The 230,686-nt window shown below is 37.8% G+C and carries 176 protein-coding genes, 1 tRNA gene and 4 pseudogenes (1 of these 181 cut by a window edge); 109 read left to right on the top strand and 72 right to left on the bottom strand.

Translation table 11 applies throughout. The features are described from left to right. The 3 genes in view from dxs to E4T88_RS14815 are tightly spaced (at most 15 nt apart) and all read left to right on the top strand, a layout consistent with a single transcriptional unit that may run on beyond the window. Positions 1 to 478 carry the 3' end of a 1-deoxy-D-xylulose-5-phosphate synthase gene (gene dxs / locus E4T88_RS14825; protein ID WP_135106771.1) on the top strand. The gene continues 1,469 nt to the left of window position 1, outside the view, so 478 of the gene's 1,947 nt are visible here — the last part of the coding sequence; the start codon falls outside the window, past its left edge; its stop codon occupies positions 476 to 478. Between the two features lie 6 nt (positions 479 to 484). Beyond that, on the top strand, positions 485 to 1,822 hold the full coding sequence (gene trkA, locus E4T88_RS14820) for a Trk system potassium transporter TrkA (protein ID WP_135106769.1): 1,338 nt from the start codon (positions 485 to 487) through the stop codon (positions 1,820 to 1,822). A 15-nt stretch (positions 1,823 to 1,837) separates the two neighbouring features. Beyond that, entirely contained in the window at positions 1,838 to 3,295 is a 1,458-nt protein-coding gene (locus E4T88_RS14815; protein WP_135106767.1) for a TrkH family potassium uptake protein, read from the top strand. Positions 3,296 to 3,298: 3 nt separating this feature from the next. Here the strand turns inward: E4T88_RS14815 and E4T88_RS14810 are convergent, their stop codons facing one another. The 3 genes from E4T88_RS14810 to E4T88_RS14800 are packed head-to-tail and all read right to left on the bottom strand — an operon-like array spanning position 3,299 to position 5,723. Then, positions 3,299 to 4,060 carry an ABC transporter permease gene (locus E4T88_RS14810; protein ID WP_135106765.1) on the bottom strand — a complete coding sequence of 254 codons (762 nt, stop codon included), beginning with the start codon at positions 4,058 to 4,060 and terminating at the stop codon, positions 3,299 to 3,301. Continuing rightward, positions 4,060 to 4,779 (bottom strand): ABC transporter ATP-binding protein, encoded by a 720-nt coding sequence (locus E4T88_RS14805; RefSeq protein ID WP_135106763.1) that lies wholly within the window; start codon positions 4,777 to 4,779, stop codon positions 4,060 to 4,062. Before E4T88_RS14805 ends, E4T88_RS14810 begins: the two co-directional genes overlap by 1 nt. Positions 4,780 to 4,784: 5 nt before the next feature. Next, positions 4,785 to 5,723 carry an ABC transporter substrate-binding protein gene (locus tag E4T88_RS14800; RefSeq protein ID WP_135106761.1) on the bottom strand — a complete coding sequence of 313 codons (939 nt, stop codon included), beginning with the start codon at positions 5,721 to 5,723 and terminating at the stop codon, positions 4,785 to 4,787. 379 nt (positions 5,724 to 6,102) lie between these two features. Between E4T88_RS14800 and hisS the strand changes: the two genes are divergently transcribed. From hisS to E4T88_RS14725, 15 genes are all read left to right on the top strand, one after another. Then, on the top strand, positions 6,103 to 7,461 hold the full coding sequence (gene hisS, locus E4T88_RS14795) for a histidine--tRNA ligase (protein WP_135106759.1): 1,359 nt from the start codon (positions 6,103 to 6,105) through the stop codon (positions 7,459 to 7,461). A gap of 243 nt (positions 7,462 to 7,704) precedes the next feature. After that, the gene (locus E4T88_RS14790) at positions 7,705 to 8,166 is read left to right on the top strand and encodes a division/cell wall cluster transcriptional repressor MraZ (RefSeq protein WP_135106757.1); all 462 of its coding nucleotides are present in this window, start codon (positions 7,705 to 7,707) and stop codon (positions 8,164 to 8,166) included. 2 nt (positions 8,167 to 8,168) lie between these two features. Next, positions 8,169 to 9,080 (top strand): 16S rRNA (cytosine(1402)-N(4))-methyltransferase RsmH, encoded by a 912-nt coding sequence (gene rsmH, locus E4T88_RS14785; RefSeq protein ID WP_135106755.1) that lies wholly within the window; start codon positions 8,169 to 8,171, stop codon positions 9,078 to 9,080. A gap of 1 nt (position 9,081) precedes the next feature. After that, positions 9,082 to 9,411: an FtsL-like putative cell division protein gene (locus tag E4T88_RS14780; protein ID WP_006841453.1), complete on the top strand. Its 330-nt coding sequence runs from the start codon at positions 9,082 to 9,084 to the stop codon at positions 9,409 to 9,411. Between the two features lie 20 nt (positions 9,412 to 9,431). Then, positions 9,432 to 11,633, top strand: a complete 2,202-nt coding sequence (locus E4T88_RS14775; protein ID WP_135106754.1) for a penicillin-binding protein — start codon at positions 9,432 to 9,434, stop codon at positions 11,631 to 11,633. 16 nt (positions 11,634 to 11,649) lie between these two features. Next, the gene (locus E4T88_RS14770) at positions 11,650 to 13,101 is read left to right on the top strand and encodes a UDP-N-acetylmuramoyl-L-alanyl-D-glutamate--2,6-diaminopimelate ligase (protein WP_135106752.1); all 1,452 of its coding nucleotides are present in this window, start codon (positions 11,650 to 11,652) and stop codon (positions 13,099 to 13,101) included. Between the two features lie 22 nt (positions 13,102 to 13,123). Next, complete coding sequence (gene mraY, locus E4T88_RS14765) at positions 13,124 to 14,386, top strand: phospho-N-acetylmuramoyl-pentapeptide-transferase (RefSeq protein ID WP_135106750.1); 1,263 nt, start codon at positions 13,124 to 13,126, stop codon at positions 14,384 to 14,386. Positions 14,387 to 14,392: 6 nt separating this feature from the next. Next, entirely contained in the window at positions 14,393 to 15,730 is a 1,338-nt protein-coding gene (gene murD, locus E4T88_RS14760) for a UDP-N-acetylmuramoyl-L-alanine--D-glutamate ligase (RefSeq protein ID WP_185146750.1), read from the top strand. A gap of 6 nt (positions 15,731 to 15,736) precedes the next feature. Next, positions 15,737 to 16,978 carry an FtsW/RodA/SpoVE family cell cycle protein gene (locus E4T88_RS14755; RefSeq protein WP_135106748.1) on the top strand — a complete coding sequence of 414 codons (1,242 nt, stop codon included), beginning with the start codon at positions 15,737 to 15,739 and terminating at the stop codon, positions 16,976 to 16,978. Then, the gene (gene murG / locus E4T88_RS14750) at positions 16,975 to 18,078 is read left to right on the top strand and encodes an undecaprenyldiphospho-muramoylpentapeptide beta-N-acetylglucosaminyltransferase (protein WP_135106746.1); all 1,104 of its coding nucleotides are present in this window, start codon (positions 16,975 to 16,977) and stop codon (positions 18,076 to 18,078) included. Before E4T88_RS14755 ends, murG begins: the two co-directional genes overlap by 4 nt. Positions 18,079 to 18,087: 9 nt before the next feature. Beyond that, entirely contained in the window at positions 18,088 to 19,455 is a 1,368-nt protein-coding gene (murC, locus tag E4T88_RS14745) for a UDP-N-acetylmuramate--L-alanine ligase (RefSeq protein ID WP_135106744.1), read from the top strand. After that, the gene (locus E4T88_RS14740; protein ID WP_006841461.1) at positions 19,452 to 20,189 is read left to right on the top strand and encodes a cell division protein FtsQ/DivIB; all 738 of its coding nucleotides are present in this window, start codon (positions 19,452 to 19,454) and stop codon (positions 20,187 to 20,189) included. Before murC ends, E4T88_RS14740 begins: the two co-directional genes overlap by 4 nt. 58 nt (positions 20,190 to 20,247) lie before the next feature. Then, positions 20,248 to 21,576: a cell division protein FtsA gene (gene ftsA / locus E4T88_RS14735; RefSeq protein ID WP_135106742.1), complete on the top strand. Its 1,329-nt coding sequence runs from the start codon at positions 20,248 to 20,250 to the stop codon at positions 21,574 to 21,576. Positions 21,577 to 21,621: 45 nt separating this feature from the next. After that, complete coding sequence (gene ftsZ / locus E4T88_RS14730; protein ID WP_135106740.1) at positions 21,622 to 22,911, top strand: cell division protein FtsZ; 1,290 nt, start codon at positions 21,622 to 21,624, stop codon at positions 22,909 to 22,911. A gap of 20 nt (positions 22,912 to 22,931) precedes the next feature. Beyond that, a complete protein-coding gene (locus tag E4T88_RS14725; RefSeq protein ID WP_135106738.1) occupies positions 22,932 to 23,384 on the top strand; it encodes a GatB/YqeY domain-containing protein in 453 nt (150 codons plus the stop codon). 63 nt (positions 23,385 to 23,447) lie between these two features. On the opposite strand, the gene E4T88_RS14720 is transcribed toward E4T88_RS14725, so the two are convergent. The 8 genes from E4T88_RS14720 to E4T88_RS14685 form a co-directional block, all read right to left on the bottom strand. Continuing rightward, positions 23,448 to 24,119: a YiiX family permuted papain-like enzyme gene (locus E4T88_RS14720; RefSeq protein ID WP_135106736.1), complete on the bottom strand. Its 672-nt coding sequence runs from the start codon at positions 24,117 to 24,119 to the stop codon at positions 23,448 to 23,450. 18 nt (positions 24,120 to 24,137) lie between these two features. Further along, complete coding sequence (gene mutL, locus E4T88_RS14715) at positions 24,138 to 25,970, bottom strand: DNA mismatch repair endonuclease MutL (RefSeq protein WP_135106734.1); 1,833 nt, start codon at positions 25,968 to 25,970, stop codon at positions 24,138 to 24,140. A gap of 13 nt (positions 25,971 to 25,983) precedes the next feature. Continuing rightward, on the bottom strand, positions 25,984 to 27,759 hold the full coding sequence (locus E4T88_RS14710) for an OstA-like protein (RefSeq protein ID WP_135106906.1): 1,776 nt from the start codon (positions 27,757 to 27,759) through the stop codon (positions 25,984 to 25,986). A gap of 105 nt (positions 27,760 to 27,864) precedes the next feature. Further along, on the bottom strand, positions 27,865 to 29,250 hold the full coding sequence (locus tag E4T88_RS14705) for a peptidylprolyl isomerase (RefSeq protein ID WP_185146749.1): 1,386 nt from the start codon (positions 29,248 to 29,250) through the stop codon (positions 27,865 to 27,867). A gap of 80 nt (positions 29,251 to 29,330) precedes the next feature. After that, positions 29,331 to 30,197 carry a peptidylprolyl isomerase gene (locus E4T88_RS14700; protein ID WP_135106732.1) on the bottom strand — a complete coding sequence of 289 codons (867 nt, stop codon included), beginning with the start codon at positions 30,195 to 30,197 and terminating at the stop codon, positions 29,331 to 29,333. Next, positions 30,194 to 32,215: a peptidylprolyl isomerase gene (locus E4T88_RS14695; protein ID WP_135106730.1), complete on the bottom strand. Its 2,022-nt coding sequence runs from the start codon at positions 32,213 to 32,215 to the stop codon at positions 30,194 to 30,196. The genes E4T88_RS14700 and E4T88_RS14695 overlap by 4 nt, the downstream gene beginning before the upstream one ends. Before the next feature lie 223 nt (positions 32,216 to 32,438). Further along, the gene (gene guaB / locus E4T88_RS14690) at positions 32,439 to 33,914 is read right to left on the bottom strand and encodes an IMP dehydrogenase (RefSeq protein ID WP_135106728.1); all 1,476 of its coding nucleotides are present in this window, start codon (positions 33,912 to 33,914) and stop codon (positions 32,439 to 32,441) included. Between the two features lie 204 nt (positions 33,915 to 34,118). After that, positions 34,119 to 37,034 carry a calcium-translocating P-type ATPase, PMCA-type gene (locus E4T88_RS14685; protein WP_135106726.1) on the bottom strand — a complete coding sequence of 972 codons (2,916 nt, stop codon included), beginning with the start codon at positions 37,032 to 37,034 and terminating at the stop codon, positions 34,119 to 34,121. A 404-nt stretch (positions 37,035 to 37,438) separates the two neighbouring features. Here E4T88_RS14685 and E4T88_RS14680 point away from each other — a divergent pair, with 404 nt between their 5' ends. Beyond that, positions 37,439 to 38,014 (top strand): 5'-methylthioadenosine/S-adenosylhomocysteine nucleosidase family protein, encoded by a 576-nt coding sequence (locus E4T88_RS14680; protein ID WP_135106724.1) that lies wholly within the window; start codon positions 37,439 to 37,441, stop codon positions 38,012 to 38,014. 67 nt (positions 38,015 to 38,081) lie between these two features. Here E4T88_RS14680 and E4T88_RS18015 read toward each other — a convergent pair whose 3' ends face one another. Next, positions 38,082 to 38,237, bottom strand: a complete 156-nt coding sequence (locus E4T88_RS18015; RefSeq protein WP_167755468.1) for a hypothetical protein — start codon at positions 38,235 to 38,237, stop codon at positions 38,082 to 38,084. Positions 38,238 to 38,392: 155 nt separating this feature from the next. On the opposite strand from E4T88_RS18015, the gene E4T88_RS14675 reads away from it, so the two are divergent. Further along, on the top strand, positions 38,393 to 39,283 hold the full coding sequence (locus E4T88_RS14675) for a bile acid:sodium symporter family protein (protein ID WP_135106722.1): 891 nt from the start codon (positions 38,393 to 38,395) through the stop codon (positions 39,281 to 39,283). Positions 39,284 to 39,292: 9 nt separating this feature from the next. On the opposite strand, the gene E4T88_RS14670 is transcribed toward E4T88_RS14675, so the two are convergent. The 6 genes from E4T88_RS14670 to kdsB form a co-directional block, all read right to left on the bottom strand. Continuing rightward, on the bottom strand, positions 39,293 to 40,036 hold the full coding sequence (locus E4T88_RS14670) for an NUDIX hydrolase (protein ID WP_228093949.1): 744 nt from the start codon (positions 40,034 to 40,036) through the stop codon (positions 39,293 to 39,295). Between the two features lie 597 nt (positions 40,037 to 40,633). Further along, the gene (locus tag E4T88_RS14665; RefSeq protein ID WP_135106718.1) at positions 40,634 to 41,107 is read right to left on the bottom strand and encodes a GtrA family protein; all 474 of its coding nucleotides are present in this window, start codon (positions 41,105 to 41,107) and stop codon (positions 40,634 to 40,636) included. Positions 41,108 to 41,135: 28 nt separating this feature from the next. Then, on the bottom strand, positions 41,136 to 42,905 hold the full coding sequence (locus tag E4T88_RS14660) for an ArnT family glycosyltransferase (RefSeq protein ID WP_135106716.1): 1,770 nt from the start codon (positions 42,903 to 42,905) through the stop codon (positions 41,136 to 41,138). A gap of 204 nt (positions 42,906 to 43,109) precedes the next feature. Continuing rightward, complete coding sequence (locus tag E4T88_RS14655; protein WP_135106714.1) at positions 43,110 to 47,357, bottom strand: acyl-CoA dehydratase activase; 4,248 nt, start codon at positions 47,355 to 47,357, stop codon at positions 43,110 to 43,112. A gap of 2 nt (positions 47,358 to 47,359) precedes the next feature. Then, positions 47,360 to 48,013 carry a TetR/AcrR family transcriptional regulator gene (locus E4T88_RS14650; RefSeq protein ID WP_135106712.1) on the bottom strand — a complete coding sequence of 218 codons (654 nt, stop codon included), beginning with the start codon at positions 48,011 to 48,013 and terminating at the stop codon, positions 47,360 to 47,362. Positions 48,014 to 48,115: 102 nt separating this feature from the next. Next, a complete protein-coding gene (kdsB, locus tag E4T88_RS14645; protein ID WP_135106710.1) occupies positions 48,116 to 48,859 on the bottom strand; it encodes a 3-deoxy-manno-octulosonate cytidylyltransferase in 744 nt (247 codons plus the stop codon). 97 nt (positions 48,860 to 48,956) lie between these two features. Between kdsB and E4T88_RS14640 the strand changes: the two genes are divergently transcribed. Continuing rightward, positions 48,957 to 49,328 (top strand): 2-amino-4-hydroxy-6-hydroxymethyldihydropteridine diphosphokinase, encoded by a 372-nt coding sequence (locus E4T88_RS14640; protein ID WP_135106708.1) that lies wholly within the window; start codon positions 48,957 to 48,959, stop codon positions 49,326 to 49,328. Between the two features lie 144 nt (positions 49,329 to 49,472). Then, positions 49,473 to 51,608, top strand: a complete 2,136-nt coding sequence (locus E4T88_RS14635; protein ID WP_135106706.1) for a GH92 family glycosyl hydrolase — start codon at positions 49,473 to 49,475, stop codon at positions 51,606 to 51,608. Positions 51,609 to 51,650: 42 nt separating this feature from the next. Here E4T88_RS14635 and E4T88_RS14630 read toward each other — a convergent pair whose 3' ends face one another. From E4T88_RS14630 to E4T88_RS14610, 5 genes are all read right to left on the bottom strand, one after another. Then, on the bottom strand, positions 51,651 to 52,514 hold the full coding sequence (locus E4T88_RS14630) for a beta-1,6-N-acetylglucosaminyltransferase (RefSeq protein ID WP_135106704.1): 864 nt from the start codon (positions 52,512 to 52,514) through the stop codon (positions 51,651 to 51,653). A 90-nt stretch (positions 52,515 to 52,604) separates the two neighbouring features. After that, positions 52,605 to 53,747 carry a porin gene (locus tag E4T88_RS14625; RefSeq protein ID WP_135106702.1) on the bottom strand — a complete coding sequence of 381 codons (1,143 nt, stop codon included), beginning with the start codon at positions 53,745 to 53,747 and terminating at the stop codon, positions 52,605 to 52,607. Positions 53,748 to 53,846: 99 nt separating this feature from the next. After that, positions 53,847 to 54,500, bottom strand: coding sequence for a SanA/YdcF family protein (locus E4T88_RS14620; protein WP_135106700.1), 654 nt, complete (start codon positions 54,498 to 54,500; stop codon positions 53,847 to 53,849). Further along, positions 54,500 to 55,366 (bottom strand): nucleoside phosphorylase, encoded by an 867-nt coding sequence (locus tag E4T88_RS14615; protein ID WP_135106698.1) that lies wholly within the window; start codon positions 55,364 to 55,366, stop codon positions 54,500 to 54,502. Before E4T88_RS14615 ends, E4T88_RS14620 begins: the two co-directional genes overlap by 1 nt. A 254-nt stretch (positions 55,367 to 55,620) precedes the next feature. Next, positions 55,621 to 55,968 carry an MGMT family protein gene (locus tag E4T88_RS14610; RefSeq protein ID WP_135106696.1) on the bottom strand — a complete coding sequence of 116 codons (348 nt, stop codon included), beginning with the start codon at positions 55,966 to 55,968 and terminating at the stop codon, positions 55,621 to 55,623. A gap of 142 nt (positions 55,969 to 56,110) precedes the next feature. Between E4T88_RS14610 and E4T88_RS14605 the strand changes: the two genes are divergently transcribed. Continuing rightward, positions 56,111 to 56,938, top strand: coding sequence for a sugar phosphate isomerase/epimerase family protein (locus E4T88_RS14605; RefSeq protein ID WP_135106694.1), 828 nt, complete (start codon positions 56,111 to 56,113; stop codon positions 56,936 to 56,938). A 78-nt stretch (positions 56,939 to 57,016) separates the two neighbouring features. Next, positions 57,017 to 57,490 (top strand): 23S rRNA (pseudouridine(1915)-N(3))-methyltransferase RlmH, encoded by a 474-nt coding sequence (gene rlmH / locus E4T88_RS14600; RefSeq protein ID WP_135106692.1) that lies wholly within the window; start codon positions 57,017 to 57,019, stop codon positions 57,488 to 57,490. A 4-nt stretch (positions 57,491 to 57,494) separates the two neighbouring features. On the opposite strand, the gene E4T88_RS14595 is transcribed toward rlmH, so the two are convergent. Next, positions 57,495 to 58,739: an ABC transporter permease gene (locus E4T88_RS14595; protein ID WP_135106690.1), complete on the bottom strand. Its 1,245-nt coding sequence runs from the start codon at positions 58,737 to 58,739 to the stop codon at positions 57,495 to 57,497. Between the two features lie 12 nt (positions 58,740 to 58,751). Further along, the gene (gene ruvB, locus E4T88_RS14590) at positions 58,752 to 59,774 is read right to left on the bottom strand and encodes a Holliday junction branch migration DNA helicase RuvB (protein ID WP_135106689.1); all 1,023 of its coding nucleotides are present in this window, start codon (positions 59,772 to 59,774) and stop codon (positions 58,752 to 58,754) included. A gap of 150 nt (positions 59,775 to 59,924) precedes the next feature. Between ruvB and E4T88_RS14585 the strand changes: the two genes are divergently transcribed. Further along, entirely contained in the window at positions 59,925 to 60,500 is a 576-nt protein-coding gene (locus E4T88_RS14585) for a phosphatase PAP2 family protein (RefSeq protein ID WP_135106687.1), read from the top strand. Between the two features lie 7 nt (positions 60,501 to 60,507). Here E4T88_RS14585 and E4T88_RS14580 read toward each other — a convergent pair whose 3' ends face one another. From E4T88_RS14580 to E4T88_RS14560, 5 genes are all read right to left on the bottom strand, one after another. Continuing rightward, positions 60,508 to 61,251 carry a DUF3667 domain-containing protein gene (locus tag E4T88_RS14580; protein WP_228093948.1) on the bottom strand — a complete coding sequence of 248 codons (744 nt, stop codon included), beginning with the start codon at positions 61,249 to 61,251 and terminating at the stop codon, positions 60,508 to 60,510. A 35-nt stretch (positions 61,252 to 61,286) separates the two neighbouring features. Next, on the bottom strand, positions 61,287 to 62,057 hold the full coding sequence (locus E4T88_RS14575) for an SDR family NAD(P)-dependent oxidoreductase (RefSeq protein WP_135106683.1): 771 nt from the start codon (positions 62,055 to 62,057) through the stop codon (positions 61,287 to 61,289). Positions 62,058 to 62,061: 4 nt separating this feature from the next. After that, entirely contained in the window at positions 62,062 to 62,934 is an 873-nt protein-coding gene (locus E4T88_RS14570; protein WP_135106681.1) for a YitT family protein, read from the bottom strand. Positions 62,935 to 62,947: 13 nt separating this feature from the next. Continuing rightward, positions 62,948 to 65,749, bottom strand: coding sequence for a leucine--tRNA ligase (gene leuS, locus E4T88_RS14565; protein WP_135106679.1), 2,802 nt, complete (start codon positions 65,747 to 65,749; stop codon positions 62,948 to 62,950). 189 nt (positions 65,750 to 65,938) lie between these two features. After that, positions 65,939 to 67,066 (bottom strand): acyltransferase family protein, encoded by a 1,128-nt coding sequence (locus E4T88_RS14560; RefSeq protein WP_135106677.1) that lies wholly within the window; start codon positions 67,064 to 67,066, stop codon positions 65,939 to 65,941. A 124-nt stretch (positions 67,067 to 67,190) separates the two neighbouring features. Between E4T88_RS14560 and E4T88_RS14555 the strand changes: the two genes are divergently transcribed. Next, entirely contained in the window at positions 67,191 to 68,042 is an 852-nt protein-coding gene (locus E4T88_RS14555) for an AraC family transcriptional regulator (RefSeq protein WP_135106675.1), read from the top strand. A gap of 87 nt (positions 68,043 to 68,129) precedes the next feature. Here the strand turns inward: E4T88_RS14555 and E4T88_RS14550 are convergent, their stop codons facing one another. After that, positions 68,130 to 69,977: a 4-hydroxy-3-methylbut-2-en-1-yl diphosphate synthase gene (locus tag E4T88_RS14550; RefSeq protein ID WP_135106673.1), complete on the bottom strand. Its 1,848-nt coding sequence runs from the start codon at positions 69,975 to 69,977 to the stop codon at positions 68,130 to 68,132. 177 nt (positions 69,978 to 70,154) lie between these two features. On the opposite strand from E4T88_RS14550, the gene E4T88_RS14545 reads away from it, so the two are divergent. Next, complete coding sequence (locus tag E4T88_RS14545; RefSeq protein ID WP_135106671.1) at positions 70,155 to 72,107, top strand: sialate O-acetylesterase; 1,953 nt, start codon at positions 70,155 to 70,157, stop codon at positions 72,105 to 72,107. 73 nt (positions 72,108 to 72,180) lie between these two features. Here E4T88_RS14545 and xerD read toward each other — a convergent pair whose 3' ends face one another. Next, positions 72,181 to 73,080 (bottom strand): site-specific tyrosine recombinase XerD, encoded by a 900-nt coding sequence (gene xerD / locus E4T88_RS14540; RefSeq protein ID WP_135106669.1) that lies wholly within the window; start codon positions 73,078 to 73,080, stop codon positions 72,181 to 72,183. A gap of 132 nt (positions 73,081 to 73,212) precedes the next feature. Here xerD and E4T88_RS14535 point away from each other — a divergent pair, with 132 nt between their 5' ends. Together E4T88_RS14535 and E4T88_RS14530 are read left to right on the top strand one after the other, a co-directional pair. Next, positions 73,213 to 73,515, top strand: coding sequence for an FtsB family cell division protein (locus E4T88_RS14535; RefSeq protein WP_135106667.1), 303 nt, complete (start codon positions 73,213 to 73,215; stop codon positions 73,513 to 73,515). Positions 73,516 to 73,531: 16 nt separating this feature from the next. Next, the gene (locus E4T88_RS14530; RefSeq protein ID WP_135106665.1) at positions 73,532 to 73,888 is read left to right on the top strand and encodes a hypothetical protein; all 357 of its coding nucleotides are present in this window, start codon (positions 73,532 to 73,534) and stop codon (positions 73,886 to 73,888) included. Between the two features lie 107 nt (positions 73,889 to 73,995). On the opposite strand, the gene E4T88_RS14525 is transcribed toward E4T88_RS14530, so the two are convergent. From E4T88_RS14525 to E4T88_RS14500, 6 genes are all read right to left on the bottom strand, one after another. Beyond that, the gene (locus E4T88_RS14525) at positions 73,996 to 75,240 is read right to left on the bottom strand and encodes a glycoside hydrolase family 5 protein (RefSeq protein ID WP_228093947.1); all 1,245 of its coding nucleotides are present in this window, start codon (positions 75,238 to 75,240) and stop codon (positions 73,996 to 73,998) included. Positions 75,241 to 75,332: 92 nt separating this feature from the next. Next, positions 75,333 to 77,723, bottom strand: a complete 2,391-nt coding sequence (bglX, locus tag E4T88_RS14520; RefSeq protein WP_135106661.1) for a beta-glucosidase BglX — start codon at positions 77,721 to 77,723, stop codon at positions 75,333 to 75,335. Positions 77,724 to 77,728: 5 nt separating this feature from the next. Beyond that, complete coding sequence (locus E4T88_RS14515; RefSeq protein WP_228093943.1) at positions 77,729 to 78,847, bottom strand: family 16 glycosylhydrolase; 1,119 nt, start codon at positions 78,845 to 78,847, stop codon at positions 77,729 to 77,731. A 138-nt stretch (positions 78,848 to 78,985) separates the two neighbouring features. Next, positions 78,986 to 79,813: a hypothetical protein gene (locus tag E4T88_RS14510; RefSeq protein WP_135106660.1), complete on the bottom strand. Its 828-nt coding sequence runs from the start codon at positions 79,811 to 79,813 to the stop codon at positions 78,986 to 78,988. Between the two features lie 29 nt (positions 79,814 to 79,842). Next, on the bottom strand, positions 79,843 to 81,585 hold the full coding sequence (locus tag E4T88_RS14505) for a RagB/SusD family nutrient uptake outer membrane protein (protein ID WP_135106658.1): 1,743 nt from the start codon (positions 81,583 to 81,585) through the stop codon (positions 79,843 to 79,845). Between the two features lie 9 nt (positions 81,586 to 81,594). Then, positions 81,595 to 84,852: a SusC/RagA family TonB-linked outer membrane protein gene (locus tag E4T88_RS14500; protein ID WP_135106656.1), complete on the bottom strand. Its 3,258-nt coding sequence runs from the start codon at positions 84,850 to 84,852 to the stop codon at positions 81,595 to 81,597. A gap of 1,252 nt (positions 84,853 to 86,104) precedes the next feature. Between E4T88_RS14500 and E4T88_RS14495 the strand changes: the two genes are divergently transcribed. From E4T88_RS14495 to E4T88_RS14450, 10 genes are all read left to right on the top strand, one after another. Then, positions 86,105 to 88,963 carry a triple tyrosine motif-containing protein gene (locus tag E4T88_RS14495; RefSeq protein WP_135106654.1) on the top strand — a complete coding sequence of 953 codons (2,859 nt, stop codon included), beginning with the start codon at positions 86,105 to 86,107 and terminating at the stop codon, positions 88,961 to 88,963. A 181-nt stretch (positions 88,964 to 89,144) separates the two neighbouring features. Continuing rightward, a complete protein-coding gene (gene hutU, locus E4T88_RS14490) occupies positions 89,145 to 91,133 on the top strand; it encodes a urocanate hydratase (protein ID WP_135106652.1) in 1,989 nt (662 codons plus the stop codon). Next, on the top strand, positions 91,133 to 91,945 hold the full coding sequence (locus E4T88_RS14485) for a hypothetical protein (RefSeq protein ID WP_135106650.1): 813 nt from the start codon (positions 91,133 to 91,135) through the stop codon (positions 91,943 to 91,945). The genes hutU and E4T88_RS14485 overlap by 1 nt, the downstream gene beginning before the upstream one ends. A gap of 11 nt (positions 91,946 to 91,956) precedes the next feature. Further along, the gene (locus E4T88_RS14480) at positions 91,957 to 92,463 is read left to right on the top strand and encodes a hypothetical protein (protein ID WP_135106648.1); all 507 of its coding nucleotides are present in this window, start codon (positions 91,957 to 91,959) and stop codon (positions 92,461 to 92,463) included. 13 nt (positions 92,464 to 92,476) lie between these two features. Continuing rightward, a complete protein-coding gene (gene ftcD / locus E4T88_RS14475; protein ID WP_135106646.1) occupies positions 92,477 to 93,379 on the top strand; it encodes a glutamate formimidoyltransferase in 903 nt (300 codons plus the stop codon). 94 nt (positions 93,380 to 93,473) lie between these two features. Then, positions 93,474 to 94,721, top strand: coding sequence for an imidazolonepropionase (gene hutI / locus E4T88_RS14470; RefSeq protein ID WP_135106644.1), 1,248 nt, complete (start codon positions 93,474 to 93,476; stop codon positions 94,719 to 94,721). A 237-nt stretch (positions 94,722 to 94,958) separates the two neighbouring features. Further along, positions 94,959 to 95,555 carry a transglycosylase domain-containing protein gene (locus tag E4T88_RS14465; RefSeq protein ID WP_228093942.1) on the top strand — a complete coding sequence of 199 codons (597 nt, stop codon included), beginning with the start codon at positions 94,959 to 94,961 and terminating at the stop codon, positions 95,553 to 95,555. A gap of 19 nt (positions 95,556 to 95,574) precedes the next feature. After that, positions 95,575 to 96,198, top strand: coding sequence for a cyclodeaminase/cyclohydrolase family protein (locus E4T88_RS14460; RefSeq protein ID WP_135106640.1), 624 nt, complete (start codon positions 95,575 to 95,577; stop codon positions 96,196 to 96,198). Between the two features lie 4 nt (positions 96,199 to 96,202). Then, positions 96,203 to 97,705 (top strand): histidine ammonia-lyase, encoded by a 1,503-nt coding sequence (gene hutH / locus E4T88_RS14455; protein ID WP_135106639.1) that lies wholly within the window; start codon positions 96,203 to 96,205, stop codon positions 97,703 to 97,705. A 190-nt stretch (positions 97,706 to 97,895) separates the two neighbouring features. Continuing rightward, positions 97,896 to 99,029: an acyltransferase family protein gene (locus tag E4T88_RS14450; protein ID WP_135106637.1), complete on the top strand. Its 1,134-nt coding sequence runs from the start codon at positions 97,896 to 97,898 to the stop codon at positions 99,027 to 99,029. A 56-nt stretch (positions 99,030 to 99,085) separates the two neighbouring features. On the opposite strand, the gene E4T88_RS14445 is transcribed toward E4T88_RS14450, so the two are convergent. The 4 genes from E4T88_RS14445 to E4T88_RS14430 form a co-directional block, all read right to left on the bottom strand. Further along, positions 99,086 to 100,312 (bottom strand): TlpA disulfide reductase family protein, encoded by a 1,227-nt coding sequence (locus E4T88_RS14445; RefSeq protein WP_135106635.1) that lies wholly within the window; start codon positions 100,310 to 100,312, stop codon positions 99,086 to 99,088. 37 nt (positions 100,313 to 100,349) lie between these two features. After that, positions 100,350 to 101,888, bottom strand: coding sequence for a SusD/RagB family nutrient-binding outer membrane lipoprotein (locus tag E4T88_RS14440; RefSeq protein WP_135106633.1), 1,539 nt, complete (start codon positions 101,886 to 101,888; stop codon positions 100,350 to 100,352). A 14-nt stretch (positions 101,889 to 101,902) separates the two neighbouring features. Continuing rightward, a complete protein-coding gene (locus tag E4T88_RS14435; RefSeq protein WP_135106631.1) occupies positions 101,903 to 105,100 on the bottom strand; it encodes a SusC/RagA family TonB-linked outer membrane protein in 3,198 nt (1,065 codons plus the stop codon). Positions 105,101 to 105,356: 256 nt separating this feature from the next. Further along, on the bottom strand, positions 105,357 to 105,575 hold the full coding sequence (locus E4T88_RS14430) for a helix-turn-helix domain-containing protein (protein WP_135106629.1): 219 nt from the start codon (positions 105,573 to 105,575) through the stop codon (positions 105,357 to 105,359). Between the two features lie 254 nt (positions 105,576 to 105,829). Here E4T88_RS14430 and E4T88_RS14425 point away from each other — a divergent pair, with 254 nt between their 5' ends. From E4T88_RS14425 to tatC, 11 genes are all read left to right on the top strand, one after another. Continuing rightward, a complete protein-coding gene (locus E4T88_RS14425) occupies positions 105,830 to 108,865 on the top strand; it encodes a SusC/RagA family TonB-linked outer membrane protein (RefSeq protein WP_135106627.1) in 3,036 nt (1,011 codons plus the stop codon). A 13-nt stretch (positions 108,866 to 108,878) separates the two neighbouring features. Continuing rightward, a complete protein-coding gene (locus tag E4T88_RS14420) occupies positions 108,879 to 110,591 on the top strand; it encodes a RagB/SusD family nutrient uptake outer membrane protein (protein WP_185146748.1) in 1,713 nt (570 codons plus the stop codon). A gap of 192 nt (positions 110,592 to 110,783) precedes the next feature. Beyond that, positions 110,784 to 111,797, top strand: a complete 1,014-nt coding sequence (locus E4T88_RS14415) for a Gfo/Idh/MocA family protein (RefSeq protein WP_135106625.1) — start codon at positions 110,784 to 110,786, stop codon at positions 111,795 to 111,797. 378 nt (positions 111,798 to 112,175) lie between these two features. Next, complete coding sequence (locus E4T88_RS14410; protein ID WP_135106623.1) at positions 112,176 to 112,670, top strand: DoxX family protein; 495 nt, start codon at positions 112,176 to 112,178, stop codon at positions 112,668 to 112,670. 5 nt (positions 112,671 to 112,675) lie between these two features. Further along, complete coding sequence (locus tag E4T88_RS14405) at positions 112,676 to 114,367, top strand: Gfo/Idh/MocA family protein (protein WP_135106621.1); 1,692 nt, start codon at positions 112,676 to 112,678, stop codon at positions 114,365 to 114,367. A gap of 86 nt (positions 114,368 to 114,453) precedes the next feature. Next, entirely contained in the window at positions 114,454 to 115,929 is a 1,476-nt protein-coding gene (locus E4T88_RS14400) for a glycoside 3-dehydrogenase (protein ID WP_135106619.1), read from the top strand. Positions 115,930 to 115,967: 38 nt separating this feature from the next. Beyond that, positions 115,968 to 116,855 (top strand): 3-keto-disaccharide hydrolase, encoded by an 888-nt coding sequence (locus tag E4T88_RS14395; RefSeq protein ID WP_135106617.1) that lies wholly within the window; start codon positions 115,968 to 115,970, stop codon positions 116,853 to 116,855. An 88-nt stretch (positions 116,856 to 116,943) separates the two neighbouring features. Further along, positions 116,944 to 117,834, top strand: coding sequence for a sugar phosphate isomerase/epimerase family protein (locus E4T88_RS14390; protein WP_135106615.1), 891 nt, complete (start codon positions 116,944 to 116,946; stop codon positions 117,832 to 117,834). A gap of 138 nt (positions 117,835 to 117,972) precedes the next feature. Continuing rightward, a complete protein-coding gene (locus E4T88_RS14385) occupies positions 117,973 to 118,941 on the top strand; it encodes an FAD:protein FMN transferase (protein WP_135106613.1) in 969 nt (322 codons plus the stop codon). Between the two features lie 135 nt (positions 118,942 to 119,076). After that, on the top strand, positions 119,077 to 119,280 hold the full coding sequence (tatA, locus tag E4T88_RS14380) for a twin-arginine translocase TatA/TatE family subunit (RefSeq protein ID WP_006841533.1): 204 nt from the start codon (positions 119,077 to 119,079) through the stop codon (positions 119,278 to 119,280). Between the two features lie 14 nt (positions 119,281 to 119,294). Then, positions 119,295 to 120,152 carry a twin-arginine translocase subunit TatC gene (gene tatC / locus E4T88_RS14375; protein WP_135106611.1) on the top strand — a complete coding sequence of 286 codons (858 nt, stop codon included), beginning with the start codon at positions 119,295 to 119,297 and terminating at the stop codon, positions 120,150 to 120,152. Positions 120,153 to 120,283: 131 nt separating this feature from the next. Here tatC and pnp read toward each other — a convergent pair whose 3' ends face one another. Further along, positions 120,284 to 122,455, bottom strand: coding sequence for a polyribonucleotide nucleotidyltransferase (gene pnp / locus E4T88_RS14370; protein WP_135106609.1), 2,172 nt, complete (start codon positions 122,453 to 122,455; stop codon positions 120,284 to 120,286). Positions 122,456 to 122,744: 289 nt separating this feature from the next. On the opposite strand from pnp, the gene E4T88_RS14365 reads away from it, so the two are divergent. The 4 genes from E4T88_RS14365 to E4T88_RS14350 all read left to right on the top strand — a co-directional run bounded on the left by E4T88_RS14365 (position 122,745) and on the right by E4T88_RS14350 (position 128,156). After that, entirely contained in the window at positions 122,745 to 124,841 is a 2,097-nt protein-coding gene (locus E4T88_RS14365; protein WP_135106607.1) for a TonB-dependent receptor, read from the top strand. 1 nt (position 124,842) lies between these two features. Further along, the gene (locus E4T88_RS14360; protein ID WP_135106605.1) at positions 124,843 to 126,087 is read left to right on the top strand and encodes an MFS transporter; all 1,245 of its coding nucleotides are present in this window, start codon (positions 124,843 to 124,845) and stop codon (positions 126,085 to 126,087) included. Beyond that, a complete protein-coding gene (gene hemN / locus E4T88_RS14355) occupies positions 126,065 to 127,432 on the top strand; it encodes an oxygen-independent coproporphyrinogen III oxidase (protein WP_135106603.1) in 1,368 nt (455 codons plus the stop codon). Before E4T88_RS14360 ends, hemN begins: the two co-directional genes overlap by 23 nt. A gap of 223 nt (positions 127,433 to 127,655) precedes the next feature. Then, a complete protein-coding gene (locus E4T88_RS14350; RefSeq protein WP_135106601.1) occupies positions 127,656 to 128,156 on the top strand; it encodes a hypothetical protein in 501 nt (166 codons plus the stop codon). An 81-nt stretch (positions 128,157 to 128,237) separates the two neighbouring features. Here E4T88_RS14350 and fabG read toward each other — a convergent pair whose 3' ends face one another. The 3 genes from fabG to E4T88_RS14335 all read right to left on the bottom strand — a co-directional run bounded on the left by fabG (position 128,238) and on the right by E4T88_RS14335 (position 130,619). Beyond that, the gene (gene fabG / locus E4T88_RS14345; RefSeq protein WP_135106599.1) at positions 128,238 to 128,978 is read right to left on the bottom strand and encodes a 3-oxoacyl-[acyl-carrier-protein] reductase; all 741 of its coding nucleotides are present in this window, start codon (positions 128,976 to 128,978) and stop codon (positions 128,238 to 128,240) included. Between the two features lie 37 nt (positions 128,979 to 129,015). Continuing rightward, positions 129,016 to 129,609 (bottom strand): TetR/AcrR family transcriptional regulator, encoded by a 594-nt coding sequence (locus E4T88_RS14340; RefSeq protein ID WP_135106597.1) that lies wholly within the window; start codon positions 129,607 to 129,609, stop codon positions 129,016 to 129,018. Positions 129,610 to 129,827: 218 nt separating this feature from the next. After that, on the bottom strand, positions 129,828 to 130,619 hold the full coding sequence (locus E4T88_RS14335; protein WP_135106595.1) for a TrmH family RNA methyltransferase: 792 nt from the start codon (positions 130,617 to 130,619) through the stop codon (positions 129,828 to 129,830). A 127-nt stretch (positions 130,620 to 130,746) separates the two neighbouring features. Between E4T88_RS14335 and E4T88_RS14330 the strand changes: the two genes are divergently transcribed. Genes E4T88_RS14330 through E4T88_RS14310 form a run of 5 tightly spaced genes read left to right on the top strand, consistent with a single transcriptional unit; the run spans position 130,747 to position 134,926 of the window. After that, positions 130,747 to 131,403, top strand: coding sequence for a DUF5715 family protein (locus E4T88_RS14330; RefSeq protein ID WP_006841542.1), 657 nt, complete (start codon positions 130,747 to 130,749; stop codon positions 131,401 to 131,403). A gap of 33 nt (positions 131,404 to 131,436) precedes the next feature. Continuing rightward, a complete protein-coding gene (gene truA, locus E4T88_RS14325) occupies positions 131,437 to 132,189 on the top strand; it encodes a tRNA pseudouridine(38-40) synthase TruA (protein ID WP_135106593.1) in 753 nt (250 codons plus the stop codon). Further along, entirely contained in the window at positions 132,186 to 133,355 is a 1,170-nt protein-coding gene (nhaA, locus tag E4T88_RS14320; protein ID WP_135106591.1) for a Na+/H+ antiporter NhaA, read from the top strand. Before truA ends, nhaA begins: the two co-directional genes overlap by 4 nt. Positions 133,356 to 133,373: 18 nt before the next feature. Further along, positions 133,374 to 134,273, top strand: coding sequence for an EamA family transporter (locus E4T88_RS14315; protein ID WP_135106589.1), 900 nt, complete (start codon positions 133,374 to 133,376; stop codon positions 134,271 to 134,273). Between the two features lie 11 nt (positions 134,274 to 134,284). Then, complete coding sequence (locus E4T88_RS14310; RefSeq protein ID WP_135106587.1) at positions 134,285 to 134,926, top strand: DUF3256 family protein; 642 nt, start codon at positions 134,285 to 134,287, stop codon at positions 134,924 to 134,926. A 3-nt stretch (positions 134,927 to 134,929) separates the two neighbouring features. Here the strand turns inward: E4T88_RS14310 and E4T88_RS14305 are convergent, their stop codons facing one another. The 4 genes from E4T88_RS14305 to E4T88_RS14290 form a co-directional block, all read right to left on the bottom strand. Next, positions 134,930 to 135,634, bottom strand: coding sequence for a 16S rRNA (uracil(1498)-N(3))-methyltransferase (locus E4T88_RS14305; RefSeq protein WP_135106585.1), 705 nt, complete (start codon positions 135,632 to 135,634; stop codon positions 134,930 to 134,932). Between the two features lie 84 nt (positions 135,635 to 135,718). Continuing rightward, positions 135,719 to 136,288, bottom strand: a complete 570-nt coding sequence (gene xpt / locus E4T88_RS14300; RefSeq protein ID WP_135106583.1) for a xanthine phosphoribosyltransferase — start codon at positions 136,286 to 136,288, stop codon at positions 135,719 to 135,721. Positions 136,289 to 136,299: 11 nt separating this feature from the next. Further along, the gene (locus E4T88_RS14295; protein WP_135106581.1) at positions 136,300 to 137,682 is read right to left on the bottom strand and encodes a nucleobase:cation symporter-2 family protein; all 1,383 of its coding nucleotides are present in this window, start codon (positions 137,680 to 137,682) and stop codon (positions 136,300 to 136,302) included. Between the two features lie 24 nt (positions 137,683 to 137,706). Then, the gene (locus E4T88_RS14290; RefSeq protein ID WP_135106579.1) at positions 137,707 to 138,375 is read right to left on the bottom strand and encodes a DUF2625 domain-containing protein; all 669 of its coding nucleotides are present in this window, start codon (positions 138,373 to 138,375) and stop codon (positions 137,707 to 137,709) included. A 457-nt stretch (positions 138,376 to 138,832) separates the two neighbouring features. Between E4T88_RS14290 and E4T88_RS14285 the strand changes: the two genes are divergently transcribed. The 7 genes from E4T88_RS14285 to E4T88_RS14255 all read left to right on the top strand — a co-directional run bounded on the left by E4T88_RS14285 (position 138,833) and on the right by E4T88_RS14255 (position 149,485). After that, positions 138,833 to 141,154 (top strand): monovalent cation:proton antiporter family protein, encoded by a 2,322-nt coding sequence (locus tag E4T88_RS14285; protein ID WP_135106577.1) that lies wholly within the window; start codon positions 138,833 to 138,835, stop codon positions 141,152 to 141,154. Between the two features lie 47 nt (positions 141,155 to 141,201). After that, positions 141,202 to 141,666, top strand: coding sequence for a GNAT family N-acetyltransferase (locus E4T88_RS14280; protein WP_135106575.1), 465 nt, complete (start codon positions 141,202 to 141,204; stop codon positions 141,664 to 141,666). Positions 141,667 to 141,724: 58 nt separating this feature from the next. Beyond that, positions 141,725 to 143,029, top strand: coding sequence for an anaerobic C4-dicarboxylate transporter family protein (locus E4T88_RS14275; RefSeq protein ID WP_135106573.1), 1,305 nt, complete (start codon positions 141,725 to 141,727; stop codon positions 143,027 to 143,029). 10 nt (positions 143,030 to 143,039) lie between these two features. Beyond that, complete coding sequence (locus E4T88_RS14270; protein ID WP_006841553.1) at positions 143,040 to 143,630, top strand: sugar O-acetyltransferase; 591 nt, start codon at positions 143,040 to 143,042, stop codon at positions 143,628 to 143,630. Positions 143,631 to 143,717: 87 nt separating this feature from the next. Then, a complete protein-coding gene (locus E4T88_RS14265; RefSeq protein ID WP_228093940.1) occupies positions 143,718 to 146,282 on the top strand; it encodes a BamA/TamA family outer membrane protein in 2,565 nt (854 codons plus the stop codon). Positions 146,283 to 146,674: 392 nt separating this feature from the next. After that, positions 146,675 to 148,702 (top strand): OPT family oligopeptide transporter, encoded by a 2,028-nt coding sequence (locus tag E4T88_RS14260; RefSeq protein ID WP_135106572.1) that lies wholly within the window; start codon positions 146,675 to 146,677, stop codon positions 148,700 to 148,702. A 33-nt stretch (positions 148,703 to 148,735) separates the two neighbouring features. Further along, positions 148,736 to 149,485: a GNAT family N-acetyltransferase gene (locus tag E4T88_RS14255; RefSeq protein ID WP_135106570.1), complete on the top strand. Its 750-nt coding sequence runs from the start codon at positions 148,736 to 148,738 to the stop codon at positions 149,483 to 149,485. Between the two features lie 12 nt (positions 149,486 to 149,497). On the opposite strand, the gene E4T88_RS14250 is transcribed toward E4T88_RS14255, so the two are convergent. Further along, on the bottom strand, positions 149,498 to 150,406 hold the full coding sequence (locus E4T88_RS14250) for a DMT family transporter (RefSeq protein WP_135106568.1): 909 nt from the start codon (positions 150,404 to 150,406) through the stop codon (positions 149,498 to 149,500). Positions 150,407 to 150,638: 232 nt separating this feature from the next. On the opposite strand from E4T88_RS14250, the gene fsa reads away from it, so the two are divergent. Further along, the gene (fsa, locus tag E4T88_RS14245) at positions 150,639 to 151,295 is read left to right on the top strand and encodes a fructose-6-phosphate aldolase (protein WP_135106566.1); all 657 of its coding nucleotides are present in this window, start codon (positions 150,639 to 150,641) and stop codon (positions 151,293 to 151,295) included. 127 nt (positions 151,296 to 151,422) lie between these two features. On the opposite strand, the gene phoR is transcribed toward fsa, so the two are convergent. The 8 genes from phoR to trhO all read right to left on the bottom strand — a co-directional run bounded on the left by phoR (position 151,423) and on the right by trhO (position 159,727). Then, positions 151,423 to 153,129: a sensor histidine kinase gene (gene phoR, locus E4T88_RS14240; RefSeq protein WP_135106564.1), complete on the bottom strand. Its 1,707-nt coding sequence runs from the start codon at positions 153,127 to 153,129 to the stop codon at positions 151,423 to 151,425. Then, the gene (phoB, locus tag E4T88_RS14235) at positions 153,129 to 153,815 is read right to left on the bottom strand and encodes a two-component system response regulator PhoB (RefSeq protein WP_006841561.1); all 687 of its coding nucleotides are present in this window, start codon (positions 153,813 to 153,815) and stop codon (positions 153,129 to 153,131) included. Before phoB ends, phoR begins: the two co-directional genes overlap by 1 nt. A 43-nt stretch (positions 153,816 to 153,858) precedes the next feature. Then, positions 153,859 to 154,551 (bottom strand): phosphate signaling complex protein PhoU, encoded by a 693-nt coding sequence (gene phoU / locus E4T88_RS14230; protein WP_306461441.1) that lies wholly within the window; start codon positions 154,549 to 154,551, stop codon positions 153,859 to 153,861. Positions 154,552 to 154,612: 61 nt separating this feature from the next. Further along, positions 154,613 to 155,359 (bottom strand): phosphate ABC transporter ATP-binding protein PstB, encoded by a 747-nt coding sequence (pstB, locus tag E4T88_RS14225; RefSeq protein WP_135106560.1) that lies wholly within the window; start codon positions 155,357 to 155,359, stop codon positions 154,613 to 154,615. A 13-nt stretch (positions 155,360 to 155,372) separates the two neighbouring features. Continuing rightward, a complete protein-coding gene (pstA, locus tag E4T88_RS14220) occupies positions 155,373 to 156,227 on the bottom strand; it encodes a phosphate ABC transporter permease PstA (protein WP_135106558.1) in 855 nt (284 codons plus the stop codon). A 2-nt stretch (positions 156,228 to 156,229) separates the two neighbouring features. After that, a complete protein-coding gene (gene pstC, locus E4T88_RS14215) occupies positions 156,230 to 157,438 on the bottom strand; it encodes a phosphate ABC transporter permease subunit PstC (protein WP_135106556.1) in 1,209 nt (402 codons plus the stop codon). A 25-nt stretch (positions 157,439 to 157,463) separates the two neighbouring features. Then, the gene (locus tag E4T88_RS14210; protein WP_135106554.1) at positions 157,464 to 158,279 is read right to left on the bottom strand and encodes a PstS family phosphate ABC transporter substrate-binding protein; all 816 of its coding nucleotides are present in this window, start codon (positions 158,277 to 158,279) and stop codon (positions 157,464 to 157,466) included. Positions 158,280 to 158,692: 413 nt separating this feature from the next. Further along, positions 158,693 to 159,727: an oxygen-dependent tRNA uridine(34) hydroxylase TrhO gene (trhO, locus tag E4T88_RS14205; RefSeq protein WP_135106552.1), complete on the bottom strand. Its 1,035-nt coding sequence runs from the start codon at positions 159,725 to 159,727 to the stop codon at positions 158,693 to 158,695. 856 nt (positions 159,728 to 160,583) lie between these two features. Between trhO and E4T88_RS14200 the strand changes: the two genes are divergently transcribed. From E4T88_RS14200 to E4T88_RS14160, 9 genes are all read left to right on the top strand, one after another. Further along, positions 160,584 to 163,598, top strand: coding sequence for a SusC/RagA family TonB-linked outer membrane protein (locus E4T88_RS14200; RefSeq protein ID WP_167755467.1), 3,015 nt, complete (start codon positions 160,584 to 160,586; stop codon positions 163,596 to 163,598). A 39-nt stretch (positions 163,599 to 163,637) separates the two neighbouring features. Further along, positions 163,638 to 164,990: a RagB/SusD family nutrient uptake outer membrane protein gene (locus tag E4T88_RS14195; RefSeq protein WP_135106548.1), complete on the top strand. Its 1,353-nt coding sequence runs from the start codon at positions 163,638 to 163,640 to the stop codon at positions 164,988 to 164,990. Positions 164,991 to 165,070: 80 nt separating this feature from the next. After that, a complete protein-coding gene (locus E4T88_RS14190) occupies positions 165,071 to 166,456 on the top strand; it encodes a pyridoxal-phosphate dependent enzyme (RefSeq protein ID WP_221411805.1) in 1,386 nt (461 codons plus the stop codon). 140 nt (positions 166,457 to 166,596) lie between these two features. Further along, a complete protein-coding gene (locus E4T88_RS14185) occupies positions 166,597 to 167,778 on the top strand; it encodes a trans-sulfuration enzyme family protein (RefSeq protein WP_135106546.1) in 1,182 nt (393 codons plus the stop codon). Positions 167,779 to 167,840: 62 nt separating this feature from the next. Beyond that, on the top strand, positions 167,841 to 168,104 hold the full coding sequence (locus tag E4T88_RS14180) for a hypothetical protein (RefSeq protein ID WP_135106544.1): 264 nt from the start codon (positions 167,841 to 167,843) through the stop codon (positions 168,102 to 168,104). 95 nt (positions 168,105 to 168,199) lie between these two features. Further along, positions 168,200 to 169,120: a hypothetical protein gene (locus E4T88_RS14175; RefSeq protein ID WP_135106542.1), complete on the top strand. Its 921-nt coding sequence runs from the start codon at positions 168,200 to 168,202 to the stop codon at positions 169,118 to 169,120. A gap of 89 nt (positions 169,121 to 169,209) precedes the next feature. Further along, positions 169,210 to 171,780, top strand: coding sequence for a M14 family zinc carboxypeptidase (locus E4T88_RS14170; protein ID WP_135106540.1), 2,571 nt, complete (start codon positions 169,210 to 169,212; stop codon positions 171,778 to 171,780). A 131-nt stretch (positions 171,781 to 171,911) separates the two neighbouring features. Beyond that, positions 171,912 to 172,715 carry a methionine ABC transporter substrate-binding lipoprotein MetQ gene (gene metQ, locus E4T88_RS14165; RefSeq protein ID WP_135106538.1) on the top strand — a complete coding sequence of 268 codons (804 nt, stop codon included), beginning with the start codon at positions 171,912 to 171,914 and terminating at the stop codon, positions 172,713 to 172,715. 4 nt (positions 172,716 to 172,719) lie between these two features. Further along, on the top strand, positions 172,720 to 173,025 hold the full coding sequence (locus E4T88_RS14160) for a hypothetical protein (RefSeq protein WP_135106536.1): 306 nt from the start codon (positions 172,720 to 172,722) through the stop codon (positions 173,023 to 173,025). On the opposite strand, the gene E4T88_RS14155 is transcribed toward E4T88_RS14160, so the two are convergent. From E4T88_RS14155 to E4T88_RS14135, 5 genes are all read right to left on the bottom strand, one after another. Beyond that, a complete protein-coding gene (locus tag E4T88_RS14155) occupies positions 173,020 to 174,939 on the bottom strand; it encodes a glycoside hydrolase family 43 protein (protein ID WP_135106534.1) in 1,920 nt (639 codons plus the stop codon). The genes E4T88_RS14160 and E4T88_RS14155 overlap by 6 nt on opposite strands. A gap of 161 nt (positions 174,940 to 175,100) precedes the next feature. Next, positions 175,101 to 176,711, bottom strand: coding sequence for a glycoside hydrolase (locus tag E4T88_RS14150; RefSeq protein WP_135106532.1), 1,611 nt, complete (start codon positions 176,709 to 176,711; stop codon positions 175,101 to 175,103). A 78-nt stretch (positions 176,712 to 176,789) separates the two neighbouring features. Next, positions 176,790 to 178,367, bottom strand: a complete 1,578-nt coding sequence (locus E4T88_RS14145; RefSeq protein ID WP_135106530.1) for a RagB/SusD family nutrient uptake outer membrane protein — start codon at positions 178,365 to 178,367, stop codon at positions 176,790 to 176,792. 11 nt (positions 178,368 to 178,378) lie between these two features. Then, a complete protein-coding gene (locus tag E4T88_RS14140; protein WP_135106528.1) occupies positions 178,379 to 181,423 on the bottom strand; it encodes a SusC/RagA family TonB-linked outer membrane protein in 3,045 nt (1,014 codons plus the stop codon). Between the two features lie 35 nt (positions 181,424 to 181,458). After that, positions 181,459 to 182,928, bottom strand: coding sequence for a hypothetical protein (locus E4T88_RS14135; protein ID WP_135106526.1), 1,470 nt, complete (start codon positions 182,926 to 182,928; stop codon positions 181,459 to 181,461). A 227-nt stretch (positions 182,929 to 183,155) separates the two neighbouring features. Between E4T88_RS14135 and E4T88_RS14130 the strand changes: the two genes are divergently transcribed. Both E4T88_RS14130 and E4T88_RS14125 read left to right on the top strand, forming a co-directional pair. Further along, on the top strand, positions 183,156 to 187,214 hold the full coding sequence (locus tag E4T88_RS14130) for a hybrid sensor histidine kinase/response regulator transcription factor (protein WP_135106524.1): 4,059 nt from the start codon (positions 183,156 to 183,158) through the stop codon (positions 187,212 to 187,214). Positions 187,215 to 187,323: 109 nt separating this feature from the next. Continuing rightward, positions 187,324 to 189,819 (top strand): glycoside hydrolase family 2 TIM barrel-domain containing protein, encoded by a 2,496-nt coding sequence (locus E4T88_RS14125; protein WP_135106522.1) that lies wholly within the window; start codon positions 187,324 to 187,326, stop codon positions 189,817 to 189,819. A gap of 947 nt (positions 189,820 to 190,766) precedes the next feature. Here the strand turns inward: E4T88_RS14125 and E4T88_RS14120 are convergent. Together E4T88_RS14120 and E4T88_RS14115 are read right to left on the bottom strand one after the other, a co-directional pair. Next, positions 190,767 to 196,778 carry a carboxypeptidase-like regulatory domain-containing protein gene (locus tag E4T88_RS14120; RefSeq protein ID WP_135106520.1) on the bottom strand — a complete coding sequence of 2,004 codons (6,012 nt, stop codon included), beginning with the start codon at positions 196,776 to 196,778 and terminating at the stop codon, positions 190,767 to 190,769. Between the two features lie 223 nt (positions 196,779 to 197,001). Beyond that, positions 197,002 to 197,139 (bottom strand): annotated as a pseudogene (locus E4T88_RS14115) (tyrosine-type recombinase/integrase); the annotation flags it as partial. A gap of 329 nt (positions 197,140 to 197,468) precedes the next feature. Between E4T88_RS14115 and E4T88_RS14110 the strand changes: the two are divergent. The 17 genes from E4T88_RS14110 to E4T88_RS14035 all read left to right on the top strand — a co-directional run bounded on the left by E4T88_RS14110 (position 197,469) and on the right by E4T88_RS14035 (position 211,423). After that, positions 197,469 to 198,542, top strand: coding sequence for a site-specific integrase (locus E4T88_RS14110; protein ID WP_135106518.1), 1,074 nt, complete (start codon positions 197,469 to 197,471; stop codon positions 198,540 to 198,542). Between the two features lie 247 nt (positions 198,543 to 198,789). After that, a complete protein-coding gene (locus E4T88_RS14105) occupies positions 198,790 to 199,566 on the top strand; it encodes a GIY-YIG nuclease family protein (RefSeq protein ID WP_135106516.1) in 777 nt (258 codons plus the stop codon). Beyond that, positions 199,544 to 201,130 (top strand): hypothetical protein, encoded by a 1,587-nt coding sequence (locus tag E4T88_RS14100; protein ID WP_135106514.1) that lies wholly within the window; start codon positions 199,544 to 199,546, stop codon positions 201,128 to 201,130. The genes E4T88_RS14105 and E4T88_RS14100 overlap by 23 nt, the downstream gene beginning before the upstream one ends. Position 201,131: 1 nt before the next feature. Next, positions 201,132 to 201,605, top strand: a complete 474-nt coding sequence (locus tag E4T88_RS14095; protein WP_135106512.1) for a hypothetical protein — start codon at positions 201,132 to 201,134, stop codon at positions 201,603 to 201,605. A 123-nt stretch (positions 201,606 to 201,728) separates the two neighbouring features. Beyond that, positions 201,729 to 202,274 carry a TetR/AcrR family transcriptional regulator gene (locus tag E4T88_RS14090; RefSeq protein ID WP_135106510.1) on the top strand — a complete coding sequence of 182 codons (546 nt, stop codon included), beginning with the start codon at positions 201,729 to 201,731 and terminating at the stop codon, positions 202,272 to 202,274. A gap of 70 nt (positions 202,275 to 202,344) precedes the next feature. Beyond that, the gene (locus E4T88_RS18305) at positions 202,345 to 202,524 is read left to right on the top strand and encodes a hypothetical protein (protein WP_228093936.1); all 180 of its coding nucleotides are present in this window, start codon (positions 202,345 to 202,347) and stop codon (positions 202,522 to 202,524) included. Continuing rightward, complete coding sequence (locus E4T88_RS14085) at positions 202,506 to 203,318, top strand: beta-ketoacyl-ACP synthase 3 (protein ID WP_260393701.1); 813 nt, start codon at positions 202,506 to 202,508, stop codon at positions 203,316 to 203,318. Before E4T88_RS18305 ends, E4T88_RS14085 begins: the two co-directional genes overlap by 19 nt. 67 nt (positions 203,319 to 203,385) lie before the next feature. Next, positions 203,386 to 204,207, top strand: coding sequence for a helix-turn-helix domain-containing protein (locus E4T88_RS14080; RefSeq protein WP_135106508.1), 822 nt, complete (start codon positions 203,386 to 203,388; stop codon positions 204,205 to 204,207). Between the two features lie 6 nt (positions 204,208 to 204,213). After that, complete coding sequence (locus E4T88_RS14075; protein WP_135106506.1) at positions 204,214 to 205,176, top strand: ketopantoate reductase family protein; 963 nt, start codon at positions 204,214 to 204,216, stop codon at positions 205,174 to 205,176. A gap of 64 nt (positions 205,177 to 205,240) precedes the next feature. Next, positions 205,241 to 205,471, top strand: a complete 231-nt coding sequence (locus tag E4T88_RS14070; protein WP_228093933.1) for a hypothetical protein — start codon at positions 205,241 to 205,243, stop codon at positions 205,469 to 205,471. A gap of 49 nt (positions 205,472 to 205,520) precedes the next feature. After that, a complete protein-coding gene (locus E4T88_RS14065) occupies positions 205,521 to 205,862 on the top strand; it encodes a hypothetical protein (RefSeq protein WP_135106502.1) in 342 nt (113 codons plus the stop codon). A gap of 149 nt (positions 205,863 to 206,011) precedes the next feature. Continuing rightward, positions 206,012 to 206,359, top strand: coding sequence for a helix-turn-helix domain-containing protein (locus E4T88_RS14060; protein ID WP_135106500.1), 348 nt, complete (start codon positions 206,012 to 206,014; stop codon positions 206,357 to 206,359). 280 nt (positions 206,360 to 206,639) lie between these two features. Continuing rightward, positions 206,640 to 207,227, top strand: a complete 588-nt coding sequence (locus E4T88_RS14055; RefSeq protein ID WP_135106498.1) for a BfmA/BtgA family mobilization protein — start codon at positions 206,640 to 206,642, stop codon at positions 207,225 to 207,227. A 3-nt stretch (positions 207,228 to 207,230) separates the two neighbouring features. Then, positions 207,231 to 208,028, top strand: a complete 798-nt coding sequence (locus E4T88_RS14050) for a DUF5712 family protein (RefSeq protein WP_135106496.1) — start codon at positions 207,231 to 207,233, stop codon at positions 208,026 to 208,028. A gap of 113 nt (positions 208,029 to 208,141) precedes the next feature. Continuing rightward, entirely contained in the window at positions 208,142 to 209,551 is a 1,410-nt protein-coding gene (locus E4T88_RS14045) for a hypothetical protein (protein WP_135106494.1), read from the top strand. A 269-nt stretch (positions 209,552 to 209,820) separates the two neighbouring features. After that, on the top strand, positions 209,821 to 210,747 hold the full coding sequence (locus tag E4T88_RS14040; protein WP_135106492.1) for an AbiTii domain-containing protein: 927 nt from the start codon (positions 209,821 to 209,823) through the stop codon (positions 210,745 to 210,747). A gap of 13 nt (positions 210,748 to 210,760) precedes the next feature. After that, positions 210,761 to 211,423, top strand: a complete 663-nt coding sequence (locus E4T88_RS14035; RefSeq protein WP_135106490.1) for an AbiTii domain-containing protein — start codon at positions 210,761 to 210,763, stop codon at positions 211,421 to 211,423. 22 nt (positions 211,424 to 211,445) lie between these two features. Here E4T88_RS14035 and E4T88_RS14030 read toward each other — a convergent pair whose 3' ends face one another. From E4T88_RS14030 to E4T88_RS14015, 4 genes are all read right to left on the bottom strand, one after another. Then, positions 211,446 to 212,798 carry a site-specific integrase gene (locus E4T88_RS14030; protein ID WP_135106488.1) on the bottom strand — a complete coding sequence of 451 codons (1,353 nt, stop codon included), beginning with the start codon at positions 212,796 to 212,798 and terminating at the stop codon, positions 211,446 to 211,448. Between the two features lie 23 nt (positions 212,799 to 212,821). Next, positions 212,822 to 214,087: a site-specific integrase gene (locus tag E4T88_RS14025; protein WP_228093932.1), complete on the bottom strand. Its 1,266-nt coding sequence runs from the start codon at positions 214,085 to 214,087 to the stop codon at positions 212,822 to 212,824. Between the two features lie 261 nt (positions 214,088 to 214,348). Continuing rightward, positions 214,349 to 214,430 (bottom strand) — tRNA-Leu (locus E4T88_RS14020). Between the two features lie 133 nt (positions 214,431 to 214,563). Continuing rightward, the gene (locus tag E4T88_RS14015) at positions 214,564 to 214,758 is read right to left on the bottom strand and encodes a CDGSH iron-sulfur domain-containing protein (RefSeq protein ID WP_135106486.1); all 195 of its coding nucleotides are present in this window, start codon (positions 214,756 to 214,758) and stop codon (positions 214,564 to 214,566) included. 137 nt (positions 214,759 to 214,895) lie between these two features. On the opposite strand from E4T88_RS14015, the gene E4T88_RS14010 reads away from it, so the two are divergent. From E4T88_RS14010 to E4T88_RS13970, 9 genes and pseudogenes are all read left to right on the top strand, one after another. Further along, positions 214,896 to 216,659: a DNA polymerase III subunit gamma/tau gene (locus E4T88_RS14010; protein WP_135106484.1), complete on the top strand. Its 1,764-nt coding sequence runs from the start codon at positions 214,896 to 214,898 to the stop codon at positions 216,657 to 216,659. Positions 216,660 to 216,830: 171 nt separating this feature from the next. Beyond that, positions 216,831 to 218,726 (top strand): amidophosphoribosyltransferase, encoded by a 1,896-nt coding sequence (locus E4T88_RS14005; RefSeq protein WP_135106482.1) that lies wholly within the window; start codon positions 216,831 to 216,833, stop codon positions 218,724 to 218,726. A 122-nt stretch (positions 218,727 to 218,848) separates the two neighbouring features. After that, positions 218,849 to 219,625 (top strand): carboxypeptidase-like regulatory domain-containing protein, encoded by a 777-nt coding sequence (locus E4T88_RS14000; RefSeq protein WP_135106480.1) that lies wholly within the window; start codon positions 218,849 to 218,851, stop codon positions 219,623 to 219,625. A 260-nt stretch (positions 219,626 to 219,885) separates the two neighbouring features. Further along, on the top strand, positions 219,886 to 221,277 hold the full coding sequence (gene mnmE / locus E4T88_RS13995) for a tRNA uridine-5-carboxymethylaminomethyl(34) synthesis GTPase MnmE (RefSeq protein WP_135106478.1): 1,392 nt from the start codon (positions 219,886 to 219,888) through the stop codon (positions 221,275 to 221,277). Between the two features lie 270 nt (positions 221,278 to 221,547). Next, positions 221,548 to 222,471: a helix-turn-helix domain-containing protein gene (locus E4T88_RS13990; protein ID WP_135106476.1), complete on the top strand. Its 924-nt coding sequence runs from the start codon at positions 221,548 to 221,550 to the stop codon at positions 222,469 to 222,471. A 4-nt stretch (positions 222,472 to 222,475) separates the two neighbouring features. Beyond that, positions 222,476 to 223,581 (top strand): annotated as a pseudogene (locus E4T88_RS13985) (site-specific integrase). Positions 223,582 to 223,587: 6 nt separating this feature from the next. After that, positions 223,588 to 224,571 (top strand): virulence RhuM family protein/type II toxin-antitoxin system death-on-curing family toxin, encoded by a 984-nt coding sequence (locus E4T88_RS13980; RefSeq protein WP_135106474.1) that lies wholly within the window; start codon positions 223,588 to 223,590, stop codon positions 224,569 to 224,571. 61 nt (positions 224,572 to 224,632) lie between these two features. After that, on the top strand, positions 224,633 to 225,688 hold the full coding sequence (locus tag E4T88_RS13975; RefSeq protein WP_135106472.1) for a winged helix DNA-binding domain-containing protein: 1,056 nt from the start codon (positions 224,633 to 224,635) through the stop codon (positions 225,686 to 225,688). Between the two features lie 8 nt (positions 225,689 to 225,696). Further along, positions 225,697 to 226,235, top strand: a pseudogene (locus E4T88_RS13970) (HEAT-like fold family protein). 139 nt (positions 226,236 to 226,374) lie between these two features. On the opposite strand, the gene E4T88_RS13965 reads toward E4T88_RS13970, so the two are convergent. Then, positions 226,375 to 226,647 (bottom strand): hypothetical protein, encoded by a 273-nt coding sequence (locus E4T88_RS13965; protein WP_497707120.1) that lies wholly within the window; start codon positions 226,645 to 226,647, stop codon positions 226,375 to 226,377. Between the two features lie 33 nt (positions 226,648 to 226,680). Beyond that, positions 226,681 to 226,776, bottom strand: a pseudogene (locus tag E4T88_RS18790) (helix-turn-helix transcriptional regulator); the annotation flags it as partial. A gap of 186 nt (positions 226,777 to 226,962) precedes the next feature. Between E4T88_RS18790 and E4T88_RS13960 the strand changes: the two are divergent. From E4T88_RS13960 to E4T88_RS18410, 5 genes are all read left to right on the top strand, one after another. Further along, a complete protein-coding gene (locus E4T88_RS13960; RefSeq protein ID WP_167755466.1) occupies positions 226,963 to 227,310 on the top strand; it encodes a helix-turn-helix domain-containing protein in 348 nt (115 codons plus the stop codon). A gap of 56 nt (positions 227,311 to 227,366) precedes the next feature. Continuing rightward, complete coding sequence (locus tag E4T88_RS13955) at positions 227,367 to 227,672, top strand: helix-turn-helix domain-containing protein (RefSeq protein WP_167755465.1); 306 nt, start codon at positions 227,367 to 227,369, stop codon at positions 227,670 to 227,672. Continuing rightward, entirely contained in the window at positions 227,669 to 227,956 is a 288-nt protein-coding gene (locus tag E4T88_RS13950; RefSeq protein ID WP_135106468.1) for a helix-turn-helix domain-containing protein, read from the top strand. Before E4T88_RS13955 ends, E4T88_RS13950 begins: the two co-directional genes overlap by 4 nt. A gap of 1,021 nt (positions 227,957 to 228,977) precedes the next feature. After that, entirely contained in the window at positions 228,978 to 230,168 is a 1,191-nt protein-coding gene (locus E4T88_RS13945; protein WP_135106467.1) for a site-specific integrase, read from the top strand. 295 nt (positions 230,169 to 230,463) lie between these two features. After that, positions 230,464 to 230,646, top strand: a complete 183-nt coding sequence (locus E4T88_RS18410) for a putative quinol monooxygenase (RefSeq protein ID WP_221411806.1) — start codon at positions 230,464 to 230,466, stop codon at positions 230,644 to 230,646. Positions 230,647 to 230,686 lie beyond the last annotated feature (40 nt).

Below are 230,686 nucleotides of genomic sequence, written 5' to 3'. Positions count from 1 at the left end.
GAAAGATTGGGAATGCGAAATGCAAAAGCTGGAAATAGGAAAAGGACGCAAGTTGAAAGATGGTAAAGATCTTGCCGTTTTATCAATAGGCGCAATAGGAAATACTGCACGTGAAGCTATCCACATCGTTGAAGACGAAGGCTATTCTATCGCACATTACGACATGATATTCCTTAAACCACTGGATACTGCAATCTTAAAAGAGGTGGCAGAGAACTTTACTCATGTACTGACGATCGAAAACGGTGTTATCAACGGAGGATTCGGCAGTGCTGTTTTAGAATACTTTGCTGACAATAACTATTTGAACATAAATGTAGTGCGTGCAGGTATACAAGATAAATTCGTAACACACGGTTCGGTTGCTGACCTGAAAAAACTATGTGAGCTTGACATACAAGGATTGGTAAAACGAATGCAGTCTATCTTGCATAAACAAATAAGTCCTAATAATATAGAAGAAAAAATATATAAGTAAGAGTCGATGAGAATTGTAATTGCAGGTGCGGGTGCTGTAGGAACACATTTAGCAAAACTATTATCAGCAGAAAACCAAGACGTTATACTCATGGACGCTGATAAAGAGAAGCTCAACTTCCTTGGCTCTAATCTTGAAATAATGACGATGACCGGGTCTTGTACTTCCCTAAAAGATTTGATGGAGGTGGATATAAAAGAAGCGGATTTCTTTATTGGTGTCACCCCTGACGAATCTACAAACATAACAGCCTGCTTATTGGCTGCGAATATGGGAGCAAAAAAAACCTTTGCTCGCATCGATAATTACGAATACCTCTTACCCAAGAATAAAGAGTTTTTTGAAAAGCTAGGGATCAACTCTATGGTTTATCCCGAAATGCTTGCTGCAAAAGAAATAGTATCAGCCTTAAAACGTCCGTGGGTACGCCAATGGATAGAACTTTGCGATGGCAATATATTACTCGCCGGAATCAAGATAAGAGAAAACTCGGAGTTGGTAAATAAGTACCTCTTCGACTTAAGCAGCAAGGACAAAAAATTCCACATCGTTGCCATTAAACGAAAGAATGTCACTATCATTCCTACAGGAAAGGATATGGTTTTAGCGGGCGACATCGTATTCTTTACCGCAACAAAAGAAAACGTGAACGAACTACCCGTAATAGCAGGCAAAGCCAGTTTTGAGGTAAAGAACATTATGATAATGGGCGGAAGCCGTATCGCCATCCGCACCTGTCAGTACTTACCCGACAATACAAACATCAAACTATTAGAATCCGATAAAGAGAAGAGCTACCAACTTTTAGAAAAGCTACCAAAGAATGTAACCGTGTTTCATAATGACGGCCGTAATGCTGAGTTCCTTTTGCAAGAGGGAATCAAGGATATAGACGCATTTGTGGCTGTAACCGGGAACTCGGAAGCTAACATTCTCGCATGTATGGCAGCCAAACGCTTTGGAGTACGCAAGACTGTAGCCGAAGTAGAAAACATGGACTATATGTCGATGGCTGAGAATCTGGATATCGGTTCTATTATAAATAAGAAACTAATAACAGTAAGCAACATATACAGATTTCTGCTCAGTGCAGACGTATCTAACGTAAAGTCATTAACAATCGCCAATGCAGACGTAGCGGAGATTATAGCTCGACCGAACTCTTATGTAACCAAGAAGGAGGTAAAAAAGCTAACGCTACCCAAGAATGTTACTTTGGGCGGATTGATACGCAATGGAGAACCGATGATGATTGATGGTGATACTTTGATAGAGCCTTACGATCATGTAGTCGTTTTCTGTTTGGATGACACCCTACGTGATGCCGAGAAAATGTTCCATTAACAGGATAAAAAGTACATGAGCAATTTTAATTACCGGTTTGTACTAAAAACAATTGGATTTTTGCTTGTCATCGAATCGCTATTCATGATGAGTGCTACCATTGTTTCATTTTACTTACACGAAGCGGCCGGCGATGCAATGCTCATAAGCTCTACAATAACATTCTTTGCAGGAGCTTTAATCCGATTGGTAGGAACCGAAGATTTCCCAAAACCGATCGGAAAACGAGAGAGCTTCTTTATGGTGGCTATTTCGTGGATCATACTATCTGCATTCGGTATGCTTCCTTATTATCTGAGCAACTCGATACCCAGCGTCAGTAATGCCTATTTCGAAACCATTTCGGGACTAACAGCAACCGGTGCAACCATCCTAAACGACATAGAGAGTATGCCCAAGGGACTTCTCTTCTGGCGGAGTATAACCCAATGGATGGGAGGATTAGGAATCGTATTGTTCGTGGCCACGATTCTACCCATGGGAGGTAATGCATCTGTAATGTACGATGCCGAAGTCACAGGGATAGGCTACGATCGTTTTCGCCCCCGCATATCACAAATAGCCAAACGCCTATGGCTCGTTTATATATTCCTCACAGGAATTCTTATCATACTGCTTTGGATAGGGCCAATGAGCTTATTCGACGCTGTTTGCCATGCTTTTACAACGATATCCACTGCCGGATTTTCGACAAAGCAAGACAGTATCGCCCATTGGAATTCAGCCTATATAGAATATGTCATTACCCTCTTTATGTTCATCGGTGGAATAAACTTTACGCTGATCTACTTCTTTATGAAAGGCAGTGCTAAAAAGTTGTATCAGAATGAAGAATTTAAATGGTATGTATCTATTATCATTCTCTTTGTTGTCATTATTGCCATCGGGCTTTACAGTTCGAGCAAGATAGAAGGAGTAGAAAAAGCCTTCCGCACATCATTGTTTCAGGTAGTATCCATGCTTACCACCACCTGCTTCTCTACTGACAATATAATAAGTTGGGGTTCTTTCTATCAGTTCTTAGTTGTCATCTTTATGGTCTTCGGGGCATGTGCCGGATCTACTGCGGGAGGTATCAAGATCGTGAGAATCATTATTCTGTTTAAGAATTCAATCAATGAGTTTAAACGTCAGGTACACCCCAATGCGATACTCCCTATCCGATTGAATAACCATGTAATTTCGATAGACGTAGTAACCAAGGTCTTAGCTTTTATCTTCTTATACCTTGCCATCCTTATTTTCAGCTGTTTACTTTTATCCTTATCGGGAATGCAATTCGAGAATGCTCTCGGAGCAGCAGTTTCATGCCTCGGAAACGTGGGAGGCGGATTGGCAGAGATAGGTAATACAGGTAGTTTCTCGGAAGTACCAACCGAGTCGAAATGGTATCTCAGCTTCCTTATGCTAACAGGGCGTTTAGAGCTATTTACTGTACTTTCTTTATTTATGCCTGCTTTCTGGAGAAGATAACAATCATATATTCTTCCACTTACACAATACACTATCGAGCAGATCGACGATCAGAAATAAAATAAAACCGATCAGAGAAAGAACAATTATACCAAAATACATTTGGACGTAATCCACACGCATTTGCGAATCGGTAATGTAAAATCCCAATCCTTTATCCGTTCCGAATGTCTCAATAAAGAATAAGGCCGATGTTGCGATACCCAATGCCACACGAAGCGAAGAAAAGACTTCGGGCAAAATAGCAGGCAAGGTAATATGTCTCATTTTTTGTAAGCCCGTTGCCCCAAATGAAATAAGAACATAGTAATTTTCTTTCGATATATTTTTTACAGCATCACGTATCGTTATGATCAACTGAAAAACGACTATCAATATAACAATAACAATCTTTGATGTTTCGCCCAAATCGAATAATACCATGATGATAGGTAAAAGAGCTAATTTGGGAATAGGATAAGAAAAATAAATCATAGGACCCAACAGACTATTCACCCTCTTACTATATCCCATCCATACACCTAATACTAAAGCTATCCCCAAAGATATACCTATGCTATATGCTATCCGTCGCAAGCTGGCGAATGTGTGGTCTAATATCCCGTTTTCGAAAGCTTTGGAGTATCCACCATAAACCTCTGTAGGGAAAGGCAGTGCCTTCAGGCTAAGACCGGCAGCAAGAATATACCATATAACATTAAACAGGATAAAGCCGCCTATTATGTAGCCGAAATAATTGAAAATATGTTTTCTACGCTTTGTCATCAGTACCCTATTTTATTGATAATAGATGCCACAAACCTCAACTTTTCCTCTTGGTACTCAGATACGTTGAACAAGGGGTTTTCTACCTGATGAATAATTCTTCCCGGCGATTTGCTCATTACAATAATATGCTCGCCAATAGATACAGCCTCATGTATATTGTGTGTGATAAACAGAGTGGTTACTTTATATTTCTCCCACAGACGCAGAAAAAGCCGTTGCGATGCTTCGGAAGTAAATGTATCTAATGATGAAAACGGTTCGTCCATCAACAGAATATCGGGCTGAGAAATAAAGGCACGAGCCAGAGCCACACGTTGTTTCTGTCCCCCACTCAATTGCGAAGGATAGCGGTTTTGAATATCATCAATCTCTAACGAGTTGATAATCTCTGAAACTTCTGCCTCTCTTAACACCTTAGTGCTATTGAGCTTATAAGAGAGGAAAATGTTTTCTTTCACAGTCTTCCATTCCAGCAAACCATAGTGTTGAGGTACATATCCGATAGATACTTCTCTGGGTGTAAACGCTCTCCCATTAAAAGCAATCTGTCCGCTATAATTTCTTATGATCCCGCAAAGCACCTTCAATAAAGTAGACTTGCCGCATCCCGAAGGGCCTATAAGAGAATATATTTCCCCCTTTTTTATAGTCAGGGAGAAATCATTCAAAGCTACAGTATTTCCGTATTTTACCTCCAGGTTTTCTATCGACAGCATCTCTATTATTTAGTCAGTTGATCATTTATAAGATTCTCAACTTTGAAATCAGCTTTAAGCAGATTTTTGCCTCCAAGCCAGCTTATGACTTGTTGTATATCTTTGTCTGCAACAGTTACAGGCTGAGCATCGGTATAAGCAGGTAGAGTGACCTTCTCTGCAACAGGTTCAGGAAACTGAAGCTCTTTTACCAATATATCTTTTATATCTGCTACAGCATGTGAGTTGAGATAAGCAACACCATCATTGTATGCGGCGTACATTTTCTTAATAGCCTCACTCTTAGTGCCTATCACCTTCTGGGAAAAGACAATACCTGTAACAGTATATTTCAGGCTATCCATAGACACAAGCAGCTTGCAACCTTCGCTTGCAGCAATCAGAGCAAACGGATTAGGTAATCCCGTAGCATCTATTTTATTATTCCGCAACATCTCGAAGCGAGTCGGAATTTTATTTATCTCCACTTTCTCTACATCATTAGGAGTAAGGCCTACACTAGCCAAAGCCATATCTACACAGAAATCGATCACTGTGTTTTGAGAAACGGCTATCTTCTTGCCTTTCAGCTCCGACAAGTTCTTTATCCCCGACTGCGCACCGGCTACAATATAAAAAGGTGCTTGACATTTAGAAGTAAGCTTCATATCAAACCCACCCGAAGCTAGCAATGCTGCACTGGTATAATCGGTTACTCCTCCGTCTACAGTTCCGCTCTGAAAAGCCATATCTCGTTCATTGGCAGACATAAATTTTTGAATTTTTACATCTACACCATGTTTTGCAAAATAACCTTCACGCTGAGCTACTGCAAGAGGAAGATAATCCATTGACGACATTACCCCAACCGTAAGCGTTTGCACCTCTGCACTTTCTTGTTTTTTACCCGAACAAGCACTTAACAATAAACTGATAGATAGAATTGAAAATATAATATGTTTCATAATTTGTATAAATAAAATAATATGTGATTACAAAAATAAGGGAAATAAATCAATAAAATTAGCAGAACGACCACAAAGAAGCAGCACAGACTCTCTCATATATCCAACTCGAAATTGTTAAAAGTGACAACCAGCGGTCACAGGAGCGAAGCGTATGTAAAGGTGACAGTTTTCAGCACTTTTTATATTGTCACTTTTCATCATAACCAAACAACGACTAAGAGCCATCATGTATAAGACAATTATATCATTAATAAATAATACGACAATTATCATAACGCTGAAAATTACCCCCTGACATTAAATATCTCATGCCCCTGACCTTTTACTCACAACTTCTTTTTACCTTTGCATCCTGAATATTTTTAATCGATAAGTAATGTCACAACCTTCAATTCCTAAAGGAACAAGAGATTTTTCGCCGGAAGAAATGGCGAAGCGTAACTATATTTTCGACACTATCCGTGAAGTTTTCAAACTCTATGGCTTTCGTCAGATAGAAACTCCGGCAATGGAAAACCTATCAACACTGATGGGAAAATACGGAGAAGAGGGAGATAAGCTTCTATTCAAAATACTCAATTCGGGCGATTACCTGAAAGATTTATCCGATGAAGAATTATTGGAGAAAAACTCTACCCGCCTTGCAACCAAAATAAGCGAGAAAGGTCTCCGTTACGACCTCACTGTCCCATTTGCACGCTATGTTGTAATGCACCGAAACGAAATAACATTCCCTTTCAAACGTTATCAGATACAACCCGTTTGGCGTGCCGACCGACCACAGAAAGGACGTTACCGCGAATTCTTCCAGTGCGATGCTGACATCGTTGGCTCCGATTCCCTTATCAACGAAGTAGAGTTGATTCAAATAGCAGATGAAGTATTCAGCCGTTTCGGCATTCGGGTGAGCATCAAACTCAACAACCGCAAGATACTGTCAGGTATTGCTGAGATTATTGGAGAGGCAGAAAAAATCACAGACATCACTGTTGCCATCGACAAACTCGATAAAATAGGTCTGGAAAAGGTAAACGAAGAACTTGCTTCGAAGGGTATCCCACAAAAAGCGATCGAGCAACTTCAACCTATTATCCTTTTGCAAGGAACAAACGAAGAGAAATTAAACACCTTGAAAACGGTTCTCAAAGATTCTGAGACCGGAATACAAGGCGTTAACGAACTTGAATATATACTTAACAAACTAAAAATTGTAGGAATCCGTTGCGAGCTTGAGCTCGACCTTACTCTTGCCAGAGGATTGAATTACTACACGGGTGCTATCATCGAAGTAAAAGCTCTTGATGTGCAAATAGGCAGCATCACCGGAGGTGGACGCTATGATAACCTGACAGGTATTTTCGGATTGTCGGGCGTTTCGGGCGTAGGTATTTCCTTCGGGGCAGACCGCATATTCGATGTATTGAATCAACTCGATTTATACCCAAAAGATTCTATACAGAACACACAGGTTTTGTTTGTCAACTTCGGCGAAAAAGAAGAAGCTCACATATTGCCTCTGATCTTAAAAATCCGTCAGGAAGGAATCTCTACAGAGATATTCCCCGAATCGGCAAAGATGAAAAAGCAAATGTCGTATGCCGATTCCAACAAGATTCCTTATGTAGCTATAGTTGGTGAAAATGAGATAAATGAAAACAAAATCACACTGAAAGATATGACTTCCGGCGAACAGAAATCATTGACCCTCGAAGAATGCATATCCATCCTTAGCTAATTTATTAACAGACATATTAATAAGTCCTGCCTTAGTTATTAACAAGGCAGGACTTATTTGTATATAAACACCTAATAATCAACAAACATATTCTTATCTCCCATTGTTAACATTGTGTTTACAACCTGTTCATCTCATGTTGAAAACTTTTTCATACATTTTAAGTGGGGAAAGGTGGGGAAAAGTGTATAAATTTTATACCTTTACGTCGAATATTGTATATTGTTAAAATTCAAAGTATTAATGTTACAGTTTTTGGGAAATATCGAAGCAAAAATAGACGCAAAAGCACGTCTTTTTGTACCTGCTTCTTTCCGTAAGATATTGCAATCTTGCGACCAGAACACATTGATACTCAGAAAAGATCTATTTCAGAACTGCCTCGTTCTCTACCCGCTGGTAGTATGGGAAGAGGAAGTTGCGAAATTACGCTCACGCCTCAATAGGTGGGACATGGAGCAGCAAGCGTTGTTTCGTCAATTTGTTGTTGACGCCGAACGCCTCGAGATGGACACCAACGGACGTATCCTTATACCCAAAAGATACTGTCAGATGGTGGGGATTATTACAGACGTAAGATTCTTAGGAGTAGACAATACAATAGAAATTTGGACAAACGATGCTCTGGATAAAACGCTGATACCTGCCGAGGAATTCAGTGCTCGCATTCAGGCATTAATGAATAACAGCTCACAAAACGACTAATCATGGCCGATGCATATCACATACCGGTTTTGCTTCACGAGAGTATTGACGGGATGAATCTTCACCCTGATAGTATTTGCGTCGATGTTACATTTGGCGGTGGCGGACACTCGAGAGAAATACTGTCACGTCTCGGAGACAAAGGGCATCTCTATGCATTCGATCAGGATGAAGATGCGATAAACAACATTGAAGCTAGCAGCAAGTTCACTTTCATCCGCAGCAATTTCCGATATCTTAAAAATTTCATCAAGTATCATAAAGTAGACGGTGTAGATGCTATACTGGCTGATTTGGGCGTTTCGTCACATCACTTCGATGCCGAAGACAGAGGATTCTCTTTCCGTTTCGAAGACAGTGACTTGGATATGCGCATGAATCGCAAGGGAGGAAAAACGGCTGCGCAGATACTAAATACATACACAGAGGAAAAGCTGGCAGATGTTTTCTACCTGTATGGTGAACTAAAACAATCGCGGCGGATTGCTTCCGTGATTGTGAAAACAAGAAAAGAAAAACCTTACAAGAAAACAAGTGACCTGCTTGCAACACTTAATCCATTTGTCGGGAGAGGAGAAAAAGAGAAAAAGATACTGGCTCAGGCATTTCAGGCTCTTCGCATAGAAGTAAATGAAGAGATGGAAGTATTGAAGGAGATGTTGGAGCAGGCTCTTGACATACTAAAACCGGGGGGACGGTTGTCAGTCATTACATACCATTCGCTCGAAGACCGTATTGTCAAAAACTTCTTTAAGACAGGAAATTTTGAAGGCAAAGTAGAAAAAGACTTCTTCGGGAACTTCGAAACTCCTTTCAAGCTGATAAACAATAAAGTAATCACTCCATCGAAGGACGAGGAAGAACGCAACCCCCGATCAAGGAGTGCTAAACTAAGAGTTGCAGAAAAAGTTTGATATGACAGTAAAAGATATAAAAAAGAAGATCATGTATATTCTTGGGGGGACTGTTCTCACCGAGGATTTCTTTTGGAAAAACGCACGTTTTATCATCACGGTCTTCGTTATCATTGTGCTTTACATCAGCAACAGGTATAGCTGTATCGAGAAAATGGCGAAAATAGAATCTCTTCAGCGCGAACTAAAAGATGCGAAGTATGAGTCTCTCACCATATCAGCCGAGCTGATGGGTGTAAGCCGCGAATCGAAAGTAGAAGATATGGTTCAGAAAAACGGTGTTGATCTGAAACAAACAAAAGACCCAATATATAAACTGGGAAAGAAATAAATAGCAAGAAAGAATAGAAGATGGCGAAAAAATCTGAAGGAACATCAAAGAATATAGCGATCAGCCGATATGGGTGGATTGCACTTATTATGTCCCTGATATTTATTGCAATTCTAATATGTATATTCAATATAAAGTATGTAGAAGGCCCCATGTGGCGCGAACTAGGCATACAAGAAACCGTAAAGAAAGATAGAGAAATACGCCCCAACAGAGGTAATATTTATGCCGACGACGGACGCCTGCTGGCAACAAGCGAACCCCTCTACGGAGTATATGTCGACTTTATGGCCGATGGCATAAAGAAAGATACATTAATGAAATACGTTACACCTCTGTCACAAGCTCTAGCGAAGAAGTTTCCCGACAGAAGTGCAGCCCAGTACAAAAGAGTAATATTAGACGGATGGGACTTGAGCCGTAAAGAGCTCGCCCAAATAGAAAGGAATAGGGAGAGCGGTTCAAACCAAAAAGTAAAGGTTCGCAGCCGCTATGTGCGCATTATTCGCCCCGATATAAACTATATAGACCTGAAAGAAGTTCTCACCTACCCATTTTTTAGTCAGAGAAGCAATAGGAGCGGCTTGTTTACAGAAGAAAAAACAATGCGTTTAAAACCTTTTGGTCGCCTCGCAGGAAGAACCGTAGGATCTATATACAAAGACTTTGATGCAGGAGGAGCCAGTGGTCTGGAACTAAAATACGACTCTATACTAAAAGGAATTCCGGGTCTAAAAACACGCCAACGCGTGCAGGGTCGCTGGATAGACGTTGTATTGAACGAGCCAACCGATGGATGGGATATAAAAACCACTTTGAATGTAGATGTCCAAGACTTAGCAGAGAAAGCTCTCTACAACAAGCTGGTAGAAACCAATGCCGAATCCGGATGTGCTATTGTAATGGAAGTGGCTACAGGGGAGATAAAAGCCATAACCAATCTCGACCGCATGTCGCCCGGTGTTTATGCCGAAGGTAATCCAAATGCTTTTTCGTACATGTCCGAGCCGGGGTCTACCTTCAAGACAGTGTCACTGATGATTGCCCTCGAAGACGGAGTAGTTACCCCCGATGAAGAAATCTTTGTCGGCAACGGTTTGTTCGAATATAAGGGACGCATCGTAAAAGACCATGACTGGCGTAAAGGACAAGACAAAGGCTATGTAACAGTGGCGAGAGGAATGTACTCTTCGCTGAACGTTGCTATCGCAAAAATGATATTAAAAGGTTATGAGAATAACCCTCAAAAATATGTACAGCGCATCCATGATCTGGGGCTTACAAAAAAAATAGAATGGGATGTTCCACTACAAGGAAAAGAAGGAACTTCTGTCATTCGCTTCCCCGATGATAAGTCAAATCCATGGTCTAAAACCACATTGCCGTGGATGTCATTCGGCTATGAGACACAGGTGCCACCTATTTACATGCTAATGTTTTATAATGGTATTGCAAATAAAGGGAAGATGATCAAGCCGTTTCTCACCAAAGCCTTCATGAGAGACGGAAAAATAGAAGAAGAATTTGAAACCGAGATTATAAATCCTTCATTATGTTCCGAAAAGACCCTCAAAGAGGTGCAAGATATTCTAAGAGGTGTTGTAACCGATGGTACAGGAAAAACCATTGAATCGGAAATGTTTCCTATCTCAGGAAAAACAGGAACAGCGATGATTGCAGCCAGAGGGGGATACGAAGGGTATTATGTATCATTTTGCGGATACTTCCCATCAGACAATCCCAAATATACTTGCTTTGTAGGTATACGCAGACCACAAGGAATTCCATCGGGGGGACTTATGCCGGGAGCGGTATTCAAAACCATTGCCGAAGGAATATATACACGAAATACTGTAGCAACCCCTATCCTTGCTCAGAAAGATACAGTAAACTCACTTATACCTATCGTTAAAAGCGGTTCATTCAAAAATACAGAGATTGTTTTGAAAAAATTAAAACAAGATTACAACTATTCGGGAGATAAAGTAGACTGGATAAATACAGACTCTTCGATCAATGGTATTCTTCTTCAAAGCAATTCTTCTATCAAGCAAGGATTAGTCCCTAACGTCATAGGAATGGGCGCACGTGATGCCATATATTTATTAGAGCTTGAAGGACTGAAAGTAAACCTTATAGGTGCAGGAAAAGTGAAACAGCAATCTATAGCTCCGGGAACAAGAACAACGAAAGGAGCAACCATAACCATAGAATTAAATTAACGAAAAAAATACAGATATGAAGTTGCAGGATTTACTTAAAAACATAGATGTAATAGAAATAAAGGGAGAACAGGATATAGATGTAACCGGAGTTTTTACAGACTCCCGCAAGGCAACTCCCGGATCGGTTTTCATTGCTCTTAAAGGCGTTCAGGTGGATGGTCATCTATATATAAAAAACGCTCTGGAACTAGGGGCTAAAGTTATTCTTCACGAAAGCAAAATAGATACTTCTAACGAAGGCATCACATATATAAAAGTAAAAGACAGCGCCGATGCTGCCGGAAAGATAGCTACACATTGGTACGGCGACCCGTCAAACAATCTGAAGCTGGTAGGTGTGACAGGCACAAACGGAAAAACAACAACAGCCACACTCCTTTATGAGATGTTCCGCAAGTTGGGATATAAAGTCGGCTTGTTGTCAACCGTAGCCAATTATATAGATGGCAAAGTATATCATGCCACACATACTACCCCCGACCCTATTTCGTTGAACGAAATGCTCAAAAATATGGTAGATGCAGGGTGCGAATATGCCTTTATGGAAGTAAGCTCGCACGCTATTCATCAGAAACGTATAAGTGGTCTAAAATTTGAAGGGGGAATATTTACCAACCTTACACAAGATCATTTGGACTACCATAAAACAATGGGCGAATACTTAAAAGCGAAGAAAGCTTTCTTCGACCAACTACCCGAAACAGCATTCGCTCTTACCAATATCGATGACAAAAACGGATTGGTAATGTTACAAAATACAAAGGCTAAAACAAGTACTTATTCTGTTCATTCTTTAGCCGATTTCAAAGCACGAATCATCGAAAAACACTTCGATGGTACTGCAATAGAAATCAATGGCAAAGAGTTGCAAGTACAGTTCGTGGGAGTATTTAATGTATACAACCTGCTTGCTGTCTACGGGGCAACCATATTGTTAGGACAAAGCTCGGAAGAAGCTCTGCTTGTACTTAGTACTCTGAAACCGGTATCAGGACGCTTCGAGACAATCCGTTCATCTCAAGGCTTTACTGCAATTGTAGACTATGCGCACACGCCCGATGCTCTTACGAATGTATTGGAAGCAATACACGAGGTATTGGAAGGAAATGGTCGTGTAATAACAGTTGTTGGTTGCGGAGGAAACAGGGATAAGACAAAACGTCCGATCATGGCACGCGAAGCTGTGCGTTTGAGCGATCAGGTTATACTTACATCCGATAACCCTCGCTACGAAGAGCCACAGGCTATAATCAATGATATGGCAGATGGGCTAAACAGCGAACAATTGAAAAAAGCACTTCTGATTGTAGAACGTGAACAGGCCATAAAAACGGCATGTGCACTGGCTAAAGCGGGAGATGTAATCCTTATTGCAGGAAAAGGGCACGAAGATTATCAAGATGTAAAAGGAGTAAAACATCATTTTGATGATAAAGAAATAGTTAAGAACATTTTTGGAGAATAACTAGAAAAATAAGAAAGACAAGATGCTATATTATTTATTCGATTACTTAGACAAATTAGATTTCCCGGGAGCAGGGATGTTTCGCTATGTCTCATTCAGGGCAGCCATGGCTGTAATATTCTCCTTGCTGATTTCTACGATTATAGGAAGACGGATCATCGACAAATTGCAAAAGCTGCAAATAGGTGAAACAGTCCGTAATCTTGGTCTTGAAGGACAACTAAGTAAAAAAGGAACCCCTACCATGGGCGGTGTTATCATTATTATAGCAATACTAACACCTGTACTACTTTTTGCCCGAATAGACAATGTATATATCATTCTCATGTTGATCACAACAATATGGCTTGGTGCACTGGGCTTTCTGGACGACTATATAAAAGTTTTCAAAAAAGATAAAGAAGGGTTACAAGGTAAATTTAAAATAGTGGCACAGGTCGGACTGGGATTGATAGTGGGTCTGACAATATACCTGAGTCCCGATATAATCATCCGCGAGAATATAGAATACCGTAATCAGGACAATGTAATAGAGCGTGTAAGTTATGTAGCTGAAGGAGTAAAATCCACTCAGACAACAATCCCATTTATGAAAAATAACAACCTCGACTACGAGGATCTTGTTGGCTTTATGGGAGAATATGCCGAACCGGCAGCATGGATACTGTTTGTGTTCATCGTTATTTTTATTGTAACTGCCGTCTCCAATGGTGCCAACCTTACCGACGGACTGGATGGGTTAGCAGCCGGAAGCTCTGCCATTATCGGGGTAACACTCGGGATACTCGCGTATGTTTCCGGGCACATGGAGTTTGCGTCTTACCTTAATATTATGTTTATACCCGGGAGTCAGGAGCTCGTGATATTTGCCGCTGCATTTATCGGAGCTACGATTGGTTTCCTTTGGTATAACGCCTTCCCTGCACAGGTTTTCATGGGAGATACGGGTAGTCTGACATTAGGGGGAATTATCGGCGTTTTTGCAGTTGTAATTCACAAAGAATTGCTACTCCCTATTCTCTGTGGAATATTCTTTGTAGAGAGTATTTCGGTAATGATGCAAGTGGCATTCTTCAAATTCACAAAGAAAAAATACGGAGAAGGCAGACGTGTTTTCAAAATGACTCCTTTGCACCATCATTTTCAGAAAGCAGGAAATTCGGGAATACAAGCCTTATTTCAAAAACCAATAGGGCCTATACCCGAGTCGAAGATTGTAGTCCGTTTTTGGATTATTGGAATTATTCTGGCAGTACTTACATTGGCAACATTAAAAATGCGATAAAAATAAATGATGAACAAGATTATCATATTAGGAGGAGGAGAGAGCGGCGTAGGCTCGGCTATACTGGCACAAGCAAAAGGATTTGATGTTTTTTTGTCTGACAGCGGGTCGTTAAAAGACCAGTACAAAGCCGAACTCGATCAGTATGGCATACCTTACGAGGAAAAAGGACATACAGAAGACCTCATACTGGCTGCAACCGAGATCATAAAAAGCCCGGGTATTCCTAATTATGCACCTCTTGTTCACAAAGCAGCAGATAAGGGAATTCCTATCCTATCGGAGATGGAATTTGCCAAACGCTACACTTCCGCAAAAATGATCTGTATTACAGGCAGTAATGGGAAGACAACTACTACCAGCCTCATCTACCATATACTGAAATCGGCAGGACTAAATGTAGGTCTTGGAGGAAACATCGGAAGAAGTTTTGCCCGTCAGGTAGCAGAAGATAATTTTGATTATTATGTATTGGAATTAAGTAGTTTCCAGCTGGAAAACATGTACTCGTTTAAGGCAGATATCGCCATTCTTTTAAATATCACCCCCGATCATCTCGACAGATACGATCATGATATGCAAAAGTATGTTGATGCCAAAATGCGTATTGTACAAAACCAAACGGAAGAAGATGCTTTTATATTTTGGGAAGAAGACCCGATTGTAAGCAAAGAAATACAAAAGCTGGTATCGAAAGGCAAACAATATACATTTGCCGACCACAAAGTGGGTAATGCTATTGCATACCCCGAAAACAATGAAATAAAAATAGATACTCCTAAATCGGTTTTCATTATGAAAGAAGATTTACTAGCACTCGAAGGAACACATAATCTGTATAACTCGCTTGCATCAGGTATCACGGCAAAGTTGCTGGATATAACAGATGAGAACCTGCGCCACTCGCTTAGTGATTTTCAGGGAGTAGAACATCGCCTTGAAAAAGTGGCCAAAGTGAGAGGTATACAGTTTATAAACGACTCCAAGGCGACTAATGTTAATTCGTGCTGGTATGCTTTACAAAGCATGAAAACGAAGGTTGTCCTTATTTTAGGAGGAACAGATAAGGGGAATGACTATAGAGAGATCGAACAATTGGTTAAAGATAAAGTTCGCGCTTTGGTTTTCCTCGGAGTTGACAACAGTAAGCTGCATAAATTCTTTGATGGTAAAATAGACAATATTGTAGATACCTCATCAATGAAGGATGCAGTAGAAAAATCTTACGCATTGGCTCAAGAAGGAGATACGGTTTTACTATCGCCTTGCTGCGCCAGTTTCGACCTCTTCCAGAATTATGAGGATAGAGGTGATCAGTTTAAAGAATACGTCAGAAAACTGTAATCAAAAATGGAATTCAATTTTTTAGGGCGGGCATTCAAAGGAGATAAAGTTATATGGTGTATATTTATCGCACTGTGTATTATCTCTTTGCTTGAAGTATTTAGTGCTACAAGCACAATTGCCTACCGTCAACATAGCCACTGGGCACCGATTCTGCGACATGCGGCATTCCTGCTTATTGGTTTTGCCCTCGTGATGTTTTTGCAGAGAGTTCCCAGCAAATATTTCTCAGTATTACTATTGGGAATACCGCTATCTGCTGTTCTCCTTGTTGTCACCATGTTTATGGGGCAAGATGTAAATGGGGCACAACGCTGGCTGGGTATCGGAGCATTTACGATACAACCTTCCGAGTTTGCTAAAATTTCGGCAATCGGATTTGTCTCCTTCTTTTTAAGTAAGATGAAGCCTGACAATGAAGGTTGGATATTCAAAACCCTTATTATTGGTATTGGAGCCTTATGCTTACTTATTGCACCCGAAAACTTATCTACGGCATGTCTCCTTTTTGGCGTCTGCTTTATGCTTATGTTTATCGGACAGGTCAGCCTCAGGAAGTTAGGATTGATTGCTTTTGTTGGGCTTGCTGCTGTAGCTATTTTGCTAGGCAGCCTTACGCTCCTACCCGATTCTTTTGCAAAAGAGTATTTACCGGGACGTCTGGCTACATGGAAAAACCGTATAGAAAGGCACTCGGAAGAAGATAAAGAGATGAGGAACGCCGACGGAACTATTGCCTATAAAATAACTGACGACAATTACCAGGTATCGCATGCCAAGATAGCTATAGCTAACGGCGGTATAATCGGCTTGCCGGGAAGCGGCGTTGAACGAGACTTTCTTCCACAAGCCTATTCCGACTTTATCTTTGCCATCATCCTTGAAGAAACCGGACTGCTTGGGGGGCTATTCGTCTTGCTTTTATATGTAGCTCTGATGTTCAGGTGTGGCGTTCTGGCTTCAAAATGCGAAAAGAAGTTCCCGAGGTATCTTATACTCGGATCTGCACTTATACTCACAATACAGGCTTTGGCTAATATGGCCGTAGCCGTCAATTTGATTCCTGTTACAGGACAACCTCTGCCTCTGGTAAGCCGGGGTGGAACGTCTACCATTATCACATGTGCCTATTTTGGCATTATTCTGGCATGCTCATCCCGACTCAATGATTCAGATCATGAAGATGTGGACGAAAGCATTGCCAATATAGATTTTGAACCCTATGTAAAAGATACAGAAGAACAATGAAAAATCTGAGAGTTATTATTAGCGGAGGTGGAACAGGAGGTCATATATTTCCGGCAATAGCTATTGCTAACACCATCAAAAAACGTTACGCTGACTCCGAAATACTTTTTGTGGGAGCCGAAGGACGCATGGAAATGGAAAAAGTTCCAAACGCAGGATACAAAATAGAAGGGTTAAATGTAGTCGGGATTAGCAGAAAAAATCCGATCAAGATATTTTCTACAATCTGGAAATTTCAGAAAAGCCTCAATCGGGCTAGCAAAATCATAAAAGAATTTAAGCCTGATATCGTGATTGGCGTGGGAGGATATGCCAGTGGCCCAACGTTGTATAAGGCAAGTAAACTAGGTATCCCGACCCTCATTCAAGAGCAAAATTCGTATGCCGGAATTACAAACAAGTTCTTAGGCAAGAAGGCTTCCAGTATCTGTGTTGCCTACGAAAATATGGAAAGATTCTTTCCGAAAGATAAAATAGTGATGACCGGCAACCCTTGTCGTGAAGAATTATTATCATCGAATATAACGAAAGAAGATGCCTATACAGAGTTTAACCTCAACCCGAATAAAAAAACGATTCTGGTTGTAGGTGGCAGCCTTGGTTCGAGAACAATAAACAAAAGTATCTTTAGCGGAATAGAAGCTTTGTCAGAGTCAGACATACAAATCATTTGGCAATGTGGAAAACTATACTTTTTCGAACTGAATATGGATCTGGCATCGAAAGGGAATCCACAGAATATTCATATCCATGAATTCATTTCCCGAATGGATTTAGCATATAAAGCAGCCGATTTGGTCATCTCAAGAGCAGGTGCAAGCTCTATCTCCGAACTATGCTTGTTGGGCAAACCGGTTATTCTTGTTCCTTCTCCAAATGTATCGGAAGATCATCAAACCAAAAATGCAATGGCTCTGGTAAACAAAGATGCCGCTATCCTCATAAAGGATATTGAAGCGAACGATTTGCTGGTTAAAACAGCTTTGGAGACAATAAAGGATAAGGATAAATTAAAAACTCTGTCAGAAAATATTTTAAAATTGGCGCAACATGATTCGGCAAACCGGATTGTAGATGAAGCAATAGGACTAATAAAGTGAAAATAAAACATGAATAATATAAAAGCAGTATATTTCATCGGAATCGGTGGTATCGGGATGAGCAATCTGGCTCGCTATTTTATGTCGAAAGGTAAAAAGGTAGCAGGGTATGATCGTACCGAAACACCATTGACAAAAGAGCTGGTAAAAGAAGGCGCAGAAATTCACTATTCGGATAGTGTAAGCCTGATACCGGAATACTGCAAAGACAAGGATACGACATTAGTGGTTTATACGCCGGCTGTTCCATCCGAGAACGAAGAGGTTATATATTTCCACGAGCAGAATTTTACTATCCAGAAGCGTGCTCAGGTTTTAGGAACTATCACCAAATCGAGCAAAGCACTCTGTTGTGCAGGAACACACGGAAAGACAACAACATCAAGTATGCTGGCTCACATCCTTAAACAATCGCACCTCGATTGTAATGCTTTCTTAGGCGGTATACTAAAAAATTATAGCAGCAATCTGATGCTTTCAGACAAGAGTGAGTTTACCGTTATCGAAGCTGATGAGTATGACCGCTCTTTCCACTGGCTGCATCCGTATATGGCTCTTATTACCTCTGTAGACCCAGATCATTTGGATATCTACGGAACGGAAGAAGAGTATCTCAAAAGCTTTGAGAAATTCACCACCCTCATTCAACAAGGAGGAGCGTTGGTGATGAAACACAATATAAAACTTTCACCCAAAGTTGGAGAAGGAGTTAAGGTATATACCTACTCTGAAGATAAAGGCGATTTCCATGCAAAGAACATAAAAATAGGCAACGGTGAAATTCGCTTCGACTTTGTTACTCCAAAGGAAGTAATAGACAACATACAACTTGGCGTTCCTGTAAGAATAAATATAGAGAATAGCATCGGAGCAATGGCTCTGGCATGGCTCAATGGTGCTACACCTGACGAACTGAGACATGCAATGCTCACATTTCAGGGAGCAAAACGTCGTTTCGATTTTATCCTTAAAACAGATAAGATCGTGATGATAGACGACTATGCGCACCACCCTCAGGAACTAGCTGCAAGCATTACTTCTGTTAAGGAGTTATATCCTGACCGCAAGGTTACAGGAGTTTTTCAGCCTCACCTCTATAGTCGGACAAAAGATTTTGCCGATGAGTTTGCAAAGAGTCTTTCTTTGCTTGACGAACTCATTTTACTGGATATATATCCTGCAAGGGAAAAACCGATAGAAGGTGTGACATCAAAAATAATTTTCGACAAGGTTACCTGTCCTAAAACATTGTGTAACAAGCAAGAATTATTAACTTTATTGGAAAATAAAAATAATATTGAGGTTCTATTAACAGTCGGAGCAGGAGATATCGATCAATTGTTGGAAGCAATAAAAGACGTTTTAAAAGAGAAATGATAAAAAAAATATTAGTCATCGGAGGAATATGCCTTCTTGCAGGCTATCTTATTTTCTCGGCTTTTTATTTCGAAAAAAAGCCGCAGGATGACTTTTGTACAAGTTTTGAAGTAGAAATAAAAAATAGCGCCGAAGGCAATAAGTTTATCGAAACAAAAGATATTGTAAGTTATATCAAAGATAAAGGACTTGACCCTACAGGCAAACAATTAAAAAACATTAATACAAACAAGATAGAGGAGGCCATAATGGCCAATCAGCTGATAAAAGAAGCCAACGTATTTGTTACAAACAATAGAGCCGTAAAAGCCGTAATTGAAGAGCGGAAGCCGATTCTGCGTGTTATAAGCAGCCTCGGAGGAAACTATTATATAGATAATACGGGCAATAAAATGCCTCTTTCTAATCGCTCTACGGCATACCTCCCTATAGCAACAGGAGCAATAAAAGAAGAGTTTGCAAAGACCGACTTATATAAATTTGCATTATTTTTGCATAATGATGAGTTTTGGAATGCACAAATTGAACAAATAGTCGTACTACCTAACCAGGATATTAAATTAATACCCCGTGTCGGTGATCATCAGGTCATACTAGGCAGTGTGGACGGATGTAAAGAGAAGCTTGCCAAATTGCTCACCTTTTATCAAAACGGGCTTAACGAGACCGGGTGGAATAAATATTCAGTCATAAATCTGAAGTTTAACAAACAAGTTGTTTGTACAAAACGTTGAATAAAGAACAAGATCTGGACAATTCTTTCGAATTGGACTGTAAAGGAGAAGAAGATATATGGAACAATCAGGATTTATTGTAGGTATTGACCTTGGCACATCAAAAATTGTTGGTGTACTGGGACGTAAGAATGAACAAGGCGTTATTTCCATCTTGGCATCGGAATGTATACCTGCCGATTCATGTGTAAAATATGGGACAATATATAATATAGATGATGCCGCCGGCAAAATCAAAGGACTTATTCACCTGTTAGAAAACAAGACAGGGAAGAAAATAGGAAAAGCTTATGTTTCTGTTGCCGGAAAATCACTTCGGGCAATAGAACACAAAGAGACTAAATTGCTCGATGGCAACACTCCTATTACATTTGCCATACTCGACGGAATGGAACAGCAAGCTAAGCTGAACAAACCTGATTTCTTTGCCAACTATAGCGTACTTGCTCCTGAATACTACCTTGACGGACAATACGAAGAAGACCCGATTGATAAGGTTGCTTCTGTAATTGAAGGTCATTATCGTTTGGTTATCGGACGCCCTAATATAAAGAGCAATCTTGCAAAAAGTACAGAGAAGGCTCAGATTGATATTGCCGGATTTATTGTAGGGCCTGTAGCCGCAGGTGCTCTCGTTCTGGAAGAACAAGACAGACAAGCTGGATGTGCTCTGGTCGATTTTGGCGCAGGCACCACTACATTATCCATATACAAGGGTGGATTGCTTCGCTATATGGCAGTTATTCCGTTCGGAGGACGTACGATTACGAAAGATATTCAGGGATTAGGCTTTGTATTCGAATCTGCCGAAACATATAAAATACGTTATGCAAAATTAGGTAAAGAAAAAGCAAGACCAACCAGTGATACTTCAGCCGATATAGACCTCAGAGAGTTGAACAAAGTGATACAACTACGTCAGGACGAGATTATCTTGAACGTGATTCATCAGATAAAAGAGTCAGGATTTGGAGATAAACTGGATGCCGGAATTATTATAATAGGTGGAGCATCGCAAATTACAGGGCTGGAAGAATACTTTGCAGACAAAGCACAACTTCCGGTAAAGCGGGCAACACCAAAACGTGTATATATTAATAATGCAGCCGAATTATTGCAAAATCCGGTATATACACAGGCTCTTAGCTTACTGCTTTTTGCAAATGAGAATTGCGAAAGGAAGGAAGCTTTCAGACCGGAACCTGTACCGGTTCAACAAACAACTCCTACTCCACCTGCTCCCGAAATTGAGGAAGAAGAGGATGAGGAAGAAGCTCCTAAGCCTAAAAAGGGAAAGAAAGATAAAAACAAAGGGCAAACATCGCTCTTTAGGTTCTTCGAAAAAGTACAAAACTTTGGAGGAACAGTATTCAACGATGAAGAATAATCGAAGTAAATCCCTTAAGTTATAACAAAACAAATACGCTAAGATATGGATGAAAAAATACTGGATTTTCAATTCCCAAGAAAAACTCAGACAATCATAAAGGTTATAGGTGTAGGTGGTGGTGGTGGTAACGCCGTAAATCACATGTTTAATGAAGGTATACATGATGTATCGTTTGCATTGTGCAATACCGATAATCAAGCATTGTGCGAATCTCCGGTAGAAACACGAGTCCAACTGGGAAGAAAAACCACGGAAGGACTTGGAGCAGGAAACCGCCCCGAGGTTGCAAAAGCAGCGGCAGAAGAGAGCCGTGAAGATTTGGAAAAACTATTGGGAGACGGAACCAAAATGGTATTTATCACTGCCGGAATGGGAGGTGGTACCGGAACAGGAGCAGCCCCTGTAGTAGCCCGTATTGCTAAAGATATGGGAATACTTACAGTTGGTATCGTTACCATACCATTTGTATTCGAAGGCCGTAAAAAGATTATACAAGCACTGAAAGGTGTAGAAAATATAGCACGCAACGTTGATGCACTGCTTGTGATCAACAATGAGAGACTGATTGATATCTATGCCGACCTGACTATCCCCAATGCTTTTGCAAAAGCTGACGATACGCTGACAATAGCAGCTAAAGGTATCGCGGAGATAATCACAGTACACGGACATATAAATCTGGACTTTGCCGATGTGAAAACCATCTTGAAAGATGGCGGTGTAGCCATTATGAGTAGCGGACGAGGCGAAGGAGAAAATCGTGTGGAAGATGCAATTGTAAATGCGCTTCACTCTCCATTATTGAATAACAATGATGTATTTGATGCCAAGAAGATTCTATTTAATATCTATTCGAGCGAAGAAGAACCGCTCATAGTAGAAGAGATGGAAGCTGTTGCCAACTTTATGAAGCGCTTTGGCCCAGAGATAGAAGTTATTTGGGGTACTGCTATAGATAAAAATCTAGGCAAGCAGGTAAAAATAACTTTGCTGGCCACAGGATTCGGTATGTCGAGCATCCCGGGCATGGAAAGTGATCTTATCGAAATTGATGAGGAAGAAGAGGAAGAAAGAATCAGGCAGGAAGAAGAAGAAAAACGCCGCATCAACGAAATGATTGAAAAACATTACGGAAAAGATGGCGTGCAAACTGTAGCTGTCCGTTCCTCGTTTTTCGGCCAAAAGCCAATTATCCTATCTACAGATGAATTGGATAATGATAAGATTATTGACGCTTTGGAAAATACTCCGGTATTCAAACGTGATGAGAAATTCAACCCAAGCGAATACAAACCGGAAATGAAGAAACAAGGTGGCCTTTTTAATGACTAAATCATAATAAAAATACAACAATGAACTTATTTGATAAAGTAAGCGAAGATATCAAAGACGCAATGCGCGCAAAGGACAAAATAAGACTAGAGGCGTTGCGAGGAATAAAAAAAGAATTTCTTGAAGCAAAAACAGCGAAAGGAGCTAATGATGAATTATCTGACGAAGCAGCAACTCTTATCTTGCAAAAGATGGTGAAGCAACGTAAAGACAGCGCAGATATATACAAAAATCAGGGTCGTGAAGATCTGGCGGGAGATGAATTAGCACAGATTGCTGTTATAGAAGCATATCTGCCAAAGCAATTATCACAAGAAGAACTGGATGCAAGAATCACCGAAATTATAGCTCAGGTAGGAGCTTCATCTCCTGCTGATATGGGTAAAGTGATGGGGGTAGCCACAAAAGCTCTTGCAGGTATTGCTGCCGGAAAAGCTATTTCTGAAACAGTAAAAAAGCTGTTGAATAAATAACACTGGTATAATTTTATTATAAATACAAAAGGCAGAATATTCGAATATTCTGCTTTTTGTATCTTATAGAGTATGAGAAATAACCGTCTCTAACATACTACTATTAAAAATAGATGCGGGGGAAATTACAACCTCATCTTTCGGTATTTTATCTCCGTAACGTTCTTTTAGTTTCTGTTGGACTTCTTCCCCTGTCAAATCAAAGTCTCTTAAGTACTGGAGCTTGCCAACTTCAACTTCTGCGCCTCGCTTATAAATTTTCCAGACAAGTTCAGAACAGTATATTTTTTCGTCCGACCAGTCAAATGCAGAGTCATAACTTTTTCCTAAGAGTTTAGCCCCCTCCTCTTTCATTTTCTTCAGCGTGTTAAAGGTTAATATCTGATTTGCAATCCTTAGCCGTTTGATTACATAATGACCATCCTTTCCCTTTGCTACCCACTCATCTAAAGGAGTCAGCTTTACAGTTTCAGCAGCCTCATAGACATAGAATCTACCATTATTCTTATAAATAATGCCACAGTGAGAATACTTTGAGTTTGTAGCTTGCTGAATAGCCTCACTCTGAGCCGAGAGTGAAGTCTGAAAGATTATATCGCCATCTTCTATCTGTTCTTCCCGAGTAGCCTTAGCCTTATCGGTAGAGACTGTCGTTGATGGATAAAAGTAGTAGGCACATAGCCCTAAAATAAAAAAGATACTAAAGATGAGAGAGATAATTTTCGCCTTTCTCATAGATAAATAGTTTAAGATTTACTTGAACATTTTCTCTATCGCATCATCTTCGAGCATAGAGATAATTGTTTTTCCGTCAGGAGTATGTTTATATGCAGAGGAAGCAAAAAGCTGATCGACAATCTTATTCATCTCCTCTGTAGACAACGTATGCCCATAAGGGATTGATGCAGCATAAGCCATCGAAAGTGCTAGTGCCTCTCGTATTTCCTCTTTTACATCGCTACCGCTCTCTATACTCTTATTTATCATGTTGTGCACAAGCTGTACAGAGTCTATATTAGTTATTTCGGCAGGTGTACCATTTATAGCATAAGAATTATTCCCTAAATGACCCAGATCGAAACCTACGGCCTCAAGATCGTCTGTCAGATAAGGCATCATAGCAGCCTCTGATGGAGACAGCTCGATAATCTCGGGGAATAGTGCACGTTGTGAGATACCTCTTTTATGCTCTATCTGAGATAAAAACTGATCGAACAATATACGAATATGAGCACGATGCTGATCGATAAGCATTAGCCCCGATTTAACGGAGGTAAGGATATAGCGGTTCTTGTATTGATAATGTACCACCATTTCGGGAACTATCTTTTCAGAATCGCCTGTTTGTTGCTGACTAAAAATATCAACATCGGGGGCAACCTCTGTAGAAAAATCGACAGTATTTTTATCACTTTCAAATCCTTTGTATAACTGATCCAAATCGAACTTTGGACGCTGATAGTTTGTCCTTGCAGGCGACTTGAATGGATTATATGACGGATCTACATTTACACGAGGCTGGGATATATTTTTTGAAGGATCGTGTATCGGTATATCTATAGCTCCTTCGGTATCAAAATCGATTGTAGGCACTTCATTAAACTTACCCAATGCCTCCTTGATGGCTGCAGTAAGAATTTGCCAGATAGGCTGTTCATTTTCAAACTTTATCTCTGTCTTTGTCGGATGTATATTTACATCGATAGTAGAGGGATCAACTTGAAAATAAATAAAATAGTTTGGATACTCGCCGTTCAGAATCAACGGGTCGAATGCAGACTGTACAGCCTTATTAAAATATGCATGACGCATATACCTGTTATTCACAAAAAAGAACTGCTGGGCTCTGGCTTTTCGTGCCGATTCGGGCTTACCTATAAAGCCGGTTATCTTAGCCAGAGAAGTATCTATATCAATAGAGATAAGCTGCTGATTGAAGTTCTTACCTACGACATTAACGATACGCTGCCGTAAACCTCCAGCCGGGAATTTTAAGACTTCTACATCATTATCTATAAAAGTAAATTCGATAGAAGGATTTACCAGAACAATACGCTCCAGTTCGGTAAGAATATTTCTACGTTCAGTATCGTTCGATTTCAAGAATTTACGACGGGCAGGAACATTATAGAATATGTTCTTTACAGAGAAATTACTCCCTACGGGACAAGCCACAGGCTCCTGACTTTCGACTCTCGACCCTGCTATTTGCAGCAAAGTACCGAGCTCATCTTCAGCCCTTCTCGTTTTAACTTCCACATGCGAGATAGCGGCAATAGAGGGCAAAGCCTCACCCCTGAACCCCATGGTGTGAAGATCAAACAAATCATCCGCTTTTCTTATCTTAGATGTAGCATGCCGTTCAAAGGCCATACGGGCATCTGTTGCCGACATTCCTTTTCCGTTATCTATCACCTGAATCAGTGTACGGCCGGCATCCTTAATGATAAGCTGTATACTGTCTGCACCGGCATCGATGGCATTTTCAACCAATTCCTTCACCACTGACGAAGGCCGTTGAATAACCTCTCCTGCCGCGATTTGATTGGCTATAGAATCGGGTAAAAGATGTATTATATCACTCATTATTATTCTATGGTTATTCTTCCCGATTAAAGACAGAGGTTTTACTCCGTTGAGGTTTTACATCTGATGCTTTACGAGAAACTTTCCTGAATATATCATCTTTATCTAAAGGTCGTAAATAATCGTACCAATAGAAGTCTGTTAAACGCAATTGTTCGGGAGTAATCAGGTCGAAAGGTGTTGTTTTCCCTACAGATTTTGGCCAGGTGACAAGCTTCTCGAATGCACCGTCCTTCATGAATATCTGTAGATAACTGCTTTCAAGCCAATTGAGAATACCTGACAGTTCCTTATTTTTCTCTTCGGGATATGATATTGTCTCCACATTTCCTTCTGCCAATACTCTTTCCAACTGTTTATTCTGGAAGAAAAGCTTCATAGAACGCGATTTCAATTGATTGTAATGTAGCGAGTCTTTCTGCTCTATCGAGAAACTATATCGTTTGACATGCATATGATCGATTGTACTATCATTCATATAAATGTCTATCGTATCGCCATACAACTGCCTGTTTGTATTCCACAGTACAGGATCTTTATACATATGGAGTATAGAATCTCTTGAGTTGAACTGTAAAGAGTCACAAACGCCCTGCATGTCGGACCTATAAAAACGCACTCCGTAATATGCTTTTATCTCTCGGTAAGTAGTCACTTTAGGTTCTTCCTTTTTCGCAGGAGGTAATGCAGACGGCAAAGGTTCGAGCGAAGAAGATATATTTACCGACTGAGTATGTAAGGAATCGGAATGAAGCTTACCTATAGAATCGCTATGTAAGGAATCCGCAGCGACTTTAGTATGCTTTTGTATCTTCTGATTAGTGGGCTTGATGCTATCTACTATTGCAATCAGCTTAAGAGTATCGGCATGGATATATAGTGTATCGCCTTGCGAATACTCGATACAGTAAGCCGAATCGGTAGCCAGCGCATAGTCTGTCAATTCATTATAGAAACCGTAATGACCTCTTAGGATAACTTTCTTAGTCGTATCTTGCAAAAACATATTGCCAAATACCTCGCCATATCCTTTTGCCTTATGGTACGAGATGGAATCTCCTCTCAATATACGATTACCCTGCTTGTTTACAATCGTGGATTGATCCAACAAGAGGGACTCCTCAGTTGCAGTATTGTACCACCCTTTGCTGGAATAAATAATGCCACTGTCGGAAACAATTTTGGTAGGAGTATAGATTGTTGCAATCTTAGTATCCGTATTATATTTGAGACGATCGGAGTATAACTTAAACTTATTGTTCACAAGAATCACGCTATCCTTGAATGTTGCCAGCTTGAGTGCAGGCTCATATTGCCCCCAGTAGGACGTAAGTTCATTCAACGAATCGACGAGCATACCTCCATCAAAGTAATAACCAATATTCATCATACGGTCATAGTTTAAACTGTCGGTAAACAGTGTTCCACTACCATGTTCGAGGCGTACATTCTCTCTGAACATTACAACTCTTGTATTTCCATCATAATGCATATAGTTGCCGTAGAGAAATAGGGTATCGCCCTGTTCCATCCGTACGTTACTAAATGCATTAAAAGAGTTCATCTTTTCGTCATAGTAGGCACTATCGCAATACAGATACGCCCCATCGTGAAAGAATATAACACTATCTTTCAATATCTTAACATCTGAACCCGCTCGGGTAAAGAGCTCCTTGCTAAATACAATGTCTATTACTTTCTGCTTTCCTTTTGCCTGTTGAGGTTTTTGCTGACTCTGAGGCTTTTGAGGCACCTGAAGGATATCCACATCCACATGTGGAGAAATCATCATTTGTGCCGATGCATAAATAGCAATCAGGCATAAAACACTGATTGCAGATATTCTATGCCTTTGAGTTATGTATGTAATAAATTTCTTAAACACTTGTTATATTTACTTGCTAGCCTGATCTTTTTTAATCCAGTCGGGATATTGGAAATCACAGTTTTCCCAATCCTTATCTATTCTTACATAAGTACTCTTTATTTTTGTTTGGAGCCACTTTTTCAGAACCTCTTCATGCTTTTTGTTTTCTACAATCGCTTTCAATGTCTGATAGTCGTCAGAAACATTTGCGACATGTCCTTCAGTCTTGCTTTTCAACTTTATAATGGCAACAACTTCTTTACCACTATTCTGTTTCATTGTGAACGCAGGCGATATATCCCCTACCTTCATATTGTTTACGATCTTACCTATTTCGGTAGGTAGTTCTTCCATTGTAAAGCGAGGAGTACCATAGTTTGTACTCTCTTTGTAGTTTACCATCAAACCGTTATTCTTTCTTGTATTTTTATCGAAGGATAAGACTGTAGCATCTTCGAAAGTAAACTTGTTTGCTCTTATATCATTTGCAATAGAGTCTAGTCTGAATTTTGCTTTATTCATATCTTCTGTCGATACCTTCGGGCGAAGTAGTATGTGGCGGAAGTTAGCCCTATCACCTCTTCTTTCTATCAATTGAATGATATGGAAGCCGTATTCAGTCTCTACAATATTTGATACTTTTTTAGGATCAGACAAAGAAAATCCTACACTTGAGAACTCCGGCAATAACTCGGCACGTCCCATAAAGCCCAGTTCGCCACCATTTGGAGCCGAACCCGGATCTTCGGAATACATAATTGCTAAAGTAGCGAAGTCGGCAGTTCCCGAGTTTATTCTATTTGTATAATCTCTGAGTCGGTCTTTTACCTGATCAATATCTTTTAATGGAATCACAGGTTCATTCGTAATAATCTGCACTTCAACCATTGTCGGGATATAAGGCAAACTATCTTTTGGCAGCTGAGCGTAATATTTTCGAACTTCAGAAGGAGTCAGATTCGTCTTTTTGCCCACCAAACTCTTCTTTACTTCTGAAACCAGATATTCATTACGAATTTGTTCGCGCCATTCGTCCCTGAGCTGTGCCATAGTAGAGCCTAGGTATTCTTCGGCTTTCTCTTTTGAACCTAGATTAGCAATAACATTATTCTCGTATCTCGATAGCTGGCTATTAACTGCTGATGCCGGCACTTCTATACTATCTATCTTTGCCTGATCGAGGAACAGCTTCTGAACAGCAAGTTGCTCCGGAATCAAACAATAAGGGTCTCCCTCGATGCGTTCTCCGCGGGACAACATCCCCAAGCGAACTTTTTCCACATCCGATTTCAGGATAGCTTCATCCCCTACTACCCATATTATTTCATCTATAACATTATTCTGAGCGTAGGATAAAATACCCGACCCCAATAGTATTATTAATAAAATTAATTTTCTTGCCTTTTGCATCATTTTTGTCTGTTTATTAAAAAGTGGCGTAAATATAGTGATAATGTATCACTTTTTCTTAACGTAAAAAAAGAAGTTATAGTCTACTTATTATAAAACTTAATTTCATTATCCGAAATGGCCTTATTATACAAGTCCTGTTGCACCTTATTGAGGTAATCACTTTTCCTTTGTTCTGTATAAATTTCCATCAATTGATTTTTTATATACTCATAAGGAGCCTCACTTCCCACAGTCCTGTACTCTTTCACATTCAAAAGATATACGAATGAAGAATCCCGGGCTTCTATATTCTTGTTGATCTTCAAGAAGTCTGCCCCGTTATCCACGGATAGTGGCATATTATCTATAATCTCGTTGAAGCTCACCCACCTATTGTAGAAATATTCGTATCCAACTGCATTCTTCAATGTATTCTTTTCTATATTTTCTACAGCTGCATCGGTCGGTTGTTTATACCACTTCAGAAAATTATTGAGCTCTTTTGAGTCAATCGGAACTTTCAGATAAAGCCCCTTTATTATATTTTCTTTCAGCTTCAACTTTTCTTTATTCTGTTCGTAAAAAGATTGCAATTCCGCATCGGAGAGGGATTTTGATAAATGCTCCGTCAACAATTGCTCTTGATATAAATTCGAAATAAGAGTTTTCCGATAATTTTCTATCAATCGTTCTATCTCCTCTTTATTTACTATGTTTTGTTTCGCCTTGTCATACAGCAACTGATCATTTATCCACATTTTTATGTATGCATCTGCAGCAGCAGTACTATCTTGCGAAGACAGTGTGCGAGGAACCGTATTGTTGAGCTCATTCATATACAAGGTTTTATCCCCGACAGTAACTACAGGAACTTGGCTCAGATCAGGTGCATCAGTACTTCCTTTACTGCATGACAGCATAGATATCGAAATTGATGCAGATATTATAATAATATTATAGATTCTCATTTTATTGTATTCAATACAGAATTATTTATCTCCACTTTGTATTTCTTGCGTAAATCAGCCTTCCATTGTTGTTCGAGCTGAGCTTGATAACCAGACTCAACAGCATGTCTCACATCATTATAGTCTATTGGTTTTGAAACAAAGTCTCCCAAAACAATAAAGTACGGATAACCCATTTTTGCTTTTACTTCTTTTCCCTCAAAGACCTTATTGTCTACATACGGGTTTTCGCCCTTAGCCCATATTCCGGGTTCCATCAGTACCCTCAGAGAATCTTTATTCAGAGTATGCCTTATTTTTTCAATAAGAACATCTCTGTTCTTCTCTCTCTTGGACAATGATGTAGCAACAGTTAGTGCTTTTTCATCTTTTGCATAAACAATCAGCCCTCTATACTTTGTTCCGCCAAGGGAATATTTACTTTTATTTTTCTTGAAATATTCCGACAAACCTTTTTTGTCGGTAGCGGCACGTCCCCATATATTCTTATTCATTACGCCAAAAGATAAAAGACCATTTGAAATTTCATCTAATCGGTTCTTATACTCAGGTTCTCTATCTGGTAGAGATAAGTAATAATAATCAGTCAGGCAACGTGAATAATATGCTTTAAAATATTCTTTCAACACATCTGTGGATAACGAATTATTGATAGCCTCAGTGTATACTACCGTTTCAGGAGCATCGGTCGGCTTATTATCCATCAAGTTTTGTCTCAATCGAATATATTCAACAAAGTTAGCAACAGTATATATCTTCTTATCTCCAAACGAAAATAAAATATCGTTATTATTATCAACATTTTTCAAAAAAGAAGAATCTTTAGGAGATATCTTATTTGCTATTTCATTCAGTCTGTCATAAGCCACACGATTGAAGTTAAAACCTAATTCTTGTGACATTCTTTTCCGTTTCTCAATAGTCATTTCTTCCGACTTGTCACTTTCTAGTATGCGAGCTTTCAGCGAGCTCTTCATATCAGCATAAGACGGAACCGGGATTTTTTTCAGCAGCCGGATAATATGAAATCCATATTCCGACTGTACAGGCTCGCTCACATCTCCTTCTTTCTTGAGATTAAATGCTGCTTCTATAAATGTTGCAGATAGACGAGATTCCAAATTTAGAACTCCAAAATGGCACCCTTTTTCACCCATTTGCATTACACGAGTAAACTCATCACACAACGATTGATAATCTGAAGCTGTACGCATATTCCGATATTCTCTCCAAGCAACCTTCCCCACACTGTCTATTTGATTGAGGTCGGCAGGGATACGGGAAAAATTAAATAATACTTGCTCGATATCCAGCGAACCTACAGCAGGGCGTTTATTTAAGACCTGTATAATATGATATCCATCCGAACATCTTATTGGCATACTGACCTCGTTAACAGGAAGATAGTAAATCGCCTCCTCTACTTTAGCATTAAACATAAAAGGAGCAACCCAGCCAATATAGCCGTTTTGTTGATTATAATCCAAAACAGTAGAAGACAACAATACTTTATTATACCCTTCGGCAGCGAATCCATTTTTAGATAATCTGCGTTGCAGCTCTATCGCTTTTTGGTATAGAACGACTGTATCGGCAGGATATATTATTTTTTCTTCGAATGGGACAAGCACGTGATTTATTTCCACGTTTTGCTGCATCCTATTATATATCTTCAACAAATAATCATTTTCGTAAATCGTATCTTGCATATATTTACGAGACATGCCTACTCTTGCCGCAGATAAATCTCTTATATAATTTCCGGTTGTATCAATTCGCTGAGCTTTAGCTTCTGCAATATTCAACCTAAAATCTATGTAAGATTGAACAAAGTCGGCAAGAGATTCTTTTTCACCATCAGGTCTTGAGGCATTACTTTCTCTGTAAGCTTTCTCCAATTCCGACTTCAATACAGGTTTTCCGTCAATCTTAATAGCGACAGGGTCTACCTGCTGTGCATGCAGATAGAAAGTAGCATGTAGTGTGATAAGAAAGAATATAAGTCGTCTTTTATTCATATATCAAGCTGAAAAACTGTATAAAAAGCAAAGATACAAGAAATAAAGGCTCACAATGTTTTAAAATATTCTAAAATAAAGGAATACCAATAGTTTTTTTAATCTAAGCAAAGGTTAGTTAGCAGAAGTAATACCATCGAATAAGATGATAGAATATAAATAAATACGAATGGCTACCAATTGGTAGCCATTCGTATTATAATAAATTTTGTCGAATCAAATTTTATTCTCCTCTGCTGTAATTTGGAGCTTCACTTGTAATAGCTACATCGTGAGGATGACTTTCTGCAACACCAGCATTCGTGATACGAGTAAACTTAGCATTGTGCAGCTCATCAATATTCTTTGCTCCGCAATATCCCATTCCGGCACGAAGACCGCCGGTCATCTGGTAAACAACCTCAAACAACGATCCTTTGAAAGGAACGCGGGCAGCAATACCTTCCGGCACAAGCTTTTTAATATCAGCTTCCATATCTTGGAAATAACGGTCTTTTGAGCCTTTTTCCATTGCTTCCAAAGATCCCATACCACGATATGACTTAAACTTACGTCCATTGAAAATAATTGTTTCGCCCGGAGACTCCTCTACTCCGGCAAGCAACGACCCCATCATAACAGAGTAGCCTCCTGCAGCAAGAGCTTTCACGATATCTCCCGAATAGCGCAAACCTCCATCCGCAATCAACGGAACATTTGTTCCTTTGAGCGCTTTAGCAACATCATAGATAGCCGATAACTGAGGAACTCCGATACCTGCAACTACACGTGTAGTACAGATTGAACCCGGACCGATTCCCACTTTTACTGCATCAGCTCCGGCATCAACCAGATATTTTGCAGCATCGCCTGTTGCTATATTACCCACAACAATATCGATGTTGGAATAAGTAGCTTTTACTTTTTTCAACATCTCAACCACTCCTCTAGAGTGTCCGTGTGCGGTATCAATAACAATTGCGTCAACTCCTGCCTGTACAAGAGCATCAACACGCTCTAAAGTATCATAGGTTACTCCTACACCGGCAGCAACACGCAAACGTCCGTTTTCGTCTTTACAGGCAAATGGTTTATCTTTTGCCTTTGTAATATCTTTATATGTGATTAGTCCGATTAATTTATTATCGGCATCAACTACAGGTAGTTTTTCTATCTTATGTTGTTGAAGAATATCTGCTGCCGCTTCAAGGTCTGTAGTCTGGCGTGTTGTAATGATATTTTCTTTTGTCATCACATCATCGATCAACTCATTCATATCACGTCTGAAGCGCAGGTCTCGATTGGTCACAATACCAACCAAACGGTTGTTTGTGTCCACAACAGGAATCCCCCCGATTTTGTATTCAGCCATCATTGCCAAAGCATGACCAACTGTTTTGTCTCGAAGAATACTTACAGGATTTGAGATCATTCCGTTTTCTGCACGTTTAACAAATCGAACCTGCTGCGCTTGAGCTTCTATAGACATGTTTTTGTGTATAACACCTATACCACCTTCACGAGCTATTGCGATAGCAAGCTTAGCCTCGGTAACAGTATCCATTGCAGCCGAAACGAACGGAATATTTAATTTGATATTGCGTGAGAAATTTGTCGACAAATCGACTTCGCGGGGGAGAACTTCTGAATAAGCGGGGATCAACAATACATCATCGAATGTCAATCCATCCATTACAACTTTATCTGCAATAAACGACATATATTAAAGAGCTTTTGAAATTTATTGCGCGCAAATATACATATTTTTGACGAATTATTAGCAACAAACGTTCAAAAAACAATACTTTTTTAACTTAAAAGATTATTTCAATCTTAAAATAGGCTTATCTAACTTCCACATTAGATAAGCCTATTTAATATAACCTGAAAAGATTGTCAGGAAAATATATATTTATTTGTCAAATCATTTTTTTATTATCAGTCTAATCAATTCGCCAATCCAGAGAACAACAGATGTGCCGCCTATAATAATGCCCCAATCTTGAATGGTTAGCGGCATAGTACGAAATACATCGCCACCAAAAGTAACGATCAATATCTGTCCTACAAGAATAATTAAAGCTACTAACTCAAAGCCTGCGCTTTTATTTAATCCTGCAAAAGCGGATTTGCCTGTGGCATAAGCTTTGGCATTAAACATATTCCAGAATTGTAGTAGAACGAAGACTGTAAAGAAATACGACAAGAAGTAACGCTCTCTATCTCCTTCGGCAACATAGCTAAAGAATGAATTCAAGTGAACAGGATCTGAAAAATAATACATCATTCCGAGAAGTAATATAACAAACATTACGCCTGTAAAAAGAATATGTTTAGCAATGGAAGGCGTCACGATAAAATCACTGTTCTTCCTAGGCTTAGTTTTCATCACATTCGGGTCAGGAGGTAATGAAGCTAATGCTCCGGCCGCAAAAGTATCCATAATCAGGTTTACCCAAAGCATCTGCGTTACGGTTAACGGCAATTGTTGTCCAAATACAGAACCCAAAAACACGATCAAAAGTGCAGCCACGTTGATAGTCAACTGGAACAGCATAAAGCGCTGTATGTTCTTATAGAGCGAACGCCCCCACATCACAGCAGTAGCAATACTGCTGAACGAATCGTCAAGCAGGGTTATATCACTCGCCTCTTTGGCTACTGATGTTCCCGAGCCCATCGACAAGCCTACATCCGCATAATTGAGAGCAGGAGCATCGTTTGTCCCGTCACCAGTAACAGCAACGATCTCTCCTTTCTGTTTCAGGAGATGTACAAGCCGTTGCTTGTCTGTTGGACGAGCACGGCACATTATCTTCAAGCCTTGCACTCTATTGAGCGCTTCCTCATCTGAGAGTTTTTCGAAATCAACACCGCCAATAATATTCAGATCGGTATCCTCATCATCCTTCCAAATACCAATCTGACGTCCTATTTCTTTAGCCGTACCATACGTGTCGCCTGTAACAATTTTTACGCCGACACCCGCACTCAAGCAATGTTGCACAGCCTCAGGAACATCAGAACGCACAGGATCGGAAATTCCTGCTATTCCAAGAAATACTAATTCTCCTTTAATCAAATCTTCCACAGCCGCTTTTGCATCATCTAGATACTGATATGCAAAACCGAGAGTCCGCATTGCCTGATTCTGATATTGCAATAGCTGACTATTAATTTTTTCTTTGTACTCACTTACAGGAACGAGCCCTTCGGTAGTAATTACGTGCTTACATTTACTCAAAACTACTTCTGGTGCACCTTTTACATACAAAACTTTCTTTCTGAGTTTTGGAGAGTCTACAAAAGTTGCCATAAACTTACGTTCGGTAGAGAATGGCAATTGCTCTATGATAGCTTCTTTGTTACGAATATTACTATATAGTATTTTACTATTGTTGAGCCAAAGCAGCAAAGCTCCTTCGGTAGGATTTCCTAAAGCCGCCACTTTCTTAGGGTCTGAGAAATCTAAAAATGCAGTAGAGTTTACCGAAATATTTCCTATCACAAGACGGCTGATCTCGCTGTCGGTTAATCGCTGATCTTCCAATCCGTAGAAATTAGTGCTGGCAACCTGCATTTGGTTTTGAGTCAATGTTCCTGTCTTATCTGTACATATAACAGTGGTAGCTCCCATTGTTTCCACAGCATGCATTTTGCGCACAAGATTATTCATCTTCAACATGCGGCGCATACTAAGCGCAAGACTAAGCGTAACGCTCATCGGCAAACCTTCGGGAACAGCAACAACAACCAATGTAACCGCCACCATAAAGGCCTGTAAGATCTCTGTAGCCGTATCCAGATTTATCCACGAACTACTATCCAGCGGATCTACTCCAAAAATATATCCGATCGATGAAATGGCAACCGTCACCAATGCTCCTGTCAAAAGCCACCTCAACCATCCTCCTTCTTTCACAGACTTAGGAAGTTTAGAGTCTTTACCGAGCAATTCGAGACCTCCATATATAATAGGCAACCATACTTTTGTCATGCCCACTGCTACCCCCAACATTGCACCGGCAAGCAAAGCAAGTTGTCTTTTTTGCATAGGTACAATAGGATCGAAAACAACATCCTTAAGAACAAGGACTAAAAATGTGAAAAGGGCTAATATAAGACCAACAACACCGATAAACTTAGCCAAAGAGTCTAACTGACGGTTCAATGGTGTTTCGCCTTCAACTTTTTCGGTCGCCTTCACCGCCACTTTTCCAAATTCGGTATTATCTCCAATACGATGTACTTCAAAAACACCGTGCCCATTTATAACCTTCGTTCCTCGAAGCACCCAGTTTGAAGGATAAGTAACTCCTTCTTCGAAATGTTCAGGGTCTGTAGTTTTATCTATGCTCAACTCTCCTGTAAGGCAGGACTCATCTATCTGCATTGATACAGCTTCGAGCAATTCGCCATCAGCCGGAACCTCATTGCCTATCTCAAGCAAAACAATATCACCAACTACAATATCTTTTTTTGCAACCTGCTTTACATTTCCGTTTCGCATCACCATAATCTGGTCTTCGTCGTTCACCTGATTGAGGACGTCAAACTTTTTGTTGGCATCCATTTCGAACCAAAAAGAGACACCTGTTGCCAGAAGAATAGCACAAAAAATACCGATAGTTTCTATATACTCATTGTGTATAATAGAAATCCCTAAGGACAAGAATGCGGCAATAAGCAATATACGAATGATCGGATCTTCAAACTTTTTCAAAAAAAGTTTCCAAAGAGGTTCTTTTTTGGGGGGAGTGAGAATATTTGCACCATGCTTCTGCCTGCTTGCTTTCACTTCACTATCGGAGAGACCTATGTATTTTTTTCTACCTTCCATTATTTATTGGTTATTTATCTTTAACGTCTTTAAAACCTTATTGGTTATTCAAAACCGACAAAGTTACGTTCATTTAACATAAGATGGAATATCTGACGGTTAAATTATTGTTACAAAATCACCTCCCCCATCATTCGATTATAATAGAAACCGGGATGTAGAAGCGTATTTTTATTTACTTTACCTTATATTAGCACAAATGTGAATTTGATATTTTCTTATCTTTACTCAACAAAGTAGAATGTTAATGCAGATGAAAAAAAATTATCTTATATAAAAGGGGTTGATATGATTGGGAGAGAAAAGTTACAATCAAATATAAACTAAACCTGTTACTTTTGTCACCTTTTTATCTTTATCTAATTCTTTTAGATTGCTTATATTTGCAAACAAGATTCAATAACATGATTAAAGAACTATTAAATAAAAATCCTTTATACGTCTTTGCACTCGAGAGTGAAGCCTCAGATAAGTTTGTAAATGAAAGTCCGCTTTTTATTGGTGTGGGCAAGGTAAATGCAGCGTATCATTTAACAAAACAGATAGCACAAAATAAACCAAGTATTATTATCAACCTCGGATCGGCAGGCAGTAATTTTTTTGAAAGAGGGGCAGTAATCTGCTGCACCCAGTTTATACAACGTGATATGAATGTAACAACACTCGGTTGTGAGTTATATGAAACACCTTTTTCTAACACAAAACCGATTCTGAAGTATGGAATCCAGGTCGACGGTCTGCAAGAAGGCATCTGCGGAACCGGAGACAGTTTCGAGGTGAGCCATAATACATCAGATTACAATATCGTGGATATGGAAGCATATCCATTGGCATATATTGCGAAAAAAGAGGACATTCCGTTCCTGTGCCTTAAATACATTTCGGATGGTGCCGACGACAATGCCGCCGAAGATTGGAATATTACAGTAAAAAAAGCTGCGGACGCACTCAGACAAGCAATAGACGAACTAAAAAGATAGTAGTATTCAACCGTATAATAGCATGGGGGGCTTTCATTTTTTAAGTTAATAAGGTGAACGAAAAGAATCACTCTTTCTCATCATCAAACAAAAAATCATCGGAACATAGTTCTTCTATAGCAAGTGCGAGTTGCACATTTGAACTATCTTTCCTGTCAAGAGTTTCGATTTCTTTCTTAGGAGCGTATTTCAAATTCTCCTTCTTGTTCTTGTCATCTTTCATATCCAATGTTCTTATTAGTGTATTTATCTAATTAGACGATTTAGATTTAAAAATATTTCAATTTACTTCTTTTTTTTCTTTTTTTATGATTTTACCTTTATTACGGCTTCAAAGGGAATATATTTGCTAATTTTACATCTTCAATAAGCCAAATCATGCTGAATAAGATTAAATCGTACATGATGCCTATAGCTATGCTTACCGGCATTCTGTTACACAAATATATGGGCGAACTTTCGTTCCTTACCCCTTACCTCATAGCATTAATGCTATTGATCACCTATTGCAACATTTCGTTTAAGGAGATACATTTTTCCCGACTGCATTTTTGGCTTATTGCCATACAGATATTGGGGAGCATTGGCGTTTACGTATTACTTCGCCCTTTCAATCCCATTGTCGCTCAAGGTGCTATGATTTGCGTTTTAGCACCCACAGCCACATCTGCGCCTGTAATAACAGGCATGCTTGGAGGGAATGTCCCTAGCCTGATGGCTTATAGCTTACTCTGCAACATGGTTATTGTTATTGTTGCACCCATCCTGTTTTCATATACGGGAGAAATAGAGTCTAGTTCATTTCTTCAATCATTCTGGATTGTATTTCAAAAAGTCTCAATATTATTATTTCTTCCTCTGTTTGGCGCATTCTTACTCAAGAGGTTGTTACCCAGAGTACATCATGAGATTCAGAAAGCAAAAGGATTGTCTTTCTATCTTTGGTCGATAGCGTTGGTTATTATTACAGGAAAAACCGTACAGTTTATAATCGACCAAGAAAGTCCCAATTTTATAGTAGAACTGTCGGTCGCTTTCTCGGCTTTAGCTATTTGCATAGCTCAATTTCTTGTGGGACGCCGTTTAGGCACTTATTACAACGACACGATAGCCGGAGGACAGGGATTAGGACAAAAAAATACCATCCTTGCTATCTGGATGGCTCAAACATATCTAAATCCTATATCATCATTAGGACCCGGAGCTTATGTACTGTGGCAAAATGTGGTTAATTCTTATCAGGTATGGAGAAAAAGAAAAACCCTATAAAGAGATTTTTCAGACTGATTGACTCGCCTGATTCTCAGGAGATAGCAATACCATATTTTTAAGGTATTCAAATTCCAGTTCAAAACATTCACTAAAGATTTCATCGGCAAAACCCGCCTCTAATTGTTTTATAGTCCAGAACTTTCCATTCAATTTTCCGGTTCTCTTTATACTAAACTCATCGTCAACATTGGCTACAAACAAGAAATTCAAACGCTTTGTATCGTCATTCTCAAATACGTATTTGAGAACAAATTTCAAAGGAATATTTGTTTCTTCACCAAGCATTCGTCTTATACTGTTCCGTGCCGATAGGTTGATCTCATGATTAAAGAGCATATATTTCTCGAACGGATAATCCAGTTTCGAAGGGTTCAGCAAATCATTCTTGGGACGTTCCTGTAAATATATTTTCGATCCTGAGATAAGAGCTACCCGAACAACAGGATGCATAAATCGGTTCTTCATATTCAAGGATACGCTCTTGGCTATCTTACCTGTCACCTCCCCTTTCTCTGTAACGATAGGAATCCAATCTTCTTGTTTAAGTTTAGAGACCAAATTGCCTACTTTCACCGTTTGATATATTCCTATCAGAGAGATAATAAAGACCGGCGTAGCAACGAATATAACGATATCCGATGAGCGCAAAAAGTTATAATTAAAAGAGAACTGTCGATATAATAATATGGCAAAAATATGCAAAGTCAGGCCATACTGAACGAGTGTTGCACAACCATAAAACTCGCTCATGAGTGCCTTCTGAAGATGGTTTCTATGTCGAAAAAATCGTGTGGCAATATATGTCTTGCTTACTCTTAAAAGCATGAAGAGACATATTATTACAATTTCGCATATCACCAGATAGGTATTTAATTGCCAACTATATTTATGAGTTAGCAACCAGATAAACAAGGTAATAAAAATAGCTATTGCTGAAATATAGAACGTAATACTAAAGCCTCGGGTTTTGCAACACAGACGGACAAGAAACTCTCCAACTATAGCTGAGAAAAGACTGATAATTAGCGCTAATCCCTCTTCCACATTTGCTATATGAAGTATTACATATAAGAGAAATGGTAAAAGCCCGATTACCGGGTTGGACACATATTTTTTTATACCTTTGTTAAGCATTCCACATTAAAAATTCAAAAAAAAATCTAGCTGAAATAAACAATAAACACTACTGAATATCCCTTCTTACCGGTAGTTCATTGTAAAATTTTAGAATACAAAATAAGTAAGGTTATCGTTATTCCTAATAGAACAATTAATATGGAATTTTGTTTTTAGTTGCTCGTGTAATTATTGCATTTATAATGTTAAAATATTACGTCTTACCTAGCCTCACTTTTGCTTGAAAGTAAAAAACTTATTGATTATAAATTGAATAGCAGCCACAATACATATAGCAAATGCTTTTGCCAACATATCATCCATCTTCATGACCCCAATAAACAATGTAAGCAACATGGAGCTTATAACCATGCCTACCAAAGCTATACCTGCAAAAGAAGTAAAGCGCTTCAGCTTGTTATCAGTTACCTTAAATGTAAAATAGCTGTTCAGTATAAAATTATTAATCACAGCCAGAGTGGAACTTATAATATTGGAAATAAGAATATCAAGCATCCCAACAGACATCCTTCCAGCTAAAAGAGTACTGATATGATTTGAAAAGGGGTAATGCACAGAATATTTAGTAACCAGTAAGTAGTAAACACCCATATCAATAATAAGTCCCACCACACCAACGAGACCATATTTTATCAATTGTTTTATCGAATCACTTTTAATCAGGTTACTAATTTGTTGCTTCATGTGTCTCTAATCGTTTGCTAAGGCTGAGTTAATTCCTCGATTTTATTCTATAAAATAACATCGAGGTTCTGTATTCGTTTAACTTATCGCTTTTTTCTAAAAGTTCAAACTCGTATTTATTTCCATATTCTTGACGAATACTATCTGAATATTTCTCTAAGGTTACAAAATAACCTTCTTTTGGGGATTCTAAATCTATGTTCTTAAAGTTATTGTGTAGATAAAAATTTAACGCATAGAGATTGAAATACTTTCTCAGATTATTCGTAACGTATATCTCTCCATCAGGCTTATATTTCTCAGAAATCATTTCAGCAAATGGGCGAGCCGAATAAGTATCTTTAAAGTTAGACAGCAAATAAGAATCCATGAAAACATTGATGGAGAACATGATTCCAAAACCTGCCATCAATATCTTTATATTGATTTTTTTGCGTAACAAATAAATGCTATTAATCGTAGCACATAGCAAAATCGAAATTCCAAATAAGCCTAACCAACCCGGGGACTTGAACATGTCCGAGAAGATTTTGATATCCTGAAGGGTTCTCTCTCTCTTGGCAAAATGTCCTGCAATAGATTCTATATCAATAATTCGTGTATATGCGAGTCCTATTATCAGAAGAGCGATAATTGAAATTCCTAACAGAATAGAGGTTGAAATACGAACCGCTTTCGGTTTTGCATCAACAAGATAGATAAAAAAGCGAGCGATAAATATTGCTATAAACGGATACACGGGCATTATATATACGCTCCTTTTCGACACAGGAATAGAATAGAACAGTAGCGAAACAACAATAACTATAAGGCTATACAAAAGCGCTTTGTCCATAGTCATTATTTTACCTGCAATATTATTTATGATTTGTTTTACCGAGCCACTCATTCTTTTATACTTCAAGAAGAAAAGAGATATCACAAGCAAAATAGCCCAAGGCAAAAAGCCTGAAACCAGATATACGATGTAAATCCAAAACGGCCCTTCATGCCCCAGCTCATAGCTTGCATCCATATCAGCAGCCTTCAGATGAAGAAATCTGCCAAAATTCTCATAGAAAACACGGTCGAAGAATGCCTCTCCTTTTATCTTATAAGCAGCATAATACCAAATCAGAGGTATAATAAACGCAGGAAGTGCAATCAAAATACATTTTACTGTTGCTTTGAAAAAGTTTTCTTTTTGGAACAACAAAAACACGCCGAATATCATGCATGGCAGTAAGACCCCTATAGGCCCCTTGGTGAGGGTAGCCATACTAAGAAGCAGCCAGATGGAAATAAGTTGATACACCCGCCGCTTTTGATACCAAGCATACATTTGAATAATCGCTGCCACGAGGAGAAACGTAAGTACCATATCTACCCGAGTAGTCATGGCAGCCCTGTGTATTTCGAAGCAGGTAATCAGGATAAGACACGAAGCAAAAGCCTCTATAACAGGTCTGCGACGAGCAAAAAACATAAAGCAGACCCCAATCATAGCAATAAATGCAATTGTAGATGGCAGACGCGATGTAAAAGGAGTAACTTCGCCATGCGTCAGAGCTAAAGAAAATCCGGCTATAAGCCAGTGATTAAATGGCGGTTTATATGCAAATTCATCTGCATAACTGGAAGGAATAACCCACTCTCCTTTCTCGATCATCGATACGGCCAATGCAGCCTCACGAGGCTCGCCCTTGGTATAAAAATCTCCTAATCCTATCCAAGGAAGAGTAGATAAGGTCGCTATAAGAAGAATCAGGAAGAGAGGTTTTTGCAAGTATAATGTTTGCAGAAAATGGGATTTCTTCATAGATAGTTATGACTGAATATTTCTGCAAATATAAGTTTTTATTTTTTTAATTATAGGTACTTGCTACAGTTATAATTTTGATATTGGACAAAATAGCATACTAAAATATTGTTTCTGAATAGAGAAAAATTTTAAGGTCTAGAACTATTTTCTCCGTTCAGAAACAACATATATGAATTTACGAAGCTGTGAGACAACTGATCATCATATCATAAAATGCAGGCGATTTTGCAAGTTCACCTCTGCAATACCCCCATCGATATCCAGATACAAAATATTCATATTCGGATATATTTCCTTAATCCGCTTTTCTACCCCCTTGGCTACAATATGATTTGCAATACATCCGAATGGCTGTAAACAAACAACTTTGTTTACACCCTTACGGGCATAATGAGCAATTTCTCCCGGGATAAGCCAACCTTCCCCAAACTGATTGGAGAGGTCTAATACTTCCGAAGCTGCTTCCGCTTTCGCATAGATAGATTCTGAGGGCTCGTAAAATTTAAACTTGCTCAATATCTTCTCCGACCTTTTCACCTTACTATTTATATACCACCAAATAAGGGGTTTTAGAGTCTTCGAAAAAATTGTTTCTTCACTAAGCCCATTTTCTACATTCACCTTACTGTTGACAAAAAACTGCATAAGGAAATCTAACAATGGAGGAGTAGAAACTTCTACATTACGAGACCGTAACCATTCGGATATATTTGACTGTGCATAATTGTTGTACTTCACAAATATTTCTCCAATAAGCCCCACTTTAGAATATTCTTTATCGTAGATAGGCACATTATTAAAATCCTCAGCAGCCTCTTTCAGTAATCTATACAATGTTTTCGCATCCTTTGCCCGAACAGCATCAATCCCTCGTTCTATATAGAAATCAAATATCTGCTGCGACGCTCCTTCCTTTTTTTCACGCACAGAAATAGCACTATGCATCTGTTGCAGACCATCGCCATACAATACAATTGGAACTGCGATCTTTGCTATTTTTTTCCATTCCAACGTAAATTCACTCTCGTCATTCTGATACGTTTCTCCCGAGCTGAGTGCTATTACAGGAATATCATTAAATCCTGCATTTTGCAACCCGGTCTTGATCTGTGCTATATAGTTTGTAGCACGGCATTGCCCCCCTGTCTGTGTAATGGCAAGCACAATATCTTTCGCATCATGGTTCCCCGACTGGAGTGCATTGATAATATCTCCCAGAATGAGGGTAGACGGATAGCACACTTCATTGTTTCCATACATCAAACCAAGATCAGCAGATACCTTGTTCGATTTAGGAAGATTCTCTACCTTCAGCCCAAGAATCTCACCCAATGCCGGGGCAAATGGCGAAATAAAATCACAAAGCCAAGGAATAAGAACCGTTTTATTTTTGTCTTTTTCTTTTTTATATGGGGCGGAATAACCTTTATATGAATCGCTTGCTACCAAATCATAAGACTTTACAGCTTTGAGCGACTCTACCAATGAGCGCAAACGCAAACGAATAGAGCCCGGACTGGCTATCTCATCGATACGAAGAACGGTTATATTTTTGCCGGCAGCCTTCAATATATCACGCGTTTCGTCCATAAAGAAGGAATCGGGACCACAACCAAATGAGTTGAGCTGTACCAATTGTATATTTTGCGGCAACTTGGCTACCTCCATCGCTGCCTGTACGACACGGTTGGGGTAAGACCATTGCGAAATAATATTCAACTTACTAAAGCCCTGACTTTCGGGTTTGCGAAATACATCATCGGTGAGTACTATAACCCCGAGGTCTGAAAATATCTGACCTACCTTCTGATGAATCAATGGGTCTGTATGATATGGACGACCTGCAACGATAAATGTCAACTCCCCTGTCTCTAAGGCTTTATCCAACAACTCTTTCTGATAGCCATAAAGTTCTTGTTTTAAACTATCCTTTACAACTAAAGCTTGTTGAAATGCCTTATCAAAAACCTCTTTAGATACTCCCAAGCCCGAAAGATAGTTATAACAGCCTTTGGCCAAAGCCTTATCACTGCTGAATGTTATCACCGGCTCATCATAAGGGATGCCATGTCTGCCTGATGGATCTATCGAACTTTGTATAACGTCAGGATATCCACTAACCACAGGACAATTGAAAGAGTTAGACGATTGCCCGAATTCTTTTTCTTCTTTAGGTACAATCGGATAAAAAATCCTATCCACCTTTTGCTCAATCAGAGCGAGTATATGTCCGTGTACAAGCTTGGCAGGAAAACAAATATTATCAGACATCACCCCTCCCACTCCTTTTTGATATAACGGGAAAGTAGATTCGGGAGATAATCTCACATTAAATCCACATGCTGTAAATAAAGTATGCCAGAATGGATAATTATCGAACATATTCAGCACACGGGGGATGCCTATTGTTTTTCCTTTTTCTATATTATCAGCCTTCACAGGACGATTGAAAAGGATTTCATTTTTCCTGTCAAAAGCATTATAGCCTTCCTTACGGTCATTATTTTTATTATAGAAAACTTTCTCACATTTATTTCCGGCATAGCTGATATTCCCGTTGTTAAACTTGAACCGCAATACCGAGCATAAGTTTGTACAACCTTTACAGGTCAACTCCTTAGAGTTAATTGTAGATAGATCAAACAAAGCTTCTTCTCCCGAAAAAGTTGTTGCGTTTTGGTTTTTCTCCCATAATCGCTGAGAGTATAATGCGGCTCCCAAAGCTCCCATTAATTCGGGATGATCGGTAGAACCCACAGTCTTACCCGATAGCATTTCTAATGCACGATAAACGGCATCGTTCCTGAATGTACCACCTTGTACAACGATATGGTCTCCAAGCTGTTTCAGGTTAGAGATTTTGAGAACCTTAAACAAACAGTTCTTAACCACAGAGTAAGCTAAACCAGCCGCAATATCATCATTTCCAGCATTCTCCCTTAAAGACTGCTTTACCTTTGAGTTCATAAACACCGTACAACGAGAACCCAGATCACTTGGATACTTAGCCAGGCAAGCAGCACGAGCAAAATCAGAAAGTTCCATGCTCATTGTAGATGCAAAGTTTTGCAAGAAAGAACCACAACCCGCAGAACAGGCTTCATTCAGCTCTATATTCGAAATCAACCCATTATTTATGAAGATTGACTTAATATCTTGCCCTCCTATGTCGAGCACAAACGATACATCGGGATCAACATATTGCGCTCCTGACAAGTGCGCTATGGTTTCTACAATTCCATAATCGAGCCCGAGAGCAGACTTCATCAAATCCTCCCCGTAGCCTGTAGCGGCTGACGAAAGGAATTTCACAGTTACACCTTTCTCTTGAGCTTCTTTATAGAATAAGGATAACCCCTCCATCACTTTCCTCAGAGGATTTCCTTCGTTATTACCGTAAAACTTATATATGATATTGGCATCTGTATCCATCACCACTACTTTGGATGTAGTAGATCCGGAATCTATACCCAAAAAACATTCTACATACTTTTCCTCACCCAGAGGTTTAAACTTAAGAGCTTTTACATTGCGGTTCGCATCCCACTCAATATATTCAAGTTCGTCTTTGAACAGTGGTTCGAGTGCATCACTATGATTTGATGACGTAGATTCCGAAAGTTTATCCACCAGCTCATCCAAATCAAACGTTTTTGCATCAGCTTCGTGATAAAGAGCAGAACCCCATGCAGGGAAGTACTCCCCATTCTCGGGAACAATTATATCTTCACTCTGTATTTTAAGAACCTCGCTAAAAGCATTTCGCAACGCAGGAATAAAAGTCAACGGTCCCCCGATACAGATTATCTTAGGGATAATCTCGCACCCACGCGCAAGGGTAGTTACCGATTGTAAGGCAACGGCATGAAGTATAGAAGCAGAGATATCCGAAACAGGGATGTTCCGGCTAATAAGATTCTGCACGTCAGTCTTAGCAAACACACCACAACGCGAAGCTATCGGATATATTTTGTCAAAATCCAGCGCCTTTACCCCTAGCTCTTCGATGGTAATATTCATCAGACTTGCCATCTGATCTATAAAAGCACCTGTCCCTCCGGCACAACTCCCATTCATCCGTATATCAGGGTGACGACCCTCGCTGAAGAATACCATTTTAGCATCTTCTCCTCCCAAGTCGATCAATGTATGAGCAGCAGGGTAAACATTCTTTACCACCTCCACGGCGGCAACAACTTCCTGTACAAATGAGATACCGACACGTTCGCCAATACCCATTCCCGCTGATCCTGATATATTTATTGTAAACTTTGCTTGGGGATACACTTCAATCACCTTTTGCAGTTCGGCTATCAGAGTCTGCTGTATATTCGCCTGATGCCTACAGTATGATTTGTAAATAATTGTATTATTATCATCCAAAACTACAATTTTCACGGTTGTTGACCCAACATCAATTCCCATTTTATATTGTTGTTCCTCACTCATAACTATTGTGTTAATTTATTTCGTTTGATCTCATTATCGCACGGTTTCAGTGCGTTTATAGTAAATTCTATCACATATTTTTCATGATTGGCTATCAGCTCATTGTAAACGCCTGACGGAATTTCCATCAATGTTTTGGCCAGATTTCCAAACATAAAAGGGAACATGCATAAAGACAATATATTCAATAAAAAATCAGCTGCCGGCGTTTCTCTTATTGTACCCTTCTCCACTTCTTCGGCTATACGCTTTTCTATTTTACTGAAAGAACTATAAGGATTTTTATTTTTTATACGCTGGGTAAGTCCCTCCGGATTGAGGCTCACTTCATTTAGAATAAATGCTGCAATTTCAGGATATTGAAATAGAATTTCATAGTAAGTGTGTATCCATGTTTCGATTAACTCAAAAAATGGAAGATCGGAGGTTACGGTCTCGAATATTCTTTTGGTAAGCACATCCAATGCGTCTTCGAATATGATCTCAAATAAATTATATTTCGACTGAAAATAATAATTTACCATTGCCACATTCGTACCCGAAGCCTTAGCTATATCCCTGACACTGGTGCCTCTGTAGCCGTTTTTTATGAAAAGGATTTGTGCTTCACTCAGAATCCGTTTCCTTACTTCCGAAGAATCTTCATTATTAAACATGTGTTCTAAACGATTGCTTAAGAAGCAAAAATAAAAAATAAAATCAACTTAAACAAGTGTTTAGCTCATAAACAGAAATCTATATTGTTGTTTAAGATTTACTTATTTCAGCAGCTTTATCGCTCTTTCCATATCTTCGGGAGTATCGATACCTATTGTTTCCACATCTGTATAACCCACTCGTATACGGTAGCCGTTTTCTATCCAACGGAGTTGCTCCAGCGATTCGGCCTTCTCGAGTGAAGATTGCGGCAGTTGAGTGATTTCTTTTAACACATCCACACGATAAGCATACATCCCTATATGTTTATAAAATGTATGTTTATCAAGCCATTCTGTATGATGGGTATCTCGTATATATGGAACAATGGAACGACTAAAATAGATTGCTTCGCTCTCCTTATTTATAACTACCTTTGGAGAATTAGGATTGAACAAAACATCAAAGCCATCTTCTTTTTTGAAAGGTTTTACCAACGTTGCCAACTCCACATCTTTGCTATCAAAACACTCTTTCAGAGATTCGATTTGCTCGGGCTGAATGAACGGCTCATCCCCTTGCACATTGATAACCACATCAAAATCTTCCCCAATCTTAGAGTAGGCTTCTTGAATACGGTCGGTTCCACTACGATGGTCTGTTGAAGTCATAACAGCTTTTCCCCCGAACGCCTTTACAGTTTCGAAGATGCGGGAATCATCTGTTGCAACCCATACATCGTGAACCGCTCGCTTCACCTGTTCATATACACGTTGTATCATCGGTTTACCCCCCATATCAGCCAGTGGCTTTCCGGGAAAACGAGTAGAGGCATATCGAGCCGGAATTATTGCTATAAACTTCATATTTTTACTATTATCCTACAAATGTATAAAAATGCCTCAGAAATAAAGTTTCGCCGTTCATCCTATTTCGAAAATGCAGCGTATATTTGCACCTATTATGAACAAAGCGCTTCTCTGCATAGGAACAAATGAAGATACAGAAACAAATTTAAGACTCTGTCATCAACTGCTCAACAGCTCTTTTGGAGGGATATCTTACTCCGACACTTCTGTCACTACTCCTTATGGAGCACACTATAAGAATGACTTCCTAAACCAACTGGCTGTTATATATACCGATCAAGACAAAGAAGAAGTCCGCCTGAAACTTAAGTCTATAGAACGGCAGATAGGACGTGAGTCTCACGACAAAGAAAAAGGAATTGTAAAAATAGACATCGACCTTGTTATCTGGAATGACGAAGTTCTGAAGCCTGCCGATGTAAGTCGCAAGTACATTGTAGACCTACTACCCAGCTTAAAAAAATAAGCATCTGAGACAATCTAGTATACTTTTGTGACACACCTCCAATTTGTTCTTTAACAAATACATATAGATTATACAAACAAAGTATTTTTACATAAGGATTTTTTAATCCATAAAACATTTGTTATCATCATAATCTATTAACACATGAATAAATTTAATCTTATTATTATTAGTCTATTATTGGTTGCAACCGGTTGTGCCCAAAGACAACAAATAAGGTATACAGACTATGTAAACCCGTTTTTAGGAACAGCCACCTTATGGGATAGTATCGACTTAGGCTACAAGCCAACTCGCAGAACTTGGGGAGCCGAAGTTTTCCCCGGATCATCTCTCCCCAATGCAATGGTTCAAGTTAGTCCGGTCACATTGTTCAGAAGCGGCTCCGGTTACCAATATGAAGACAATGTTATATATGCCTTTACACATACCAACAAAGGTCATTGGAATCTTTGCCATATTCCGATTCTCCCCGCAACAGGGAATTTTACAGCAGATGATTATTGTTCGACATATAGTCACAACAACGAATCTGCCCATCCCGGCTATTATCAGGTTTTCCTCCAGCGATATGGGATAAATACAGAAATGACATCAACCCTGCGCTGTGCATATCACAGGTTTACATTTGAAGCCGGAAAGGATAAAAAGCTGATAGTAGATCTCTCTACGTCAAACGAAAGGATTAAGGATTGGCAAATAAGACAGGAAAGCGAAAACGTATTCTCAGGCTTTCAGGAGAATAGCGAAAAGATGTACTTCTACGCAGTTTCGAATCATGCAATAAAAAATATAGATTCGATAAGGGGTGAAAGCAAAAGCCTGTCAATAGTTAACTTTGCGAATAACAAAGAACCTCTGGAATTAAAAATAGGATTCTCTTTTGTTAGCATCAAGAATGCAAAAGAAAACCTAGAAAAAGAAATAGGGAATAAAGACTTCGCCGAAATAAGGAATGAAGCTACAGAAACATGGGAAAACCTTTTATCAAAAATAAAAGTCTCGGGTGGCACTGAAAAGCAAAGATGGGTATTCTATTCCTCACTGTATCGTTCCTTCTTATGGCCGGCACTAAGAAGTGATGCAAATGGAGAGTTTACCGATGCGAAAGGCGAAGTTGTAAACAAGGGCTTCCGCTATTATACCGATCCTTCGTTTTGGGATGACTATCGGAATAAACTGATCTTGCTCGGAATGATTTCGCCCAATGTTGCAGCAGATGTAATTAACTCCATCACCGACAAAGGAGAAAAGACAAGATTTATGCCTACGTTCTTTCATGGCGATCATGCCTCCACATTCGTTACTGGCTCTTATCTGAGAGGGCTAAGAGGATTTGATGTCAACAAAGCATATCATCTCATCCTGAAAAATGCCACAGTAGAAGGAGGTCGTCCTCATCTGATGGAATATATAGCAAAAGGATATATTTCTGAGATGAACATTAAAAATCCGAAGATAGAAACCGTAGCGAAAGCAGCTGTTACAAAAACGCTCGAATATGCATACGACGACTACGCTGTTGCTCTATTAGCTAAAGAGTTGGGAGACGAGGAGAACTACAATATGCTGATGAAAAGAACCGGCAATTACAAGAACCTCTTCGACCCTTCAACTGAATTGATGAGAGGTCGACTCGAAAACGGTGAATGGGTTACCCCATTCGACCCTGAATTCCCTTACTATGAATACCTGTACCGTGAAGCGAATGCCTGGCAATCATCTTTCTTTGCACCACATGATACTAAAGGGTTGATAAATCTTTATAAAAGCAAAGATGACTTCGAGAAGAAGGTCGACTCTTTATTTACCATTCCTTGGGGAGGATATGAGGCACATAACCTATCGGGATTTATCGGGCAATATTGCCACGGAAATCAACCTGATCATAGTTTCCCTTTCCTCTATTACTTTGTCGACAAACAAGAGAAATCACAAGTCATATTAGATAGCTGCCTCAATCACTTCTACGGAATGGGCAAACATCAACTGGCTCTTGCCGGAATGGACGATGTCGGAGAAATGTCTTCATGGTATGTATTTAACGCCATCGGGCTTTATACATATTCCCCAGCCGACCCTTCGTACATCATATCAGTTCCTCTTTTCGACAAGATAGAATTCACGTTCGGTGATGGCACTCAGTTTTCTATAAGCAAGAGAAACTCGGGCAGGAAAATTACCGATATTACTTACGGAGGTAAGAAAGTTAATGGTTACTTTATATCACATAGCGATTTGAAGAAAGGCAAAGAATTGCTAATTAATACCAATCAATAGCCACTTAGGTGATATGATTTCTTAGAAGAGGGTTCTGCTCGACTAATCTTGTTTCCAAAGTACGGTACGAATCCTCTCTATAATGCTTTCACTATCATCATTAAACTTACGAGCAAAATAAGGAAATCGCCGCCCAAACTCATCATTGAATTCTATGCGAATTTCTAACAGATCAACATGACGCTGCTCTATTGTAGCAGGAGGATTAGGTACATCCCAATCGGTATATGTAAGGTTTGCATGTGTTCTATCTCTATAGTCAGAGTTACCTATAATTGTCTGGAAGAAAGCTTCATCCGGCACTAATGTATGACGGAAAAAGTCAAGATACCTTTTATCATCCTTTACAGTATTCAGAATATATATAACGCATTCACGGGTAAGAGCAAACCATTGCGAACCGGCATATATCTTAAAAGGAGCTTTCCTTTTTATCCTCAACTTTTTAAGCAACACCTCAATTAAGAACTTCGGATTGTAATGTTTCAGATTGCGCCGATTATAATCGAAGTAATAATACTCGTAACGTTCCGCAGGCTTGTAAGGCACAGGGAGAGGTACAATATCTATATACTCTTTTCTCTTTTCTAATAGCTTATGCAAGAAAGCTTTCGACCGTATAGGATAGTCTACACCACTAAGCAATATATAATAGTCGGCATCAGAGGAATGTTGCACTCCAAACTCCAGCAGTGCCAATGTGGCCTCTACCATAGAAACCCCTCCCCAGTTTATATCAATGGAGGTGGGAATAATTGTAACGTTACTCTTTTTAGGGATATAGTCCTGTCCTGTCTTCTTGTCTAAATGAATATGGAAAGTGCTATCTGCATCATCCAAAGCATCAATCAAGCGATCTAAATGCCTGAAATTATTATGAGCTAATATAAGGTAGCAGATCTTCATCAGACTATATTTTTTAAGATATCAATACAAATGTACTGAAAAAGGTTATTCCTTTCGAAATAACCTTTTTTATATTTCGTGAATGTCTGATCAAAATACAATCTGCATTTGCCCTAATACGGCATTCGAATTTTTCTCACCCCAACTCTTTGAGTAATCTGAGTAAGTATAATTTATCTGAAAACGGCATGCTCCGTAAAAATAATAGTTCAAGCCCAGCGTATAATCAATCACCTCCTTGCTTGTATCTCTATTCTGATTCAGATAATCTACCTTTGCAAAAGCATTGAACTTTTTAGGAACAAAATAATAGAGCCCCATTCCGTGAAGACCTTCTTTGCTGATACCTCCATCATTGCCTCTTATCCATTCGGCACGAGCATACACTCTCTCTGAACGATAATCGGAGCTTGCAATCCAACGGTTACGAACATGATCATTCTTCTCTGTTTCTCCGGGTTTTATATACTTAGCTTCTCCAAGATATACTCCTCCACCGATTCTAAAATTCTTTATGGGTTGAAGCATCAAGTTTGCAGCAAAGTCTTTTGAGTTATTATTTTCTGTGGTATTAATACCTGTCCCCTGAAACAAACCTATCTTGTATTCGAGTAGGTCGTGCGTTTGCGTTTTTAACAAGTTTCCGTATGCCATCACACCTGCATCACGTCCTGTATTATTCTTATTATTTTGTTGTCTCTGTACATCATCGCCCATTCCGATAAGAGCAGAAATAGAACGAGTGTTGAAAACCCCTTCAATATCGGTTAATGATATTTGATTTTCGAGTGAAAGAGGCGTCTTCATTTGTCCCAACCTGATATTAAACTCTTTAGCCGGAGTCCATTCTCCCCAAAATTCATACGGCATTGGGTTAACAAACTCTGCCAAAATAAAATATTTCAGATTTTTGGTCAGTTCGCCACGCATCGATAAGAATATTACTCTCGGTTCAAAATCATGCTTAACATTCGCTATGTCGCTATATCTGTACATGAATAATCCATATCCTCCGAAACGCATGTATGGAGTATTAAAAGCCTGCCTGATTTTTTCGGTAGTCGCGTTTCCCAATGCACTTTTAGCTGGTGCATTTCCTCGTATCGAGTCGGCTTCACTTTGAGTCAATATATTTTTCTCTACTAACTTTTTTAACAGTTCACTATTTGAGTCCTGAGCATACACAAGGGTACATGCTACACATAGAGAGAGCACGAATAAGAGCTTTTTCATTAATATAATTTATTATTGTTTAAATTAACCTTATTTAAAAGAAGCGACAAAATTAGTGTTTCCATCTAATATCAGCAAGACCCTAATTCTTAAAAGATTTCAGATTTTAATCTTTTCTCCCAGATACTTTGGCTCTTTGCCTGTAGCGATATCCACAAAGACTTTTACCTTAGCAAACAACTCCCTTATTTTTGTTCTGTATGACGATCGGTTAAGCGATAAATCTTTTGCATTATATCCATAGGCTGTCATCCCGTAATTCTGAGCCAAAAACACAGCCCGTTCGTTATGAAACTCTTGCGACACGACAATAAACGAATCCTGTCCAAATATTTCATTCATCCTCACCACCGAATCGAGTGTGCGCAAGCCCGCATAATCGCAATGTATAATACTGTCGGGCACGCCGGCTTCGACAAGAGCGGCACGCATATCGTCTGCCTCATTATAATCTTTGCGGCTATTATCTCCGCTTACAACAAAGACCTGCACCTTACCGGCATCATATAATTCTTTCGCAGCCTGAATGCGGTAGGTGAAGTATAAATTGGGACGATTGCCTATATTCTTAGCAGCACCCAAAACCAACGCCGCTTTCTGTGTGGGTATGCTATCTACTTCATTATATACAAAACCTTTGGAATCGTGGGGAATCTTCCAGTTAGCAAAAAGGATTGCTAAAACTGATAAAATCAGTCCGATTAATAATACCCAAAACATCCGCTTGAGCCTCTTTTTTGTTTGTGCCTTCATTAAATACGCTCTAATACCTTCTTTATTAAATCTTCTATCGAACCCTTGTAGTTTGAATTTGATTCTCCTGCCAAACGATTGGCTATTATTGTGCATACAGTCATGGCCTTATGCCCCATCAATCGGCTCATTCCTGCCAACGGTGCACTTTCCATCTCATAGTTGGTAATCGAATCTTCACCAAACCTGAATGACTCTATTTTACTATTCAGATCGGGATTAGCCAACGGCATGCGTACATATCGCCCCTGTGGCCCATAGAAACCAATGGCAGATATGGTAACTCCTTTTATCATGTCATGTCCTATACGTTCTACCAATTCCTCATCGGCCTTTACAACATACGGAGCGCAGTGCTGGGGATTCCAGCCAACATGTTTCTTAAAGGTATCCTCAAAGTCAGCCAATGTCACTTTATCACGATTTGCATAATAGTTGAGTACTCCGTCGAAACCGATCGACTTTGCTGCAACCACATACGAACCGATTGGGCAATGAGACTGCAACCCTCCTGATGTTCCTACACGCACCATTGTGAGCTGTTTGAAGTCTTTCTTTACTTCACGTGTCTTGAAATCGATATTAGCCAACGCATCCAATTCTGTAATTACAATATCTATATTATCGGGGCCGATACCATGCGAAAGAGCAGTAATGCGTTTCCCTTTATACGTTCCGGTAATCGTATGAAACTCCCGGCTTTGGATATCACATTCTATACTATCAAAAAAAGATGCGGTAAGGCTCACTCTGTCGGGGTCGCCCATCATTATTATTTTGTCCGATAATTGTTCCGGCTTTAGATGTAAGTGAAAAACACTGCCATCACTATTTATAATCAGTTCTGAATCGGGAATTATTCTCATATCGTTTATTTGTGTTTATTTACAAAGATATAAATTGTTTTACTTGGTTCTATTCTTTAGTTACTATTCATATAAAAAAGTGACAAAACCCGAAAAACACCTAACACTCTATATCAGCAGTTTACAGCCAAAAGGTGACAAAAGTGACACTTTTTGAAATGTTTTTTGTTGTTACCTTTTTCTTTGATTTTGTATATCAAAGTCTACTCTATTAGATAATTTTATTCTTAGAAAGCGAATTGCTATAAAGGAAATCATTCGATAGTCAATTCTTGGGTAGGATCCCAGAATACTTTCTTCCAATTGATGATTCTATCATTTACAACACCAACTCCTTCCTCTTCTAAGAGCTTCTGCATTTCGTTCGAGTTTCCGAATGCTTCTTTGGCTGAGAGTACTCCCTGACTGTTTACTACCCTATGCGCCGGAATACCGGAAATAACAGAATTGCACTCTCCCATCACTCGACCTACCAAACGTGACATATTGGGATAGCCGATAGCCTTAGCGATTGCGCCATAACTTGTAGCCCGTCCGTACGGAATACTCCTCACAACGTCATACACTCCTCGTCTGAAATCTTCTTTATCCAAATGTGCCATTCTTCTTTTATTATAAGCTCTATTTAATAAAATATAAAGATATAAGCTTTAGGTATAAGGATATATTATTCTATGAGAATTGTTATATTTGTACACCGTGATGATCTTAAATAAAAATCTAAATATCTAAAAAAAGTAACCCATGAGTAAAACACTAAGATTATTTCTACTTTTAGTGTGCGCGCACACAACAATTCTTTTTGCCAATGAACCCGAGAAAACGCAACGAGATGATGGCGAATTATTTAAGTTAGCCATAGCCGGATATACATTTGTAAATTTCAATTTGGAGGAGACCCTCAAAATGATGCAAGAGGTAGATGTTCACTATCTTTGTATCAAAGATTTCCATCTTCCGCTGAATAGCACAGACGAAGAAATTGCCGCATTCCATGCTAAACTGGCAAAGTATGATGTTACAGGTTATGCTGTAGGCCCTATCTACATGAAGACCAAAGAAGAAGTGGACAAAGCGTTTGATTATGCCAAACGTGTTGGCGTAAAACTTATCGTAGGTGTTCCCAATCATGAACTACTGCCTTATGTAGACAAGAAAGTAAAAGAATATGATTTCAAATATGCCATTCATCTTCATGGTCCCGACATCGAACTATATCCGCATGCAGCTGATATCTATGAACATGTAAAAGACCTAGACCCTCGTATCGGAATGTGTCTCGACATTGGTCATGATGCACGTGCAGGACATGATCCGATTGCCGACCTAAAAAAGTACAGCGACAGAGTGTTCGACATCCATATGAAGAATACAACCGCAGCAACTAAAGCCGGAAAGACAGGTGAAATCGGTCGGGGCATAATAGACATTCCTGCTTTTGTGAGAATGCTTCGCGAAGTGAAATACTCAGGAGCTTGCAGCCTCGAATACGAGCGAAATATGAAAGCCCCTTTAGCGGGAATAGCCGAATCTATAGGTTATTTCAGAGGTGTGATTGATGCAACGAAATAAGGAAAAAACTTATTTTTTATATAACAGGATAGGCAGCAAGAAATTGTTGCCTATTTTTGTAATGAAAAACTAGAAAATATGAAAATCATTCTTCTCGCTATAGGCAAAACCGATGCAGGCTATTTTGTAGAGGCTATCAACGAATACCAGAAAAGGTTAGAGCATTATATCCCTTTCGAAATACAAATTATACCTGATATAAAAAACACCAAAAGCCTTACGATGGAACAGCAAAAAGAGAAGGAAGGTGAGTTGATATTAAAAAACATACAGGCGGGAGATTATCTCGTTCTGCTCGATGATAAGGGAAAAGAATATACCTCGATGCAGTTTGCCTCCTATATAGAAAAGAAAACACATACGGTAAGCAAGCGGCTCATATTTGCCATCGGAGGCCCTTATGGTTTCTCGGAAGCAGTATATCAAAAGGCGAATGAAAAGCTAACTCTATCACGTATGACTTTTTCGCACCAGATGGTACGTCTTATATTTGTGGAACAGTTGTATAGAGCAATGACAATCTTAAACAACGAACCTTACCATCACGAATAATCTCTTATTCGAAACGAAGTGATTTTGCAGGAGATATTTTTGCTATCAGATAAGAAGGCCCAACCATAGCCAATACCGACAAGGTTAAGGTAGCAATGTTGATAAGAATAATGTGTAATATATTTATATCCACCGGCATTTCGGATACATAATAAGTATTGGGATCTAGTTTTATCAAGCCAAAATACCGTTGAAGCAACAACACAGTTAGGGCTATAATATTTCCCCACAACATACCTTTCAATATCAGGAATGAAGACACATAGAGAAATGTTTTGCGGATATTAAAATTTCGTGCACCAAGGGTCTTAAGTATACCAATCATATTGGTGCGCTCCAAGATTATAATAAGCAATCCCGATATCATCGTAAATACAGAAATGGCAAACATCAAGATCATGATTACCCATACATTCATATCCAACAGATCGAGCCAACTGAATATCATCGGGTTCATTTCTTTAATAGAGCGGGTCAGAAAAGTATTCCCATCCACATCCCGATAAGTCATCATATCTAAATAGATATTTTGTGTAAGCTGGTCAAGTTGCTCAAAATCGTTTACAAGCAGCTCTATACCGCTCACCTGATCGGGTTGCCACTTATTAAGCCTTTGTATAAGTCGGATATCTGTTATAACAAATAGTTTGTCGTAATCTTCAAAATTGGTACTGTATATCCCCGTGATATTAAACTTACGGGCACTGCGTTCCTGAACAAAATATGAAATAAAACTATCGCCTGTCTTCAGATTAAGTTTATCGGCTATATTCTTCGAGATAATAACCTGATTGGTGATTGTTGTATCATCAGGGTTGATGATCTTACCATCAATCATATTCTTCTTGAAGAAGTCCCAATCGTAGTCTTTCCCTACCCCTTTTAGAATTATCCCCTGAAATGCACTATCTGTTTTTATGATACCCGGTTTTGTGGCATATACCTGTGCATGTGCTATACCTGTCTCATGGCTCAATGTATCTAAAAGACCGGGAGTAACAGCTACCGGCAATGTTTCGTAAGACGTGGTGTTATTCAGATTGGTAATCTGAATATGAGAGCCGAAGCCAACAACCTTGTTCCGCACCTCTTTCTTAAAACCGATAACAATAGACAATGCCAAAATCATAGCTGCCAATCCTATTGCAACACCTGCAATAGCTATTTTAATAGCAGGTGAAGACGCTTTTTTCTCTCCTTCGCCTTTACTAAAATGGATCCGCTTGGCTATAAATAATTCTAAGTTCAATGTTTTATTCTTTTAAAATAGAAATCCTTGCTCACTCTCTCTTTTCCTTCCCAGATGTTTATAGGCAAGGTCTGTCACTTCACGCCCACGAGGAGTACGTTTCATAAAACCCTCCTTGATAAGGAACGGCTCATATACCTCTTCAATAGTTCCTCCGTCTTCTCCCAGTGCGGTTGCTATTGTGGAGATTCCTACCGGCCCCCCTTTGAATTTATCGATCAGGATAAGCAATATCTTATTATCTATCTCATCCAATCCATACTTATCTATATTCAATGCTTCGAGAGCATAAGAAGCGATATCTTTGTCTATCTTACCCGATCCTTTTACCTGAGCAAAGTCACGCACACGGCGCAGCAAGGCATTCGCAATACGGGGCGTACCACGACTACGTGAAGCAATTTCTATAGCAGAATCTTTCGAAGCAGGTACATTCAAGATATCTGCCGATCGTAAGATAATATGCACAAGGGTATCTATATCGTAATATTCGAGGTGCATGTTTATCCCAAAACGTGCACGCAAAGGGCTTGTAAGCAAACCACTACGAGTAGTTGCACCAACAAGGGTAAACGGATTGAGTTCTATCTGTACTGAACGAGCGCTAGGCCCTTTATCTATCATTATATCGATGCGATAGTCTTCCATCGCACTATACAGATACTCTTCCACAACAGGCGAAAGGCGGTGTATTTCGTCTATGAAAAGAACATCGTTCGGTTCGAGCGAAGTAAGCAGTCCGGCCAAGTCTCCGGGCTTATCCAATACAGGGCCTGATGTGATCTTAAAGCCTACACCAAGCTCATTGGCTATAATATTCGACAGGGTTGTTTTACCAAGTCCGGGAGGGCCATGCAACAGAGTATGGTCGAGCGATTCGCCACGCATTTTTGCAGCTGTCACAAAGACTTGTAAATTTTCTACAACTTTACTCTGTCCACGAAAACTCTGGAAGGTGAGAGGGCGCAACGCATTCTCAAACTCCTTCTCATTTTCATTTATATTCTCCCTGTGTATATTAAATGTTCCTTCCATAATGTATGGTTGCAAATTTACATCAATATATTCAATTTACAGACAGATACCGATTGATTTGCAATTACTAAAAATATAAAAGATTTAAATATTCTTCATTTTAATCGTAAAATAATATTTCTTTGTGGTTCATTTTCAAGATATACGCCAATGCTTCGCAAAATTATAGAATGGGATAAAGAACTCTTTTTGTATCTGAACAGTAAACATATGGGTTGGCTCGACCCTGTTATGTTATTTTTCAGTTCGTACCATTTTTGGATAATTATGTGTATCCTGATGGCTGTGTTTATCTATTACAGATTAGAGGTTTGGAAAAAAACGAGTGTTATATTTTTCTTGCTTTCTATCGGTGCAAGTGCATTATTAACCAATATTATTAAGATGATGGTAGAACGTCCACGTCCGATACATAATCAAGATTGGACAGGTGTTATACATGCAATAGAAAGGTACAGTTCGAGTACCAGCTTCTTCTCGTCTCATTCTGCAACAACGTTTACGATGGCTACTTTTTTCCTTTTATTATTCCGTAAGACCGGCTCTAAGTATTACGGTTATCTGGCAATAGTTTGGGCTACAATTGTCGCATATAGCCGCATCTATCTTGCCAAGCATTATCCTATCGATGTTATTTGCGGTATATTATTCGGAATCACAATTGGGATTATGGGATACAAGCTCCTTGAATATTATAAAAACAAGAAGAAAGGATTAAACCCTTAAAATATCTCTACCGATGGTTGATAAAAATGAATACAAATGTAACTAAAGAAGAAGCTATCACAACAAACAAAAATGATAAAACCATACTTATCAAAGTCTTACATACAGTCTTGATAGGTGAACTCTTTCCAAATAATTGTATATATACCCAGAATTGATATAAATAGCAAAATAAGAACGTCAGCAATACGCCCCATATGGAGAGGGTGAAATAATAAATAGGATAAGTCAAAATAAGAATTAGGATCTGCATTCCTACTATATATGAGTTTATAACCAGAAACTCCACGAAATTGTAACCTGACTTCTTAAATACTATATAGGATGCTAATGCATAAAATGGAATAAAAGCCAGCATAACAAAAGAATAATGCCCATACATCCAATCGAAAACCAATTGACTGTAATTATTGGCTGCAGCATTTGTCTGGAGATAGGCAAATGAGTTTTCAGGATATACTTTTAGGAAAAAACATATAAATCCGTATATAGTCCCTAAAATAAGAATAAATGAAAACGGTTTGAAATGGGTGATTCTTTTACCCGATAAGTATTCGCGAATAGAGTCACCGGGTCTCGTAATGAGTTCTTTTATTGTGTGTAAAATTCCTCTATCTACATGAAAAATACTATGTTGTATTTCGTGTATAATATAATGGAAATTAATACGTGCAGTAGCTGTTGATTGTCCACAGTTTGAACAATATTTTCCAGAGACAGGAGTACTACAATTTTTACATATATCTGACATATTATTATTTACTCTATTAGATTTAAATTCTGTAATTACAACCATTTCCCAACTTTCCGCTTTTCCAACCCGGAATATATTTTCAGGAAAATTGGGAAAGCTCTTCCAATAGGAAAAAAGAAACGAAACAAAAAGGATGGGTAAACATTCTCCTTCCCTTTTTCGATCCCTCTGATAATTTTTTTTGCTACAGTTTGCGAGTTTTGTGTAGGAAATGGTAAAGGTGTACTATCTTCTCCGGTTGCCTTATCAAAAAATTCTGTACGAGTGGCAACAGGATAAACTGCTGTTATCTGTAAGCTTTCAGACTGCTCATATCTATAGGTTTGCACAAAATGGTGCAGTGCGGCTTTTGTAGAACAATAGAGTGAGTAAGCAGGCAAAGAAACCAAGCCTGCTCCCGATATAGTACAAGCAAATACAACTTTTTTATTATTAGTGCCAGCGAGGAGTTTCTCCAGTGAATAGATAGGAGAAAATACGTTCAGATTGAAAATATTCTCTATATGCTGCCAATCAGAATTATTTATTTTTTCGAGGTAAGCAAAACCGGCATTAGCGATAAAGACATCAACTCCCCCGTCAAATATTTCCTGAGCATAATTGAATACATTATCAACTCCATCTTTACTACTTACATCAGCAGCATAAGGGTATACAATTCCTTCTTTTTGAGGGATACGATCAGCATGACGGGCAACAGCTACAATTCTGACATTCGGATATAAGGCTAAAATATCGAGCATATCTCTCCCTATTCCTGAAGAGGCGCCTGTGAGAATGATATTTTTACCTTTTAAATCCATGATTTTACGTCCTTATTTTATCAAAGCCCTCGCCGTAAACTCCCCGAACAGTACTTTGTGAGATAAATGCTTTCTCGTCAATACTTTTAATCAGGCGGAATATTTCCAGTGCTTCGTTGCGTTTAGCTAAGACAATCAGAACCTTTGTAGGCTTCTTCGTATACCACCCCATACCATCCAAAACGGTACAGCCCCGATGCAATTCATGATTTATGGCAGTGGCTATAATCTCATATTTCTCGGAGAAAACAAGTATCTGAACCGACTGACGGAATCCGTTGATAACCATATCTATACTATATGTCATCACCCCCATCACAATAAGCCCGTATATAATAGTCTGATAATTCTGGAATACAAAATACGAACAACTGATTATCACAAAGTCGCACAAAAGCATTCCTCGCCCAAAAGCTATATTCTTATACTTATTGATAAGTGCTACAACGATATCTGTACCTCCCGTACTACCATTCGAACTGAATACCAAGCCTATCCCGACTCCGCACATCATCCCTCCGATAACACCTGAAAGAAGCGGCTCATTTTTTACAATAGGTTCGGTTATCATGGATTGGCAAATAGTAAGCAGAAAAGTGAGCACAACAACTCCATAGATGGTCTTTATCATAAACTTAAGACCAAGAACTTTAAGAGCCACAAACAACAATCCACAGTTTACAAGAAAATAGGTATACTGCAAAGGAATCTTCGCATTTGTAGCGTATTCCACAAGCAGGGCTATCCCTGTTAACCCTCCGGTAACGATACCTCCGGGTTTTATAAATCCAATAAGCCCTACGGCATACAGAGCCAGACCAACAAATATAGTTGCGTAATCCTTCCAGTAAAACTCCTTTAAATATCTTTTAGGCATGGATTGTTATTGATTACAATACGACATTTATCATTTTCTTGGGAACAAAGACGACCTTCTTCGGTGTTTTTCCGTCAAGCCATTTCTGAGCCAGTTCATGACTTAACACCGCTTTCTCAACATCAGCTTGTACAGCATCTGCCGAAAACTCAAGTTCGAAACGAACCTTACCGTTAAAAGCAACTCCATATTTGAATGAATCTTCTGCAAGATATTCTTCATTAAAAGCAGGCCATTTTGCATCACAAACAGATGTTGTATTACCCAATGCAGACCAGAGCTCTTCAGAAACGAATGGAGCAAAAGGAGCAAGCAAGGTAACCAACTCTTGCAAAATCGCTTTTTTACTGCATTTTAAAGAAGTTAATTCATTCACACAAATCATAAACGCTGAAACAGATGTATTGAATGAGAATGACTCAATATCAGCAGACACTTTCTTTATGAGCTTATGCAATGATTTTAGCTCTTCTTTTGTCGGTTCTTCATCGATAACAACAAACTCTTCACCCTTATAGAACAGACTCCATACTTTACGTAAGAAGCGGTGAACACCATCGATACCATTCATATCCCAAGGCTTGGACTGCTCCAATGGCCCAAGGAACATTTCGTACATACGCAGTGTGTCTGCTCCGTACTTTTCAGCTACATCGTCAGGATTTACGACATTGTGATATCGTTTACCCATTTTCTCGATATTCCATCCACAAACGTACTTACCATCTTCAAGTATAAATTCGGCAGTCTCGTATTCAGGTCTCCAAGCTTTGAATCTATCTATATCAAGTACATCATTATGCACAATATTTACATCCACATGGATTTCTGAAGTTTCATATTTGTCCTTCAGGTTATAAGATACAAATGTATTTGTTCCGTTGATACGGTATACCAAGCTGCTACGCCCTTGGATCATACCCTGATTAATCAGTTTCTTGAATGGCTCATCTTCACACGAAACGCCTATGTCGAATAAAAATTTATCCCAGAAACGGCTGTATATCAAGTGACCTGTAGCATGCTCTGTACCACCGATGTACAAATCAACATTGCGCCAATATTCATCTTTCTCTTTCGAAACTAGTTCCTGATCATTATACGGATCCATATAATGCAGATAGTACGCCGATGAACCGGCAAATCCCGGCATTGTATTCAGTTCGAGAGGGAATATTGTCTTGTGATCTATCTTAGATGTATCTACAACCTTTTCATTGACTTCATCCCATGCCCATTTAGTTGCACGACCTAATGGCGGTTCTCCCGATTCGGTAGGCAAGTATTTATCTACTTCGGGCAATTCAAGGGGAAGTTTATCTAATGGCAACATGTAAGGAAGCCCCTCTTTGTAATATACAGGGAATGGCTCTCCCCAGTAACGTTGGCGGGAGAAGATAGCATCACGAAGACGGTAATTTACTTTTACACGCCCTAGTTTGTTTTCTCTTACATATTCTTTTGTTTTCTCGATAGCCTCTTTAACAGTCATCCCATCCAAGAATCCTGAATTCATCATGATTCCTTCTTTTGCATCAAAACTTTCTTCCGAAACATCACATCCTTCAATCAAAGGTATAATCGGCAAGTTGAAATGTCTAGCAAAAGCATAGTCACGGCTATCGTGTGCAGGAACAGCCATAATTGCACCTGTACCATAACCGGCAAGTACATAGTCAGAAACCCAGATCGGAATTTCTTTGCCATTAAGAGGATTGATAGCATACGAGCCGGTGAATACTCCTGATATTTTTTTATCCATCAGGCGGTCACGCTCAGTACGGCGTTTTGTAGCATCCAGATATTTTTCTATTTCGGCTTTTTGCTCGGCAGTTGTCACCTGAGGAACGTATTCGCTTTCGGGAGCAAGTACCATAAATGTAACTCCAAAGATAGTATCGGCACGGGTAGTAAAGATTTCGAATTCAGCATCCGAATCTTTTACTTTGAATTTCATTTCAGCACCTTCGCTACGTCCAATCCAGTTGCGTTGTGTTTCTTTGATAGAATCACTCCAGTCTATTTTATCCAGACCTTCGAGCAAACGCTGTGCATAAGCCGACACACGCAAGCTCCACTGGCGCATCAAGCGTTGTTCTACAGGATACCCTCCACGCTCCGACAAGCCATTTATAACCTCATCGTTAGCCAATACAGTCCCTAAAGCCTGACACCAGTTTACAGTTGTTTCGCTGCGGTAGGCTATACGGTAGTTTAGCAATATTTCTTGTTTTTGTTTTTCAGAATATGACTTCCACTCGGCAGCGCTAAATTGCAATTCTTCGCTGCAAGCTATATTCAGACCTTCTGTGCCAACTTGTTCGAAAGCTGCGATCAGTTCGGCAATCGGACGTGCCTGGTTCTCATCATAGCAATAGTAGCTGTTGAACATTTGGATAAATGCCCATTGCGTCCATTTATAATATCTGGGGTCGCAGGTCTGAATCTCACGGCTCCAATCGTATGAGAAGCCAATCTTATCCAACTGCTCACGGTAGCGGTTTATATTCTGAGCCGTAGTAATGGCAGGATGCTGTCCTGTCTGTATAGCATATTGTTCGGCAGGAAGCCCGTAAGCATCATAACCCATTGGATGGAGAACATTGAAACCTTTCAGCCTCTTGTAGCGAGAATATATGTCGGATGCGATATATCCGAGGGGATGCCCTACATGCAACCCTGCTCCTGATGGATAAGGGAACATATCAAGGACATAATATTTAGGTTTGCTTTTATCCTCTTTTACTTTGTAAGTTTTATTATCAATCCAATATTGATGCCAACGTTTTTCTATTTCTTTAAAGTTGTATTCCATAGCCGAATATCTTGCAATTTTTTATTGGCGCAAATATAGTTATTTCTTCAGATTTAAACGAATTAATAACGATGCTTTCAGAGCATAATTTGTTCGAACTGCAAGTCTTAGATAAAGATAAAGCAATTAAACATGCCTATTGGCTATTGTTTAATTGCTTTACGAAGCATGATACTTATTTTGAAATTATTATAAAAACTTCTTGCGCAACCACTCCCGAATAGGCAGATCATAAAACCTCATAGCAAGATACGCTGTAGCAACAGCAGCTATTACAATAAGTAAACCATAATGCCATGACTGTTCTAAAGTTAGATTGTTATTTGTTACCCATGCCATGTATACATATGCGATAGGGAAATGAGTAATATAAATCGGATATGAGATATCACCGAGGAATTTGCATACTTTAGAAGCCTTATATCCTTGCACTTTGCCTCCTGCTCCTAGCCAAATTATAAAAGGAAACATTATGATAAGACAGAAACATTCGTATAGCCCGTTTAGCCATAGACTATCCGCATCGCCCAGACGTGGCACGGAAAGCAAAACAACCAACAATAGAGCCGCAGACAGAAAAGCATTTTTCGTATAACGAAGTTTACCCATTCTGGCCAACAGAAGCCCTGCTAAGAAAGGGAATGCCAAACGAATAAACCCGATTTTCAATTGAGTAGAATCATCGATAGACCATCCTCCTATAATATCTCCATTGGGATTGGTTAAGGCGTAGTGAATGGTAAATCCGGCAGCAACCACCACTAAAATAGCGAGTACAATTTTTGATACCCGACGCAAAACAAGCGCATAAACAATATTAGCGATATATTCGAAGAAGAGAGACCATGCCGGTCCATTGAGCGGATGCATTTCATTCCAACCTCTTATATCCAAACCTTTTCCTACTGGTATTAGGGTGAAACCAATCAGCATCACTAACAACATCTTCCAAACCGGAACTTCGTTTATTCCACCCCATCCTAATGTCGGAGAATCCTGAAAATAAAACAATAATGCTCCAATAATAGATCCTATAATAATCATAGGCTGCAGACGAATAATACGACGCTTAAAGAAATCTTTCAATGTCATTTCCCCCCAGCGATCGTCATATGCATACCCAAGGACAAAACCCGAAAGCAGGAAAAAGAAATCGACCGCTAAATAACCATGATTGATAATCTGTTTACTATGGTCGCCATGTGAATGAATCTCAAAAACATGAAACAAAACCACTAACAACGCAGCAACGCCTCTTAAGCCATCAAGTATTTCATAATGGGGCTTGGAGCTTTTAATATCTATTGCTTCTTTCATTTACCTTTACAAATTAAAATTCTATTATAGGCAACAAAAATATACCAAAAACGACATACTCAATTGTTTTATATTTTATTATACTTGTCTTATATTTGCCTTTTGTAAACCGAATACATTAAAAATGCTCAAAAAAGTAAAATATGCGCATATACCTGCACAACGTGAATATTCATTTCATTTTGACCATGTAAAAATCAAATGGAATGAACAAATAACACTTCACCAACAAAAAACATGGGAACTCTCTTATGTTATAGTCGGAAGTGGAACACGCATTATAGGGGATACCATAGAGCCATTTTCAAGAAATGAAATCATACTGATACCACCGAATATCCCTCATTGCTGGTCATTCGACGAATTAGATGCTAATAAAAACGGAGAAATAGAAAACATAACCGTCACGTTCTCCGAACAGTTATTGGAGAAATGTTCTTCTGCTTTTCCAGAACTGGAGACCTATATAAAAAAAATTCAAAAAAATACTGAAGCCCTTTCTTTCAAGGGGGAGACATTAGTTCGATTGCAGAGCATTTTAGTACAAATGGCAAAAGAGACAACAATAGACCGACTGTCTTCTCTCATCAAACTATTATCAATAATCTCATCTGTAGAAAATACGAGTGCAGTAGGCAGACCCATAGTTGAAGACAAGAAAACAAAAAGGATGCAAAAAATATTACTTTATGTAATGAATAATTATCAGAATACCATAACATTGGAAGAAATGGCTCAATTGGTGCAGCTTGATAAATCTTCTTTTTGTATTTTCTTTAAAAAAATGACAGGGAAAACATTTTTTTCATACCTGACAGAATACCGCATCGAGTCTTCGTGCCAAATGCTAACAAAAACAAATATGGCAATTGCCGAAATATGTTTCGCTTCGGGATTCAAAGATATCCCCTATTATAACCGGGTCTTTAAGAAAATCAAAGCTGTTACCCCAACTGAATATAGGGAAAGAATTTAGGTATATGGAATGTGATTTTTATTAATATATTATTCTGTTCAACCAGACAAAACAATAGGCATCACATTCCATATATTCAATGTTTTTTTAGTTTTCGGGCTCTACCCAATCACCATTCTCTTTTATAAGCTGAACAAGACGTTCTACAGCTTCCGCCGAAGAAATATTTTTCTCTATAAGGTTCTTCTTTTTGTAAAGAGAAATTTTTCCTTTCTCTGCGCCTACATAGCCATAGTCAGCATCAGCCATTTCTCCGGGACCATTGACAATACATCCCATCACACCAATTTTAAGATGTTTCAGGTGCGAAGTTGCGCCTTTCACCAACGCAACAGTTGTCTGTAGATCAAATAAGGTACGTCCGCAGCTCGGGCAAGAAATATATTCGGTTTTGCTTGTACGCACACGTGAAGCCTGCAAGATACCAAACATATAAGCATCGATATTTTTTAGAGGAATTGCACCTTCGTTCTGCAACATAATACCATTACCAAATCCATCGAGATACAATGTCCCGAAGTCTGCTGCGGCTTTTATCTGAATATCTTCCGACTCATTTTCTGTATAGTGGCGATTGAGGACAACAGGCGTATCACAATCGTTATTCATCAATGTATGAATAAAAGCCCGCTGTTCGCCTACTCCGTTAATATGATCGGTAGAAACAATAATAACGATAGACTTATCATTCTGCAACAAAGCTAAAATATCTTTATCCAACTCAGGATAAGACAAGCAGAGGAATTTTATAGCCGAATCTGTTTCATTGATTTTATTCCAATTCGATTTATCAAACAACGGATAAGTATTTTTCTCACCTTTCCAGCCCTCAAGGTCAATAATAGAAGGAATTGCCCGAGGTGCAGCAGCAGGAAGTTCCTTACCTACATATAAATAGTCGGGCAAGAAGTGACTATTTAGCTCAAAATTACCTTGCGAACGATCTGAAATGACAACAGGAAGGTTATCACCTCCTATATTTCCTACTACATACGTCTCACGTCTGTCTGTAGAAAAAGGGGAGAACTTATCACTTGCTGTGGCTACTATTTCAGGATGATTTTCTTTTTGCTTAATATATGCTATCAGCTTACGGGCAACCGGCACTTCATACTCAGGGTCTTCACTCAACGACACACGAATCGTGTCTCCGATTCCATCCGACAGGAGTGAACCTATACCAACCGCTGACTTGATGCGCCCGTCTTCACCGTCTCCGGCTTCGGTTACACCCAAATGTAGAGGAAAATTAAGCCCCTCTTTTTCCATACGGGCAATCAGTAGGCGTACAGCCTTTGACATGACCACCGTATTTGATGTCTTCATCGAAATGGCAATATCCTTAAATCCTTCTTCGAGGCAGATATGTAAAAATTCCATGCAGGATTCTACCATTCCTTCAGGTGTATCACCATAGCGGCTCATAATACGATCGGAGAGAGAACCGTGATTTACCCCGATACGGATAGCCGTCTTATGTTCTTTACAGATATCCAGTAGGGGAACTAGTTTAGCTCGTATTTTATCTATTTCCTGAGCATATTCTTCGTCAGTATATTCAAAGGTTTCGAACGTTTTTACCCTGTCTACAAAGTTTCCCGGATTGATACGTACTTTTTCTACAACCTTAGCTGCGGCCTCGGCTGCACGAGGGTTGAAGTGTATATCGGCAATGAGCGGAGCATTATATCCTCGCCCACGCACCACTTCTTTTATATTTTTCAGATTATCGGCTTCTCGAACTCCCTGTGCTGTAAGGCGCACATAGTCTGCTCCGGCTTCTACTATTCTTATTACCTGTTCGGCACTTGCTTCTGTATCGTTCGTATTGGTGTTTGTCATCGACTGTACCCTGATAGGGTTATTTCCGCCCAGTGGAGTATTCCCTATTCTGGTTTCGGATGACAGACGTCTTTTATAATTAAAGTAATTCATATGAATTTTATGTTGTTTTTTAGTTGGGATCCGAATATTATAACAAAGATAAACTTTTTTTGTTTCACTGATAATGAATCCCTGTGAGCCTTAATAAGGCAAGAGAAAAATACTTGTTTCTCATTTGCTTTAAAAATAAATTTTTAATGTTTATTTTTACAAAAAAGATTTAATACCATGACAAAAAGAACATTACTCTTACCCTTTTTCTGCCTTTTGTGCTTTGCTTCAGCACTTCACGCAGAAGTAAAACTAGCTAACATCTTCTCCAACAACATGGTTCTTCAGCGTGACAAACCTATCAAAATATGGGGTTGGGCAGACAAGAATGAAGCTGTTGAAGTACACTTTCTGAACCAAATAAAAAAAGTAAAGGCCGATAAAAATGGCGCTTGGGTTGCAACACTCAATCCTGTATCGTATGGCGGTCCTTATACAATGGAAATAAAAGGGAAAAAAAATAGTATTACATTGAATGATATCCTCATCGGTGAAGTATGGCTATGTTCGGGACAATCGAACATGGAAATGGCTGTGCACGGATGGGGATCAGTATATAACTATGAGCAGGAAATAAAGGATGCCAATTATCCTCAGATACGTACATTCAACGTAGTGAAAGATATCAGCATGAAACCCAAAGACAATTTAAGCGGAACATGGCAAGTATGTTCTCCACAAACCGTATCGGAGTTCTCTGCCGTTGCATACTTTTTTGCTCGCAAATTAAATAAAGAATTAAATATCCCTGTAGGCATTATCAACTCCTCGTGGGGAGGGACAGATATAGAAACATGGACAAGCAGCGATGCATTTAACAGCCTTCCCGAGAAATTCAGAGAAAGATACAAAGATTTTAAGGTTGACAACTTTGATGAGTTTGCCAAAACCAATGAAGAACACAAAGCCAAATATCTGAATGCACTGAATAACGATCCGGGCATCAGTGAGAAATGGTACGAACCTTCATTCAACACCTCAGCATGGAACAAGATGCAATTGCCGCAGATGTGGGAAAATGTGATCGGCAATGTTGATGGTATCGTATGGTTCAAATATAACATTTCGCTACCAAAAGAAAGCGAAGGAAAAGCTGCAACAATAGATTTAAGCGTGATAGACGATAATGACATTGTATGGATAAACGGTATAAAAATGGGGGAAACAGAAGGTTATGCAGTGAAGAGGAGCTACAAGATACCGGAAAATGTACTGAAAAGTGGAAACAATACCATTGTAGTAAAAATCACCGATAACGGCGGCGGCGGCGGCATATATGGAAAAGCAGAACAAATGTATCTGCAAGTGCAAGGGAAGCAATACCCTTTGGCCGGAGAATGGCAATACAAAGAAGCCGTAACCAACAAAATGTATAAGTTTATCGATATTTCTCCTAATATGTATTACTCGCTGCTATACAACGGTATGATAAACCCTATAACCGGATTGGCAATCAAAGGAGCTATTTGGTATCAGGGAGAAAATAATGCATCGCAGGCTTACAATTATCGCACCCTATTTCCCACAATGATAAACAACTGGCGTACAAAATGGGGCTACGAATTCCCATTCTACTGGGTACAGCTGGCTAGTTATACGGCAAAGGACGACAAGCCGGTGAATAGCGAATGGGCAGAATTGCGCGAAGCCCAGACAATGACACTCTCTCTTCCTCAAACAGGTGAAGCTGTGATTACAGATATAGGCGATGCAGACGATATCCACCCTCGCAACAAACAGGATGTTGGCCTTCGCCTTGCTCTTATCGCACTCAATAAAGATTATGGCAAGAAGGATATCGTATATTCAGGCCCTACCTTTAAGGAAATGAATATTGAAGGTAATAAAGCAGTCATTTCGTACAACAACACAGGCAAAGGGCTATGCGTAAAGAATAAGTACGGATACGTTGAAGGTTTTGCCATTGCAGGAGCAGATCAAAAATTTGAATGGGCAAAGGCTTATATCGACGGAGATAAAGTAGTGGTTTACTCAGAGAAAATAGCTAATCCTGCGGCTGTACGTTATTCTTGGGCGAATAATCCGGATGTGAATCTGTTTAATCGAGAGGGATTGCCTGCCGCACCTTTCAGAACAGATAATTGGAAAGGAATTACACAGCACGATTAAAAAACAGAAAGAATAGAATAGGCTGTCCTAAAAGTAGAAATTACTTTTAGGACAGCCTGTTTTATATAAGTCACTATCGTCTATTACGTGGGTGATGTTCTATGATCTCCTGACGCAGATATTCCCTGTCCATATGCGTGTAAATCTCGGTAGTGGTGATCTTTTCATGTCCGAGCATCAATTGAATGGCTCTGATATTTGCACCACCCTCAAGCAAGTGAGTCGCAAACGAATGGCGGAATGTATGCGGACTGATCGTTTTCTTTATACCTGCCTGCATAGCGTATTCTTTAATGAAATGAAAGATCATAATACGGGATATCGCAGTGCCCCTGTTGCTTAGAAAGAGGGCATCCTCCGAACCTTTCTTTACATTTATTTCCTTGCGGTATATCAAATATTTCTCTATTTCGTTGATCGCCGTATGCGATATAGGAACAAGACGCTGCTTACTCCCCTTACCTTGCACTTTGATAAAACCTTCATCAAAAAACAGATCGGAGAATTTGAGTGTAGTAAGTTCAGATATACGCAAGCCACAACTATAAAGGGTTTCTAAGATTGCACGATTGCGTTGCCCTTCTTTTGTTGACAGATCGATCACCGACATTAATGTTTCTATTTCGTCGAGAGCAAGTACGGTTGGCAACTTCAATCCGATCTTCGGACTATCGAGTAATTCGGTCGGATCGTTTTGCATATAGCCATCCAATACTAAGAAATCATAAAAGGACTTTATTCCTGAGATTATCCTTGCTACAGAACGTGCATTTATCCCTATATCATACAATTGGGCCACAAACTGTTGCAGATTATCGAGCGTAACATCTTCTACTTTCAGATTCTCATTTTGCAAAAACCCCGATAGTTTAGCCAAATCAGTCATATATGCATCAATGGAGTTGGGCGACAATGATTTCTCCAACAATAGATAATTCTTGTATTTTCTGACTATATTATCTTCTTTTGCCATCCTGCTATATTGATAAGCCGATATCCATAAAGAATATCTTTTAACCTTATTTCATTTATTTATAACTACAAATATATATCTTTGTAGACGGAGTATAGTACATCCGGATTATCTTAATTGTTTTTAGTTTTTATGAAGATTTTCAAATCTATATTCAACTATCTTATTACCAGATATACAAAAGTACAATTGCTTATTATGCTGGTAATCATATTTTTTGCATTCTTCATCAGCGACAGTAATATATTTGCTCGCTTTGGATACGATGCAAAAATAATGGAGTTGAATAGCCAGATAGATTATTACCGTGAAAAAACGGAACAAGATAAGGAAAAATTGAAGTTGCTGGAATCAGATAAAGACCAGATCGAAAAATTTGCACGCGAAAACTACCTGCTTAAAAAAGACGATGAAGATGTCTTTGTGGTAGAATAACATATCTAACTTTGTAATGAAGCAAAATCCTAAGCTTAAAAACATCCTGTTTCAAGTATCAGCTATACTAATTCTCTTAGCTGCAATTATTTATTATTTTCAGCCCGAAATAGCCAAATACATACTGATAGCCGGAGCTGTGGGGTATACAGCTATTACCTTCACAACGCCTTATCCGGGAAAGAGCATTCGCGGAAAGCGACTCTTCAATATAATGGTGTTTGCAGCACTGCTTATGTGTGTATCTGCCTATCTGATGTTTGTAAATATTACAGGATGGGTAGTCACCATACTTATTGCCGCTATACTTACTTTGTATAGTACCATTGCCATGTCGATGGAGTATAGAAAAGAACAAAAAGACGAGAAATAAAAATGAAAGGGATTACTAACACTATTATAACGTAATCCCTTTCCCAATCTCTATTTACAATAAATGCTTAATCACTAAGCGAGGAGATTATATTTTCAAATCCAACATCAGGGCTTCATACCCAATGCGGAAATGTATCCTGCGTTCTTGGTGCAATGTTTAAATTTCATATTTTCCAGTAAATCAGTCATCGCTTTTTTCACTACCTCTTGGTTGGGTCTTGCTGCTCGTATTTTTGCAAAATTGCCTCTGTCTTGCTTGGTGTACTCAACTATCAAATCCCAATTTTCGGGTTTAGGTATCGTTACCATACAGCTATTAGGAACCATTTTCTTATACGGCCAGTAATGCCATCCTATATTGTTACGTTCCATCAGGCGTGTCCATCCGGCAATCCATTGATCTGTATTTTCACCCGTTTCACCCATATATATCGGTAAATTTACGCTATCTCTAAACTGTACAAAATCCTGAATATTAGACTGCAATGTGTCGCACCAATAGCGATGGCAGGTATACATCAGTTTATCATCAAATTTAGAGTCTTTAAACACCTTGAAGTTTCCATTCCACTGTGCTCCGCCAAGCAACACAATATGATTCTTATCTACCATGCGGATAGTATCTACACATCTTTTGTATAGCGGCTCTAACGAATCATTCAGATGAGCATATTCTTCTAGAAAATAATGTGCTATGGGCTCATTCAGCAGATCATAACCCAGTATAATCGTGTCATTCGCATAATGCTCTGCTACTTTTTTCCATATATTACAAAACAATTCTTTGCTCGGCTCACTTTCCATCAGCCAAGGATACCCGTAGCTATCATCAATATTATCACCTGTTTGCCCCCCCGGAGCATCATGCATATCCAGTATAACATACAAACCTTCTTGACGGCACCACTCTACTACCTGATCTATCATCCCAAAGCCGTTATGATCGGAAGCCTGTCCCATATAATCCTCATTCGTAAAGAGTTTATAATGAAACGGTATCCTCACTGAATTCATACCGGTTTGTTTGATATATTTTATATCTTCTTCTGTTATATAATTCTTTTTAAACTCATTCCAAAACCAATTTGTAAAATCAGGTCCTACCATTTCACAAAAAGCCTCATTGATCAGGCGATACGAGCTTGCATCCTGAAAGAAAAACATATATCCTTCGGGATTGAGCCAGTTACCCAAATTGATCCCTTGAATAAGAAATTTTTTACCATCGGGCTTTATCAAATTAGGTCCCTCTACACGGATGAAACGATCGGAAGATTGTTTCTCTTCCATCTTCGATTGACAGGATAGAAAGATTATAAGCAAGGGCAATAAGTAAAATAATTTTCTCATAGTTTTTATATTATAATTGCGTTTTGACATAAGAAGAGGCTGTCTTAAAAAATCAGTAACTATTCTTATATAAGACAGCCTCTTGTTGTACTTTATTCTGTCACAGAGAAAGTACCCTTTAGGGTAGCGTTGCTATGACCGCCTACCCAAACATTAAAATCACCTTTTTCAGCCTTCTTCACTAAATCTCGACCGTAGAATGCTAAATCATCTGTTGTAAGTTTAAATTCAATTGTCTTTGCTTCTCCTGCTTTCAGAGCTATTCGTTGAAAGCCTTTCAATTCTTTCACAGGGCGCACAACCGAGCCTACAATATCCTGTACATACAGTTGGGCAACTTCTGTTCCATCTACACTTCCTGTATTTTTAAGAGTTGCTTTTACTGTCAGTGTACCATTCATAGGAACAGTTGAAGCGGAGAGCGTTATATTTGAATATTCGAATGTCGTATAAGAAAGTCCATATCCGAAAGGAAATAGCGGATCTTTACCCGAATCTAAGTAAAAGGATGTATTACCAAGAGAGGTCTGCCCTGCTTCGAGTGCAATATCATCAAGTGTCATCACCTTCTCAGGAGCCGGACGCCCCGTATTATTATGGTTGTAATACATCGGTATCTGTCCCACCTCACGTACAAACGTAGCTGGAAGCTTTCCACTTGGATTGGCTTTTCCGAATAATAGATCGAGAATAGCAGGGCCTCCCATGGTTCCGGGATGGAAGTTAAATAATACCGCATCAGCATACGGAAGATCCCGCTCTATTGTCAGCGGACGACCTGCCATAATGACTAATACTACAGGTTTACCTGCACTTTTTACCGCCTTCAGCAAATCTGATTGTAATCCTATCAGATTGATATTGGATAAAGAGTGAGCTTCTCCCGAAAGGATGGCTTCTTCTCCCAAGAAAACTACAGCCACATCTGCCGCAGCAGCAGCTTGTTTTGCCTTATCAAAACTAGCAGTACTCTTATCACGGGAATATGCTAATCCTTGCTCGTATACGTAATTAACATCTTTATATTCTCCTTTGAGCGCAGCAACAGGAGTTACCGTGTAATTCTTATCACCATCAAAAACCCATGTCCCCATCTGATCGTGTGGCGCATCTGCCATCGGCCCTATAATAGCCACCTTTTTGCCTCGTGACAATGGTAATATATTATTATCATTCTTCAACAAAATAGCAGACTCTATAGCAGCCTGTCTTGCAGCTTTTAGATGTGCATCAGCATATAAGACAGATTCCTTTTTGGTATCTACATAAGGATTTTCGAACAGCCCCATCCGGAATTTGATACGGAGTATATTACGCACCGCATTATCTATCGTTTCTACCGAAACTTTTCCTTCTTTTACCAATTGCGGCAGATACTGAACATATGAACCACTAACCATTTCCATATCCAGACCCGCATTGGCTGATATTTCAGCTACCTGCTTGCCATCCTTAGCAAATCCGTGAGCGATCATCTCCGTCATGGAGGCCCAATCGGAAACGACAAACCCATCAAACTTCCATTCGTCACGCAAAACCTTTTTCAGTATATAATTATTCCCAGAAGCAGGAATACCATCATTATCGTTGAATGAAGTCATAAGTGTTGCAGCGCCTGCCTTAATTGCCTGTTGGAATGGAGACAGATATACATTATGCAACAAAATCGGAGGTATATTTGTACTGTTATAGTCACGTCCGCCTTCGGCTGCGCCATATCCCACAAAATGTTTTACACATGCAGCTACAGAATTAGGATCATTGAGATTTCCATTTCCCTGAAACCCCTTTACCATAGCAGCACCAAGCACACCTGCCAGATATGGGTCTTCTCCCAAACTTTCGGCTATACGCCCCCAACGTGCATCACGAGATATATCAAGCATCGGAGCAAATGTCCATGTCACTCCTGTAGAACGAGCTTCTACGGCAGCAACACGTGCCCCCTCTTCCACTATTTGCGGACTGAAAGAAGCTGCCTGACCTAATGGAATAGGAAATATTGTTTTAAATCCGTGAATTACATCACGTCCTATAATCAGAGGAATACCCAGCCGGCTGTTTTCCATCGCTTCTTTCTGAAGCTTGTTAACCATTTCCGGATCGGTAACATTCAGCAAGGAACCTATTCCTCCCGCCTTAACTGGCTGAATGATGCTGTTATCTAACATCTGTGCCGCAGCTTGGCGGATGAGAGCAACCTTTTCAGCCTTGGTCATTTGCGAAGGCTTTTTCTGCCCCTGACCACCGGCAATGCCCATCCTTTCGAGGAAGGTATTCATATTATCTTCGCTATATTGAGCGATAGCCTTATCATCTACAGCGAAGAAGCTAACCTGATTCATTTGCCCTATTTTTTCTTCAAGGGTCATTTTTGAAATAAGGTTTTCAATACGCTTCTCTACATCGTCTTGAGCCAAACATGTTGAATACAAACCAAACAATACGGATATACCTAACAATCCTAATTTTTTAATTATCATATATTTTATTCTTTTTGATATACTCTTACATAATCAATCTCATAAGTAGCCGGCAAAGCAGATTCGTCAACACCCTGAGCTCCTCCCCAGTTGCCTCCCCATGCAAGGTTTAGCTTAAGATAAAACGGAGCATTAAACGGCCAGGTATCTTTGTTTCCTTTTTTATCATTTTCAAAAGTAAAAACAACTTTACCATCTATATATGTCGTTATTTTATCTGCCGTCCATTCAAGGGCATATACATGAAACTCAGTCTCAAGATCCGCAACCGCTTTTTCTGCCTCTTTTTGGGTATTTATACTATGGTTATAAGATTTAGTATGAATCGCAGAGTGTGTCACATCTTTTTGATAACCTACATATTCCATAATATCAATTTCGCCATCATCGGGCCAGGCCGTGAAATTTTTTGGCATCATCCAGAAAGCAGGCCAAGTGCCTTTTCCTCCTGGAAGCTTCAGCCGTGCTTCAAAATAGCCATACTGCCAGCTTTTATTTGTATTCACACGAGCAGATAATATCTCTTTTCCAATCTTTTTAGCAATTATTTTCAGTGAGCCATCGTATATCATGGCACATGTATCTGTTCCTCTATGACCTGCAATATAAGTTTGCAACTCATTGTTTACCCAACCCGGAGCAGCCGTTTCATAAAACCATTCGGTTGAATTGGGTAATACTGCTTTTCCTTCATTTGTTCTTGGGTCATTAAATTCATCTTGCCAAACAAGGGTGTATCCCGAAGGAACATAGTTGACCTCTTTTCCTGCCTCTTGCTTGATGCTGTATTCTTTTTTGTCAGCACCTCTACTAAAGGTTAAGGTAGCTGTGCGTTCTGATGTCGTGTTATTGGTCGTTACATTTACTTTTATAGTTGTAGTTTCATCGGCATAGCCTACCGTAGGTGTGATTGTACACCACGATTGGTTCGACGAAATTGTATAGTACCTGTTTGATTGTATTACTATTTCTTTCTCTCCAACATCACTTGTAAAAGTTAATTGAGTCGGCTCAAATGTTATATCAAACACAGTAACCGGTGTGGGATCTTTCTCTGAATCTCCACAAGCAAAAAGAAATATGGGTATTATTGCTAGTAGTGTAATATAATATCTTATCATCATTATTCGCTTTTTCTAAAAAAATAGGAAGATCTCAGAGTTAGAATATATAAAGAATAAGAAGCCTGCTTTCAAGCTATACCCGAAAACAGGCTTCTATCAACTTATTCTCATTCCACTCTTATCTTAAAAGTCTGAGACTTATTTGTTCTCTTGTGGTTTAAACACCCATATCCAGCCAGTTCCTCCAGATGCATTTGGAACCCATAGTTTCAACTTAGAGCTAGTAAGTTCAAGTATCTGGAATTCTTTATTATTGCCTGCACCATCAACAGAACCTAAAATATTAGTTTCACCTTTGATATATAACTTCGAAAAATCAGCATTGAAGGTATACGATCCTTTTTGAGCACTTGCAGTAGGCGATGCATAAGCAGCAAAGTTAAGCCCTCCTGTAACATCGAATGTCATATGCCCACCCGCATCAGATGGAGGACAACATGTACCACCCGCATTCCACCAAACTGCACCAGAATTAGCAGGATCTGTCATTGCCCACCATACCTTATCATCACCGCCTTTTCCATCAAAAACCCATGTTTTTCCACTCAAATCTTCTCCAACCAATGCATAATAAGCAGCAGGTAGAGGAGTATCTAGCTGTGTGATATTTATTTTTATAGTTTTTCGAATATACTCCGGATTATCAATTCCAGAAGATATATAAGGAGTAGTTACATTGTATGTCAATGTATGCTCACCAGTGAAAGGAAATATAATATCCTTAATCTCATCTGTAAATTTTTGATCGAGTATATAGTCCCAATATCCGGTAACCCCTGGAGTTTTCATTTTTATAGAAACCTTATTACTTCCGGGAGTAGCTTGTGTTGTCTCCAAAACTATATTATCAGGAGAAAAACTATTAGATAATTCGTCTCTATCTTCAATTGGAGAACAAGCAGATATAAAAATCAACAAAAAAACTATAGAAGCTGATTTTATCATTTTAAAAATATTCATGTTCATATTCATCTCTTTTTAAATTGTATTAAAAATCACCATCCAGGATTTTGTGTATAAACCCCATTAGACAAGCGAATTTCAGACTCAGGAATAGCAACAAGACCTTTAGTTTCAGGACGATATGAAACTTTATATTTAGCAGGAACTCCTGAATTCTTTATGTCAATTTCAGTACCGAAGTAATTTTTATCTGTTTTTGCCACGTCACCCCAGCGAACTAAGTCAAACCAACGGATTCCTTCAAAAGCAAACTCACATTTACGTTCGTTTTTAAGAGCATCCAAAGAGTATGCAACAGCAGGTAAACCAACACGTGCACGAACTGCATTAATTCCATCAGCTGTTTCAGTTAGTTCTGAATGCATCAAATAAATATCTGAAAATCTTAGATAGAAAAAGTCTTGAGCAGCCCATAATTGCATTGGATCACCATTTTTCATATTATATAGGTAGTAAAATAATCCTTTTACTCCATCCGGTCCATTGTGCTGAAGAGTTATATACTTTCTGTTTACCAATCCAGTTTCGTCATCACCTTTTCCTGCAGCCCATCCGGTAGTACCTTCATCAGCATTTGGTTTATTTAGATTGATAACTGAAGCTTCTTTTCTTATATCAGTATCAGACCATGAATTATAAAATGCAGTGTGAACTGTTCCCCATCCCCATCCTTCACCGAATGGTACCATTGAGTTGCTGCGAATTCCAAAAAATAGAGGGATTCGGTTATTATATTTTTGTCCATAGCTCCAATCTCCCAAACCATAGCGTAAAGCAAACATAACTTCTTTGTTTCCTGTACCTATTGTTGATTTTGGACCATCTTGGCCAACCCATTTTAAACCCAGCTTTTCAGCCCAAGGCAATGGGGGTTTTGCCGGATCATAACTTGCATCAAAATTCTTTGCATTTTCATTTACATAAGCATACGGCCACAAGTTTCTATAATTAGGCGTTAATTCATAACCACTATTATCTCTCACATCCTCGATCTCTTTTATCACTTGAGCTTTTGTAAGACTTCCTTCGGCTAGAGGAACTTCATTAGTCGCAGTGCCCTCTATATTGGTCATATAACCGGTATAGAAAAGATAGGTACGGGCTAAATAAGCTTTAGCAACCCAGATATTAGCATGTCCGTAATCATCTAAAGAAATATCCGTTCCTTTAACTTTCGGTAAATATTCTATGGCTTTCAAAAAGTCACCAGTAATAAATGAAAAAGTTTCTGTGAATGACGAACGTGGAACTTTACGATCAGATTCTGTAGTCGGAATTAATGGGATACCTCCAAAAAATCTGGCAGCACGGAACATTAAGAAACCTCTCATAAAATAAGCTTCTCCCAAAGTATTATTCAAGAATGTTTGGGCTTCTTCTTTTGTTTTAAAATAAGCCGAAAAATCATTCTTTTGCACAGCCTCTATAATAGCATTCGCTCTGTAAACCCCGTTATATGTCTCTACCCAAAGAGATTTGTAAGTATCTTCTGTAGGATCAAGAAATTTATCAACATTCTTTGCGCCCACATCATCCGGACCACCACCACCTAACATGGCGTCATCAAGAAGGTTTGCCGCACAATGTTCTTCACTGAAAATCCCATCTACAAAAAGTGAACTATAAACACCATTCATAGCCTCTTGTATATCCGTAGGAGTTTTATAAAAAGTATTTAAGTCTTTATTATATAGATTTTCTGTATCTAACTGACTCTCACAGCTTATTATAAAAGCCGGCAACAATGCGTATATTAGATATAATATTTTTTTCATATTCAATAATTATAAAGTTATATTAATACCAAACATTACCGTGCGAGGAAGAGGGAACAAGCCCAAATCTATACCGGATGCCCATCCATATACATATTGGCCGTTTTCTTGTGTATCATTACCCATCCATCCTCTTTCCGGATCCATACCATCATATTTGGTAAATGTGTATAGATTGTTTACAGCTACATAAACAGAAGCTCTTTTTATAATTTTGGATTTTTTCAATAGCTTATCAAAATGATATCCAAAAGTTAAATTGCTTACTCTTACATAATCTGCATCGTGCATATATATATCTGAAATTAAGTTGGTATTAGCGTTTGATGTGTAAGTCAAACGAGGCAATTTGTTAGATGTACCTTCCCCATGCCAACGATTAAAGATTTGAGTAGTATAATTTTGAGTCAAGATATCGGCAAACGAACGATATGATTGCATTACCTGTAAACCCAACTTACCTGTCAATGTAGTATTTAGGTAAAAGCCTTTATACTCTGCATTCAGTTGTAATCCTAGTTCAAAATCCGGAGAAGGCTTACCCAACATAACTTTATCTTTTTCATCAATTACACCATCTCCATTTTGGTCTACAAAGCGTACATCTCCAGGCTTACGAGCTATACCGGATTCGCTACCAATCACTATTGGCTTACCATCTTTATCTACGTATGCATCTACTTCTTGTTGATTTTGGAAAATTCCGGCGGTCTTATATCCGTAAAAATATCCTATCGGATGTCCAACTTCCACACGTGAAACATAAGAAGTTCCTTGAGATAATATATCACTAGCTCCCAGAATAACACCTTCAGCATTAGCCAAACGGGTAACTTTGTTTTTATTATAAGCACCACTTGCTGTAACACCATACTTGAAGTCATTAAAAGAATCTTCCCATGTCACTGCAATCTCAAATCCTTTATTTTCCACATCACCACCATTAATGTAAGGAGCTCCGGCACCATATGTACCTAAAATAGGGGCTCTTACAAGCCAATCTTTAGTAGTCTTTACATAATAGTCGAAAGTTAACCCTAGTCTGGAATTTAAAAATTTAGCATCCAATCCAATATTCAGTTGTTCTGAAGTCTCCCATTTTACATCCGGATTTGGAACATTTGCTGGAACTGCAGCAACATCAGGTATTTCTTTATTCGGTCCAAAGAAGTAACCTTGATTGTTATATGCAATATTCGAAGTATATACAAAGTTCGGTATACTTTGATTTCCGTTTTGTCCCCAGCTGGCTCTTAACTTACCATAAGTAAGCCATGTAGATGTTGGTTGCATGAAGCTTTCTTCTGAAAAGTTCCAACCGGCCGAAATAGATGGAAAATATCCCCAACGGTTACCTTTTGCAAAGTTAGAAGACCCGTCGGCACGGAATGTAAAATCGACCATGTATTTTTCTTTGAAGTTGTATGTCAATCGTGCCATATAGGACATCAATCCTCCGCCTCCGGCAGACCAATCGGCACCCCATAAACTCATGTCCGAAATACTTGTTGCAGGTTTCGTTCTATCCAAATATGGATATTTTGATAGATCTGAATATTTAGAACCATTTCTGGAACCTCCAAGTACTTCATTTGTCATATTATCAACTAATTCTGTACCTACTAATCCCGAAACCTTATGCTCATCTATTTTAATTTCGTATGAAGCTGTATTTGTCCATGTCAAAACGGCTCCCATATTCATCTCTTGTCTTGCACCTTCAACATTGCTCTCATGAAGTTTTCCTAAATGATATGTAGGTGTATATGAACGGCTCTTACCAAACCATGAATTAACTCCAAGTGAAGATCTTATTTTCAATTTACTAATAGGTTCAAAAACAGCATAAACATTCCCTACAATTGTATTACCGCTTCCGTAACCATAATTATGACGGAAAAACATGCGAGCTAGAGGATTTATCTGATTATTAGAAATGCCTTCCATAGCAGGTCCATATCCGTATGTAGATGACAGTACGTTTTCATTTTCAGTCCAACGCGCCGGCATAAGAGGAGTAGCAGTCATAGCATCATGCATATCATTCCAATAGATATTCCCATTACCAATACCCCTGTTTACAGTGTTAGTATAAGTTAGATTTTCTCCAAGAGTCAACATTGGATTATTCCCATTCTTCATAAGTACAAATTCAGTATTAAGCCTACCGGTAAAACGTCTGTACCCTGCATCTGTAACATTCCCTCCAAGAATACTTTGTTGATCAAAATATGAGAATCCTGCAGAGTAAAGAACATCTGTCCCTGATCCTGTAATATTAATAGTGTGGCTCTGAACAGGGGCATCCTTTTGTGTTATTTCGTCCACCCAATCAGTACCTTTCCATCCAGATTGTAGTTTATCCCAAACATATTGACCATACTGTTGTCCAACACCATTACCAAAGGTTGTATTAAGATAATTGTTTCCATTTACAATCATGTTTTGCCAATCGAATAAAGGAAGACCCTCATTTGAACGGGCTTCATCAAAAATATACATATATTCCTGAGCGTTAAGAGTTGGCAGCTTTTTGTAAATATTTTGAACACCATAATATCCATCGTAACTAATTGTAGGAGCTGCACCCTTCTCTCCTTTTTTTGTGGTAACTATGATCACACCATTGGCAGCACGTGAACCATAAATGGCAGCCGACGCCCCGTCCTTGAGTACGTCAATAGACTCAATATCAGAAGGGCTTAAGTAATCGATACTTCCTACTGATACACCATCAACAATGTAAAGAGGATTAGCATTTCCAATTGTACCCATCCCACGTATCGTTACCTTTGTTCCCGATCCAGGAGCTCCATTGTTACGCGTAATGCTAACACCAGGAGCTACACCCTGAAGCGCTTCCATTGCCGATGCCGATTTAAGCTCTGTTATTTTTTCCCCTTTTATATTAGAGTTTGCTCCCGTTAAAAGAGCTTTCTTCTGCACACCATATCCAACAACAACAACTTCATCAAGTTCTTTTGCTGATTCGATCAGAACAACATTTATTTGTTTCTGATTTCCTACTTTTATTTCCTGACGGATATACCCTACATAGGAAAATACAAGCACATCGTTGCTATTGTCAACTTTGATTGAATATTTTCCGTCAATATCGGTCAATGACCCAACCGCTTTACCCTTAAGGGCAACAGTGGCTCCGATGATCGGTTCTCCTGTATTGTCAGAAACTACTCCTGTAATCTCTTGTGAAAACAATTGAATGTAACAGGATAATGTTAATAATAATAACAAAATTTTTCTCATGCTTAATTAATTTTGCTGAATTCAATTTGCTGATTAATGCTACTAAATTCTGTTTTGTTTATAAATTCTTTGACTGAAGTGAGATGATTCGTATTTTTCTAGAGTCTTGTATATAGACTTATGCTATCGGTAAATAAGTTCTCTAGTAAAATGAGGTAAATTGTATTTATCTTATGATATAATGAAATAAGTTTGTTTGTTTTTCTCACTCTTATGCAATCGGTTAATGTTTTTCATACTAGATTTTCGTTAGCCATGTCTATAAGGTTTTTTGTTTAGTTACAATGAGTTAAATATATAAGAATCATAACCTCTTTATTCTTTCAGTAACAGGGCGGCTTCTTTTCCCTTGAAAACCAAAAGGCTTAAATATTTACGATTCTGTATCATTTGATTATGAAAATTTTAAACTGTTTGAGAACAATTCAGGAAAAAACATTCTTCATATTTGCTAGGTCTCTATAAAGTTTTACATATAAAAATATGTATTCTGGGAATTGGTATTTATAAATAAGGTAATTAGATTAATTCGAAAACGGTATAAAGGACAATCTTCTTCTCTCCTTTTACCACATAGATATTCTTAAATTATTCTACCATGATCAGATTTAGGATTAAGTTAACATGTAAGAGAAATAGGTAACTCTTGTTTTTATTCGTTAACACAAAAATAGGGTTGATGTTTTTGTTTTTACATCTTTTCACTACAACAAAAACTCAAAAAAGAACTAAATTAAACACTACATCAATACTACACATAGAATATAATCATCTATATATAAGGTGTATATGAAATTTAATAAGATTTGTATAATTTCCACATAGATCAAAAAAGTATATCCAAGTCGTCCGAAAATAATATAAATAATAACTTCTTGCCCAATTTAAAAATCTAAAATAGTAGTAGTATTAGAAATATATTGGTTATTTTTTCTAATCGATTTAAGCTAAATACATATCACTTTCACTACTACAATTATATATATAACATCTGTATATCAAACTATTAAAACAAAAACAAACTTTACATCCATTTTTTATAATTATATTTGTATATTTGATACCAATAGGAATATAAATGTAGAGATCCAGAAGAAAACATTAACTTCATATGATATCAACTGTCCATTTGAAATTTCGATAGTTAACCATATTTTATAAGAAAAATAAAAATTAAATTCAAATATATAAGAGAATTTATCTAGTAGTAGCGCAACTCGATTGGTCATATGATAAACACATCGTTGGGAACATGAATAAACACATACTATCTTTTATATTTTCAGTAATAATTGGAATATCACTAGTTGTTCCTGCACATTCCACGTCTATCTGGCAGCGTAAAATCACGAATTATGAACGAAGCCAGTACAAAGCCGGATTTCAGAACTGGATGATAACACAATCTGACAAAGGATGGATATATTCGGCAAACTCAAACGGCTTGTTAGAGTTTGATGGAGTAAACTGGACATCATATCCAATAAGAAATAATGTGATACGGATTATTAAAATTATTGATAACAATATATATATTGGCGGGAGTTCCGAATTTGGCCTTTTTAAACCAAATGCAATCGGTCAGCTAACATACCGTTCCCTATCAGACAAATCAAAAAATTGGGGAGGAGAAGTTTGGAATATAGAAGATGGGGGAGATGTGATCTACTTTATAAGTGAACGTTATATCCATATATACCATAAAAAGGTAGGAAATGTCAGCATGATAGATTCCGATACAAAAATAGACTGTTCTCTTTTACATGAAGGAACATTGTATCTGGCAACACCTAATGGAATCTTTTATCTAAACTCGAATAACAAACTAACATTTCTGGAAGCATCCGAACCATTGAGTGGGCATAAAATTGTAAGCCTATTATCATACAATAAAGATATATTAGTAACATCGGCGAAGAAAGGTTTATATCTGTTAAATAAAAACAACATACAACAAATTAACTCCATAGCTGATAGCTTCATACAGAAGAATCAATTATTTAGCACAGCCATATCAGGATCAAAAATCGCTATTGGATCAGTCCAAAACGGCGTCATCATATTCGACCTAAAAGATCCGTTCTACAAAGAAGAGTTTAATATTAATAATGGCTTAAAGAATAATACAGTTTTAGGGTGTTTTTTTGATAGTAATCAAAACTTATGGCTCGGACTTGATAAAGGGATAAGCTATATAAGCCTCAATTCTCCGATCAGGCCATTATTTGCAACAGTATCACCGATCGGTACAGGATACAGTAGCGCCATGTACAATAATGAACTATATTTTGGGACTAATCAGGCTCTTTATAAGCTGGATAAAGATAATCGGTATCAATTAATAAAAGGCTCGGAAGGGCAAATCTGGTCTACCAACATAATAGATAATACACTCTTTAGTTCGGGGGATAATGGTATAATGGTAATAACCCCCACAGAGACGTACAAAATAGACCTTCTAGGAGCTTGGGAAACTCATGCCCTAAGCGAAGACAAGAATAAGCTTATGGTTGCTACCTATTCGGGATTCTGTATTCTGAAGAGGGAAAATGGACGTTGGATGTTTTCACATAAAATCCCCGAATTTAGAGACTCATTCCGAGGATTTATAGAAGATGACGAGCCCTATAATTTTTGGGTGGCAAATGCGAATGGTACCATGCGCCGACTAACCTTCGATAAAAATTTTGAGAAAATAATCCGATACAAGACCTATACGCTAAACAATAATGCTTTCGATTCCAATATTATTATCAGGAAGATAGAGAACAATCTGGTTATATGTACCCGCAACGGAATACTCCAATATAGCCGGATAACCGACTCGTTCGATCATTATACACAACTCGAGTTGATGCTGGAAGGACCAAAGTATTATGAATTTCTCTATGTAGATAAATACAAAAATATTTGGTTTGTTGCCGATCGCAATCTAAAAGTTTTACCATATAGCGAAGGTAAATACCAAGAATATATACACAACTGGGGGCTTTCGAACGAACTGATAGACAGCTATGAAAACATAAACATGATCGATCCCGAAACGGCTATTGTAGCCGTCGATAACGCTTTTGCAAGAATAGACATGTCAAGAAAAAATGGTAAATTCTCAACTATAAATACTTACATCCGAGAAATAACTTGTAGTAAAAACGACAGTATCTTAAGCTATGGCAGCAGCGAAAAAAGACTATCATTGCCATACTCATTAAATTCTATAAAAATAAATTTTGCAGCAACCTTCTACGATCATTCCTCAGATATATTATATAGCTTCAGGCTGAAAGGAATAGATGACGATTGGAGTATCCCCTCGACCAATACTGTTAAAGAATACACAGGTCTTCACGAGGGTAAATATGTTTTCGAGGTAAAAGCATTTATTGATGGCAACCCCGATTCTTCGAGCATTACATCATTTAGTTTTACAGTCCACCCTCCTTGGTACAGATCGGTACTAGCTTATTTGCTTTATTCATTAGCTATAGTGATTTTAATACTTATCATCTATAAAAAAACAATCAGTAAACAAAAGAAAATTATACATCAGAAGGGCGAGGAACTAATTGCTCAAACCAGACGCTATGAAGAAGAAACAAAGCTGAAAGATGAAGCGATATATGAGCTACAAAACGAGAATCTGAAAAATGAATTGAAATATAAGACGCAAGAGCTGAATGGTTATATGCTGAATGTGATCCGTAAAAATGAGATGCTCGAAAATGTGAAACGAAATGCATTAAATATATCCAAAGCCATTGATGAAGAAAAACAAATAAGCACAATCAAACAAAAGGTGATGAGTCTAATCAGCCAGATCAATACCAATATTGAGCATGACACAGACTTCGAAATATTCCAATCAAACTTTGACCTGATACATCAGGATTTCTTCAAGCTGCTTGACGAACGGTTCCCTAATTTGACACGCAATGATAAAATACTGTGTGCATACCTCAATATGAACCTTTCCTCGAAGGAAATAGCGCCACTGCTCAACATATCGATACGGGGTGTAGAAGTAAACAGATACAGATTACGAAAGAAAATGGATCTGGATAGAGATGTAAATTTATCAGACTTCCTACAAAGTTTGAAGCAATACGTCTGACATTTTGATAACAACAGGTAGACTAAAAGACGCTGAGAATATTCAGTCCCCTTCGATTTTCACTATTTAACTTACAGATATTGATATTTTGTCGTAAAACATATTGAGAAATATACTCAATATATTTTAGGATAAAAATATAAATCTTATCTTCGAGAGATGTAACCAAGAATCAAACATCATGGACATCAGACTTGATAATAGATTACCCGAATATCCGTCTTTTGTTGAAGGGATACGCCGTGCACCCGATAGAGGCTTTAGGCTCAGTGCTGCTCAGACAATAACTGCACTTAAAAATGCTTTGCGATATATCCCCGTCGAATTACATGAAACCTTAGCTCCTGAGCTTCTCAAAGAGCTTAAAACCCGGGGGCGCATCTATGGATACCGTTTTCGTCCACAGGGAGACATCTTCCCGAAGTCTATCGACCAATATAAAGGAAACTGTATCGAAGGAAAAGCCTTTCAAGTAATGATAGATAATAACCTTTGTTTCGATATAGCATTATATCCGTACGAGTTGGTTACGTATGGCGAAACAGGGCAAGTTTGTCAAAACTGGATGCAATATCAATTGATAAAAAAGTACCTTGAAGTACTTACGAGGGATCAGACCTTAGTTATTGAGTCCGGACATCCTCTTGGTCTGTTCAAATCGAAGCCTGATGCTCCGCGAGTCATTATCACAAATTCTATGATGGTGGGCATGTTCGACAATCAGGCTGATTGGGAAATTGCTGCACAGATGGGTGTTGCCAATTATGGACAAATGACAGCCGGAGGATGGATGTATATAGGACCACAAGGTATAGTACATGGTACATTCAATACTCTATTAAATGCCGGACGGAAAAAACTAGGCATTCCTCAAGATAAAAACTTAGCAGGCTATCTGTTTGTTTCGTCAGGCCTGGGAGGCATGAGTGGAGCACAACCCAAGGCTGCCGATATAGCGGGTGCTGTTTCTATTGTAGCGGAAGTAGATCACTCTCGCATCGAAACACGTTTCAGACAAGGATGGGTACATCATATCATATCCGAAGCAAAAGAGGCTTTTGATATGGCTAAACAGGCCCAAAAAGATAAAAAGCCTTGTTCCATAGCTTATCATGGCAATATTATTGATCTGCTGGAGTATGCAGAAATAAATCAAATTCACATAGACCTACTTTCAGATCAGACCTCCTGCCATGCAGTATACGAAGGCGGCTATTGCCCTGTTGGCATATCATTTGAAGAAAGGACTAGATTATTAAAAGAAGATAGGCAAACATTTCACAAGCTAGTAAACGATTCTCTTAAACGTCATTTTGAAGTTATCCGCAAACTAGTTGCTAAAGGCATATATTTCTTCGATTATGGTAATTCTTTCATGAAAGCAATATACGACTCGGGTATAAAAGAAATATCTAAAAATGGCGTCGACGAAAAAGATGGCTTTATCTGGCCTTCGTATGTGGAAGACATTATGGGACCCGAATTGTTCGATTATGGATATGGGCCTTTCCGTTGGGTTTGCCTCAGCGGAAAACACGAAGACCTCATCAAAACAGACCATGCTGCAATGGAATGTATCGACCCTACACGAAGGGGACAAGATAAAGACAATTACGAATGGATCCGCGAAGCTGAAAAAAATCAACTTGTGGTTGGTACACAGGCACGTATCTTATATCAAGATGCGCTGGGGAGAATGAATATTGCCTTACGTTTCAATAAATTGGTTAGAGATGGAGAAGTGGGCCCGATAATGTTGGGGCGCGATCATCATGATGTAAGCGGTACAGATTCTCCTTTTCGTGAAACAGCAAATATAAAAGATGGCAGTAATGTAATGGCAGACATGGCTGTACAATGCTTTGCCGGAAATGCAGCAAGGGGAATGAGCCTCGTTGCGCTTCACAATGGTGGAGGCGTTGGCATTAGCAAAGCTATTAACGGAGGATTTGGATTAGTTTGCGATGGTAGTGAACGAATTGACGAAATTATACGTTCATCTATGTTATGGGACGTGATGGGAGGAGTAGCACGCCGTTCGTGGGCACGAAACGAACATGCAATCGAAACTTGCGAGTCTTTTAATGAGACTCACAACGATGGTTATAATATCACTATACCCTATATTGCAGACGATGAATTAGTAAAGAATATTATAGAAAATAATTAATGAAGAAACTTATCACAATTATACTTCTGCTTTTATCAGCTAATGTTTTTAGTCAGAATATAGACCTAAAAAAGATAGCCGATCAAATTACCGAAGAAGGAAAATACCTTTACCGTCTCGAAATTACAGCATGGCATGGGACAGATATTTTTACAAAAAGCTTCAAAGAGAAAGAGCGCATCGGTGGATATTTCTCCTATATTGATAATGGAACTGCAAAATGTTTGTTCTTTTCAAGAAGCGCAAACCCAAAAGTAATCGGGGTCGTTTCGTTCGGAGATATCAAAATAGTAGAAACAGCAACTATAGACTTCAAGGAACGAGACTTCAAGGAAGATGAAAAGCAGCTGTTTACTATACGGCAAAAAGCTTTAGCCGAAATACAGGGAGACAGCGTCTTATTCAAGACATATAGCAATACAAGTTTCAATCTTATCCCCTATATCCGCAACGGAGAAAAGAGAGTATATGTATTAACCGCTCCAATGGTTACCGGAGTAATGCTCTTCGGAAACGATTATCTGCTAACGTTTGACGAACAAAACAATGTGAAAGAGAAAAAAGAAATTCACAGAAATCTAATTCCTATCGACTTTGACGGAGGAAAAGATGCCGTAGTCTCTGTTCACTCTCATGCTCCTGAGACAGGTGACTTTATTACGCCTACTGATATTTGTACGTTGATGCTTTATGCACAATATGCGGGATGGGACACACATATCGTACTTTCCGACAATTATGTGAGTATCTGGGATTGTGATACCGAAACACTTACCTTGGAGACAAAAGCTGATTATGATAAAACGAAATAAGCAGGATATACATGAAAACCATTTTACTTTGCTTGCTTTTCATTTCTATTGGGTGTAAATCTCAAAAGATAGGCTTATCAAAAAGAATTTATGAAGTCCAAAAAGAAATTTGTGGAGATAAAGAGTATTTAAAAGTATTTGAAAAAAATAGAAATGAAGTCTTATGGATACAGAAGATTGAAAGAATGTATAACGATACTGTATATTTAATAGAAGAGCATTACTATAGTGATGAAATTATTCCAATACAACACATGTATCATGCTATGTTTTGGAATAAAAGAGAAGCTAAAATGATATATTCCTATCATAAAAAAGATAAGAAGATAAAAATGTCTATAGAAAAACCTGAAGAAAATGATATTCTATATCATTTAGTAAACAATTGGGATACGATACAAATAAAAAAAAGAGCAATATACGAGAATCCGTTAGGTGGAGATGTCAACACAATTGTTACCCGCATTATAGTTAGTAATAAACAGATAGAAAGTCTTTGCTTTAAAACATTGTTTTAATAAATCGAATATCATGAGTTCAAACAAAATCGTTGAATGCGTACCAAATTTTAGCGAAGGACGCGATCTTGATAAAGTAGAAAAGATCGTAAATGCTTTCCGTGCCAAGGAAGGAGTTAAGCTGTTAGACTATAGCACCGATAAAGATCACAACCGCATGGTAGTTACTGTAGTAGGCGAACCCAATGCTCTAAAAAAAGCAGTGATAGAAGCTATAGGCATAGCAGTACAAGTAATAGACCTTAACCACCACAAAGGACAACATCCCCGTATGGGAGCTGTCGACGTAGTTCCTTTCATCCCTATCCGCAATGTAAGTATGGAAGAAGCCGTCAAACTCTCGAAAGAAGTAGGACAGGAAGTCGCTGAACGCTATGGATTGCCGGTATTCCTTTACGAAAAAGCAGCATCAGCACCTCATCGCGAAAATCTGGCTACAATCCGAAAAGGAGAGTTTGAAGGACTGAAAGAAAAGATGACTCTACCCGAATGGAAGCCCGATTTTGGACCCGATCAGCCACACCCAACAGCCGGAGGTGTTGTTATAGGGGCACGCATGCCGTTGGTAGCATACAATGTAAACCTAAATACCAACAAGCTCGAGATAGCAGACGCGATAGCAAAGAAGGTGCGATTCTTAGGCGGTGGATTACGCTTCTGTAAGGCTATGGGTGTGGAACTGACAGAAAGAGGAATCGTACAAGTCTCGATGAACCTGACAGATTTTACTAAAACAGCTATCTACCGTGCTCACGAATTAGTAAGAATAGAAGCAAATCGGTACGGAGTATCTGTTGTAGGAGCGGAAATCATCGGTCTCGTTCCGATGGATGCCCTGATAGATACGGCAGCTTACTATCTGGGGCTTGAAGATTTTTCGACAAAGCAGGTACTGGAAACACATTTGATGGAGTAGACTTTCCTTCTCATTCTGACCAAAGGGAAGAATCTTTTGTCTCAATAGAGTCGAGATGTTTCGTTACACTCAATATGACAATAATGGATAACACATGAAAAAAGGAAACATCATTATAAAAAATGCAGCACAATTAGTTACTTGTTCCGGCTTTTCGGCAAAGAAAGGAAGAGAAATGTCTAACCTATCGATCATCGAAAACGGATCAGTCATTGTCACAGGAGGTATAATCACATTTGTTGGCAAAAGTGCAAATTGCCCTCCGCTGTCAGATTTTCCCGAACATACAATCATTGATGCTACAGGTAAAGCTGTACTCCCTGGATTTGTGGACTCTCACACGCATTTTATTTTTGGAGGCTATCGTGAAGAAGAATTCTCATGGCGTATGCGTGGAGATAGCTATATGTCTATCATGGAGCGGGGCGGGGGAATACACAATACAATGACAGCAACTCGCAATGCTTCTTTTGAAGAACTGAAAGAGGCCGGACGCAAAAGACTTGACAAAATGTTCGCTATGGGTGTAACCACTGTAGAGGGTAAGAGCGGCTATGGAATGGACAAAGAGACAGAGCTTAAACAACTGGAAGTGATGAAAGCTCTGGACGAAGAGCATCCTGTAGATATCGTAAGCACTTTTATGGGAGCACATGCCACACCACAGGAATATAAAGGCAGAGAAGATGCCTTCTTAGACTATCTAATAAAGGAAGTGATACCTTTAGTAAAGGACAAAAATCTGGCGGAGTGCTGCGACATATTTTGCGAAAAGAATGTATTTGACATACAACAATCACGAAGATACTTAACAGCAGCTAAGAATCTCGGCTTTAAACTAAAAATACATGCAGACGAGATCGTGACACTCGGTGGAGCTGAACTGGCTGTAGAATTAGGTGCATTATCGGCAGACCATCTGCTACAGGCATCAGACAAAGGAATTGCAGATTTAGCAAATAGCAATACTGTTGCGACCTTATTGCCATGCACCGCATTTTCTCTGAAAGAAGATTATGCACGAGGCCGATATATGATAGACTCGGGCTGTGCTGTCGCTTTAGCCACAGACCTCAATCCGGGAAGCAGTTTTACGAATTCCATACCTCTGTTATTTGCTTTGGCATGCATTTATATGCAGCTTTCGCCCGAGGAGGCTATTACTGCACTCACTATAAACGGGGCGGCAGCTTTGGGAATAGCGGACAAGATTGGTAGTATAGATGTGGGCAAGCAGGGCGATTTAGTAATATTGGAATATCCTTCTTACAAGTTTCTGCCTTACCATATAGGAATGAATATTGTAGAAAAAACAATTAAAAATGGAGTTATTTTTAATTAACAATTAATTTTCGGGCTTAAATTTATCTATTATAGAGTATTTTATATTAAGTTAGAGGGATAAAAAAAGTAACAACCGAAAACATCAAAAAACTGTTACTTTTGTTACTTTTTAACAATTAAGCGTTTTACTATGCAGAAACAATAAAATCTATTATAAAAACTATCTTGGTTCTTGTTTTAATATGTTTTATCATACTGCCGGTAAGAGACATTCCATATACTAATGGAAAAGGAAATGACAAAAAGAAAGAAAAACATATTGCTAATAATTTTTATCTTTCCGATAACTATCATTATTGGTATGTTGTATTTTGTCAAACTGGGAGGATACTTTATTCTAAATAAAGCAGAGACAGGCATATATATAAATGATATTAAGAATAGTCCCGAGCTGCCAAATAGATTCTATGAGATATACAATATAATCTATCCGGATGCTTTAGATAACAACGCTTGGGAGCATTTCTTAAATAAAACGTTAGAGAAGAATGATTCCCCCTGTGCATGTGAGGAAGTGATCTACATAAGCTGGCATCCCCTACACACAAAGACATCTGAAGTAATATTACTCACATCTTTGACAGAAGATTACGCATCACAAAAAGAGTGCTTGAGATATTATGCCTCAAAATTTGTATTCCCTAATAAAATAATAGGGGTGCGGAATGCTGCTGTACAATATTTTCATAAACAAATTTATTTCTTGAGTGATTCAGAGTTTACAGAACTCATATTAATAATGAAAAATCCATTCATTTATAATAAAAAACGCTATCCGAATAGAGTGCGAGCAGACATAAATAATATTCTTAAGAAATTACATAATTCTTAACCTTTTAAATTGTAATACCATGCTAGTAAACCTATCAGTTAAAGATTTTTTAGCAAAGACAGCAGGAAATGACCCTGTACCCGGAGGAGGTAGCATTGCAGCATTAAATGCAGCAATAGCATCAGCATTGACAGAAATGGTAGCCAATCTTACCATTGGTAAAAAAAAGTATGAAGACAAAGAAGGATTGATGAAAAAAATTGTCGCTATAACAGAAAACTATAGGGCAAGCTTTATGAAAGATATAGATGCCGATTCGGAAGCATATAATAATGTTTTCGCCGCATTCAAACTCCCCAAAGAAACAGACGAAGAGAAAACAGAACGCAACAATCAGATACAGGAAGCAACCAAAATTGCAGCAGAAATACCAATGGAAGTAGCACGCAAAGCCGTGGACATAATGGATGTTATAACACAGGTAGCTGATCATGGCAATCAGAATGCTATAACGGATGCCTGTGTAGCTATAATGACAGCCCGCACTGCTGCGATAAGTGCTATACTGAATGTAAAAATAAATCTTTCCTCGATCAAAGACATAGAATATGTAGCGCTAATGACACAGGAGGCAAACTACCTGGAGAGCGAAGCCATCATGAAAGAGCAGGAGTTATTGAGTAGAGTAAGTAAAATACTATAAGTTTATGAAGAATGTCTATTATATCGGTTCCGGAGAATTGGACTTCGAGATCATTGAACAAATAATCAACAAAAACCTTAAACTAGAATTAGCTGCTGAGGCTAAAGAACGTATACAAAAGTGCAGGGATTATCTGGATCAAAAAATAGAGTCGCAAAAAACACCGATGTATGGCATTACCACAGGGTTCGGTTCGCTCTGCAACAAGAACATATCTCCGGATGAGCTTACACGCTTGCAGGAGAACCTTGTTAAATCGCATGCTTGCAGCGTAGGTGAAGAAATCTCTCCTGTTATTGTCAAGCTGATGATGCTTCTCAAAGCTCACGCCTTATCATTGGGGTATAGCGGAGTACAAGTTATTACTGTTCAGCGTATAATCGACTTTTTCAATAATGATATTATTCCCATCGTTTGCGATCGTGGTTCACTGGGAGCATCAGGCGATTTAGCGCCACTGGCAAATCTATTCCTACCTCTTATTGGTGTCGGCGATGTTTATTATCAGGGGCGTAAACGTGAAGCGATGAGCGTTCTCGATGAGTTTGGATGGAAGCCAATCCGCCTGATGAGCAAAGAAGGGCTGGCTCTGCTGAACGGAACGCAGTTTATGAGTGCAAACGGGGTATTCGCTATGTTGAGAGCATTCAAACTATCTAAAAAAGCGGACTTAATAGCTGCCCTTTCACTCGAAGCTTTTGACGGCTACCTCGATCCGTTTTTAGATTGCCTCCACCAGATGCGTCCGCATAAAGGACAAATAGAAACCGCCGATAATTTCAGAAAACTACTTGAGGGAAGTGAGCTTGTCGCCAGGGAAAAAGATCATGTACAAGACCCTTACTCTTTCAGATGTATCCCACAGGTACATGGAGCAACAAAAGACGCTATAAGATATGTGGCTTCGGTACTGTTGACAGAGATAAACTCAGTAACGGATAATCCGACCATCTTCCCCGACGAAGATAAAATTATATCAGGAGGAAACTTCCACGGACAACCCCTCGCTATTTCGTACGATTTTTTGGCAATTGCTCTAGCCGAACTAGGGAACATTTCGGAGAGACGTGTAGCACAGCTAATTATGGGACTACGAGGACTACCTGAATTTCTCGTGGCTAATCCGGGTGTAAATTCGGGGTTCATGATACCTCAGTATGCTTCGGCTTCGATGGTTAGCCAGAATAAGATGTATTGTTATGCTGCATCGAGCGACTCTATTGTTTCATCCAATGGACAAGAAGACCACGTGAGTATGGGAGCCAATGCTGCGATTAAGATATTCAAAGTAATGGATAACTTAAATCATATACTCGCCATCGAATTAATGAATGCGGCTCAGGGAATAGATTTTCGCCGTCCTGCAAAAACATCTCCTATACTCGAAAACTTCCTGAAAGAATATCGCAAAGAAGTAGCCTTCGTAAACGACGATATCGTTATGTATAAAGAAATACACAAGACTGTAGCTTTTCTGAATAGAATATCACTTGAGTTTATGGACTGAGAATTTGTCGTTTAATATAAAACCGATAAAAAATATAGTAAAGTAAATATTTGCATTACAGTACTGTCAAGATCAATAAGTTAAAATAACTTGATTAAAATCTCTTTAGTATGTGATTTTTAATTGGAAAGATTGTCTTATTAATATAACATATTACAATCTAATATTTGATACTTAATCTTCTCATACTATGCGCAGATATGACATTGACAGTTTACGAGTAATCGCCTTTGCTTTATTGATTTTCTATCATGTGGGAATGTTTTTCGTTCCGTGGAGTTTTCACATAAAAAACTCAGTGATATATGAAGGAACTGTTTTCCCGATGCTTTTTCTCAACCAATGGCGGTTGGCTTTGCTCTTTGTAATATCAGGAATGGGAACTTACTATGCTCTGACAAAGCGAAGTGCTATCCAGTTTGCGATAGAGCGTCACAAAAGGCTTCTAATTCCACTTATCGTAGGTATGATCTTTGTCGTTCCACCACAAGTTTATTTCGAACGATTAGATAAGGGGCAGTTTAGCGGCAGCTATTTTGATTTCTGGCCTAAGGAAGCATTCATCGGATCATATCCCGAAGGAAATATATCGTGGCATCACCTATGGTTTATACTTTACTTACTGATATTCTCTATGGTAATGCTTCCGGCTTTTCTTTATCTGCGGAAGCATCCCGATGCATGGCTGATAAGAAAACTGAAAGCCATCGTATCAAAAGCTTTTGGACTCTATATATTCATCATACCGCTCTTCTTATGGCAGTTATTTTTAGCACCTTATTTTCCACAGACAAACGGGCTAATAAATGACTGGTACAATCTTGTTAATTATTGTACATTCTTTTTCTTTGGTTATCTGTTAATTTCATTGAAGGATTCTTTTTGGGATGCAGTAACTAAAAACAGGCTGAAATTTCTGATTAGTGGTATCATTGGGTTTCCTCTGTTGATGTGTCTTTGGTATGTGATCGGCGATTTTCCCTTCAAGGGCGAGGTGCAAGCTTTGGTCAAGGTTCTTAATGCCTGGTCGTGGATTTTAACGTTGATTGGCTATGCCGCTATATATCTCAACAAACCAAGTAAGATAGTGGCATACGGAAATGAAGCTGTATATCCATTTTATATCCTGCATCAAACAATTATCATTGCTCTGGGATATTATCTGAAGTATGTCGATATAGGGTTCTTTCCTAAGTTCTCAATCATGGTGATAGGTACATTTACTATTACATGGGTGATATACGAATTTGGGATAAGACGCTATTCTATCATAAGGCCTTTGTTTGGGATGAAGCCTAAAAGTAAGAATAAGGCAGATATATAAAAAACGGCTAAAGGAGTTCAGAGTATCTTCCTTTAGCCGATCTTTTATCATTTTTTTTATTTCTCTGCCAGCAAATCGTCTACTACTTTATTGAAGTCTTGTTTAAACTCCTCATAAAACAGTCCGGTAGCAGGACCATTAAATCCGGTGTGTATCTTTCTTACAATTCCTTTCTTATCGATAAAGATAGTAGTAGGATAACCCATGATTTTACTCACCTGCGGAAGAGCCTTAGCAGTAGCATCATCACCCAGCTTGCCTACAAACAGGATTTCATAATCTACATTATAACGCTTAACCAAGCGGGAGAGCACAGTCTTTACATATTCCGGATCATCTTTACGCTCAAATGCCAACCCGATGATTTCAACGCCTCTCTTACTGTTTTCTTTATACCATGGAGATAGGTATTCCATTTCGTCCAAGCAATTTGGACACCAACTGCCAAGGATAGATACAATTACCACCTTGCCTTTGTAACGAGGGTCGGATAAAGAGACTTTCTGACCTTCTACATTAGGGAATGTGAAATTGAGGCGATCCTCTCCTTTCTTCATATAAGCTAAACTATATGGATCAGCAAGAGCAGCTTCAGCATTGCGTTTACCAACAAGCTTTGTTACACCTCGTGTGGTATAGAATTCCCCTATAAAACTATCATTTCCTTCAAACTTTCCTTTTATCAGATATGGGCTAAGACCCGCAAATGCAGAAAACTGAAAGCCATCGTTTGTCAAAGCTCCTTCGAGATAACGAAGGTCTCCTGCATTGGTCAGAATAGAGCCGGTAAGAATATTTTTATCCTGACTGAAAATCCCTACATTGTGAGCAGTATCTCCTTTTTGTCCTATAAACTGGATATCCCATTTACCGGCAAGGGAAATCTCTGTAGCTTTGTCCGCAACTTCAAAGCGCGGAGCATCACTTTTTTCTGCCGAGAAAGATACACCCTCATCGTTATCTATAAATAGCTTTTTGAATTTCCCTTCAAATTTACCATTGGCTATTTTACCTGTTAATACAGCATCATAAGCTAATATCGGAATAGTTACGGTATCGTTTGAGTAAACCACACCTTTGAGTGGAACACGCTCTGCCCCGTTTATCAAATACACGGTTGTTGAGTCTGTTGCAGAACCTTCGACGTCAAACAAGAATGGAAATTTCTGATCTGAAATAGAGAATTCACCTCTCCATTTTCCGTGTGTCAGCTTATGTTCCGACGCCTTATTACAAGACATTAGTACAAATGCAGCAGCCATCATTATTAAATATTTCTTCATATCTTTATTATGCTTTTGTTTGATGTAAAGCTACAAACTACTTTTTAAACACCCACAATTTTGTTTCTATTTTATCATTACCCTGTGCAGACAGAGCTTCTTGATAGTTGGCTTTATTCACATTCTGTTCCTTAGTAGGGTAGTATAAACGTCCCGGAACACCCCCATCTCCAAACAACGGATCGAAACGATATGTTACTCCTGCGCCATCTATCGTCCCTTGAAATACAACATCTCCTTCTTTTACCAAGAATGAAGGATAGCCTGTACGACGATATTCACTCCATGATTCGAGACCTTGCATATAGAGAGCGATATACTTTTGTGTCAAAACATTCTCTTTACTAGCAGCAGGAAGAGACTCCAAATAAGTATTCACATTGTCGGCTGAGACACCCCACTTTTCGAGAGAAGCCCGAACACCTGATGCATAATCAGCCTGAGACCAAGAATTATATTCTGAGACCAAGAATTTTACTTCGGCGTATTCCATCAATACCTCAGCATAGTTTGCCGCATTGATAACCGCTCCCGGCAAACTCACTCCTGTTGCTGCGAATTTACCCGCCTGATCGTTTGCTAAGCCATAAGGAAGTCCTACATAAGTATTAGTAGCTGTTGCCGGTAAGGCATATATCGGTAAACGAGGATCTGAAACGGGCAAAATTGCATTCTTCCCTTGAAGCAGATCCACAAAGATATTAGATATCGCAAAGTCTTTCCGGTTGGCTGTAACCGTAGCTCTATATAAAGGAGCTTCGTTAGGAGAAGTAGTAGAATACTTGAATGCTGCATTATCAGCATTACTTGTAAACACACCTTTACTCAATGCATCCTGAAAATGTTCTTGATACAAAGCCTGATTCTTATCTTTTATACGTGTAGAAAATCGTAGTCGCAGTGAGTTTGCAAACTTTGCCCACTTCTGATTGCTACCTGCATAAATAATATCAGCCTTGCCAAAAGTTGTTTCCGATTGATATTTGATCAATGTATCTCCGGCTGCTTTCAGTTCACTCAATATATCCGCATAGATTTTCTCCTGCGACGCATACTTAGGAGTTATATTCTCAGGATTTTGTTGTAATGCCTGAAAGTCCTCATCTTTATTGCCGTAAGATTGGTAAGGGATATTCCCAAACACATCGGTAAGAGCATAGAATGCATACGATTTCAATACACGGCTTATCGCTATCTGAGTAGCATTGCGTCCTGCACCATTAGCGGTTGCCACATCTTTTGTTAAAGGATCAGTATTCAACTTTACTACCTCCTCCAGATTATTTAATGTTTTATATAACCCTTTCCAGTAATCATCAGAATAACTGAAAGGAATATCATATCGCGATTGGGTAGTATATGTATTTTGAGAAAAATACTGAACAAACAACATGGAACCTCTCAACGATGCCTGTTCGCTACGGAGATTATCAACCAGCAATTTCTCAGCAGAAGTGATCAAAGAGGTGGTTGGCACTGACGTTGGGCGGTTGGGATCTTCATTTATATCATCAACACAAGAGGACAATAAAACTGAAGCAAATAAGCCTAATATATATAGTTTATTAATTTTCATACAGATAGTTTATTTTAAAATTTGAAACCAAGATTTATACCGTAGGTTACAGGAGTAGGTAGGTTACCGCCTTCTATACCTTGTACATTACCACTACTATTGGTTAGTTCGGGGTCAATATCCTTACTCTTGGTATAAATATTCCATAAGTTGCGGGCATAAGCCGTTACGTTTATACTCTTAACTTTCCATTTTGGAAGATTGAATGTATATCCAAGAGTTAACTCACGAAGCTTAATAAATGTAGCATCAAAAACGGTATATGCTGTTGGCCCGTTATACTGATTCTGTGCCCATGCCTGAGCAGTTACACGCTTGTCGTTTGTAGCCGTATTAGAAACAGTATATGTTCCGTCGGCATTGAATACAACATTACCGGTAACGCCATCAAGTATAATACCATCTTCACGAATATTATTCGCTGCTGTAGATTCTAAGATACCTGAGTACATACCCACTTTGTAAGTCTGAGAGAAGAACTTACCACCAACACGCGAATCGATCAGGAATCCGAATGTAAAGTCTTTGTATCTCAACTGATTTTGGAAACTCCATAAGAAATCAGGCAATACGCTCCCAAGCGAAGCAAACTGATCGGTACGCATATATACGCCATCACTGTTTACCACCTTCTTTCCATCAGGTGCATATACAAAATCATAGCCTTTTATCTGTCCGTAACTCTCGCCTTCTTGTGCGACAAGCGAAACCAAAGTATTACTCAATTGTAATGTATTAACAGCATCCGACAATTTAATAATTTTATTACTGTTTTTCGAGAAGTTTGCAATTGCTGTCCAGTCCCAATCCTTTTGACGGATCGGATTTACGGTCAGTGTAGCTTCTATACCTTTATTGTTTATCTTCCCTGCATTGATTAGTTTATAACTATATCCAAAAGCATCTGATGTAGGTAATTGTATGATCTGATTACGGCTATTATTATTGTAATAAGTAACATCCAATCCGATCAGATTATTAAATAATTGCAATTGCAATCCTGCCTCCCAAGATGATGTAATCTCAGGCTTTAGATTAGGATTATTTAATTTATCTGATAAAGTATAAGATATATTTCCGTCAAATGCATTCAAAGCCTCATAAGTCTTATACAACTGATAAGGATCAGTATCATTACCAACTTCTGCCCAACCCAAACGGACTTTACCGAATGACAGCCAGTTCTGATCTTTAAATGCCGGAAGCTCTGTGAATACAAAAGATGATGTAAGGGATGGGTACAAGAACGAATTATTATCTGTAGGTAAGGTCGAAGACCAATCGTTACGGATAGTACCATCTAAGTACAACATACTTTTCCATCCATACGAAACACTTCCGTATACTGATGATATTGCTTTTTTGTAAAGACCTGTAGACGGGTTTATAATGACAGAGGAAGCGTTATTCAGGCTATAGTATGCCGGAATCGTAAGCCCACCCGATGTTTGTATATCGCTTACTCGTCTGTTACGTCTCATATAATTCGCACCAAGGTTAGCGATTAAAGAGTGATCACCCCAACGGTTATTTGATGTTGCCAAGAATTCATAATTAAACTCATCAAACTTTTGGGAATATTCCTGATACATCGACTGCGAACGAGAGTAATATGCAATACGATCTTGCGAATTGTATTGATACACATCACCATTTATACGTCCTGTCAGACTCAACCATTTAGTCGGGGTAATCACTAAACCTATATTACCATACAACCTGTCTCTGTTCTCTTTCAGATAACTTTCGTAGGCTGACCAATAAGGATTATCTATATATTTTGTTTTCTCGGCAGCTGTTGTATTTTCCCAGCTTGTACGATTCCATGCACGAGGCGTACCATCGGCACGTTTATATTCACTTAGTCTCTTATAATCTACCTGCACTTGCCCCCATTGATATGCTTCGAGGATAATATTACGGTTCGAAGCTCCTGTCCACGGACGACCTGTAGATTTATTATTTATATAGTTTACATTTCCGAAGAATGAAACCAGATCCCCTTTTGTACTCCCCGATATATTCACTGCATTTCTGCTCAACGAAGAATTGGGAACTGTACCTTTTACATTCTTATTGGTAAATGATACACGAAAAGCACTACTTGATGAATTCTTTGAAAACGCTATATTATTTGTATTCGACACTCCGGTACGAAAAAAGTCTGTAACATCATTCTTTGGATAAACCCAAGGCTCAGGATTCAGGTAATCATTGGCATACTCAGGATCAAGATTATACCAGTGTAATACAGGTGTCCCGTCAAGCTTTGGACCCCAGCTCTCATCAGCTGCATAATCTACGACATTGTATTCTTTTCCGTCTATGGTTACTTTTTGGAACGAAGTACTATATCCACCACCATATAATTTCTGGCGTTTGGGCAGTCTAACTACATTTTCGAGCTCGATACCCGTATTTACTTGAATATCTAAACGATCTGTATTGCTACTGCCTTTTTTTGTTGTGATCAGTATCACACCATTTGCGGCACGTGTTCCATAAAGAGCTGCAGCCGAAGGGCCTTTCAATACATTTATATCTGCTATATCGTCCGGATTTATATCCTGTATTGTACTTCCCACATCTTTTCCTGCGCTACCATTAATTGTAGAAGAGGTATTCATGTCGGTATTATCGAGAGGTACTCCGTCGATAATATACAATGGCTGATTATTTCCTGTAATCGAATTTATACCACGCAGCGTTACACGAGAAGATCCTCCCATATTTCCTCCACTAGATATAACTTGCAAACCCGATATTTTCCCCGAAAGGGCACTCAATGCATTGGTTGGCCTTGTCTCCAGAGCTTTCCCCGATACGGCTTGTACGGCATAACCCAAAGCCTTTTTTTCGCGAGGGATATTTAACGAAGTCACTACTACTTCATCCAGTTCGGTACTATTTTCTTTCAAAACTACATCTATTGGTTTATTCGATAATACTTCAACCTGATGTGTTTCAAATCCTAAATATGAGAATATCAGAATTTCGTTTTTTTTCACTGATATGGAGTAATGACCATCTATATCCGTCAGGGTTCCCGACTGAGCATTACCCTTCACTTGTATTGTCACCCCGGGCAGGTCTGTACCTCCAGCATCTGTTACATGTCCTTTTATAGTGTATATGTCGCCTGTTTGTGCGGAAACAAATAAAGTAAAAACAGTAAATAATAACAGTAACTTTAATTTTCTAAAATTTAGCATAACCTTTTTATAATTTAACTCAAACAACCTTTATAGATATATTAGATATTTATTTGTTAAAAACAGATAATATCTATCACAAAAGTATAATGAGCAAATTAGGTATGAAATCCCCTTGATGTGGTATATTTATACCTCAAACATGGTATGCTTTTATGAGTTTGATAAAATGGTTATCCGTATGAAAAAATCGACATTTTCATAAAACACTAACAAGCAACAATATAAAATCGCCCAGAGATTTTAGGTTGTCTACTTAATCTACATCTACTATTTCAGGCAATTTAACATTTAATGCCTGACCTATCTTATACAATGTTATTATTGTTGGATTTGTACGCCCTTTTTCTATTCGTATCAGATTATTATACTCTATATCCAGCATATCTGCCAAATCCATTATGGATAAGTTTTTACCCTCCCTTATACTCCTGATTTTCAGACCAATTTTCCTTTTGAGGATCTCCTTATCCATATTTAAACTATCATTAATGATTGTTGTTAAAGAAAATTGTTTAGATTTGCATTTCAACAATCTTTAATGATTGTTTTGTTAAAAGGAGTATGCTGAAAATCCTATTTAACAGAGTAAGCCCAAATATTAAATATTTTTAAGGAGATGCCCACCATGAAAACATAGTATTTAAAAGCCTAAAACCAAAATCACACCACACCTTAATCAAAATCCCAAAATTTAAAGTCGATTATTAACAATTTTACTTAAAATTGATGAAGACACAACAAAAATTTAATACCCGGCCTATCAGATCATTCAAAATGTTTTCCTTATTAACTTTTACAATAGCAGGAATCACATTATGCCCATACAACCTTCAGGCCTCCGACCGAAACGATACGAATAAAGCCATAGTGCACGAAACAGCACCTTTGCAAAAAGGTAAAATAGTAACAGTAACAGTAAGCGACAATATTGGCCCTGTAGTTGGCGCCAATGTAGCGGTAAAAGGAACTACAAATGGAAATATCACAGATATCGATGGAATAGCCAGATTGGACAACGTGCCCGAAAATGCTACTTTGCTTATTTCATTTGTAGGATATATATCGAAAGAAATATCCGTAGCCGGACAAACATCTTTTAACGTACAGCTACAAGAAGACACCAAAACACTGGATGAGGTAGTCGTAATTGGATATGGTACATTAGAGAAGAAGCAAGTAACCAGTTCGGTAACATCCATATCAGCAAAAGACTTGATGACAGGAGTAGGCGGATCGGACGTATCCTCCGCTTTACAAGGTAGAGTTAGCGGACTTATTATGAACAATATCGGTAGTGCAAATGCAGGAACTACATTCCAGCTGCGAGGGATGACTTCTATAAACTCAGGGAAGTCGCCTCTTATCGTTATCGATGGGTTTCCGGGGGGAGATATACGCTCACTCTCGCAAGACGATATCTTGACGATCGACGTCCTTAAAGATGCCTCTGCCGGAGCTATTTATGGAACACGTGCTGCATCGGGTGTAATACTCATTACTACCAAAAGTGGATCGAACACAAGCGGTAAGGTGAAAATGACTTACTCGACCGAAATGACAAAAAAACAAAATTACGGAGCTCCAGAGATGCTAACAGGAAGAGAATATGCAGAGCATAAGATCGGTACAGATTATGGTACAGATACAAATTGGTGGAAAGAGCTTATCAACGATGATAACTTTTCACAGAAGCACCATCTTTCTCTCGAAGCCGGAACAGAGAATGCTCAGATATATTCTTCCTTTTTTTATGAAAAAAATCAGGGAATTTCAATCAAAGATGAACGTCAGGATTACGGAGGAAGATTTAACGCCAACTTTAAAGTTCTTGATGGATGGCTCGAAATCAGACCGAGCGTAGATTATCGTCAGGCGATGCGCAATAACAACTATCCAAACTTCCAGCAGGCGATGCGCAACAACCCAACCAGATCTCCTTACGACCCTGATAACGAAACAGGCTACAATGTATGGACCAACGAAACACTGGACTATAACGTTTTAGCGGATGCTAACCTGAGTACTTACGAAGGACTGGACAAATGGTTCAAGCCCGAAGCTACTTTCAAATTGAATATAAAACCTATACCCGGCCTGTCATTCCAGCAAGTAATAGGATATGAAAACCGCCAGTGGGAATACCATTTCTACAAATCGCGCTATCACCGAGAAGAGATAGAAGACAGACGAAGAGGAGCCGCAACCCTCACTTTCGACAAAACAGAAAATCTTACTTCCGAAGGTTTCGCAACTTACATCAAAGAATTTGATGGCGGACATGTACTAAATGCTGTGGCCGGGTATTCTTATTTTGAGAAAAACGGTGAAGGATTTAGTGTTTCCAATTACGATTTCGATGTGGATGGGATAAAATTTTGGAATATCGGTGCCGGATCGTATCTGAGTGATGGCAAAGCCGGAATGAGTTCAGGCAAGGATATCACAGAACGTTTATTCTCTGTATTTGCACGTGCCAACTATTCCTATCAAAACAAGTACCTATTACAGGCTTCACTCAGACACGAAGGTTCATCAAAGTTTGCCGCAGACAACCGTTGGGCCGATTTCTGGTCTTTATCGGGTGGATGGCGCATCTCGGGTGAAAAGTTCATGAAAAATATAAGCTGGATAGATGACCTCAAAGTCCGGGTTGGCTATGGAGTAACAGGAAATAACGACTTCAGCTCTTCTTATATGGCAGATATGCTGGGCTCTGATGCGTACTGGATGCTTCCTGACGGAACATGGGCATACTCATTTGGTAAAACCCAAAATATAAATCCAAATCTGGGATGGGAAGAAAAGAAAGAATGGAACTTCGGTTTGGATTATTCGCTTTTCGATGGTCGCTTATATGGTAAATTCGATTATTATAGACGTAAGATCGACAACCTTATCTACAGCGTTAAAGTTCCTCAACCACCATTCACTCAAGGTTCTCAGTACCAAAACATAGGAAGCATGGAGAGTAAAGGATGGGAGTTTGAAATTGGAGGAGACATCATCCGTACTAAAGATTTCACATGGAACAGCAACCTCAATTTAGGTCACAATTCAGGTAAGATTCTTACTCTTTGGGGGAATAATACATATTACAACGGAAATGGTTTTCCTGCCCCGGGTAGCCCGGGAGATGCAGCACGCATAGAAGAAGGTTCTACAATAGGTGCGTTCTATCTTTGGAAGTTTGCAGGATTCGACGATGATGGAAAATTCTTACTCTACAACAAAGAAGGGAAAGTAATACCGGCATCCGAAAAAACCGAAAATGATAAACAATACATCGGAAATTATACACCTAAGCTCATCCTCGGATGGAGACACACCTTGCAGTATAAAAATCTCGACATGGGAATCAGTCTGCGAAGCTGGATCGACTTTGATGTATACAATGCCCTAAACATGTACTTCGGAATTCAAGGGCAGGGAAATACGAATGTATTAAAATCAGCATATGGCGAATTCAACCATATTAAAGGGGAAAAACAAATCTGTGATTACTACCTCGAAGACGGTACATTCTTAAAGATAGATGCAATCACACTCGGGTACACCCTTTCTATGAAGAAATATACGAAACTGATAGACCGCCTACGCATATACGGAACCGTAGGTAATGTTTGCACCATTACCAGCTATAGCGGCATGAACCCCCAAGTGAATATCACAGGATGGGAAGGTGGTACGGAAAAATTCTGGTCAAGAGATGATTTTTATCCTACAACCCGCACTTATACATTAGGTCTTCAGTTAAATTTCTAAACATACACAAAAGATGAAAAAGTTTAAAATATATAATTCCGTCTTAATCGGAATTACAATTTGTTTATTCGCAATTACTTCGTGTAGCGTAGAACCTACATTTTATTCACAGGTAGTTCCTGAGACATTCTACACCTCTCAGGAAGCTGTTTGGGAACGTTTCAACCGTCCGTTTACACATTGGCGCTGGTATATTGCCAACAATGAGCCTCGCTGGATGTTGCAAGAATTGGGTACCGATGAATTTTGCTTGCCTACACGTGGTAGCGACTGGTATAATGGAGCCCTGTATCAAAAATTCCATCACCATGAATACACTGAGGACATGGCTTTTATAGAAACAGGATGGACTAACTTTGCTATGGGAGTGGCTCTTGCATGGGATGCTCTCGAAGATTTAGAAAAAGTAAACTTCGATGCTTTGGGATTTGCTGAAGGCACACGAGAATCGATGCTAAATCAGCAAAAGGCACTTGTAGCCTCTTTCTATCTGGATGGTCTGGATTTCTTTGGAGGAGTACCTCTATATACTACTACACAGAGTGAAGTAAAAGGACGTTCTACAGATAAAGAGACTTTCGATTTTATAGAAAAATTACTCAAAGAAGCTATCCCTAATCTTCCTGTAAAAGAAGAGCTTGGCGGATTGGAAAACGGAAGTATCAATCGGGCTGCCGGAGCAGCTTTACTGGCTCGCCTTTATTTTAACGCCAAATCATATATCGGCGAAGAAAAGTATTCAGAAGCAGCAACAATCTGCCAGGATATTATCGACGGGAAATACGGCAAATACAAATTGGATACAGACTGGACAAATATATTCGGATTCGATAACGAAACTAGTCCCGAAATTATTTGGTCTGTACCAAGCGAGAATGCTAAGCTGGAAACTGATGGTATGTACTGGAGCTATATGGTACCTTACAACTACAAGAATTATTTGGGAGGACTAGAAGGCTCAGGCTCTAATAACGGTATTGGACTAATACCAAGCCTCGATCCGACAGGTAAAAAATATTCTTACAAATTGGGTGGTGCTTATGCCAAATTCAACGATAACGACATTCGCAAACAACTATATGTATACGAAGGAGCCGGCAAGTATCGTGGAATGTTTATTGTAGGAGAACTTGTAAATCCAACAAATCCAAGCTGGACATGTACAGGGAGCCGTGAATACAGCGGAAAAACACTTGTAGTAAGAGATCAGGTTGCTTATTTTGCAAAAGTTGGATCGGCAGAATATCCGACATTGGAGTCACTTCCATCTACAATTGCCACAGCAGAAGAAGCTTCTTGTGTGCGTGTTACCAAACGTAGCCCACGTCCTAATCAGAGTGAGAAAAACCGCAAATTCGATCCGGACGTGCCTGTTATTCGCCTTGCCGAAATTTATTATACATTAGCTGAATGCAAAATGCGGGCAGGAGACAAAGATGGTGCAGCCGAACTGATCAACACCGTACGTAAACGCTATTTTGCAAATGGCAACGACCCTGACCCTGTAACGGGCTCTAAGCTGGATAAATACCGCATGCTGGATGAATGGCAATTAGAATTTTTGGCAGAAGGCAGAAGACGAACCGATTTAGTACGTTGGGATGCCTATGTAACAGAAAATTGGTGGGATCATAAAGCAACTAACAATACAGACCTGAATAGATTCCCTATTCACTATAGTCTGATAGGAGCAAACAACTTATTGAAGCAGAATCCCGGATATTAAAAATTAAAATCTCTGTAGTGCATCCGTCTCTGTTTGCACTACAGAGATAATAATCGATAAAATGACAACTAAATGCCCTCAAAGTCTCTAAAAATCTTTAATTAAGCAACATTTTAAGAACAAATGAAATATTTTTATCTAGTTCCTTAAATAATAAATATTTACCTTTGTCTTTCTATAAATATATTATATATGGAATCGTTGGAAAATGGCTCATTTAAAGTCCGCTTCGGAGTTATAGGCACAAATTTTATAGTAGACAAAGTTCTGGAAGCGGCGAGACTTGACCATCGTTTCGAACTTACAGCAATCTATTCCCGTACACAAGAACGTGCAGATGAATTTGCGAAGAAGCACAACGTTCCCCATACGTTCACTTCTCTTGAAGATATGCTTTCGAGCAATTTGATAGATGCGGTATATATTGCATCGCCGAATTCACTACATGCTTCACAAAGCATTTTGTGTATGCAACATGGCAAACACGTATTTTGTGAAAAACCATTTGCATCGAATGCGAATGAAGTAAAAACCATGATAGCGGCAGCCGAGAAGTATAATGTAAGGCTAATGGAAGCAATGAAGCCGACAATGACCCCAAACTTCTCTGTAATAAAAGACAACCTAAAAGAAATAGGAACAATACGTAAATATTTTTCTTGCTATTGCCAATACTCCTCTCGGTACGACAAACTAAAAGAAGGCGTTATATTAAATGCCTTCGACCCGTCATTATCTAACGGAGCAGTAATGGATTTGGGCGTATATACCATATATCCGATGGTAGTCTTATTCGGGCGACCAAAAAAAATTAGCGCTGCAGGCCTTAAACTGTTTACAGGAGCCGATGGACAAGGAAGTGTTAATTTTGAATATGAAGGCATGGATGCAACAGTCATGTATTCCAAAATAGCAGATTCGAGCCTACCAACAGAAATACAGGGAGAAGAGGGTACAATAACTGCCGACCGGATAAATATCATAAACAAAGTAACACTAAAAAAACGAAGTGGAGAGGAAACTATAATAAGTACTCCCAATCCTACACATGAGTATTATTTTGAAGTTGCAGAATTCATTGACCTGATTCAAAAAAATGAAAGAGAATCTACAATTAATAGCCTTGAAAATTCATTAATTACAATAGAAATTATTGATGAAATAAGGAAACAATTGGGGATAATTTATCCTGCAGATAGCATATAATATTAAATTGTCACAAATACGCGTTTGTTTTATTACATTATTTTGAATAAAAAAAGATTTTTGCTCTAAGAGATTTACTATTGTTATACAATTTATTATAAATACCAACTTTTTTTAACAGTAATGAGAGATTTACTTATTTAAAATATTCCTAGCTTTATTCCGCATTTTCATTTACTTTTTAGGATTGAATAAATGCTACCGTGATTGCACATTATAGCACTCATTAACAAAAACTTAAAGCCGTCTTGTTTGTCATTGACAAAATAGGCTCAAGACAACAAGAAAAATGCTCAGCTTTTTATAAATTATATGAACAATTAAACAATCTATATTTTAACTTTCTTGAAAAAGACAGAACTTATTATTTACTAACCCATGAATAAACTAACATCTTATTCGCGCCCTCAGACCCTCTGGCTGGTAATACTCAGATTACTGATTGGCTGGCATTTTTTATACGAAGGTCTTGTAAAACTCTTCAGTTCAAGTTGGACTGCTTATCCTTACCTTATGGATTCACGAGGATTTATGGCAGACTTCTTCCACAGTATTGCCGAAAACGCAGAATTTCTAGCCTTTTCGAATTATGTTAATATCTACGGATTAACACTTGTCGGACTCGGACTTATACTTGGTTGCTTTTCGCGTTATGCATCTATCGGAGGTATCGTTTTTCTTAGCCTATACTATTTGTCTCACATACCTTATATAGGCGCAAATTCTATGATGCCAACCGAAGGCTCTTATCTATGGATAGACAAGAACCTGATAGAGATAGGAGCATTGATGGTATTAATATATTTCCCTACCTCGCACATTATCGGATTTGACCGATACATTTCAAGATTATTAAAACGCAAAACAGCTTAACAAACATGACATCCGAAGATAAGATAGTTCCAGAGCCAAATAAAGATAACAACGCTCAGTCTAACGACAGTCAACTGCCCGAATCACAAGGCAGACGAGAAGCATTGAAGGCATTAGCTACAGTTCCTGTATTGGGAGCTTTAGCCTATGGTGTTTATAAGAAGCAAAAATATGATAAGACGATGCACGATGTAAGCGACGTCTTTAAATTAAGTAAAGAAACAGCAACTATCCCCGAACTACAGCCAAACGGAAAACAGATTCGATTAGGAATTATTGGTTGCGGCATCAGAGGGAAACAATTGTTAAGAGCTGCAGGATTTGCAACCCCAGAATCTCTCCAAAAGCTGATTGACTCTTCAAAAAAAGACAAAAAGGATACTAGATACCAACTATTTAGAGAACAAGAAAACCTCAATATCGTCTTAACAGGCGTGTGCGACATATTCGATACATTTGCCGAAGAAGGTATTGCAGCCGGATCAAATATAAACAGGGAAGGTGTAGGCGGTAAGCTGGGACCTGCTCCAAAACGATATCGTCACTATCAGGAAATGCTTGCAGCCGACGACATCGACGCTGTTATCATTGCTACACCCGATCACTGGCATAGCACAATGGCTATGGATGCAGCAAAAGCAGGAAAGCATGTCTACGTAGAAAAACCGCTTTCGTGGACTGTACCCGAAACGTACATGATAAGAGAGGTTATTAAACAGACCGGCGTAGTTTTTCAGCTAGGACATCAAGGCAGACAGGTAGACAGCTATCATAAAGCTAAAGAGATATTAGACAAAGGATTACTTGGCCCTATTACGCTTATAGAAGTTTGTACAAACCGTAATGATCCTAACGGAGCTTGGGTTTATGATATTCATCCTACAGCAAACCCACAGACAGTAGACTGGAAACAATTTGAGGGTGATCCTGAAAGAGTGAAAGAGTATATGGACTATATGACAGCGCATAATCTTGCCAAATATGTAGGTCCGGATGCTAGAGATAAGTTTAGCCTCGAACGTTTCTTCCGTTGGCGTTGCTGGTGGGATTACAGTACAGGGCTAAGTGGAGACTTGCTTACACACGAGTACGATGCTGTAAACCAATTGATGGGCGTGGGCATTCCTCATTCTGCAACTTCTTCCGGTGGTGTTTATTTCTTCAAGGATGGAAGAACCGTTCCGGATGTGCTGCAAACAACATTCGAATTCCCTGATAAAAATATGACAATGCTATATAGTGCAACATTAGCCAGCAACCGCAATAGGGGAAAAGTAATCATGGGGCACGATGCATCGATGGAAGTCGGAGATACGCTAACCGTTAAAGTAGATAGTGGATCTACAAGATACAAGGAGAAGATTGAAAAAGGAATCATCAAACCCGATGTACCTTTCTATACATACGTTCCGGGCAAAAGCAATGTAGACGCAGTAACTTCTGCCACCGAGTTGTATTTTGCACAACGTGGTCTCTTATATTCGTATCTGGGAGGGAAACGGTATGATACAACATTCCTTCATATCAGAGAATGGCTGGAGTGTATCCGCGACAACAGTAAGAAAACTTCTTGTGGTATCGATGCTGCTTTCGACGAAGCCATTACAGCACACATGGGAACTCGTGCATATCTGGAAGGTCGTACAATGTATTGGGATAAAGACAAAGAGGAAATAGTAAGAGGCGAAATAAATTAATATATTTACAATTTAGCAGTGAAAAGTGAAAACTAAAATATACCATTAAATCTAAAAACAATATTAACCAAAAAACAAAAAAAATTATGGCATCAGACATTTCGAGAAGAAAGTTCCTCTCAACAGGAGCAAAAGCCGCTATTGGACTGACGATCATCCCAAGCACTGTATTGGGGAAAAACTTTGGGCATATAGCTCCGAGTGACAAATTGAATATTGCTGCTGTTGGTATTGGCGGCATGGGACATGCTAATATCAAAGCTGTGGAAGCTACAGAAAACATAGTGGGACTATGTGACGTAGACTGGAAATATGCTAAAGGCGTATTCGACAGATTCCCAAATGCAAAAAAATATTGGGACTTCCGTAAGATGTACGACGAAATGGGTAAATCCATTGATGCGGTAATAGTAGCAACAGCAGACCATACACATGCTATCGTTTCTGCCGATGCAATGACAATTGGCAAACATGTGTACTGTCAAAAACCGCTTACTCATACAGTTTATGAATCACGCTTGCTAACTAAGTTGGCTAAAAAACATAAAGTCGCTACTCAAATGGGTAACCAAGGCTCATCGGGTGAAGGCGTTAACCTCGTTTGCGAATGGATTGCCAATGGCGAGATAGGTGAAGTAACAAAAGTTGAATGTGCTACCGACCGTCCTATTTGGCCACAGGGACTGAATGCCCCTGAAAAAGTAGACAAAATACCAAGCACCCTAAATTGGGACTTATTTTCAGGTCCTGCAAAAGTACGCCCTTATAATGCATTATATACTCCTTGGAACTGGCGTGGCTGGTGGGATTATGGTACAGGTGCATTAGGCGACATGGCTTGTCACATCATGCACCCGGTATTCAAAGGCTTGAATTTGGGCTACCCTACTAAAGTACAAGGTTCATCTACCTTGTTGTTGCAGGATTGCGCACCGCAAGCACAACACGTTAAATTGACATTCCCTGCTCGCGATAATATGCCGAAAGTGGGTATGCCTGAAGTGGAAGTACATTGGTATGATGGCGGTATGATGCCGGATCGTCCAAAAGGTTTCCCTCAAGGAAAACAATTAATGGGCGAAGGCGGTGGATTGGTTATCTTCCATGGAACAAAAGATACACTGATTTGCGGATGCTATGGAGTGAACCCTTGGTTGTTGTCGGGTCGTGTTCCGAAAGCGCCTAAAACACAACGCCGTGTAGAAACATCTCACGAAATGGATTGGGTACGCGCTTGTAAGGAAGATGCTTCGAGTCGTGTAATAACTAAATCCGATTTCAGCGAAGCAGGCCCATTCAACGAAATGGTAGTAATGGGAGTATTGGCTATTCGTTTGCAGACATTGAATAAGGAATTGTATTGGGATGGAGACAACATGAAGTTCACAAATATCGATCCTAACGAACAAATTAAGATATTAGTTAAGGATGACTTCAAGATCGTTGACGGTGACCCTAAGTTCAATAAGATCTGGACTGATCCTATCAATGCTCAGGAGTTTGCAAATGAACTGATCAAGCATACATATCGTCAGGGATGGAAATTGCCTGATATGCCATAACTAAGTAATATTGTTTTAATTTAAAAATCAAAATAAAGATGAAAAAAATTATCTATTCATTAAGCTGTTGCATGATTGCCGGAGCATTTATTGCTTGTGGCGGTGGGGCTAAGAATGCTGAGAAAAAAGGGACTGATACTGATTCAACAAAAACAACTGAAGCAATGAAACCTGAATATACTGTATTAGACAAACCTCAAGTAGACCTGTCTAAATTCAAAAAAGATAAAGACGGTTATATCGTTATCTTCGATGGCAAATCTACTGAAGGATGGAGAGGATACGGAAAAGACGTCCTCCCTGGAAAATGGAGTATAGATAACGGAGCTCTGAAATTTACTGGTTCTGGTAAAGGTGAAGCTCAGGAAAAAGACGGTGGCGACATTATCTTTGCTCACAAGTTCAAAAATTTTGAACTGGAACTAGAATGGAAAGTAGCTAAGGGAAGTAACTCCGGTATTTTCTATCTGGCACAAGAGGTTCAAACAAAGGATCCTAAAACAGGAGAGTTAAGGATGGAACCTATCTATATTTCAGCTCCTGAAGCTCAAGTATTAGACAATGCAAATCACCCTGATGCAAAATTGGGTAAAGACAACAATCGTCAATCAATGTCATTGTATGATATGATTCCTGCTAAACCACAAAACTCCAAACCTTTTGGTGAATGGAACAAAGCGAAAGTTATGGTTTACAAAGGAACTGTGGTTCATGGACAAAATGGCGAAAACGTAGTTGAATATCACCTATGGACTCCACAATGGACAGAAATGCTTCAAGCAAGCAAATTCAGCGAAGAAAAATGGCCTTTGGCATTCGAACTGCTAAACAACTGTGGTGGACCTAATAGAGAAGGATATATTGGTCTTCAAGATCATAGCGATGATGTTTGGTTCCGTAATATCAGAATCAAAATCCTTGACTAATAACTAGTTTTTTCTGTTAAAATATCTTCCAAATCCTTGAAGGGCTTGCCTCTTCTTGGATTTGGCTTTTAAATAATCTTACATTATCATGAAAGTATCAATTATTATAGCTACTACTCTCCTTATGTTAGCTTCTTGCAATCCAAAAGCAGATGCAACTCAGCAACAAGCTGCACCTGTAAAGAAAGATATTTCTCTACAATTGTACTCGTTGAGAGACGATATTGCTAAAGACTACGATGCAACAATCAAGAAAGCCGGAGAAATGGGATTCACATCGGTAGAGGCTGCCAACTATGCAGACGGAAAATTCTATGGAAAAACACCTGAAGAATTTAAGGCAAGCATAGAAAAAGCCGGAATGAAAGTGCTTTCTTCCCATACAGGAAAAGGCCTTACAGAAAAAGAACTGGCTTCTAAAGATTTTACAGAAGCGCTTAAATGGTGGGATCAATGTATTGCAGCACACAAAGCAGCAGGAATGAAATACATTGTAACTCCATGGATGGATACACCTAAAACATTGAAAGACTTACAAACATATTGTGAGTACTATAACGAAATAGGAAAGAGATGTAAAGAAAACGGCATGCTCTTTGGCTATCACAATCATGACTTCGAACTGAAAAATAAGATCGAAGATAAGCTTATGTACGACTACATGCTAGAAAACTCAAACCCTGAATATGTATTCTTCGAAATGGATGTATACTGGGTAGTAAGAGGTGGAAAAAGCCCTGTAGATTATTTCAATAAATATAAAAACCGTTTCACTTTGCTGCACATCAAAGACAACAGAGAACTTGGACAAAGTGGTATGGTAGGCTTTGACGCCATCTTCAACAACACTGATGCTGCAGGAGTTAAACATCTTGTGGTAGAAGTAGAGCAATACAGCTTTACTCCTGAAGAAAGTGTAAAGAAAAGCCTTGACTATTTATTAAATTGTCCTTTAGTAAAAGAAAGCTACGACAAATAAGAAAAATTAGATATGCTTTTGTCAGATTGGACGGAGTAGTTTGAAGATCTATTTAGCTAATGTATATTTCTTTAAAGAAATTCTTCTCTCCGTTCATTATGACAAGCCGCATAGCTAAAAAAGTATATAAGCGAATAGATGAACGCAATAATGGCCGACAACGGCTCCTTCTACTACAATATACAAGGTAGAGCCGAAGGAACCAGTTATAATATTATATATCAAGATAGTGAAGATAGAGATTTTCAACCCGAAATAGAAGAGCTGCTTGCCAACTTTGAGAAATCATTATCGGTATATGACAATGAATCCATTATTTCGCGAGTCAACAGAAATGAAGACGTAGAAATAGATGATTATTTTTATACAGTCTTCAACAAAGCAAAAGAAATAAGTGCCCACACAGAAAATACTTTCGATATCTCGGCAGAGCCGCTATTCAGGGCCTGGGGATTTAGCTCTCAAGAAAAATGTCTACCCAATAGGGAGCAGATAGAAGAGATGAGGAAGTATATAGGAATGGACAAAATAAGCATCAAGGACAGATGCATTGTAAAGGATCATCCCAACATTGTATTGAATGTAAATGCTATTGCAAAAGGATATTCTGCTGATATTGTAGCTTTATTTTTGGAACAGCATAAATGTCTTAATTATCTTGTAGAGATCGGAGGAGAAATTCGAGTAAGAGGAGAAAACCTTCATGGCGAAGACTGGAGAATAGGTATTGACCGCCCATCCGAAAGCAACCTCATTCCGGGACAGGATATGCAAGCTATTTTACAAATTACAAATAAAGGAATAGCTACTTCCGGAAATTACAGACAATTTTATATCGAAAATGGAGAAAAAATAACGCATACAATCAATCCGGCAACGGGCTATCCGGCACAGCATAATCTACTATCCACAACAGTGATAGCGAACGACTGCCTCACAGCAGATGCTTATGCCACAGCATTTCTGGTTGCGGGAGTAGATAAGTCGTTGGAATGGATAAATAACAACGCTGAGATTGAGGCTATATTTATCTGTGACGAGGATGGAGAGTATAAAATGTACTGTACTCCGGCATTAGAAGACAAGATCATTCAAGGAGACGAATAAGATGCCTTTCTTACTGTGTTAAAAAGAAATAAATATTAAAACATATCCGCTTTGTTAGATATTATTTGTATTATTTTGTCAACTGAAAACAATCTAGCAGAAATAATATCATAAAGCACTAAAAAAACAAAAATCATGAATACCTTATTATTTTTAGGAAATCTGGGAACAGGTGAAATCATCATCATAGCCATAGTTGTACTTTTACTTTTCGGGGGACGCAAAATACCTGAACTAATGAAAGGACTAGGGAAAGGTATCAAAAACTTCAAAGAGGGAGTTAAAGGTATAGAAGATGATATAACCGGGGACAACGATACAACAACTAAAAAAGATTGATGTAGTATACTTCTATGGAAGAGAACAGTGGAGGAATGTCCTTTTGGGATCATTTAGAAGAACTACGGTGGACCCTTGTCAGGTCTATCATTGCCTTATTTGTTTTTGCGATACTTGGTTTTGCAATCATGCCGTATATATACGACAGCTGGATAATGGGTCCTACCCGTGCCGACTTTGTATTGTATAAATATCTATGTTATGTGACATCATCCGTGCCCTTTATGCCCGACTTCTGCGATGATACATTTCATATCAAGATTATAAACTATAATCTTACTTCGCAGTTTTTCAGGCACATGACCACTTCATTTTGGTTTGCTCTAATATTGACATTCCCATATCTTGCATTTGAAGTGTGGCGCTTTGTAAGCCCTGCTCTCTATTCTAATGAGAAGAAGAGTATCAGATGGGTATTTCTGTTCGGAACAGGTATGTTCTTTATCGGATGTGCTGTAGGATATTTTCTTGTATTTCCTATGACATTCCGATTCTTATCGACATACCAGCTAAGTGAGATGATCGAGAATACAATTTCGCTCGATTCGTATATGGATAATTTCCTTACATTGATATTCATCATGGGAATTGTATTCGAACTTCCTTTGGTATCATGGCTTTTATCTCAATTGGGCTTTTTAAACAGATCTTTTTTCAAGAAATTTAGAAGACATGCCATTGTTGGACTATTGGTATTATCTGCCGTAATCACTCCATCAGGAGATCCATTTACTCTTTCGGTTGTATTTGTGCCGCTTTATCTGCTCTTTGAATTGAGCCGCTTTATGGTAAAACCTGCACCGAAAGAAACTGATGAGGAAGATGAGGATGAGGATGAAGATACTGCCGATATAGAAATAAAGACTTCGTAATTGTAAATATTATTTGGAAGATAATCATCAAGAGAATCTGCATTTCTATTAAAAGATAAAATATCGATAAATAAAAAACCCCGATTGGTAACCAATCGGGGTTTTTATTATATATAAGATTTCTTATGCGCTTAAGCCTCTGCCGGAGTATCTCCGTTTGCCTTCTGTACAGGCTTCTCTGGTCTTGGAGGACGAGGAAGAAGAACCTTACGAGACAGTTTAAACTTACCTGTCTTAGGGTCGATATCGATAAGTTTCACCTCAATCTTATCACCTTCTTTCAATCCTACTTTTTCCATGTCTTCTACGCGATCCCACGAAATTTCAGAGATATGAAGCAATCCGTCTTTTCCTGGAAGGAATTCACAGAATGCACCGTAAGGCATTACCGAACGTACTTTTGCAGTATATACCTCTCCTACTTCCGGTACAGCAACGATTCCTCTAATCTTAGCCATTGCAGCTTCGATAGCAGTTTTGTTAGTAGCTGAAACTTCAACGCGTCCATAACCATCAATTTCTTCGATAGTAACAGTTGCTCCTGTTTCTTCCTGAATACCTTGAATGATTTTACCACCGGGTCCTATTACAGCTCCGATAAATTCTTTGCTGATAATTAGCACTTCGATACGTGGAGCATTTTCTTTGAAGTCGGCACGTGGTTCAGGTAATGTCTCAAGGATTTTACCCATAATATGCAAACGTCCTTCACGAGCCTGATTCAATGCCTTTTCTAGAATTTCGTAAGAAAGTCCATCTACTTTTATATCCATCTGAGTAGCTGTAATACCATCTTTTGTTCCACAAACCTTAAAGTCCATGTCTCCCAGATGATCTTCGTCACCCAAAATGTCTGAAAGTACAGCAAAGTTAGTACCTTTCTTCTCTGAGATAAGTCCCATTGCTATACCTGTCACCGGCTTTTTGATCTTCACCCCTGCATCCATTAATGCCAATGTACCGGCACAAACTGTAGCCATAGATGAAGAGCCGTTCGACTCTAATATATCAGATACCACACGTATAACATAAGGATAATCGGAAGGGATCATCGGTTTCAATGCACGGTGTGCAAGATTACCATGACCGATTTCACGACGACCTACTCCACGTTGTGGTCTTGCGTCTCCTGTTGAGAACGGAGGGAAGTTATAATGTAGCAAAAATCTCTCCTTACCATTGTTCAATACATCATCAATGATCTTCTCATCAAGCTTTGTGCCTAATGTTACAGTTGTCAATGATTGTGTTTCACCACGTGTGAAAACAGCCGATCCGTGAGCTCCCGGAAGATAATCTACTTCGCTCCAGATAGGACGTATCTCTGTTGTTGTACGACCATCAAGACGTTTTCCTTCGTCTAAGATAGAACGACGCATCGCTTCTTTTTCTACATCATGATAGTAACGAGAAATCAATGCACCTTTTTCTGCAAGCTCTTCCTCAGTAAGGTTCGCTTTATATTCTTCTTCTATAGCCTTGAAGTTATCTACACGCTCATGTTTGTTTGTATTTCCTGATGCTGCTACAGCAAAAGCTTTATCATAACATTTTTCCCAAACATCTTTGCGTAGGTCTTCGTCATTTGTTTCGTGGCTATATTCACGTTTTTTTGTAGTACCAACAAGCTCCATTAATTCGATTTGAGCCTGACATTGTACTTTAATCGCTTCGTGAGCAAATTTGATAGCTTCCAGCATTTCTGCTTCCGAAACTTCTTTCATTTCACCTTCCACCATCATAATGTTATCAATAGTAGCACCTACCATGATATCCATATCAGCTTTAGCTAGTTGAGAAAATGTTGGATTTAAAATGAATTGTCCATCAACACGAGCTACTCTCACTTCTGAGATAGGACCATTGAACGGTATATCTGAAACAGCCAAAGCTGCCGAAGCTGCCAATCCGGCCAATGCATCAGGCATGTCTTCACCGTCCGAAGAGAATAGAGTCACATTAACAAATACTTCCGCATGATAATCGTCCGGAAACAATGGACGAAGTGCACGGTCTACCAAGCGGCAAACCAATATTTCGTAATCTGAAGCACGTCCTTCTCGGCGTTGAAAACCTCCCGGGAAGCGGCCATATGCTGCAAATTTTTCTTTATACTCTACCTGTAAAGGCATAAAATCAACACCCGGATTTGCATCTTTTGCGGCACATACAGTGGCTAATAACATCGTATTACCCATCCGTACCATTACAGACCCATCAGCCTGTTTTGCCAATTTTCCGGTTTCAATGGTGATAGTCCTTCCATCACCTAAATCGATACTCTTTGTAATCGGATTAATCATAAATTTTTTTCTTAACGTCTTAAAATCAAACAAAGGTAAGTAAAGTTTTTGAAAATTAAGGGAATGGAGATCGAAAACTCCATCCCGAAAGACGAAATAGAATAATAATATCAAGGTTTTCTTTTACTTAATTTCATTCATCTAACCACCCATTTAAGTTCAATATTCGTATTCTAGGCTTATTCTGAGAATAAAAAATATCACTACATCTAGTGATTGACTGCTATTTTAAGTTTTCATACATTTGCAGATCAACTAAAAACTATAAATATCAACACATTAAGAAATAATGAGATCAAAGTCTTTTCTTTTTTTGACCCTCTTATTCTGTGCCATTATCAATAATACTTATGCTGATGATATTGTCATTGACAATGATACTATCAAAATGAAATACACAGCAAAAGAGGTTGTAATAGAATCATTTAAGCAAAACAGTGATTTATCGATACAACCCGTCTCGGCATCCGTCCTATCTGAAAGTATTATTAAAGAAAACAATATAACCAACATAAAAGAGGTGACGGCTTTTGTACCCAATCTATTCATGGTAGACTATGGCTCTAAAATGTACTGCCCGGTTTTTATACGAGGAATAGGGGCTGCAAAAAACACGCCTTCTGTAGGGCTATATGTAGATGGAGTACCGTATTTCGACCGCTCAACTTTTGATATGAACATTAGCGATGTAGACCGCATTGAAGTTTTGCGAGGACCACAAGGGACTATTTATGGCAGGAATACGATGGGCGGCATCATTAATGTTTTCACAAAATCCCCATTAAAGACAAAAGGAACTTACTTGAATCTCTCCGCCGGTAATTACAATACTTATCAGACCGGAATTTCGGATTATGGAAATGTAGATAATAAAATAGGCTATTCACTATCGGGTAATTATTCCCATTCGGGAGGCTACTTTATGAATAAAACCACAGGTAAACGAGCCGACCCGATTGATGGAGTTTCTACTCGTGCCCGACTAAGTTGGCGGATTATGCCACGGTTGACGATGAATCTTATTTTTGCTTATGAATATTCCGATCAGGATGGTTACCCTTATCGCATTTATGATAAAAAAACGGGTAAAATAGAAGATATAAATTATAATGAACGGAGTTTCTACCGTCGTAATATGTCTAACAATGGACTGAATATAGAATATGTGACAGACAATTTCAAACTGAGTTCGCAATCATCTTTTCAGTTTTATGATGGAAAACAAGGTATCGATCAGGACTTTTCGCCCAAAGACATTTACTACGTAAACTTCTATCACCGTCAGCAAATGTACTCCCAGGAGTTTAATATCAAATCAATAAAAGAAGACAGCAAGTACAAATGGCAGTTTGGAGTATTTGGATTCCACCAGAATTATTTCCAAACAAACGATACTGACTACCGCACATCGGGAAAACATGCAATCCAAAATGTAAACAATCCGACCGAAGGAATCGCCCTATATCACCAGTCTACTTTGAATGATATTTTCATCCCGGGACTATCGGCTACTCTTGGAATTCGCTACGACTGGGAGAAAACAAAATCTTCATTGACACGCATCACTGCAAATCCGAATGTAGAGCCTGTTGTCGATCCCGAAGTAAAGGCTAAGGACGATTTTTCTCAAATTACACCAAAAGCATCTATCCAATATGCGTACAATCAGGATGGATTGACATATTTATCTGTAAGTAAAGGATATAAGACAGGAGGTTTCAACAATACGGCCGATGAAGATAAAGACCGTACGTTTGATCCTGAATATAGCTGGTCTTATGAATTAGGAACAAAATCAAGCTTTCTGAATAATCTGCTCTTCGTAGATTTCAGCCTCTTTTATATTAGATGGAGCAACCAACAAATTTCGCAAGTTAAACCCACAGGGCAAGGTTTTTTGACTCGCAATGCAGGGAAATCGGAAAGCAAAGGCTTTGAATTGACAACTCAGATAAACCCTTCGAGAAACCTAAACTTCCAGATAGCCTATGGTTATACGCATGCTAAATACAAAGAGTATAAAGAAAGTGAGACGGTAAATTATAATAATAATTACTTGCTCATGGTGCCTAAGCATACATTGGCGATATCTGCAAATTACACCATAGATACAAACCTGAGATGGCTCGACAATGTTGTGCTTAACGCTCAATATACAGGAGTAGGTAAATTATATTGGAATGATGCCAACGATGTAGAACAACCATTTTATGGAGTGTATAATGGGAAAGTTTCTTTCGTTAAAAAACAATTTTCACTAGATTTGTGGGCTAAAAATATAGGATCTAAAGATTACATCGGATATTACTTCGCAACATCTGGTAATAATTTTGTACAAAAAGGGAAGCCTTTCACATGTGGATTAAATCTGAACCTTAAATTCTAATATGGGAATAAACATTCAAAAAGGAGAAAAGCTATTTACATTCTTTTGCCTGTACATTGCACAATCTATACCGATGAGTTTCTTCTCTACGGTGATACCTGTAATTATGCGGCAACAGAACTTCTCGCTCGAAAGTATAGGTATGCTCCAATTGCTAAAACTCCCTTGGATACTAAAATTCCTATGGTCTCCTGCGGTCGACCGTTCCACTTTCAGAATAGGTGATTTTAAAAGATGGATTTTCTCCTCAGAATTAATATATGCATCCATCATATTTGCTGTCTCATTTCTCGATTTTCAAACCACACCTTATCTTATTATTGGGCTTGTAGTATTATCTTTTATAGCTTCGGCCACACAAGATATTGCAACCGACTCACTTGCTGTTCTGTCTTTTAGTAAAAAGGACAAGAGCCTTGCAAACAGTATGCAGTCGATGGGAAACTTTGCAGGTGCTATGATTGGCGGCGGCATATTACTATTACTCTATCATAAATTCGGGTGGGGAAATCTATTGCCATTCCTTGCTGTATTTGTTATTATAGCTCTAATTCCTCTAATATTTTTCAAGAGAGGAAATAACCAAGTAATCATAAAAGCAAAGCAAGAGAAGAAGCCAACCCCGGACGATCTTCTTGGCTTTTTCAAACAAAAAGGTATCTGGAAACAAGTTGTCTTCTTATTTGTCTATTATGCAGGTCTTATTGGTGTGTTAGCGATGCTTAAGCCCATGCTGGTAGACTATGGCTACAACATGAAAGAAATAGGCATCATGTCCGGGATTGTGGGTACATCTATTGGCTGCCTTGCTTCTTTTGGGGGTGGCTTTATCGTTCGAAAAATAGGCAGACATTCCGCTCGAATATTGTTTGCCGTTTTCACATTGATAACTACTATCTACTTCTGCCTGTTAGTATCTGCTCTTCCTGTAAATATAGCAACTCTGCATTTAGGCATCTCATTACTTTGGGCAAGTTATGGTATGGCGGTTATTGTTGTATATACCACAGCTATGGACTGTGTACGTCCGGGTTTTGAAGGAACGGACTTCACAATACAAACTGTGATTACACACCTGAGCGGAATTATTATGGGTGTAAGCTCCGGTAAAATAGCAGCAATGATAACATACAAGGGACTCTTTGTTGTGGAAATGTGTATCGCAGCCATATCTCTGGCATTTATCTTATTGGCATTCAAACTTAAAGCACCGAAAGAACAAAATGAAACAAGAATTACTGAATAAATATAGCATCCCTGTTCCAAGATATACAAGCTACCCTCCGGCTAACTTTTTCAATGAATCATTTACTGCCGATTCATATAAGGAAGCTATTATACAATCAAATGAACAAAATCCTCAGCATATATCCATCTATATACATATCCCTTTCTGCTACCACATGTGCCATTATTGCGGCTGCAATTCACAGTTGCTCAAAGATAAAAATGTAGTAAAAGAGTATATAGAAACCTTGAAAAAGGAGATACGGATGGTACTTCCCCTACTCGACCATAGTCGTAAAATATCACAAATACACTATGGAGGAGGAACACCCACGTCACAGCCTGTCTCTGTACTAAAAGAAATCAACCAGATAATCTTATCCGAATTTGAATGCATCGAAAATCCGGAAATTGCAATAGAATGCCACCCGGGATATCTGGATGAAGACTATTGGAATGATCTGATTGATGCAGGATTCAATCGAATAAGCATTGGCATTCAAGATTTTAACGAAGAGGTTTTGAAGGCTTCCGCCCGTAAGCCATCACGAATGGCGATAGAGGATATAATACACATACTCAGGAGTAAAGGCGTATCTGTAAACATGGATTTTATATACGGACTACCTCTACAAACTCCTGAATCTTTTGCAGAAACTATTCGGAAAGCAATATCCCTCAAGCCGGACAGAATTGTCACTTTTTCTTACGCCCATGTTCCTTGGGTAAATGAGTTGCAAAAAAATCTCGAAAAGATTGGCTTGCCATCAGTTTCTACAAAAAACGAAATATACGAAACAGCTAAGAAATTGCTAATCGATGCTGGATATAAAACGATAGGGCTCGACCACTTTGTATTAGCAAACGATGAGCTCTACGAGGCTTTACAAACAAAATCACTGCATCGTAACTTTCAAGGATACTGTACCCGCCGCACGACAGGTCAGGTTTATGCATTCGGAAATACCGGGATCAGTCAATTATCTACAGCTTACAGCCAAAATGCAAAAGATCTGAGCACATACATATCATCAGTAAATGAGGGTAAATATCCGATAACTAAAGGGTATATACTGAATAAGGAAGAACAAATTACCCGTGAAGTAATAGCTTCACTAATGTGTAACTATACAGTAAGTTGGTCGGATATAGCGACCCGAATGAATATGTCTGAAAAGGAAGTAAAAAATGCTCTGAACTATAACAAAGAGCAGCTCTTTGATTTTCAAAAAGATGGAATTATCGAATTTTCGGAAGATCACATTACAGTATTACCGGAAGCTGCTCCCTTTGTCCGCAATGTTGCTGCTTCGCTCGACAAACTGATGGTAAATAACGAAAAGCGTTATTCCAAATCGGTATAATCAATTTTTGGGTAATAGTTTATTAAAGAAAAGATCTTTCAAGCATGGCTTAATTAATAAAGAATGTATATCTTTAACAAATAGATTAAAAATTAACATTAATACTATGAAAGCTTATTCACAAATATTACTTCTTTTCATCTTTATGTCTTGTCTTTTTATATCCTGCAGCAATGATAAAGACTTACCAGAAGAAAATAAAACATACACATTTCATTCTATTATGTGGAAGTTAGAAGAGGGAGATAAACAAGAGGTAATAGAAGACCATAGAAGCATCTCTATCCATAACAACGTAGACGAACCAGCTATAATAACAAATAAATCAGAAGATTACATTAAGGACTATTCCCATTTTCATAACTCAGAGGATGCAGAACTGTTAACCCAATTAATGGGTGAAGATTATACTGTCTCTATACCATCTGAGATCAGTCTATTATCTTCTGATTATGTTTATTATTCAGGTAAAGAAGCTCCGCTACGCATTGGAGAAAAAGTAGAGCTAGAACCTTCCACGAAGGTTAAAGAATCTACAACATTACCACCACATAGCAAGTTAACTACTAATGTGACGATATATCAGAATAAAATAACAGCCACATATCGCATTCGTCTAGTGGCAGACGATGATTCTTTTGATTACAAAGATATACATGGAAAATGGACCGGTGTATTTTTTAGAAATATGGAAAGTAGCTCTGTCGTTGAAGAAATAAAATAAAAACGAATCATTGGACAACATAATAATAAAAAACGGCTTCAATATAATTTGAAGCCGTTTCTATTTTGATACAATATGTTTTTACATACCTCCTGTAACAGGAATAACTTCTCCTGTAACATAAGCGGACAAATCCGATGCAAGGAATACAGCAACATTCGCTACATCCTCAGGTGTTCCTCCACGACGTAACGGAATTTGTTCTGCCCATTTTTTCTTTACATCTTCAGACAATACTCCGGTCATTTCTGTAATAATAAATCCCGGACAAATACAGTTTGCACGAACATTTCTCGATCCGAGTTCTTTTGCTACAGATTTAGCCAAGCCAATCATCCCTGCCTTAGATGCAGAATAGTTAGCTTGTCCGGCATTACCGTTAAGCCCAACGATAGAACTCATATTTATGACATTTCCGCTCTTTTGCTTCATAAATATTGGAGTAAGCGCGTGAATAAAGTTGAATGCAGACTTTAAGTTTATATTGATTACCATGTCCCATTGCTGCTCAGTCATACGCATCATCAGTCCGTCACGGGTAATCCCTGCATTATTTACAAGAATATCTATCTGTCCGAAATCTTTTGCAATTTCTTCTACCACTTTATGAGTGTCTTCAAAATTTGCAGCATTAGATGCATATCCTTTTGCTTTCACTCCAAATTTTGCAATCTCTGCTTCAGTCGCTTTTGCGTTGTCATCTATAGCTAAGTCAGTAAATGCAATATTTGCTCCCTGCTCTGCAAATTTAAGTGCGATGGCTTTACCTATACCACGAGCTGCACCTGTAATAATAGCGGTTTTACCTTCTAGTAATTTCATAATTTAAAGTATAAATTAAATTTATATAGTTTACAATCTACTTTTTCTTCTTTTTTATTCCCTCAAATATAAGGTAAGCAATATTTTCTCTTTGCGATTCGGTTTGCAGGCTCTCTGCTCTAATCTGTCCTCTGATATAAGGTACTTCCAATCCTTTGAGCGCATGGTGTAGTATTTCAGCTGTAGCTTGAGTGTCGGGCATCTCGAAAGTACCCTCTTCCACTCCTTTGTTCAGAATATCTTTCAGTACCTGAATTTCTTTTCTATCAAACGATTTCCTTACATTTTGCACACGCCAGATATCACGGAAGAAATCAGCTTTCAATGTACCATTCCTTGCCACAACATTTTTCACTGCATCAAATCGCGTATAAAAAAACAAAAGAAGTTTCTCGTCTGCAGGAAGATTCTTATTTGCTACAGTCTGCAAAGCATGGAACATCTGATCGAGCTCCGTCTCCAGAACCGCCTGATACACCTCATTCTTATTATTGAAATATGTATATAGTGTCCTCCGCCCTTTGTGCGAAGCTACTGCAATATCATTCATGGTGGTATTTTCCACCCCCAACCTTGCAAATAGCTGACGAGCTACATCTATCAGGATATTTCGGGTTTTGTTTATGGCCATAAACTAAATTTGCACACAAATATTACAAGTGTGCAAATTTAGCATAAAAATATTGAATACATAGGATTTTCCTTTGGTTTTATCACTTTTAGGAATTTTATACATACAGAATAAGGATAAGGCTACTCAGGCTTTTTATCCTGTCGACTACGTATATATCAATAGCAAATGCTTAATATAAGAAAAATAGACAAGTTACCATGGGAGGTTCCGGAGGTTTAAAAACCTCTCTGTCGCATCGCCTCAAATGTAAGGATGGCAGTAGAAACAGACACATTGAGTGAATCGATCTTACCCCTCATCGGAATCTTTACACGATAGTCGGCGTTATCGAGCCAAAAGTGAGTCAGACCATCCGCTTCTGTACCCATAACGATAGCAGAGGGTTTAGTAAAATCGGTATCCTGATACCATTGTGAAGCATTCAGTTCAGCGGCATAAGCCTTTATACTTCTGCTTTTCAAATAGCTCAATGCTTCCTGAGATGTACAAACGGCTGTCTGCACAGTAAAAAGACATCCTACGCTAGAGCGTATTGCATTCGGATTATAGATATCAGTGGCAGGATCGCAAACAATTACAGCATCAGCTTGCGCTGCATCAGCCGTACGTAGAACAGCGCCTAAATTACCGGGTTTTTCTACAGATTCGAGTATAATAAGGAACGGGTTATCTGAAAGTTTAAGGTCTGCCAACGTATGTCCTTTGGGTTTAGCCAAAGTTAAAAGCCCGTCAGAGCCTTCACGATAGGCTATTTTTTCAAAAACGGCTTCCGAAACTTCAAATTTTTTAGTGTCAGATACAGATTCAAGAACATGGGGATAATCTGTTTTCACAAACAGTTCGGGACATACAAACACAGAGTCAACCTCATAGCCCGCCATCAGAGCAAGAGTTAATTCCCTAGCCCCTTCTATTATAAATAAATTTTGCTCTCTCCGTTCTTTTGCTTTCGAAAGCTTTACAATATTTTTTATCCTCGTATTTTGCAGGCTGACAATTTTTTCCATTATATCCTAATTGTTATCATAATGCAAAAATAAGAATTAATTACCGACAAAATCCTGTTATTTTATACCTTTGTAAGCTTTATTAGACAATCAATTTATATATACAACTCTAAACGATAATTATTTTATGAGATATATCTGGATGCTTTCCGTTGGTATTCTATTCTTAATAAGTTGCAGCACAAAAGGAAAAAATAAAGAAGAGGTTCCAACCGAGCCAAAGAAATATACTCGTTTCAACGGGAATTACAATCTCACATTCAACGATTTACCGGATTTACATATCGAGGCCGCCGAAGCAAACGGCGTTGGGCCTTTGGAGACAAGAGCAGACACTGCATTATATCAGGACAAGCTTGTACGTATCCCAATAGAACTGGATATTTACCGTGTTGATAAACTTACACACTCAATGCCTTTTCTAGTTCCTAAAGCAGCAAATTTACTATCCGAAATCTGTATCAACTTCAGAGACTCGCTCATCAGTAAAAAAATGCCGCTTTATAAGCCGATCATTACGAGCATAACACGCACCAATGATGATGTAAAAGGGCTAAGCAGAAGAAATAGAAATGCAAGTGATAATTCTGCACACCGTTATGGAACAACAATAGATATAGCGTGGACCCGATTTGACAAAGTGAACCCAACAGACAGCCGGGTTTTGGACGACGGCAGACTAAAAGCCATATTGGGGCAGGTTTTGCATGATCTGCATGAACGCGACAGGTGCTATATAAAACATGAGAGAAAACAATCTTGCTTTCATATCACGGTAAGATAATTTTTAAATAAGCAATTAGTTGCTGCTAAAAATATGAAACGCTACTTTATATACCTTGCATACAATGGAGAAAATTACTGTGGTTGGCAGATACAGCCGAATGGTGTATCGGTACAAGAAACCATAGAAAAGTCTCTCTCAACGTTACTGCGTACTCCGACAACAATAGTGGGTGCGGGGCGTACCGATGCGGGTGTGCATGCGCGAATGATGGCAGCACATTTTGACTATGAGACTGCAAATCTTGATTTGCTGCTTCTCGCAAAAAAACTAAATAGCATACTCCCTAAAGATATTTCGATATATAGTATTGTAAAGGTAAAACCCGATGCTCACGCACGTTTTGATGCAACAAGCAGGCTATACAGATATTATATCACTACAGAAAAAGATCCTTTCTTACATCATTTGAAATATAAAGTACATGGAAATCTTGATATAGATAAGATGAATGCATGTGCTGATATCTTATTCGAATATGAAGATTTTACGAGTTTTAGCAAGTTGCACACCGATGTAAAGACGAATAATTGTACCATTCTAGCTGCACAATGGGAGAAAAAAGGCAATGATTATATCTTCACCATCAAGGCAAATCGCTTCCTCCGCAATATGGTACGCTCCATAGTAGGCACATTGCTGGAAGCAGGAAAAGGGAAGATAGATGCGGGAGAAATGCGAAGGATTATAGAGGCTAAAGACAGAGGTGAAGCCGGAATATCCGTTCCGGGACATGCTCTTTTTTTAGAAGAAATAGAATACAATAATGACATTTTTATACAATGAGAATAAATATTCTTAGCGGTAGGACATTAAGAGGGTTCATGGAAAGTGAAAAGTCAGGAGGACTTGTGCTTATTGTTTGCACAATCGTCTCCATACTTTTGGCAAACTCATCATGGATTGGAGAACAATACAGAGGCATCTGGGAATTTGGAGTAGGAAGCCATAGCGTTGCCGAATGGATAAACGATGGTTTGATGGCGGTATTCTTCCTATTGGTAGGACTTGAACTTATACAGGAAATATACGAAGGAGAGCTGTCTAATATAAAACGTGCGATGCTGCCCATATCCGGCGCATTAGGCGGCATGTTAGTACCGGCAGGTATTTATATGTTTCTCAACCACGGCACACCTACCCTATCCGGTTTTGGTATTCCGATGGCTACGGACATTGCTTTTGCATTGGGTATTTTATCCCTGTTGGGCAATCGTGTGCCTACTTCCTTGAAAGTGTTCCTCACGGCTCTAGCTGTAATTGACGATCTGGGCGCAATTATCGTAATTGCCATATTTTATACATCCTCTCTATCGTGGGTTAGCTTGCTGATGGCTTTAGGAATATTTGTTCTTTTATTATTGCTGAATAAAAAATTCCATGTCAATAATATGATCCCTTACATTGTCGGGGGGATCGTCATGTGGTATTTTATGCTCAACTCGGGTGTACATGCCACTATCGCCGGTGTATTATTAGCGATCACTATTCCTTTCAAGAAAAGGGAAAAGAAATGCATGTCGAATCGTTGGCAACACTTTTTGCACTATCCTATAGCTTTTGGAGTATTACCTTTGTTTGCTTTGGCCAATACAGCAATGATAATAGAAGGAAACTGGGATCAGTCGATAGGTGAACCTTTCGCACAGGGTATCCTGCTAGGACTCATTGTAGGAAAACCAATCGGAATCACTCTCTTTAGCTTTATCTTTGTGAAAACAGGTATTTGTGCCTTGCCAAGAGGAATCAATTGGAAGGGGCTATTGGGTGCCGGCATGCTTGGAGGAATCGGATTTACAATGTCCATTTTCATTACTCTTCTTGCCTTCGATGATATACATTATATCAACGAATCAAAATTGATGATACTTCTGGCATCTTTGGCTTCTGGTATTATCGGCTATACATGGCTAAACTTCGTGATGAAAAAAGAAAGAGAACGAATTTCATAGATAATAAGATTTAAATAAATGTGGCTAGCTCTCGCCTTTGTTTCAGCGTTCTTTCTTGGATGCTATGATATTTGTAAAAAAAAATCAGTAGATGGAAATGCAGTAATTCCCGTATTATTTCTTAACACGCTTTTTTGTTCCTTATTGCTGCTTCCGTTGGTCGTTATATCAAAAATATCACCCGATTCTCTGTACGGAACAATTGGATATGTTCCATCGGTGTCGATAGAAACTCACGGATATATTTTTGTAAAGTCGGTTATTGTACTTACATCATGGATATTCGGCTATTTCGCTATCAAACATCTTCCCCTGACAATTACAGGGCCCATAAACGCCACACGCCCCGTTATGACTCTGGTGGGAGCATTGCTGATATTCGGTGAGAGGCTCAATTTATATCAATGGATAGGGGTGATTATCACTATTATTTCATTCTTCCTGTTATCCCTTTCGGGCAAAAAAGAGGGAATCAGCTTTCATAAAAACAAGTGGATACTCTTTATGATTCTGGCTGCTATAGCCGGTGCAGCAAGCGGGCTATACGATAAATTTCTGATGCAGAAATTCAGTTCTACCGCAGTTCAATTCTGGTTCAACTCGTACCAATGTCTGCTGATTCTGATCGTGATGATCGTATTATGGTATCCTAAAAGAAAGAATAACACTCCTTTCAGATGGAAATGGAGTATCATTCTGGTTTCTGTTTTCCTTACGATAGCGGACTTTGTGTACTTCTATGCCCTTACAGACCCGGATGCAATGATCTCAATTGTATCTATGGTAAGGCGCAGCAGCGTGCTTGTTTCTTTTGCCGGAGGAGTACTCTTATTCCATGAAAAAAACTTAAAAGGAAAAGCGATAGACCTTGTTTTAATAATCATAGCAATGTTTTTCCTATATTTGGGGACAAAATAATTCGATACAAAATGAGAAAGTTTATACTTGCAATTATTATCATATTCAGTATTGTTTCCGGAGTTTCGGCTCAAGATCTGAAAACAATTTTTCTTGCTATGCCCGAAAACATGATTACAGGGCTCGACGCAGCCGGAAAAGAAAAACTGCTTTCGAATCCGAATGATACTACAGGCATTACAGCTCCAAGGGGTTCTTTTGGAGAAATAGAAAGAATTGGCATTTCTTCTGATTACATATCCCTGCAAACTTCCGAGGCCGGAACAGTTCAGATAAAGCTTTTGCCTTTGATAAACGAATCGAAGATAATTTGTGTTGTAAAGACTGTTTGTGGAAAAGCGTGTGACAGTCAAATACAATTTTATACTACACAATGGTTCCCGATACCTCAAAATGATCTGTTTCCGAAGATAAACAAGGATACTTTCATTATACCAAATACAGACAAGAATAGCCAAGAATTTCGCAACGCTTATGCTGCACTGGATATGAATCCGATAACAATAGATCTTTCGCCCGACAGCACATCGTTAGAAATAAATTACGATATAGAGAATTATCTTACCGGGGAAGATTACAAGATGATAGAGCCTTTCCTCATCGAAAATCCTAAACGCTATACATGGGATAAGCTCTCTTTCAAGCCCGAATAAGTGCTACCAGTTTAGCACATGAATAGAATGACATGCGGCTAATGCTGCTGTCTCGGTACGCAAGCGGCTTTCCCCTAAAGTAACAGGTTGAAAGCCATTTTTTATTGCCTCTTCTACTTCCTGCTCCGAAAAATCGCCTTCAGGGCCAATCAAGATCAGAACATTTTCCCCTAATTTATAAGCATCCTTCAACGATTTCTTTTCAGAGGGATAGCAATGAGCGATAAATTTTTGTCCTTCAAAATCTTGTTTAACAAACTTCGAAAAAGATTGCATTTCATCCAATTGAGGAAGGATTGCTTTTTGCGATTGCTTCATTGCCGAAACGAGAATTTTCTCTATTCGCTGAAGCTTTATTTCTCTGCGCTCCGAATGTTGACAAAGAAGCGGAGAAAACCGATCTACACCTATTTCTGTTGCCTTCTCAGCAAACCATTCGATTCGATCTATATTTTTTGTAGGGGCAAAAGCAATATGAATATTACACTCCCAGTTTTTGGGCTGTACTATTGTTTTCAGGATATTTACGTGACAATGTTTAGGGTTAGCCTGTATGATTTCAGCATCATAAAAACTCCCTTTCCCATCTGTTAAAAGGATCTCATCCCCCTCCTTTTTACGCAGTACCTTTATACAATGTTGCGCTTCCTCGAGAGGTAATTCGGGATTACTCAATATATCGGGTGTATAGAAAATTGTCTTATCCATTCTTCTTAAAAATCAGATCCTCTTTACAAAGATACATACTTCTTCATAAAGAGGACACTACCAAAATGTTTAAATCACTTACTTCTATTCTTCAAAAATAATTTTATTCGCTCCTAATTCTTTTATTTTAGCTAACGACTCTACATGAATCCCCAGCTCGCGCAAACGTCGTCCGCCGTCCTGAAAGCTTTTCTCGATAATAAAGCCCATACCATATAGTTCAGCACCCGACTGTTTAATAATATCATATACACCTACCGCAGCATTTCCGTTTGCAAGAAAGTCATCAATAAATACCACCTTATCGTCCTTTGTAAGAAAATCACCACTTACCGATACAGTATATTCCTTGTCTTTTGTAAAAGAATATACTGTAGTAGACAACATATTCACCATTGTTTTAGGCACGGCCTTTTTTACGAAAACAACAGGCAGCTCAAGTAAGTATCCCAGCATAATAGCCGGAGCAATACCACTAGCTTCAATTGTAACAACTTTGTTGATAGGCATATTCCCAAAACGACGAACAAACTCAACGCCTATCGATTTCATCAGAATAGGATCCATCTGATGATTGATAAAACTATCTACTTTAAGGATTCCTCCTTCAAAACTTTTTCCGTCTTTTAGAATACGATCTTTAAGTAATTTCATTGTAATATTTTTTATTCCTTAATACGGATAACAACATTAGCGATTATAGCAACTACACCTCCTGTAGTAATACCGGACGAGAAAATACCGCTTATGGTAGCAGGCATCTGCGAAAGAATATTAGGTACTAGTTCAACTCCCAGCCCACATGCAAAGCTTACTGCAAGTACAAGTATTGCTTTTCTGTCGATATCCTGAGAAGCAATAATACGCACACCTGAGGCAGCTACCGTACCGAACATCAAAAGTGTAGCTCCACCCAATACAGGCTCAGGCATAATAGAGAATATACCTCCAACAAAAGGGAAAGCACTCAGAATAACCAGAAATGCGGCAATATAATAACCTACACGACGACTGGCAACACCTGTCAACTGTATCAAACCATTGTTTTGAGCAAATATTGAATTCGGGAAAGAGTTGAGCACTCCTGCTAAAGCAGAATTTATACCATCGGCCAATACGCCTCCTTGTACACGTTTCATAAACTTAGGACCTTCAATAGGTTCTCCACCAATCATCGAATTGGCTGTAATATCACCATAAGCTTCTATCGAAGTTATAAAGTAGATAAGAGCAACCGCGATAAATGCAGACAGGTCAAAGCCCAGACCATACTTAAACGGCTGAGGAATTGTTATTGCCCCTATCGCTCCCATCTTAGAGAAATCTATCCAGCCCATAAAATAAGCAGTCACATATCCTATGATAATACCTATGATAATAGAGCTCATGCGGATATATTTATTCCTTATACTGTTCAATACAAGTATAGAAACAAGAACAAGTGCAGCCAGACCTAAGTTCTGCATACTGCCAAATGATCTTGCACCCTCAACACTCATCGCATTGAAACCTCCTCCACAAGAAATAATAGCCACTTTTATAAGAGAAAGTCCTATCATTGTAACCACTATACCTGAAACAAGAGGAGTGATAATCTTTTTTGTATATTTAAGTAATCGGCTAACTATCATTTCCACAGGTGATGCGGCAATACATACTCCGAATATAGCGGCAAGTATAGCAGCTTCGCCCATATCACCTTTGGCGGCAAAACTAGCGGTAAGCGCACCAATGAAGGAGAAACTTGTACCTTGTATACAAAGCAGGCCGCAACCTACGGGGCCAAACTTACGGCATTGTATAAATGTAGATATACCCGACGCCAATAAAGCCATAGAAACAAGAAACCCTGTTGTTTCGACAGTAAAATTTAGAGCCTGGGAAATAATCAGCGGAGGGGTTATGATAGCTATAAATATAGCCAAAAGATGCTGTAAACCGGCAAAGACAGCCTCTTTAAATGGAGGATTATCTTCTATCTGATAAATAAGATCTGTTTTGCGAATCGGTTGGATAAATTTATCAACCTCATTTTCTGTCATTTCCATTTGAGCCTCCTTCTTTTTTGATTATTAACCTTTTATATTCATCGATTCCATATTGAAGCTATATACTTCTTCAATCGGAATAGCATTTCTTTCTATAGTATTGATGTCTTTAGCTTCTTCAGTCCACAAAAAAGGGAAAAAACTATATGCATAGTCAGGGCGCAGATGCATTACATCCTGTTGCCAGCCATCCCACCTCATACCGGGATAAAATTCATCCATATCTGTCTCGAAGCAGAATAAAAGAAACTGGCTATATTCCATTTCCAAAGGAATCCATTGAAGCATATCGGGAGCAAAGTAGTATAGGTTTCCGGCGTCTTCTCCCAAAAAACCTCCGTTAATTGCATAAAACCCGCCGATGGCATCGTCTGCAACCAATAAATATGGAGCAGGTTCTCCAAATTCAGAAAAAGATTTACCCATATTCCAGTCGGGAAGAGTTCTTTTCATACGATCACTGCCTGATCCAAGAATACGAATCCATCCATTGTCTATTAATAGCCCGCCTGTTTCGTAGATAATTGCTCCCATCAGAGAGCGTGTGGTAACTTGTGTGTGTATCAGACTTTTTTCGGCTCGTTGACGCTCGCAAGGCAGAATTTCCACCTTGTTTTTGGCCTGATCAATCCATTTTTTTACAATCGGCCAACCCGGGTCTTCCGTGTTTACAAGCTCTTGTAGCGTACGCATTGGCACATATACTGATGGTAAAACGTCGTTTACCTCATTTTTAATTTAAGGTGCAAAAGTAGTATATTTATAGATATTCTCTAAATAATTAATGAAAGAATAATAGAATATATCCGGACACACTACTAAACATACATTTAAACAATTGATTATAAGAACAAAAAGTCAACCTAATCAATTATAAAAGAATACAAAATATCGGCTGTTTGCAGTATTAAAAATCCCATTCAACAAAAAAAGAATGTCCAAGTTCCGACAATTTTTATTAAATTTATACCCATAAAAGCGTGAAATACTGTATTTTTAACCATTTCCTAATTGCTAGGATTACCGAAGGGTTAAATTATATTCACAAATAATAGATTATATAGAGCATTCATTTGTAGATAAATAAACTATCCACATGAAACAGTTTTGTCTAAAAAGAAAGTTCTAGTTCACATATAAAATAAACACAATGACTCATTTACCATCTATAATTAGCGATTTAGCTTTTATATTGATAATTGCGGGAATAATAACCATCATATTCAAATGGTTAAACCAACCTTTAGTATTAGGGTATATAGTTGCAGGATTCTTGACAGGTCCACACTCCAGTTTTTTCCCTACAGTTACCGATGCTGAAAATATAAATATCTGGGCAGAGATTGGTGTTATATTCCTCTTATTTGGTATGGGGCTTGAATTTAGCTTCAAGAAACTCATCAGTAATGGAAAGACAGGGTTTATAACACTCATTATGATTGCCATAGGGCTCGGTGTATCCGGTTACTTTATCGGGCTATGGCTCGGATGGGGTACATGGAACAGTCTTATATTAGGCTGTATGCTCTGTTTATCGTCCACTACTATTATCGTAAAAGGATTTGAAGACCCGAAATATAGAGGCAAACGTTTTACAGAAGTAGTTTTCGGCATACTTATATTTGACGACCTTTTTGCCATCCTTGTCATGGTATTTATGGGAACGATTGCCGTAAGCCGCCACTTTGAAGGCACCGAAATGTTGCTCAGCTTAGGGAAACTGATCTTCTTTATGGTCGTATGGGTTGTATGTGGTATATTCCTTATACCTACCTTTCTCAAAAAAGCAAAAAAATGGCTCAATGATGAAACACTGCTTATCATTTCCTTAGGCTTGTGTTTGGGTATGGTAGTCTTTGCTACAGAAGTTGAACTTTCTTCGGCATTGGGCGCATTTATCATGGGATCTATTTTAGCAGAAACAATAAAGCTTGAAAAAATAGAAACCCTAACCAAACCGATAAAAGATTTTTTCGGAGCCGTCTTTTTTGTTTCGGTGGGTATGATGATGAATCCTACCGTAATACAAGAGAACTTCGTGAGTGTAATCATAATTACATTGGCCGTTTTATTAGGAAAAATAATATTCACTGCTGTAGGAGCACGCTTATCCGGCGAATCGATGTTAGTATCTATCCAGTCGGGATTCAGTATGGCTCAGGTTGGCGAGTTTGCTTTTATCGTGGCAAGTTCGGCTATAGCCTATCAATTGGCAGACAATTTTATTTACCCTATCATTATTGCCGTTTCTATACTTACTACGTTTACTACTCCATACCTTATGGCTGCAAGTATTCCTTTTTATAATTGGATGATGAAAACCATACCCGACTCATGGAGGCAGAAAATACTTGAAAAAGACGAAAGGCTTGAAAATCCTAAAAATCAAAGTGACTGGAGTGTATTTTTAACTAATTACATATCGAATGTCATTGTTTTCATATCATTATGTATTGGTGCTATTATCGTTACATCGAGCTTCATCGCTCCATTTATCAACGAACATATAGCAGAACCTTGGGGAAATATTATTTGCCTTGTAATCACTTTTCTGGCTATCTCTCCAATTCTCAAAGGGCTTGTCTATAGAGGAGGGCAACAGCCTTACCTGATATTGAAACTTTGGCAACGAAGTGTAAGAAACCGGATTATACTATCTTCGTTAATACTCCTTCGGTTTATCATTGCTTATGCTTTTATCTATGTTCTCTTATGGCTGTTTCTAACCATCCCTATTTGGGTATCGGTACTGATTGCTGGCGTGCTTATCTTCCTTGTGATACAATCGAAGCACCTGCTCAAGCTATATTGGAAAATAGAATACAGGTTTGTAGTAAACTTCAACCAGAGAATATTGGAAGAAAGACGAAGAAATTCCCTAAAGCAGAACGGTGGAGTAGTCGTTTACGATCTCGACAATACAAACTGGATAGAAAGCAACCTGTATGTAGGGAAATTCAAACTGGAACCCGGTTCTGAATATGAGCATAAAATGCTTAAGGATACCGACTTCAGGCAACGATACGATCTGATCATCATTACAGTACGCAGAGGCGAAGAAGATCTATATTTTCCGAACGGAGACTTTGTGCTAGAGTCCGGCGACCTGCTCTTAGTGGCCGGAAACATTATGAATATTGACCGCCTGATGACTATGAAGAATTGCATAACAATGTTCAAGAGTACTTTGCGGACAATACACGAATTCTCTAAGCAACAAGACAATGATCCGCATTCTAACATCAAATGTATATCACTTATCGTGGAAGAAAATTCTGTTCTGAATAACAAAAGCCTATACGAATCGGAAATGGGCAAAGAAAAGAAATGCTTTGTCGTGGGATTTGAGAGTAAAGGAACTGTTAAGATCAATCCTCCGGCAAATACAACCTTCTCTACTGGAGATATTTTGTGGATTATCGGAGATAAGCAAAGTATATATGGTTTTGTAAAAGAAAATCTTCATCTATAAAAAGTTAGAAAGATAAATCGGGATATAATTTTTTAGCAACAAGAATAATGAATATTTACAAAGCAACTTTGGATGATATTAGCGATCTGATCCGACTTCGGATTGATTTCTTGACAATGGATCAGGGACGTTTATCAGATCAGAACGAAAAGGAGATCCGGGCTCAACTAAAAGTTTATTTGGCAAAGCATATCCCGTTGGAAGATTTCATAGCTGTGATAGCTAAACACCCAACAGGCAAAATAGCATCTGCCGCATTCCTCATCATACAAGAAAGGCCTGCAAACCCTTCTTTTATCACAGGATTGACAGGTACATTGCTAAATGTTGTTACTTATCCTGAATTCAGGCGCAAGGGCATTGCTTCACAAGTTATTCGAGAGATCATAAATGAAGCGAGACAGAAAGGGGTTTCTTCTATCGATCTGTACGCAACAGATGACGGTAAGGAACTATATAAAAAATTAGGTTTTGTAGAGCCTTCATATACATCCATGCGCTTAAAATTATGACAGACAAAAACAATCATCTATTTTTGTCGTTATATTTTAAACATTTTGATCGCAATATATGCTGATTCAGTTTCTTTTTATACTTGCCGCAATTATTGTAGGCGCGCGTTTGCAAGGTATCGGCCTTGGAGTGATGGGTGGTCTCGGATTGGCTATTCTGGTCTTCGGGTTTGGTTTGGAGCCAACCTCCCCTCCTATCGACGTGATGCTGATGATAGTCGCTGTGATAGCAGCAGCGGGCTGTATGCAGGCAGCAGGCGGGCTCGACCTTATGGTATCCCTTGCGGAAAAATTCCTGCGTAAACATCCCCAACGGATCACACTGTTCAGCCCAATCGTCACATATCTATTCACATTCGTAGCCGGAACAGGGCATGTCGCCTACTCCGTACTGCCGGTGATAGCCGAAGTAGCACGAGAAACGAAAATACGCCCCGAGCGACCTCTTTCAATTGCCGTAATCGCTTCACAACAAGCCATAACCGCCAGCCCAATCTCTGCGGCAACGGTTGCCCTATTGAGCATGCTTGCCGGATACAATATATCCTTACTCAACATTCTAATGATAAGCATACCCTCAACCCTGATAGGAGTATTGCTTGGTGCATTAGTGAGTATGCGCATGGGAAAAGAATTGCATGAAGACCCTGAATATCTTAAACGCCTCGGTGCAGGAATGTTCAGCCAAGATAAAGTCTCTGACAAAAAAAAATATAGTCTAAAAAGTAAAGCAGGGTTATCCGTCCTTATCTTTATATTGGCTACCGTTCTCATTATTCTTTTCGGATCTATAGATGGGTTAAGGCAGATAGGAAGTAAAACGCTCAATATGCCCATCATTATAGAGATACTGATGCTTTCGGCTGCTGCACTCATTCTGCTCTTAACACGTACCGATGGTATAAAAGCGGCTCAGGGGTCTGTATTCGTCGCAGGAATGCAAGCGGTAGTTGCCATCTTTGGTATTGCATGGATGGGAGATACTTTTATCAACGGCAATATGGAGCAACTTCGTGCTTCTATAGAAGGGGTTGTTACCTCCATGCCCTGGATATTTGGTGTCGCCTTATTTGTTATGTCTATTCTATTATACAGCCAAGCTGCAACCGTACGGGCATTGATGCCATTAGGTATTGCTCTGGGTATATCGCCCTGGATGCTTATCGCATTGTTCCCTACAGTCAACGGGTACTTTTTCTTACCCAACTACCCAACAGTAGTGGCTGCTATCAATTTTGACCGCACAGGAACAACCCGCATCGGACGATGGGTACTCAATCACTCGTTTATGATTCCGGGGCTGGTGGCTACGATCACCGCTGTATGCGTAGGGTTATTAATCATCACTTTAACAGGTCTATAAAATACACAAAATGAAAACAGAGAAAGAGAAAATGCTGGCAGGCGAATATTATGATCCGGGAGATACCGAATTGATTACACGCTGGCATTTGGCAAAAAAACTAACACAGCAATACAACCAAACAGCAAGCGACGATAAAGAAACGCTAGATAAACTGCTCGGTCAGATCCTTGGATCGAAAGGAGAAAACGTTTGGATTACTGCACCTTTTTATGTCGATTATGGTGAAAATATCCATATTGGAGACAATTGCGAAATCAATATGAATTGTGTGTTTCTTGATTGCAACAAAATAACAATCGGGAATAATACAGGCATAGGCCCCAATGTACAGATATACGCTGTTTCGCATCCCGTAAACCCGAATGAACGCTTATCTTACAATACGGATGAGAATGCTGCGCCTTCGTTCTGGAAAATAGATTCGGCTCCGGTTACTATCGGTTCCAATGTATGGATATGCGGCGGATCTATTATACTTGCCGGTGTAACTATCGGCGACAATACTACTATCGGAGCAGGGAGTGTGGTCACAAAATCGATTCCTGCAAATTGTCTTGCAGCAGGCAATCCATGTAAAGTAATAAGAGAATTAAAGTAAATTGAGTTTGCTTTTCGTTTTTTTAATTACATTTACACCGATACTCTACAACAAAACATTATTACACCAGAAATAAACTGTAAAATATTGCTTAAACCACTCCTGAAATATTACATCACAATATTCAGCTTTATCTGCTTAAACTTTACTTCGCTAAATGTATTGGCACAAGATAATGCGGATGATTCTATACCTGTGCGCATTGGGCAAAATATAGAAAAGCCTATCTATTCTAACGAAAAGAAAAAGCACAGTTCGTTTTACACCTGGGCGTGGGGAAAACATTACAGAGACGTATACTACAAACCCATCACAGCCAAAGCAGCGTCTTTAGATTCATCCTATGGAGGGTTATCCATTATCAGCGAACGCCCGATGCTTCATGCGTTTATTCTGAAGAACAAACGAGACCAGCTATTTATGCTAAAGCCACTTGGCGGTTCTTCAAGCTTTTTGGAGTCCAAATTTTTCAGAGATGTATATCATCATGAAGATTTTAAAGATACATATCTGGATGATTTTATTACTGAAGCGTATACAATCGTTCATCCATATATGTTTCTTGTGTCGGAAAAGTTGGCAAGGTCGGCAAATATTTGTTCGATGAATACCCGTATTTACTACATGCTTGACGACGGAACGGACACGATTATAGACGATAATCAACTAAAGAATAAACTCGTAAGCATATCAGAGTTGCCCGCTTTGAAGAATAAAAAAATCCTCACCAATGTAGAGACATTAATAGATAGCCTGCACAGTACAAATCCTACATCAGTAGATCAGGACTTATATATCAAGATGCGATTGTTTGATATGCTTATCGGCGATTGGAACAAAGTCTCGGAAAACTGGTACTGGGTATCAACTCCGAAAGGTGATTCTGTTGTATATCAACCTCAGGTGATAGACAGAAGCCATGCTTTCTCTAAGGTAGACGGTTTTCTCTTCAAAGGACTATTAGGGATGCTGGGTGTCGGCTTTATTACCAACTATGAAGCTCATATAAAAAATATCAAGAAAATAAATACACTGGCTCAGCCTCTCGATATTGCAATTACACAAAGAAGCACAGCCGAAGATTGGCAAGAGCAAGCACGAATATTAAAATTAGACTTAACAGATAGAGATATAGACAATGCGTTTTCAGCACTACCGAAGGAAATGCAAAATGAGGATATCAACAAACTAAAAGAAAGACTTAAAGCCAGAAGAAAAAATCTGGAGGATATCGCTTTGAAATATTATACTACTCTACAAAAGAATCCGGTTATAACGGGTACAGATAGAAACGAGAAGTTTGTAATAGATCAGAATGGAAAGGAATTGCACATACGCATCTTTGATAAAAACACCAATAAGCTAACTTTCGACAAAAAATATTCACCAAAACGGACAAAAGAAATATGGCTATACGGACTAGGAGGTGAAGACAGCTTCGAAGTAAATAAACGGAGAAGAAATATTGCGATCTTACTTATTGGGGGTAACGATAATAACGACTATGATGTAAAACAGGGGAATAACGTATTTATTTACGAATCGAAGTCAGAAAAAGAACAGCTAAAAGCCATCAACAACGCAAAAGTAATTATCCCTAACGACGAAAGTGCGTTGGAGTATGACTATCAGCGATTGAGACATACATCACTTTCTGTGACTCCGATAGGAATCTATGACTCCGATTTGGGTTTGAATCTCGGGACATCCTTTTCGTACACGGTATACGGCTTTAGGCGAGCTCCTTATACTCGAAGACATCAGATAAGCTACGATTTAAACAATGGGTTTATATATCAGGGAATTTTTCCAAGCTATGATGAGAAAAAAAGCCTGCACGTATTGGCTCTAGTGGGTAGCCCTTCTTATTTTAGCAACTTCTTCGGGTTCGGAAACAACACGGATGGTTATAAAAATAAGAACAAGAATTACAATCGTGTTAATATCAAAAAGTATATGCTAAAGCCGTCTTTGTATTACAATATCAACAAAGACCAGACATTCAACATCTATGCTTCCATAGAATCGTATCAAGTGAAAAACCCTAAAAATCGTGATCGCTTCATCAATACATTTTACGATGATGGCAACTCGATATTCTCTACCAAATACTTTGTTGATCTTGGCGCGGCGTATGAGTTCAATAAGAAAATGCAATCTTTTGTTTCGTCTGTCAAGTTCTCCGTTTCATCAGGATGGACTGTGAACGTAACCAAACCTCAGAACAATTTTGCCTATACAACAGGAGAATTCGGTTTGAATCTTAAACTAACAGACAGAATTACTTTTGCAACTCTACTTAAAGGAAAGAGCCTGTTCTCTGACAAATATGATTTCTTTCAGGCAGCAACAACCGAACTGAGAGGATATCGGAGTAACCGCTTCATCGGTCGTCATTCATTCTATCAGTACTCCGATATACGGCTTGATATGGGACGGCTCAACAATCCCCTCACTCCGCTTAACTATGGAGTGTTTGTTGGAGTAGATCATGGACGTGTATGGTATCCTGACGATGTTTCACAAAAGTGGCATTCTTCTTATGGAGGAGGATTCTGGTTAACATTACTCCGCAAGTTCACAGGTAAATTCTCTTATTTTGGTTCGAGCGATGCCAACAGGCTAATGTTTGAGCTTGGTATGGGATTTTAAGTCTGCAGTTGAGAAGAAATCACTTGTTACGCTGTCATCCTAAACGACATGAAGAACCTCTTGCAAACAAAACAGACTGTGTTTTATAATCCATAATTTATCTTATATCAGTTACTGATCAGGACAAAAAAGTGACAGATAAAAACAGGCTAAAAAGTGTCACTTTTGTCACCTTTTATTCTCAAAACATCCAGTAATAAACTCACAATGTGAGCCTTAATAAGAATATGAAATTATCTTATAAAAATCGCATTTTGTCACTTTTTAAACTTTATGATGTTGGAAATAAAAAAGATGTTGGAATAAGTTCTTTTTCATAACTGTAAAAAATAATGTAGATTTGTATCTGTAATACTTTCAGAAGAAATTTGTAACAAAAAAATAGTTAGCCCGTGAAAACAGAAAATGAAGACAAGATAAGCGGATTACCTGAAAACGCTTTTCATGAGCTCAAAGAGGGAGAAGAGTACAACCCCATAATGTCTCCCAATAAGCAATACAAAGAAGTTACGCCATGGTCGGTTATGTGGGGACTGCTGATGGCCGTTTTGTTTAGTGCTGCAGCAGCCTATCTGGGTCTGAAAGTAGGACAAGTATTCGAAGCCGCTATTCCTATCGCTATTATTGCCGTAGGGCTATCAAGTGCTACCAAGCGCAAAAACGCACTTGGAGAAAATGTCATAATACAATCCATTGGGGCAAGTAGCGGGGTTATTGTAGCCGGAGCTATATTCACCCTGCCCGCACTTTACATCCTGCAAGCTAAATATCCGGATATTTCGGTCGATTTCTTTCAGGTGTTTCTTAGTTCGTTGCTGGGAGGTATTTTAGGAATCTTGTTCCTTATTCCTTTCCGTAAATACTTTGTTTCCGATATGCACGGAAAATATCCTTTCCCCGAGGCTACCGCCACTACACAAGTACTGGTATCGGGCGAAAAAGGAGGAGATCAGGCCAAGCCCCTTATTATAGCCGGGCTGATCGGAGGACTTTATGACTTTGTTATAGCCACATTCGGTACATGGGGCGAAACCTTCACATCACGTGTGATACCTTATGGTGAGACCTTAGCCAATAAAGTGAAGATGCTATTCAGCGTTAATGTTGGAGCAGCAGTTCTCGGCTTGGGATATATCGTAGGACTAAGATACGCCGCTATCATCTGTGCCGGCTCTGCATTGGTTTGGTTTGTTCTTGTTCCTCTTCTGCCATTATTAGGAGATACGACACTGCAAATGTTAAATCCTGCACCTTATTTGCCGGGAGGAGGGCTTATTGACGGAATAGCATCTGCCAGCCCTGAAGTGATATTCTCATCTATGGCACGCCATATTGGTATCGGAGGTATTGCAATGGCAGGTATAATCGGTATCATTCGGTCATGGCCTATTATCAAAAGTGCTGTAGGACTTGCTTCTAAAGAGTTTAAAGGAGGTAATAAAGATGCATCGAAAATAGATAAGCGCACTCAGCTTGATCTCCCCATGAAAATAATTTCTATCGGAGTAATAGTCGCTTTGCTTGCAACATTCATTTTCTTCTATCTGGGTGTAATGCACAATCTGTTCTACGCTGTCATAGCTATTCTGGTGGTAGCTATAATTGCGTTCTTATTCACCACCGTAGCTGCCAATGCGATTGCCATAGTAGGAACAAACCCTGTTTCGGGGATGACACTGATGACCCTTATCCTTGCCTCAGTTATCATGGTGGCAGTAGGACTGAAAGGGACTTCGGGTATGGTAGCAGCCCTGATTATGGGAGGGGTGGTATGTACGGCCCTGTCTATGGCGGGAGGATTTATAACCGACCTAAAGATCGGTTATTGGCTGGGAACGACTCCGGCTAAACAACAATCGTGGAAGTTTCTAGGAACACTCGTTTCTGCTGCAACAGTAGGAGGAGTAATGATCATATTGAACGATACGTACGGCTTTACCGGAGAGGGTGCTCTTGTAGCTCCACAGGCTAATGCAATGGCTGCCGTTATAGACCCGTTGATGTCGGGTACAGGTGCGCCATGGATACTATATGGCATTGGTGCATTGATCGCTCTATTGCTTACATTCTTTAGAGTGCCGGCTCTTGCCTTTGCTTTAGGAATGTTTATCCCGCTTCAACTGAATGTGCCGCTATTGGTTGGTGGTGCAGTAAACTGGTATGTAGGCAGTCGTAGCAAAGATAAAGCATTAAATTCGGCACGATTGGACAAAGGAACATTATTGGCATCAGGATTCATTGCCGGAGGTGCTTTGATGGGAGTTGTTAGCGCAACCTTACGTTTCGGAGGAGTTGATCTTGTTGACAAAGAGTGGCTAGACTCTGCCGGTTCACAATGGCTCGCATTGTTCATGTATGCGGTAATCATATTCTATCTGGGCTATTCATCAATGAAGGCTAAAAAAGACGGACTGAAATAAGACGAGATATATGTTAGTTTGAAACAAAAGCAGATGATTGATGATTTTGTAAACTTAACAACAGAAAACCTTACCGATGAGCACTTATGCTGCATTATCCGTAGTAAAAAGACTCATCAAGGTATTGAAGCAAAAAGACAATGGCTCTCAGACAGACTGACTGAGGGCCATGTCTTTAGAAAACTAAATGCAAAAGCTACAGTTTTTATTGAATATGCCCCTTTGGAAACGGCTTGGGTTCCCATAATCGGCGACAACTATTACTATGTATATTGCTTGTGGGTTTTAGGCAATTACAAAGGAAAAGGGTATGGAAGATCGTTGATAGAGTATTGCTTGGCTGATGCAAAGAAAAAGGGCAAATCGGGCATCTGCATGCTCGGAGCACAAAAACAAAAATCGTGGCTCTCTGACCAATCATTTGCAAAAAGGTTTGGGTTCGAGGTTGTTGATACGACCGACAATGGATATGAATTACTGGCACTTTCTCTTGACGGAACAACACCTCAGTTTGCACAAAACGCCAAGAGCCTGAAAATAGAAAACAAAGAGCTTACAATATATTATGATATGCAATGTCCTTATGTCTATCAGAGTATTGAGATGACAAAAGAGTATTGCGAAACGAACAACGTCCCGGTGTCATTAATTCAAGTGGATACGCTGCAAAAGGCAAAAGAGCTGCCTTGTGTTTTCAACAACTGGGGAGTGTTTTATAAAGGAACTTTTGAGACAGTGAATCTGTTAGATATATCCTACTTGAAGAGAATACTCAAAGGCTGAAAATATACTTCCTTATACGACCTTTTTCTTCAAACCAAATCTGAATCCTTTCTCGGCAACATATACACCAAATAGAATAAACACAGACCCTAGAAGAGCAACCAATGTAATATGTTCATCTATTACAATGGCAGAAGTAAGCAATGTTACCAGCGGTACGAAGTAGATATAGTTGGATGTCTGTACAATACCAAGTTCTTTTACAGCTGTGTTCCATGCTATAAAACAAAGCAATGAAGCAATCAGCCCTAAGAACAACAGGTTAGCAATAATAACAGGCTGCACAAGCAGTTCAGGATGAAGGGATGAAGGGCTAAAAGCAAGAAAAGGAAGCATGGTAATTATACCATAAATAAATACCTTACGGGTAATAAAAAGTGTTGAATAACGCCCGTTGACCTTGCGCAATACAATCCCATAAAAAGCCCACGACAGGGCAGACAGTATTGTCAGAATATCACCTAGAGGATTGATCTGCAATATAAAGCTACCATTGAAAACAACCAAGCCAACCCCAAGCAGAGCTGTGAGAGAACCAAATATAAGGGATGCTTTCAATTTTTCCTTTCTGTACATCAAGTAAGAAAGGAAGGCAGTAAATATAGGAGAGGTACATATAATAAGAGATACATTGGATGCCAGCGTTATTTGCAATGCCGTATTTTCGAATACAAAATAGAGGGAACCACCGCATAGTCCGGCGGCAACAAACAAAAGCTCATCTTTAACAGATTTAGCAAAAAGCCTTTTCGGGCAGACAAACCAAATACCTATATATGCCAACAGGAAGCGATAAATCAGAATTTCGGAAGGAGATAATCCATACCCTATAAGAACCTTTGTGGAAACAAAGGTAGTACCCCAAACAATTACTGTGAGAATAGCAATAGTATGATACCAGTAGTGTTTAGATATAGCCATAGCGTTTTGTTGAGATAAACCTGAATGAGATTGCAAAAGTAATAGGTATTATCTCATATGGCAACGATCTGCTAAACAATCTTCAGAACAGCGTGCAAAAGAATTATATCTGTCTATATATTAAGATGGTATAAAGCATATGGAGAGTGGAAACAAACAGACTATCTGATTTGTTTTAATTAAAATATATTCGGATATTAGAGGATAGTATTCATAAATATAATAACATATCATGAAATTCTTTATCGACACAGCGAATTTGGATCAAATCCGCGAAGCTAACAATTTAGGAGTATTAGACGGAGTAACTACCAATCCGTCCCTTATGGCAAAGGAAGGAATAAAAGGAGTAGAAAATCAACGGAATCATTATTTGGAAATCTGCAAAATTGTAGATGGAGATGTCAGCGCAGAAGTGATTTCAACGGATTATGAAGGGATGATACGTGAGGGTGAAGAGCTTGCGGCTTTACACAAAAACATTGTCGTGAAAGTCCCTTGTATAGAGGATGGAATCAAGGCGATTAAATATTTCACGAAGAAAGGAATCCGCACTAACTGCACATTGGTATTTTCAGTTGGTCAGGCTTTATTAGCAGCAAAAGCTGGGGCTACCTATGTATCTCCATTTGTTGGGCGCCTTGATGATATTTCAAGTGATGGCATCGAGTTGGTAAGCAAGATTGTAGATATGTACACTACTTATGATATGTCTACTCAGGTGTTGGCTGCATCTATCCGCAGTACTCAACATATTATACAGTGTATCGAAGTCGGGGCTGATGTTGCTACTTGCCCGTTGTCTGCAATCAAAGGATTACTGAAACATCCTCTTACAGATAGCGGATTAGCCACATTCCTCGCCGATTATAAAAAAGTAAATGGATAAAACTAAAATATCTTTTGTTGTTCTGAGTGAAGTGAAGAATCTATTTTGAGTCTGGCTATAAAGATGCTTCGTTTCCCTCAGGATGACAAAGAGATTGTAAGTGATGGTTTAATATAAAATCAGGATTCTACTTCTTTAGCTTGAATAAGAATTCCAAGCCCCCTTCTTTTCTATTTTTAGCAATAATAGAACCATTGTGAAACGCGATGGCATTCTTAACGATAGAGAGCCCTAAGCCGGAGCCCCCTGTATCACGTGTACGGCCTTCGTTGACTCTATAGAAGCGTTCGAATAAGCGTTTCAGGTGTTTTTCATCAGAGATTCCTACCCCTGTATCGTAGAATGAGAAGTAATAATAGTCTTTGTCTTCGTTGTATACACTTACACATATCGTTACATCTTCTCCTGCATAGCGAATGGTATTATCCACCAAATTACGAAAGATGGAATATAACAAACTCCTATTCCCATTTATCGCCAAACTTTCAGGAATATTATTGGTTGTCATTACTATATTTTTGCTCTGCAAAGCTGTCGCAAGATCGTCATTCAATTCATTAAGCAACTGATAAATGTTCACTTCTTCTTTTCGGAAAGAAGTGGGTGCCTCTTCTATTTTAGTTATAAGGCTCATATCTCCGATCAATTCAGAGAGGATGATCGTCTGATTGTAAGCCTTGCTTATAAAGTGCTGCTTCTTATTTTCGTCTAAAGCCGATTGTACAAGGACTGTTTCAAGATATCCCCGTATGCTTGTTACAGGTGTGCGCAATTCGTGTGCTATATTGCTTGTCATTTCCTGTTTCAGTAGTCGGGTTTTTTCTTCCTCTGTCATGTCATTCAGTACGATCTCAAAACTACGGTCTTCGAATATATTCAACCGCAGAATAAATAGTCTTCCATGCTTTCTGATATGTATCTCAAAATAATTTTCTTCCTTATCTTCACGCGACAGAAAATCATTGAGTTCATCAAAAGCACTGTCTGAGAATATTTCTTTGGGGTTGCTGTTCGGTTCACTCGAAATTGTGTTGAGATATTGAATAAATAGCCCATTATAAAATTCAACATTTCTATCTGCCGAAAAGAAACAAATTCCCTCTTCGGATGAATGAACGTGTTGCAATAACTTCTCTCGTTCGAGAGCTATTCGCTTTTGGCTTCTTCTTAGCTGTTTGTAATTTTCTACAAGTTTGGTACTTATTTGCCCCAATTCATCATTCGGAAAATCAAGCTTCGGAAGCTTATCACTATCTGAAGTCATTACAAAATCTCGAAGCTGCCTGATGGATTTTCCAAAACGGTTTGTTATGGCATTGAGCAGAATGAGTATAATAAAGAAAAATGCAAGGATGAAATACAAAAATAAATTATCAGGCTCCAAAAAACGACGTGTTTGGATATCATACGGAAGGGCTACCCGAACATAACCGTTGCCTATTTTCTTTGCATAATATAGATATTCCTTGTTGAGAGAAGCAGACATTCTTATATTACTTCCTCGTCCTTTTGCTATTGCAGCTTGTACTTCGGGGCGCATTGTATGATTTTCGAGAGTATGCACATCTTTTACAGAGTTGTCGTACAATACATTCCCGTCATTATCGATTAAGGTAAGGCGTATATTTGAGGGAAGAAGCTGTTCGAGGCTATCCAGAGACAGGAAGCCATGACTAGAGTTAATGATTTCGGCATAAGCATCCAATTTTTCTTCCAATGCTTCAGTTCTCAACCTCCGCTCCCTCGACTGCTCGAACACAAAGATTCCGGCAGTAAATAGAGTGAAAATAATAGCAAAGTATAAAAACAATCGTTGCTTATAAGTCAGCTTCATTATTCTCCTATATTAAATCTATAACCATAACCCGAACGATTGGCGATAAGTGAGGAGTATTCTCCCATTTTTTTTCTCAGGCGGGCAATATGCACATCCACAGTCCGCTCTGTAATATAAGGGGTTTCACGCCATACAGTCTGGATAATATCTTCACGAGAAAACACCTTATCTACATTTGTTGCCAATAAGGCAAGTATCTCAAACTCGGTTTTTGTAAGTGCTACTTTTTCTCCATCCACAGTTAATTCTTTTTTGTCCATATTGATCACAATACCGGCAAAGGTTAACTCAGTAGTTGACTCTTTTGTATTTTTTTTGACTTCCAGTCTTTTTACCACTGCCTTGATACGAGCAATGACTTCCTTTATAGAGAATGGCTTCGAAATATAATCATCTCCTCCCACCGAGAAACCAGTAAGCATATCATTCTCGGTATCTTTGGCCGTTAAGAAAACAATAGGAATATTATTGCCTTCTTTCCTCAGCTTTTCCGCCATTTTGTAGCCGGACATTCCGCCCATCATCACATCAAGGAGGATAAGAGAAAAATCGGGGTTCAATTTCTTAAGGGCTTCTTCTGCCGAATAAGCTAATTCAACGTCAAAGCCTTCGTTGCTTAAATTGAATTCTAATATCTCGCAAATGTCTTTCTCGTCATCAACGATCAGAATCTTATTTCCCATACATTCTGTATTTACTCTTTACAAAGATAAGCTATTCAAGAAATTACTCATCTTTTTTTTCGATTTTTCCTATTTTACCCGAGTGTTTAAGAACTTTGGCATCAACATAAAAGACAATCTCTTCTACGATATTGCTACAATGATCTCCAATGCGCTCCAACTTGCGAATAAGCAGTAAAAGCTTCAAGCCGCAATATATAAAAGTAGGGTTATTTTCCAGATAGACTGTCAATACATCTATGGCATTGCGATAGATATTGTCTACCTCTTCATCTTTGGCTAATATTTTACCGGCTATTTTTGTATTTTCCGACTCGAGAGCTACAAATACATCCGAAAGCATTCCTATCAGTACATCGAATACTCTTTCTAATTGCAACTCTTCCAACAATTGTGAGCCCGGCTTATTGCAGTCATCATCGATCACATATCGGGCTATTCCATCACAGAAATCACCAATACGTTCCAACGTGCTACTAATCTTTATGAGTGATAAGATCAGCCTTAGGTCTACAGCCACAGGACTGTAGAGAGCAATATAGTTTTCACAATCGCTATCTATTTTCAGCTCGAATGCATTCACGCGCTTCTCACGGCTTACAATCTCACGGGCAAGCTCTACATCTCCATTAAGAAAAGATTGTTTTGCTTTTTCTAACTGAGATATAACCAACTTCCACATCTGGTTTACCTCTTCTCTCAGAGCTAACATTTCCCGTTCTGTATGTTTCATCATATTCATCTCTTTCTTCTTTTAATAGTAATTTTAAGAAACTAATTTTAATTCAACCTCCTTCTTAACCGAATCTTCCGGTTATATAATTTTGAGTTTCTTGCTTTTGCGGGTTCAAGAACATCTTTTTTGTCTCGCTGAATTCAACCAATTCTCCTAACATGAAGAATCCGGTTTTATCACTTACCCGAGCCGCTTGTTGCATATTGTGAGTAACAATAACAATTGTATAGTCTTTCTTAAGATTGTGGATCAATTCCTCTATTTTTGAAGTAGAGATCGGGTCGAGAGCCGATGCCGGCTCATCCATCAACAAGATAGAGGGAGAAACGGCTAATGCCCTCGCAATACAAAGACGTTGCTGTTGTCCTCCCGATAATTCGAATGCCGATTTCTTTAGTTTATCTTTCACCTCATCCCATAAGGCTGCTGCCTTGAGAGACTCTTCAACTCGCTGCTCCAAATCTTTTTTACCAGCCATGTCATTCACGCGCAAGCCATAGGCTACGTTTTCAAATATCGATTTGGGAAAAGGATTAGGTTTCTGAAAAACCATCCCCACTCTTTTCCTCAATTCATCTACCTGAACTGTCTTATCGTATATATTTTCATTTTCAATTAAACACTCTCCGGTAAGTCTTGTTCCGTCGATAAGGTCATTCATCCTATTAAAAAGGCGTAGGAATGTAGACTTTCCGCATCCTGAAGGTCCGATGAAAGCCGTAATAGTATTGGCCTCCATTTTCATATTTATACCCTTCAATGCATGAAAGTCTCCGTAATAAAAATCTATATTTTTTGCTTCAATCATTTTCTTATTCTAATTAATTAGTCTTTACTTTTTTGCCGAAGTAACGTCTTAAAACAGTAGCTAAAATATTCATAAACAATACAATGACAATCAATACCAATGCCGTTCCGTAAGCAATAGGACGAGAGGCTTCTATATCGGTACCACTAGTGGCAATTACATATAGATGATATGGCAATGCCATGACCTGATCATACATACTTTCGGGCAACTTAGGCAAGAAATAGGCTGCAACCGTAAATAGAATCGGAGCAGTTTCTCCTGATACACGCCCTATAGACAGAATTAAACCTGTAGTTATATTGGGAAGAGCAGCAGGCAAAACAACCCTACGAATGGTTTGTAATTTAGTTGCTCCCAGTGCCAGACTTCCTGTACGGTACGAATCCGGTACAGCTTTGAGTGCTTCTTCGGTAGTACGAATAATAAGAGGAAGAACAAGCAAGCCAAGTGTTAATGAACCGGCAATAATAGAATCTCCAAAACCGAGCGTATTCACAAATAAAGCCATACCAAAAAGTCCAAAAACAATGGAAGGAATACTCCCCAGATTATTGGTCATTACACGTATGAATTTTACAATCCAGCTGTTACCGGCATATTCATTTGTATAAATAGCAGACATTACTCCCAATGGAAAAGCAAATATCATACTGCCTATAATCAGATACATGGTTCCTACGATAGCCGGAAATATTCCACCCGAGGTCATACCTTCTGTTGGAGCTGAAGTTAAAAACTCCCAATTGATAACACTTATACCGTTGTAGATAATAAATCCTAATATCCAGAAAAGGATACCTACTACAGCTATACCCAGTATACGAAATATAATAAATGCAATGCGCTGACTTAATTTCTTATCCATAACTATAATCCTTTATTATATTGCTTTTTAGAAATTGCCTCAGCTGTAATACTGATAATCATAGTTATCACAAACAGAATACACCCGAGCAAAAACAAAGCCTGATAATGAGCTCCTCCTGCCGGAGCTTCACCTAATTCAGCTGCTATAGTTGCAGGAATTGTCCGCACCGATTGGAACACAGAGTGTGGTATTATAGCTGCGTTCCCCGTAACCATCAACACTGCCATAGTTTCACCTATAGCCCTGCCTATACCTAATACAACTGCGGCTGATATACCCGATATCGAATAAGGAATAACTACTTTGTAAACAGTTTGCCAATGGGTAGCACCCAATGCCAGACTTGCTTCGCGCATAGCACGAGGCGTATTACGCATTGCATCTTCGGCAACAGTTATAATGGTAGGTAATGCCATAATAGCAAGGATAAGGCTACCTGTAAATGCAGTTTCGCCGACAGGTAAGTGAAAAGCCTTTTGCACAATCGGAACCAAAACCACTAAGCCGAAGAAACCATACACTACAGACGGAATTCCCGCCAATAACTCAATAGTTGGCTTCATAAGCTTGCGTGTTCGTTCATTAGCCAGCTCTGATATATAGATAGCGACTCCGAGCCCCAAAGGAAGTGCAATCAGAATAGCAACTATACTCACAAGTAGAGTTCCTAGTATCAAAGGTAATACCCCGAATAAAGGAGCAGGTGTTGCTGTGGGCATCCATTGCTTTCCTCCAAAAAAATCCTCAACATTAATGTTTCCTGTTGTAATCACCTTCACTCCGGGCATATTTGTTGGAGCATATTTTTCGGGTAAAAATGCTATGATATTCGGGTTCTGTGCAATCACTTCACCTAGCTTTTGCGGTAGTAGAGCATAATCTTCTCCAAATTCTTCTTCAGAATACATATTAAAAATATCATCTATTCTGAAAATCTTTATTTCTTCATCTGCTCCGCCAAGCTCTGCCCAATTCGTTATTTCTGAATCAAATATCTCTTTTATTTCAAGAACATTTAATTTGTTAACTGCATTCTTAGAGTTTACAACAAGTGTATAGCCATGTTCGACAGAAGGAGAATTAAACAATCCGAATCCTTCTTTGAATAAGAATATTACGATAAGGAGTATAGCGATGCTTGTAACAGCACCGCTAACTGTTAGTATGCTTTCAACTATCCGCTCTAATATTCGTTTTAGTTGTTTCATGTTATTCCTTTTGTTTCTGAAATCGTTATTTTACAGGGATAAATCCAACGTCCGATACTATTTTCTGTCCTTTAGCTGACAATACATAATCAACAAAAGGTTTTACTGTTTTCTCTGATTTTGCTTCGTAATAGAAGTATAGAGGACGTACAACAGGATAAGTCTTATTCTTGGCATTGGCTACTGATGGCTCTATAAATTTCTTTCCTCCATCATACGATACATGCACTGCTTTCACTGATTTATTAAGATAAGCAAGCCCTACATAGCCTATAGCTCCCTTCGTTTGTCCTACCGACTGGATAATAGCCCCTGTTGCCGGCAAACTCATTATTCCGTTTACATAGTTTTTATTTGCCAGCACATGCTCTCTAAAAAACTCGTAAGTACCCGATGATGTTTCGCGAGAATAAGGAACTATTTTTAAGTCTGCTCCACCTACCTGTTTCCAGTTAGTTATCTTTCCTGTAAAAATACCTTCCAGTTGTTCGCGAGTTAAGTTCGATACTTTGTTCGAAGGATGTACTACTACCGCAAGTGCATCATAGGCGATAATTACCTCTTTCGCCTCTTTCCCTTTATCTTTCAGCTGTTGTCTCTCCGAGAATTTAATTTTTCTTGAGGCTTGTGCGATATCAGTAGTTCCTGCCAAAAGCGAAGATATACCAACTCCACTTCCTCCGCCTGTTACTGTAACAGTTCTGGATGGATTTGCCTTCATAAAACTTTCTGCTTCTTTCTGCGATAAAGGCAATACTGTGTCCGAACCTTTAATCTTTTGAGCACTAACACCAATACTTAATGATAGTAATGCTATAGAAACCAAAATTGTTTTTTTCATAATCTTTTTATTTTTAGTGATATTTTATTCCCTTGTTTTTACAGCAACAAAATTATTACACTGTTGTTACAGCCTCTTTTCTATTTTGTTACGTTTACGTTAAGATTTGTTTCATCAAAAGTCCATCACACAACAACTAATCGACTGTAATATTTATATTTATGAAAAAATATTTGATGTAAGTACCTATATATCCAAGTATACATCCACGGAAAGTTTCTCTAAGATTTAAGATGGCTTTTAGAGTGGTGGGTAATAAGGAGGGGTTGACAATAAGATAATATTATTGTAAGAGCCTGTTTAGATTTTATTTAAACAGGCTCTTATATGTTTTATAAATAAAAAGGAGTACCCTTTGATCTGGTCTGAACAATAGTAGATACCGGACAAGTTACGAATAAAATGTGTTCTCTTTATTCGTTTTTTGAGATAAGATGCTTAGCTTTCCCTTTTCTAAAAATCATCGCATCATTTTTAATGCCCTTGCGCAATATCTTTCTTTGCTCTTGAGGTAGTATAACGATATTTTTGCAAGCATCGGAACAGCAATTATGCATCTTTTGGGCACATTTGGAGCATTGTATAAACAAAAGATGACAACCTTCGTTTGCACAATTAGTATGCGTATCGCAAGGCTCTCCACATTGATGGCAATGAGCTATAACATCATCGGTGATTCGTTCTCCAAGGCGATTGTCGAAAACAAAGTTTTTGCCTATAAATCTCGACTTCAGTCCTTCTGACTTTATTTGGCGGGTATATTCAATAATGCCTCCTTCTAGCTGATAGACGTTTTTGAAGCCTTGGTGCTTGAAATATGCACTCGCTTTTTCGCAACGGATACCACCGGTGCAGTACATCAGTAGTTTTTTAGACTCTTTGTAGTCCTTCAATTGCTCATTTATAATCGGAAGCGATTCTCTGAATGTAGTAACATCGGGAGTGATAGCCCCGTCAAAATGCCCTATCTCACTTTCGTAATGGTTACGCATATCAATGACAATGGTATCGGGATCGTCCATCATATTGTTAAAGTCTTGTGCTTTCAGATGAATGCCTATGTCTGTAACGTCAAAGGTGTTATCGTTAAGCCCATCGGCTACAATTTTGTCTCTTACCTTTATCTTCAATTTAAGGAAAGATTTATTGTCATGCTCTACTGCTATGTTCAACCTGATGTCTTTCATAAAGTTATAAGTGTCCAAAAAATCTTTAAAGGCACTCATATTATGAGCGGGTAATGATAATTGGGCATTGATCCCTTCTTTGGCTACATATATACGTCCCAGCACATCGAGCTCGCTCCATCTGACAAAGAGTTCGTCTCTGAACTGTTGCGGATTGTCGATGTGGGCATAAGTGTAGAATGATAAAGTAAGCCTGTTAACACCGGCTTGGTCTATTAATTTTTCTCTTTCTTCGTTACTTAATGTATTATATAATTGCATTTTATATATTAATTAAAATAGTTGAACAGATTATAAGTTTCGATACGAGTACAAATATATAATATGATTTACTGATATAAGTGAAGATTTAATAGATATAATCAATGTGAGATAGGTGAATGTTTACCTTAAGTACAGATAGGTATCGTTGTTCGCTATAAAGTTTTGTTGTACCGTAAGCGAAATCCGTCTCTCGATGAGATAATCTACTGTTTCGGATTACTTGTCAAAAATAATTTCATTGCACATCATAACTTATTGTTTTAAATGAGTTAATGGCTCAACAATAAATACCTCATTTATGGTATTTATGATTAAACGAAAGTCTTATATTTTTGCAATTGTTATATAAGTTAAACAAAAAATATGAAAATGATTATGGAAAAACTACTAGAGGTTTATTTACCGTCTCGGCGAATAAACCATTCATCAATCAAATACAAAAAGCTGAATTTACTCTTTCGCTTTTGTAAAATCAACTACCTTCTATCTCCTAGCCTACTTAATACAGCCCCTTCCTTTTCAGCACGAATGTGTTGTTGTAGATAATACTTTCCCCTTACATTCTTTATTTTGACTTATTATAGTTCATTAGTAAACAAAAGTTAACTGATTGAATTTTGCATCAAGAATTTTTATAATATTCTTGAGTTATACAAATAAGCAAGATGTGTTACAATCGTATATAAAAAAGAGAAGTTTTAATTATAAAAATAAACACTTCCTCCTCCGACGGCAATTGGTATTGGAAGTGTTCAATCTAAAATAGAATATGACAAATATATTTATTTTTTGGGAAAAAAAGTATCAACCCTCATGTGTTAAAAAGCATATTTATGTATTTTTAGTATTATTGATGCTATCTACGTTTGGGCTTTATTCCCAAACCATTATAAGAGGGAACGTTATAGACGATAAAACCAAAGAGCCTATTATCGGAGCTTCCGTCGCCTTAAAAGGAACGACAAATGGCACTCTTACTGATGCTCATGGCGGATTTTCGTTACAAGTAACCAAAGCTCTACCCGCTACTTTATCTATAAGTCTGGTAGGATATAAATCTCAAGATATTGATGTTTACGATGCAGAAGAACCCATCATCCTATCATTAAAAGAAGACTTTAACTTTCTTGACGAAGTTGTTGTAACAGGTTATACATCCCAACAACGAAGATCAGTAAGTGGAGCTATAACTTCCATTAATCTTTCAGATGGAATAAAAGAAACTGCGGCTTCCGGATTTGACCAGCTATTACAAGGAAAAGCTCCCGGCGTACAGATATCATCAAATACCGGAGTTCCCGGAGGTGGTGTTATCTTTCGTGTAAGAGGTAGTAACTCTATTAATGCAGGAGTAGACCCATTATACATTATTGATGGTGTATTTATTAGCAACAGCAATCTCATATCTACCGGTATGGGAGGACAAACTCAGTCAAATCCATTATCGGATATTAATCCATCAGACATCGAGAACATTACTGTACTTAAAGACGCTAATGCGACCGCAATATACGGATCATTAGGAGCAAATGGAGTAGTTATAATAACAACTAAGAGAGGTAAACAAGATACAAAAGCGAAAATATCGGTATCCCTGTCTCATGGATGGGCAAATGCTATTAAAAAATTCCGATCTATAACAGGCCCTGAAACGGCTATACTCGCTAACGAAGCAGCCTACAATACAGGTATCGATAGAGGATTGTCTCCATCTGACATAAAGTTACCTTTTGCTGATCCCTCCGTTATGCCCACATACGATCGCAATAGTGATTTATTTAGAACGGCAGCCTTATCAAATTATGAAATCTCAGCGCAGGGAGGTAATTCCAACAGTACCTACTATGTCGGCCTCGGATACACCAAGCAAGAGTCTGTTGTTAAACCTTCTGATTTCGAGCGCTATTCGGGACGACTCAACTATGACAATAATTTAACAAGCAAATTGAAAATAGGCACAAGCATTAACCTAAGTAAAGTATATCGTAATATAAGTAGCAATGACAACAATCCAAAAGGAGTAATCAATTCAGCTATATTCGTTCGTTCATATTTACCTATTTACAATGAAGATGGAAGTTATGCCAGATATGGAAGTTTTGATAACCATCTGGCTCTGATAGAACATCTTGATAATAATGCTACTACATGGCGAACTATCGGAAACTTGTTCTTGGAATATAACCTTCTCAAAGAACTTAAATTTCGTTCAAGCTGGAGCTTAGATAATACTGATCTGACTGAAAGCAATTATGCTGACACATTTATCAGTGCCGGGATAGCAACTAATGGTTCTGCTACCTCATACAAAGCTAAAAATATTGTTTATACAGCAGAACAATTACTCACCTATAATAAAGTCTTTAAAGATAAACATGCGCTTAATGTTTTACTTGGAAATACGGTCAATGCTGTACAAGAGGAGTACACCAGTGCATCGGGACAAGGTTTTGCAACCAATGATCTAAAAGATATTTCTGTAGCAGCAACTAAATCGGGTTCAGCATCCAAGTCTGAAAGTAGATTACTTTCATTCTTTGGAAAAGCTAGTTATACGTATAATAATAAATATACAATAGATGGAAGCATAAGGGCTGATGCCTCATCTAAGTTCGGGAAGAACAAGCGTTGGGGCTACTTTCCGTCTGTTGGGCTTACATGGGATGCAAGTCAGGAGAGTTTTATAAAAAACATAAATTTCTTTGATGCGCTCAAATTTAGGGGCAGTTTTGGATATTCGGGAAATCAAAATGGAATAGGGTCATACGCTGCTTTGGGTTTATGGTCAGCAGGATCGAACTATTTAGAGACTGCCGGCACTGCCCCTTCTCAACTGGCAAATCCAGACCTGACATGGGAAACCACTCGTCAGTTAGACCTCGGCTTTGATTTTGCAATCCTGAAAAATGCAATAAGCTTTAGTTTCGACTATTATAATAAATACACATACGATTTATTATTGAATGTTCCTGTTCCTTATCGTTCAGGGTTTACATCTTTTCTTCAAAACTATGGTGCTGTAAGAAACAGTGGGGTTGAATTAGGAATACAATCTACTAATATCAATAAAAAAGACTTCAAATGGACTACTGAATTTAATATATCATGGAACAAAAATAAAATAGAGAAATTAGCTTCTGATATTACCCTTGGAGCTTCGGGACGTAATGCATCCATATTACGCGAAGGCTATTCAGTAAACTCTTTTTATTTGTACAAACAGCTATATGTAGACCCTGAAACAGGAAATGCTGTTTATGAAGATGTTAATAAGGATGGTTTTATCACTTCAGCGGACAGACAAATTGTAGGTAATGCCTTACCTAACTATACCGGAGGCTTTACAAATGATATTACCTATAAAGATTTTTCACTGAATCTATTCTTTTATTTTCAGCAAGGAAATAAAATACTTAGTATGCACGATTTCTTCTTAGTACATGGTGGTACTCAAAACAATATAGGCTTTATTCCGAGACAACTAGAAAGATGGCAAAAAGCCGGAGATATAACTGATATTCCTCGTCTGACCACATATAGTGGCGACCCTACTATCAACGGAGGTTCGGCAAACAACTATGGAGGGAATGTTGCAAATATGAGTAGCCGATATTTGAGTGACGGCTCGTTTATCAGGCTCAAAAATCTGGCTCTAAGCTACAATCTGCCTAAATCTATTATAAGAAATTTGCAACTAAGTAGACTCAGAGCGACAGTCTCGGTTACCAATCTGTTTACCATTACAAAATATAAAGGGCTCGACCCGGAAGTAAATGCACAAAGTAGTAGCCAGAATACTTATGGATACGATTGGGCAACAGTGCCACAACCACGCACTATTCAGCTCACATTGAATGCTACATTCTAAAAAAAGAATTCATATTTAAGTTCCACAAAAACAAAAACAATGAAAAAGTTATATAAAAACTTAATTATCATAGCAGCTCTCTCAACACTCTTATTGTTCACTGCTTGTGAGGATTTTCTAGATTTGTCTCCCACAAATTCTATACCTTCTACGGTTGCAATAACGAATAAAGGAACAGCAAATGCTGCTATTATCGGAGCGTATAATTCAGTTCAGAATTATTATTCTAATTATTACATAACATTAGGAACAATAACGGCAGACAATGTTTCCTACAATGGGACATTGAGCCAATACTTACAACTCGATCAGAATTCGGTTTCTCCTGATAATGCCGGTACTGTTTATGTTTATCAAACTATTTATGCGGGCATCAACTCTGCAAATTCTATAATCGCAGCTATCGGGAATGTAAATGATCCATTATTTACTGAAGCTGAGAAGAATAAGATTCTAGGCGAAGCATACTTCATAAGAGCCCTTGGCTATTTCGACCTCGCTCGCGGATGGGGCGGAGTACAACTTCAATTGAACCCAACAACAGATTTGGGAGCATTATCAGGGATAAAAAGAAGTACTCTCGCTCAGACTTACGATCAGGTACTTGCCGATCTGACAAAAGCCGAAGAGTTACTTCCTGAAGACGATTCGACAACACGCAACAGAGCTCAAAAAAATGCGGCTAGAGCTTTAAGAGCAAGACTCCATCTTTATAGAGAACAATGGGCAGAGGCGGAAACATATGCTACATCGGTAATCAACAGTACCAAATATTCTCTGGTGAAACCTTTTAAAACCTTTTTTACTTCACCATTTCTGTCTCCGGAATCTGTATTTGAATTAACTTTTACATCAAATGACAAAAATAGTTACTGGAATCTTTGGTATCCAAGTACTGTAGGAGGGCAATATACCTTAAAGCCGTCGGATGCATTAGTTGCCAAACTGAACGATTCGGATGTAGGGGGAACAAGAAAAGAAATTATAAAAGGTAGCGGAAACTCAGTATACGGAGTATTGTATAATACCGTATCAACAAGTACCGACCCGGCTTATGTTATTCGCATTGCAGAGCTATACTTAATACGGGCTGAGGCCAGGATAAAAAAAGCAACTCCGGATATATCAGGTGCTTTATCAGACTTAAATAAGGTTCGTGGCAGGGCAGATATACCCGATTTTGACAGCTCTGACAAGGATGTAATAATTCAAGCTATTGAAGATGAGAATAGTATAGAATTTGCTTTCGAACCTCATCGTTGGTTTGATCTGGTTAGAACAAAAAGGACAGGTTCAGTCCTCGGTCTGACAAATACCGACTATTGGTTGTTTCCATTCCCCGCTTCAGATATATTATCGGATCCTGATGTTGAACAAAATCCAGGCTATTGATAAATATTTTGCCTTTGGCTGATATTACAGGTTTGTGATATCAGCCAAAGTTATTATATCAACAAGTAAATATTATAACGATGAAAGAGTATAATGTTACAAATAGTGTATTAGATATGGTGGGCAACACGCCTATGATAGAAATTACAAAAATAAATACAGGCAAATGTAGATTGTTTGTCAAGCTCGAAAACCAAAATCCGGGGGGCTCGATAAAAGATCGTATAGGATTATCGATGATAACCATTGCCGAACAAGAAGGAAAGTTGAAACCCGGAGATACAATAATAGAAGCAACAGCAGGCAATACGGGTTTAGGGTTAGCCCTCATTGCTAAGATGAAGAACTATAAATTGAAACTGGTGATTCCCGACAAAATGAGTCAGGAAAAAATCAATCACCTCAGAGCCTTAGGCGTCGAAGTAATAATCACACGTTCTGATGTAATAAAAGGACACTCCGAATACTATCAGGATTTAGCACAGCAAATAGCAAAAGACACAGGAGCTTATTACATTAACCAGTTCGAAAACCCGGCTAACCCCCTAGCCCACGAAACTACCACAGGTCCCGAGATATGGCAGCAAATGAATAAAGATGTTGATGCTGTCGTTGTGGGAGTTGGATCTTCAGGTACATTGACGGGACTAACTCACTTTTTTAAGAAGGTTTCTGATAAAACAGAATTTGTATTAGCCGATCCCAATGGATCAATATTAGCCGATTATGTAAATAAAGGAATTATACGATCCGACTCAGGATCGTGGTTGGTAGAAGGTATAGGTGAAGACTTCATCCCATCAATAGCCGATTTCTCCCTTACTAAAAAGGCTTATTCCATATCAGACAAAGAGAGTTTTGATGCAGTATACGAACTCCTTAATAAAGAAGGCATTCTTGCCGGATCATCTTCAGGAACACTTCTTTCGGCTGCCATTAAATATTGTCAGGAACAAACAGAACCGAAACGCGTAGTGACTCTCGTTTGCGACAGTGGAAACAAGTATTTATCGAAGATGTACAATAATTACTGGCTACAAGACAATGGGCTAGAAAATAAAAAAGTACACAACGATCTTAGAGATTTTGCACAACGTAATATAGAAGATAAAGCCATAATATATGCGCAACCTTCTGACACATTACTGACTGTATATAAAAAAATGAAGCTTTACGATATCTCTCAATTACCTATACTCAAAAATAATAAAGCAGTAGGGATTATAGATGACTCAGACTTATTAAAGGCATATATAGAGGGATATACAAACAAGACACCGGTATCTCAGATAATGGCTAAAAATCTAGTCACTATACCATATACTGCCAGTTACGAACAACTCCTTGATATACTCAACGACGGTTACGTAGCTATATTAGAAGGTGATGCAGGACTCTTTGTGGGATTAGTCACGAAAATAGACATTCTTACTAAAATCAATAATAATCGCATTGTACAAGCATAACTAAAAGACGAATTTCATGAGAAATGTATCCATTTTAGATACAGGTAATGCTGAATTTCTAAAATCTCGCTTTAGTATTGTTCCTGAGCTGGATGCCGATCTTAAAGTTAATTTAATAAAAATAAAATAATTAAAACGATATGAGAAATAAATATAGTCAATATGGATTTGACACCAAAGCAATTCATGCAGGAGAAACACCTGATTTCAGAGATGGAGCAACCGGAGATGTTGTAGTCCCAATACATTTGTCTACCACTTTCGCCAGAGAGAAAGTTGAGGAACCTACTGCCGGATACGAATATACGCGGTCGTTGAATCCAACCAGGAAAGCTCTGGAAGAAAAACTAGCTGCTCTTGAAAATGCAAAATACGCATTTGCCTTCAGTTCCGGATTAGCTGCTGAAACAAGTGTAATATTAGCCTTATTAAAAGCAGGAGATCATATCATTGCCTCTGACGATCTGTATGGCGGAACGAAGCGGCTATTCAACAAAATATTCAATGAGTATAAGATCGAGGTATCCTATATTGATACTATAGACATCCTGAATTTAGAAAAAAGCGTACGTCCTAATACCCGTTTAGTGTGGCTGGAATCACCAACTAATCCTTTACTTAAATTATCGGATATAGCCGCAGTATCAACCATCACGAAAAAGGAAGGATTAATTTTGGTAGTAGACAATACTTTTCTCTCTCCATATTTTCAAAGACCACTTAGTCTAGGAGCTGATATTGTCCTATATAGTTCTACGAAATATATTGGAGGTCACAGTGATGTTTTGGGCGGATCTGTTATGCTGTCTGATGATAATTTATATCACAAAATACAGTACTATCAAAATGCAGTAGGCGCAGTTTTATCCCCATTCGATTCTTACCTCACCTTAAGAGGAATTAAAACATTAGGCCTAAGAATGCAAAAGCACGAAGAAAATGCTTTATTAATTGGAGCTTTTTTAGAAGAACATCCGAATGTTACGAAGGTTATTTATCCGGGTCTTAAGAGCCACCCTCAATACGATTTGGCAAGAAAACAAACAATAGGTTCTGGTGGAATTATCTCATTTGAACTAAAAGGAAATATAGATAATTCGAAACACTTTCTAGAATCTCTTCATCTATTTGCACTGGCCGAAAGTCTTGGAGGTGTAGAATCTCTTATCGAACTGCCGGCATTAATGACTCATGCTTCTGTTTCAAAAGAAGAACGTGAAGCTATAGGTATAACAGATACCCTGATACGCTTGTCTGTAGGTATAGAAAATATAGAAGATCTTATTACTGATCTTAAAAAGGCATTGGATACTTATCTCTAAATTCATATTGCGTAGGATAGTGCCATTTGGTTCTATCTTACGCAATTTATATAGATCGTTGCATGCAAAATACCATGATTGTGGTATTTTATAAAGCCATTCATATTTTTATTTTTGTATCAGATAGTTTTATAAATATATCTTATAGAATATTGAAAAAAATGAAAATCATTCGAAACAGCATTGCTAAGTTGAAAAAGCCAAACCAACAAGCATCACAACACGAAAAAAGTGATGATTATGTTGCAGGAATTATCTCTGTTCCTGCTCGTTCTTTACTATTACCTTCCTTCCTCTTTTTCTCAATGCGAATGCATTGTTGTTGATTCCAACTCCCCCACTCAATATTTTACTATTTATTTTCATTTGATATTGCGCCTCTAGCAATATTGGCTCATTTTATATATAAAATTTCAAAATTATGAAAGCTATAAAGCAAGTTCTTACAACAATAATATTATTCATTTTAGCATTATCGCTTAATGCCCAAAATACAATATCCATCAAAAGCCAAAAACTGGTTTCGCCATTAGTGAGTAAGTGGGTATCTGAATATAAAAATGTTAATTCAGGTCTAAAAATAGAAGATGCTCATAAAAATAATTCAAACGCAGATATAGAATTAATTATAACTGATCAACCCGATAGTTTACTATATGGCAAAGATGTTTTTTATGTAGTGAAATATGCATTACTGCCAATTGTCTCCAAAAATTATATCTATACAGAGAATCTCGAAAAAGAAAAGTATAACAAGAAAAAATTAAGAGAAATATTTTTCGAAAAAGATCTTTTGGATGAAGACGATAGTAAACCATCAAAACTAGCAGAACGATTTACAGTATACTCAGGCAATAAAAAAGAATCTGTAGCCAGTGTTTTTGCTGCACATTTTGGTTATCCGGCAAATACCTTAAGAGGTACAAAAATAGCAGGAGATGATATATTTCTACTAAACGCGATAAATAAAGATAATACAGGCGTAACATTCAATAGCCTATCTTATTTATATGATCTGTCTACCCGTCAACTAAAATCAGATATAAAGCTATTGCCACTAGATATAAAAAAGGAGTATCGAGAAGTATTGGAATCGTCAACAATAGACGATGTGTTAACCCTCGTTGAGAATGAAGATGTAGACCTAATCCCAATACAAAAAATAGGTTTTGTGATTAACAACTCCGCAGCAACCAAACCCGAAGTTAAAGATTTTATAAAATGGGTTTTAACTGAAGGACAGCAATATAATCATGACTATGGATTTCTTCGTCTAAGCCGGGATATTCAATTAGCCCAAATCCGGCAAATAGAATCTAAGTATCTTACGCTCAACAAATAGTAAAAAAACAGCTAAAACATCTCAGACAAATAACTCACCTCTTTCTCCGACGGCAAATTGGTATTGGAGGTTTTTAATCAAAATAGAATATGAAAAAACTTGCTATTATTATCCTGCTATTTATAGCAGGGCTATATTCCTTTGCTCAAAACGACTATTATTTCGGGAGGGATAATCAGTTCGATCCTAAAATACCTACCCCCGAACAGTTTTTTGGATTTCCCATTGGTTCGTCATTAGCCAGATATGACAAAGTTGTTGAATATTACAAGTTACTGGATAATTTATCCGATAGGGCGCAACTCGAAGTTATAGGGAAAACTTACGAAAACAGAGAGCAGGTTGTACTCATTGTCACAAGTCCTGACAACCAAAAGAATCTGGAATCTATACGTCAAAATCACTTAAAACTTATAGATCCTAAGAGTTCCTCTTCAAATAATGATCAAAAAGTCATAGTGCACTTAGGTTATAATGTCCATGGAGGAGAAATAGCCGGAACAGAAGCTGCAATACTTGCCGCATATTACTTTGTAGCTTCTACAAACAATGAAACAATCAAAAATCTGGAACAAGCAGTTGTTTTGATCGACCCGGCATTAAATCCTGATGGAAGAGACAGAGCTGCCTCATATTTTAATACATTCAAATCCTTTCCTCCTGTATCCGATCCGAATGATATAGAGCATGCCGGAGGATTTACACCACATAGAGGAAATCACTTTTGGACAGATCTTAATCGTGACTGGTTTCCACTGGTACACGTTGAAAGTAAAGCAAGAGTTGATTTTTACCACAAATGGTATCCTAATATATATGCCGACTATCACGAAATGGGAAGCAACAGTGCCTATTACTTCGAGCCGTCGCCACCACGCAGCACATGGAACCCAACAATCCCCGAAGAAACATACAATGTGTTAAATCCTATATTAGCGAAATACTATTCGGAATCTTTGGATAAAATAGGATCTCTTTACTATACAAAAGAAGATTTTGACAATATTTCACCAATTTATGGATCTACTTATCCCGATTTTCAAGGAGGTGTTGGCACTACCCTCGAAGTAGGAAGCTCAGCCGGAATAGAAATAGAAACCGAAGTGGGGGTAAGAAAATTCTCCCGAAACATCAAAGACAATGTTATTACCAGCATAGCAGCAATAAAAGCCGCAGTAGCAGAGAAAGACGTATTATTCAAACATCAGAAAGATTTCTTCTCCAGTGCACTTTCTTTAGCGAATAAAAGAGCTGACAAGTATATTGTATTCGGAGACAAAAATGATAACAATCTGACAAAATTATTTCTCGATCATTTACTTAGCCATAAAATAGATGTGTATGAACTCCCTGACAAGTTTTCTCAAAATGGAAAAGATTTTGAACCGGGGAATGCTTATGTTGTGCCATTCTCTCAACCTCAATATCGTATTTTAAATGCTGTATTCGAAGAAAACACAACATTTGTAGATAGTATATTTATGGACATTACAGCATGGAGCACTGTACATGGATATGGAATACCATTTGTGAAAGTAAAAGGAGCAGTAAGACAAGGACAAAAAGTAACAGATATCCCTCAGATAAAGAAAGGAGGAGTCAGTCAAAAATCTGACTATGCGTACATATTTAATTATACTGACTACCTAGCATCTAAGTCTCTGTACTATCTACTAGACAAAGGTGTTGTTGTAAAAGCCGCATACAAAGACTTCTCTGCTTCTGTAGCAGGAACAGAATATAAGTTTAACAAAGGAGCAATAGTCATCCCTGTTGAATATCAAAACATATCTTCCGACCAATTGTATAATATAGTAAAAGAGGCAGCCGAGCTGACAGATATAAAAATATTAGGAGTAACAACTGGTTTCAGCACCACTGGTATAGACTTAGGTAGCAATAATATCAGAAGAGTAGAAAAACCTATTGTAGCGACATTGGTCGGAAGTGGAATAAATTGGACAGATGTCGGTGAAACCTGGTTTTTGTTAGGCAACAGATTAAATATACCTTTAACCAAAATCAATGTAGCTTCAGCTGATTGGGCAGACCTCAATCGTTATACATCAATAATCTTATCAGATGGCAATTACAACTCATTGTCTCCTAACTTTATCGGAAAGCTGCAACAATGGGTCGCTAACGGAGGAACACTTATCACATCAGAAGGTGCTTCTAAATGGGCTATTGATAATAAAATAGTAATAGGTTTCGTTCCTGATAGCGTTCCGAGAAGCAAAAACGAATATAAACGATTAGACTATATTTCACAACGAGAAAACGAAGGTCCTCAGAGAATTGGCGGCGCTATATTCAATGCAGATTTGGATATAACCAATCCTCTTGCCTTCGGAATAGTATCGAGAGAAACATATGCAATCAAAACCAGTAATTACAAATTACCAAGACCTAAAAGTAATTACGCTACAGTTCTACAATTGACAGATAAACCTCAAATAAGCGGATTTTTGACAAAGAAGAATCAACAGGAACTAAAGAATGCTCCTTTAGTAGTCTTCGAAAACAAAGGTAAAGGAACTGTTGTTCTGTTTGCGGAATCGCCTACTTTTAGAGGGTATTGGTTAAGTAGCGGACGAATATTGACTAACGCTATCTTTTTTGGAAGCAATCTTTCTTCTCCGGGACGATACAGACCTTAAGTTTTTTAAATTATAGTTAGATTAGTTGCTTTTGTAAAGATAAAAAGTTGAGGCTATTAATTTATTATTGGAGACAACGATTATTAATGGCCTCTCCAATTATTTACTAATTAATATAACAGAAAATCAATATGAAAATTATAAACGGATTTATTATTGTATCTGCGCTTATAATGCTACTCACTTCTTGCGGAGGTAAAAAGAACAACGACCCTAACTATATTAAAGTCGGTGTAGCCTCGGGACCTGAATATGTTATAGCTGAAGCGGCAAAAAAAGTAGCAAAAGAGAAATACGGACTCGATGTAGAACTAGTTCAATTTAATGATTACATAATGCCAAACACAGCATTAGATCAGGGTGATATTGATGCTAATGTTTTTCAGACGAAGCCGTTCTTAGACGAACAAATAGTACGTCGCGGATATAAATTTGCTATTGCTGGAAATACATTTATATATCCTATGGCAGCATATTCAAAGAAAATCAAAAGCTTGGATGAATTAAAAGACGGAAGTACAGTAGTCATCCCCAATGATGCAGCTAACAATAGCAGAGCTTTGTTGCTATTACAAAAAGTAGGGTTGCTAAAACTTAAAGAAGGAGTAACAGCTCCAAGGCTAGTTGATATAGTAGAAAATCCTAAAAATCTGGAGATACTGGAACTCGAAGCCCCTCAATTACCTAGAGTCTTAGATGATGCAAAAGTAGCTTTGTCTATTATCAACAATAACTTTGCAGGGCAAGCTGGACTACTACTCAAAGATGGTGTGTTTGTCGAAGATAAAGACTCTCCTTATGTCAATCTTATTGTTACAAGAGAAGAAAAGAAAGAAGAGGCGAAAGTAAAAAAATTCGTTCAGGCATATCAGTCAGACGAAGTAGATAAAGTAGCTACCGAAGTATTTAAAGGTGGTGCCGTAAAAGGTTGGTAACCAAATGGCAGGAAAACGAACAGGAGCAAATCTAAAGAAGGAAGTCATTTTCAAATTGTCATCATATGGGATCGACCTCATTAGCCTTGTATCAGTAGGCCGATGGGCTAAATATAACGAAATCCCTGAATGCTATTTTCCTCAGAATGTATTTCCAAACATTAAAGGTTTTCGCGGAGTATTTTTCCCCCGAGACGGATATGGAAACATATCTATTTTGGATCTAATCAGACAAATGATGATAAAGAAAAAATCCAGTGAAAATTCACTGGATTTTCTTATTTATATCAATCTGGACTATAATCTATAACGAAGGCATCACTCTCCTTATACTTCCATCTTTTTCAAATTCAAGTCGATCCATACACACTTCACGTGAAGTCCCCGGGTAAACTTTCTTAATACCATCAGGACGAGATATACGGTGGTAAACAATATACCACTCATCTTTGCCGGGAATCTGTAAAACAGAGTTATGCCCTGTTCCAAAAATTGCTTTGGAATCATCTTTCATTATCACTATATTATCCGAAGGAATTGTCAATTGACCTAACGGTGATTTCGCTGTAGCATAGCGTACTTTATAGTTGGCACTACCAGTATCATCCTCTGACCACAAAAAATAATACAAACCCTTGCGATAGAATACATAAACAGCCTCTCTAAAAGTATTATCAGGAGTCATTACCTTAATAGTTTTCTTTTTTAGAGAGATCATATCAGCATTTAGCTCTGCTCCGGCCATATAGCCATTACCCCAATAGATATAGTTCTTTCCGGTCTTTGGGTCACAAAACACATCCGGATCAATCTCTTGTCCTCCATCTACACCTTTAGGCTTGAAATCAATAAGCGGACTTCCCGAATCTAAAAACGGCCCTGAAGGATCATCGGCTACTGCAACTCCAATTTTCTTAGAACCTCCATCTTTACCTCCACTAAAGTAATAATAATACTTATAGTCATTCCCAACTTTCTTTTCTATAATAGAAGGAGCCCATGCATTTCCATTTGCCCACGAAACATTGTTTTTCAAGTTTAGAATAACACCCTCATCTTTCCAATCTTTCAGATTATCAGAAGAAAAGGTTTTAAAGTAATAGCCACCCCATCCGTCAAATCCATCGCTGGTAGGATAAATATAATATTTCTGAGTCTTATTGGAATAAAGAACATCGGGATCGGCATAATAACCTGCTAATACTGGATTATTCGGTAGCAGAGGATAGCTCTCGGGTTTTCCCCATTTATCAATAAGTGACTCTAATTCTTTTTTTGTAATAGGAATAACAGAACCATGACGAGGATGAAAATCCATTGATATTTCATGATCTATAACTTTAAAACTCTCCAAATCGGTACTCTCACAAAACTGATATTTCCCTTTCATATATACATCGTACATCAAAATATACGTATCGGTATTTATCATTCTGAACACACTAGATCCTTCAACAGCATCAGATGTTTGCTGCTTATACCCTTCATGTTCTGTCCATCTTCCAGACGTAAGAGAAGTCGTTGTTGCCAGCTTGATACCATTTCCATGTCCTTCTGTTTTATAAAACATATAGAAGACACCACCTTTCAAAACAATATCCGCATCTATACACGATTTACCATTGGATGGAAAAAACAATTGCTTTGGCTCACCTACCAAGTCAGAGAAATCATTATTTGCATATGCATAATATATAACATCCTCTCCTTCTCCATGTTTCATAGACCAGTATACCATATATTTACCGACCTCCGGATCATAAACTGTTTGTGGAGCCCATACTCTTTTCAGATCATCCTGACCGGAGTATTTTTTCTGAATATTAATTATACTTGATGTCCAATTTATTAAATCATCAGATTTCATCAAGATCATCGCCCTATTTGAATCCCATCCCTCAGACGAAGTCATATCGGTAACTACCATATAGAAGCTTTTACCATCTTCTGATCTCAACAAATGAGGATCACGGACACCTCCGGTCGAACTTATAATCTTGGAATCAACAACAGGCTTATTGTTATTCAAAGAAAAATAGTTATAACCGTCTGCACTGATTGCATAATGAATAGCTTCTTCCTCTACCTGATTCCCGGTAAAATAGGTAAACAGATAAGCTACGTAGTCTTTTTCTTGAATACCCGTCCGATATTCCTGAGAAAAAATCACATGGGGTATAACAGACAAAAAAGTAACAAATAATATAAATCTCACAATTTTCATAATAAATTAGTTATCAGCACATCTATCAGAAAAAAGTAACAAAAGTGACAGTTTTCACAGAGTTTATTCCTGTCACTTTTGTTTCTTATTTCATGTTTATAATTCTATAAATAGATAAATTTCCCGGATTTTATTTATTCCATAAAAGCACACTATATTTCTTATTTTAAATCATATACAACCGTCAATACAGAAGCTGGATTAACAAATATAGAGTTCCCTACATTCTGAACAACCGCCTCTGCCAAATCTTGAGTCTGACTTGTTGTATATGTTTTTATTGAATTCACCTCCGCACTACCAATATCAGCACTCACATCATAGCGGGTTGAAGATAAATTGGTGTAAACAGCAACAAGTTTTTTACCATCGGGTGATAGATATGCGCTACCAAAGAGATTTTTGGATGTGTTTTCCATTTTAAGTTCTACTCGTTTATAGTCAGGACGGACAAACAAACTATAATTACCTAAAACCCACAAAGTCTTAGTCGCTTCGTGTGTACCACTTTGTGTAATATCTCCGTAATCACCTCCTGCAGGAGTTACTTTTATCAGCAAGAATCTGTTTTTATGACTCCAACGCTCCAGATCAAGACTTGTCCAGTAAGACCATGATGAGACATTGGCATACACGAGATCGCAATGTATTACTTTCGACATATATAAGGCAATGTCCATATACGAGGCATTGTCGAAGCCAATAAATTCATTCCCATAGCCATCGCCGAGCATACTCCATTCGGTTTGATAAACCTTCAATCCTGCTGCTGATGCCTTCGATGCCACTTGTGACCTTACATCTACCATTGTTTGCCAACTTCCGTCTGTCCAATAGCTATGACCGGCAATAACTGGAGCCACATGAGTCAGATCTCCCACATAGTTAGACGAAGTATTATCAAACAAGTTATAGATAACATTTTTCCTTCCGGCATCGCCATCCGTTTCATATAAATAATTCCATGCACCGGATTCACCTAACAATATCTTAGTATTTAATCCTTTTGCCTCTATTGCCTTATCTATTTCTACGGTAAGCCTTTTTATTTCACTATTCTGCCAACCCGAACCTTCTTGTCCGCTTTCCCAATTGTACTGAGGTTCGTTAACCGGGCTGATATAGGTAAAGTTTATTGCTTTATTCGATTTGAAGTAATCTAAAACAGTTGCTATATATTTAGCAAAATCATCGTAACTGTCATCCTTCAGATTTGAATAAGCTCCCATATCCGAATATCCCTTACCATTACGGGTTAGATATACAGGAGGAGTGTTACTAAACATGACGAACTGTTCACAACCATATTGCTTTGCCTTTTCCAGGAAGTACTGTTGCCCGGCTTGCTTTGTCCAGTCTAATGTACCATCAACAGGGCTCATAAATGATTCGGCACGTCTGGCTGGATCTTCTATTCCGCTGGCAGCACCTTGCTGAGCTGTACCACCACCTAGATTAAAACGCCATCCCGATAAACCTATACCTTCGGGTTGTCCATCAGCAACCTTGGCTGAAAATAAAAGCTTAGCAATCGCTTCTTTCTCTTCGTCAGCCCAATAGGTACCAATATAGTTAGGTGCCCAGCAATCGGATGCCGAAAAATTTTCTATTGTCTGATATGTCTGACTGAGATTGATAACCACGTTCTCTGAACCTTCCGGAGTTTCATTGCCGGAACCTTTATCAGGGGCTATTGTCGGATCAGGTCCATCATTACAGGAAAAAGCAGCCAAAAGCAGCCATGCGGATAATATACATCGTATTTTCTTCATAAGTATCATGTTTAATTAATATAGATAGTGTACCCACCTCTGAGTACACTATCCGAGCCTAAATACCTCTTATCCCAATTAAAAATTAGGATTTTGAGCGATGCTTCCACCCGAAAGAAGAACTTCAGTGTTAGGTATAGGGAATAACAAGTCTCTGTTTTCCTGAAATGTTATACCTTTATTACTGTTCTCTTTCTGGTTTGTTATTTCATATTCATCTGTCGATTCAACCATATTATACCTGACAAATGTCCCATTTTCACCCATAATATTGCATATCGCTTTCTTTCCGTTGTCATCTGTCCATCTGCGAATATCATATAAACGTTGAAACTCAAGTGCTAACTCAAGCCTTCTCTCCAACCTGATCGCATCACGCAATGTTTTCCCGGATGCCGTTACTTCCGGCAGGCTTACCCTGTCTCTCACTCTCTTCAAAGCTTTACGAGCCTCGCTGTCATTTCCTTCTTCATTCGCAGCCTCTGCATACATAAGCAGTACATCCGCATAACGAAGTAAGCGATGATTCAAATTATTATGATCCGAATCATAAGGGCTGGGACGCAAATCATGTGGTACATAAAATTTTCTGTTGATGCGAGCTGATTTGTGTTTATCCGGAGATATAACATAATCCTTACCCTCATCGGTATCGTCTCCGGGAACGTCGTCTCCATTTTTCACGATTGTCCAGCGAAGACGCTCTGTGTCACCTGCATCAATAAAAGCCTTCTCCAGATTGCTGGTAGGTAATCCCCACGACCATCCCGAATCGTCACGAGAACCGGTAAATACAGGCAATCGACCTCCAAGGCTATAGCTTATATCAGAACTGTATTGTACTTCGAATAAAGATTCTATACTATTGTTATTCGCAATAGACCATACATCTTTAAAATTGGTACATAAGTCGTACTCCTGAGTATTAATCAAGTCTCCCAGTATTTTAAATGCCTCTTTGTATTTTCCCTGATACAGATAAGCTTTTCCTAAATATCCCATTGCTGCACCTTGTGTCGCACGTCCCAAATCAGCTGAAGAATACTCACTTTTAAGAGGTAAATCAGTAATTGCATCTTTCAGGTCTTGTTCTATTACAGCGTATGTACCCTCGACTGTTTCTCTCTGTATACCCTGAATTTCACTTGGTAACTTCATTCCGGTAATAACAGGAACTCCGCCGTAATTCTTAACCAGCTCAAAATAATTAAATGCGCGTAAAAACTTAGCCTCTGCTATAATTCTCTTCCGTAAATCCTCATTTGAAATAGGCGCTGTAGCTACTTTTTCAATAACAATATTACATCTCAATATTGACTTATAGCGATATTGCCAATAATTGCTTAAAGGCCCATCTTGCTTCGGGTTTCCATAATGAGCCATTCTTAGCCAGTCACTCTGAGACTGAGTTGTATTGCCCATCCATAAGTCATCTGTAGCCATATCAAAGCCTACATTTGGTGCTGCTATCTGCCACCAGCCATCCCAGAATATACCTTGGTAACATCCTGCCAGCTGCTTTAAACACTCCTCTTCACTTTGAAAATATGTATCGAGATTTTCCTGACCTAAAACAGGTTCATCCAAGAAGGAGGAGCAACTACTCGACAATAGCGCAAATGCTCCAAATATGAATATTTTGAATATATTTTTCATTTTATTTCTGATTAAAAGTTAATGTTAACACCTAGCAGGAATGTACGAGGATTAGGGTAACCCAGATTATCGATTCCGGCTTCCAACACACTGTAAGTACCATTCACGTTTGCTCCCATTGACGCTCTTTCCGGATCCATACCCGAGTAGCTAGTAATTGTGAATAGATTCTGAGCCGAAGCAGAAATACGAACTCCGATACCTTTTGTCATCTTCCTTGGTAATGTATATCCCAACTGTAATAGTTTGCAGCGGAAATATGAACCATCCTCAACAAAGAAAGAAGAAACACGGCGATAGTTTAAGTTCTTGTCATTAACAGAAAGACGTGGATAAAAATTGCTTGTTCCTTCGCCTCTCCAAGCTTTGTCGTATGCATCTGCAAAAACGTTTTGCCCATCGGTTCCTGCATACAGACCTCCCATTGCGCTATTGTATATATCATTCCCGATTGTTCCATAGAAGTTAGACACTAAATCGAAATCTTTATAACCCAAACGGATATTTAATCCGACCATAACATCCGGAAAAGCTTTACCAATATAGGTTTTATCGCTTTCGTCCAATACTCCGTCATTATTTAAATCTTTGAAACGAATGTCTCCCGGTTGTGCATTTGGCTGAAGAAGTGTTCCATTATTACTTGTATGACTATTTATTTCTGTCTGATTCTGGAATATTCCATCAGCAATATAGCCATAGAAACGGCTGATTTCGCCACCCTCTTCATTTCGGATAATATAGTCATTAAAAAAGCCTCCTCTAAGTACAGGTGTATTATCTACCAGGGTCTTAGCCTTATTTTTCACTCCTGAAAGATTGATTCCCGCTTCATAGGTAAAATCACTTATTTTATCTCTCCAGTTAATAGATAACTCCCAACCTTTAGCTTCCATACTACCTATGTTTGTCCACATCTCACCATTCCACATCGGATAACCCAAGATTAGAAGATTTTGTCTTTTCATAAGCATATCCTTTGACTTCTTAGAAAAGAGATCTGCAGTGATTTCAAGACGGCTATCTAAAAAGCTGGCATCAATCCCCAGATTATAATCCTCTACTGTTTCCCATTTCAGTTTATTATTTCCAACTGAACTGATTGCAGTTCCTACATAACGATCTCCGTTAGCTCCGAAAACATAATCTCCTGCTCCTATCAGATTCAGGTAAGCATTGGGATCAATACTTTGATTTCCGACACGTCCCCATCCGGCTCTCAACTTAAGATTAGAAACAACGCTCTGGTTCTTCATAAATGCTTCTTCTGAAATTCTCCAAGCAACTGACACTGCCGGAAATGTAGCATATTTACTTCCTGACGGGAATTTAGATGAACCATCTACACGAACAGATCCTGTCACATAATAGCGGTTATCATAATTATACATTACACGTCCAAGATAAGATAGCAATGAACTGTAAATATTAGTTCCTTCTGCTTTCGGATTTATTGTTCCGGCATTCACATATTGCAGTTCGGAGATGTTGCTCGGGATACCTTCACGAGAACCTACCAGATTATATTCAGCGAATCTTTCCATTGTATAACCAGCCATAAAATTGAAGTTATGCTTCTCTTCAATAGTTTTCATATAGTTAAGGGTATTTGTCCAGTTCCAGTCTACCCAGTTATATGATTTACGTTCAGCTTTAGACTCTGCATTCTGTTCCAGATTGTCGATAAAGAATTTTGGCGTAAATTCATCTGTCATTCTAAAACGAGCATTTACACTGAACTGAGTACGAAAAGTCAATCCTTTTATTGGCTCTACACTCACATATGGATTCATCATTAAACCGTACTCATTGCTATGCTTGTTCTGACGGGCAAGAGTAGCTACCGGATTCCATTCCTGATTATTATAGGAACGCGCATAGTTATTTAACGAATTTGAAGTCCAATCTTCTTTAGCTCTATATACAGGTGTAGTGGGATCCATTTTCATTGCTGCTCCAAACAAATTTGGAGTATCATCCCAACTTTCGTAACGAGGGGCAAAATCAATCCCGGCTTTTACTTTTTCTGAAAATTTATATTCAGTATTGAAACGTCCTGTTATACGCTCCCAGTAACCGACATCATATTGTGAGTTCTGACGAAAATAACCAAGGCTACCACTATATGTAAATTTGTCTACACCTCCCTGAAAACTGATATTATAGTTTTGTGTATATGCAAAATCATTTATTGTCTGATCCCACCAATCTGTATTTCCCGAACCTTCAGGCGTATTCCACACAGGAACGCTACCATCATTGGTATATCTTTCTTTAAATACTTTTTCGTAAGTTGTAGCATTTGCCATTTTAGGCTTATTCAATGTCTGAAAGCCAAAAGATGCATTTGCCTGAAATCTGGTTTTACCTGCACTACCCTTTTTAGTAGTCACCATAATGACACCATTTGAACCTCTTGTACCGTAGATTGCTGATGCTGAAGCATCTTTCAACACTTCTATACTTTCTATATCATCCTGATTGAGAAAATTAATGTTAGTCCCAATCGGTACGCCATCTACAACATAGAGCGGACTAGAACCATTAATAGTAGTAACCCCACGTATAATAACCTGAGGTGAACTACCCGGACCACCTTCTCCCGTAATCTGTACTCCATTAGCCTTACCTTGGAGCGAGTATAGCGCATTTCCTGATGTTATACTTTTCAGATCATCGCCTTTTACTGTAGTAATGGAACTTGTAAGGTCACTTTTCTTTACTACACCATAGCCAATGACTACAACATCATCCAGTATCTTTGTATCATCTGCCATAGATATATTCCTTACTCCTCCCTGACCGACTTTTATCTCTTGCGAAACAAAACCTATCATTGAGAAAACGACAGTACCGCCTTGCGAAACATTCGGCAAACTATAATTACCATCTAAATCGGTCAGAACACCATTCGACGAACCTTTCTCTACAACTGTAACTCCGATAAGCGGTTCATTATCAACTGCTGATGTAACCTTTCCTGTTACAGCCACCTTATTCTGAGCAAAAAGATAGAGAGGCAAGGTTAACAATAGGAATATTAGATATTTTTTCATGTTAGATATATGTTATATTATTACTCAAATTTATTCTACTCACGAACTAGTTTTCCTCTACCTAAGTGAGCATCAAAGTATAATTTGTAGCTACCAGTCTGCTTGACAAGCGGTTTTGCCCAATTATCAAGAGTTGTATTAGGCTTGGTCCAAGCCAGATTTTTATAATTACCGTAGTAACCAAATATTTCCGGCTCCTGAGAGTCATCTACACGCCAAGTACAATAATTCCACCAACCATCAGAATGCCAATTATGAATAACGAAATTCATATTTTCACCCGCTTCTAAGGTTAGAGCTTTATCTAAATAAAAAAGGTGAGGATTGGTCGCATCTTGTACAAACCGTGTTACTTCTTTTGGATTAGAAGTCATATAGCCAAAATAGAACTCCTGAAGCCAGCTACCTCCATCTCCCCAAGTATCCAGACTCACAGAACCAAATTTATGAGGAATAGGGTCAATTGCCTCAGGGATAGAATAAGTCTTAATATCATAAACCGCAGTTTTCACATTAAATGTAATTTCGTAATATACATTGGCTTGATTCAACACAATTGGTTTTGCAACATCTGGATCATCTGTCAATTTTGTATTATCTACGGGATCAATACCGAAACAGATTGGAGTGAAGTCACTTTTTTGAGGGAGGAAGAATATCTCTGTACCTGCCTTCCGACAATAGTAATTAGCTTTATATTGATAAGCTCCGGTACGTTCTATACGCATAGGCACGCCAAACACATCACTGTTCAGCTCGTTTACCGTTGCGACATCCGCCAGATACATTTTAGGAAAATCAGGCATTTCAGAAACAGTTATCACACTAGTCTTGGATGTTTCCAAACCGGATTTGTCTATCGCACGCAATATCAAATTATATGTTGCAACAGTAGAAGGTAATGTTACAGGATCATTAAATACCAGAGTCTTACTTGAGTTTGTAAATTCTGTTATTTCTTTTGAATAATTGAGTTCAGGGATATTAATTACAACAAGACCCAATGCTTTATCGTCTTCTACAGTAAACTTAACATTCAGTCTGGTCTGGTTTTTAAGAAGAACAGTAATGGCTTCATCAGGAGAGACAGTGAATACAGGATTGGTAAAATCACCATCCATTGTTACCAATACAGTTTCATTTACTGTACGACCACCTAAGTCTGTAACTGTTACTTCCACCGAAAAGCTATCTCCTTCAAGACCTTTTATCGTTTTGTATTTATAGTCTAAATCGAAAGAATAAACAATACTATCTAAGGTAAGATCTATTGTTTTATCCAAATTGAAACTTGTGTTTTTCAGATTGATTGACCGAAGACCATCTTTATCTTCTACCTTAGCTTTAATTACAAATTCGCGCCCGGGTTCAGTCTTGATATTAGATGTACTAAGGACAATAGTAGGAGGTAATCCGTCTACATCCGAATACTTATAATCATCACTACATGCGGTGAAGAAAAATAAAAGAACCATCAAAAAGCTTAAATACTTTCTTGTTTTCATGAAATTAGATTTTAGTTTATCATATATATATAACTCAGAAACACATAATTAAAATATACTTTACGGCAGATATGCTTCGAGTTAAATAACCAGAACAAATATATGTATTGCTTAACAACAGGCAGGGATATAAAACAATCATTAATAGGATTCAAATCAGTCAATAGCTAGTTTGAGGGTCTATATTCTCAAAATATAATTACTTTTGATATACTAATACAGATCCCATGAAAATAAAGCTTCTCTTTCTCTTTACCCTAATAGCTTTTATGCCAATTCAGGCTCAACAGTATAACATAAAACAGCTAGGCTTGGAACAGGGTCTTTCTAGTAATTATGTTGTAAGCGTCACTCAAGATAAAAGAGGTTTTTTATGGTTTGCCACCGAATCAGGGTTAAACAGATTTGATGGTAATAAGTTCAAGGTTTACAAAAAAAATGGGACATCAGAATCAAACAATATTAGCGGAAATGAACTGAATAAAGTATATGCTGACAAATATGAAGATAAAATATGGATCGCAACCCAGCGGGAAGGATTAAATATGTTTGATTGCAAAACTGAAACATTCAAACACTACAAACACACAACGGAAAGTAAAACAGGCATTATAACGAACGACATAACTGACATTACCTCATCTAAAGATGGCAATTTATGGCTTTCTACATACCATAGAGGGGTGGATTATTTTGATAAGAAAACCGAAACATTTACACATTACAATCGTACTACCATTCCGAATATGGTTAGTAACAATGTATGGTCTGTAATGGAGGACAATAAAGGATTTGTATATATAGGGCATGTGTCATCCGGTTTGAGTATTTTGTCTCTAAAGGATAAGAAAATAAAGAATTTCAGGCATGATGCCAACAATAAAGAAAGCTTGCCAGGAGATGAAGTAAAAACAATATATGTAGATAAGAATGACAATATATGGATAGGAACAAACAATGGTTTAGCTCTTTTCAACAGTGATAAAGAATCATTTACGACATTCAGACATAACCCTCAAAATAAACAATCGCTCATATCCAATTATATATATACAATAAATCAGGTAAGCGATGGTAAACTATGGGTTGGTACAGAAAAAGGAGGAATAAGTGTTCTGGATTTGAAACAGAATATGTTTCTTACCCCTCAAAGTATTCCCTTTGAGAATATCTCATACGATGATGGTTACAGGGGCCTTTCTAATCCGACAATACGCAGTATATACCAAGATTCTTTCAACAATATGTGGATTGGCACATATGGAGGTGGAATTAACTTTATCAGTCATCACCCCACAGACTTTAATACATGGATCTATTCTCCTATACCCGGATTAAAAAATACATTGAATAACCCTACAGCATGGGGCATATGTGTAGACAAATATGATCGCATCTGGGTGGGTACGGATGGTGGAGGCATCAATCTTTTTGCAAATGGAGAAAGGGTACAGATATTTGATAAAAAAACAAATAAAATTACTGATGACGCCATATTGGCGGCAATTAAAGATTCTGAAGATAATCTATGGTTTGGGACATTCAACGGTGGAGTAAACATTTATGATCAAAAAAGAAACGACATACAAAAATGCCTGATAGATGACAGGAGCAGAGATATAAGGTGTTTCTTTGAGGATAAGGAGAAAAATATGTGGATCGGGTGCAATAACGGTTTATACAAATATAACATTATAACAAAACAAGGCCAACTCTATTCTACCGACAATTCCGATTTATCGGATAATCTTGTTCGTGCTATATCAAAAGATGACAAAGATCAAATATGGATTGGTTTTTTCGGTGAGGGGCTTGCCGTCTTTGACAAGAATCTCAAAATCATAAAGACATTCAAAACAGACAAAGGGTTCCCGTCCAACACCGTAGACAACATATACAAAGATAACAGAGGGCAAATGTGGGTTGCCACTGGAGAAGGCTTAGTATGCTTTACCTCCCCCGGAAAAACTGATGAATATATTGTCCTCAATACACAGAATGGAATTACAAACAGCCACATCAGAGCTATAACAGAAGACAAGCAAGGAAATATATGGTTTAGCACCAATAGAGGCATAAACAGATTTATTCCATCTCTAAATAAAGTTTATAATTACAATCATTATAATGGAATCCCTTTGGGTGACTTTATGAGTGGGTCTGTCACAAAAGATTCTAAAGGTACAATCTACTTCGGATCTCAAAATGGACTATGCTACTTCAATCCTGAATCAATCCCAACAACAATAGAGCTACCTGAGACTATTATCACCGGATTCAGAATTTATGGAAACCAAACAAATACATTTGAAAATGAGATCTATAAACCCATAACATCCATTATCGAATTAAAATACAACCAAAACACATTTAATGTGTCATTCAATGTCCTTGATTATTCACTCAATCATTTAGTAGACTATGCATACATGTTAAAGGGGTTAGAAGATTTATGGTATAACACACAGGATGAAAATGCAATTACTTTCCGCAATGTACCTCCCGGAACATACGAGTTGCAGATAAAATCGAGAGTAAAAAATCAGGAATGGTCAGACTCTATAACATCATTAAAAATTATTGTAAATCCGCCGATATGGCTTACTTGGTGGGCAAAGACCCTGTATATACTGACTGTCTTAGGCATTGTTTTTCTTATACTTCGCTTTTATAAACGAAAGCTGGATTTGGAAAATACTCTCACTTTAGAAAAGAAGAACCATATACAGGAACAAGAATTGAATAATGAGAGACTTCGGTTCTTTACGAATATAACTCACGAGCTACGCACTCCCTTAACGCTGATACTTGGCCCATTAGAAGATTTACAAGCAGATACAAATCTACATGAAAAACATGCGTCTAAAATATCGGTCATATACAGAAGCGCAACACGCTTATTGAACCTCATCAATCAGATATTGGAATTCAGAAAAACTGAGACACAGAACAAGAAACTTTGTGTATACAAAAGTGATATATCCCAATTAGTTCAAGAAATAGGATTAAGATACAGAGAACTCAACACCAACAAGCGCATTTCTGTTAATACTATAATAGATACTCAAAATATTAATCTATATTTTGACCCCGATGCAGTAATTACAATCCTAGAAAATCTATTATCCAATGCATTCAAATACACACAAAAAGGAAATATAACACTCACTCTAAGAGATGTAACTGAAAACAATATAAATTATACGGAAATAGAAGTAAGCGATACAGGAAAGGGTATTCCTACAGAATCGATATCCAAAATATTCGACAGATACTATCAGGCTGAAAGAGATCAACAACTATCAGGAACAGGTATCGGATTAGCTCTTGTGCAAAATCTGGTATCAATACATCAAGGAAGCATATCAGTAGAGAGCAAACCCGGAGAAGGCTCTATATTTCGTTTCAGAATACTGTCTGACAATACTTATCCCGACGCCTTACATATCAATGATACTAACAATGATATTATTGAAAACGGCATTGAAACCAAAGACACTGAAAATTCTGATTCCAAACAAATCATACTCATTATAGAAGATAATGAAGATATCAGGGACTACATTTACAGCTCCTTATCGGAACAATACAAAGTATACACGGCTAATAATGGAAAACAAGGTCTAAAAGCAGCTTATAAACACATTCCTGACATTATCATAAGTGATATCATGATGCCTGAAATGGATGGTTTTGAATTAAGCAAGATTTTAAAAGAAGACGTAAGAACCAGCCATATTCCTATTGTACTTCTTACAGCTAAAGATTCAATACAAGACCGTACCGAAGGTTATAACATCGGTGTCGAATCTTATATCACCAAACCTTTCAGTGCCACACTATTGCAAAGCCGTATTGTAAATTTACTGGAAGCCAGAAAGAAAATTGCCGAACTGATAAACAATAATACTACAAATAAAAACGTCATTATAACAGAATCTTTAAGTAAAATAGATAACGAATTTATCGAAAAAGTAACCACGATTATCGAAGACAACTTGGATTCAGATAAAGTGGATGTAACTTTTATTGCAGACAAAATGAATATGAGCCATTCTACACTTTACCGAAAAATTAAAGCTCTTTCCGGTATATCTGCCAATGAGTTTATAAGAAAAGTAAGAATACGCAACGCAGAACAATTACTTTTAACAGGTAAATATACAATATCTGAAATATCCTACATGGTAGGAATAAACAGTATCACGTATTTCAGGCAGTGTTTTAAAGAAGAATTTGGTATGGTACCATCAGAATATATAAAGCAAATAATGAATAAGAAATGACTAAATGGTGAAATGACGAGTTTACTAATCAAACTTGCATGAAACAAGCCCCTCCATATTCTGCCACATAGTCTATTTTTGTCATTAAATAAATGCAAATTATTATATCATGAAAATTACTACGCTATTTCTGACTGCGATACTATCCATAACTTCCATTTCTATAATGGGACAGGTTTCTTTCGGTCAGTCCGAAAAAATTAATTCTTCTTGGAAGTTCTATCTATCGGATATCCCTGAAGCGAAGGCGAAAGCTTATGACGACTCGAAGTGGAAGTCAGTAGAGATTCCACATGACTGGAGTGTAAAAGAACAACTAAGCCCAACTTTGGCCAGTGCAACAGGTTATCTACCCGGAGGCATAGGATGGTACAGAAAAACAATAAATATCCCAAAAGAAAAGCAAGACGAAAAAACATATATTTATTTCGAAGGTGTGTATAACTATAGTGAAGTGTTCATTAATGGGCATCTGTTAGGAAAGCGCCCGAATGGTTATATCTCTTTTATGTATGACATTACTCCGTATATCGAATATGGAAAAAATAATACAATAGCTGTTCGTGTAGATCATAGCCAATCGGCAGACTCCAGATGGTATACGGGCTCCGGTATCTACCGTGATGTATGGCTCATTTATGCAAATCCGATACATATAGCTCAATGGGGTGTATATGCATATCCCGAAATGGATAAGAGTACAGGAATACTAAATATCGAAGTAGAACTAGAAAACAACACAACAGACAAATCCAATCTGACTATAGTTAATGAACTTGTTAGCCCTGATAATAAAGTAATCGTAAAAAACACTCAGAAATTATCAGTTGCAGGAAATCAGAACGGAAAAATTACGACAAATCTGAAAGTAAAGAATCCCGCATTATGGAATCTAAATAATCCGAATCTATATAGCCTCAAAACATCTGTAATTAAAGACGGAAAAGAAATAGATGCAACAATAACCAAGACTGGGTTCAGATCATTCACTTTCGATCCGAATAAAGGATTTGCTTTGAATGGCAAATGGATGAAAGTAAAAGGTGTATGCATCCATCATGATGCTGGGGTATTAGGTTCTGCTGTGCCTCATGATGTATGGAAACGTAGGTTACTAACCCTTAAAGAGATTGGAGTGAATGCTATCCGCACCAGCCATAATCCACAAGCTCCGGACTTATACAGCTTATGCGATGAACTGGGATTATTAGTTCTCAACGAAGCGTACGATGAGTGGGAGTATCCTAAACGAAAATGGCTCGAAGGCTGGAATGTAGGTACTCCGGGATTTCAGGGCAACTATTCTTTCTTTGAAGAATGGGGAGAGAAAGACCTTGCCGATTTGGTTCGCCGAGACAGAAATCACCTCTCTATATTTGCATGGAGCATCGGAAATGAAGTAGACTATCCGAACGACCCATACTCTCACCCTATATTGGATGGAGGAAAAAACACAGGTTTTACTCAGGCTACATTTGGCGGATATAAAAAAGATGCACCCGATGCAATGCGTTTGGGAGATATAGCAAAACGTCTAGTTGGCGTTGTTAAGAAATACGACGAATCACGACCTACAACAGCAGGCTTAGCCGGTGTTGCCATGTCAAATGAAACAGCATATCCGGGAGCATTGGATATTGCGGGATATAATTATACCGAAAATAGATATGAGCTTGATCATAAGAAATATCCTAATCGTGTTATATTTGGCAGTGAAAACCGCCATGAACTTGCAGCATGGAAAGCCGTAAAAGACAATGAAAATATATTCGGGCAGTTTCTCTGGACAGGGATAGACTATCTGGGAGAATCGGGCAGATGGCCTTCCAGAGGGTTTTATTCAGGACTATTAGACTTCGGAGGCTTCATCAAGCCGAGAGGCTATTTCCGTCAATCGCTCTGGTCTGACAAGCCGATGGCTTATTTGGGAACCTATCCTACTCCTGGCAGAGGTAGCAAAAGTCAAGTAAAGGATGTTTGGTCACAACTGGACGCAGAAAATGAAGGTAGTAACTATGAAGAAAAAATACCATCTATGGACGCATGGTCTATCTGGAATTACCAAGAAGGGCAGTCCATACGGGTAGTATGTTATACAAACACAGAAAAAGCCCGATTGCTGCTAGACGGAAAAGAAGTAGGACAAGTAAAAGATTATGATGACAATACAGGGATTATCTTTTGGGATATTCCTTATCATGATGGAAAGCTTGAAGTGATAGGAATGGATAAAAACGGGAATGAAACAGCTCGCTATGCAATACAGTCTTCAAAACAACCATATGCATTGGACATACAAGCAGCAGATAAAGAAGTCAGTAAAGATGGCTTGGCACAGATTGTAATACAAGTAGTGGACGAGAATGGTACTCCTGTTATGCTGTCCGATAATGAAATAACTTGCCAAATACAAGGCCCGGCTAAATTACTAGGATTGGAAGCAAGCAACAATGAAGATATGTCTGACTATACAGATAACAGGCATCGCACTTATCATGGTCGCATACTGGCTTATATACAGCCTACAGGCAAACAAGGTGAAGTAAAAGTAAGATTCACATCTCCTTGGCTAAAACCGACAGAAGCGATTATAAATATAAAATAAAGACTCTTTTCTATATCGTAAAAGCGGCGAGAATAAAATCTCGCCGCTTTTTTTAGACTTAAAACGATATCTTTGTCCATTATTTCAAGTCGCTAGAGCCAGTTGGTGATATCAGGTGTGGATAAATCCAATGAATTGCTGTAATTGTCCTTATTGGATAGTTTTCTTTCTAATTCTCTTACCAATCGACCTACTATAGTTCTGATTTTAAACTGGCTGCACGAGCTTTCTCCTTTATTTTTGGCATGATTGCCAAAACGAACATCAACATAAAGCTTTTTTAATATTCGAGTGTACAGTGCATTTATATTCGTTTAATTTGATATTGTTTTGACAGGTTACTTTCCGATACAGAATGCATAGATATTTATTAATCAATAAAATAGCGATTTTTTCGGTACAAACTAATAAATAGGTTCTGTATGCATTCTGTTTTGTACCAATCACTTACGCTAATATACGTGACATTGGTGAAAAAACGAAATATTTGATGGAAAGTTCTGAAAGTATTATTTTTTAATTTTATTGGGTAGTACTACCCAAAACAGACTACTCAATTAACTACGCTAAATTGTTTTTTCTATCGGTCTATATGTGTTTATAGAAAAACAGCACATAAAATTAAATAAAAAAGAATAATTTTCCCCGTATTCTCTAACCTACGATACGTATCATACCCGACACCACCACGCTTGGCAAAAACCTTCTGAGCCTAATTTAATTCCAATCTTCCATCTCTGAATCTTTATGAGATTCCTTGTATAAGGATATTTGGAGATAAAAGTTCAATTATGTTTTTATCCATAATTAAATTGAGCATTATATATTAATTGAACATTTATACACAATTGAGAATATCAGAACCGAATACAACATATCAGACATACTTTTTTATATATTGATCTACTTCTGACTCGATATAACTGTCGTATAAAGTGAAAATCCTATTATTTTATCAAAGTTATTTTAATCTCTTCATTTCCATAGAAAGTAGGGAAGTACATCAACTCTGCTTTTGCAGGATTGAGTGTATAACGACCGGTATATCTTGGTAACAATTCAACGTCAAATACATTTTGACCTTTCGATAGTTTGTTACAGAATATTACTACCTTTTCTTTATAGTGTTCCCGATGCGCCTCTTTCCAATAATTACCCATAGTCTTTGACTCGTAAGAACAGCCTGCCGGAATAGGAATCTCAATTTGTATATATTCACCATCTCCTGAGAGGTTAAGAGTTGCCTGTAATATCGTAGTTTTACCCTCTTTCAAATCTGCTACACTATCATTATTTACCTTGAATGTTGTCGATATTTCAAACCCTTTCGATTTTTCCTTTATCGGATTTTTATTCCATTCCCTTTGATAGGCTGTGACAAATAAAGGCATAGTCCCCGTTTTGCTTATTTGAATTTTTTCTTTTGAATCGAATTTAGCTGTATACGGAAATTCTGAAATTTTGGTTCCATTCATATTCATCACGACATTGGTATATTTCTCTGCACTCTTCAACATATCAGGCATTATTGTCTGTACAATACGTGATGATTCGTAAATATTATTCCATGTATTATTTTGTCTTTGTTCAAAGAAGTAGTTTCGAATACTTTCCAATTTTTGTTCGTGTCCTCCCAGATTTTTCAATATTTGATATGCCAACAGAGTGTTTTCTGTATTTGTTTCATCCGGGCTATAAAAGTATCGCAGTTGAGATTTTCCTTTTTTCTTTTCACCCCAATAGAGAGAGCCAAGAATCGTTTTATCGGAATAATGCATTAATGAATCTATTCTTATCGAATCTTGAAGTCCGATAGAAGACATAACTAGCATTGTTTTTAAGTTGTCCCTAGCTGTTGAATTCTCCAACTGGGAATCCACTTGATATAGATATGTCTTATAATCAACAGCAGCATTCAACCTCTTTAAGAAAATAAGCCTGTCTAGCAATTCACCTTTAGCATATGGCAGTTTTTTATCCACAGTTAAAGGAAGACTAGATAAACTGTTCTTTAATTCTTGTTCAAAAGCTAATGCCAGCGTATGTTTATCTAGTTCTGTTTTGTATCCCGCTTCATCTGCATCAAGCAGTGCATTTATGACGTGTTTCGATATCCACATCACAGATTCACTTTTGTTCCACCAACCCCAGAGCCCTTCGTTGTTTTTATTTTTGTTCAGGTCTCTGATAAGACTATTAATTTTCTTGTCTTCTTTAAATTCTTTTCCCTGTATTTTACAAATATACTTTTTGGCCAATAGAGCTTTAATTTTGGATGCCATCTGTTCATTACACATGTATGGATACTGGTCAATATTCTCTATTTCACGCAAGAAAAGGTCTAAACTTGAAGCTTCAGCATAAAGGGTTACTTCTCCAATTTCAGGATCCGTCTTTAATGTATAAGTTGACGAATCATTGATTACTTTAAAATCTCCATAGGTTTGCAGCAAACCTTGCTCAAAAATAGGGAATGAACGCTCTTCTCCATCAAAATAACCATTCTCCATTTGTAAAGAATAAGTCAGAGTAAGGCTATCCCCATTAATTGCATTCACGGGTATATAGTCTACGTGAGAATTACCTATTTTTATTTTTTCAACTTGCTTATTATTATCTAAATCAATAGTTCGAGTTAATACTAAACTATCTCCAAAATGATTAGCTACTTTGCCTACGGCATTCAGGCTATCTCCCCTGATAGCGAATCGAGGTGTCGATAGACGTGCAGATAAAGCCTTGAACGATTTGACACTCATCTGTTTCGTATCTGACTGATTCTTTCCACCCAAAGCAACGAAATAAGCATTCCAGTTGGTTATATCATCAGGATAAGTTACTTCGAAATTTGCTTCTCCTTTTTCATCGGTTTTAAGTTTTGGTTGCCAGAATGCATCGTCATGGAAATTACGCCTAATAGTATTACCCGGCTCTTCATTGGGGATATTCTCAGATTCTGCAATTTTAGAAGACGATAATGCACTGGTCTCAATCATAATTACTCCATTCGCTGCTCGTGCACCATAAATAGAAGTTGCTGCAGCATCTTTCAAAACATTTAGCGATAAGATTGAAGATGCATCAATATCTTCGAGAGTACCATCAAAAGGAAGTCCATTTATAATTATTAAAGGGTTTGCTTTAGCATCCGTACTAGATGCTCCTCTAATCATTAAGCCTGCTACTCTGCCTTGTAAAACTTGATTGTCAAAATAGCCATCTAAAGGATTGATAGTAACAACAGACCCTGTAAGATTTGCCTTTTTCTGTACGCCATAACCAATAACGACCACCTCTTCCAATCGCTGTTCATCTGCTTGTAAGCTAATATTATAATCGTGACCTGTTGATACACTGACTTCTTTGGTCTTATACCCTATATACATCACCTCTAAGATAACATTTCCGTCTATATCTATTTCAAACCGACCATCAAAATCGGTGAAAACTCCTTTATCAGTGCCTTTTATTTTTACCATAGCCCCGATAACAACATCTTCATTATCCCTCACTATACCGGTCACAACCCGTTTATTTTTATTTTCTCTACTAAATTTCCTCTCATCAAATATAGGAGACAAAGAGAGAGTATCTCTTATTGGTTTTGAAATATATGGATTTTCTACAGAGTGAGTTATAACGCCTTTGTTGAATAGATTGTATGCAACTCTCGATATTTCAGAATCTTTTTTATAATCGGCAATAGAATCCAACTTCAGATAATTCTTTCCTCCTTTGTGTAACTGTATAGAATAGCTGTATGACGTCGAATCTTTAAAAATAAGATGAAGTGTTAGTCCTTCAGATGGTAAGTTGTTAAAGTCTCTGGTTCCTCCATAATAAAGTTGGAAATCTTTCCGGTCTTCCTCTTTGCTTGGTTCAACTAAAATGAGAGCAGGTCTTATGTATGTCCCTGTTTTATCTTTACCAAGAACCATCTCCAATTTATAATTAATACCTCTAAAACTTTTATTATATTGTCTGATATTGACAAAACCACTTGTAGAGCACATAACATTTGCAATCTCTGTCTTTATCCGATTCTCGATATCGTCTGTTGTCAGAGGTTGCTCCTTAAAATCCAATACTGGTTTAAATGCTGATATACGTCTGTTTATTATGGGGCTATCCCATTGTTTTATTTTCTGATAATTCGGGTATAAGGTATAATGGTTTCCTCCTTCAATTTCAACATTAGCTAAAAGCCTGTTTCCCGCATAAACTGAGGCTATATTTGAGAGGCTTCCCAGCATATTCCTCTTAGGAAAAGGGCCTGCCAGAACAGGAACTTTAACTTGTGCGTTTAAAATACGGTCATAAGTACTTCTGTTTGTATAATTTAAATAATAGAGAGTATTACCTGTATTAATAAAACCCGGAATTTCAATTCTCTGGCGAACATTGGGCAATTCTGTTTCTCCGAAGTTATTATCTATGGTGATTAATTGAGAGCTAAGCTCTGAAACCTCTTTATCCGATAAATATCCTTGTTCTTTCTTTTCCAATAATCTGGAAGTTAAAACGAAAGGTACTTGCATAGAATTCTCATACGGAATCTTTGTATATGGTTTCCCGGCATTGAAGGACAGAATATTTTTCTTGCCTTCTTCGATATAAAAATTTAAGGCTAATATCTCCCTGTTATGAGTACGAAAACGCAAACTGTGTTTTCCCGGATCAATTTCAAAAGTATAAATATCCTGATGTTGGGACTGATTGGTATAATAAAGCCTTTCGTCTATCCATAACATATGCACTCCTTGTACTTCTCCGTCAATAACGACAAAAGGGGATATCTGTGTTTTTCCGTTGGAAGACCGTTCTTTATGTATATAGTAGGTTTCCGGGTACAAAAATTTATAGTATTCAACCGTATCCAGAGCTATGGCGCTTGCCCACCTTTTCCATGTCAGGCTTGATTTACTATTATAATAAGAGTCGTCATCCATTTCATAACGGGTATTATAAAACTGCTTGGCATAACGGGCTTTACCTCCAATAGGAATATTAGGCATCGAATAGTTCTTAAACTTGGATGTAAAAGAATAGGCTGTAATATCAGCGTCTTTTACAGGTTTTCCTTTTTTATCTGTTACCGAAATTTGAACATTTGCTTTTTGTCCCGGATATACAGTCGTAGGAGTCGTTACATCTAAAGTAATATTTTTCTTGGCAAAAGGCAATAAACCTTCTATTGATTTCCCGTCTCCTCCAAATAAATAAGAGAGCTGCATGCTATAACCGTCCTCTCCTGTGTCTTTAATCACGTAGTTTAACTGTGTTGCATAACCCCTGTCTATTTCTTTTTTCATTTTACGGATAGTATACCAAAAAGGGATATTCGCTGGATTATCAACCTTCAGATAAATAGAATCATTATTCCTATAAAATTTATAACCTAACTGCTCTGCCTTCGTATCGTCGGTTTCGAAATATTCTTTTGAATTTTGAGTTTGAACCAAAATGTTTCCGGCCCACCAAGGTATAGCCATGATATGTGGTAGCATAACAGAATCTCGATATATGTATTCATCATTCTCCCCACTGATTATAATTTTTGCCAATGCTTGTTGTGATTTCCCCTGATAAAGTTCTTTAATAGAAAGCATACCTTTATCTAATGAAAAATCTAACGCATACTTTTTATTTATTCTTTCCAGAGATAATGATTCGACATGTTTTTCATTATCGGCACTTAGATAAGCACATCTTACTTTAAATTTTAAATCAATATTTGGCGGGAAAACAGAATCAGGAATAATCAATCCTTTTTCGGATGAACCGAATAGGTCAACAGTGTGATTCCATAGTGTATCGGGAATAAAAACCGGTTCCATTATTTTTATTTTATTCAGGTCAAAACGATCCGGAGTTACCAGAACTTCAATTTTCCCATCATAAACAGCCATATCATTTTCATCTGTCACCTTCATATCTAATTTGATAGAATCTCCCATCGCAAATTCTTTCTTATCTGATTTTAACGAAAAGTTTATGCCTTTAAGTTCATAATCTTCATATCTGAAATAATCTCTCACGACATTTGCATTATTATCATCAGTAATCAGTGATACGGAATATCCTCGGTCTAACGTTAAGTCTAATTCATCGGTCAGCTTAAATTCATAGCTGTACATACCTGGTCGATAGGGCTCTAATTTGGTTAAGATTGTATCAATATTCGATCGAGAATAATCCTCATGTAGTCTGAGGTCAATAGACTTCTCAAATCTTTTCCCATTATATTCAGACAAATAGGCTTTTAGCTTTACTGTTTCTCCTGGTTTGTATTTAGGCTTGTTAAAAACGACAAATCCGGTATATTTCTGTTTTTCAGGTCGCTCAGATGGATTAAAGGTGTATTTTATTCTATTTTTAAGTCCGATCCATCTCCATTTCATTTTCGACCAGATTGATTCAAAAAAATTATAATTATCACGATATTGGTTATCTTCTATTTCCAAGTAATGGTAAACTCCATTATGAGCTATTTCGATTATATCTTCATCTTTTGCTTTATTGGTGCTATATGTCTGCGTATTTCTATCATACTTTAACATTGATGAACCTTTTCTCACTTCAGCATCATTTATTATGTTGCCCAAGGAGTCGTATAAACACACGACAAATTTTTCTGAAGGTACTATTTTAGCATAAAGATTATCTACTGTATGTTCTGTATAATTTAGCTGGTTATCTATGACTTTTACTAATACATAGTTCCCTTTTGGTAAAGAGGGAATATCGTCACCTACATTATATTTCGACACAAAAGTGTTTAGCATATCTTCATCAAAACCATCTTCTTTAAGATGTATTTTTCGTAAATCATCTTTACTTATTTTATAAATATGTACTTCAGATGAAGAGCGTGGGCTATCTGACAAGTTAGATTGTGCAAAAGAAAAAAGATGTTGCAGCAAAAAAATACAGAGTATAATAAAGCGTGTTGTTTTCATATAAGCATAAAGAAATAAGGGACTTCTATTACAAATCTACATATTAATAATGAAATTTCGATTCTGATTTTTATGATATTGTCGGTTTCTGATAAAGTTTCTTAACTATGTTTGCTGAGCTGTTATGGAATATAATACTTAACTAATTATTATTGGGGTTATGTCATTCCAACATATATAATATAATAGAGGCTTTTAAATTGTATTTAAATACTATTTTTAGTCAATTCCTCATCCTATTCATTTCCGATTCTATTTTCTGATTTGTAACATTTGCATAAATCATTGTAGTTCTGATGCTCGTGTGTCCAAGTATTTTACTTACAGACTCCAACGATACGCCTTTGTTCAGTGCCAGCGTGGCAAAACTGTGAACCTAAAAAGCAAAGCATAACAAATGAGAGTAATTGACAATATATCAGAATATTGAGTCTCAAACTGTCTTTTGTTGACTTAGAGCTAAAATACAGTAAAGGGCAGATGTAAGAAACAGTTCAGTTACTTATCCATTACCTGTTTTTGATTAAGCAAAAGTCTGTAAAACAAAGCAGTTGAACCAATTTAGGGTTTGACGTTCGGGATTTGATTTTAGCTGACTTTATTAGGCTTCTCTGTTCCTTGTCTGTCTTAGGTTTCTCTACCCTCAAATAACTCTGTTAGAAGTAATTTTATCACTTAAAGTAACAGAGTATGAATACAGAATTAAAACTTCTCTTTTACCTCAAACGAAGCGAAGTAAAACAGAATGGAACTTGTCCAATTATGGGGCGTATTTCTATCGGCAGAACGATGGCACAGTTCAGCACGAAATTAACTGTATCGGTATCCCTTTGGGATACCAGAGCAAACCGAGTATCGGGAAAAAGCAAACAAGCCGTTGAAGTTAACAGAGCATTAGACAAAATCACACTGTCAATCAACAAACAGTATTCTCGGCTCGTAGGTTTGAAAGGTAATGGTATTTCGGCAACCGAAGTCAAGAACACCTTTCAAGGAATAGCATCTACACAAGAAACGCTTGTGCGTTATTTCAATCGCCACAATCAAGAATTTCGTAAACGTGTCGGAGTTAATCGGGAATTATCCACTGCCGAACAATACGAAATTTCGCTAAAGCACCTTACCAATTTTCTCAGCAAAAAATGTAAGATATCGGATATCCCTTTCTCCAAACTTGATTTTGATTTCATCGAAGCCTTTGATTTCTACTTGCGTGTAGAACTCCAACGTATGCCCAATACGATTCTCGGAATTATGAGACACACACGTAAAATGATAAAATTGGCTATCAATGAAGGTATCATCAGTCGTGATCCATTTGAAGGTTATACACCCGAAAGACCGACTCCGAAGCAAAAGTATCTGACAAGAGAAGAGTTAGACAAAATCATGACCACTCAACTAGACCATCCGTCCCGATATATAACCAGAGATATGTTTTTGTTTTCGGCCTTCACAGGTTTGGCATATCGAGACATCTGTAATCTCACTCACCAACATATTGTAAAAGCGAGTGATGGTATCTTATGGATTAGAACAAGTCGTCAAAAGACCGGTACACCTTGTGATATTCCGCTATTGAATTTACCCAAACAGATTATTGAAAAATATAGAGGACTTGCCAAAGGTGGAAAATTGTTACCAATGTTGAGTTGTGGCAGGCTCAACAAGAATCTGAAAGTAATTGCTAAATTATGTAATATTGAGCGTCATCTGGTCTACCATTGCGGAAGACATACCTATGCCACTACAGTGACTTTTTAAACTATCTATCTATAAAACAAACGATTGAAAAGAACACAAACCTCAATAGGTAATGACTTAGAAACGAGCGAAGTTCTCTGCTCTGCTTTGTATTTCCATTGTTTCAAATAACTCGAAAATAAAGATAATGATTTATATATAAATTACTCATTGTCTATTTGTAATTTGATTATAGAGTGTTATATCTATTTTGTATATCTTTGGGAGAGAACGGTAAAAAGGTCGTATTGAATAAAAGAAAAATATTATGCATGATACTTTCCTCGAACAATGTGCAACTTTAGATAAGGATGTAATTCTTGATTTTAACAACTATTGGAAGTCGGCAGAACTTACTAATGTCATTAGTGGATTAAATAAAGAATGTTTTGGTATTTTCTTATTAGATGCTCAAAACATAAGGTATCAGTTGTGCTATTTTAATGGAGCAAATGAGATAGAAGGAGTTATTTTAGAATCCGATTTTTTTGATTCTAAAAGAGATAGGCTAACATTCTATTTTTCGGATTTTTTATCCCATAGATATAAACATTTAGATACGATTTCCTCATTCAATACATTTCAACAATATCTTCGAAGTTTATTAGAAAATCTAGGACATCTTACAATTTCGTCTATTGAAATACAAGAATCTATTGATTTATTCGGTGACCCTAATCCTTCGATTGTAGGTGCTTGCATAATTCCGATGATTGATAGACCTCGATATTATAAGGATTATTTTGACAATTTACATTTGGAAGGGTTAGCTGAAAATGAAGTGTCTATATATCTAATGTTGAATAAACATAACAATTATATAAAAATAGGTAAAAGTAAAAAGCCTGTATTTAGAGAAAAAACATTGCAGGCTCAAGAACCTGATATTGAATTGATAGCTAGTTGGGTAGCTCCTCCTTATGTTGAAAAAGAATTTCACAATTTATTTAAAGGAAAAAGGATGAGAGGAGAATGGTTTAATCTTAATTTTTCCGATTTCAAAATCATAAAAAGAAGGATGAATGAATACAAAAATAAAAAATGAAACTTTTAGTCCACATCAAAATATAATTGATGGAATTATTAATAGAGTCATCCTCAAATCGTGGAATCCAAATTGTTTTCACAGCATCAATTACTTTGATGAGATCAAATGTTTCTATAATAATGGATATAAAAACTTTGAAGAAATACTAAAAGAACAATTAAATAAATACCATCCAGCAAGTTGGATACTAGAGGCATATATACAGTTACAACTTTGGTCTGTTTTGTTTTTTGAAGGGTCTAATGATAATTTTATAACTGGAAATGAAAAGTTAGCCCCTATTGGAAGATATGGCTGGAGGTATATTATTGATATATCAGTTCAGAATTTGTCTAAAACATCAATGAAAAATGGAGCTAGACCCACACAAAAAGAAAAAGATATAGTTTTCACAGCTCTAGCAGGAATGTGTAATAGTTCTGAAATATCAAATTTCTTTCACTTCATTGGGGATAGACTCAATTTGAATACCCTTATTTTCTCTCCTGAACTTTTCAGAGGTTTCCCTCCTTTATCAAAAGAGGATACACTATTCTTAGAGAGAATCAAGCAAACATTAGACATAGCCCCTAACTGGGAGAATTACGAGCAATTCTCTCCTTTGAATTATGTGTTATCACAAAAGGTAGATGACTTCCTTCTCAATCATTTCTCCATTACACTTGTTGAAATAGAATCTATAATGTATTGGATAGAGCAAATTTCGATTAAAGAAGCGATGCTTATTTTAGTACAACCACGCGAAGATTTTATTTGTCAAATAGGTCTGTATTCTGGTTTATCTAGATCTAAAATAGAGTCATTTCTAAATTTAACCTGTTTCTCAACAAATGTTTTGAGAGAGACAGGAGAACGTGATTTTTTGAGAAAAAGTCAACGACATAGAATGTATTATTACTTAGGTATAATAATAAGTTTAGATTCAAACTTTGAATCAATCTATGATGAAGAAACTCTTAACAGATCACTGATTCATAATTCAAAAGCACATATAATTATCAGCCCCATGTCTTTTGATGAATGGCTCAAAGTTTTTCAAACCTCTCTAGTATTGGGGCAACGTGAAGATTTAAAACAATCTTCTGAGATGAAAAATGAAATTGCAAGTATTGAATCTTATTATAGAATCAAAGTATTTGAGGTAGAAGTCTTGAAATTATTAGAAGATAAAAAATTTGTGGGACTTAATCTAGATAAATTAAATGGTAAGAAAATAGAATGTGGTGAAATTGATATATTAGCTTATTCAGAAGAAAGGAAAGAGTTGTTTGTGATTGAATGTAAAGCTCTAACAAATGTGGTTGACTACAGAGGATTAGGACAACTAATAAATGACCATTATGAGCAAAAAAAATACCACAAGAAATTTTTAAGAAAAATAAAATGGGTAAATGAAGAAATAGAGTCAATTAAATTGTTATTTAAAAGCAGGTTTAATGTCGATATTCCCTGTTCAATTAGAATTGTTCCGTATTTTGTAACGAGCTTTAATAGCACAATTGGCTTAATTGAAGATAAATACCAAATATTGACTTTTGAAGAATTTGACAAACTACTTTGATATGCAAGAAGATCAATTCGACTTATATCATTTTGTTATAACCAAAGAAGATATAGATAATTTTGAATTTGATAATATACTAGGTGCTCTAAATAAACTACATCGAGCTCCTCATGCATATTTTAATAAAATTATGATTTCAATATATGGTTATGAGAGTGATATTCGAGAGTTATACCAAATAGAAGAGGTAAGAGATTATTTACGTTTCTTAGATTATTCATTCCCTCATTGGTTTTATTATGCTAGAAAAGATATCCCACGAAATGCCAGTCTTTTCAGTCTAATGATAACTGCGATTTGTGAATGGGAAAAAATTGGAGACAATTCTATTCAAATCAATAATGATTCTTTAGCCAGCTTTTTGATTAACCATTATTCATATATGAACAAATTAATGCTAGAAATGGGTCACTCTGTAAAAGAAATTAAGGAGATCTCTACGCTAATAGAATCTATCATATTTGGCAATTAAGATGCTTTTATTATTCTTTTTTTTAATGGGTGGTTTATCAGTTGAAAAGAAAAAATTATATTCAATTGCATTATTTTACATAATTATACTTACTACTAAGCAAATAATTATATATTTGTAATTATGAACGATACTCAATCTGAAATAATACGATTGGCAAACGAACTGATAAGGTCAGTTGGTTATAATGCATTTAGTTATGCTGATATATCTAAACAGCTTAATATTAAGAATGCAGCTATACATTACTATTTCCCTGCTAAATCTGATTTGGGTATTGCCGTTATCAAAGAAAGCCATGTCCTTTTTTTAGAAAAGACCGAAGCATGGAGCAAGTTAAATTACAAGCAGCAATATAAGAAATACATTACGATGCATGACAGTTTTGTCAAAACACATTGGACTTGTATTGTAGGCTCATTAGCTCCCTCTTTTGACACGCTTCCCGAAAATATGCAAAAAGAATTACAAAAATTAGTCAATACAATATTAGATTGGCTTACAGAGTTATTAACCCAAGGGAAAGAAACCGAAGTTTTTGACTTTAAAGAAACTCCAAGAACAAGAGCAAATATGACTCATTCCACTTTATTATCTTCATTACAAATGAATAAAGTATTGAGAAATGATATTTATAAATCAATCCAAGAAGGATTATTAAACATATAATTTTTTTGTCCACAAAACTTACTTACTAATAAGTATTTAATTGGTCTTAATTTTTAAACACGATTATACAATGAGTGCAACAATTACATCTATTGGAATATACCATCCCGAAAAAGAAATATACAATTCGTATTTCGAAAGTTTTATTGATACGTCTGACACATGGATAAGAGAACGAACAGGTATCGAAAGACGTTTTTATACAGCCCCTAACGAATACACAAGCGATATGTGTGGAAAGCCACTTTGAATTTATCGAAAGAATATAATAAGGACTTACACGACATAGACTATATCATAGTTGCCACAAGCACTCCCGACCAACCAATGCCAAGTGTTGCCAGTCAAGTACAGTCTCGATTAAACATACCTCATGCAGGAGCAATAGATATATCTTCCGCTTGTGCCGGATTTGTTAATGGAATTATTCTTGCAAAAGGATTGATAGCATCAGGTACACACAAAAAGATTCTTGTCATAGGAGCTGATACCCTTTCCAAAATCACAGACTTTACAGACCGAACAACTTGTATTTTATTTGGAGATGGTGCAGGAGCAGTAATTGTAGAGGAATCCGATAACAATAGCTTGTTCAATACCATAACAGGCACAAATGGCGATTATGGTAAAGATTTGTATTTGGCACATCAAAATGCACCAATCAGCAATTCAGAAGTTATAGCAAACAATAAATTACATCAAAATGGTAGGGTTGTCTATAAATGGGCTGTTCAAACACTAACAAGTGGACTATATGAACTTGCAAGAAAAAATAATGTAACCCTTAAAGATATTGATTATTTCATTCCTCACAGTGCTAATTATCGCTTATTGGAAGCTGTTTTTAAAGAATTGGATATTCCGATGGAAAAATGTTTAGATAGTGTAAGGCTGTTCGGAAATACCTCGGCTGCCTCTATACCTCTTGCGTGGCATAGAGCTATCAAAGATGGGAAGTTAAAGTTGGGAGATAAAATTATGCTTGTTGGATTTGGTGGTGGCTTCACCTATGCAGGCATCTATATAAAGAATAATGTTGTGTAGAATTTCGAATAAATGTCCGAATTTTACACCTCATATCTAATGAATTACACTTATTTTTGGCATTGATATGGAGAAATTTCAAGCAATACAACCCTCTGAGCATTTACAACCGTATGTAAAACAATACTGGTTTCTTTCTGCCGAAGGATTAGCAAATGGTAGTCAAAGAACTATTCCCTCGGGATGTATTGCCCTTTCGGTTAAACGGAGTGGTGGAATCTTCTCTGTTTTTGAAAATAGATTTTTACACAATGCCTGCATATTCGGGCAATCTACGATTCCGAATAGCTTTTACTTCAATTCATTCGATATTATTATGGTTCTTTTTCAGCCATTGGGAGCAAAGGTCTTCTTTGATATGCCAATGAGTGATTTTAAAGATCAGAATATAGACATTCGAGATTTAAGTGATCTTAATATTCTTGAATTGGGAGATAGATTGATTAGTTGCTTTAACAATCAGGAATGTATTGATTGGATTGAGCTATTTTTATCAGAGCGATTAAGTAGGTTTGACAATGAGAAATATTGCAGACTACTGCCTGCACTCAATCTGATAGAATTGAATACTACAGATTTGAATAAATTAGCTGATGTAACCTGTCTGGGCTACAAGCAATTCAAAAGATTGTTTACCGAAAATATTGGTTTGAATCCCAAGGAATATATTCAGATTCACCGCTTTTCCAAAGCCTTAAATATTATACAGGCTACTCCTCATACAACATTGAACGATTTGGCATATTGTTGCGGATACTATGATAAATCACATTTGATAAAAGATTTCAAAGCTTTGTCGGGATATACTCCTGCCGAATTTACACAGCAAAGTGACCCATATTCTCCATCCATGTCATTATTCCAATCGTTTTTTATTAACGCAAAATAAATTCTTATGAAGATACTGATTTATGGTGCAGGCATTGTCGGATGTACATACGGATGGCAACTATCCGAAGCAGGGTGCGACATAACTGTTTTGGTACGACCTGGCAAAAAAGAGAGCATAAAACAAGAGGGTATTACAATCAATTATTCTGATTTTAGAAGTGGGACAAAGATTGTCAAAGAGATTGTCTTTCGCCCTAAAGTAATAGATTGTCTTTTGGTAGATAACGATTTTGAATATATCATCGTTACTACCAATAATCTACACTTAACAGAAATACTCCCCATACTAAAAGAATCAGCAGGACAAGCACATATCTTATTCTTCCTGAATATGTGGATTGATGATTTTCGTGAAATTGAAAAATATCTATCACCCAATCAATATTTATTCGGGTTTCCATTTATGGCAGGAGGAGGAAGAGAAAATAATGTGATACACAGTGCTATATCGGGTTTAAAGTACTCTCATACTCCTTTAGGAGAAACAGATGGATCAATAACTCCCCGTGTACAGAAAATAGCTGATGCTTTAGAAAAATCCAACTTGAAACCGATGTTATATAAACAAATCAAAGTCTGGCTTATCACTCATTATGCCGTTGCAGCAGGTTTGTCCGCAGGGATAATAATGGCAGGCGGTGGAAAAGCTTTTTCGAGTGATACAGAAATACTTCGCCATACATTTAAAGCTATTCGGGAAGGATTGAAAATCTGCTCCAAGATCGGATTCGATTCAAAGTCTGAGAAATCAAATAAACTATATTATCTCCCTTTATTTATCGGGACAGCTATTGCAAAGAAAGTGTATAGTAATGAAGCCCTTTGTCTGATGTTCGATGGGCATACCCAACATTCACCAGATGAAATGCAAAAGATGTTGAATGATATAATTGATTGTGGGAAAAATCACAATATACAAACTCCCTATTTGTCTGATTTCGAAGAAAAACTTAAATATAAGAGCTAAAGCCACCACTAATTATCCAATTATATAAGGAAGAGACTTTTAGTATTCATTTAAATATATAACTATGGATCAATTAGCAAAACCAGAATTATTCTATTTATTAGAAAAGAGTAGACTAACAGTAACAAACCATGAAATGCAACAAGCCTATGAAGCCTTTATAAAAAAAGTAGAAACCTTAAATCAATCCGAAACAGATTATCAAACAATCTTTCGGAAATTGAGTATTACTCGCATAGAGTTTAAGACATTACAAACACATATTTTATGCGAGCAGGGGGGAAAATGCACTTGAAAATCTATATTGTCAGAAAGCAATTTGGTATCTAGAATCCGAAATTGATTTGCTAAAATCGACACATAGCTCTATTCCTAGAGCTTCAAAATCTTTAAAATCCAAAATCTATTTTATCCCTAAGTCTAAAGAAGGCTTGGGGATTGATAGTATGGGAGAGTTTGCTATCTCCTTTGAGTACTCTGGTCAATTCGTTAATGAGAAAGGACAGCCTGTTCCGTTTATTCACATTGCCCAAACCTTAGAAATAGCTTTCAATTTTCAGTTTGGAAACGCCTACAAATCCAAAGCGAGAGTATTCAGCCGAAAGCCTTATAACCTAACTAGAGCGTTAGATTATCTGAAAAACCTTATCATTAGAGCGGACGGAAAACAAGATGAAAAAAGATGAGTTTTCAGAATGCTGATATTTAATACATTACAAATAACTTATAGGGGAGTCAATAGGGATTCCCCTATTTTTGTGTCATCTATTGTCCGAGCTTTGCTTTACCAATCGATTGGAATTAATCAGAATATTAATTTCAAAAACAGAGAATTATGTATTTAGACAATAATGATTTTGTGTCTTGGATGGAGAAATTATCCACCAAGCTAAACGAGATAGGCAAAGACCTTAAATCTTTTACCCAAACCAAAGATGTACTGGAAGAAAACGAGAAGATTATGGATAATCAGGATTTAGCATTCCTGTTGAAAGTCTCGTATAGGACACTCCGAAGGTATCGAACAAGTGGCAAACTTCCCTATTTTTCAATAGGTCATAAAACCTATTATCGGATAAATGATGTTCAGAAATTCGTTCGTGAACATATGGATTTGGGTACTTTCAAAAGCTTCGAAAAGAAGCATCCAAAGGATAAGACCCAAAATGATGCATCTGTGTAATTTGATGCAAATCAATGAAGGCTATGTTTGGTCAACCGCCTTGCATTACCACTCCGCATTCAGCTTAAAACAACATCACTTACCGCTCTTTTTGTTTTTGCTGAATTAAGCAAGAGGGAACTGGACTATCGTCCTGTTCTCCTCTTGCCCTTCGGGGCAAAGCCTTCGGCTTTAGTACTTTAAGAACAAGCACTGTAATTACACTTCTAATAAGTGTATTTTGTTAAACTCTTATAACCAATAGTTTAACAATGTGATTTTCCATTAAAAAGTAATTACTATGCAAAATCAAGATAGAAAAACAATATATACCACCGTTTCCATAGACAAGGAAACAGGACAGTTAATAAATAAAATCGGCAAACGCTATTCGCTGAAAAAGAGCGAAGTTGTAAAATTAGCTTTTCGGTATATCGATAAAGCTCATATCAATCCTGCCGATGCTCCCGAATCTGTTAAGTCGGAGCTATCCAAGATTAACAAACGGCAGGATGATATTATCCGCTTTATCCGCCACTACGAAGAAGAACAACTCAATCCGATGATACGCACAAGCAATTCCATAGCCGTAAAATTTGATACAGTTGTTAAAACTATATCCGAAAAACTGGATTCAGAAATAGCCAACTCAAAAAACACGCTTGTTAATGTATTGAGAAAATTAGATGAACAGTTTAGCAAAGTTGCAGAGGTAATAATAAGCCATTCCAAAGTTATCAACTCCTTATCTCAAGCAAGACAAAGAGATAATAAGAAGTTGTTAAAACTGATTTCACTTTACTCGGAACTATCAGCCTGCGGAGTAATGGATGGTAAGCGGAAGGAAAATTTAAGAAGTGAGATTATCGACCTGATAAACGAAAAGTAAGCCATGAATATAGATTTCCCACCACCGTCCAAAGGAACATACAACAATGCAGGTAGTAGCAGAAGGCTATGCAGTTACCTCGAGCATGAGGATATGCAACGTATGGAGCAAGGTATTTATACAGAAGGCTTTTTCAACCTGACCGAAGATAACCTTTACAAATCACAGGTAGTAAAAGATATAGATAGCAATAAAGCTCAGTTACTCAAAACGGATGCTAAGTTTTATGCTATTCATGTTAGTCCATCGGCTAAAGAACTCCAAGCAATGGGAAGTACAGAAGAAGAGCAAGCAGAAGCCATGAGAAGATATATTCGGGAGGTCTTTATTCCTGAATATGCTAAGAATTTCAACAAAGGGTTATCAGCAGAAGATATCAAGTTCTATGGGAAGATACACTTTGATAGAGATCGGTCAGAGAACCAAAATAATATGCATTGTCATTTGATTGTCAGTCGGAAAGACCAATCTAACAAGATAAAACTTTCTCCGCTCACTAATCACAAGGATACCAAGAAAGGAACAGTTAAGAGAGGTTTTGATAGAACGAATCTCTTTCAACAAGCAGAACAAGGGCTTGATAAGCTATTTAGCTATAACAGACCTTTGACAGAAACCTTTGAATATTACAACACGATGAAGAACGGCAGTATAGATGAGCAGATAGCCTTACAGGAAAAAATGCTTACCCGTGAAAAAGAGAATATGGAGATTAGCTTGAATGCAGATGTGCAGGTAGGCAAGGATGAAAACTTAAAGCGGAAGAAAGAGAAAAAGCAGAATCCAAAACGAGGGCTTTGAAGAGGAATATCAAATTTGATCAGAATTTAAATGTAACGAGAAGAATAGTCTTAGATTCTATAAAAAGGATGAAAAATATGGTTACTTTTAGATTCTATAAAAGAGTAATAGCTATGAAATTATATATCCTTGGTAACACCAATGACGATAAAGGGACACAATTAGAAATTCTTACAAAGGAAATGCTTGAAAAACAAGGGTACAGCAATATTGCTGGAAATGTAATTGTTTCAGGAGGAAGTGAATTTGATGCTGTTGCCTCATATAAGATGCCACTTGCTACAAATTATATTGAATATCAAGTTATATGTGAATGTAAAGCACATAGTAACCCTATAAATATTACTGATTGGATGAAATTTATAGGAAAGGTTTATGTTGAAAAATTAAAAAATGATCACACTACAGGGTTAATGATAGCATTATCTGGGGCAAATGGCAATGTTATAGGTTCTTATAATGAAATAAAAGATAGAGGATTAGTTAATCTGATGGTCGGTGACGATATAATAGAATTTCTAACAAAGGAATACAACCTAACTTCTGCACAATCTATAGAATCATATGTAAAAAGATTTACGGACAAGAGTATCTCTATCATAAGCTTGGCGTATTATGATCAAGCTATATACTGGATTGTAGGTTTCATTGAAGGAGGGTTTACCGTATTGAAGAAAAATGCGACCCAGCTAAATAGCAAAGAATTAGAGATCATTGTAGAATTATTGGATAAAAACACAGAATATACAGGTTATATTGATATTGAACAGGAGAATGAGGCACGTAACAGACGTATCAATATTGAGAAAGTGGCATTAAGTATTCTTATGGATGCGTCAAAACCACTAAGTATAGATAAAGTTTTTGCACAATATGAAGATATAACTACACAAAAGTCAAATGAGAAAGCAACCAAAGATGAAATAGGAAATGCACTTAGAAATAATAGTTTTGCGATTGAATCAGAAGAGAAATATTATTTGAAGGAGTTTGATATAGATAGCTTAATTGAGTTCTTCAAATATATATATTCAGAGATATTACCTGTAAGATTGCTCGGGAGAAAGTGGTTTTCAGAAAAAATTAATGAAGAATTATTTACTAAAGTTTTGGATATTCAGTGTAAGATAAAAGTGTCTGAAAAACAAAGAAGAGAATGTCTTTTTTTAATAAAACATTCACCCTCTGCTCTTGCCTATGCTATACATCCTGATGAAGATTTGACTCGTTATCGGTCACCAAATGGAACGACTATCGCTGAGAATGTAGATAAGGGGCATACTCAAATGTTTGTCCAAAAATTAACAGATTTATTTATTAAAGACTTTCATAATCAAGCACTCCATGAGTTGTATTTCAGTGATTATGGGATCTTTGATGTGAGAATAGAACAAACGTTAACTATTTTAAACGAAGGTGAGAATGTACTTTCTATAGTAAACAATAGAAATATGTCTTTGGGACGATTAGATAAAGAATTTGGAAACCAAATTATCCTTATTTCAAAACTTCCTGAAGATTAGAAAAGAAGCAACCCTTGTATCTAAAGCCCCCCAAGCAGGGATATTAGTACGACTGCTTCAAAAGTTATTTACCGTCCAAGTTCGGTTATTTCCGCTTATAGCTACCCTGCCGTTTTGAGGGGCGGTAGCCCGCAGAATAACCGCTTGTCCGATAATAACTTCTGCCGAGAAAGCCACTTAGTATTATAATATATATGAAGTCGTTGCCAAAAATACTATATTTGTTATAAATTGATTAGCAATTGTCAAAATCAATAATCATTCATAACATGAACATATTAACTGAAATAGTAGATTTGCTTTCTGATGGACAAAACTCCTTATCCTCAGCTCTCTTAAAATTGAAAGTATTATCATCTAGACTGAATAATAGTGAATTGTCAAAATGGATTGACAAAGAAATTAATGGTTATGCTGATGGAGACAAACTTCCAGAATACCGTAAACACTCTTGCGTTATAAAATGTAACTATATGAATGGTAATTGGAAGATGACCAATCAAAATGTTCCTCTATCTGTATTTCCTAAAAGTATTAGAGATATTGTGAAGGAAATTAAGTTTTTTCAAGATATTGCATCATTAGAAAGTGTCTCTAACGAAAAGTCTATGCGTTACTCAGTTCCACCATCTATAGGACAATATATTGATAATTACTATATAGGTCAAGGAAACCATTATTTTTCAACATACTCTGTATGGGCAGAAACGAGTATTACTTCCGTTAAAGAATTATTGGCAGGGGTACGTTTTTATGCTTTAAATTTAGTATTAAAATTGGAAGAAACTTTAGGTTATGAAATTGAAATGAATGAGTTGATAAATAAAAAAGACATTGCTAATAAAACTATAAATAATATTATGAATCAAACGATTATAACAAATACAGGAGATGGTAATCTTATAAATACAGGAAATAAGAATAAGATAGAAAATACCGTAACAATTACCAAGTCTAACATTGAACATCTCAAAGAAACCCTTCGGAATAATGGAATTCAAGATGAAGATATCGAAGAGCTAGAATGTATTTTAGTTGAAGAGCCGACTGTGTACTCTAATAATCAATTTGGCACGAAAGTTAATGATTGGATAAAAAAAATGGTTGGGAAAGCTGTAGATGGAACTTGGCAAATAGGAATTGGTGCAGCAGGTACTTTACTTGCTGATTCACTAATGAAATATTATGGACTATAACTATGAATAAAGAATGAATATATTAACAAATATCATTAATCTATTATCTGATGATAGTAAGCCTTTAACATCTTCTTTTTTACAAATTAAAGTTCTGGCATCAAGGCTACAAAGTACTCAATTGTTAGAATGGGTCAATAAAGAGTTATCAGGCTATAATAAAGGAGATTCTATACCTGAATATAGAATTTGTACAAGTTTGCTGATGGGTAACAATTTGAATGGAAATACAGAATGCAAGAATCATCCTTTCGCCTTACTCGGTCTAGATGCAAAGATTAAAGACATATTAGAGCATGTTGACTTTTTCAATGGTATTGGAGCTTTAGAATCATTTGTTTTGAAAAATGAGAATTTACAAATAGCTGTTCCCACAGAGGTTCTTGAACTAATAAATGATCTATACAGACAAAAAGGGAATCCTTACTTTTCTGCCTATTCTGTATACAAAAGCGTTACAATAGATCAGATAAAACAAATAACTACTAATATCCGAAACACTGCTCTAGATTTAATACTAAGTTTAGAAAATGAATTTGGATATGAAATAGAGTTGAATGAATTGATAAAAAAGCGAGATGAAGCGAACAGTATAATTCAAAATATAATTAATAATAGCGGGAACAACAACATTATTAATATTGGAAATAATAACAACCAAAAAGGAAATTTGTAGTGTAGATAAAAGAGCTATTTGATTATAATTGCTTCTTTCGTCTTTCATAATCTTTTCCTTCGCCCCTTTCGATATAGACAACCCTTCCAGCTTCTTTGTCAAAAGAATACTGATTGTGGGTAAATTCGGGTATATCATCTTTCGGCATTTCATATTTATTCTCAATCCGACCAGAGAGGATTTTCATATCCTCATTGACCTTTTGGTTCGTGATTTTAGCATAGATTTGTGTCGTTTGGATGGAACGATGCCCCATCATTTTAGAAAGTGTTTCAATCGGAACTCCTTGTGAGATACAGACTTGGGTTGCATACGTATGTCTTCCCATGTGGTAGCTCAGATTAGATTCTATACCACAGAGAGTTGCAATCTTTTTCAAGTTTCGGTCAATATTTGATAGAGCTATCATGTTGAATATTTTATCGCTTTTTCGTTCCGATTTGTATTTCTCAATAATTTGAACAGCAACACTCAATAGCCTGATATTACATTCGGTCTTGGTTTTCTGCCGTTCTATCTTAATCCACAAAGAACTATCAGTTTCTGTTAGTAAATGCTTCTCTGACAGATTCTTCATATCTGCATACGATAATCCGCTGAAACAGGAGAAGAGAAACATATCACGAGTACGACTCAACGATTTATTTTCAATAGTAGTATTCAGCATCTTTTGAAATTCCTCTGCTGTCAAATGTCGTCTTTTCTTTATTGGTATTTCTGGTACATAATTGATAAAAGGATCACGTTTAAGTGTATCTTGGCTAATTGCTCTCTTTATCATTTTTCGGAGAGGAATAATATGATTTAGCACAGTATATGTTGTCATTCGTTTATCCACACGTAAGTAAAAATCAAAGTCATCTATAAAACGTTGGTTCAATTGGCACAAGGGTATATCATCCATTTGATAGTGTCGTTGAATGAAGGTTGCCAAATGTCTATAGGTTAGCAGGTATAAATAATAAGTATCATATACACGGTTTACACCTACCCGAAGTTTAAATTCTTCGTTATGCTCTCTAAACAATTGTAATAGATTGGTTGCTTTTGCCCCAATGCCATTCAAAGCATTTTTCACACTCTCGGCAGTAACATATGCATCTTCCAATACCATGCGATTGTAATGTTCCCTAATCTGTGCATCCAATTTATCGAGCTTCCGATTAATACTTGTAGTTTCTTTGCTTTTTCCTGTTGCTCTGCCCGATTTGGCATCCCAAAGAGAGGGATTCACCTCTATCTTGGCACTAAATTGGGTGATTTCTGAGTCTATGGTGATACGCCCCATTATTGGACATTGACCGTTTTTCTTTACTTTGGATTTATTGATATAGAAAAGTACAGCGAATGTACTTCGTTTCGATATTTGTTTCATGATGCTATTATTTTAGGATGGATTTATACTACTACTTGAAATTTATCTTTGATACGTTCTTCCAATGCTTCCATATCTTCGGCAATCTTATGATTGGTTATTTTAGCATATATCCGAGTAGAACGTAAATCCCGATGACCAAGCATTCGGCTGACACTCTCAATCGGAACTCCTTGTGAGAGACAAATTTCCGTGGCAAATGTGTGTCTAGCTACGTGAGCTGTAAGCCTTTTGTTTATGCCGCACAAATTCGCTATTTCCTTCAAATATGTATTGTATTTCTGGTTTGTAGGTACCGGTAGTAGCTGTCCCTTCAATTGGCATCCCCTATCATCTTTATATTTTTCCAATAACATCTTCGGGATATTCAATAGAGGGATGTTACACATATTATTCGTCTTTTCACGAGGCTTCCGAATCCATATTTCTTCGTCGCTATTCTTTATAATATGCTCTTCTTTCAGATTCTTCACATCTACGAATGCTAATCCCGTAAACGAGCAAAACACAAAGACATCCCTGATTTGAGATAGTCGCTTTATGGAGATCTCTTTATTAATGAGAGTTTGCAGTTCATTCATGGTTAAGAATTCTACATGTACTTCATCCTGACGAAATTTAATAGAGGCAAACGGGTCTTTATGCAGCCAATCATTAAGTAATGCTATCCGGATGATCTTCTTGAAAATTTTCAAATGTTTGATAGCAGAATTGTTGGCACACCCTTTTTCTGTTTTGAGGTACAGTTCATATTTGCGAATAAAATCTTCATTGATATTCTTTAGTGGAATATCTTTTCTGTCCAACTCCTTATCCATAAACTCTTTCAGATATTTTAGGGAAGTATCAAACTTATAAATGGTTGATTGCGAATATTCGATATTTAATAATTGTCTGCATCTCTCATTATGTTCGGAGTGCACCTCAACTAAGGTCTTACCATCTTCTTCTTCGTCTTTGTGGTTTCCTAAATAAATATCTTTTATAATCTGTGCAGTGATAGGCTTACCAGCCAGCCCAAGGTCACAAAAGATTTGATGAATCCGGGATTTTACGGATTGAATATTATAATTCAATTCTTGTGCCTCCCTACTATTGCCTCTTGTTTTTCCTTGTGCCTGGCTCCACTGGGAAGGATTTACACTACCGGCAATTGGAATATCGACTACATTACTGTTTACAGTAGTGCGCATAAACAGAGGGACCTGCCCATTTTTCATCACCCTGTTTTTTCTGATTAAACAGACTACATTGAACGTGTTTCTTTTTTTAGTCATAATTGTTTCCATAAAATTGATTTTTGTCGTTGTAAAATTACTTTTTTAACAAAAAACTAACTCTATGCAAAATATTGTATAACAATGAATTGAAGTCATTCTCGTAGCCAATTCGTAGCCAGAACTGAAAAATAATTCTTGGCTACGAATTGGCTATGGAATAATGCTCAAAAATGCATTATTTTGCTGTTTTCGTAAAATTCAGGGAATAAAAAAAATCCTTGAAAACCAATTGATTTTCAAGGATTTGCTTTGTTTTGCCTTTCGGCTAAGTGCGGATGAAGGGACTCGAACCCCCACGCCTCTCGGCACCAGATCCTAAGTCTGGCGCGGCTACCAATTACGCCACATCCGCGGCTAATTTGCGTTAGCGGGTACAAAGATATAATAAAATGTGTTTTATCCAACACTTAATCATAAAAAAATAAGGGCATTTAAACTAATATTTTAATTTAGATGCTCTTATCTAGTAAATAAATTCCTATAAATTAGCCTTTAAAGCCAATTTTAGCATGTGTACCGTCACAATACGGTTTGTTTTGCGATCCGCCACAACGGCAAAGGTGTGGTTTGTCTTTGATAACTGAGGTTCCGTCTGCTAAAATTAGTTCTACAGTTCCTTCCACCAATAGCGGTGCATTAGGAATCACTTTGATTTTCAATAGTGTTTCATTCTTTTCCATAATAGATGATAGTTTTAAAAACGTTGATATTAATATAACATTTTAGATGCTAAAAAGGTCACTCTCTTGCTTTCTTTTACATTTTATCTTTCCATTTTTTTTCATAGCTTTGTGATACCAAAGAAGAAAAATCAAGAATGGATAATTATATAGTTTCGGCAAGGAAATACCGTCCTATGACTTTCAACTCAGTTGTGGGGCAAAGGGCATTAACTACTACACTAAAGAACGCAATAATGTCGGGCAAGCTGGCTCATGCATATCTTTTTTGTGGACCTAGAGGTGTTGGTAAAACAACATGTGCCCGTATTTTTGCGAAAACCATAAATTGCCTGTCTCCAACTCCCGATGGCGAAACTTGTAACCGATGCGAATCGTGTGTCGCCTTTAATGAGCAGCGGTCTTTCAATATACACGAATTGGATGCTGCGTCCAACAACTCGGTAGACGATATACGATCTTTGATCGAACAAGTGCGTATCCCTCCGCAGATAGGAAAATACAAGGTATATATAATAGATGAGGTGCACATGCTTTCACAAGCGGCATTCAACGCCTTTCTGAAAACATTGGAAGAGCCGCCTCACCATGCTATTTTTATCTTGGCTACAACCGAAAAGCATAAAATACTTCCAACAATACTTTCTCGTTGCCAGATATACGATTTCAGCCGTATTACAATCAAAGATACAGTAGAGCACCTTCAATATGTCGCCGATCAGGAGCATGTGAAGGCAGAGCCCGAAGCCCTGAACGTTTTGGCTCAAAAGGCAGACGGAGGAATGCGTGATGCCTTGTCTATCTTCGATCAGGTAGTAAGTTTTACAGGAGGTAATGTAACGTACAAAGCTGTTATCGAGAATCTGAATGTTCTGGATTATGAATATTATTTCCGATTGACAGATTCTATTTTAACCAACAACGTAGTAGAGGGTTTGTTGATCCTGAATGAGATCCTTAGCAAAGGTTTTGATGGTAATAATGTGATAACAGGTATTGCCTCGCACTTTAGGGATTTATTGCTCTGCAAAGATGCAAAGACCGCAGAACTGTTTGAAGTAGGAGCTTCCATCAGAGATCGCTACATAGAAACAGCGAAGAAGTGCACCAACGAATTTTTGTATAAGGCCATCGAGTTGGTCAACGAAAGTGACCTCAATTATAAATATAGCCGAAATAAGCGATTGCTCTCCGACTTGACAATAATTAGGCTTTGCCAATTATCTTCACCTCAAGCAGGAATTGAAGATCAAAAAAAAAAGCAGGTAATTGATCCGATCTTCTCCAAGCAGGAACAACCTGTGCAAGCGGCTGCACCGACTACAAATCAGAGGCCCGCGGCGCAGAGTCCGCAGCCTGCTCAACAATCTCCCGTTCAGCAAAGGGTAACTCCTTCTGTCGCAGCCAAAGAGCCGACTGTCAATGTAGAGCCTGCTAAAACAACACCGAATGCCGGAGGTTTTGGTGTTTCTATCTCAGCGTTCGGAAAGAAAAAAGATGAGGAAACGACAAAAGCTGATATAACGATAGAAGTTCTTAACGACAGATTTACTCCACTCCAACTTATCAACGAATGGAAAGCGTATGCTGAGAATTTGACCGAAGAGCTCCATCTGAGAAATACAATGCTCAATTGCCTCCCTAATCTTATCGCCAATACGGTGTTTGAGGTAATTGTAAATAATCCTGTTCAGGAACAACGTCTTCTTGAATATCAGATGGATATATTGTCAAGGCTGCGAGCACAACTTCGTAATACTCATCTGAGGATGGAGGTTAGGATAAGTGAAAATAATGAGAAAAAATTGGCTTTCACGCCTGCCGAGAAATTTAATCTGATGATGGAAGAAAACGAAAGTTTGCGAAGATTGAAAGATGAGTTTGGCCTGGAGTTATCATAATGAGAAAATCACAAAAAGAGTTAGATTGAGAAGGTAGAACAAAGTAAAAATTTTAGATAAAAACCTCGAAGGTTTAAAATAAATATATTTCTAGGACGAGAGGAAAAATCGTGCTATCTTTGTAGCCTCAAAAAAAATTATTCTCACAATTCCAACAAAGGAGATCTTTTTATGACAGAGCCATTAAAGCATGAATGCGGTATCGTCATGATACGCTTATTAAAACCGCTCGAATATTACCAACAAAAATATGGTACATGGCAATATGGGTTGAATAAACTCTATCTGCTAATGGAAAAACAACACAATCGAGGTCAAGAGGGCGCAGGCTTGGCTGTTGTAAAGTTAGAGTCACCTCCCGGTAATGAATTTATATTCAGAGAAAGAGCTGTGGGATCAAGTGCCATCTCAGAGATTTTCACAAACGTTTATCAGAACTATGAAAAAATATCGGAAGATAAACTCAATGATGCTGAGTATGCCAGTAAATATCTCCCCTTTGCCGGAGAACTGTTTTTAGGGCATTTGCGTTATAGCACTACCGGAAAAAGCGGAATCTCATACGTCCATCCATTTATGCGTCGTAACAACTGGCGGTCAAGAAACTTGGCTTTAGCCGGCAATTTCAATATGACAAATGTAGATGAATTGTTTGCGGAGTTGTTGGCACAAGGTCAACATCCTCGCGACTATACAGATACATTTGTACTTCTCGAATCGGTTGGTCATTATCTAGACAGAGAAGTTCAATATCAGTTTGATAAACACAACAAGAGTACCGGTGCAAAAGGAGAGGAGCTGAACACACTGATAGAGAAAAATCTTGATATCCATTTTATGCTCAACAAGGCAAGTGAGAAATGGGATGGAGGTTATACTATAGGAGGGCTTATCGGATGTGGCGATGGATTTGTTTACAGAGATCCTTCGGGTATTCGTCCGGCTTTCTATTACAATGACGACGAAATTGTTATTGTTGCATCAGAAAGACCTGTTATCCAGACAGCTCTAGGACTTGATGTTGCCGATATAAAAGAGTTAAACCCGGGACAGGCCATCATCGTAAAGAAAGATGGTACAGTTATGTTTTCTCAGATACAAGAGCCTAGAAATGTTTCTCCGTGCTCATTCGAACGCATTTACTTTTCGCGTGGATCAGATTCTGACATATATAACGAACGCAAAAAATTGGGGAAACTTCTTTTGCCTCAAATTCTGAAAGCCATAGATTCAGATATTCAACATACGGTATTTTCTTTTATTCCCAATACAGCAGAAGTTGCTTTCTTCGGGATGACCGACGCATTCAATAAACATATGAATGATGTTAAGCTTAGAAAGATAAAAGAAAAAGGGGCATCTATCACCGAAGAGGAATTGCAAAAAATTCTATCTATGCGGGTTCGTACCGAAAAAGTTGTGATAAAAGATATAAAGCTAAGAACCTTTATTGCACAAGATAAGAGCCGCGACGATTTGGCTGCACACGTATATGATGTTACTTATGATTCGGTAAAGCCATATGAAGATAATCTGGTTGTTATCGATGATAGTATAGTGAGAGGTACTACACTGAAACAAAGTATAATAAAGATACTCGATCGGATTCATCCGAAGAAAATCGTTATCGTATCTTCTTCTCCTCAGATACGTTATCCTGACTGTTATGGTATCGATATGTCGAGAATGAATGAATTTGCTGCATTCAGGGCTGCCATCGAATTGCTGAAAGAAAGAGGAATGCAATCGGTGATAGATGAAGTGTATCGTAAATCTTTGGCTCAGAAGGATAAGCCAAAAGAGGAAATAGTAAACTATGTGAAAGAAATTTATGCTCCTTTTACGGACGAAGATATTTCGAAAAAGATGGCTGAAATGCTAACACCAAAAGGAACAAAGGCCGAAATAGAAATTGTTTTCCAAAGCATTGAAAACCTTCATAAAGCGACACCTAATCACAAGGGAGACTGGTATTTTTCAGGAAATTATCCGACTCCGGGTGGAAACAGAATGGTAAACACCGCTTTCTTGAATTATATAGAAGGAAAAAACAACCGCTCTTATTAAGGGTAATAAATATATAAGAGAGCTGATTTTATATCAGCTCTTTTTTTTATTCACTTTTCATGTAACCATGTCCCTCTTAGAATAGTCTTATTATAAAAGATGTAAACCATTAAATATATAATATGAAAAGGACTCGGCTATTTCTGTTAATTTTATTCGTAGTAGGTATCAACAACATTTATTCTCAAGAATTTGTAACAATATCAGGACGGGTTACAGATTTCGACGGAAATCCTATCGACAGTTGCTGGATAGGCCTTGATTATTCGGATTTTTCGCCTGCTTATCAAACGTATTCAGATAAAGACGGTTATTACTCTCTGGAGAATGTAAAGAAAGGGAAATACAAGTCTTTTTATGCACTTCGCCCCAAAGAGTATCCTCGAAGAGATGCAGTGGCGGACGACGACAAACGTCTTGAGTTTTGGGCATGGAATGTAATAGCAGATCGAGATCTGACGATAAATCCACGTTATCACCGTCTGGAGCTTTATGGCACAAACGCATTCAAAGTCGAGGGAGGATATAATGGCCTCTTTATATACACACGACCTATGAGTGTGGGAAAAGTACTTACATACTCCAAAGAATTGCAGCTAAATAAAGCTAAGGCAGAAAAAGAAATGGATGTATCAGTTAAAACTGAATTTTTCAGAGTGAAGGTATTTATTGATGATAAGGAGGTTGCAGTCAACTCTGTACAGCGTGTGCAGGAATATGTAGGGAAAGATAATCCCAGCATGGGTGCTTATATTATCCAGACAGAGTTACCCAAAGAAAAATCCGAAAAACCATATCGGATAATAAGAGTAGTGGGAGAAAACCTGGAGCATAATGAGATGGGTGAGAATATATATTTCTATGAAGTAAAGAATTACGAGGAAACCCCGAAAAACTGAGGAAGCTATATTTCATAATCAATTTATTATGTTCTTGAAAGTCGGATAATTTCAGAACCAACCAACAATTTAATATCTTTGTTTTATTAATTTGCAATAGTTATTTGATCTGTATAATTTTATCTATTTAAGGTGATACTGAATACCGAGCATTGCAAGCAGAAAGGTGACAGTAAAAAGAATGTAAAAACATGTCACTTTTGTCACCTTTGTCACTTTTTAGGACTTAACATATTGCTGATTCGTATTAAGAATTGATTATGAAAGAAAACAATATAATAGCAGCTATATCTACACCTGCAGGTATAGGAGGGATAGCCATTATACGTCTGTCGGGAAATGGATGTATAGAATTAGTTGACGCTGTTTTTAAATCCTTTAAGGCGAAAAAACTTGCAGAAGCAAAAGCATATACAGTTCATTTCGGATCTATCATCAAAGAGAACGTTGTTTTAGATGACGTACTGGTGAGTGTATTCCGAAATCCGCATTCGTTTACCGGTGAAGATATAATAGAGATATCCTGTCATGGTTCTATTTATATTCAACAAAATATATTACAGCTTCTTATATCAAAAGGAGCGTCTTTGGCTCAACCGGGGGAGTTTACCCAACGCGCTTTCTTAAATGGAAAGATGGATTTGTCTCAGGCTGAATCGGTGGCAGACTTAATCGCATCATCTTCAGCCGCTACACATCGCTTGGCAATGAATCAGATGCGTGGAGGTTTTAGTAATAAACTGATTGAGCTTCGTACTGAACTGTTGAATTTTACTTCTTTGATAGAGCTCGAATTAGACTTTTCCGAAGAAGATGTTGAATTTGCAAATAGAGACCACCTCAAAGAAGCAGCACACCAGATAGAATCACATATAAAAAAGCTGGCCGATTCTTTTAGCATAGGAAACGCAGTTAAATCCGGTATTCAGGTTGCAATTATAGGCGAAACAAATGCCGGGAAGTCTACCTTACTCAACCTCCTTTTGCATGAAGAAAAAGCAATTGTATCCGATATTCATGGTACAACGAGAGATGTTATTGAGGATACGATTAATATACAAGGACTGACTTTCAGACTCATTGATACTGCCGGAATACGGGATACTCATGACGAGATAGAAAGCCTTGGCATTGAACGTACATTTAAGAAGATAGAACAGGCGAATATTGTTTTGTGGGTAGCCGATTGCGAAACCATAAATGAGCATATTGAGGAGTTGTCTCAAAAAATACTGCCTGTAGTTGGTGATAGGAAGTTGATTCTTATATTCAATAAGGTTGATATTATTTCAGCAGAAAGAAAAGCAGAAAAAGAAAAGCTTCTATTGGATAAAATTCCTGAACGGGTTTTCATCTCGGCTAAATATGAGCAAGGAACTAATCAGTTGGAAGACTTATTAGTAAAAACGGCAAATATCCCTGAAATTAGTGAGCAAGATATTATTGTTACAAATGTTCGTCACTATGAGGCTCTCCAAAATGCATTGGTTGCTATAAAACGTGTTTCGGAAGGGTTAGACCTAAAAATATCGGGAGATTTTCTGTCGCAGGATATTCGTGAATGTATGTATTATCTGGGTGAAATTACAGGTCAAATTTCTACAGATGAGATATTGGGTAATATTTTTAGTAAGTTTTGTATCGGCAAATGATAACTAATTAATATTAATAGAAAATAATTATCAATCATCACAAAGTCATCATTTTATGGTGGCTTTTCTTTTTCTCTATTCTATCTTTGCTAATCAATAATTATAGTTGTTTTGATGGTATTTATGTCGTTTTTGTACCGATCATCAGAAAAATTGCATTCTCGTTTGGATTGATGACATAGATTATACATATTTGCAACATATAGCAACGATGTGACACAAAGAGCAACACAAGGCAACAGATTTTTAGCGAAGTTAAAGGATAGAATTATGAGCAATAAATTAGAGATTATAAAAAAATGTGAGTACTGCGGAAAAAGATTCGTAGCACAGAGAACGACGACCCGTTATTGTTCTCATCAATGTAACTCGAGGGCTTATAAAGAAGATAAGAAGAAGAGAAAGGTCGTAGGTCTTAACTATGCCGTTATGCAGGAGATAGAACGGATCAGTGAACGCTTCGAAGAAATTCAGGATAAAGAGTTTCTGTCAGTGGTAGAAACAGCTTTTCTATTAAGTATTGAGAGGACCACTGTTTATCGATATCTACATCGCGGACAATTAAAAGGGATTCGGATGGATGGTAAAACTTTTATCCGCCGTTCGGATATCGACGCGATGTTTGACAATGCCCAAAAATATGAATCAAAGGCCAGACCGAGTGTCGAAGCAAAACCTCTCACCGAATTTTATACAGTAGCTGAAATTAAAGAAAAATTCAATATTAGAGAATCGTGGTTGTTCAAAGTAGCCAGGGAGAATGATATTCCCAAAACTCTGATTCGAGGAAAATCCTATTTTAGCAAGAAGCACATTGATAAATATTTTGAAAAGAAAGGGATCAATGATTATCAGGATATTAGAGAATGGTACACAGTTGCAGATATTATGGAAAAATATGGGTTGACTCTCAATGCAATATACAGCTTCGTCTCAGAGAATCAAATACCCAAGAAGAAAGATGGGCGAATGGTTTTATACTCCAAACATGATTTTAATGTAGCAAAGGGATATGAAAAGCCCAAGGAGCCTGAATATTATTCTGTAGAAGAGGCTATGGAAAAATACAACCTGACTCGTGATGCACTATACCACTATATAAAGTATCACAACATTCCCAAAGTGAAGGATGGTCGATACATTAAGATATCGAAGCCCGAACTTGACAAATTGTTTAACCCTCAAATAACATAATAATATGGCAACACTGACAAGAGTTCATCTCAGACAACGAGATGTAACAAGAGGAAGGATAAGCCTCTATTTAGACTACTATCCCGCAATTCGAGATCCCTATTCCATGAAGATGACACGGCGTGAGTATTTGGGTATTTACATTTATGCAAGGCCTAAAAATGAATTTGAGAAAGAATTCAATAACGAAATGTTAATGAAAGCCGAAGCTATCAGAAGTATAAGGGTGCAGGCTATCATCAATGAAGAATTTGGTTTTCTGGATAAGAATAAAGCAAAAGCGGACTTCCTTATCTACTTCAAAACTAAGGCGGAAAAGAAAGATCAGGAATGGATGAAAGTGTATCTACATTTTTCTAACTTCGTCAAAGGCAAATGTACTTTCGGAGAAGTAACAGTAGATATATGCAATCGGTTTAGAGATTATCTACAGGATGCAAGGCAATTGAAAAACAGAACTATTGGATATCACAGAATTCAGCATCCGGATATTTCTCTACTTTCAGAGCTTTATTGAAGGTCGCGTATAAAGAGAAGTTTTTTAGAGAGAATTTGAATGACTTTCTAGATTCAATAGAAACAACTGACGTAAAGAAAGAATATCTTACTCTAGATGAAGTCAAGTTGCTAGCCAACACCCCATGCGATGATTACCCGATATTGAAAACTGCTTCTTTGTTCTCTTGCATGACCGGATTGCGAATCAGTGATATATTAAAACTCGATTGGAAAGAAATAGAGCCGGCTTCGGATGGAGGCTATTGCATGCGATTACGAACAGAAAAGACTGAAACAGAAACAACCTTGCCAATAAGCGACGAGGCTTTGGATTTATGCGGTAAACGAGGAAAAGGGAAAGTATTTAAAGGTCTACAACGGAGCATGACTCAACAACCTTTAAAAGCATGGGTTGCTAGCGCCGGAATAACAAAACACATTACATTCCATTGCTTTCGGCATACTTTTGCTACCTTGCAAATCGCTTTAGGCACAGATATTTACACTGTGAGTAAGATGCTTACTCATAAAAATGTCTCTACAACACAGATATATGCAGATTTGGTTAGTTCGAAGAAACGAGAATCGGCGAATAAAATAAGCTTAAAATAAAATACAATGAATAAAGGGGAAGTTATAATATATCAAACACCTGATGGTAATACCCAGTTAGATGTGCAATTAGAGGATGAGACTGTATGGTTATCACTAAATCAAATATCAACACTGTTTGAACGAGATAAATCTGTAATATCAAGACATATACGCAATATCTATAGAGAACAGGAGCTGGAAGAAAAAGCAACTGTTGCAAAAAATGCAACAGTTCAAAATGAGAACGGTCGTGAAGTTCTTAGACAAATAGAGTATTACAATCTTGATGTAATAATATCAGTTGGTTATCGTGTAAAATCACAGCGAGGTACTCAGTTTCGTATTTGGGCGAATAATATTCTGAAAGAATATCTTATCAAAGGCTATGCTATAAATCAAAATGCCAAGAATGAGCAATTGGAAAACTTGAAGAAAACAGTCAAGCTTCTTTCTAATGTAATTGCTTCTAAAGCTTTGTCTGCTGATGAAGCGACCGGGTTATTGCGTGTAATAACAGACTATACCTATGCCTTAGATACCTTAGATAGATACGATTATCAAAAACTTGAGATTGAGAAAACGACGGTCGATGAAGCTTTTAAAACGAATTATGACAATGCAATGGAAGCTATTTATGTATTGAGAGATAAGTTTGGAAGTGGCGGTTTGTTCGGAAATGAGAAAGACCAGTCTTTCAAAAGCTCAATTAGTACTATTTATCAAACATTTGGAGGAGAAGAATTATATCCCAGTATAGAAGAAAAAGCAGCGATGTTACTATACTTAGTAACTAAAAATCATTCATTTAGTGATGGAAATAAGCGAATTGCAGCATTCCTATTCCTTTGGTTCTTGGAGAAAAATGGTATTCTATACAAAAGTGACAGCACAAGACTTATTGAAAACAATACACTTGTTGCACTTACTTTGATGATTGCGGAAAGTCGGACGGAAGAAAAAGATATTATGGTAAAAGTTATTGTGAATCTGATAAACCAGAATAATTGATAGGGGTAACAACAAAACTGAAAATCAGATAACAAAATAAATTTAAACCAACATCCCACATATGAACATTACTATAAAAAACATACGTCTACAGAGCCAACAGCTATTAGAACAGCTATTTGATACCCCAAAAGAAGTGGTGTCATGGATGGGAGCAATGCAAGCTCAGGATTTCACTATGGCAAAATGGGCTATCGCTATCCGATCGAAACAATGTACAGAACAAGATATCGAAGACGCTTTCAATCGAGGAGATTTTCTTAGAACCCATATTATGCGCCCAACCTGGCATTTTGTTTCTGCAGAGGATATCAAGTGGCTCCTGAAATTGACAGGAGAGCGAATTAAAGGTGCATGGAAATATGTAAAAGATTTGAAGGTTGATGAACAAGAACTTACAAAATGTTATAAACTGTTAGAAAGGACACTGAGGGACAATAACCATCAGACTAAGGAAGAAATTACAAAAATATTCGAGCAAGAAGGATTGGGGGCTACCGATAGACACATATACCTCTTTACTATGTTCGCAGAAGCTGATGGTATTATATGCAGCGGCTCATTGAAGGGGAATAAGCAAACCTACGCTCTACTGGACGAAAGAGTTCCTCAGAGCAAAGACATACATAAGGATGAAGCACTGGCTATGTTAGCCCAAAGGTATATGCAGAGTCATTCCCCTGCAAGCTTACAGGATTTTGTCTGGTGGTCGGGGTTGACAATCAAAGATTGCAGACATGCCTTTGGTCTAATAGACAATGAATTGGTAAAAGATCATTTCGGTTCTACCGAATTATATATTCATAAAGGCTATAAAGAGTGTGCTTCTTTGGATACAGATATACTTCATTTCCTGCCTGCTTATGATGAGTATATTATCAGTTACAAGGATAGGACAAATGTGCTAGATTTAGAGCACCATCCGAAAGCTTTTAATAACTATGGAATATTTCAATCAATTATACTGTATAATGGGCATGGTATAGGTAATTGGAAAAAGATTAAGAAAGCGAAAGGGATTGACTTTGATATTTCTTTTTGGGATAATAAGCTCAAAATAGACAAAGAGTTGCTTGCCTTAGAAGGGAAGAAGTTCCAAGATTATATTAAGAAATAAGAATAGCAATGAATTTTAAAGCTAAACTATCGGAGCGGATTGGTATGGATGATATCCATGAAATACTTCGTTTAACTCAGCAAAGTGACAAACGAAAACAAGAATTATATGATTTAGTTATTGGAGAAGATAAAAAAATAGGATACCATGCTGCTTGGATATTTACACACGTCTCTTCAGAGGACAATAAATGGCTGCAGGGAAAGCAAGATGAGCTTATTGACGAGGTGATGACATGTGAGCATGGAGGTAAACGAAGGGTTATCCTGAATTTGCTTTATAAACAGCCTTTGGCAGACCCTCCGAGGGTTGATTTTCTGGATTTCTGTCTGGAGCGAATACTCTCAGTTAAGGAATTACCCGGAGTGCAGTCACTCTGTATGAAAATAGCTTCGAGCTCTGCCGTACTATTCCTGAATTAACGCAGGAATTGAAAACTACTCTAGAGATGATGGACGGGAAATTATGTCCGGCAATATGCAGTGTCCGAAAGAATATTCTTAAAGCGATGCAGAAAGGGAAAAGTATGCAAAGAGCTAAAGGGTAAAACATCATAAAGATTTTAGAAGAATCATACAAATTCTCCTAATCTATATATAAATATTTAGCCAGTCTAAACTTCCATCCCATAAAGTCAACTAAAGATTGTGGAGATAGTATTTTTTAGTATCTGCATATCCAAAGAATTAGCGTTGTAGCTCCTGATTGATAACTACCTTTACTTCAAATACCATAGAACCGTCTTCCTGTGTCTCGATCAACTTTTGACTTTTATGAAAAGGCTTGGTCTGAACATAGGGCGCATTTTCTTCATTTACCAAAAAACGGACAACTTCAGCTTTCATTCCTGTATTTTTAGTGACGCCAACCAAATCGCCAAAAAAGGTCTGGGGATCGAATAAATTATTTTCAACAAACCTTTCTTTTTCTGCGATCTCTATATTATGTATCCTATCCAAAGCCAGATTGATAATATTTCCTTTTCGGCGACCAAATACAAACCAGCGGTTGCGATATTCTTTTAATAAGTAAGGATAGAATAAAAATGTATTTGCTGACCGGGCTTTTAAGGATCGGTATTTGAATATCTGAAAGATTTAATGGATGTATTCTACAATCAAGGCTTACACATGTGTCCTGACACGACGACAAATAACGACAAACTACGACAGGTTAACCTTTCTTCTTTTTATCCTTTTCATTTTTACACTTGTAATTATAATCATGGACGTTGCAACGCCTTTTTTTAACCATTAATTCAAGCAGATTGTATTATGATGTGTACGGAAATTACTTTTGAGAAACTGCCAGAGGCACTATCCTATCTAATCAAATCGGTATCAGAAATAAAATCTATGATCGAAGATCGGAAAAGATTAGATTCACCAAGAGGAAAGATTCCTATTGGAATTGACGAGGCTTGTTGTATTATTCAAAAAGCCAAACCGACAGTTTATGCATTAGTCCGAAAAGGTCTATTGCCAAGTTATAAGCGTGGCAAAAAGCTATTCTTTTTCGAAGAAGAACTGATAGAATGGATTGCAAAAGGAAGAAGAAAAACAGCCGAAGAAATCAGGGTCGAAATCGAAAAAGATATGTATAGCAGACGTCGAAAAAAATGACTGATTAATTGTATATTAATTTCGCATTTATGTCTCATCACTTAAATCAAAACTATATGGACAAAGAATTTATTATGCTAGAGAAAAACGTTTTTAATAAAATGCTGGATCGCATAAATCACCTCGAAAAGTATGTTGGAATATTATGTTTAAGGCATACTCCAGCCGATTTATTGATATGGCTAGACACACAACAAGTTTGTTCCATTTTATGCATTGGCCCTAAAGCATTACAAAAGTATCGGGATGCAGGTAAAATTGGATTCTCACAAGTTGGAAGAAAGAATTTTTATCTAAAAAGTGATATAGAAGTATTTCTAAAAACAGTAGTTAAAGTAAAGAATAAATATAATAAACGATGAAAAAAATAACCGAAAACGATGCCAGAGTTTCATACTTTTTCAACTCTATCGATCGCATAATGGATCAACTCAGGACTCTTTCTAAAGATTGTAAACTCGGATTGAATGGTGATCGCTATATGACCGATGAAGAATTGTCAAAATATTTGAGAGTGAATCGGCGCACATTATCAGATTATCGTAAAAACGGGATATTGTCTTATATTAACTTTGGCGGTAAGACCTTATATAAAGAATCTGAAATTCAGGAAATTTTAGATGCATCTTATTCTCCCAAAAGATAATAATCTTGGACTCAATTGAAAGTGAATATTAATATACTCAATCTAGCTCTCGTATGATTCCGGTATATGGTTTATAATCGATAATAAAATATCCTGCTAAGTTCCAGTAGCAGGATATTTTTTCTTAAAACAAACTTGACTTCTCATCTATTTTAATTCTCTCTCCAAAATCTTTCCTGACAGCATAAACATCATTCTATCTAGCCTCATTAAAGGCGCCCTATGCGATAACCTGTCATCATTATGTTATCCAATGGTCAGTCTATTTGTGGTAGCTGCTATTAAAAAAAATGAATACAACAGTTTTTTGTCTCGGGATTTTTCTAAACATCCCGGATACCACCCATCGAAAAGATAGATTCATCTTTTGAATGAACCTTAAAATAGGACAATAATGTCCATGATATTAATATCCAAAAGAGATTATAAAGTTGAGACAAAGTCTCCTCCCTCATTTGTCTTCATAGTTTTTTTTTAATATTTAACTTATATTCATTGACTTTACATCTAGGCATCAAACTTTTTTCTATCAGCTATATCAGCATTTTTTTAGTTGTAAAAATATACCTTGCTCCTCTTAAAAGTCATAAGATTTCAATATTATTCAGTATAAGAAAAAAAGGCCATCGATTTAACACATTTTGAAATGCCCTAAAATAGGGATAAGTAGGCATTTTTAGGGACTGAAAGTCCTAGTTCTGCCTGGGACTATACACCCTGTGCAAGAAATAGAAACCTATTTCTAAATACTACTCCGAAAGAGCAATATTCATTATTGATACTCGTAAAAGTTTAAAGACTACAACATATAATTCCATTATTTACAGCTGTTTGTTTTATAAAAGTTTGACTTTTTGTTTAAATTGTATACAAGAATATGCAAACCTTAGATATGGCTCTATCTGTGCAACTATCTCCAGGTTTCTATAATATTCCTATAATAAGATGTTAAATCATTCCTAAAAATACACTATCCGGAGGAACGATTATTATTTGTAAATTACTATAACACAACTTCACAATGAAAGAGACATTCAGAACCTTGTTTTTTATAAGAAAAAATCAATTAAAAGACAATGGACTAGCAACTATCATGATCCGTATCACAATCAACGGAAAGCAAATTGAGTTTAGCAGTAAATTAGAAATTGATCCAATAGCCTGGTCTCAAAAAGAGAATAGAGCGATTCATGAGCCTTTTCTGTATATCAATGAACTCTTACAAGAAATAAGAGCTAAGATAAAAGACTTTTACTTTAACCTGTTATCTAGACATCAGTCCGTATCCCCAGCCAGACTTAAACAGGCCTATTTAGGAAATGATAATGAAATGCTGCTTAGTTATCAGTTTAAGGAACAAATTAAGATCTTCCGTTCTAAAAATGGTAGAAATATATCGGCTGTCACTGCTGATTGTTATAAACTTACGCACAGGCGTATCAACGAGTTTTTACTTAAGAAATACAAGAGAAAAGATATACTGATTCAGGATATTGATTTGGTATTTCTTGAATGTTTTTATACTTATCTGAGGGAGGAGCATAACTGTAGTAATAATACGTCTATCAAATATATGAAACGATTCGCAGCGATTTTAAACTTTGCAGAAAAGATCGGATTATTAAAGATCAACCCATTTGGACTATTCCGATTCCATATAGAGAAGAAATATCCTGTTTATCTTACTGAAGATGAGGTAGACCTAATTGCCGGGAAGACCTTTATGACAGAGCGATTAAATAGAGTGAAGGATATTTTCGTATTTTGTTGCTGGACAGGCATATCTTACAGGGACGTTTGTAACTTAAGAATATCGGATATTGAGTGTCGGAATAAGCAATATTGGCTTGTAGTCACCAGACAAAAAACACATAACATATCACAAATACCATTATTAGACGTTCCTTTGAAAATATTAGAAAAATATCATCCGAACTTCAATATGGATTCATCTGACAAGTCTATATTCTCAATATCGAGTAACCAGAGGGTCAATGAATACCTGAAAGAAATAACAAATATCTGCGGTATCCGGAAGAACATCGGCTTTCATTGCTCAAGACACACATTTGCCACGCTGGCACTGAACAAAGGCGTATCGTTGGAGTCTGTAAGTAAAATCCTTGGGCACACGAACATCAGAACTACAATGATTTATGCAAATGTTACAAATCAGAAAATAGAATTGGAAATGAAAAAAATGAGGGGATAAATGAAGAAAACAGTTAAAAATGACCCTATCTCGCCAATCCAAACTGGCCCCCTTGAAGATTTTTTGTTTCTAAAAAGCTAACAACTTTATTATACATAAAAGCAAAGAATATATTTACTCATTTGCCTGCCTCATGCTGTATATTTGTAGGAAAAAATTAGAATTTGTAAATAGTAGTTCAGACAATGATAAAAGTTATAGCCGAGGATTTTATAAAGGAAGAATATTTAGATATTGTAAAACCTCTTTATACAGAATTAATTGCTAAGACTAAATTGGAAAAGGATTGTATTGAATTGAATATAATCTTTATATAGATCAGGATGATAAAACTCACTTTATCTTCATAGAAGAATGGCCGGATCATGAGGCATTGGACAGACATTGCCAGACAGAACATTTCAGAAGGCTTGTACCCCTAATTAATAAACATCAATCCAAAGAGTGTGAATTTACAATTATGGAAATTTTTCAATAAGTACAATAAGTTTTAACATAAACAGATGAAATACATCTTA

The sequence above is a fragment of the Dysgonomonas mossii genome, from assembly GCF_004569505.1.
Taxonomy (GTDB): Bacteria; Bacteroidota; Bacteroidia; order Bacteroidales; family Dysgonomonadaceae; genus Dysgonomonas.
The sequence above is the reverse complement of the archived record's forward strand: the minus strand, read 5'-3'. Positions and strand labels throughout refer to the sequence as shown.

What these genes read in the sequence shown, in the direction of transcription:
- E4T88_RS14110 (WP_135106518.1), top strand. Translation starts at nt 197,469, where the DNA reads ATGAATACAGAATTAAAACTTCTCTTTTACCTCAAACGAAGCGAAGTA.
- mutL (WP_135106734.1), bottom strand. Translation starts at nt 25,970, where the DNA reads ATGAGTGATATAATACATCTTTTACCCGATTCTATAGCCAATCAAATC.
- E4T88_RS14040 (WP_135106492.1), top strand. Translation starts at nt 209,821, where the DNA reads ATGAACATATTAACTGAAATAGTAGATTTGCTTTCTGATGGACAAAAC.
- E4T88_RS14045 (WP_135106494.1), top strand. Translation starts at nt 208,142, where the DNA reads ATGAAATTATATATCCTTGGTAACACCAATGACGATAAAGGGACACAA.
- E4T88_RS14515 (WP_228093943.1), bottom strand. Translation starts at nt 78,847, where the DNA reads ATGATGATAAGATATTATATTACACTACTAGCAATAATACCCATATTT.
- phoU (WP_306461441.1), bottom strand. Translation starts at nt 154,551, where the DNA reads ATGATGAAACATACAGAACGGGAAATGTTAGCTCTGAGAGAAGAGGTA.
- E4T88_RS14655 (WP_135106714.1), bottom strand. Translation starts at nt 47,357, where the DNA reads ATGAGTGAGGAACAACAATATAAAATGGGAATTGATGTTGGGTCAACA.
- E4T88_RS14360 (WP_135106605.1), top strand. Translation starts at nt 124,843, where the DNA reads ATGGGAATAAACATTCAAAAAGGAGAAAAGCTATTTACATTCTTTTGC.
- E4T88_RS14060 (WP_135106500.1), top strand. Translation starts at nt 206,012, where the DNA reads ATGTATTTAGACAATAATGATTTTGTGTCTTGGATGGAGAAATTATCC.
- E4T88_RS14390 (WP_135106615.1), top strand. Translation starts at nt 116,944, where the DNA reads ATGAAAGTATCAATTATTATAGCTACTACTCTCCTTATGTTAGCTTCT.
- E4T88_RS14705 (WP_185146749.1), bottom strand. Translation starts at nt 29,250, where the DNA reads ATGATGCAAAAGGCAAGAAAATTAATTTTATTAATAATACTATTGGGG.
- E4T88_RS14465 (WP_228093942.1), top strand. Translation starts at nt 94,959, where the DNA reads ATGACAAAAAGAAAGAAAAACATATTGCTAATAATTTTTATCTTTCCG.
- E4T88_RS14210 (WP_135106554.1), bottom strand. Translation starts at nt 158,279, where the DNA reads ATGAAAAAAACAATTTTGGTTTCTATAGCATTACTATCATTAAGTATT.
- E4T88_RS14550 (WP_135106673.1), bottom strand. Translation starts at nt 69,977, where the DNA reads ATGAATTACTTTAATTATAAAAGACGTCTGTCATCCGAAACCAGAATA.
- mnmE (WP_135106478.1), top strand. Translation starts at nt 219,886, where the DNA reads ATGAAAGAAAACAATATAATAGCAGCTATATCTACACCTGCAGGTATA.
- E4T88_RS14270 (WP_006841553.1), top strand. Translation starts at nt 143,040, where the DNA reads ATGAAAACAGAGAAAGAGAAAATGCTGGCAGGCGAATATTATGATCCG.
- E4T88_RS14140 (WP_135106528.1), bottom strand. Translation starts at nt 181,423, where the DNA reads ATGAAAAAATATCTAATATTCCTATTGTTAACCTTGCCTCTCTATCTT.
- hisS (WP_135106759.1), top strand. Translation starts at nt 6,103, where the DNA reads ATGTCACAACCTTCAATTCCTAAAGGAACAAGAGATTTTTCGCCGGAA.
- E4T88_RS14350 (WP_135106601.1), top strand. Translation starts at nt 127,656, where the DNA reads ATGTGGAAGTTAGAAGAGGGAGATAAACAAGAGGTAATAGAAGACCAT.
- E4T88_RS14175 (WP_135106542.1), top strand. Translation starts at nt 168,200, where the DNA reads ATGAAAGCTATAAAGCAAGTTCTTACAACAATAATATTATTCATTTTA.
- E4T88_RS14575 (WP_135106683.1), bottom strand. Translation starts at nt 62,057, where the DNA reads ATGGATTTAAAAGGTAAAAATATCATTCTCACAGGCGCCTCTTCAGGA.
- E4T88_RS14665 (WP_135106718.1), bottom strand. Translation starts at nt 41,107, where the DNA reads ATGAAGCAACAAATTAGTAACCTGATTAAAAGTGATTCGATAAAACAA.
- pstA (WP_135106558.1), bottom strand. Translation starts at nt 156,227, where the DNA reads ATGGATAAGAAATTAAGTCAGCGCATTGCATTTATTATATTTCGTATA.
- fsa (WP_135106566.1), top strand. Translation starts at nt 150,639, where the DNA reads ATGAAATTCTTTATCGACACAGCGAATTTGGATCAAATCCGCGAAGCT.
- bglX (WP_135106661.1), bottom strand. Translation starts at nt 77,723, where the DNA reads ATGATAATTAAAAAATTAGGATTGTTAGGTATATCCGTATTGTTTGGT.
- E4T88_RS14410 (WP_135106623.1), top strand. Translation starts at nt 112,176, where the DNA reads ATGAATAAACTAACATCTTATTCGCGCCCTCAGACCCTCTGGCTGGTA.
- E4T88_RS14755 (WP_135106748.1), top strand. Translation starts at nt 15,737, where the DNA reads ATGGAATTCAATTTTTTAGGGCGGGCATTCAAAGGAGATAAAGTTATA.
- E4T88_RS18015 (WP_167755468.1), bottom strand. Translation starts at nt 38,237, where the DNA reads ATGAAAGATGACAAGAACAAGAAGGAGAATTTGAAATACGCTCCTAAG.
- E4T88_RS14120 (WP_135106520.1), bottom strand. Translation starts at nt 196,778, where the DNA reads ATGAAAACAACACGCTTTATTATACTCTGTATTTTTTTGCTGCAACAT.
- E4T88_RS13955 (WP_167755465.1), top strand. Translation starts at nt 227,367, where the DNA reads ATGGACAAAGAATTTATTATGCTAGAGAAAAACGTTTTTAATAAAATG.
- E4T88_RS14010 (WP_135106484.1), top strand. Translation starts at nt 214,896, where the DNA reads ATGGATAATTATATAGTTTCGGCAAGGAAATACCGTCCTATGACTTTC.
- phoB (WP_006841561.1), bottom strand. Translation starts at nt 153,815, where the DNA reads ATGGGAAATAAGATTCTGATCGTTGATGACGAGAAAGACATTTGCGAG.
- E4T88_RS14510 (WP_135106660.1), bottom strand. Translation starts at nt 79,813, where the DNA reads ATGAACATGAATATTTTTAAAATGATAAAATCAGCTTCTATAGTTTTT.
- fabG (WP_135106599.1), bottom strand. Translation starts at nt 128,978, where the DNA reads ATGAAATTACTAGAAGGTAAAACCGCTATTATTACAGGTGCAGCTCGT.
- E4T88_RS14285 (WP_135106577.1), top strand. Translation starts at nt 138,833, where the DNA reads ATGACTCATTTACCATCTATAATTAGCGATTTAGCTTTTATATTGATA.
- E4T88_RS14305 (WP_135106585.1), bottom strand. Translation starts at nt 135,634, where the DNA reads ATGGATAAGACAATTTTCTATACACCCGATATATTGAGTAATCCCGAA.
- E4T88_RS18305 (WP_228093936.1), top strand. Translation starts at nt 202,345, where the DNA reads ATGAGTGCAACAATTACATCTATTGGAATATACCATCCCGAAAAAGAA.
- E4T88_RS14430 (WP_135106629.1), bottom strand. Translation starts at nt 105,575, where the DNA reads ATGGATAAGGAGATCCTCAAAAGGAAAATTGGTCTGAAAATCAGGAGT.
- E4T88_RS14425 (WP_135106627.1), top strand. Translation starts at nt 105,830, where the DNA reads ATGAAGACACAACAAAAATTTAATACCCGGCCTATCAGATCATTCAAA.
- xerD (WP_135106669.1), bottom strand. Translation starts at nt 73,080, where the DNA reads ATGGCAAAAGAAGATAATATAGTCAGAAAATACAAGAATTATCTATTG.
- E4T88_RS14650 (WP_135106712.1), bottom strand. Translation starts at nt 48,013, where the DNA reads ATGTTTAATAATGAAGATTCTTCGGAAGTAAGGAAACGGATTCTGAGT.
- E4T88_RS14505 (WP_135106658.1), bottom strand. Translation starts at nt 81,585, where the DNA reads ATGAAAAAAATATTATATCTAATATACGCATTGTTGCCGGCTTTTATA.
- hutH (WP_135106639.1), top strand. Translation starts at nt 96,203, where the DNA reads ATGAAGAATGTCTATTATATCGGTTCCGGAGAATTGGACTTCGAGATC.
- E4T88_RS14015 (WP_135106486.1), bottom strand. Translation starts at nt 214,758, where the DNA reads ATGGAAAAGAATGAAACACTATTGAAAATCAAAGTGATTCCTAATGCA.
- E4T88_RS14030 (WP_135106488.1), bottom strand. Translation starts at nt 212,798, where the DNA reads ATGAAACAAATATCGAAACGAAGTACATTCGCTGTACTTTTCTATATC.
- pnp (WP_135106609.1), bottom strand. Translation starts at nt 122,455, where the DNA reads ATGATTAATCCGATTACAAAGAGTATCGATTTAGGTGATGGAAGGACT.
- E4T88_RS14620 (WP_135106700.1), bottom strand. Translation starts at nt 54,500, where the DNA reads ATGAAGGCACAAACAAAAAAGAGGCTCAAGCGGATGTTTTGGGTATTA.
- E4T88_RS14200 (WP_167755467.1), top strand. Translation starts at nt 160,584, where the DNA reads ATGCTATCTACGTTTGGGCTTTATTCCCAAACCATTATAAGAGGGAAC.
- E4T88_RS14050 (WP_135106496.1), top strand. Translation starts at nt 207,231, where the DNA reads ATGAATATAGATTTCCCACCACCGTCCAAAGGAACATACAACAATGCA.
- E4T88_RS14625 (WP_135106702.1), bottom strand. Translation starts at nt 53,747, where the DNA reads ATGAAAAAGCTCTTATTCGTGCTCTCTCTATGTGTAGCATGTACCCTT.
- leuS (WP_135106679.1), bottom strand. Translation starts at nt 65,749, where the DNA reads ATGGAATACAACTTTAAAGAAATAGAAAAACGTTGGCATCAATATTGG.
- E4T88_RS14585 (WP_135106687.1), top strand. Translation starts at nt 59,925, where the DNA reads ATGCTTCGCAAAATTATAGAATGGGATAAAGAACTCTTTTTGTATCTG.
- ruvB (WP_135106689.1), bottom strand. Translation starts at nt 59,774, where the DNA reads ATGGAAGGAACATTTAATATACACAGGGAGAATATAAATGAAAATGAG.
- E4T88_RS14415 (WP_135106625.1), top strand. Translation starts at nt 110,784, where the DNA reads ATGGAATCGTTGGAAAATGGCTCATTTAAAGTCCGCTTCGGAGTTATA.
- E4T88_RS13990 (WP_135106476.1), top strand. Translation starts at nt 221,548, where the DNA reads ATGAGCAATAAATTAGAGATTATAAAAAAATGTGAGTACTGCGGAAAA.
- murD (WP_185146750.1), top strand. Translation starts at nt 14,393, where the DNA reads ATGATGAACAAGATTATCATATTAGGAGGAGGAGAGAGCGGCGTAGGC.
- pstC (WP_135106556.1), bottom strand. Translation starts at nt 157,438, where the DNA reads ATGAAACAACTAAAACGAATATTAGAGCGGATAGTTGAAAGCATACTA.
- E4T88_RS14810 (WP_135106765.1), bottom strand. Translation starts at nt 4,060, where the DNA reads ATGACAAAGCGTAGAAAACATATTTTCAATTATTTCGGCTACATAATA.
- E4T88_RS14365 (WP_135106607.1), top strand. Translation starts at nt 122,745, where the DNA reads ATGAGATCAAAGTCTTTTCTTTTTTTGACCCTCTTATTCTGTGCCATT.
- E4T88_RS14335 (WP_135106595.1), bottom strand. Translation starts at nt 130,619, where the DNA reads ATGGAAAAAATTGTCAGCCTGCAAAATACGAGGATAAAAAATATTGTA.
- E4T88_RS13960 (WP_167755466.1), top strand. Translation starts at nt 226,963, where the DNA reads ATGATGTGTACGGAAATTACTTTTGAGAAACTGCCAGAGGCACTATCC.
- E4T88_RS14450 (WP_135106637.1), top strand. Translation starts at nt 97,896, where the DNA reads ATGCGCAGATATGACATTGACAGTTTACGAGTAATCGCCTTTGCTTTA.
- E4T88_RS14485 (WP_135106650.1), top strand. Translation starts at nt 91,133, where the DNA reads ATGAAGAAACTTATCACAATTATACTTCTGCTTTTATCAGCTAATGTT.
- E4T88_RS14605 (WP_135106694.1), top strand. Translation starts at nt 56,111, where the DNA reads ATGAGTAAAACACTAAGATTATTTCTACTTTTAGTGTGCGCGCACACA.
- E4T88_RS14790 (WP_135106757.1), top strand. Translation starts at nt 7,705, where the DNA reads ATGTTACAGTTTTTGGGAAATATCGAAGCAAAAATAGACGCAAAAGCA.
- E4T88_RS14180 (WP_135106544.1), top strand. Translation starts at nt 167,841, where the DNA reads ATGCAAAATACCATGATTGTGGTATTTTATAAAGCCATTCATATTTTT.
- E4T88_RS14250 (WP_135106568.1), bottom strand. Translation starts at nt 150,406, where the DNA reads ATGGCTATATCTAAACACTACTGGTATCATACTATTGCTATTCTCACA.
- E4T88_RS14070 (WP_228093933.1), top strand. Translation starts at nt 205,241, where the DNA reads ATGGATCAATTAGCAAAACCAGAATTATTCTATTTATTAGAAAAGAGT.
- E4T88_RS14710 (WP_135106906.1), bottom strand. Translation starts at nt 27,759, where the DNA reads ATGATTTCTCCACATGTGGATGTGGATATCCTTCAGGTGCCTCAAAAG.
- ftcD (WP_135106646.1), top strand. Translation starts at nt 92,477, where the DNA reads ATGAGTTCAAACAAAATCGTTGAATGCGTACCAAATTTTAGCGAAGGA.
- murG (WP_135106746.1), top strand. Translation starts at nt 16,975, where the DNA reads ATGAAAAATCTGAGAGTTATTATTAGCGGAGGTGGAACAGGAGGTCAT.
- E4T88_RS13945 (WP_135106467.1), top strand. Translation starts at nt 228,978, where the DNA reads ATGAAAGAGACATTCAGAACCTTGTTTTTTATAAGAAAAAATCAATTA.
- E4T88_RS14035 (WP_135106490.1), top strand. Translation starts at nt 210,761, where the DNA reads ATGAATATATTAACAAATATCATTAATCTATTATCTGATGATAGTAAG.
- E4T88_RS14150 (WP_135106532.1), bottom strand. Translation starts at nt 176,711, where the DNA reads ATGAAGAAAATACGATGTATATTATCCGCATGGCTGCTTTTGGCTGCT.
- E4T88_RS14330 (WP_006841542.1), top strand. Translation starts at nt 130,747, where the DNA reads ATGAGATATATCTGGATGCTTTCCGTTGGTATTCTATTCTTAATAAGT.
- guaB (WP_135106728.1), bottom strand. Translation starts at nt 33,914, where the DNA reads ATGTCGTTTATTGCAGATAAAGTTGTAATGGATGGATTGACATTCGAT.
- E4T88_RS14445 (WP_135106635.1), bottom strand. Translation starts at nt 100,312, where the DNA reads ATGAAGAAATATTTAATAATGATGGCTGCTGCATTTGTACTAATGTCT.
- xpt (WP_135106583.1), bottom strand. Translation starts at nt 136,288, where the DNA reads ATGAAATTACTTAAAGATCGTATTCTAAAAGACGGAAAAAGTTTTGAA.
- hemN (WP_135106603.1), top strand. Translation starts at nt 126,065, where the DNA reads ATGAAACAAGAATTACTGAATAAATATAGCATCCCTGTTCCAAGATAT.
- E4T88_RS14555 (WP_135106675.1), top strand. Translation starts at nt 67,191, where the DNA reads ATGCTCAAAAAAGTAAAATATGCGCATATACCTGCACAACGTGAATAT.
- E4T88_RS14570 (WP_135106681.1), bottom strand. Translation starts at nt 62,934, where the DNA reads ATGCCTAAAAGATATTTAAAGGAGTTTTACTGGAAGGATTACGCAACT.
- E4T88_RS14580 (WP_228093948.1), bottom strand. Translation starts at nt 61,251, where the DNA reads ATGTCAGATATATGTAAAAATTGTAGTACTCCTGTCTCTGGAAAATAT.
- E4T88_RS14055 (WP_135106498.1), top strand. Translation starts at nt 206,640, where the DNA reads ATGCAAAATCAAGATAGAAAAACAATATATACCACCGTTTCCATAGAC.
- E4T88_RS14695 (WP_135106730.1), bottom strand. Translation starts at nt 32,215, where the DNA reads ATGAATAAAAGACGACTTATATTCTTTCTTATCACACTACATGCTACT.
- trhO (WP_135106552.1), bottom strand. Translation starts at nt 159,727, where the DNA reads ATGCAATTATATAATACATTAAGTAACGAAGAAAGAGAAAAATTAATA.
- E4T88_RS14680 (WP_135106724.1), top strand. Translation starts at nt 37,439, where the DNA reads ATGATTAAAGAACTATTAAATAAAAATCCTTTATACGTCTTTGCACTC.
- E4T88_RS14805 (WP_135106763.1), bottom strand. Translation starts at nt 4,779, where the DNA reads ATGCTGTCGATAGAAAACCTGGAGGTAAAATACGGAAATACTGTAGCT.
- E4T88_RS14395 (WP_135106617.1), top strand. Translation starts at nt 115,968, where the DNA reads ATGAAAAAAATTATCTATTCATTAAGCTGTTGCATGATTGCCGGAGCA.
- E4T88_RS14720 (WP_135106736.1), bottom strand. Translation starts at nt 24,119, where the DNA reads ATGAGAAAGGCGAAAATTATCTCTCTCATCTTTAGTATCTTTTTTATT.
- E4T88_RS14535 (WP_135106667.1), top strand. Translation starts at nt 73,213, where the DNA reads ATGAAGATTTTCAAATCTATATTCAACTATCTTATTACCAGATATACA.
- E4T88_RS14090 (WP_135106510.1), top strand. Translation starts at nt 201,729, where the DNA reads ATGAACGATACTCAATCTGAAATAATACGATTGGCAAACGAACTGATA.
- phoR (WP_135106564.1), bottom strand. Translation starts at nt 153,129, where the DNA reads ATGAAGCTGACTTATAAGCAACGATTGTTTTTATACTTTGCTATTATT.
- E4T88_RS14685 (WP_135106726.1), bottom strand. Translation starts at nt 37,034, where the DNA reads ATGGAAGGTAGAAAAAAATACATAGGTCTCTCCGATAGTGAAGTGAAA.
- E4T88_RS14460 (WP_135106640.1), top strand. Translation starts at nt 95,575, where the DNA reads ATGCTAGTAAACCTATCAGTTAAAGATTTTTTAGCAAAGACAGCAGGA.
- E4T88_RS14725 (WP_135106738.1), top strand. Translation starts at nt 22,932, where the DNA reads ATGAACTTATTTGATAAAGTAAGCGAAGATATCAAAGACGCAATGCGC.
- E4T88_RS13975 (WP_135106472.1), top strand. Translation starts at nt 224,633, where the DNA reads ATGAACATTACTATAAAAAACATACGTCTACAGAGCCAACAGCTATTA.
- E4T88_RS14560 (WP_135106677.1), bottom strand. Translation starts at nt 67,066, where the DNA reads ATGAAAGAAGCAATAGATATTAAAAGCTCCAAGCCCCATTATGAAATA.
- pstB (WP_135106560.1), bottom strand. Translation starts at nt 155,359, where the DNA reads ATGATTGAAGCAAAAAATATAGATTTTTATTACGGAGACTTTCATGCA.
- E4T88_RS14160 (WP_135106536.1), top strand. Translation starts at nt 172,720, where the DNA reads ATGGCAGGAAAACGAACAGGAGCAAATCTAAAGAAGGAAGTCATTTTC.
- hutU (WP_135106652.1), top strand. Translation starts at nt 89,145, where the DNA reads ATGGACATCAGACTTGATAATAGATTACCCGAATATCCGTCTTTTGTT.
- murC (WP_135106744.1), top strand. Translation starts at nt 18,088, where the DNA reads ATGAATAATATAAAAGCAGTATATTTCATCGGAATCGGTGGTATCGGG.
- E4T88_RS14190 (WP_221411805.1), top strand. Translation starts at nt 165,071, where the DNA reads ATGAAAGAGTATAATGTTACAAATAGTGTATTAGATATGGTGGGCAAC.
- rsmH (WP_135106755.1), top strand. Translation starts at nt 8,169, where the DNA reads ATGGCCGATGCATATCACATACCGGTTTTGCTTCACGAGAGTATTGAC.
- E4T88_RS14000 (WP_135106480.1), top strand. Translation starts at nt 218,849, where the DNA reads ATGAAAAGGACTCGGCTATTTCTGTTAATTTTATTCGTAGTAGGTATC.
- kdsB (WP_135106710.1), bottom strand. Translation starts at nt 48,859, where the DNA reads ATGAAGTTTATAGCAATAATTCCGGCTCGATATGCCTCTACTCGTTTT.
- E4T88_RS14005 (WP_135106482.1), top strand. Translation starts at nt 216,831, where the DNA reads ATGACAGAGCCATTAAAGCATGAATGCGGTATCGTCATGATACGCTTA.
- E4T88_RS14635 (WP_135106706.1), top strand. Translation starts at nt 49,473, where the DNA reads ATGAATAAATTTAATCTTATTATTATTAGTCTATTATTGGTTGCAACC.
- E4T88_RS14100 (WP_135106514.1), top strand. Translation starts at nt 199,544, where the DNA reads ATGAATACAAAAATAAAAAATGAAACTTTTAGTCCACATCAAAATATA.
- E4T88_RS14530 (WP_135106665.1), top strand. Translation starts at nt 73,532, where the DNA reads ATGAAGCAAAATCCTAAGCTTAAAAACATCCTGTTTCAAGTATCAGCT.
- tatA (WP_006841533.1), top strand. Translation starts at nt 119,077, where the DNA reads ATGAATACCTTATTATTTTTAGGAAATCTGGGAACAGGTGAAATCATC.
- nhaA (WP_135106591.1), top strand. Translation starts at nt 132,186, where the DNA reads ATGAGAATAAATATTCTTAGCGGTAGGACATTAAGAGGGTTCATGGAA.
- E4T88_RS14340 (WP_135106597.1), bottom strand. Translation starts at nt 129,609, where the DNA reads ATGGCCATAAACAAAACCCGAAATATCCTGATAGATGTAGCTCGTCAG.
- E4T88_RS14405 (WP_135106621.1), top strand. Translation starts at nt 112,676, where the DNA reads ATGACATCCGAAGATAAGATAGTTCCAGAGCCAAATAAAGATAACAAC.
- E4T88_RS14155 (WP_135106534.1), bottom strand. Translation starts at nt 174,939, where the DNA reads ATGAAAATTGTGAGATTTATATTATTTGTTACTTTTTTGTCTGTTATA.
- E4T88_RS13950 (WP_135106468.1), top strand. Translation starts at nt 227,669, where the DNA reads ATGAAAAAAATAACCGAAAACGATGCCAGAGTTTCATACTTTTTCAAC.
- E4T88_RS14135 (WP_135106526.1), bottom strand. Translation starts at nt 182,928, where the DNA reads ATGAAAACAAGAAAGTATTTAAGCTTTTTGATGGTTCTTTTATTTTTC.
- E4T88_RS14025 (WP_228093932.1), bottom strand. Translation starts at nt 214,087, where the DNA reads ATGGAAACAATTATGACTAAAAAAAGAAACACGTTCAATGTAGTCTGT.
- E4T88_RS14195 (WP_135106548.1), top strand. Translation starts at nt 163,638, where the DNA reads ATGAAAAAGTTATATAAAAACTTAATTATCATAGCAGCTCTCTCAACA.
- metQ (WP_135106538.1), top strand. Translation starts at nt 171,912, where the DNA reads ATGAAAATTATAAACGGATTTATTATTGTATCTGCGCTTATAATGCTA.
- ftsZ (WP_135106740.1), top strand. Translation starts at nt 21,622, where the DNA reads ATGGATGAAAAAATACTGGATTTTCAATTCCCAAGAAAAACTCAGACA.
- E4T88_RS14525 (WP_228093947.1), bottom strand. Translation starts at nt 75,240, where the DNA reads ATGAGAAAATTATTTTACTTATTGCCCTTGCTTATAATCTTTCTATCC.
- E4T88_RS14315 (WP_135106589.1), top strand. Translation starts at nt 133,374, where the DNA reads ATGTGGCTAGCTCTCGCCTTTGTTTCAGCGTTCTTTCTTGGATGCTAT.
- E4T88_RS14130 (WP_135106524.1), top strand. Translation starts at nt 183,156, where the DNA reads ATGAAAATAAAGCTTCTCTTTCTCTTTACCCTAATAGCTTTTATGCCA.
- E4T88_RS14185 (WP_135106546.1), top strand. Translation starts at nt 166,597, where the DNA reads ATGAGAAATAAATATAGTCAATATGGATTTGACACCAAAGCAATTCAT.
- E4T88_RS14145 (WP_135106530.1), bottom strand. Translation starts at nt 178,367, where the DNA reads ATGAAAAATATATTCAAAATATTCATATTTGGAGCATTTGCGCTATTG.
- E4T88_RS14640 (WP_135106708.1), top strand. Translation starts at nt 48,957, where the DNA reads ATGAACAAAGCGCTTCTCTGCATAGGAACAAATGAAGATACAGAAACA.
- E4T88_RS14495 (WP_135106654.1), top strand. Translation starts at nt 86,105, where the DNA reads ATGAATAAACACATACTATCTTTTATATTTTCAGTAATAATTGGAATA.
- E4T88_RS14255 (WP_135106570.1), top strand. Translation starts at nt 148,736, where the DNA reads ATGATTGATGATTTTGTAAACTTAACAACAGAAAACCTTACCGATGAG.
- E4T88_RS14280 (WP_135106575.1), top strand. Translation starts at nt 141,202, where the DNA reads ATGAATATTTACAAAGCAACTTTGGATGATATTAGCGATCTGATCCGA.
- E4T88_RS14440 (WP_135106633.1), bottom strand. Translation starts at nt 101,888, where the DNA reads ATGAAAATTAATAAACTATATATATTAGGCTTATTTGCTTCAGTTTTA.
- mraY (WP_135106750.1), top strand. Translation starts at nt 13,124, where the DNA reads ATGCTATATTATTTATTCGATTACTTAGACAAATTAGATTTCCCGGGA.
- E4T88_RS14275 (WP_135106573.1), top strand. Translation starts at nt 141,725, where the DNA reads ATGCTGATTCAGTTTCTTTTTATACTTGCCGCAATTATTGTAGGCGCG.
- E4T88_RS14770 (WP_135106752.1), top strand. Translation starts at nt 11,650, where the DNA reads ATGAAGTTGCAGGATTTACTTAAAAACATAGATGTAATAGAAATAAAG.
- E4T88_RS14295 (WP_135106581.1), bottom strand. Translation starts at nt 137,682, where the DNA reads ATGGAAATGACAGAAAATGAGGTTGATAAATTTATCCAACCGATTCGC.
- E4T88_RS14125 (WP_135106522.1), top strand. Translation starts at nt 187,324, where the DNA reads ATGAAAATTACTACGCTATTTCTGACTGCGATACTATCCATAACTTCC.
- truA (WP_135106593.1), top strand. Translation starts at nt 131,437, where the DNA reads ATGAAACGCTACTTTATATACCTTGCATACAATGGAGAAAATTACTGT.
- E4T88_RS14105 (WP_135106516.1), top strand. Translation starts at nt 198,790, where the DNA reads ATGCATGATACTTTCCTCGAACAATGTGCAACTTTAGATAAGGATGTA.
- E4T88_RS14080 (WP_135106508.1), top strand. Translation starts at nt 203,386, where the DNA reads ATGGAGAAATTTCAAGCAATACAACCCTCTGAGCATTTACAACCGTAT.
- E4T88_RS14420 (WP_185146748.1), top strand. Translation starts at nt 108,879, where the DNA reads ATGAAAAAGTTTAAAATATATAATTCCGTCTTAATCGGAATTACAATT.
- E4T88_RS14075 (WP_135106506.1), top strand. Translation starts at nt 204,214, where the DNA reads ATGAAGATACTGATTTATGGTGCAGGCATTGTCGGATGTACATACGGA.
- E4T88_RS14480 (WP_135106648.1), top strand. Translation starts at nt 91,957, where the DNA reads ATGAAAACCATTTTACTTTGCTTGCTTTTCATTTCTATTGGGTGTAAA.
- E4T88_RS14740 (WP_006841461.1), top strand. Translation starts at nt 19,452, where the DNA reads ATGATAAAAAAAATATTAGTCATCGGAGGAATATGCCTTCTTGCAGGC.
- hutI (WP_135106644.1), top strand. Translation starts at nt 93,474, where the DNA reads ATGAAAAAAGGAAACATCATTATAAAAAATGCAGCACAATTAGTTACT.
- E4T88_RS14660 (WP_135106716.1), bottom strand. Translation starts at nt 42,905, where the DNA reads ATGAAGAAATCCCATTTTCTGCAAACATTATACTTGCAAAAACCTCTC.
- E4T88_RS14670 (WP_228093949.1), bottom strand. Translation starts at nt 40,036, where the DNA reads ATGAGCGAGTTTTATGGTTGTGCAACACTCGTTCAGTATGGCCTGACT.
- E4T88_RS14615 (WP_135106698.1), bottom strand. Translation starts at nt 55,366, where the DNA reads ATGAGAATAATTCCCGATTCAGAACTGATTATAAATAGTGATGGCAGT.
- E4T88_RS14700 (WP_135106732.1), bottom strand. Translation starts at nt 30,197, where the DNA reads ATGAGAATCTATAATATTATTATAATATCTGCATCAATTTCGATATCT.
- E4T88_RS14610 (WP_135106696.1), bottom strand. Translation starts at nt 55,968, where the DNA reads ATGGCACATTTGGATAAAGAAGATTTCAGACGAGGAGTGTATGACGTT.
- trkA (WP_135106769.1), top strand. Translation starts at nt 485, where the DNA reads ATGAGAATTGTAATTGCAGGTGCGGGTGCTGTAGGAACACATTTAGCA.
- E4T88_RS14545 (WP_135106671.1), top strand. Translation starts at nt 70,155, where the DNA reads ATGACAAAAAGAACATTACTCTTACCCTTTTTCTGCCTTTTGTGCTTT.
- E4T88_RS14290 (WP_135106579.1), bottom strand. Translation starts at nt 138,375, where the DNA reads ATGCGTACGCTACAAGAGCTTGTAAACACGGAAGACCCGGGTTGGCCG.
- E4T88_RS14675 (WP_135106722.1), top strand. Translation starts at nt 38,393, where the DNA reads ATGCTGAATAAGATTAAATCGTACATGATGCCTATAGCTATGCTTACC.
- E4T88_RS14435 (WP_135106631.1), bottom strand. Translation starts at nt 105,100, where the DNA reads ATGCTAAATTTTAGAAAATTAAAGTTACTGTTATTATTTACTGTTTTT.
- E4T88_RS14500 (WP_135106656.1), bottom strand. Translation starts at nt 84,852, where the DNA reads ATGAGAAAAATTTTGTTATTATTATTAACATTATCCTGTTACATTCAA.
- E4T88_RS14630 (WP_135106704.1), bottom strand. Translation starts at nt 52,514, where the DNA reads ATGAAGATCTGCTACCTTATATTAGCTCATAATAATTTCAGGCATTTA.
- E4T88_RS14815 (WP_135106767.1), top strand. Translation starts at nt 1,838, where the DNA reads ATGAGCAATTTTAATTACCGGTTTGTACTAAAAACAATTGGATTTTTG.
- E4T88_RS14385 (WP_135106613.1), top strand. Translation starts at nt 117,973, where the DNA reads ATGAACGCAATAATGGCCGACAACGGCTCCTTCTACTACAATATACAA.
- E4T88_RS14780 (WP_006841453.1), top strand. Translation starts at nt 9,082, where the DNA reads ATGACAGTAAAAGATATAAAAAAGAAGATCATGTATATTCTTGGGGGG.
- E4T88_RS14775 (WP_135106754.1), top strand. Translation starts at nt 9,432, where the DNA reads ATGGCGAAAAAATCTGAAGGAACATCAAAGAATATAGCGATCAGCCGA.
- tatC (WP_135106611.1), top strand. Translation starts at nt 119,295, where the DNA reads ATGGAAGAGAACAGTGGAGGAATGTCCTTTTGGGATCATTTAGAAGAA.
- E4T88_RS14310 (WP_135106587.1), top strand. Translation starts at nt 134,285, where the DNA reads ATGAGAAAGTTTATACTTGCAATTATTATCATATTCAGTATTGTTTCC.
- E4T88_RS14800 (WP_135106761.1), bottom strand. Translation starts at nt 5,723, where the DNA reads ATGAAACATATTATATTTTCAATTCTATCTATCAGTTTATTGTTAAGT.
- E4T88_RS14095 (WP_135106512.1), top strand. Translation starts at nt 201,132, where the DNA reads ATGCAAGAAGATCAATTCGACTTATATCATTTTGTTATAACCAAAGAA.
- E4T88_RS13980 (WP_135106474.1), top strand. Translation starts at nt 223,588, where the DNA reads ATGAATAAAGGGGAAGTTATAATATATCAAACACCTGATGGTAATACC.
- rlmH (WP_135106692.1), top strand. Translation starts at nt 57,017, where the DNA reads ATGAAAATCATTCTTCTCGCTATAGGCAAAACCGATGCAGGCTATTTT.
- E4T88_RS14170 (WP_135106540.1), top strand. Translation starts at nt 169,210, where the DNA reads ATGAAAAAACTTGCTATTATTATCCTGCTATTTATAGCAGGGCTATAT.
- E4T88_RS14400 (WP_135106619.1), top strand. Translation starts at nt 114,454, where the DNA reads ATGGCATCAGACATTTCGAGAAGAAAGTTCCTCTCAACAGGAGCAAAA.
- ftsA (WP_135106742.1), top strand. Translation starts at nt 20,248, where the DNA reads ATGGAACAATCAGGATTTATTGTAGGTATTGACCTTGGCACATCAAAA.